The organism is Hanstruepera sp. CR43 (assembly GCF_055227665.1).
The window spans coordinates 1,730,144-1,960,829 of sequence record NZ_CP200078.1; the positions used below are offsets into that span (position 1 = coordinate 1,730,144).

General features: G+C 34.8%; 217 protein-coding genes, 4 tRNA genes and 2 pseudogenes (2 of these 223 cut by a window edge). 97 read left to right on the forward strand and 126 right to left on the reverse strand.

All coding sequences use genetic code 11. The features are described 5' to 3' along the window. The 15 genes from ACKXGU_RS07915 to ACKXGU_RS07985 form a co-directional block, all read left to right on the forward strand. A protein-coding gene (locus ACKXGU_RS07915; RefSeq protein ID WP_463464809.1) for a 5-dehydro-4-deoxyglucarate dehydratase crosses the window boundary here: on the forward strand, positions 1-600 show its 3' portion. Its footprint begins 324 nt before the window's first position; the window shows 600 of its 924 coding nt (coding positions 325-924); the start codon falls outside the window, past its left edge; the stop codon is at positions 598-600. A 5-nt stretch (positions 601-605) separates the two neighbouring features. Further along, positions 606-2,138: an aldehyde dehydrogenase (NADP(+)) gene (locus tag ACKXGU_RS07920; RefSeq protein WP_463464810.1), complete on the forward strand. Its 1,533-nt coding sequence runs from the start codon at positions 606-608 to the stop codon at positions 2,136-2,138. 19 nt (positions 2,139-2,157) lie between these two features. After that, positions 2,158-3,402, forward strand: a complete 1,245-nt coding sequence (locus ACKXGU_RS07925) for a glycoside hydrolase family 88/105 protein (protein WP_463464811.1) — start codon at positions 2,158-2,160, stop codon at positions 3,400-3,402. 2 nt (positions 3,403-3,404) lie between these two features. After that, positions 3,405-4,451 carry a Gfo/Idh/MocA family oxidoreductase gene (locus ACKXGU_RS07930; protein ID WP_463464812.1) on the forward strand — a complete coding sequence of 349 codons (1,047 nt, stop codon included), beginning with the start codon at positions 3,405-3,407 and terminating at the stop codon, positions 4,449-4,451. Then, entirely contained in the window at positions 4,448-6,058 is a 1,611-nt protein-coding gene (locus tag ACKXGU_RS07935; protein WP_463464813.1) for a glycoside hydrolase family 43 protein, read from the forward strand. Before ACKXGU_RS07930 ends, ACKXGU_RS07935 begins: the two co-directional genes overlap by 4 nt. A gap of 3 nt (positions 6,059-6,061) precedes the next feature. Continuing rightward, the gene (pelA, locus tag ACKXGU_RS07940; protein ID WP_463464814.1) at positions 6,062-8,068 is read left to right on the forward strand and encodes a pectate lyase; all 2,007 of its coding nucleotides are present in this window, start codon (positions 6,062-6,064) and stop codon (positions 8,066-8,068) included. Continuing rightward, positions 8,055-8,834: a rhamnogalacturonan acetylesterase gene (locus tag ACKXGU_RS07945; protein WP_463464815.1), complete on the forward strand. Its 780-nt coding sequence runs from the start codon at positions 8,055-8,057 to the stop codon at positions 8,832-8,834. The genes pelA and ACKXGU_RS07945 overlap by 14 nt, the downstream gene beginning before the upstream one ends. Positions 8,835-8,837: 3 nt before the next feature. Continuing rightward, positions 8,838-10,187: a glycoside hydrolase family 28 protein gene (locus tag ACKXGU_RS07950; RefSeq protein WP_463464816.1), complete on the forward strand. Its 1,350-nt coding sequence runs from the start codon at positions 8,838-8,840 to the stop codon at positions 10,185-10,187. Positions 10,188-10,193: 6 nt separating this feature from the next. Next, positions 10,194-11,114 (forward strand): alpha/beta hydrolase, encoded by a 921-nt coding sequence (locus ACKXGU_RS07955; protein ID WP_463464817.1) that lies wholly within the window; start codon positions 10,194-10,196, stop codon positions 11,112-11,114. 12 nt (positions 11,115-11,126) lie between these two features. Beyond that, on the forward strand, positions 11,127-11,966 hold the full coding sequence (locus ACKXGU_RS07960; protein WP_463464818.1) for a DMT family transporter: 840 nt from the start codon (positions 11,127-11,129) through the stop codon (positions 11,964-11,966). Between the two features lie 425 nt (positions 11,967-12,391). Then, positions 12,392-14,338 (forward strand): hypothetical protein, encoded by a 1,947-nt coding sequence (locus ACKXGU_RS07965; RefSeq protein WP_463464819.1) that lies wholly within the window; start codon positions 12,392-12,394, stop codon positions 14,336-14,338. Then, positions 14,335-15,135, forward strand: coding sequence for a hypothetical protein (locus ACKXGU_RS07970; RefSeq protein ID WP_463464820.1), 801 nt, complete (start codon positions 14,335-14,337; stop codon positions 15,133-15,135). The genes ACKXGU_RS07965 and ACKXGU_RS07970 overlap by 4 nt, the downstream gene beginning before the upstream one ends. 189 nt (positions 15,136-15,324) lie before the next feature. After that, entirely contained in the window at positions 15,325-16,329 is a 1,005-nt protein-coding gene (locus tag ACKXGU_RS07975; protein WP_463464821.1) for a DUF6339 family protein, read from the forward strand. Positions 16,330-16,801: 472 nt separating this feature from the next. Next, positions 16,802-18,313 carry a DNA cytosine methyltransferase gene (locus tag ACKXGU_RS07980; RefSeq protein WP_463464822.1) on the forward strand — a complete coding sequence of 504 codons (1,512 nt, stop codon included), beginning with the start codon at positions 16,802-16,804 and terminating at the stop codon, positions 18,311-18,313. Then, positions 18,285-19,544 (forward strand): DNA cytosine methyltransferase, encoded by a 1,260-nt coding sequence (locus ACKXGU_RS07985; RefSeq protein ID WP_463464823.1) that lies wholly within the window; start codon positions 18,285-18,287, stop codon positions 19,542-19,544. The genes ACKXGU_RS07980 and ACKXGU_RS07985 overlap by 29 nt, the downstream gene beginning before the upstream one ends. On the opposite strand, the gene ACKXGU_RS07990 is transcribed toward ACKXGU_RS07985, so the two are convergent. The 4 genes from ACKXGU_RS07990 to ACKXGU_RS08005 form a co-directional block, all read right to left on the reverse strand. Next, positions 19,529-19,945, reverse strand: coding sequence for a very short patch repair endonuclease (locus tag ACKXGU_RS07990; protein WP_463464824.1), 417 nt, complete (start codon positions 19,943-19,945; stop codon positions 19,529-19,531). The genes ACKXGU_RS07985 and ACKXGU_RS07990 overlap by 16 nt on opposite strands. Before the next feature lie 71 nt (positions 19,946-20,016). After that, a tRNA-Asn gene (locus ACKXGU_RS07995) sits at positions 20,017-20,090 on the reverse strand. Positions 20,091-20,171: 81 nt separating this feature from the next. Further along, entirely contained in the window at positions 20,172-21,500 is a 1,329-nt protein-coding gene (gene rseP, locus ACKXGU_RS08000; RefSeq protein WP_463464825.1) for an RIP metalloprotease RseP, read from the reverse strand. 76 nt (positions 21,501-21,576) lie between these two features. Further along, a complete protein-coding gene (locus tag ACKXGU_RS08005; RefSeq protein WP_463464826.1) occupies positions 21,577-23,520 on the reverse strand; it encodes a M1 family aminopeptidase in 1,944 nt (647 codons plus the stop codon). 110 nt (positions 23,521-23,630) lie between these two features. On the opposite strand from ACKXGU_RS08005, the gene ACKXGU_RS08010 reads away from it, so the two are divergent. The 4 genes from ACKXGU_RS08010 (at position 23,631) to ACKXGU_RS08025 (ending at position 26,841) form a co-directional block, all read left to right on the forward strand. Then, positions 23,631-24,302: an SCO family protein gene (locus ACKXGU_RS08010; protein WP_463467416.1), complete on the forward strand. Its 672-nt coding sequence runs from the start codon at positions 23,631-23,633 to the stop codon at positions 24,300-24,302. Between the two features lie 72 nt (positions 24,303-24,374). Further along, positions 24,375-24,608, forward strand: a complete 234-nt coding sequence (locus tag ACKXGU_RS08015) for a FeoA family protein (RefSeq protein ID WP_103050539.1) — start codon at positions 24,375-24,377, stop codon at positions 24,606-24,608. Next, positions 24,601-26,700, forward strand: a complete 2,100-nt coding sequence (feoB, locus tag ACKXGU_RS08020) for a ferrous iron transport protein B (RefSeq protein WP_463464827.1) — start codon at positions 24,601-24,603, stop codon at positions 26,698-26,700. Before ACKXGU_RS08015 ends, feoB begins: the two co-directional genes overlap by 8 nt. Before the next feature lie 6 nt (positions 26,701-26,706). Continuing rightward, on the forward strand, positions 26,707-26,841 hold the full coding sequence (locus tag ACKXGU_RS08025; protein WP_463464828.1) for a FeoB-associated Cys-rich membrane protein: 135 nt from the start codon (positions 26,707-26,709) through the stop codon (positions 26,839-26,841). Between the two features lie 180 nt (positions 26,842-27,021). Here ACKXGU_RS08025 and ACKXGU_RS08030 read toward each other — a convergent pair whose 3' ends face one another. Then, positions 27,022-27,498: a hypothetical protein gene (locus ACKXGU_RS08030; RefSeq protein ID WP_463464829.1), complete on the reverse strand. Its 477-nt coding sequence runs from the start codon at positions 27,496-27,498 to the stop codon at positions 27,022-27,024. A 67-nt stretch (positions 27,499-27,565) separates the two neighbouring features. Between ACKXGU_RS08030 and ACKXGU_RS08035 the strand changes: the two genes are divergently transcribed. From ACKXGU_RS08035 to ACKXGU_RS08060, 6 genes are read left to right on the forward strand one after another with little or no spacing between them, the layout of a single operon-like run. Beyond that, entirely contained in the window at positions 27,566-28,225 is a 660-nt protein-coding gene (locus ACKXGU_RS08035; protein WP_463464830.1) for a metal-dependent transcriptional regulator, read from the forward strand. Next, positions 28,212-29,006: a transporter gene (locus ACKXGU_RS08040; RefSeq protein ID WP_463464831.1), complete on the forward strand. Its 795-nt coding sequence runs from the start codon at positions 28,212-28,214 to the stop codon at positions 29,004-29,006. Before ACKXGU_RS08035 ends, ACKXGU_RS08040 begins: the two co-directional genes overlap by 14 nt. A gap of 1 nt (position 29,007) precedes the next feature. Beyond that, positions 29,008-29,919 carry a metal ABC transporter solute-binding protein, Zn/Mn family gene (locus tag ACKXGU_RS08045; protein WP_463464832.1) on the forward strand — a complete coding sequence of 304 codons (912 nt, stop codon included), beginning with the start codon at positions 29,008-29,010 and terminating at the stop codon, positions 29,917-29,919. Next, positions 29,919-30,653 (forward strand): metal ABC transporter ATP-binding protein, encoded by a 735-nt coding sequence (locus ACKXGU_RS08050; protein WP_103050546.1) that lies wholly within the window; start codon positions 29,919-29,921, stop codon positions 30,651-30,653. The genes ACKXGU_RS08045 and ACKXGU_RS08050 overlap by 1 nt, the downstream gene beginning before the upstream one ends. A gap of 15 nt (positions 30,654-30,668) precedes the next feature. After that, the gene (locus ACKXGU_RS08055) at positions 30,669-31,796 is read left to right on the forward strand and encodes a metal ABC transporter permease (RefSeq protein ID WP_463467417.1); all 1,128 of its coding nucleotides are present in this window, start codon (positions 30,669-30,671) and stop codon (positions 31,794-31,796) included. Then, positions 31,789-32,949 carry a metal ABC transporter permease gene (locus tag ACKXGU_RS08060; RefSeq protein ID WP_463464833.1) on the forward strand — a complete coding sequence of 387 codons (1,161 nt, stop codon included), beginning with the start codon at positions 31,789-31,791 and terminating at the stop codon, positions 32,947-32,949. The genes ACKXGU_RS08055 and ACKXGU_RS08060 overlap by 8 nt, the downstream gene beginning before the upstream one ends. Here the strand turns inward: ACKXGU_RS08060 and ACKXGU_RS08065 are convergent. From ACKXGU_RS08065 to ACKXGU_RS08080, 4 genes are all read right to left on the reverse strand, one after another. Next, positions 32,946-34,799: an energy transducer TonB gene (locus tag ACKXGU_RS08065; RefSeq protein ID WP_463464834.1), complete on the reverse strand. Its 1,854-nt coding sequence runs from the start codon at positions 34,797-34,799 to the stop codon at positions 32,946-32,948. The two genes, ACKXGU_RS08060 and ACKXGU_RS08065, sit on opposite strands and share 4 nt — an antisense overlap. 12 nt (positions 34,800-34,811) lie before the next feature. Continuing rightward, a complete protein-coding gene (locus tag ACKXGU_RS08070) occupies positions 34,812-35,354 on the reverse strand; it encodes an RNA polymerase sigma factor (protein WP_463464835.1) in 543 nt (180 codons plus the stop codon). Between the two features lie 72 nt (positions 35,355-35,426). After that, positions 35,427-35,612, reverse strand: coding sequence for a hypothetical protein (locus ACKXGU_RS08075; protein WP_463464836.1), 186 nt, complete (start codon positions 35,610-35,612; stop codon positions 35,427-35,429). A 1-nt stretch (position 35,613) separates the two neighbouring features. Beyond that, on the reverse strand, positions 35,614-36,390 hold the full coding sequence (locus tag ACKXGU_RS08080; RefSeq protein ID WP_463464837.1) for a TerB family tellurite resistance protein: 777 nt from the start codon (positions 36,388-36,390) through the stop codon (positions 35,614-35,616). A 119-nt stretch (positions 36,391-36,509) separates the two neighbouring features. On the opposite strand from ACKXGU_RS08080, the gene ACKXGU_RS08085 reads away from it, so the two are divergent. From ACKXGU_RS08085 to ACKXGU_RS08100, 4 genes are all read left to right on the forward strand, one after another. Next, positions 36,510-36,920, forward strand: coding sequence for a BrxA/BrxB family bacilliredoxin (locus ACKXGU_RS08085; RefSeq protein WP_463464838.1), 411 nt, complete (start codon positions 36,510-36,512; stop codon positions 36,918-36,920). A gap of 62 nt (positions 36,921-36,982) precedes the next feature. Beyond that, entirely contained in the window at positions 36,983-37,720 is a 738-nt protein-coding gene (locus tag ACKXGU_RS08090; RefSeq protein WP_463464839.1) for a lysophospholipid acyltransferase family protein, read from the forward strand. 11 nt (positions 37,721-37,731) lie between these two features. After that, positions 37,732-38,715 (forward strand): acyl-ACP desaturase, encoded by a 984-nt coding sequence (locus ACKXGU_RS08095; RefSeq protein WP_463464840.1) that lies wholly within the window; start codon positions 37,732-37,734, stop codon positions 38,713-38,715. A gap of 36 nt (positions 38,716-38,751) precedes the next feature. Next, positions 38,752-39,408, forward strand: a complete 657-nt coding sequence (locus ACKXGU_RS08100; protein ID WP_463464841.1) for an HD domain-containing protein — start codon at positions 38,752-38,754, stop codon at positions 39,406-39,408. A gap of 11 nt (positions 39,409-39,419) precedes the next feature. Here the strand turns inward: ACKXGU_RS08100 and ACKXGU_RS08105 are convergent, their stop codons facing one another. Then, the gene (locus tag ACKXGU_RS08105; RefSeq protein ID WP_463464842.1) at positions 39,420-40,292 is read right to left on the reverse strand and encodes an AraC family transcriptional regulator; all 873 of its coding nucleotides are present in this window, start codon (positions 40,290-40,292) and stop codon (positions 39,420-39,422) included. Positions 40,293-40,503: 211 nt separating this feature from the next. On the opposite strand from ACKXGU_RS08105, the gene ACKXGU_RS08110 reads away from it, so the two are divergent. Then, on the forward strand, positions 40,504-41,106 hold the full coding sequence (locus ACKXGU_RS08110) for a hypothetical protein (protein WP_463464843.1): 603 nt from the start codon (positions 40,504-40,506) through the stop codon (positions 41,104-41,106). A gap of 72 nt (positions 41,107-41,178) precedes the next feature. On the opposite strand, the gene ACKXGU_RS08115 is transcribed toward ACKXGU_RS08110, so the two are convergent. Then, positions 41,179-42,252, reverse strand: coding sequence for a PA0069 family radical SAM protein (locus ACKXGU_RS08115; protein WP_463464844.1), 1,074 nt, complete (start codon positions 42,250-42,252; stop codon positions 41,179-41,181). Positions 42,253-42,501: 249 nt separating this feature from the next. Here ACKXGU_RS08115 and ACKXGU_RS08120 point away from each other — a divergent pair, with 249 nt between their 5' ends. Then, complete coding sequence (locus tag ACKXGU_RS08120) at positions 42,502-44,208, forward strand: T9SS type A sorting domain-containing protein (RefSeq protein ID WP_463464845.1); 1,707 nt, start codon at positions 42,502-42,504, stop codon at positions 44,206-44,208. A gap of 155 nt (positions 44,209-44,363) precedes the next feature. Here the strand turns inward: ACKXGU_RS08120 and ACKXGU_RS08125 are convergent, their stop codons facing one another. From ACKXGU_RS08125 to ACKXGU_RS08155, 7 genes are all read right to left on the reverse strand, one after another. Further along, positions 44,364-45,146, reverse strand: coding sequence for an enoyl-CoA hydratase/isomerase family protein (locus ACKXGU_RS08125; RefSeq protein ID WP_463464846.1), 783 nt, complete (start codon positions 45,144-45,146; stop codon positions 44,364-44,366). A 74-nt stretch (positions 45,147-45,220) separates the two neighbouring features. Further along, positions 45,221-46,678: a sensor histidine kinase gene (locus ACKXGU_RS08130; protein WP_463464847.1), complete on the reverse strand. Its 1,458-nt coding sequence runs from the start codon at positions 46,676-46,678 to the stop codon at positions 45,221-45,223. Between the two features lie 48 nt (positions 46,679-46,726). Continuing rightward, entirely contained in the window at positions 46,727-47,275 is a 549-nt protein-coding gene (locus ACKXGU_RS08135; protein WP_463464848.1) for a CopD family protein, read from the reverse strand. Then, positions 47,275-50,358: a VPS10 domain-containing protein gene (locus tag ACKXGU_RS08140; RefSeq protein ID WP_463464849.1), complete on the reverse strand. Its 3,084-nt coding sequence runs from the start codon at positions 50,356-50,358 to the stop codon at positions 47,275-47,277. The genes ACKXGU_RS08135 and ACKXGU_RS08140 overlap by 1 nt, the downstream gene beginning before the upstream one ends. Before the next feature lie 50 nt (positions 50,359-50,408). After that, a complete protein-coding gene (locus ACKXGU_RS08145; protein WP_463464850.1) occupies positions 50,409-51,761 on the reverse strand; it encodes an MATE family efflux transporter in 1,353 nt (450 codons plus the stop codon). Beyond that, a complete protein-coding gene (gene hemH, locus ACKXGU_RS08150) occupies positions 51,758-52,792 on the reverse strand; it encodes a ferrochelatase (RefSeq protein ID WP_463464851.1) in 1,035 nt (344 codons plus the stop codon). Before hemH ends, ACKXGU_RS08145 begins: the two co-directional genes overlap by 4 nt. 25 nt (positions 52,793-52,817) lie before the next feature. Further along, on the reverse strand, positions 52,818-53,717 hold the full coding sequence (locus ACKXGU_RS08155; RefSeq protein WP_463464852.1) for a helix-turn-helix domain-containing protein: 900 nt from the start codon (positions 53,715-53,717) through the stop codon (positions 52,818-52,820). Positions 53,718-53,910: 193 nt separating this feature from the next. On the opposite strand from ACKXGU_RS08155, the gene hemA reads away from it, so the two are divergent. From hemA to ACKXGU_RS08225, 14 genes and pseudogenes are all read left to right on the forward strand, one after another. After that, a complete protein-coding gene (hemA, locus tag ACKXGU_RS08160; protein WP_463464853.1) occupies positions 53,911-55,182 on the forward strand; it encodes a glutamyl-tRNA reductase in 1,272 nt (423 codons plus the stop codon). After that, positions 55,166-56,743, forward strand: a complete 1,578-nt coding sequence (hemC, locus tag ACKXGU_RS08165) for a hydroxymethylbilane synthase (protein ID WP_463464854.1) — start codon at positions 55,166-55,168, stop codon at positions 56,741-56,743. Before hemA ends, hemC begins: the two co-directional genes overlap by 17 nt. Positions 56,744-56,787: 44 nt before the next feature. Beyond that, positions 56,788-57,813, forward strand: a complete 1,026-nt coding sequence (hemE, locus tag ACKXGU_RS08170; protein ID WP_463467418.1) for a uroporphyrinogen decarboxylase — start codon at positions 56,788-56,790, stop codon at positions 57,811-57,813. A gap of 3 nt (positions 57,814-57,816) precedes the next feature. Next, positions 57,817-58,356 (forward strand): GNAT family N-acetyltransferase, encoded by a 540-nt coding sequence (locus ACKXGU_RS08175; protein ID WP_463464855.1) that lies wholly within the window; start codon positions 57,817-57,819, stop codon positions 58,354-58,356. Next, the gene (gene hemF, locus ACKXGU_RS08180) at positions 58,346-59,248 is read left to right on the forward strand and encodes an oxygen-dependent coproporphyrinogen oxidase (RefSeq protein WP_463464856.1); all 903 of its coding nucleotides are present in this window, start codon (positions 58,346-58,348) and stop codon (positions 59,246-59,248) included. Before ACKXGU_RS08175 ends, hemF begins: the two co-directional genes overlap by 11 nt. Next, positions 59,239-60,261, forward strand: a complete 1,023-nt coding sequence (locus ACKXGU_RS08185) for a DUF4421 domain-containing protein (protein WP_463464857.1) — start codon at positions 59,239-59,241, stop codon at positions 60,259-60,261. Before hemF ends, ACKXGU_RS08185 begins: the two co-directional genes overlap by 10 nt. A gap of 1 nt (position 60,262) precedes the next feature. Then, positions 60,263-61,252, forward strand: coding sequence for a porphobilinogen synthase (gene hemB / locus ACKXGU_RS08190; protein WP_463464858.1), 990 nt, complete (start codon positions 60,263-60,265; stop codon positions 61,250-61,252). Between the two features lie 26 nt (positions 61,253-61,278). Further along, entirely contained in the window at positions 61,279-62,379 is a 1,101-nt protein-coding gene (locus ACKXGU_RS08195) for a CNNM domain-containing protein (protein ID WP_463464859.1), read from the forward strand. Then, positions 62,372-62,845: a methylated-DNA--[protein]-cysteine S-methyltransferase gene (locus tag ACKXGU_RS08200; RefSeq protein WP_463464860.1), complete on the forward strand. Its 474-nt coding sequence runs from the start codon at positions 62,372-62,374 to the stop codon at positions 62,843-62,845. The genes ACKXGU_RS08195 and ACKXGU_RS08200 overlap by 8 nt, the downstream gene beginning before the upstream one ends. Positions 62,846-62,884: 39 nt before the next feature. Continuing rightward, positions 62,885-64,048, forward strand: a complete 1,164-nt coding sequence (locus ACKXGU_RS08205; protein WP_463464861.1) for a serine hydrolase domain-containing protein — start codon at positions 62,885-62,887, stop codon at positions 64,046-64,048. Positions 64,049-64,050: 2 nt separating this feature from the next. Next, a complete protein-coding gene (locus tag ACKXGU_RS08210; RefSeq protein ID WP_463464862.1) occupies positions 64,051-64,764 on the forward strand; it encodes a 3'-5' exonuclease in 714 nt (237 codons plus the stop codon). Between the two features lie 38 nt (positions 64,765-64,802). Then, positions 64,803-66,495: pseudogene (locus ACKXGU_RS08215) on the forward strand (ABC transporter ATP-binding protein). 390 nt (positions 66,496-66,885) lie between these two features. After that, on the forward strand, positions 66,886-67,536 hold the full coding sequence (locus ACKXGU_RS08220) for a hypothetical protein (protein WP_463464863.1): 651 nt from the start codon (positions 66,886-66,888) through the stop codon (positions 67,534-67,536). 1 nt (position 67,537) lies between these two features. Beyond that, entirely contained in the window at positions 67,538-68,176 is a 639-nt protein-coding gene (locus tag ACKXGU_RS08225; protein ID WP_463464864.1) for a hypothetical protein, read from the forward strand. Position 68,177: 1 nt separating this feature from the next. Here the strand turns inward: ACKXGU_RS08225 and ACKXGU_RS08230 are convergent, their stop codons facing one another. The 7 genes from ACKXGU_RS08230 to trhO all read right to left on the reverse strand — a co-directional run bounded on the left by ACKXGU_RS08230 (position 68,178) and on the right by trhO (position 75,797). Next, positions 68,178-68,834: a 3-oxoacid CoA-transferase subunit B gene (locus ACKXGU_RS08230; protein ID WP_463464865.1), complete on the reverse strand. Its 657-nt coding sequence runs from the start codon at positions 68,832-68,834 to the stop codon at positions 68,178-68,180. A gap of 2 nt (positions 68,835-68,836) precedes the next feature. After that, complete coding sequence (locus ACKXGU_RS08235; protein WP_463464866.1) at positions 68,837-69,538, reverse strand: CoA transferase subunit A; 702 nt, start codon at positions 69,536-69,538, stop codon at positions 68,837-68,839. Between the two features lie 87 nt (positions 69,539-69,625). Next, positions 69,626-71,959, reverse strand: coding sequence for a penicillin-binding protein 1A (locus ACKXGU_RS08240; protein WP_463464867.1), 2,334 nt, complete (start codon positions 71,957-71,959; stop codon positions 69,626-69,628). A gap of 6 nt (positions 71,960-71,965) precedes the next feature. Continuing rightward, on the reverse strand, positions 71,966-72,451 hold the full coding sequence (locus tag ACKXGU_RS08245) for a gliding motility lipoprotein GldH (RefSeq protein ID WP_463464868.1): 486 nt from the start codon (positions 72,449-72,451) through the stop codon (positions 71,966-71,968). Beyond that, positions 72,441-73,613, reverse strand: a complete 1,173-nt coding sequence (locus ACKXGU_RS08250) for a PSP1 domain-containing protein (RefSeq protein ID WP_463464869.1) — start codon at positions 73,611-73,613, stop codon at positions 72,441-72,443. The genes ACKXGU_RS08245 and ACKXGU_RS08250 overlap by 11 nt, the downstream gene beginning before the upstream one ends. Positions 73,614-73,721: 108 nt before the next feature. Next, on the reverse strand, positions 73,722-74,726 hold the full coding sequence (locus tag ACKXGU_RS08255) for a radical SAM protein (protein ID WP_463464870.1): 1,005 nt from the start codon (positions 74,724-74,726) through the stop codon (positions 73,722-73,724). Beyond that, the gene (gene trhO, locus ACKXGU_RS08260) at positions 74,727-75,797 is read right to left on the reverse strand and encodes an oxygen-dependent tRNA uridine(34) hydroxylase TrhO (protein WP_463464871.1); all 1,071 of its coding nucleotides are present in this window, start codon (positions 75,795-75,797) and stop codon (positions 74,727-74,729) included. It lies immediately after the preceding gene. 456 nt (positions 75,798-76,253) lie between these two features. On the opposite strand from trhO, the gene recA reads away from it, so the two are divergent. From recA to ACKXGU_RS08280, 4 genes are all read left to right on the forward strand, one after another. Further along, positions 76,254-77,255 carry a recombinase RecA gene (gene recA, locus ACKXGU_RS08265; RefSeq protein ID WP_463464872.1) on the forward strand — a complete coding sequence of 334 codons (1,002 nt, stop codon included), beginning with the start codon at positions 76,254-76,256 and terminating at the stop codon, positions 77,253-77,255. Positions 77,256-77,361: 106 nt separating this feature from the next. Further along, on the forward strand, positions 77,362-77,769 hold the full coding sequence (locus ACKXGU_RS08270; protein ID WP_463464873.1) for a hypothetical protein: 408 nt from the start codon (positions 77,362-77,364) through the stop codon (positions 77,767-77,769). A gap of 29 nt (positions 77,770-77,798) precedes the next feature. Continuing rightward, positions 77,799-78,341, forward strand: a complete 543-nt coding sequence (locus tag ACKXGU_RS08275) for an RNA polymerase sigma factor (RefSeq protein WP_463464874.1) — start codon at positions 77,799-77,801, stop codon at positions 78,339-78,341. Further along, entirely contained in the window at positions 78,341-80,104 is a 1,764-nt protein-coding gene (locus ACKXGU_RS08280) for a hypothetical protein (protein ID WP_463464875.1), read from the forward strand. The genes ACKXGU_RS08275 and ACKXGU_RS08280 overlap by 1 nt, the downstream gene beginning before the upstream one ends. Positions 80,105-80,193: 89 nt before the next feature. Here the strand turns inward: ACKXGU_RS08280 and ACKXGU_RS08285 are convergent, their stop codons facing one another. Beyond that, entirely contained in the window at positions 80,194-80,931 is a 738-nt protein-coding gene (locus ACKXGU_RS08285; protein ID WP_463464876.1) for a lysophospholipid acyltransferase family protein, read from the reverse strand. Between the two features lie 104 nt (positions 80,932-81,035). Between ACKXGU_RS08285 and trpS the strand changes: the two genes are divergently transcribed. Next, positions 81,036-82,004, forward strand: a complete 969-nt coding sequence (gene trpS / locus ACKXGU_RS08290) for a tryptophan--tRNA ligase (protein WP_463464877.1) — start codon at positions 81,036-81,038, stop codon at positions 82,002-82,004. Here the strand turns inward: trpS and dprA are convergent. Continuing rightward, positions 82,001-83,101 carry a DNA-processing protein DprA gene (gene dprA, locus ACKXGU_RS08295; RefSeq protein WP_463464878.1) on the reverse strand — a complete coding sequence of 367 codons (1,101 nt, stop codon included), beginning with the start codon at positions 83,099-83,101 and terminating at the stop codon, positions 82,001-82,003. The genes trpS and dprA overlap by 4 nt on opposite strands. 106 nt (positions 83,102-83,207) lie before the next feature. Here dprA and ACKXGU_RS08300 point away from each other — a divergent pair, with 106 nt between their 5' ends. After that, positions 83,208-84,164: an HU domain-containing protein gene (locus tag ACKXGU_RS08300; RefSeq protein WP_463464879.1), complete on the forward strand. Its 957-nt coding sequence runs from the start codon at positions 83,208-83,210 to the stop codon at positions 84,162-84,164. 85 nt (positions 84,165-84,249) lie between these two features. Continuing rightward, a complete protein-coding gene (locus ACKXGU_RS08305; protein WP_463467419.1) occupies positions 84,250-84,759 on the forward strand; it encodes an acyl-CoA thioesterase in 510 nt (169 codons plus the stop codon). Between the two features lie 5 nt (positions 84,760-84,764). Here the strand turns inward: ACKXGU_RS08305 and ACKXGU_RS08310 are convergent, their stop codons facing one another. The 20 genes from ACKXGU_RS08310 to ACKXGU_RS08405 all read right to left on the reverse strand — a co-directional run bounded on the left by ACKXGU_RS08310 (position 84,765) and on the right by ACKXGU_RS08405 (position 103,673). Then, complete coding sequence (locus ACKXGU_RS08310; protein WP_463464880.1) at positions 84,765-85,943, reverse strand: murein hydrolase activator EnvC family protein; 1,179 nt, start codon at positions 85,941-85,943, stop codon at positions 84,765-84,767. A 51-nt stretch (positions 85,944-85,994) separates the two neighbouring features. After that, positions 85,995-86,765, reverse strand: coding sequence for a lipoprotein insertase outer membrane protein LolB1 (lolB1, locus tag ACKXGU_RS08315; RefSeq protein ID WP_463464881.1), 771 nt, complete (start codon positions 86,763-86,765; stop codon positions 85,995-85,997). Between the two features lie 5 nt (positions 86,766-86,770). Then, positions 86,771-88,132, reverse strand: coding sequence for a tetratricopeptide repeat protein (locus ACKXGU_RS08320; RefSeq protein ID WP_463464882.1), 1,362 nt, complete (start codon positions 88,130-88,132; stop codon positions 86,771-86,773). A 42-nt stretch (positions 88,133-88,174) separates the two neighbouring features. Further along, positions 88,175-89,191 carry a sugar phosphate nucleotidyltransferase gene (locus tag ACKXGU_RS08325; RefSeq protein ID WP_463464883.1) on the reverse strand — a complete coding sequence of 339 codons (1,017 nt, stop codon included), beginning with the start codon at positions 89,189-89,191 and terminating at the stop codon, positions 88,175-88,177. A 13-nt stretch (positions 89,192-89,204) separates the two neighbouring features. Continuing rightward, complete coding sequence (dut, locus tag ACKXGU_RS08330) at positions 89,205-89,639, reverse strand: dUTP diphosphatase (protein ID WP_463464884.1); 435 nt, start codon at positions 89,637-89,639, stop codon at positions 89,205-89,207. Further along, the gene (locus tag ACKXGU_RS08335; RefSeq protein ID WP_463464885.1) at positions 89,629-90,387 is read right to left on the reverse strand and encodes a DUF6090 family protein; all 759 of its coding nucleotides are present in this window, start codon (positions 90,385-90,387) and stop codon (positions 89,629-89,631) included. Before ACKXGU_RS08335 ends, dut begins: the two co-directional genes overlap by 11 nt. Positions 90,388-90,393: 6 nt before the next feature. Continuing rightward, positions 90,394-91,821 carry an oligosaccharide flippase family protein gene (locus tag ACKXGU_RS08340; protein WP_463464886.1) on the reverse strand — a complete coding sequence of 476 codons (1,428 nt, stop codon included), beginning with the start codon at positions 91,819-91,821 and terminating at the stop codon, positions 90,394-90,396. 59 nt (positions 91,822-91,880) lie between these two features. Further along, positions 91,881-92,333, reverse strand: a complete 453-nt coding sequence (locus tag ACKXGU_RS08345) for a hypothetical protein (RefSeq protein ID WP_463464887.1) — start codon at positions 92,331-92,333, stop codon at positions 91,881-91,883. A 161-nt stretch (positions 92,334-92,494) separates the two neighbouring features. Then, positions 92,495-93,355, reverse strand: coding sequence for an ATP synthase F1 subunit gamma (gene atpG / locus ACKXGU_RS08350; protein WP_463464888.1), 861 nt, complete (start codon positions 93,353-93,355; stop codon positions 92,495-92,497). A gap of 61 nt (positions 93,356-93,416) precedes the next feature. Next, positions 93,417-94,997, reverse strand: a complete 1,581-nt coding sequence (gene atpA / locus ACKXGU_RS08355) for a F0F1 ATP synthase subunit alpha (RefSeq protein WP_463464889.1) — start codon at positions 94,995-94,997, stop codon at positions 93,417-93,419. Positions 94,998-95,051: 54 nt separating this feature from the next. Then, positions 95,052-95,588, reverse strand: a complete 537-nt coding sequence (gene atpH, locus ACKXGU_RS08360; RefSeq protein WP_463464890.1) for an ATP synthase F1 subunit delta — start codon at positions 95,586-95,588, stop codon at positions 95,052-95,054. 6 nt (positions 95,589-95,594) lie between these two features. Next, the gene (locus ACKXGU_RS08365; RefSeq protein ID WP_103050607.1) at positions 95,595-96,089 is read right to left on the reverse strand and encodes a F0F1 ATP synthase subunit B; all 495 of its coding nucleotides are present in this window, start codon (positions 96,087-96,089) and stop codon (positions 95,595-95,597) included. A 75-nt stretch (positions 96,090-96,164) separates the two neighbouring features. After that, a complete protein-coding gene (gene atpE / locus ACKXGU_RS08370; RefSeq protein ID WP_103050608.1) occupies positions 96,165-96,371 on the reverse strand; it encodes an ATP synthase F0 subunit C in 207 nt (68 codons plus the stop codon). Between the two features lie 20 nt (positions 96,372-96,391). Beyond that, positions 96,392-97,492 carry a F0F1 ATP synthase subunit A gene (gene atpB, locus ACKXGU_RS08375; protein ID WP_463464891.1) on the reverse strand — a complete coding sequence of 367 codons (1,101 nt, stop codon included), beginning with the start codon at positions 97,490-97,492 and terminating at the stop codon, positions 96,392-96,394. 122 nt (positions 97,493-97,614) lie between these two features. Continuing rightward, the gene (locus ACKXGU_RS08380) at positions 97,615-98,016 is read right to left on the reverse strand and encodes a hypothetical protein (RefSeq protein WP_463464892.1); all 402 of its coding nucleotides are present in this window, start codon (positions 98,014-98,016) and stop codon (positions 97,615-97,617) included. Beyond that, positions 98,016-98,261 carry an AtpZ/AtpI family protein gene (locus tag ACKXGU_RS08385; protein WP_463464893.1) on the reverse strand — a complete coding sequence of 82 codons (246 nt, stop codon included), beginning with the start codon at positions 98,259-98,261 and terminating at the stop codon, positions 98,016-98,018. Before ACKXGU_RS08385 ends, ACKXGU_RS08380 begins: the two co-directional genes overlap by 1 nt. Beyond that, entirely contained in the window at positions 98,215-98,640 is a 426-nt protein-coding gene (locus tag ACKXGU_RS08390; protein WP_463464894.1) for a bactofilin family protein, read from the reverse strand. Before ACKXGU_RS08390 ends, ACKXGU_RS08385 begins: the two co-directional genes overlap by 47 nt. 19 nt (positions 98,641-98,659) lie before the next feature. After that, entirely contained in the window at positions 98,660-101,287 is a 2,628-nt protein-coding gene (gene porW / locus ACKXGU_RS08395) for a type IX secretion system periplasmic lipoprotein PorW/SprE (RefSeq protein ID WP_463464895.1), read from the reverse strand. Between the two features lie 159 nt (positions 101,288-101,446). Further along, complete coding sequence (locus ACKXGU_RS08400) at positions 101,447-102,154, reverse strand: ABC transporter ATP-binding protein (protein WP_463464896.1); 708 nt, start codon at positions 102,152-102,154, stop codon at positions 101,447-101,449. Between the two features lie 22 nt (positions 102,155-102,176). Then, positions 102,177-103,673 carry a DUF5687 family protein gene (locus ACKXGU_RS08405; RefSeq protein WP_463464897.1) on the reverse strand — a complete coding sequence of 499 codons (1,497 nt, stop codon included), beginning with the start codon at positions 103,671-103,673 and terminating at the stop codon, positions 102,177-102,179. Between the two features lie 82 nt (positions 103,674-103,755). On the opposite strand from ACKXGU_RS08405, the gene ACKXGU_RS08410 reads away from it, so the two are divergent. Continuing rightward, positions 103,756-104,814 (forward strand): 2Fe-2S iron-sulfur cluster-binding protein, encoded by a 1,059-nt coding sequence (locus ACKXGU_RS08410; RefSeq protein WP_463464898.1) that lies wholly within the window; start codon positions 103,756-103,758, stop codon positions 104,812-104,814. 32 nt (positions 104,815-104,846) lie between these two features. Here ACKXGU_RS08410 and ACKXGU_RS08415 read toward each other — a convergent pair whose 3' ends face one another. Both ACKXGU_RS08415 and ACKXGU_RS08420 read right to left on the reverse strand, forming a co-directional pair. Then, positions 104,847-105,863: a glycosyltransferase family 9 protein gene (locus ACKXGU_RS08415; protein ID WP_463464899.1), complete on the reverse strand. Its 1,017-nt coding sequence runs from the start codon at positions 105,861-105,863 to the stop codon at positions 104,847-104,849. Between the two features lie 37 nt (positions 105,864-105,900). Beyond that, a complete protein-coding gene (locus ACKXGU_RS08420) occupies positions 105,901-106,509 on the reverse strand; it encodes a DUF4254 domain-containing protein (protein WP_463464900.1) in 609 nt (202 codons plus the stop codon). A gap of 72 nt (positions 106,510-106,581) precedes the next feature. Here ACKXGU_RS08420 and upp point away from each other — a divergent pair, with 72 nt between their 5' ends. Then, complete coding sequence (gene upp, locus ACKXGU_RS08425; protein ID WP_463464901.1) at positions 106,582-107,241, forward strand: uracil phosphoribosyltransferase; 660 nt, start codon at positions 106,582-106,584, stop codon at positions 107,239-107,241. On the opposite strand, the gene ACKXGU_RS08430 is transcribed toward upp, so the two are convergent. Then, complete coding sequence (locus tag ACKXGU_RS08430) at positions 107,230-108,153, reverse strand: DUF6427 family protein (protein ID WP_463464902.1); 924 nt, start codon at positions 108,151-108,153, stop codon at positions 107,230-107,232. The genes upp and ACKXGU_RS08430 overlap by 12 nt on opposite strands. Positions 108,154-108,316: 163 nt before the next feature. Here ACKXGU_RS08430 and ACKXGU_RS08435 point away from each other — a divergent pair, with 163 nt between their 5' ends. Further along, positions 108,317-108,544, forward strand: coding sequence for a DUF6341 family protein (locus ACKXGU_RS08435; protein ID WP_103050619.1), 228 nt, complete (start codon positions 108,317-108,319; stop codon positions 108,542-108,544). Here the strand turns inward: ACKXGU_RS08435 and purD are convergent. Then, positions 108,539-109,813 (reverse strand): phosphoribosylamine--glycine ligase, encoded by a 1,275-nt coding sequence (purD, locus tag ACKXGU_RS08440; protein ID WP_463464903.1) that lies wholly within the window; start codon positions 109,811-109,813, stop codon positions 108,539-108,541. The two genes, ACKXGU_RS08435 and purD, sit on opposite strands and share 6 nt — an antisense overlap. Positions 109,814-109,884: 71 nt before the next feature. Here purD and ACKXGU_RS08445 point away from each other — a divergent pair, with 71 nt between their 5' ends. The 3 genes from ACKXGU_RS08445 to ACKXGU_RS08455 all read left to right on the forward strand — a co-directional run bounded on the left by ACKXGU_RS08445 (position 109,885) and on the right by ACKXGU_RS08455 (position 112,372). Next, entirely contained in the window at positions 109,885-110,163 is a 279-nt protein-coding gene (locus ACKXGU_RS08445; RefSeq protein WP_463464904.1) for a hypothetical protein, read from the forward strand. A gap of 70 nt (positions 110,164-110,233) precedes the next feature. After that, on the forward strand, positions 110,234-111,208 hold the full coding sequence (locus tag ACKXGU_RS08450) for an AMP-binding protein (protein ID WP_463464905.1): 975 nt from the start codon (positions 110,234-110,236) through the stop codon (positions 111,206-111,208). After that, positions 111,209-112,372: a glycosyltransferase family 4 protein gene (locus ACKXGU_RS08455; RefSeq protein ID WP_463464906.1), complete on the forward strand. Its 1,164-nt coding sequence runs from the start codon at positions 111,209-111,211 to the stop codon at positions 112,370-112,372. Here ACKXGU_RS08455 and ACKXGU_RS08460 read toward each other — a convergent pair. The 25 genes from ACKXGU_RS08460 to ACKXGU_RS08580 form a co-directional block, all read right to left on the reverse strand. Continuing rightward, the gene (locus ACKXGU_RS08460; RefSeq protein WP_463464907.1) at positions 112,369-113,727 is read right to left on the reverse strand and encodes an undecaprenyl-phosphate glucose phosphotransferase; all 1,359 of its coding nucleotides are present in this window, start codon (positions 113,725-113,727) and stop codon (positions 112,369-112,371) included. The genes ACKXGU_RS08455 and ACKXGU_RS08460 overlap by 4 nt on opposite strands. Further along, a complete protein-coding gene (locus ACKXGU_RS08465; protein WP_463464908.1) occupies positions 113,727-114,713 on the reverse strand; it encodes a UDP-glucuronic acid decarboxylase family protein in 987 nt (328 codons plus the stop codon). The genes ACKXGU_RS08460 and ACKXGU_RS08465 overlap by 1 nt, the downstream gene beginning before the upstream one ends. Position 114,714: 1 nt before the next feature. After that, positions 114,715-116,016, reverse strand: coding sequence for a UDP-glucose dehydrogenase family protein (locus tag ACKXGU_RS08470; RefSeq protein WP_463464909.1), 1,302 nt, complete (start codon positions 116,014-116,016; stop codon positions 114,715-114,717). A gap of 80 nt (positions 116,017-116,096) precedes the next feature. After that, positions 116,097-117,185, reverse strand: a complete 1,089-nt coding sequence (locus ACKXGU_RS08475; protein ID WP_463464910.1) for a DUF1972 domain-containing protein — start codon at positions 117,183-117,185, stop codon at positions 116,097-116,099. Further along, on the reverse strand, positions 117,130-118,419 hold the full coding sequence (locus ACKXGU_RS08480) for an O-antigen ligase family protein (RefSeq protein ID WP_463464911.1): 1,290 nt from the start codon (positions 118,417-118,419) through the stop codon (positions 117,130-117,132). The genes ACKXGU_RS08475 and ACKXGU_RS08480 overlap by 56 nt, the downstream gene beginning before the upstream one ends. A gap of 9 nt (positions 118,420-118,428) precedes the next feature. Continuing rightward, positions 118,429-119,601: a glycosyltransferase family protein gene (locus tag ACKXGU_RS08485; protein ID WP_463464912.1), complete on the reverse strand. Its 1,173-nt coding sequence runs from the start codon at positions 119,599-119,601 to the stop codon at positions 118,429-118,431. After that, positions 119,552-120,793 carry a hypothetical protein gene (locus ACKXGU_RS08490; protein WP_463464913.1) on the reverse strand — a complete coding sequence of 414 codons (1,242 nt, stop codon included), beginning with the start codon at positions 120,791-120,793 and terminating at the stop codon, positions 119,552-119,554. The genes ACKXGU_RS08485 and ACKXGU_RS08490 overlap by 50 nt, the downstream gene beginning before the upstream one ends. Then, a complete protein-coding gene (locus ACKXGU_RS08495; protein WP_463464914.1) occupies positions 120,786-121,751 on the reverse strand; it encodes a glycosyltransferase in 966 nt (321 codons plus the stop codon). The genes ACKXGU_RS08490 and ACKXGU_RS08495 overlap by 8 nt, the downstream gene beginning before the upstream one ends. A gap of 4 nt (positions 121,752-121,755) precedes the next feature. Beyond that, positions 121,756-122,607: a sulfotransferase gene (locus tag ACKXGU_RS08500; protein WP_463464915.1), complete on the reverse strand. Its 852-nt coding sequence runs from the start codon at positions 122,605-122,607 to the stop codon at positions 121,756-121,758. Beyond that, positions 122,604-123,923 (reverse strand): flippase, encoded by a 1,320-nt coding sequence (locus ACKXGU_RS08505; protein WP_463464916.1) that lies wholly within the window; start codon positions 123,921-123,923, stop codon positions 122,604-122,606. Before ACKXGU_RS08505 ends, ACKXGU_RS08500 begins: the two co-directional genes overlap by 4 nt. A 6-nt stretch (positions 123,924-123,929) precedes the next feature. Continuing rightward, the gene (locus ACKXGU_RS08510) at positions 123,930-124,826 is read right to left on the reverse strand and encodes a sulfotransferase family protein (protein ID WP_463464917.1); all 897 of its coding nucleotides are present in this window, start codon (positions 124,824-124,826) and stop codon (positions 123,930-123,932) included. A gap of 17 nt (positions 124,827-124,843) precedes the next feature. Next, positions 124,844-125,383: a hypothetical protein gene (locus tag ACKXGU_RS08515; protein WP_463464918.1), complete on the reverse strand. Its 540-nt coding sequence runs from the start codon at positions 125,381-125,383 to the stop codon at positions 124,844-124,846. Positions 125,384-125,392: 9 nt separating this feature from the next. Next, complete coding sequence (cysN, locus tag ACKXGU_RS08520) at positions 125,393-126,646, reverse strand: sulfate adenylyltransferase subunit CysN (protein WP_463464919.1); 1,254 nt, start codon at positions 126,644-126,646, stop codon at positions 125,393-125,395. A gap of 66 nt (positions 126,647-126,712) precedes the next feature. Then, positions 126,713-127,618, reverse strand: a complete 906-nt coding sequence (cysD, locus tag ACKXGU_RS08525) for a sulfate adenylyltransferase subunit CysD (RefSeq protein ID WP_463464920.1) — start codon at positions 127,616-127,618, stop codon at positions 126,713-126,715. Then, a complete protein-coding gene (gene cysC, locus ACKXGU_RS08530) occupies positions 127,611-128,213 on the reverse strand; it encodes an adenylyl-sulfate kinase (RefSeq protein WP_463464921.1) in 603 nt (200 codons plus the stop codon). The genes cysD and cysC overlap by 8 nt, the downstream gene beginning before the upstream one ends. Before the next feature lie 7 nt (positions 128,214-128,220). After that, complete coding sequence (locus ACKXGU_RS08535) at positions 128,221-128,670, reverse strand: DUF2061 domain-containing protein (protein ID WP_463464922.1); 450 nt, start codon at positions 128,668-128,670, stop codon at positions 128,221-128,223. 9 nt (positions 128,671-128,679) lie between these two features. Further along, the gene (cysQ, locus tag ACKXGU_RS08540) at positions 128,680-129,474 is read right to left on the reverse strand and encodes a 3'(2'),5'-bisphosphate nucleotidase CysQ (protein WP_463464923.1); all 795 of its coding nucleotides are present in this window, start codon (positions 129,472-129,474) and stop codon (positions 128,680-128,682) included. After that, positions 129,467-130,324, reverse strand: a complete 858-nt coding sequence (gene rfbD, locus ACKXGU_RS08545) for a dTDP-4-dehydrorhamnose reductase (protein ID WP_463464924.1) — start codon at positions 130,322-130,324, stop codon at positions 129,467-129,469. Before rfbD ends, cysQ begins: the two co-directional genes overlap by 8 nt. A 25-nt stretch (positions 130,325-130,349) precedes the next feature. Beyond that, on the reverse strand, positions 130,350-130,898 hold the full coding sequence (rfbC, locus tag ACKXGU_RS08550) for a dTDP-4-dehydrorhamnose 3,5-epimerase (protein ID WP_463464925.1): 549 nt from the start codon (positions 130,896-130,898) through the stop codon (positions 130,350-130,352). Next, positions 130,895-131,764, reverse strand: a complete 870-nt coding sequence (rfbA, locus tag ACKXGU_RS08555; RefSeq protein ID WP_463464926.1) for a glucose-1-phosphate thymidylyltransferase RfbA — start codon at positions 131,762-131,764, stop codon at positions 130,895-130,897. Before rfbA ends, rfbC begins: the two co-directional genes overlap by 4 nt. After that, positions 131,761-132,819: a dTDP-glucose 4,6-dehydratase gene (gene rfbB, locus ACKXGU_RS08560; RefSeq protein ID WP_463464927.1), complete on the reverse strand. Its 1,059-nt coding sequence runs from the start codon at positions 132,817-132,819 to the stop codon at positions 131,761-131,763. The genes rfbA and rfbB overlap by 4 nt, the downstream gene beginning before the upstream one ends. After that, positions 132,812-133,864, reverse strand: a complete 1,053-nt coding sequence (locus tag ACKXGU_RS08565) for a hypothetical protein (protein WP_463464928.1) — start codon at positions 133,862-133,864, stop codon at positions 132,812-132,814. Before ACKXGU_RS08565 ends, rfbB begins: the two co-directional genes overlap by 8 nt. Positions 133,865-133,872: 8 nt before the next feature. Continuing rightward, entirely contained in the window at positions 133,873-135,564 is a 1,692-nt protein-coding gene (locus ACKXGU_RS08570) for a DUF6909 family protein (RefSeq protein WP_463464929.1), read from the reverse strand. Positions 135,565-135,592: 28 nt separating this feature from the next. After that, on the reverse strand, positions 135,593-137,095 hold the full coding sequence (locus ACKXGU_RS08575) for a GH3 family acyl-acid amido synthetase (RefSeq protein ID WP_463464930.1): 1,503 nt from the start codon (positions 137,093-137,095) through the stop codon (positions 135,593-135,595). Further along, positions 137,095-137,964 carry a M23 family metallopeptidase gene (locus ACKXGU_RS08580; protein WP_463464931.1) on the reverse strand — a complete coding sequence of 290 codons (870 nt, stop codon included), beginning with the start codon at positions 137,962-137,964 and terminating at the stop codon, positions 137,095-137,097. The genes ACKXGU_RS08575 and ACKXGU_RS08580 overlap by 1 nt, the downstream gene beginning before the upstream one ends. A gap of 118 nt (positions 137,965-138,082) precedes the next feature. Between ACKXGU_RS08580 and tatA the strand changes: the two genes are divergently transcribed. Then, positions 138,083-138,259, forward strand: coding sequence for a twin-arginine translocase TatA/TatE family subunit (tatA, locus tag ACKXGU_RS08585; RefSeq protein WP_103050650.1), 177 nt, complete (start codon positions 138,083-138,085; stop codon positions 138,257-138,259). A gap of 59 nt (positions 138,260-138,318) precedes the next feature. On the opposite strand, the gene ACKXGU_RS08590 is transcribed toward tatA, so the two are convergent. The 3 genes from ACKXGU_RS08590 to ACKXGU_RS08600 all read right to left on the reverse strand — a co-directional run bounded on the left by ACKXGU_RS08590 (position 138,319) and on the right by ACKXGU_RS08600 (position 142,185). Further along, on the reverse strand, positions 138,319-139,296 hold the full coding sequence (locus ACKXGU_RS08590) for a DUF4837 family protein (protein ID WP_463464932.1): 978 nt from the start codon (positions 139,294-139,296) through the stop codon (positions 138,319-138,321). Between the two features lie 21 nt (positions 139,297-139,317). Continuing rightward, positions 139,318-140,892: a LysM peptidoglycan-binding domain-containing protein gene (locus tag ACKXGU_RS08595; RefSeq protein ID WP_463464933.1), complete on the reverse strand. Its 1,575-nt coding sequence runs from the start codon at positions 140,890-140,892 to the stop codon at positions 139,318-139,320. Positions 140,893-140,997: 105 nt separating this feature from the next. After that, a complete protein-coding gene (locus tag ACKXGU_RS08600) occupies positions 140,998-142,185 on the reverse strand; it encodes a phosphoglycerate kinase (RefSeq protein WP_463464934.1) in 1,188 nt (395 codons plus the stop codon). Between the two features lie 75 nt (positions 142,186-142,260). Between ACKXGU_RS08600 and ACKXGU_RS08605 the strand changes: the two genes are divergently transcribed. Further along, the gene (locus tag ACKXGU_RS08605; RefSeq protein WP_463464935.1) at positions 142,261-143,415 is read left to right on the forward strand and encodes a DNA polymerase III subunit; all 1,155 of its coding nucleotides are present in this window, start codon (positions 142,261-142,263) and stop codon (positions 143,413-143,415) included. Positions 143,416-143,447: 32 nt separating this feature from the next. Here the strand turns inward: ACKXGU_RS08605 and ACKXGU_RS08610 are convergent, their stop codons facing one another. From ACKXGU_RS08610 to ACKXGU_RS08630, 5 genes are all read right to left on the reverse strand, one after another. After that, on the reverse strand, positions 143,448-143,963 hold the full coding sequence (locus ACKXGU_RS08610; protein ID WP_463464936.1) for an OmpH/Skp family outer membrane protein: 516 nt from the start codon (positions 143,961-143,963) through the stop codon (positions 143,448-143,450). 224 nt (positions 143,964-144,187) lie between these two features. Further along, on the reverse strand, positions 144,188-145,039 hold the full coding sequence (locus ACKXGU_RS08615) for a class I SAM-dependent methyltransferase (protein WP_463464937.1): 852 nt from the start codon (positions 145,037-145,039) through the stop codon (positions 144,188-144,190). Positions 145,040-145,063: 24 nt separating this feature from the next. After that, positions 145,064-146,935, reverse strand: a complete 1,872-nt coding sequence (gene mnmG / locus ACKXGU_RS08620) for a tRNA uridine-5-carboxymethylaminomethyl(34) synthesis enzyme MnmG (protein ID WP_463464938.1) — start codon at positions 146,933-146,935, stop codon at positions 145,064-145,066. A gap of 73 nt (positions 146,936-147,008) precedes the next feature. Next, positions 147,009-147,428, reverse strand: a complete 420-nt coding sequence (gene ybeY, locus ACKXGU_RS08625) for an rRNA maturation RNase YbeY (RefSeq protein WP_463464939.1) — start codon at positions 147,426-147,428, stop codon at positions 147,009-147,011. Continuing rightward, entirely contained in the window at positions 147,421-150,849 is a 3,429-nt protein-coding gene (locus ACKXGU_RS08630) for a DUF4175 family protein (RefSeq protein ID WP_463464940.1), read from the reverse strand. The genes ybeY and ACKXGU_RS08630 overlap by 8 nt, the downstream gene beginning before the upstream one ends. A gap of 109 nt (positions 150,850-150,958) precedes the next feature. Between ACKXGU_RS08630 and ACKXGU_RS08635 the strand changes: the two genes are divergently transcribed. Then, a complete protein-coding gene (locus ACKXGU_RS08635) occupies positions 150,959-152,002 on the forward strand; it encodes an alkane 1-monooxygenase (RefSeq protein WP_463464941.1) in 1,044 nt (347 codons plus the stop codon). Between the two features lie 51 nt (positions 152,003-152,053). Beyond that, positions 152,054-153,574, forward strand: a complete 1,521-nt coding sequence (gene gltX / locus ACKXGU_RS08640; protein WP_463464942.1) for a glutamate--tRNA ligase — start codon at positions 152,054-152,056, stop codon at positions 153,572-153,574. A gap of 74 nt (positions 153,575-153,648) precedes the next feature. On the opposite strand, the gene ACKXGU_RS08645 is transcribed toward gltX, so the two are convergent. Together ACKXGU_RS08645 and ACKXGU_RS08650 are read right to left on the reverse strand one after the other, a co-directional pair. Beyond that, positions 153,649-154,014, reverse strand: coding sequence for a hypothetical protein (locus ACKXGU_RS08645; protein WP_463464943.1), 366 nt, complete (start codon positions 154,012-154,014; stop codon positions 153,649-153,651). A gap of 200 nt (positions 154,015-154,214) precedes the next feature. Beyond that, on the reverse strand, positions 154,215-154,910 hold the full coding sequence (locus tag ACKXGU_RS08650) for a hypothetical protein (RefSeq protein ID WP_463464944.1): 696 nt from the start codon (positions 154,908-154,910) through the stop codon (positions 154,215-154,217). A 74-nt stretch (positions 154,911-154,984) separates the two neighbouring features. Here ACKXGU_RS08650 and ACKXGU_RS08655 point away from each other — a divergent pair, with 74 nt between their 5' ends. Next, complete coding sequence (locus ACKXGU_RS08655; RefSeq protein WP_463464945.1) at positions 154,985-155,911, forward strand: SPFH domain-containing protein; 927 nt, start codon at positions 154,985-154,987, stop codon at positions 155,909-155,911. A gap of 37 nt (positions 155,912-155,948) precedes the next feature. On the opposite strand, the gene ACKXGU_RS08660 is transcribed toward ACKXGU_RS08655, so the two are convergent. The 4 genes from ACKXGU_RS08660 to ACKXGU_RS08675 form a co-directional block, all read right to left on the reverse strand. Then, a complete protein-coding gene (locus ACKXGU_RS08660; RefSeq protein WP_463464946.1) occupies positions 155,949-156,140 on the reverse strand; it encodes a hypothetical protein in 192 nt (63 codons plus the stop codon). Between the two features lie 78 nt (positions 156,141-156,218). Then, a complete protein-coding gene (locus ACKXGU_RS08665; protein WP_463464947.1) occupies positions 156,219-157,403 on the reverse strand; it encodes a GNAT family N-acetyltransferase in 1,185 nt (394 codons plus the stop codon). Between the two features lie 32 nt (positions 157,404-157,435). Continuing rightward, positions 157,436-157,918: a DUF1761 domain-containing protein gene (locus tag ACKXGU_RS08670; RefSeq protein ID WP_463464948.1), complete on the reverse strand. Its 483-nt coding sequence runs from the start codon at positions 157,916-157,918 to the stop codon at positions 157,436-157,438. A 117-nt stretch (positions 157,919-158,035) separates the two neighbouring features. Then, positions 158,036-160,042: a glutamine--tRNA ligase/YqeY domain fusion protein gene (locus ACKXGU_RS08675; protein WP_463464949.1), complete on the reverse strand. Its 2,007-nt coding sequence runs from the start codon at positions 160,040-160,042 to the stop codon at positions 158,036-158,038. 100 nt (positions 160,043-160,142) lie between these two features. On the opposite strand from ACKXGU_RS08675, the gene ACKXGU_RS08680 reads away from it, so the two are divergent. The 3 genes from ACKXGU_RS08680 (at position 160,143) to ACKXGU_RS08690 (ending at position 160,899) form a co-directional block, all read left to right on the forward strand. Then, complete coding sequence (locus ACKXGU_RS08680) at positions 160,143-160,352, forward strand: zinc ribbon domain-containing protein (RefSeq protein ID WP_463464950.1); 210 nt, start codon at positions 160,143-160,145, stop codon at positions 160,350-160,352. A gap of 64 nt (positions 160,353-160,416) precedes the next feature. Further along, positions 160,417-160,785: a dihydroneopterin aldolase gene (folB, locus tag ACKXGU_RS08685; RefSeq protein WP_463464951.1), complete on the forward strand. Its 369-nt coding sequence runs from the start codon at positions 160,417-160,419 to the stop codon at positions 160,783-160,785. 43 nt (positions 160,786-160,828) lie between these two features. Beyond that, positions 160,829-160,899, forward strand: a tRNA-Cys gene (locus ACKXGU_RS08690). Between the two features lie 293 nt (positions 160,900-161,192). Here the strand turns inward: ACKXGU_RS08690 and ACKXGU_RS08695 are convergent. Genes ACKXGU_RS08695 through rnr form a run of 4 tightly spaced genes read right to left on the reverse strand, consistent with a single transcriptional unit; the run spans position 161,193 to position 165,427 of the window. After that, complete coding sequence (locus tag ACKXGU_RS08695) at positions 161,193-161,828, reverse strand: SUMF1/EgtB/PvdO family nonheme iron enzyme (protein ID WP_463464952.1); 636 nt, start codon at positions 161,826-161,828, stop codon at positions 161,193-161,195. Position 161,829: 1 nt separating this feature from the next. Beyond that, complete coding sequence (locus ACKXGU_RS08700; RefSeq protein WP_103050667.1) at positions 161,830-162,510, reverse strand: LysE family translocator; 681 nt, start codon at positions 162,508-162,510, stop codon at positions 161,830-161,832. Positions 162,511-162,552: 42 nt separating this feature from the next. Next, positions 162,553-163,221: a head GIN domain-containing protein gene (locus ACKXGU_RS08705; RefSeq protein WP_463464953.1), complete on the reverse strand. Its 669-nt coding sequence runs from the start codon at positions 163,219-163,221 to the stop codon at positions 162,553-162,555. A gap of 13 nt (positions 163,222-163,234) precedes the next feature. After that, entirely contained in the window at positions 163,235-165,427 is a 2,193-nt protein-coding gene (gene rnr, locus ACKXGU_RS08710) for a ribonuclease R (RefSeq protein ID WP_463464954.1), read from the reverse strand. Positions 165,428-166,077: 650 nt separating this feature from the next. Between rnr and rpiB the strand changes: the two genes are divergently transcribed. The 3 genes from rpiB to ACKXGU_RS08725 are packed head-to-tail and all read left to right on the forward strand — an operon-like array spanning position 166,078 to position 167,879. Continuing rightward, a complete protein-coding gene (gene rpiB / locus ACKXGU_RS08715) occupies positions 166,078-166,512 on the forward strand; it encodes a ribose 5-phosphate isomerase B (RefSeq protein WP_103050671.1) in 435 nt (144 codons plus the stop codon). Next, complete coding sequence (locus tag ACKXGU_RS08720; RefSeq protein ID WP_463464955.1) at positions 166,512-167,423, forward strand: cation diffusion facilitator family transporter; 912 nt, start codon at positions 166,512-166,514, stop codon at positions 167,421-167,423. Before rpiB ends, ACKXGU_RS08720 begins: the two co-directional genes overlap by 1 nt. Positions 167,424-167,435: 12 nt before the next feature. Beyond that, positions 167,436-167,879, forward strand: a complete 444-nt coding sequence (locus ACKXGU_RS08725) for a GNAT family N-acetyltransferase (RefSeq protein ID WP_463464956.1) — start codon at positions 167,436-167,438, stop codon at positions 167,877-167,879. Here ACKXGU_RS08725 and ACKXGU_RS08730 read toward each other — a convergent pair. From ACKXGU_RS08730 to rnpA, 3 genes are read right to left on the reverse strand one after another with little or no spacing between them, the layout of a single operon-like run. Next, positions 167,876-168,733 (reverse strand): OmpA family protein, encoded by an 858-nt coding sequence (locus tag ACKXGU_RS08730; RefSeq protein ID WP_463464957.1) that lies wholly within the window; start codon positions 168,731-168,733, stop codon positions 167,876-167,878. The genes ACKXGU_RS08725 and ACKXGU_RS08730 overlap by 4 nt on opposite strands. Before the next feature lie 30 nt (positions 168,734-168,763). Beyond that, positions 168,764-170,398, reverse strand: coding sequence for a S41 family peptidase (locus ACKXGU_RS08735; protein ID WP_463467420.1), 1,635 nt, complete (start codon positions 170,396-170,398; stop codon positions 168,764-168,766). After that, complete coding sequence (gene rnpA / locus ACKXGU_RS08740) at positions 170,398-170,781, reverse strand: ribonuclease P protein component (protein ID WP_463464958.1); 384 nt, start codon at positions 170,779-170,781, stop codon at positions 170,398-170,400. The genes ACKXGU_RS08735 and rnpA overlap by 1 nt, the downstream gene beginning before the upstream one ends. Before the next feature lie 128 nt (positions 170,782-170,909). Here rnpA and ACKXGU_RS08745 point away from each other — a divergent pair, with 128 nt between their 5' ends. Then, a complete protein-coding gene (locus ACKXGU_RS08745) occupies positions 170,910-172,760 on the forward strand; it encodes a CBS domain-containing protein (protein WP_463464959.1) in 1,851 nt (616 codons plus the stop codon). A 7-nt stretch (positions 172,761-172,767) separates the two neighbouring features. Continuing rightward, complete coding sequence (locus tag ACKXGU_RS08750; protein ID WP_463464960.1) at positions 172,768-173,970, forward strand: succinylglutamate desuccinylase/aspartoacylase family protein; 1,203 nt, start codon at positions 172,768-172,770, stop codon at positions 173,968-173,970. Here the strand turns inward: ACKXGU_RS08750 and ACKXGU_RS08755 are convergent, their stop codons facing one another. From ACKXGU_RS08755 to ACKXGU_RS08770, 4 genes are all read right to left on the reverse strand, one after another. After that, positions 173,971-174,546 (reverse strand): hypothetical protein, encoded by a 576-nt coding sequence (locus ACKXGU_RS08755; RefSeq protein ID WP_463464961.1) that lies wholly within the window; start codon positions 174,544-174,546, stop codon positions 173,971-173,973. It abuts the gene before it with no gap. Next, positions 174,546-176,342: a M1 family metallopeptidase gene (locus ACKXGU_RS08760; protein WP_463464962.1), complete on the reverse strand. Its 1,797-nt coding sequence runs from the start codon at positions 176,340-176,342 to the stop codon at positions 174,546-174,548. Before ACKXGU_RS08760 ends, ACKXGU_RS08755 begins: the two co-directional genes overlap by 1 nt. Positions 176,343-176,408: 66 nt before the next feature. Next, positions 176,409-178,016, reverse strand: coding sequence for a S8 family peptidase (locus ACKXGU_RS08765; protein WP_463464963.1), 1,608 nt, complete (start codon positions 178,014-178,016; stop codon positions 176,409-176,411). Positions 178,017-178,034: 18 nt separating this feature from the next. Beyond that, positions 178,035-178,895 carry an MBL fold metallo-hydrolase gene (locus tag ACKXGU_RS08770; protein WP_463464964.1) on the reverse strand — a complete coding sequence of 287 codons (861 nt, stop codon included), beginning with the start codon at positions 178,893-178,895 and terminating at the stop codon, positions 178,035-178,037. A 117-nt stretch (positions 178,896-179,012) separates the two neighbouring features. Between ACKXGU_RS08770 and ACKXGU_RS08775 the strand changes: the two genes are divergently transcribed. Continuing rightward, positions 179,013-180,854, forward strand: a complete 1,842-nt coding sequence (locus tag ACKXGU_RS08775; protein ID WP_463464965.1) for a cation:proton antiporter — start codon at positions 179,013-179,015, stop codon at positions 180,852-180,854. Here the strand turns inward: ACKXGU_RS08775 and lepA are convergent. Next, positions 180,851-182,649, reverse strand: a pseudogene (gene lepA / locus ACKXGU_RS08780) (translation elongation factor 4). The gene ACKXGU_RS08775 and the pseudogene lepA overlap by 4 nt on opposite strands. Before the next feature lie 158 nt (positions 182,650-182,807). Here lepA and ACKXGU_RS08785 point away from each other — a divergent pair. Next, a complete protein-coding gene (locus ACKXGU_RS08785; RefSeq protein ID WP_463464966.1) occupies positions 182,808-185,234 on the forward strand; it encodes a TonB-dependent receptor domain-containing protein in 2,427 nt (808 codons plus the stop codon). Here the strand turns inward: ACKXGU_RS08785 and ACKXGU_RS08790 are convergent. Continuing rightward, positions 185,231-186,328, reverse strand: a complete 1,098-nt coding sequence (locus ACKXGU_RS08790) for a TolB family protein (RefSeq protein WP_463464967.1) — start codon at positions 186,326-186,328, stop codon at positions 185,231-185,233. The genes ACKXGU_RS08785 and ACKXGU_RS08790 overlap by 4 nt on opposite strands. Before the next feature lie 62 nt (positions 186,329-186,390). Here ACKXGU_RS08790 and ACKXGU_RS08795 point away from each other — a divergent pair, with 62 nt between their 5' ends. Beyond that, the gene (locus ACKXGU_RS08795) at positions 186,391-187,614 is read left to right on the forward strand and encodes a M20/M25/M40 family metallo-hydrolase (RefSeq protein ID WP_463464968.1); all 1,224 of its coding nucleotides are present in this window, start codon (positions 186,391-186,393) and stop codon (positions 187,612-187,614) included. Between the two features lie 3 nt (positions 187,615-187,617). Beyond that, on the forward strand, positions 187,618-188,610 hold the full coding sequence (dusB, locus tag ACKXGU_RS08800; protein ID WP_463464969.1) for a tRNA dihydrouridine synthase DusB: 993 nt from the start codon (positions 187,618-187,620) through the stop codon (positions 188,608-188,610). On the opposite strand, the gene ACKXGU_RS08805 is transcribed toward dusB, so the two are convergent. Together ACKXGU_RS08805 and rbfA are read right to left on the reverse strand one after the other, a co-directional pair. Continuing rightward, positions 188,598-189,812 carry an ABC transporter permease gene (locus ACKXGU_RS08805; RefSeq protein ID WP_463464970.1) on the reverse strand — a complete coding sequence of 405 codons (1,215 nt, stop codon included), beginning with the start codon at positions 189,810-189,812 and terminating at the stop codon, positions 188,598-188,600. The two genes, dusB and ACKXGU_RS08805, sit on opposite strands and share 13 nt — an antisense overlap. Next, positions 189,813-190,208 (reverse strand): 30S ribosome-binding factor RbfA, encoded by a 396-nt coding sequence (rbfA, locus tag ACKXGU_RS08810; RefSeq protein WP_103050690.1) that lies wholly within the window; start codon positions 190,206-190,208, stop codon positions 189,813-189,815. It abuts the gene before it with no gap. A 94-nt stretch (positions 190,209-190,302) separates the two neighbouring features. Between rbfA and mce the strand changes: the two genes are divergently transcribed. Further along, positions 190,303-190,707: a methylmalonyl-CoA epimerase gene (gene mce / locus ACKXGU_RS08815; RefSeq protein WP_463464971.1), complete on the forward strand. Its 405-nt coding sequence runs from the start codon at positions 190,303-190,305 to the stop codon at positions 190,705-190,707. A gap of 79 nt (positions 190,708-190,786) precedes the next feature. Next, positions 190,787-190,860: transfer RNA gene (locus tag ACKXGU_RS08820), tRNA-Ile, on the forward strand. A 292-nt stretch (positions 190,861-191,152) separates the two neighbouring features. On the opposite strand, the gene ACKXGU_RS08825 is transcribed toward ACKXGU_RS08820, so the two are convergent. Further along, entirely contained in the window at positions 191,153-191,302 is a 150-nt protein-coding gene (locus ACKXGU_RS08825) for a hypothetical protein (protein WP_463467446.1), read from the reverse strand. 4 nt (positions 191,303-191,306) lie between these two features. Here ACKXGU_RS08825 and ACKXGU_RS08830 point away from each other — a divergent pair, with 4 nt between their 5' ends. Next, positions 191,307-191,354, forward strand: coding sequence for a hypothetical protein (locus ACKXGU_RS08830; RefSeq protein WP_463467421.1), 48 nt, complete (start codon positions 191,307-191,309; stop codon positions 191,352-191,354). A gap of 10 nt (positions 191,355-191,364) precedes the next feature. Here the strand turns inward: ACKXGU_RS08830 and ACKXGU_RS08835 are convergent, their stop codons facing one another. Continuing rightward, on the reverse strand, positions 191,365-191,955 hold the full coding sequence (locus tag ACKXGU_RS08835) for a riboflavin synthase (RefSeq protein ID WP_463464972.1): 591 nt from the start codon (positions 191,953-191,955) through the stop codon (positions 191,365-191,367). A gap of 61 nt (positions 191,956-192,016) precedes the next feature. Here ACKXGU_RS08835 and pdxA point away from each other — a divergent pair, with 61 nt between their 5' ends. The 8 genes from pdxA (at position 192,017) to mtgA (ending at position 198,888) form a co-directional block, all read left to right on the forward strand. Beyond that, complete coding sequence (gene pdxA / locus ACKXGU_RS08840) at positions 192,017-193,063, forward strand: 4-hydroxythreonine-4-phosphate dehydrogenase PdxA (RefSeq protein WP_463464973.1); 1,047 nt, start codon at positions 192,017-192,019, stop codon at positions 193,061-193,063. Between the two features lie 72 nt (positions 193,064-193,135). After that, on the forward strand, positions 193,136-193,681 hold the full coding sequence (locus ACKXGU_RS08845; RefSeq protein WP_463464974.1) for a YceD family protein: 546 nt from the start codon (positions 193,136-193,138) through the stop codon (positions 193,679-193,681). Positions 193,682-193,683: 2 nt separating this feature from the next. Further along, complete coding sequence (gene rpmF, locus ACKXGU_RS08850) at positions 193,684-193,887, forward strand: 50S ribosomal protein L32 (protein WP_103050696.1); 204 nt, start codon at positions 193,684-193,686, stop codon at positions 193,885-193,887. Between the two features lie 177 nt (positions 193,888-194,064). Continuing rightward, complete coding sequence (locus tag ACKXGU_RS08855; protein ID WP_463464975.1) at positions 194,065-195,060, forward strand: beta-ketoacyl-ACP synthase III; 996 nt, start codon at positions 194,065-194,067, stop codon at positions 195,058-195,060. Positions 195,061-195,095: 35 nt separating this feature from the next. Continuing rightward, a complete protein-coding gene (gene accB / locus ACKXGU_RS08860; protein WP_463464976.1) occupies positions 195,096-195,575 on the forward strand; it encodes an acetyl-CoA carboxylase biotin carboxyl carrier protein in 480 nt (159 codons plus the stop codon). A 101-nt stretch (positions 195,576-195,676) separates the two neighbouring features. Continuing rightward, on the forward strand, positions 195,677-197,029 hold the full coding sequence (gene accC, locus ACKXGU_RS08865) for an acetyl-CoA carboxylase biotin carboxylase subunit (protein WP_463464977.1): 1,353 nt from the start codon (positions 195,677-195,679) through the stop codon (positions 197,027-197,029). A gap of 50 nt (positions 197,030-197,079) precedes the next feature. Then, complete coding sequence (locus ACKXGU_RS08870; protein ID WP_463464978.1) at positions 197,080-198,195, forward strand: NAD(P)/FAD-dependent oxidoreductase; 1,116 nt, start codon at positions 197,080-197,082, stop codon at positions 198,193-198,195. Between the two features lie 3 nt (positions 198,196-198,198). Then, the gene (gene mtgA, locus ACKXGU_RS08875) at positions 198,199-198,888 is read left to right on the forward strand and encodes a monofunctional biosynthetic peptidoglycan transglycosylase (protein WP_463464979.1); all 690 of its coding nucleotides are present in this window, start codon (positions 198,199-198,201) and stop codon (positions 198,886-198,888) included. A 26-nt stretch (positions 198,889-198,914) separates the two neighbouring features. Here mtgA and ACKXGU_RS08880 read toward each other — a convergent pair whose 3' ends face one another. From ACKXGU_RS08880 to ACKXGU_RS08915, 8 genes are all read right to left on the reverse strand, one after another. Further along, the gene (locus tag ACKXGU_RS08880) at positions 198,915-199,832 is read right to left on the reverse strand and encodes an ABC transporter ATP-binding protein (protein ID WP_463464980.1); all 918 of its coding nucleotides are present in this window, start codon (positions 199,830-199,832) and stop codon (positions 198,915-198,917) included. Positions 199,833-199,901: 69 nt separating this feature from the next. Further along, positions 199,902-201,935 (reverse strand): FG-GAP-like repeat-containing protein, encoded by a 2,034-nt coding sequence (locus ACKXGU_RS08885; protein WP_463464981.1) that lies wholly within the window; start codon positions 201,933-201,935, stop codon positions 199,902-199,904. 161 nt (positions 201,936-202,096) lie between these two features. Further along, positions 202,097-204,178 carry an FG-GAP-like repeat-containing protein gene (locus ACKXGU_RS08890; protein ID WP_463464982.1) on the reverse strand — a complete coding sequence of 694 codons (2,082 nt, stop codon included), beginning with the start codon at positions 204,176-204,178 and terminating at the stop codon, positions 202,097-202,099. A gap of 15 nt (positions 204,179-204,193) precedes the next feature. Further along, positions 204,194-205,564, reverse strand: coding sequence for an Ig-like domain-containing protein (locus ACKXGU_RS08895; protein WP_463464983.1), 1,371 nt, complete (start codon positions 205,562-205,564; stop codon positions 204,194-204,196). Positions 205,565-205,727: 163 nt separating this feature from the next. Further along, positions 205,728-206,717, reverse strand: coding sequence for an aspartate-semialdehyde dehydrogenase (locus ACKXGU_RS08900; protein ID WP_463464984.1), 990 nt, complete (start codon positions 206,715-206,717; stop codon positions 205,728-205,730). A gap of 113 nt (positions 206,718-206,830) precedes the next feature. After that, the gene (mscL, locus tag ACKXGU_RS08905) at positions 206,831-207,232 is read right to left on the reverse strand and encodes a large-conductance mechanosensitive channel protein MscL (protein ID WP_103050706.1); all 402 of its coding nucleotides are present in this window, start codon (positions 207,230-207,232) and stop codon (positions 206,831-206,833) included. Positions 207,233-207,306: 74 nt separating this feature from the next. Further along, entirely contained in the window at positions 207,307-208,413 is a 1,107-nt protein-coding gene (gene alr / locus ACKXGU_RS08910; RefSeq protein ID WP_463467422.1) for an alanine racemase, read from the reverse strand. Next, positions 208,397-209,047, reverse strand: a complete 651-nt coding sequence (locus tag ACKXGU_RS08915) for a thymidine kinase (protein WP_103050707.1) — start codon at positions 209,045-209,047, stop codon at positions 208,397-208,399. Before ACKXGU_RS08915 ends, alr begins: the two co-directional genes overlap by 17 nt. Before the next feature lie 104 nt (positions 209,048-209,151). On the opposite strand from ACKXGU_RS08915, the gene ACKXGU_RS08920 reads away from it, so the two are divergent. Continuing rightward, entirely contained in the window at positions 209,152-209,886 is a 735-nt protein-coding gene (locus ACKXGU_RS08920; RefSeq protein WP_463464985.1) for a hypothetical protein, read from the forward strand. A gap of 4 nt (positions 209,887-209,890) precedes the next feature. Here ACKXGU_RS08920 and ACKXGU_RS08925 read toward each other — a convergent pair whose 3' ends face one another. Further along, the gene (locus ACKXGU_RS08925) at positions 209,891-212,929 is read right to left on the reverse strand and encodes a gliding motility-associated C-terminal domain-containing protein (protein ID WP_463464986.1); all 3,039 of its coding nucleotides are present in this window, start codon (positions 212,927-212,929) and stop codon (positions 209,891-209,893) included. An 87-nt stretch (positions 212,930-213,016) separates the two neighbouring features. Between ACKXGU_RS08925 and rsmI the strand changes: the two genes are divergently transcribed. Next, complete coding sequence (rsmI, locus tag ACKXGU_RS08930) at positions 213,017-213,688, forward strand: 16S rRNA (cytidine(1402)-2'-O)-methyltransferase (protein ID WP_463467423.1); 672 nt, start codon at positions 213,017-213,019, stop codon at positions 213,686-213,688. Positions 213,689-213,725: 37 nt separating this feature from the next. Here rsmI and ACKXGU_RS08935 read toward each other — a convergent pair whose 3' ends face one another. Next, positions 213,726-214,583: a DUF4349 domain-containing protein gene (locus tag ACKXGU_RS08935; RefSeq protein WP_463464987.1), complete on the reverse strand. Its 858-nt coding sequence runs from the start codon at positions 214,581-214,583 to the stop codon at positions 213,726-213,728. 133 nt (positions 214,584-214,716) lie between these two features. Here ACKXGU_RS08935 and ACKXGU_RS08940 point away from each other — a divergent pair, with 133 nt between their 5' ends. After that, entirely contained in the window at positions 214,717-215,607 is an 891-nt protein-coding gene (locus ACKXGU_RS08940; protein WP_463464988.1) for a hypothetical protein, read from the forward strand. Continuing rightward, on the forward strand, positions 215,604-216,110 hold the full coding sequence (locus tag ACKXGU_RS08945) for a hypothetical protein (RefSeq protein ID WP_463464989.1): 507 nt from the start codon (positions 215,604-215,606) through the stop codon (positions 216,108-216,110). The genes ACKXGU_RS08940 and ACKXGU_RS08945 overlap by 4 nt, the downstream gene beginning before the upstream one ends. On the opposite strand, the gene ACKXGU_RS08950 is transcribed toward ACKXGU_RS08945, so the two are convergent. Then, positions 216,107-216,697: a carboxymuconolactone decarboxylase family protein gene (locus ACKXGU_RS08950; RefSeq protein WP_463464990.1), complete on the reverse strand. Its 591-nt coding sequence runs from the start codon at positions 216,695-216,697 to the stop codon at positions 216,107-216,109. The genes ACKXGU_RS08945 and ACKXGU_RS08950 overlap by 4 nt on opposite strands. Positions 216,698-216,844: 147 nt before the next feature. On the opposite strand from ACKXGU_RS08950, the gene ACKXGU_RS08955 reads away from it, so the two are divergent. From ACKXGU_RS08955 to ACKXGU_RS08970, 4 genes are all read left to right on the forward strand, one after another. Beyond that, positions 216,845-217,267 (forward strand): OsmC family protein, encoded by a 423-nt coding sequence (locus ACKXGU_RS08955; RefSeq protein WP_463464991.1) that lies wholly within the window; start codon positions 216,845-216,847, stop codon positions 217,265-217,267. A gap of 94 nt (positions 217,268-217,361) precedes the next feature. Continuing rightward, positions 217,362-219,047 carry a single-stranded-DNA-specific exonuclease RecJ gene (gene recJ, locus ACKXGU_RS08960; protein WP_463464992.1) on the forward strand — a complete coding sequence of 562 codons (1,686 nt, stop codon included), beginning with the start codon at positions 217,362-217,364 and terminating at the stop codon, positions 219,045-219,047. Continuing rightward, positions 219,047-220,141 (forward strand): OmpA family protein, encoded by a 1,095-nt coding sequence (locus tag ACKXGU_RS08965; RefSeq protein WP_463464993.1) that lies wholly within the window; start codon positions 219,047-219,049, stop codon positions 220,139-220,141. The genes recJ and ACKXGU_RS08965 overlap by 1 nt, the downstream gene beginning before the upstream one ends. Before the next feature lie 3 nt (positions 220,142-220,144). Continuing rightward, complete coding sequence (locus tag ACKXGU_RS08970) at positions 220,145-221,416, forward strand: MFS transporter (RefSeq protein ID WP_463464994.1); 1,272 nt, start codon at positions 220,145-220,147, stop codon at positions 221,414-221,416. On the opposite strand, the gene ACKXGU_RS08975 is transcribed toward ACKXGU_RS08970, so the two are convergent. After that, complete coding sequence (locus ACKXGU_RS08975; protein ID WP_463464995.1) at positions 221,413-222,165, reverse strand: UDP-2,3-diacylglucosamine diphosphatase; 753 nt, start codon at positions 222,163-222,165, stop codon at positions 221,413-221,415. The two genes, ACKXGU_RS08970 and ACKXGU_RS08975, sit on opposite strands and share 4 nt — an antisense overlap. Positions 222,166-222,213: 48 nt before the next feature. Further along, positions 222,214-222,663, reverse strand: coding sequence for a 6-pyruvoyl trahydropterin synthase family protein (locus tag ACKXGU_RS08980; protein ID WP_463464996.1), 450 nt, complete (start codon positions 222,661-222,663; stop codon positions 222,214-222,216). Between the two features lie 90 nt (positions 222,664-222,753). Here ACKXGU_RS08980 and ACKXGU_RS08985 point away from each other — a divergent pair, with 90 nt between their 5' ends. Continuing rightward, a complete protein-coding gene (locus ACKXGU_RS08985; protein WP_463464997.1) occupies positions 222,754-223,395 on the forward strand; it encodes a 2OG-Fe(II) oxygenase in 642 nt (213 codons plus the stop codon). An 82-nt stretch (positions 223,396-223,477) separates the two neighbouring features. On the opposite strand, the gene ACKXGU_RS08990 is transcribed toward ACKXGU_RS08985, so the two are convergent. Genes ACKXGU_RS08990 through ACKXGU_RS09000 form a run of 3 tightly spaced genes read right to left on the reverse strand, consistent with a single transcriptional unit; the run spans position 223,478 to position 225,510 of the window. Next, a complete protein-coding gene (locus ACKXGU_RS08990) occupies positions 223,478-223,654 on the reverse strand; it encodes a hypothetical protein (protein WP_463464998.1) in 177 nt (58 codons plus the stop codon). Positions 223,655-223,678: 24 nt separating this feature from the next. Further along, on the reverse strand, positions 223,679-225,013 hold the full coding sequence (locus ACKXGU_RS08995; protein WP_463464999.1) for an MATE family efflux transporter: 1,335 nt from the start codon (positions 225,011-225,013) through the stop codon (positions 223,679-223,681). Continuing rightward, positions 225,010-225,510, reverse strand: coding sequence for a GNAT family N-acetyltransferase (locus tag ACKXGU_RS09000; RefSeq protein ID WP_463465000.1), 501 nt, complete (start codon positions 225,508-225,510; stop codon positions 225,010-225,012). The genes ACKXGU_RS08995 and ACKXGU_RS09000 overlap by 4 nt, the downstream gene beginning before the upstream one ends. 56 nt (positions 225,511-225,566) lie before the next feature. Here ACKXGU_RS09000 and ACKXGU_RS09005 point away from each other — a divergent pair, with 56 nt between their 5' ends. Both ACKXGU_RS09005 and ACKXGU_RS09010 read left to right on the forward strand, forming a co-directional pair. Further along, the gene (locus tag ACKXGU_RS09005) at positions 225,567-226,364 is read left to right on the forward strand and encodes a universal stress protein (protein ID WP_463465001.1); all 798 of its coding nucleotides are present in this window, start codon (positions 225,567-225,569) and stop codon (positions 226,362-226,364) included. Positions 226,365-226,607: 243 nt separating this feature from the next. Continuing rightward, positions 226,608-226,681 (forward strand) — tRNA-Ala (locus ACKXGU_RS09010). Positions 226,682-226,714: 33 nt separating this feature from the next. Here the strand turns inward: ACKXGU_RS09010 and ACKXGU_RS09015 are convergent. The 3 genes from ACKXGU_RS09015 to ACKXGU_RS09025 form a co-directional block, all read right to left on the reverse strand. Then, the gene (locus ACKXGU_RS09015; protein WP_463465002.1) at positions 226,715-227,248 is read right to left on the reverse strand and encodes a glycosyltransferase family protein; all 534 of its coding nucleotides are present in this window, start codon (positions 227,246-227,248) and stop codon (positions 226,715-226,717) included. Positions 227,249-227,254: 6 nt separating this feature from the next. Next, positions 227,255-230,011: a PD-(D/E)XK nuclease family protein gene (locus tag ACKXGU_RS09020; RefSeq protein WP_463465003.1), complete on the reverse strand. Its 2,757-nt coding sequence runs from the start codon at positions 230,009-230,011 to the stop codon at positions 227,255-227,257. 69 nt (positions 230,012-230,080) lie between these two features. Next, positions 230,081-230,686, reverse strand: the 3' portion of a protein-coding gene (locus ACKXGU_RS09025; protein WP_463465004.1) for an OmpA family protein. 759 nt of this gene lie beyond the right edge of the window; 606 of the gene's 1,365 nt are visible here — the last part of the coding sequence; the start codon falls outside the window, past its right edge; the stop codon is at positions 230,081-230,083.

Sequence of the window (230,686 nt, forward strand, 5' to 3'; positions counted from 1 at the left end):
GGTTTATTATTAATGCCACCCTATTTAACGGAATGTGCCAAAGATGGCGTTTTTGAATATGCAAAAACCATTATGCAAAACACCAATTTACCGGTGATATATTATAATCGTGCTAATGGAATTTTGCCTGTAGAATTTATTCAGAAATTAACTGAAACCTGTCCTAATTTTATTGCCTTAAAAGATGGAACAGGAAACATGGAGTCTCTCAATAAAACAATTAAAACTGTTGGTGACAGACTGACTTATATTGGAGGCGTTCCCACTGCCGAAACAATTTCTGAAGCCTATTTATCAATTGGCGTAAACACCTATTCTTCAGCTGTTTTCAATTTTGTGCCAGATTTAGCAAACCATTTTTATAAATCATTACGTGCAGGGGATAAAGAAACCGTAAATACGATTATCAGAGAGTTTTTTATTCCATTTGTAAACTTGAGAAGCCATGCGCAAGGCTATGCAGTAAGCTTAATAAAAACGGGAGCGAAAATCATTGGAAAACCTGCAGGAGATGTTCGTGCACCACTACCTGTTCCAAAACCACATGAGGAAGAAGAGCTACGAAAAATAATAGACAATTCTAAAAAATTGATAAAATAAAATCTATGAGTGATAATACATTCCATGGTGTTAACGCCTTTTCTGGAGAACCACTAGAAGGAACATTTGAAAACGCTTCTGAAAGTACTATTAATAATGCAGTTGAAGAAGCTGTTAATGCCTTTGAAATATATAGAAAGAAAGATAAAGAAGATATTGCCCGTTTTTTGGAACAGGCTGCTGATGAAATATTACATTTAGGTGATTCGCTTTTAGAGCGCTGTCATTTGGAATCAGCATTACCAATGGGCCGATTGATTGGTGAACGTGGTAGAACAGTAAATCAATTAAAATTATTTGCTTCCGTTGTTAGAGAAGGTTCATGGGTTGATGCTCGCATTGAAACAGCCATTCCTGATAGGGAGCCCATTCCTAAATCTGATATCAGGCACATGCTAATGCCACTAGGACCCGTGGCTGTTTTTGGAGCTAGTAATTTCCCGTTAGCGTTCTCGGTTGCTGGTGGTGATACGGCTTCGGCTTTAGCATCTGGTTGTCCAGTGGTATTTAAAGGACATCCTGCACACCCCGGAACATCAGACATGGTAGCTCATGCTATTATTACTGCTGCTGAAAAAACAGGGATGCCTCAAGGGACGTTTGCTTTACTGCATAGTAACACGCATAAAGTTGGTGAGTTATTGGTCAAGCATCCTAAAATTAAAGCCGTAGGATTTACAGGTTCGTATAAAGGAGGCATGGCATTACTAAATTATGCCAATAGCAGACCAGAACCTATTCCTGTATTTGCTGAAATGGGAAGTACTAATCCCGTGTTTATTTTACCACAAGCTTTAAGAGAGAATGGGGAAACTATAGCTAAAGGTTTAGCCAATTCCATCACTTTGGGTGTTGGTCAGTTTTGTACGAATCCTGGTTTGGCATTTGTTGAAAAATCAGAGGAAAATATCAAGTTCATGAATGAACTGAAAGCTTCCATTCAAAATGCTCCTTCAGAAACGATGCTCACATCCGGTATTTTAAATGCTTATAATCACGGTGTAAAAAATACATTATCACATACGCATGTTGAAGAATTTGCTGTAAGTCAAGCCAATGACAATGACAACAATGCCGTTGCAAGGGTATTTAAAACTTCTATGGAAGCTTTTTCAGATACGCCAACATTGTCAGAAGAAAATTTTGGTCCTTCCAGTGTATTGGTGGAAGCCAATACCAAAGAAGATATTTTGCAGGCAGCCAAAAAATTGCATGGTCATTTAACTGCCACTGTTTTTGGGACAGAAAAAGATTTTGAGGACTATGAAGAATTGTTCCGTATTTTAGAGCTAAAGGTAGGGCGTGTCATTATTAATGGGTATCCAACAGGTGTAGAAGTGTGCCATGCCATGGTTCACGGTGGACCATTTCCAGCAACAACAGCTCCCCAATCAACATCCGTTGGTACGAATGCTATAAAACGATTTGTTCGTCCCGTTTGTTTTCAGGATTACCCTGAAGCGATGTTACCCAAAGCTTTAAAAACAGACAATGTCCTCAATATTTGGAGACTGGTAAACGGTCATTTGGAAAAATAATTTGAAAATTAATAAGTATATGAAAGGAAATAAAACACCTATAAGAATAATAGTTCTACTATGTCTCTCAATGGTTTTTACTTCATGTAAAGAAGACAAAAAACAAGTTCAAGTTGAAGAACCCGCAGATAAAATGGAAATTTCAGATTCACTGAAATGGTCAGAACGCATGGCGCTTTCAGAAATCAAGCGATTTCCTGACCCAACAAAACTGGATTTTCAAGAAAAACCCAGATGGAGTTATACTAATGGTCTGGTGCTTCAAGCCATGTCACGTGTGTATGAACAAACCAATAATCAAAAATTATATGACTATATCTATGATTACGCCAACAGAATGGTTAATGAAGATGGCTCAATCAACACCTACAAATTGAAGAACTACAACCTGGACATGATAAAATCTGGTGATGCTATTTATTATTTGTTTAATAAAACACAAGAACCACGATTTAAAAAAGCCATGGACACGCTTCATGAGCAGTTGGAAGGACAACCCACAACTTCAGAAGGTGGTTATTGGCATAAAAAAATATATCCTTATCAAATGTGGTTGGATGGTGTTTTTATGGCTGAACCGTTTCATGCAAAATATAGTAAAGCATTTATGAATCCTGAGGAGGCACAAAAGATGTATGATAAAATAGTCCTTCAATTTGATTTAATCGAAAAATACAATCGAGACCCTGAAACAGGTCTGTATTACCACGGCTGGGATGAAAGTCGGGAACAAAAATGGGCAGACAAAGAAACGGGTTTGTCTCAAAATTTCTGGTCTCGCGGTATGGGTTGGTATGGTATGGCACTGGTTGATATTTTAGATTTTTTACCTGAAAATCATCCCGGAAGAGCTAGAATTCTTAAGTATTTAAACCAATATGCCGAAGCCATTGTTAAGTATCAAGATCAAGAAACGGGAACCTGGTATCAAGTATTAAACATGCCTGATAGAGAAGGCAACTATCTTGAAGCTACAGGTACTAGTATGTTTACCTATACGCTGGCCAAAGCTGCCAACAAAGGTTATATCTCTGAAACCTATTTAGAACATGCCAATAAAGCATTTCAAGGCATTTTAAATACGTTCATATCGGTTGAAGATAATGGCATTGTGAACCTTAATAGATGTTGTTCGGTAGCTGGTTTGGGTGGTAATCCTTACAGAGATGGAACATTTGAATATTATATTGGGGAAAAAATTAGAGCAAACGATCCTAAAGGCACGGGACCCTTTATGTTTGCCGCTCTGGAATTAAATAAGTAATTATGAAATCATCAATAAATACAGCATTATGTTCTTATGGCATGAGTGGTCATCTATTTCATGCACCATTTATTGATGTCCATCCAGACTTTAACCTCTATGCCGTATTTGAACGAAGCAAAAATTTATGTGAGTCAAAATATCCTTCCGTTAAAACCTATCGTTCGTTAGATGTCATGCTTGAAGACGACGCCATTGATTTAGTAATAGTCAATACGCCAAATATTACACACTACGACTTTACAAAAAAGGCCATTGAATCTGGAAAGCATGTTGTGGTTGAAAAGCCTTTTACGGTAACTACAAAAGAAGCTGAAGAATTAATGGCTTTAGCAGACAAACACCATGTAAAATTATCAGTTTATCATAACAGGCGCTGGGATAGCGACTTTAAAACAGTCAAAAAAATAATTGAATCAACTCTTTTAGGGGACATTATTGAAGCTGAATTACATTATGACAGATTAGACCCCGAATTAAGCTACAAAACCCACAAAGAAACACCAACCGAAGGTGTGGGAAGTTTATATGATTTAGGATCTCATCTAATTGACCAGGCATTGGTCCTTTTTGGAATGCCCAGTAGTGTTTTTGCAACCCTTGATACGTTTAGAAAAAACTCGAAAGTGTCTGATTATTTTGATGTCAAGCTGTTTTATAAATCTCATTACGTCACCTTAAAATCAAGCTATTTTGTTTGTGAGCCTATACCTGCCTACAGTGTTCATGGTACCAAAGGTTCATTCTTAAAATCTAAAGCTGATGTTCAGGAAAGCGATCTTCAAAAAGAGAAACGTCCTGATGAAAGCAATTGGGGCATTGAACCACAATCTGAAAGTGGTCTTTTACACATCAAAAAAAATGGTAAATCCGAAAAAGAGCCTACACCAACTGAACCAGGCAGCTACATGGATTATTATAATGGTATTTCAGAAGCTATTTTGAATGATAAGCCATTACCTGTTACAGCACAAGAAGCTGCGAATGTTATTAAAGTGATAGAAGCAGCCATTCAAAGCAATCAAGAAAAGCGTGTTATTGCACTATGAGAATAGTATTATCAATCATATTATTTTTTTCCATATTGGGTCTTTCAGGTCAAGTAAAGCCCATTTCTAAAGTTTGGGTGTCAGATAATGGAGATGGCACCTATACAAACCCGATTTTACATGCCGATTACTCTGACCCAGATGTAATACGAGTTGTAGATGATTACTATATGACTGCGTCATCATTTACATGCTCTCCTAGTTTACCCATTCTTCATTCCAAAGATTTAGTCAATTGGGAGCTCATCAACTATGCATTACCTAAACAAGTTCCTTTAGACGTTTTTGATAAGCCTCAACATGGTAATGGTGTTTGGGCACCTTGTATCAGGTATCATAATAAAGAGTATTATATATACTATCCTGATCCAGATTTTGGTATTTATATGATAAAAACCCAGGATCCTAAAAGTGAGTGGTCTGATCCTATTTTAGTAAAATCAGGAAAAGGACTTATTGATCCAACGCCACTTTGGGATGATGACGGAAAAGCTTATTTGTCTTACGCTTTTGCAGGTAGTCGAGCAGGTATAAAGAGTTTGTTGGTTATTGCCACATTGAACTCTGAAGGAACAAAAACCAATGACGATGAGGTTATGATTATTGATGGCCATGATGAAGAGCCTACTATTGAAGGCCCTAAATTCTATAAACGAAACGGGTTCTATTATATTTTTGCTCCTGCTGGTGGCGTTGCTCCTGGTTGGCAAACAGTTTTAAGGTCAAAATCTATTTATGGTCCCTATGAAAAGAAAAAAGTCCTTCATCAAGGAAACACTCCAATAAATGGGCCGCATCAAGGAGCTTGGGTAACTACAGAAACAGGAGAAGATTGGTTTATACACTTTCAAGATAAAGGAGCTTTCGGACGTATTGTTCATTTGCAGCCAATGCAATGGAAAAATGATTGGCCTGTTATGGGTATCGACCAAAACAATGATGGCATTGGAGAGCCAGTCATAACCTTTAAAAAACCAAATGTAGGAGGTTCTTATTCCATAGTTACACCACCAGATTCAGATGAGTTTAATAGCCCTAAACGAGGTTTACAATGGCAATGGCAAGCAAACCCTCAAGTATATTGGGGTTTTCCAACATCTATGGGACACTTTACAATGTATTGTATGCCCAAACCTAAAGAAGCAGTCAATTTACATACTGTACCTAATCTATTGTTACAAAAATTTCCTGCTGAAGAATTTACAGCTACAACTAAAATGACATTTAATGCGCGTTTTGACAATGAAGAGGTTGGCTTTTTAATCATGGGATTAGATTACAGCTATCTTCAAGTAAAGCAGGAAAATGGAAATCTGTACTTGTCTCAAATTGTATGTAACAATGCTGATAAGAGTGGGTTAGAAAAGCAAAATGACAAAATAAAGATTAGCACTAATACTGTTTATTTACAAGTAGATGTTCGTAAAGGAGCTGTTTGCAATTTTTCCTATAGTATCGATAACAAAACGTTTACATCAATAGGGCATAGTTTTAAAGCTCGTGAAGGTAAATGGATTGGTGCAAAAATAGGCTATCTGGCATTAAGAAAAGGCGTTATAAATGATGCTGGAAGTGTCGATATTGACTGGATTAGATTCAAAAAATAAATAATGACTTTTAAACATAAAATAATAGTTGTTTTATTCCTTTTGGGTTTTGGTGTTCAAGCTCAAATATTGGATAAATCATGGCGAAACCTTATTCATGACAAATCAGATGCTTGGTTTTCAACAGAAGAAGCAAGACAAATAGCCGAAAATGTAATACTGTATCAAAGAGATATTGGTGGTTGGCCCAAAAATGTGCAAATGCACCTACCCCTTTCCAATCAAGAAAAACAAAATTTAGTCGACACTAAAAAAGTTGGTGATGGTGCTACAACCGACAACGGAGCGACTGTTCAAGAAATGTTGTTTTTATCAAAAATGTACACTCAAAACCCGGATGAGCGCTATCGAATCAGCTTTTTAAATGGTCTTGATTATTTGCTACAAGCGCAATATCCCAACGGTGGCTGGCCACAGTTCTATCCCTTACGTGATGGATATTACTCACATATTACTTACAATGACGATTCCATGGTCAATATCATGAATGTGCTTCTGGAAATTAAAAACAATAGTGATTATTATGCCATTAAACCTTCAAAGGCGCAATTGGAAAAAGTCAACACAGCGTTTGAAAAAGGAATTGATTGTATTCTAAAAACACAATACAAGCAAAACGGTGTGTTAACAGCCTGGTGTGCCCAACATGATGAAAAAACTTTTCTGCCTGCCAAGGCCAGAACGTATGAATTGCCGTCTTTAAGTGGCGCGGAATCAGCTGGAATTGTAGCATTATTAATGTCTGTTGAAAATCCTTCACAAGAAATAATTACCGCTGTAAACCATGCGGTTCAATGGTTTGATAAAACAAAAATAAGTGGTTTACGTGAAGATAGAATCTATAATGATCAGGGTAAATTGATTGATAAAAAAATGGTTGCTGATGCCAATGCTCCAGCCATTTGGGCCAGATTCATGGAGCTTGAGGACAATACGCCATTTTTCTGTGACCGCGATGGTATTAAAAAATCCTCAATTGCTGATATTGGTTCAGAACGAAGAAACGGCTATGCTTGGTATGTTAACCATCCTCAAAAAGTATTGGATGCTTATCCGAAATGGAAAAAAAAGTATGTCTTGCCTCAATCCAAAAAACCTTCTAATGAATATAAAATTGTTGTTGCTCAAGATGGTAGTGGTGATTATTCTAGTATTCAAGAAGCTATCAACAATACCAAATCCTTTCCTTACGACCAGGTAACAATCTTTATTAAAAATGGTATTTATAAAGAAAAAGTGAAAGTACATGAGTGGAATCCTAACCTCGCTATTGTTGGAGAGAGTAAGGATCATACCATTATTACTTATGATGATTACTTCAATAAAGTTGGATTAGGTAGAAACAGCACGTTTTTTACTTACACGCTTTTGGTTGAAGCCAATAATGTGATACTTAAAAATCTGACTATTGAAAATGCTTCCGGCGATGTAGGTCAGGCGGTTGCCCTGTCTGTGTTTTCAGATGAAGTTGCCATTATAAACTGCAAGCTTTTAGGAAATCAGGATACCTTGTATGCATCAGGGAAGGGTAAACAGTATTATAAAGACTGCTACATTGAAGGCACCACCGATTTCATTTTTGGAAGCGCCACCGCATTTTTTGAAAACTGCCAAATTCACAGTAAGCGCGATTCATATATTACGGCAGCTTCAACCCCTCAAGAATCTTCATTTGGTTATGTGTTTAAAGATTGTAAACTCACAGCTGAAGACGTTGTTAAAGCAGTCTATTTGGGACGCCCCTGGCGTATTTATGCTCAAACCGTTTTCATCAATTGTGATATGGGAAACCATATTTTACCTGTTGGTTGGCACAATTGGTCTAAACCTGAAGCAGAAAAAACAACCTTTTATGCCGAATACAAAAACTACGGCCCAGGTTTTCATCCTGACAAGCGAGCAGCATGGTCTCACCAATTAAAAGTGAGTCAAGCCAAAAAATATACCCTAAAACACGTTTTGGGAAATGCTCAAAAAACCTCTAACAAAGCATGGTATGAATCACTATAAGGTACTTTTAATGTTGTTATTGGTATTCGTTCAGTCTTGTAAAAAAGAGACTGAAGAAACTTCAAATATGGAACAACCTGAATTTCCCATTTCCATTTATACCATTGGTGATTCAACTATGGCTGATAAAGTTGATCCCGAAGAAAACCCGGAACGTGGTTGGTGTCAGATACTTCCCGAGTTCTTAAATGATAAGGCTTTAGTGAAAAACCATGCTGTTAACGGCAGAAGTACCCGTAGTTTTATTAATGAGAAACGTTGGGATACGGTTTATGGTCAACTACAACAAGGAGACTATGTATTCATTCAATTTGGTCATAATGACCAAAAGGAATACGATCCTGCTCGCTACACCAATCCGCATACGGCTTATAGAAATAACCTCATCCAATTTATACAGGATACTCGAAAAAAAGGCGCTACACCTATCCTCTTCACTTCAATAGTACGTCGAAAATTTAATGATGAAGGAACCTTAATCGATACACATGGCGCTTACCCGTTAGAAATGCGTCTCGTTGCCCAAGAATTTGATGTGCCTTTAATTGATTTACAATTTCTGACTGAAACTTTGGAAGAAGCTTATGGTATGAAAGGTTCCAAAAAACTCCACTTACATTTTCAGCCAAACGAGATTCCATATTATCCTGAAGGTAAGGAAGATGATACGCATTTATCGGTTTTAGGTGCGACAGAAGTAGCCAAACTGGCTGTTGAGGCTTTGCAAAATCAGGTAATTGGTTTTGATACATTCATTAAAAATTAAAACATGAAAAAACTATTCGCTGTCATATTGGTTTTAGCTTTTGGTCATGCTATGGCTCAAAAAATCAACAAGGATTCCATTATCTCACAAATCGAAAGCAACATATTCTTACCAAAAATCCCTGATTTCACGGTTAATGTTATCGATTTAGGCGCAAAAAACGATGGTAAAAAAGACTGTAAAAAAGCGTTCGATAAGGCCATGAAGGCCTGTGCCAATAATCATGGCGGAACTATTGTCGTACCCAAAGGAACATACCTTATAAATGGACCTATTCATTTTAAAAGTTTTACGAGGTTACATTTAGAAGAAGGTGCCACCCTGGTTTTTGGTTCTAATCCTGAAGACTATCCCAATGTGTTGACCAGTTGGGAAGGCACAACGGTTTATAATCACAGCCCGATGATTTATGGTATTAATGTGCAAGATGTAGCCATAACCGGAACGGGAACTATTGATGGCGAGGGCCATGACCAATGGGCTACTTGGAAACCTTTGGAGTCCAAAGGAAAGCAAATGAGTCGTGATATGAATCACCAGGAAACTCCAATCAACGAGCGTATTTTGGGCAATGGTTTTAAATTAAGACCGCAACTCCTCCAATTTGTAAACTCCAAAAACATTCTAATTGAAGATGTCAAAGTCGAAGATTCGCCATTTTGGTGTGTGCATTTGTTAAAAAGCAACAGCATTACCCTTCGAGGGATTCGGTATGATGCCCACAATAAAAATAATGATGGCTTGGATATTGAACAATCGCGTAATGTCTTGATTGAAAATATTGAATTCAATAATGCCGATGACAATATTGCCATTAAAGCAGGTCGCGACAATGATGGGAGAAATAATGCACATATGCCTTCAGAAAACATCCTGATTAGAAACTGCAAATTTAAAGGGCTTCATGCTCTGGTAATTGGCAGTGAAATGTCTGCAGGTGTCCGTAATGTTTACGTCTTTGACAGTGAAGCCAGTGGCTATTTAAAGCGAGGTATTTACCTGAAGACCAACTCCGACAGAGGTGGATTTATCAAAAATATTCACATTGAAAATATTCAGTTTGGTAATGTTGAAGACGCCATTTATATGACTTCTAATTATCATGGTGAAGGCAGTGGTCTTTATCCATCTAAAATATCGGATGTCACCATTACAAATGTTAGCTTTAAGACCGTATCCAATGCTGCCATTGTGATTGAAGGATTTCCTGGATTTGAAGTTGAAAATGTCCTGATTGATCATTTAAATATTGAATCGGCTACCAACGGCATGACCTTAACCAACACAAAAAATGTTCAATTTAACGAAGTCATTATTGGTGACAAACAAGGTGTTCCCAGTGCTGCAAATTGATACCCTATGACCTGCAAACCTATTTTTTTTCTGATTGTTTGGCTTACATTCTTTGGCAAAGTATGGTCGCAAAACCAAGTTATTCCGCTATGGGAAAACGAAATTCCAGGAGCTATTGCCAACAGCGCCTATCAAGAAGAGTCACAGATAGAAAATGGCGTCGTGTTGCGAATAAAACGGGTAACTTCGCCAAGCATAACAGTCTATCAACCTAAAAACCCCAACGGAACAGCTATTCTAATCTGTCCTGGTGGTGGTTATCGTCATTTAACGGTCAATAAAGAAGGCAAAAAGGTTGCAGATTGGTTAAACACGTTAGGTATTACGGCTTTTGTACTAAAGTATCGGTTGCCCAATGATTCCATCATGACCGATAAAACCATTGGTCCGCTCCAAGATGCTCAAAAAGCCATGCGGTACATACGGTATCATGCTGAAGATTGGAATCTTAAAACCGACCATATTGGTGTTATGGGTTTTTCGGCTGGTGGACATTTGGCGGCTTCCCTTTCAACACAATATTTTAAAGACACCTATAGCGACACATATACCATCAGTGCCAAACCTGATTTTACCATTTTGGCCTATCCTGTCATTTCGATGAACGATAGTATCACACATAATGGATCCAAAACCAATTTATTGGGTTTAGAACCATCCCAGCAAGTGGTTGACCGTTTTTCAAATGAATTACAGGTGAATTCAGCTACACCCAAAACATTTTTGGTTCACGCTACTGATGATGCTTCTGTGCCTGTTGAAAACAGCATCAACTATTATAAGGCACTAAAAGCTTATGAAGTCCCTGTTGAGATGCATCTCTATGAAACAGGTGATCATGGCTTTGGTTTGGGACGGGAAGGCACAAACAACTTTTGGACAAAAACCTGTGAACAGTGGCTATTAGCAAATAAATACTTGGATTAAACAACTTATGCCTTGAATAAGTCCATACAATACATGATTATTAGTGCCTTGGCATTTGCCATGCTCAATGTTGGTGTAAAATATCTAGGTAAATTCAATGTGTACCAAATTGTATTTTTTAGAGCTTTAGGCTCCTTATTTTTTACCTTTCCTTATTTGATAAAATATAAAATTCCCATTAAAGGAAACCGAATAACCTTATTGATTTTACGGAGTATTTTTGGTTTAGTAGCCATGACCCTGTTTTTTGCATCTCTTAAGTTATTGCCAACAGGAACTGCCATTTCCATACGGTATATCGCACCTATTTTTGCGGCCCTTTTTGCATTGCTCATTCTGCGTGAGCGCATTAAACCCATACAATGGCTACTATTTATTTCGGCGTTTACAGGTGTTTTAATGCTCAAAGGTTTTGAAATCGATAGTCTGGGGTTAGGATTTGTATTAGCACTCATTTCGGCCGTATTTACAGGTTTGGTATTTATCATTATTCGTAAAATTGGTAATCAGGATCACCCTATGGTCATTGTCAATTATTTTATGACGCTGTCTTGTATAGTCAGTGGCATTATGTGCATCAATTATTGGGTGACACCCAGTGGTATGGAATGGCTGGTCTTATTGAGTCTGGGTGTTTCCGGATATTTGGGGCAAATATTTATGACCAAGGCCTTACAACAGTCTGAAACCCGATTGGTTGCACCACTAAAATACATTGAAGTGGTCTTTACCATGATAGCCGGCTTTATCTGGTTTGCCGAAAGCTATACCCTTATCAGTTTATTAGGTATTGTCCTGATTATTTTTAGTTTGGTCTGCAATGTTTATGTGGTAAAGGCCAAGAAAAAATAATTTGGCTAAATCATAAATCAAAAAAGCCTCTTAATAATATAGAGGTTTTTTGTTTTATAGTATTCCTTAAAAAGAAAAGTTCAAAAATTTATTCTTCATATTTGTATATATTTATACGTATATATTCTTATATGTTTCATTATATTATTAAATTTGCATTTAATTTTATATATTTGTATTATTATATAATTATTATGAACAATGTGAACCGAAAAAGATTTGAAAGAGTAGCATCAGGAAGGGTTAATAGGGTTATTAATGCTCTTCAGAGCCTAGAAAAATGTTCTAATACATACAACTATGAATATAGTGAAGATGATGTAAAGAAAATGATGTCTGCAATCAGAAGTGAACTAGAACTCGTAAGAGTATCCTTTGACAAAGGACTTGCTAAAACCAAAGACAAATTTAAATTTTAATCCCTTATGCAAAAACCTTCTTTTTATGCCCCAAAAGCCAATGATGAATATTCCGATATAGGGCCAAGAAATGCTGCTGTCCTGACATTTTCGGGAAATTCAAGTAACTCAATTGTTAAAGAACTTACACAGAATTCTCTTGACGCCAGAGCTGACAGAAGAGGAAAATTAAGAATACATATTCGAGAAGTGGAGATTCCAAAAAAGGATATTCCGAATTTCAGTGAATTTGAAGAAGCTATTAACCTCATGGAAGCATACTGGAATTCCAAGGGTAATCAATACAGGACATTTTTCAAAACAGCAAAAAAATCTATTGAGGGTTCTAAGGTAAAAATGTTTGTGTTCGAAGACTTTATGACAAAAGGACTTGAAGGCGATGACAATGAAGGAACATTTAAATTCTGTGTCAATGACGAGAATGTTTCCGGTAAATCTCATTCAGACTCACTTGGAAACCACGGAATAGGGAAAAACTCTGTATTCGGTTATTCTGGAGTGCAAACAGTTTATTACAGTTCTTTAAACGATAACGGCAGCCATAAATTCAAGGGAGTAACAAAGCTTGGAAGTTTCCTTGACAGTAAAGGAATTAAAAGATCTGAAAGAATGTATTATGGGCTCGAAGGCGAAAAAGGTGTTAAACTAGTTTCTGATCCGCAGTCCATACCTGAAGTTTTCAGAAGAACTGAAATAGGACTCAGTCAATATGTTGTTGGTGCTGAGTTACAGGAGGGTTGGAGTGATAATATTAAATGTGCTTTCCTTGAGAATTACTGGCTTCTGTTTGAGACAGACATATTAACGGTTTCCATAAATGACGAGATCCTTGATAAAAGTAATTTTGAAGAAGAGGCTATAAGACTGTTTAACGAAGATTCTTCTAAAGAAAATCCTATTCCCTATATAAAAACATATAAATCCACTCAGATATTCAAAACAAAAAAAATACATAAAATAGGCAATGTTAACCTTTATCTTAATGAGGAAACAGAAGGAGACGTATTCCCTAATAAAATTGTCTTTTTAAGAGATGGTATGAAAATAAAAATGGATCCGTTAAGGGTTAGCGGTCTGCCAATAAACATTGCCGGTGTAATATTCTGTGATAACCCAAATGGAAACAGCATTTTAGGAGCTATGGAACCCCATGCCCATGATCAGTTTTTACCTGAACTTGTGGCTAAAAAGGAAATTGAGGATGTGACCGTAAGTGATGCCAAACAAATTCTATATGAAATCAACGCTTTTAAAAAAGAGGTCCTCTTAAACATTAAAAAGCAATATACAGAAGAAACTGAAAATGTTGATATAGTTGATGAACTGTTCTCAAAAATACTTGGAATTGGTACTGGCTCTTCTTCGGGAAAAACAAATGAGACCAAAAAAGAATCCTTCAATAAAAAAATAGTTAGTCTTGATTACAACGGGGAATTCAGTTCAAGTAAAAGAAATTCAGTAATAAACAATAATGAGGAAGCCGATCTCGGTGAAGGAGAAGGACCCGGAGCGGGAACAGGTACTGGTGGCAAAGGAATTCATATTGGCACCGGTCAGAATAAAGGTGACCAAAAGGGCGGTTCCGCAAAATCTGATAAAAAAAATCCGGGAAAAATAAAACACAATATTACATCAAGATTTTTCCTTAGTGAATCCGAATCAGATGTAAATACATATAATCTGGTGCTTAGATCTCCCGAAGATATTTCCGAAATCGATATTGTTATTGGTCAGAAAGGAGATTCGGAAAAAGTTAAGCAGATGAGTTCAGAATTAGTCAGCGCAAAGTCTGCAGGCCGGTCTCTTAATTTTAAAAAGAATACTGACAGTAATAATGATATTATTTCTTTTAACATCAGTGGAATCAGTATAAAAGAAGATGTTCCTGAAATTATTGAAATAAAAATGATGGAAAAGAAGAAAAGTGCACTAAAATTAATTGAAACAAAATGATAACAAAATCAAATTTCTCACTTCCTTATCCGGCTTTAGGGCTTGAAAATGATTTCAAAGAAGGTGAATTTTCAGTAAAACCTGCAATCTATTCAGCTGACGGGATTCTTCATCTTAAAGAAGAAACAGTAGAAATCACTAATGAATATGTTAGAGAACTTTTTGAAAGAAGAATGGTATCTACAGCTTATAAAATTGACTGCTCTTCCACATTATTCAATTATTGCTCATATGAGAATAAGCATATTGAAATTCCGTTAATTAGTCTTGCCAATTCGATAAAAGTTGAGGTATTCCTTGTTGCGACTACAGATATTGAAAACTACACCAGCGACTCCTTTAATGAAGACTATTTTCTTGGTGAGAATAATGGCGTATTTCAGGTGCAGGAAGGAAATATAATTGGTTTTGCAGGCTACAAAAACATTCCGCTCAACGAAACGTATACGGCGGGTGGTTCCAGTATCTTTAAATTCACAAAAATGATGGGGTCACATCCCGTTCTTATTGATGTTGAAGATTCAAAAATAGAAGTCATATATCCGGATATTGAGGAAAAGCTAAATATTATTAACACTTTGCCAAGGACAAAACGTCTGACTTTTTTGAATCTGTTTATCGTACCCGCTCTGCAGCAGGCATTTTTTGAGCTAAAAGATGCAGCAGCAGATGAAAGATCAGAGGAATATATACAACAGCATAAATGGGCCTATATATTGAGTGAAGGATATCCAGATTACTTCAAGGAAGACCCTTATGCCAGATGCTCAGAATTACTTGCAGAAACTTCTGCATAAAGGAAGCAGCAAAGAATCTTACACGCCGGTACTTGAAGCATTTTTTAACGAATTATCATAAAAATGAAAATAAAAAAAATAACTAAAGAGAGTTATGAAACTCTGCTTTTTAATCTGAATCATAATTTTAGCGAGGTAAATACCTCGTATTTAAGACATAGTCATAATTTTATACCACTGACTAATGCAATGAGTACTATAGAAGACGGAGCTTATGAAATTGAAGATAGCTTTTATAATTCTGTCTTAAAACAAATTTCTCTGAAAACAGATGGTAATGGAACTTATGATTTTGAAAATGCCAGTATTATCTATGAAATGTTTCCTGACCTCACTCCTATGGAGGCAAATGACGAAAGGTTCTGGACAAGACTTACCCATGACCATTTCCACAAATATGTTATCAAAAGATGGATGGATGGAAAAGGTTCGGCAAAAGATGTTCGAAAGATAATAAAACAACGATTTTTTTTCGAGGGCAGCGGACAACAGGCAAGAGTAAGAAATGCTATATCAAGATTATGGTGGATTGCACATCTCACTGTAAATCATGAGGCAGAAGAAGAAAAAAAATGGGAACTTACAAAAGCTATTTGCGAATCTCAGGATTTTATTACTTCAATTCTGGAAAGGAGTCTCGGGAGCTATACTGACTTAAGAACAGGTATATTAGAGTACTATTCTGAAAATAAACATAAATTCGGGTCTAATAAAAGTAAGACCATTCAGGGGCTTCTGAAGGACCTGAATAATTATGGAGGAGTTTCACTCCTTGCAATGATGACGAAGGAAAGCGCCAAGAATCTTGTAGGAGAATTAATTCAGTCCTATGGTATAGTTCACAAGATGTATACAAAAAAAATAAGCAATCAGGATATTGAAAGGACTCCATCAATAAATGTAGCTGCAGCAGAAGATTTTTTTGGTCTTAATATGGAAAATGGTGAAATCACTAAAATTAAATTTCATTATAAAAACAAGGAATATCTAGTTGAATTACATAAGAGAAATACCCGAAATGAGTATCGTTTTTTTATTAATCATTTTAAAGAAGAAATAGGCTATGAAGAAGATTATATACTGGAATTTACAAAAAACAGTGATGGGTATTTTTTGAATGTATTGACCCCTGGAACTAAAAAACATGATTCAGCTATATCAAAACTAGATGGAAAAATGCATCTGATCCAATAATTTAAAAAGTTGATAATATCCTAAAACTTTTTGCCAAGTTATCAAACTTTTTCTCTGTCGAGTTGCCCTTCAGACTGTTAAGGATAACCAACAGTAAACTTATCTGAATATGGTATCTTCATCATAACTTGTACTTTCCAAGATATTTGAGCTGATGTTCATAACTTTCCTCTGTCAGTGTCATATTTTTCCAGTCTAGAGGATTTGCAGAAGATTCAATCCCGCTTGAAATTAGCACTTTATAATTGCCTGAAATTTCATTTAAAAATTTGAGTCGCTTTCTTAATGTTATAATCCTGTTTTATTCTAATATCAATGATTCTTTCAATAATCATCACTTTATATTTTCATGTTATAAAGGTTAGTCATTGTTGAAAATTGCAAAACGGAATATGGCCAAAAACTAATGTTTAATCTTAATAAATTGTATCATTATGAAAACAAAAAACAGATTTTTTAAAAACCCTGAACATTGAATAAATTGTTAGTAAGTAAGACTGGAATTTCTTTCATGATTATATCATTGAATGTATTTTTAACAGCTTATATGAATAACTACACTTACATAGATTTATTTGCGGGCGCCGGTGGCCTTACGGTAGGTTTTGGTAACAAGGGCTTTCATCTTGAAATGGCTAATGACATAGCTGAGCCCGCCCTGAATACTCTTAAATATAATCTAAGGTATACACATCCAAAAGCAGAGCCTGAAAGAGTAATTCTCGGTGATATAATAGAGCTGTATGAACACCTTGGAACCGGAGAGGTTATTCATGATGTGCAGGGACACATGATTATTGAGACCCAAAAGGAAGTTGAGCTTAGAAAAAAGGCTCCTTCTGTCAGAAATAATGAAACCATAAAAAAGATCCTGTCTGATATCCATCACGTGGATGTTCTTGTCGGCGGTCCCCCCTGTCAGGGTTTCTCAATGATCGGAAGATCAAAAAAAGCCACTATAGAAGAACGCACTAAAGGGTTTATTGATGACCCAAGAAACCAACTATTTAAGTACTATCTGAAATTTGCGGAAAAGTTGCAACCAAAGATTGTCCTGATTGAAAATGTTAAGGGACTTGCATCGGCCTCAGGTTACAGAGATCTCATTGAAAACTCATTGAGACAAACAGGAAGTATAGGCTATAATTCTTCATCGGCAATTCTCAATGCCAAAGATTTTGGACTGGCACAAAACAGAGAACGTATATTTTTCATTGGCATAAGAAATGACCTTTCCGAAAAGTATAATATCAGTGCAGCTGAACTTTTTCAGGAAATAATTAGGAGTAAAACTGAACCTTTAAAGTTGAAAGAAGTGATCTTTGACCTCCCTCAGATAAAAGCCAATCCAAAACCCAATAATTACAAGGTAGAATCTGAATTTTCTTTTTCTGATCCTGAATGTTTCGGGAAAAATATGTCCGATCTTCCATACAGCAACCTTGTTAAGAATGACAGTGAACACACTTATGGTAAGCTGATTAACACATACAGGGGGGAAACAATAACTCCTAAACATTTGTACAACCATAAATCCCGCTATCATAATAAAAGGGATCTTTTCATTTATGAAAATCTTGTTGCCGGTAAATACCTCAATGATCCGGTAAATAAAGTGGCACTTTCCAAAGTAACTTATGGCGTTGTAACAGATGAAAACGGAAATAAGAAAGTCAGAGGATTCGGTGATAAATACTTTAAACTGGACCCCGAAAGTCTTTCCAAAACAATAATTGCACATCTAGAAACTGACGGTAATTCCTATATACACCCTGGAAAATTTCCCAGAAGTATAACCCCTCGAGAAGCAGCAAGGATTCAGTCATTTCCTGACTGGTATTTCTTTACAGGCAATACAAGAAATCAGTTAAAACAGATAGGTAATGCAGTACCTCCTTTACTTGCGGGCGTATTTGCTGAAAAATTCAAACTATTCCTTGATAAGATTACAATAAATGAAAAACAAAAAGCTTACGTTTATTGATCTTTTTGCGGGATGCGGCGGCCTTTCCGAGGGCTTTCTGCAGTCCGGTCATTATGAAGCCCTTGCACATGTGGAATGGGAGGTTCCCATGGTCAACACCCTTCGTAACAGATTAGTGAAAAAATGGAAACATTCTGAAGAAGAGGCTTTCAAGAGGACCATACATTTTGATATTCAGAAAATTGATGAACTGATCAGTGGCAATTGGAAACCTCAAACCAAGCTGACTTACGGCAATACAAATCATCCTTCAGTTATGGAAAAAGGACTAAAGGGACTTGCTGAAGGAAAAAAAGTAAACCTGATTATTGGAGGCCCACCATGTCAGGCATATTCTGTGGCCGGAAGAGCTCAGGATAAGAACTCCATGAAGGATGATTACAGGAATTACCTTTTTGAGAGCTTCATCAAAGTTGTGGATGCTTTTCAGCCGGACATGTTCGTTTTTGAGAACGTTCCCGGTATGCTAAGTGCCTGCCCGGGAGACAGAAAGGTCACTGAAAGAATCTATGATTCATTCAGTGAACATGGTTATGATATTTTAGAGCCAAATGAACTAAAAAAAGCTGTGCAGTCTGCCAGTGATTTTGGAGTGGCACAGAAAAGAAAACGTGTTATTATCATAGGATTACGAAGAGATCTGAAATCTGATGATTTTAATCTTGAAACGGTTTATTCAGCGATAAATAAGCAGAAAACCGTAAATAAAAAGAATTTGAAAGATGTCATAGGTCATTTGCCTAAATTAGTTCCTTTAAAAACCATTACTAAAGCAGATGGTCGCAAATTTTCACATGGCCCTCTTGATTCTAGTGAGGATATTCCTGAAAACCATTATCCCAGATTTCATAACGAGAGAGATATTAAAGTATTCAGGGAGTGGGTTGCAAAAAATATGAATAACCTCAAAATGGAGGATCGTATCAGTTTCTACAATAATCTCTTAAGTAAAAACTCCAATCATGCTAAATACAGAAACCTCGAGTGGGACAAACCTTCACAGACTATCGTGGCCCACCTTTATAAGGATGGACTGATGTTTATTCATCCTGATGCTGAACAAGCTAGGTCAATAACAGTGAAGGAGGCTGCCTTAATCCAATCGTTCCCGGATGATTTTGAATTTAAGGAAAGTATGGGATCCAATTACAAGATGATTGGAAATGCTGTACCACCGCTTATGGCCAAAAAGATAGCAGAAGCTATTGCGAAGGTTTATGATAAGATTTGATCTTTCAAATTATTAAGAGTTTTATCACACTTGCCTGTTTTCAGATCACATTCCCACAGAACTATAACGTTCCAACCATCTGATCTCAATTTTAAATAGTTTTCAGAATCTCTTTGTTTTGTCCTGTCTATTTTTTCCTTCCACCATAAAGTGCGGGTTTTTGGAGTAACAGCATATCTGCAGTTATGATGACCGTGCCAGAAACATCCGTTCACAAAAATAATAGCCTTATATTTTTTGAGCACTATATCCGGTGAACCATTCAGGTTTTTAACATGAAGGCGATACCTGAATCCTTGAGAAAACAGAAACCTTCTTACAAGTATTTCAGGCTTGGTATCCTTACCTTTAATACGGCTCATATTATAGCTTCTTATCTTCTTACTGTGAACATCACTCATATTGGAAGTAACTTTTTTTCTTTAATACCAAAAAAGCCTATACATTTCTGTAAAGGCTTTCTGATGTTAAGCTCCCCCTCTTGGGCTCGAACCAAGGACCCTTTGATTAACAGTCAAATGCTCTAACCAACTGAGCTAAGGAGGAGTGTTATTCGCTTTTGCGAGCGCAAATATAAAGTATTTATTAGTTTCTACAAATATATTATTTAAAAAATCTCCCTAAAAATTAATTAAATATCGCTTTATAAATATCGTTACCATTGGCAAACAATACCAAAGCAATTAGTAGAATGAATCCAATTAACTGGGCATATTCCAGAAACTTGTCACCAGGCTTTCTGCCAGAGATCATTTCATACAGTAAAAACATCACGTGGCCACCATCCAAAGCTGGAATAGGCAATAGATTCAGAACACCCAACATAATTGATAAAAAGGCTGTAATGGCCCAAAAGGCCTTCCAGTTCCATTTTGCTGGGAACATATTACCAATAGCTGCAAACCCACCTACTTGAGTGGCTCCTTTTTTAGTGAAAATATACTTAAACTGGGCTAAATAGTCCTTAATAGTCCAATAACCCAGAGAAGTCCCTTTAACAATACTCTCCCCAAATGTGTACGATTTGTGATGTGAGGCTACATAGTTTTCATCGGTTGCTGAAGTCATAATACCAATGGTATTGTCTTCACTTGGAACAACATTCAATGAAATTGAATCCGTTCCTCTTTCAACTAAAAGTTCAATCGACTTTCCTTGACTCTCTTTTAGGTTATAACTTAAATCGGAGAAATATTGAGTAGAATTACCATTGATACTAATAATGCGATCGGTTTCCAATAACCCAGCCTTATCTGCCGGCGACTCAGGAACTATTGAATCTAATCGAAATGGCATTCGTGGTGTCATGGCTGGCAAATCACCCGCTTCAAATAATTGGGTGCCTATATCTTCAGGTACAGTAAGTTCAGCAGTTTCTCCAGAAGTTCTTTCAACGGTAATATTTGAAATATCTCTAAATAATAAATAAGCATTGATATCGGTGACTTCGTTAAAAGGTTTTCCATCTACTGATACAATTTTATCACCTTGTTGAAACCCATATTGTTCCATGGTTTTAGTGACTCCAAAACCGTATTTGATATCGTCTTTATTGGAGTATTCAGTTCCCCAAACAAACAGGATCATCATATAAATGATAAATCCTAAAATAAAATTGACAATCACGCCGCCGAGCATGATAATCAATCGCTGCCAAGCTGGTTTCGTTCGAAACTCCCAAGGTTGTGGTGGTTGTGCCATTTGCTCTTTGTCCATACTTTCATCAATCATTCCGGCTATTTTCACATAGCCCCCTAGGGGTAACCAACCAATACCATAAACGGTTTCGCCTATTTTCTTTTTGAATAATGAAAACTTGATGTCAAAAAACAAATAGAATTTCTCAACACGGGTTTTAAAAGCCTTTGCAGGAATAAAATGTCCTAACTCGTGTAAGACTATAAGGATAGACAGACTTAAAAATAATTGAGCTGCCTTAATTAATATCACACTCATAAATTGTGGTTTCTTTTAAATAACGCACAAAAGTAGTGTTTTATATGCAACTATGAAAAGAGATACAGACTATTGATTACTCTTTGATAATTCTTTTTACTAAAACACCTTGATTGGTATATAATTTCAAGAAATACAAGCCGTCACTTAAGGTTTCAACTGCTATCACACTTTGATTGTTCACAGTCAGAACCTTGTGACCCAATGTGTCATAAATAGCCACTTTTTCGATGGTAATCTGTTCGGGTTTTTGAATAGTGATATAGGTTTCGGCTGGATTCGGATAAATCAGCAACGCTTGATCCAATTCATAATCTGAAATACCCAATGTTACATTATTGTTTCTAGAAATGATATCGAATTCAGGGTCAAACAATACATTGCTGACTTCAAAGTTTACAGTTTCCAAAAATGTTTCACCATCGAAAGTATTGTTCAAAACCAAATCCAGAGTCTCACCTCCAGTGCCAACCAATCGAATGGGTACTGGTACTTCAAAAAAATCAACCGAGGCATCACTTTGTGTCTGATTAATTTGAATTAACACCTGATTTCCACTTGCTGGACTAACATCAATGGTATAGCTTGGGTATCCTTGATTATAAACCCAATCGTTAAAAAATTCTGTCAAATCTTCACCTGATGCCGCTTCCATTTTCGCTTGATAATCGGGAGTTTTAGCATAAGCAAAAGCCAGTTCTGGAGTGGCTAAATAATCTTGCATCCCTTGATAAAATTGGGCATCGCCAATTTTTTTACGCAGCATATGCAGCACCATGGCACCTTTATTATAACTCAAACGACTACTGAAAATTCTACTGACACTGGTCGTATCGGCATCAGATAAATAAACAGCTCCTGATGCCGAAGATGTTATCGAATTGATTCGCTGTTCTTTCCAATTTCTGAAAGCCCCATTGCCATCAAAATCTTCAATGACTAATCCTGATAAATAGGTAGCAAAACCTTCGTTTAACCAAATATCTTTCCAGCTGCCACAAGTAATTTTATCGCCAAACCATTGGTGAGCCAACTCATGGGCTATCAACCCACGGCTAAAACCTCCCATAAACGATACAGTCGTGTGTTCCATACCACCTCCCCAACCAAATTGGGCATGACCATATTTTTCATTGGCATAAGGATACTCTTCAAACAAATCGGTATATAAATTCATAATATCCACGGTAACTGGAGTGCTGGCTTGTGCCGAAACCAGGTTTTCTGGATATACATAATTTACAATTTCAAATGGATTACCATTATTTGGTACTGTATGAGAATACACTTCATAATTGGTAACGGCTATTGCCACTAGATACGCAGGTATGGGGTAACGATGCTTATACCTAGTAGTCTTACTATCACCATCTATTATTTGACTTAATTCCACACCATTGGAAACAGCTACGTATTCTTCATTCGAAGGATTTAAAATTGGTGTCGTTAGATATACATCGATGCTGTCTATTTTATCAATCAAATCTTGTTTACAGGGCCACCAGCCTTTTGCTCCGTAAGGTTCTGAAAGCGTCCAAATAATGGGGTCACCACTATGGGTGGATTGGGCAAATGAACCAAAACCTGAACTAACAGGATTACCTGAATAACTGATAGTCAATGAGTCCAATACCCCTGAATTTTGAGTTTGCGGCAAGGTGATAACGACCTCGTCATCCGTATTTTGAGAAAACGATAAGCTAGAGCCGCGTTGCGTTACTTCTGAAACAATCATATTATCTGTCAACTCAAAGGTAACTTGTGACAAGTTTTCCTTGGCTTCAAAATAGGTGGTAACTTGTCCGGATATGGATGCCTGACTGGGATCGATATCAAATTCCAGACGATGGTATTTAATATCATAATTACCAGTATTCATGTTTCTTGAATAATTTTGCGACATTCGTCTCATGGCCGCCTTGGCTTCCGCTTCTGAAATGCTTGTTAATTCCCGATCAAAATTTTGCGAAAAAGCATTGCTGGTCCATAAAACAATGAGTAGTGTATATATTATTTTCATAGCTAACTATTTGGATTATACAAAAATACAATAATCATCACATCTTTAAGTAACCAATGTCACACATGCTAAAGAATTTATGTTGTAATTTTGCAACATAAAATATGACCATGCTTTCCTTTTTTAAAGACTACAAATATTTTGCTATTGTTTTTGCCATATTATCAATCATAATCATTTCTATTATTTTTAATATTCTGGATGTGGAAAAACCGCTTCCAGTTTACCAACCTGCAATGGTTAATTCGGAGTTGGTTGATACCTCTTTAGTTGATGTCAGAAAATATCATAAAATCGCTGATTTTAGTCTGATAAATCAGAATGGAGAAACGATTACACAAGACGACTACAAAGACAAAATTTACGTAGCCGACTTCTTTTTTACGACTTGTCAAACCATTTGTCCAATTATGACAGACCACATGTATTACATACAAAAGGAACTAAAAAATGATGCTGATGTGATGTTGCTTTCGCATTCCGTAACACCAGAAATTGACTCTGTAGCCCAATTAAAAAAATATGCACTACGGAAAGGTGTTGATGACAGTAAATGGAATTTGGTGACAGGTGATAAAAAACAAATTTATGATTTGGCCCGTAAAAGCTATTTAGCTGTAAAAGATTATGAATTTGGCGGTCAATATGATATGATCCATACCGAAAACTTTATGCTCATTGATAAAAAGCGTCAAATCAGAGGTTTTTATGATGGCACCAATCCAGATGAAATTACCAGATTGATTGCCGATATAAAAAGGCTCAAAAAAGAATATGAATAGTTTTTAGCCAACTATTTTTTTACCCTGATATTTTACTTTATTTTTGCTTCTTTAAAATCAATCTAAATAAGCTTGCAGGTTACTTTAGCAGATATAAAGAGAGGCGAAAAAGGCATAATTACTGATGTCTCCTCCATCCACATACCCTTAAAATTATTGGAAATGGGATGCTTGCCTGGTAATTCTGTGGAGCTTGTGCAAGTTGCTCCTTTTGCCGATCCTATGTATTTAAACATTAACGGTAGCCATCTGGCCATACGAAAAGAAACGGCTATTCATATTTTAATTGAAATTTCCAATGGGTAAACAAATTAATGTCGCACTTATTGGAAACCCAAATACAGGAAAAACCTCTGTTTTTAATGCCCTTACAGGTTTAAATCAAAAAGTTGGCAATTATCCTGGTATAACTGTAGAGAAAAAAGAAGGTATCTGCAAACTTCCTCGAGGCGTCAAAGCCCATATCATTGATTTGCCTGGTACTTACAGTCTTAATGCTTCCTCACTCGACGAGAATGTCGTTATCGAATTGCTTTTAAATAAAAATGATAAGGATTTTCCTGATGTGGCTGTTGTGATAAGTGATGTAGAAAACCTTAAACGAAATCTACTCTTATTTACGCAAATCAAGGATTTAGAAATCCCAAGCATATTGGTAATCAATATGGCGGACCGAATGGCCTATAAAGGGATTTCTTTAGACATTCCTTATCTGGAAAAGCAATTAGAAACTAAAATAGCCCTTATTAGCACGCGAAAAAACCAAGGTGTTAAAGAACTCAAGGAATTAATTGCTAATTATAAAGATCTATCTGTTAAGCCTTGTTTGAATGCTTCTGAAATTGACGTTGAATATTTCAACAACCTACGAGAAACATTCCCAAATCAACTGCTTTATAAATTGTGGCTGGTTATTACCCAAGATGTCAATTTTGGAAAGACTGATAGAAATGAAATTGATGCTGTTGCCAACTTCAAGACAAAGTCCAAAAGCGATTTAAAACGGTTGCAGCAAAAAGAGACAATTAAGCGCTATCAGTTTATAAATGACACCTTAAAAAAAGGCCAGAAAATTGATTTAAGCACAGCCAAAGACATTCGTATTAAACTCGATAGGGTGTTAACCCACAAGGTATGGGGTTATCTCATTTTTGGGGTTATTTTATTGACCATATTTCAAGCTATATACGACTGGTCAAGCATTCCTATGGATTTTATTGACAGTTTATTTGCCTCATTAAGTGAGTGGACTAAAAATGCATTGCCAGCTGGAGCTTTCACCAATTTAATAGCTGAAGGGATTATTCCTGGTTTAGGAGGTATTGTCATTTTTATTCCTCAAATCGCCTTCTTATTCCTCTTTATTTCAATTTTAGAGGAAAGTGGTTACATGAGTCGTGTCGTGTTTTTAATGGATCGCATCATGCGACGATTTGGTTTAAGCGGAAAAAGTGTCGTACCACTGATTTCAGGGACTGCTTGTGCTATTCCAGCCATTATGGCAACCCGAAATATTGAAAGCTGGAAAGAACGGCTGATAACCATTTTGGTCACACCTTTCACAACATGTTCTGCCAGATTACCGGTTTATTTAATAATCATTGCATTGGTTATACCAGAAGGGCGCATTTTAGGGTTAAGCTATCAAGCTTTGACACTAATGCTTTTGTATTTGATTGGTTTTGGTGTTGCTATTCTTTCTGCTTATATTCTGAATAAAGTACTGAAGATTAAAAGTAAGACATTTTTTGTTGTGGAAATGCCCAATTATAAATTGCCCATGTTTAAAAACGTGGCTCTGACAGTTTTGGAAAAAACGAAGTCATTCGTATTTGGGGCTGGTAAAATCATTCTGGCTATTTCAGTTGTACTATGGTTTTTGGCATCTTATGGTCCCGGTGACAACTTCAATAATGCTGAAACAATTATTGCAAATGAATATGCTTCTCAAAATCTTTCTGATGACGAATTACAACAGCATATTGCATCCTATAAATTGGAACATTCCTTCATCGGAATTACAGGTCGCGCCATTGAACCTGTTATCAGTCCATTGGGATACGATTGGAAAATAGGCATTGCCATAGTTAGTTCCTTTGCTGCCCGTGAAGTGTTTGTAGGGACATTGGCAACCATTTACAGTGTTGGTAGTGATGAGGAGGAAACTATAAAAAACAGAATGGCAGGTGAAATTAACCCTATCTTAGGTGGCCCACTATTTAACTTTGCATCAGGAATTTCACTGTTACTCTTTTATGCTTTCGCCATGCAATGCATGAGTACTTTGGCAATAGTTAAACGTGAAACCAATACCTGGAAATGGCCCATATTGCAATTGGTTATTATGAGTAGTTTTGCTTATATAGTAGCGCTAATAGCTTATCAATTATTAAAATAATAGCCTATGACAACCATAATTCAAAATATTCTTGTGGTGGTTGCTTTAATAATTGCTGTGGTATTTCTCATTGGAAAATTCATCTATAGTCCTAAAAAGACCTCCAAAAATTGCGACTCCAACGATTGTGGTTGCCATTAATAAAAAAATGCATTTTAAATTTTTTGTAAAAAACTATTTTTAAATTAGTTACACTATTTTAAATAAATTTGAAGTTTAAAATTTAAATTAAAAACTGGCCATTTAACATGATTTTAATTTAAAAATTGATTACCAATACTTTAATTAATAAAAGTAAAACTATTACTTAAATAGGAAAAATTAATCTTCAACAACTAATTGAAGGGTATAATCTTCCTTTTTAATTTTTTCTCCAGATATGGGATACGGATTGAGGTTAAATCCTTTGATTATTATGCGATCATCAGAAATCAAAACTGGCAGTTCGTTCATTAAATAGGTCGTTGGCGTAATTTGGATGACTTTCTCCTCTATAAATTCATGTCCGTCATAAATAGCTACTAAAACTTTAGCTTCCCCTGCCCTAACGCAATTGACATTTTTAGGACACCTGGAATCATTGATGACATCCCTAAACTCAATACATATGTTTTTGGAAATCAATTGCTTCCCCAATTGCAATTTGGTAACAATTATTGGGGTTTCAACTTGTGTGCTGTCTTGAGCAAAACTTGAACTTGCAAATAAAATTGTTAAAAAAAGTGCCAAATGCTTCATGGTGTTTGTTTTGGTTAATCGGTACTGAAATCGTGCCAAAAAGTAAAATATTTTGCTCATTTACATGTTTTAACTATATTTGAATTTTATTTTAAGCTTACTTAAAAATATTTTAAAGTATTTATAAATGTCAACAGCAGTCGAGAATTTCATTAAAGCCATCTACAAAAATGATAAACATGATGGTAATGACACCAAACCTGGTAACATTGCTAAAAAATTAGGAATATCAAACGCGGCGGCAACCGATATGGCCAAAAAATTAGCATCCAAGGACCTTCTAAATTACGAAAAATACCAAGAGCTTCGACTTACAGAGAAAGGCTCTAAAATGGCCTTAAATATCGTGAGGAAGCATAGGCTTTGGGAGTCTCTTTTATTTAAGCTGTTCGATATGTCCTTACATGAAATTCATCGTGAGGCTGAATTATTAGAACATCAAACATCCGATTTTTTGGCTAATAAAATAAGTGCCTATTTAGGCAATCCAAAGTTTGATCCGCATGGAGATCCCATACCCAATGAACAAGGGGAAATCACAACAGTCGATAATTCCATTCAATTATCCCAAACACAAGCAGGAAAATCGTACATCATTTCACGATTGATGAGTGACGACAAAGAGTTTTTTGATTTTTGTGCTTTGCATGGATTAAAATTTGGCAATAGAATTATGGTTACCAATCAATTTCAAAACAATAAAATGACCCAGATTTCAATTAATTATAATACGATTCTTTTAAATGAAGATTTCACAAACATCATCTATGTCAATGAAATCAATTAAGAACATATCATTATTCCTCTTATTGAACACGTCTACACTTTTGAATGCTCAAGAAAAGGAAAGTACCATCGAGACAGATCGGCCTGATATGACAGAAGCTTCCAGTACTGTTCCTCAAGGATTTTTGCAAATTGAAACGGGAGCTTTCTATGAAACTTTTGAGCAAAATCAAGTCAAAACCCAAAGTTTTACTTATAATACAACATTATTACGTTATGGAATATTCAATACTTTTGAACTGCGATTGGGTTGGAATATTCAAGAGGTAACAACTACTGTTAATGGTAATAAATTAAATCCAAACCTTTCAGGATTAAATCCAATGTTGTTGGGCATGAAAGCTTATATTACAGAAGAAAAAGGGTGGATTCCTGAAATTAGCCTAGTAGGTCATATTCATTTGCCCTTTACTGCCAGTAAAGACTTTAAACCTGAAACCACCAGTGTAGATTTCAGGTTTTCATGTTCACATACCTTAAGTAAATCATCTAGTATTGGATATAATTTTGGTGTTGCCTGGGAAGATGATGCTACAGAAGCTAGCTATATATACACATTAGCATACGGCCACAGTATTTCAGAAAAATTTGGTGTTTTTGCAGAACTTTATGGTGATTTACCTGAAGACAATAAAGCGAATCATTTCTGGGATGCCGGAATAACCTATTTAGTTTCAAATGATTTTCAACTGGATATGTCTTTTGGAACAAGCATTACGGAAGGCCAGGATTTCTTTATCAGTGCTGGAGCCAGTTTTAGATTACCGATAATAAATAACTAATATGAAAAACATAATAGCAATTTGCATGATCAGTCTGATGCTGTCAGGCTGCAAAGACACCAATAAGCACAATAACAAACTCAATGTAGTTACGACAACTTCCATGATTACCGATTTGGTTTCCAATATTGGAGGTGACGCTATAAATCTTCAAGGCCTGATGGGAAGCGGTGTTGACCCACATCTATACAAGGCAAGTGAAGGTGATGTTACTAAATTGGTAAACGCCGATTTAATTTTTTACAATGGCCTGCATCTTGAAGGTAAGCTGGTAGAGGTTTTTGAGAAAATGGAACATCAAGGGGTTAAAACCATAGCCATATCTGATACCTTGGACAAAAATACCTTGATTGGGTCTGAATATTTTGCATCAAATTATGATCCGCATATTTGGTTTAATATAGAATATTGGGAACAGGTCACAACTTTTGTTGTGCAAAAACTTTCACAATCAATTCCATCAGAAAGCAGTGTTTTTGAAGAAAATGGACAACAATATCTTGACAAATTAAAAGCGTTGAAAGAAGAGATTACCAACACTATTTCAAGTTTGCCAAAAGAAAAACGTATTCTGGTTACCGCACATGACGCCTTCAACTATTTTGGTAAAGCTTTTGATTTTGATGTAGTTGGACTACAAGGTCTTTCGACCGCAACAGAAGCTGGTGTTCAAGATGTACAAAAATTAGCTACCTTTATTATTGATAATCAGGTGAAGGCCATATTTGTCGAAAGCTCTGTTCCAAAGCGCACTATTGAAGCGCTTCAGGCAGCTGTAAAATCAAAAGGCCATGATGTTAAAATTGGTGGTACTTTATATTCGGATGCTTTAGGAAATGCTGGAACTGTTGAAGGCACCTATATCGGTATGTTTAAATACAATGTAAATACCATAGTTAACGCGCTAAAATAATGCAAAAAATTGCTGTTCAAGTAGATGATTTAACTGTAGCCTATAACTACAAACCAGTCCTTTGGGATATTGATCTTGAAATTCCCGAAGGTGTGCTCATGGCCATTGTAGGACCCAATGGTGCTGGTAAATCGACACTCATTAAATCCATTTTAGGAATTTTGAAACCCATTGCAGGAAGTATTAGTATTTATGGGAAGCCCTATGAAAAGCAGCGCTCTCTTGTGGCTTATGTCCCTCAAAAGGGAAGTGTTGATTGGGATTTTCCAACAACCGCTTTAGATGTAGTAATGATGGGAACCTATGGTAGTTTAGGATGGGTAAAACGCCCTGGTCAAAAAGAAAAGAAAGCTGCATTAGAAGCCCTCGAACAGGTTGGTATGTTACCATTTAAAAACAGACAGATAAGCCAGTTATCAGGTGGTCAGCAACAACGGATTTTTTTAGCGCGCGCTTTAGTTCAGGATGCATCCATTTACTTTATGGACGAGCCCTTTCAAGGGGTTGATGCCACAACAGAAATTGCCATTATCAATATTTTAAAAGCCTTACGCAAAGCCAACAAAACAGTGGTTGTTGTGCATCATGATTTGCAAACCGTTCCGGAATACTTTGATTGGGTAACTTTTTTAAATGTAAAAAAAATTGCCACAGGACCTGTAAAGGATATTTTTAACGATGATAACCTAACGAAAACTTACGGCATTAACTATAAAGTCAGTATACAGAAATAATTCAATTTTTAAACAATAGACTTTCAAGAATACATAGAGCTCGTTTTTAACGATTACACATTACGAACAATCACCCTTGGTACAGCTATCCTTGGTGCCGTAACTGGGATGTTGGGGAGTTTTGCTGTCTTAAGGAAACAGAGTTTATTGGGAGATGCCATATCTCACGCGGCATTACCCGGAATAGCCATAGCCTTTTTGTTGACTGGTACTAAAGACAGCAATATTCTCTTATTGGGAGCTTTGGGAAGTGGATTGATAGGAACCTTTTGGATTCGTGGTATCATTAATAAAACCCACTTGAAGTCAGATACTGCTTTAGGGCTTATTTTATCTATATTTTTTGGTTTTGGCATGTTATTATTGACATTTATTCAAAAACAGCCCAATGCTAACCAAGCAGGGCTAGATAAATATTTATTTGGCCAGGCAGCAACATTGGTTGAAAGCGATGTGTGGCTAATGGCTTTGATAACAGGATTATGCCTATTGGTACTAGTGCTATTTTGGAAAGAATTCAAAATCTTGTTATTTGATAAAGACTATGCCAATACACTAGGCTTTAATACCAAAACAATTGACATTCTGATAACGTCATTTATTGTTTTGGCCATTGTTTTAGGGCTACAGACTGTTGGTGTTGTTTTAATGAGTGCCATGTTGTTAGCTCCTGCTGCTGCTGCAAGGCAGTGGACAAATAAATTGGGCACCATGGTCTTTTTAGCTGCCATTTTTGGAGCGTTTTCTGGAGTGTTTGGCACCGCAATTAGTGCTACACAAAATAACTTATCTACAGGGCCAGTTATTGTGATTGTAGCTTCTGTATTTGTCATGTTTTCATTTATTTTTTCACCTAATCGCGGCTTGTTATTCCGGCAAATTCGGTTTATCAAAAACCGTCGTGATTTAGAGCTCCATAAAACTTTAGCTTTTATGTATCATATTGCTAAAAGTCACGAGAATATTTCGCATCCGCACACCATCAAAATATTAAACGATTTTCAGGGTTACACTAAAGGCACCTTAAAAAAATTGGTAGATAAAAACTATGTGACTTTGCACGGTAATATGTGGAGCTTAACTGCCGAAGGATTTGATACGGCTGCTAATTTATACAATCAACAACTTAAAAAAGATGAGTAGCGCGCAAATAGAAATACAAATTATAGCTAGTTTGGTAGCAGTAGCATGTGCTATCCCTGGCACATTTTTGGTGCTCCGGAAAATGGCCATGATTAGCGACGCTATTAGCCATTCTATATTGCCTGGTTTGGTTATTGGCTTTTTCATTACCCAAGACCTCAACTCCCCTTTGTTAATATTGCTAGCCGCAGTAACAGGTGTTTTTACGGTTGTTTTAGTTGAACAAATTCAGAAAACTGGGCTTGTTAAAGAGGATACAGCAATTGGTTTAGTGTTTCCAGCATTATTCAGTATTGGGGTCATTATGATTGCGAAAAATGCGAATGATGTGCATTTGGATGTTGATGCTGTTTTGCTTGGCGAACTCGCTTTTGCACCCTTTGATAGACTCATTGTTTCTGGTATGGATATTGGCCCCAAATCTTTATGGATTATTGGTATGATACTTTTGATAACCATAGCATTACTTTTTGCTTTTTTTAAAGAATTAAAATTAAGCACCTTTGATGCCGGATTGGCCACATCATTAGGATTTTCTCCTGTAGTTATTCATTATGGATTAATGACTGTATCGTCAATAACTACGGTTGGTGCTTTTGATGCCGTTGGTGCTATATTAGTCGTTGCCTTGATGATTGCTCCAGCCGCCAGTGCCTATCTTTTGACAACTGACTTGAAAAAAATGCTGTTATTGTCAATTGTTTTTGGGGTTTTCAGTGCCATTTCAGGTTATTGGGTTGCCCATTGGTTAGATGCCTCAATTTCAGGTTCTATAACCACTATGTTGGGATTATTATTTTTCATTGTTTATTTATTTGCACCTAGCAAAGGCCTAATCGCCGTAATGTATCGTGAGAAACAGCAAAAAATTGAAGTATCACTTCTTACCTTTTTATTACACTTAAAAAATCACACCGAAGAAAACGAGCGCCATGTCAATCATCTCCGAGAGCATATTAATTGGCAGAAAATTCGCGCCAAAACGGTTGTAGATTTGGCGCTAAAAAACAACATGATTACCATAGATAGTCATATTGTTTCCTTAACTGAAAAAGGAGACGAGTTTACTTCTCAAGCTATTGATTATATCATTACCAATCAAGATACCCAAATTGAAGATATGAAAGATGACTTCTTTTTATTTCGTGGTTAATTAAATAAGTGGTTAAGTTTAATCATTTCATTTTTCAATTCTTCAATTGTTACTGGTTTAAACTCAAATTCCAGCTCTGATATTTCTGTAATTTGGGTCTCTTTGACTCCTAAATAAAATGTGTCTGCTATCTTTTTTATAGCTACTAAAACTACATCTTCCTCTTTTGGAAGAAGGCCAAAATCCAGTTCATTATTAGTTGTCTTACCAGGTAAAATAGAACTTAAGGATTTGAAAACCATTTTTACGTTTGCACCTTCAGCATTTTTGACTTTAAACTTATATTTTATTTTATTTTTCCAACCTCTTACAAATCGGTCACAATTAATCCAACCTAAATTAGCATTAGAAAATGCATAAGAAGAAGCATAATAAGCATTAAAATTGTTGGGGTCTAATCTTATTGAATCTTTGGCCGTAATTAAATCATCTTCAAAAGCAGCTGAACCTACTGTAACCATTGGCAAGTTCTTATCTCTTCCTGGAAAATCAATTTCAAATGGCATGAAATATGGGACCTTTACTGGTTTGCCTCTTTGAAGTGCTGGCTGAAATTTTGGTAACAATTTAATGACACGCATCATTTCTTCTCCTAATGTTACACTTGAAGCTCTAATTCTTACATTTGTTACATTACCGTTCTCATTTATCTTAAAAAAAGTATTGATTCTGTTCTTTCCAGTTAAATTCAATTCTTCAGTAATTTCAAGATTGAAGTTTTGAGTCAAAAAATCTTTCATCTTGGTATTAAAACAATCTTTCAATTCTTGGTTTTCACCTTGGCAGCCAGGAAATACAGGAACATTTTCAACAATATTAAATGGAACCTCTACATTGTGTTCAATTGCCTCAAAGGAAATTGATTTTATCGTTCTATTACCATCTGGAATCCAATTAATGTTATCATCGTTTTCTTTGCCTGAAAACAACTGCATATCTGGTTTGTGCTTAGTAAATGGAAAGGCTAACGTAATCTGTCTTTGTAGCTTTAACTTTTTGTTGTTTTTTGTTGCATTAATGTATAACATACCTCCTGTTTCCAAAGTTTCTCCATTTGATGTGGTTGATAAATTCCCAAGAAGTATATCCGAAAGCTTATAATATTCTGTAACCTCTAATTGAATTGTACCACGAACTAGTTGGTTTGTTTTTTCTTCAATAAAGGCATGTTTTGGCACTGTAATTATTGTTCCCTCATCAAGTGTAAGGGATGTTTCCTCTTCAACATTTATTTCAATGACCTGTGGTTTCTTTTTTACAGCTTCAAAAAATGAATTTAAGGATTGATGGCTTGTATTGATTGCTTCTACAGGCTCATTTTCAATCAAAGAATCATTTTGAATCGTGGCCACTTCTTCTGCTGCTTCTTTTATTTGATTTAGCTCTTCTTTATTTGCTGAATCATTAGATTCAATGTTGGCGATAGGTGGCTCAACTGTTTTTAAAGTATCTGTCCGAGTATCTAAAACTTCATACTCTGGTGCAGAAGAAGTTTCTGTTTTAGGTACTTCTTCTAATTCTAAAGTTATGTTGTTTTGGATTGGTGTGGGTTCGGAATTTGGCTTGTTAAACCATAAAATTCCTGCTACAATTAGAGCCACAATTGTGGTTCCTAAAACCCCAATGATTTTTAACCATTTAGTCGTAAGATAACGTTGCTTCGCAATAGCAATATCTCCTTTCAATCCAGTGCGCTTAATACCTTGAATTATTGTTTTCTGTTCGTCAAACAATTCCTTAAACTCGTTATCTGTATTTAATCGTTCTTCAAAAATTTGAGATTCAGAAAGTGAAAGTTCTCCGTTTAAGTATTTATTAATTAGCTCAATATGATTTATATCTATTTTCATGATTTCTGGAGTTTAGGATTGGACGGTTTGTTGTTTGTTCTTGTAAATACCTCTAGCTTTAGACAAGCACTTATACTTCTGGTTTTTGGCAATTTTTTCGGTTGAAAATTGCATCACTCTAGCAATATCTTTAAACGACATGCGCTTGTGATAAAACAATAGTAAGAGTTTTTTACAGCGTTCTCCTAATTCAGAAAAAGCTAGTTCGGCTAATTGAAATTGCTTTTCTTCATGAATAGTTTTTGTAATGGTTTCTTCATTTTCATTCAGTGGGTTAGAAGGTAATTTAGATTCCTTTTTTTGCATATCGCTCCAAACAAATCTTGAAACAGAATACAAGTAGGTGTAGAATGATGATGTAAGCTTGAAATTTGATTTTTCTAAATTCCGATACAAAATTATAAGGGATTCCTGAAAAACATCGGATGCATCCTGTTTCTGTCCACCTTTAGATAGGATTAAGTTTTCAATTTTAGGATACAACTGATAAAGTTTCGTAAAAGCCTTTTCGCGTTGACCATTTTTTAAACACTGTAATATTTTTTTATCGTTCATTAAACGTTTTATTACTTAATGGTCAAATCGTAAAAAGGTCACCTCAAAAATTTTGAAAAATTAATCGATTTCTTAAGATGAATGATTTTCAGTACTTGAAATATTTTTATCTACCATTTCAATATCTTGTTTTTTATAAGTACTAGGATGGTCCTTAATACCTAATTGGGAATCAGGATTTTCTTTGGTATTAATAGATAGTTTAATCATAATATAGGCAAGAACAAAAATGGCTATGGTTCCGATTAGGTAATACATCTTAAAATCCTTTTTCTTTTTGCAATTGCTCGTAAGCCTGCTGCACCTGTCTAAATTTTTCTTCAGCGCCTTCCTGATGCTCTTTTCCTAAATGCACGACTCTGTCTGGATGGTATTTTTTGGCCATTTTACGGTAAGCTGCTTTAATTTCAGCTACTGATGCACCTTTATCAATTTCAAGGATTTTGTAAGCATTATCCGTACTGTTATAAAACATCGCTTTAATACTTTCATAGTCTCTGGAACCTATTCCCAAATAACCTGAAATGGTATAAATCTGTTTAACCTCATCTTCCGTAACATAGCCATCTGCTTTGGCTATACCAAAGAGAAAATGAAGCAACTGCAAACGTGATGGATGATCCATCATTTGTTTAATCTGCAAACAAACCTGACGTGTCGATATTTGTTGTTTACTGATGTTTTTGAATAATTTGAAGGCATGGTTGGCACGTTCTTTTCCGTACATGCTCGCAAACTGCTGTCTCACAAAATCCAATTCCTTTTGGTCTTGTTTGCCATCTGCCTTTATTACAATGGATGCCAAAACCAACAAGCTCACTTCAAAATCGCCTGATTGAGTTTGGGGTTGTGACTGATTTCGAGTTCTGGTTGATTGTCGTTGTCTGTTTCTACCTTCACCCTGACCTAAAAACGGACTTTGATTGCCGTCTGCCATCGCATCAACAATACTTCCCAATGCCAAGCCAATAATGGCACCTATTGGCCCACCAAAGGACCAGCCTAAAGACGCTCCTATCCATTTAGAAAAACTCATCTAACTATCAATTTTATTTATCTGTAAATATACTATTTGTTAGTAGATTGACTGTTTAATTTGTTACACAATTGGTATCTTTGCAACATCTAAATATTAATCTTAAAAATTTATAATATATGTATCCAGCAGAATTAGTAAAACCTATGCGCGAAGATTTAACCAATGTAGGTTTTGAAGAATTACATACTCCTGAAGCTGTTGATAGGGCTTTAGCCAAAGAAGGAACCACATTGGTAGTTGTTAATTCGGTTTGTGGTTGTGCTGCGGCCAATGCACGTCCTGGTGCTAGAATGAGTTTGCAAAATGCTAAAAAACCGGACCATATTGTAACCGTTTTTGCAGGTGTCGATAAAGAAGCTGTTGACAAAGCACGCGAATATATGATCCCATTTCCACCAAGCTCACCAAGTATGGCCTTATTCAAAGATGGTGAATTGGTTCATATGTTAGAACGTCATCACATTGAAGGGCGACCAGCTGAATTGATTGCCGAAAATTTGATTGATGCCTATAACGAACATTGCTAGATAGCTACTATCTTTTTTAAAATAAAAACCACGTTATTCAACGTGGTTTTTTAATTTTGGGCATGATTAAAATTCTCGCTTATATACTTTCAACAATATATGCCATTTGTTTCTTGTTAACATTGGTCATTTTTCATCCCATACAATGGTTTTGCTTTAATGTATTAGGTTATAAAGCGCACAAGATCAGTGTTGATTGGTTACAGTTTTTTATTATGAGGTGTACCAATATTTTAGGGACACGTTATAAGTTTGTCAATTCCTATCAAATTGAAACGAACCAGCCATTAATCATTGTTGCCAACCACCAAAGCATGTATGACATTCCACCCATAATTTGGTATATGCGAAAGTATCATCCCAAATTTATAAGCAAAAAAGAATTGGGTAAAGGGATTCCGAGTGTTTCCTATAATTTGCGCCATGGCGGATCTGTTTTAATTGATAGAAAAAACCCCAGGCAATCCTTACCTGCCATTATGAAATTTGGCCAATACATTGAAGAGAATAATAGAACGGCTGTTATTTTTCCCGAAGGTACACGAAGCAAAGACGGTAAAATGAAACCTTTTCAAACAAAAGGTTTAGATATTTTGTTCAAAAAAATTCCTTCAGCTACTATTGTCCCTATTACGATCAATAATTCCTGGAAGCTGTTTAAGTATGGTAAATTCCCTATGGGATTGGGTGCCTTTGTTACCCTAACCGTACATAAACCCATCAAATTGGCTACCTTTGTAGATAGAGATAAGCTCATTAAAGAGATTGAAACAGTTATCGCTTCGAGTATAAACCCCTAATAATCCCTGTTATGTCCTTAAAGAATGTCAGATTAGAAGTCATGCAGTTTTTGGAAAAAGACGTAGATGCCCTCATAGAAAAATATCTAATCCCCATTGAAAAAATTTGGCAACCGACCGATTTTTTGCCAAATTCTGAAAGTGATGCGTTTTTGGAAGAGGTGAAAGAAATACGAGAACTTTCCAAAGAACTCCCTTATGATTTTTGGGTTGTTTTAGTAGGTGATATGATTACTGAAGAAGCCTTGCCAACCTACGAGTCATGGCTTATGGACGTTGAAGGTATTGATCAGGTAGGTAGAAATTCTTGGGGAAAATGGGTGCGTCATTGGACTGCTGAAGAAAATAGACATGGTGATGTGCTTAACAAATATCTTTATTTAACTGGTCGTGTTAATATGAAGGAAATAGAAAAAACCACCCAATATCTTATTGCTGATGGTTTTGACATTGGAACCGATCGTGATCCCTATAAAAACTTTTTATATACCAGTTTTCAGGAATTGGCCACTTATATTTCACATAATCGCGTAGCCAAATTAGCTAAACAAAATAGCAACAAACAATTGGCTAAAATGTGCAAAATCATCTCAGGGGATGAAATGCGCCATCATAATGCCTATTGTGAGTTTGTTGAACGCATTTTTAAGGTAGATCCTAGCCAAATGATGATAGCTTTTCAACATATGATGAAACGCAAAATCACGATGCCTGCTCACTTCTTAAGAGAATCTGGCGGTAAGATTAGCGACGCTTTTGAAGAGTTCTCAAATACAGCACAGCGAATTGGTGTTTACACCTCACAAGACTATGTAGATATTCTACAAAAACTTATACAACGCTGGGAAATAGAAAAAATCACCAACCTGACCGATGAAGCTGAAAAAGCCAGAGATTATCTCATGAAATTACCTTCAAGATTAACAAGGCTTTCTGAACGTATGAGAATTCCTGAAAACGCTTTCCACTTTAAATGGGTTGAACCCGTTGTATAAAAATTCCTGATTATACCTTAACGGAATTTTCAAAATATGGACAATTTAAAATTAATAGACAAAACCATTGATTTTGTAAAAGACCAATTAAAAAACGCTGAAGGAGGTCATGATTGGTTTCATATTGAACGTGTATATAAAAACGTCTTATTAATTAGCCAAACGGAAAACGTTAATCTTCAAGTTGTTCAATTGGCTGCCTTATTACATGATATTGCTGACAGCAAGTTTCATAACGGTGATGAAACCATTAGTCCAAAAAAAGCACGGGAGTTTTTATTCCAGGAAAATGTATCATCTGAAGTTATTGAGCATGTAGTCAACATTATTGCCAATATGTCCTTTAGCAAATCGTTAGGAAAAGACCGTTTATTTCACTCCAAAGAACTGGAAGTTGTGCAAGATGCAGACCGATTGGATGCATTGGGAGCCATAGGAATAGCAAGGGCATTTAATTATGGTGGTTTTAAGAACCGAGCCATTTACGATCCGGAAATCAAGCCTGATCTTAATATGAGTAAGGAAGCATATAAAACTTCCTCGGCACCAACGTTAAATCATTTCTACGAGAAATTGTTATTACTCAAAGATATGATGAACACCAAAACGGGTAAAAAACTTGCCGAAAAGCGCCATGATTTTATGTTGTCTTATCTGAAACAGTTTTATGCTGAATGGGATGGCAATAAATAATGGATAGGTTTTTAAACAATCATTTGTTTCATATCCTTCCTGTAACCGGAAGCGCTTTTTCCAATCACTTGTTTGAAGAGCTTGTTGAAATGGGAAAAATTATTGAAACCGCTTTCAAAGCAAATATCGGTGATACTCAATTGGCTTTCATTAAGTAATTTGGTTGCATGGACAATACGGTATTCGTTTACCAGTTGCGTAAATGTTTTGCCCGTTACGCGTTTAAAATATCTGCAAAATGCCGGAACTGTCATGCTCACTTCATAGGCCATATCATCTAGGCTTATGTGTTTTTTGAAATTAGAATTTACATATTTATAAATCTTATCAATTTTAGCCGTATCTTGTGGTTCGGTTTCAAAATCAAACCCATCAGAATTAAGTACCCTGTATTCTTCTGTTAATGCCAATTCCTGTAAAACTTCTAAAAGTTTAATAATTCGGTCAAAGCCCTTGTAATCAATCAAATCCTCAATTTTAGGACCAACAGCTTGTTTCGTTTCAATGTTGAATAATATTCCTTTTTTAGCCCTTTCAAAAAGCTTATTAATAGCTGTCATTTCTGGTACATTAAAAAAATCCGTGCCCAAAAAATCAGGTTTAAATTGCACCAGGGTTTCCTTCCCATTAGTTGTCATCCCATCGGTAAATCCATTATGGGGCAAATTAGAACCTATGAGCAACAATTGGCTGTTATTAAAATACGATACGTGATTCCCAATATGTCTTTTCCCAAACCCCTTATTAACATATAGCAATTCAATTTCTGGATGGAAATGCCAAAAAGCCAGCTTATTGTCTGTTCGCTCCTTATGTTGTTCCACAAGAAGCGAATAACCAAAATCAGTGCTTAATTTTTTTAATGCCGGTTTTTTAGTATTCATGGATTGGCTTTGCACAAAGTTAATTTCTTGAAACAAGAAACTTATATACAAATTTAACTAAAATGTGTTCTATATTAACATTAATGTGTTTAGTGTTCGTATTATGCGTTAAAATAACATACAAACTTGTTAAAATAGCTGTTTTTGTACCTGTATATGTACACTATCTTTGAACCATTAACACGAAGTACAATCCAAAAAACCCAAAGTCATGAAACACGTACTAAAAAACAATCTATTATTAGTGACATTATTTACTGTGCTATTCGGTTATAGTACAGAGAAAACTACATTTGAAAATGATTTAAGAGCCAAGGAATCCTACATTACTTTTAAAAATGTAAAAAAAGGGTCTTTATTACATCTTAAAAACATTAATGATGAAATAATTTATACGGAAGAAATCAGCAAATCTGGTTATTATTCAAAAAAGTTTGACTTTACATTTTTGCCTCAAGGAAGTTACTTTTTTGAATTGGTCAAAGATTTGGAAATTAACGTGAAACCCTTCAATGTCAATGCCGATTCAATCACTTTTCCAAGTGAGAATGCTACAAATTTCTATAAACCCTATGTGACGTTAAAGGGATCCAAAATTTTGATTTCGCAATTAACATTAAATAAGCAACCTCTTAAAATCAAGCTCTTTTATGAAAATGGCATGGGTGGTTACGATTTGATCTATACAGAAACATTGAGTGGAGATATGATTCTAAAAACGATTCTTAAGCTTTCTGAAAAGCGAAAAGGCAGTTATAAAGTAGTTATGTTTAGTGAAAACCACATGTTTGAAGAAACCCTAAATTTATATTGAATATTAACGATTAAGTTAGTTTGTATTAAGCCAAAAGTCTCTTTCTGTGTTGGGAAAGAGGCTTTTGTGTTTTTAAAACAACCGTAATTGTCCATCTTTGTATTCCTCGTGGAGATCAGTATTCAATTTTGGCATGGCTTTGTCCTTAAAGTATTTGCGCCTTGCCAATTTAATTAAACTATGAATCTGTTTCGCTATTTCTCCTTCTCCTTCCATCCGTTTACCAAACCGCGAATCGTTTAGTTTGCCACCATGACAATTTTCTATTTGATGCAATACTTTGTCTGCTCGGTCAGGCATGGTTTTTTTTATCCACTCTGTAAAAATTTCGCCTATTGCTCCATTTAACCTAACTAGAGTATGTGCAATAGATAAGGCTCCAGCCTCTCTGGCTTTTTTTGCCATGGGCAAAATTTCATGACTGTTTATAGATGGTATAATGGGTGCCAACATCACGTTAACGGGAATGCCATTTTCCGAAAGTACTTTAACCGTTTCCAAACGCTTTTTTATGGTTGCTGTTCGAGGCTCTAAAACACGTCTCGTTTCTTCAGAAAGCGAGGTAATGGATATATTAACAGCAATTAAATTGTTTTTTGCAAAAGCTTTTAAAATATCTAAATCACGAAGTATTAATGCGTTTTTAGTGATGATTCCCACTGGATGTTTATACTTTAAAAAGACCTTTAAACATTCTCTGGTTATTTCAAACTGTTTTTCGACTGGTTGATAACAATCTGTATTTCCTGACATCACTATTGGAAAGGCTTTCCAGTTTTTTCGTTTGATAAATACTTCCAATAGCTTTGGCGCATCTTTTTTTACCAATATGCGCCGTTCGAAATCCAAACCTGCACTGTAGCCCCAGTATTCATGACTATTTCTGGCATAGCAATATACACATCCATGCTCACAACCTTGGTACATGTTCATAGAATAGCCCATACCCACATCTGGGCTCGTGACTTTATTGACTATGGTTTTTGGAAAAACTGGTAAATACAGCGTTTTGTTTTTGTCCGCTTCTTCGCCTTCTCTGGCACAAAACTCTAAAAAATCGTCACGTAATTCATGACTTAATTCGAAAAAACGATTGGGTACATTGTGCTGGGCACCACGCCCTTTAATAACAGACTTGGGGTTCATTTTACTAATATAATTGTGTGATTGGAAAAACCTGATATCTAAAATTAGTGATTTTTTAACCCCGAAAGTGTTAAAGTAAAAATGGTTTATTAACAAATTTGACTTTGTAAAATAAAAAACCGAACTTCGTTCCTATCAGCCGACAGGCAAGTAATTGCTTATATAAACCATTGAAACAGTTCCTATCAAAACATTGTAAGCAATTTAATACTCCTTTAAATTTTGTACATTTAGATTAAATACATTATTATGAAAAAACTTGTTGCATTAATTCTTCTTCTCCTTCCATTTTTTATTTATTGTTCAAATGTTAATGGTAATGCCTTTTTAGATAACGATTCAGATCATAGTGATATCGTTATTAAATTTTTTCCAGTTTCAGGGAGTGCTGTTTACAGTGAAGGATTTACTAATTCTAGTGGTGTTTTTAATATTCCTGTAGTTAATGGTGTTTATGATATAAGTTATGAAAAAAGTGGCTATCAGACATATGTTCTTAATGACCAATTCATCAGTACAGATATGACTTTACCCGATGTCACTTTGAATTCAAATTTAATTGTTTATGTATCTGGGAATGTTTCTGGAAATTGGACTAGTAGCAATACTTATATTGTAACTGGAAACATTACAGTTCCTGTTGGTCAAACGTTAACCATTGAACCAAATACTGAAATTAAATTTGATGGCTATTTTTCACTAATTGTGAATGGTACTTTAAATGCCGTTGGAACTGAAAATAATTATATAATATTCACTTCTACTAGCTCTATTCCTACAAATACCGATTGGAATCAGATATTTATAAATACTTCGTCGACAGGATCTATTCTTAAATATTGTATCATTGAATATGGAAAACAAGATAATAATGACAATTATGGTATTGTTCATATTAGAGGAGAATTAGATATTGAAAACTGTATTATCCAGAATAGTGAAGAAAGTGCTATAAGTGTAAGAGATGCTGGTGTTGTTAATATTATAGGTAATCAAATTAAAAATTGCTCTTACGGAATCTATGTTAATAGTAGCTCGGAAACTACAATTGAAAACAATAAAATCTCAAACATTAACTTAATTGGAATGTCAATTCATTTAGCAAGTAATTCTACAACTGTTTTTAGTAATCAAGTTTCTAATTGTGGAATTTATGGCATTCAATCTTGGGCAAATATTCCAATAAAACGGAATATTGTTTTTGAAATAGGATCAATTCTTGGTCATTACGGAATAATGATTCCCGGTGGACAACCCTCAATATGGAATAATACTCTTTTTTCTAATGCTGGTGGTATAGGAATTTATGATAATGATATTTTCAACCCAAACCCCAGTATAAACTCAAATATTATTATTAATAGTTCCTATTATGCCATTAGGTCTGAAGGTGAGCCAATGCCATCAATTGTAGCTTTTAACTTATTCCATAATAACGGTTCTGGAATTGGAAATAATCTTCCCGTAGGAGTTGGAACAATTATTACTCAAAATGAGAATGGCACAGAGTCAGATACATACTACAATATTTTTATTGAACCCAATTTAGTTACAATTGACCCTACAAATATTGAATTTTGTGAATTAGCCTCATCTTCTGTAGCCATAAATGCGGGTGATCCAACTATTTCAAATCAATTCAATTCTACAATTATTGATATTGGTGCAAAAGAATTTGATGATAACTTATCTGTTGAAGATTTTAATTTAAATAATAAAATATTAGTTTTTCCAAACCCCGTCAGTGACTTTATTACTTTAAAATCCGACAATCACCTTTTTAATTCGGTACTAATTTTTGATATTAAAGGAAAGTTATTGAGAGCAATCAATAAAAACTCGAAAGTAAAAGAAATGTCTATTTCAGAATTGAGTTTTTTAAGTCATGGAATTTATATGATGGAAGTATTCAATGATAACAAAATGATAACACAAATCAAGATCATTAAAAAATAAAACTGATTACAACAATGTAATAACCGCAATTACGGAGGATTCGACTACGTTCGAATCCACTCGGTAATTGCTTACTTCGGCGCCAAATGGACTATTTTGTATATTTTAAAGCAGTAACTTCGGTTATACGAAACCGTTGAGCGAACTTTTAAAAATTACTCACCTGGAAAATCGGCTTGGCGTTTTTCTAAAAAGGCAGTGGTGCCTTCTTTAAAATCGGCAGTACCAAAACAGTTTCCAAATTCTGAAATTTCAACATCAAAACCATTTACACCGTCCTGGTAATTAGCGTTAACGGCTTTGATAGCGCCTTTAATGGCAACCGAGGAGTTTCGCATAATCTTACCAGCGATTTTTTCAGCCAATGGCATCAATTCTTCTTGTGAAGTCACATGGTTTACCAATCCGTAACTATGAGCCGTTTGCGCATCAATCATACCAGCAGTCATGACCATTTCCATAGCACGACCCTTGCCAACTAACTGCGGCAATCGTTGAGTACCGCCATAACCTGGAATAACTCCTAATGACACTTCGGGTAATCCCATTCTGGCATTGTCACTAGCCACTCTAAAATGACAGGCCATTGCCAATTCCAAACCACCGCCCAATGCAAAACCATTTACAGCAGCAATAACAGGTGTACCCAAATTCTCAACAAAATCGAATAATATTTCCTGACCTTTGGCAGCCAATTTGCCTCCATTTTCAACATCAAAATCGGCAAATTCAGAAATATCAGCACCTGCCACAAATGCTTTTTCACCACTACCTGTTACAATAATAACCTTAACGGCCTTATCAGAATCAGACGCTTTAAAGGCCTCATGCAATTCTTGGATGGTCGCTTTGTTCAGCGCATTTAATTTATTAGGTCGGTTAATGGTAATGTAGTTTATGCTGTTTTCGGTTTTCGATAAGATGTTTTCGTAAGTCATTTTTACTGATATGGATTTAAGGTGATTTCGACCAGTTCGTGAGCCTCACTGTCCGCCTCAATCACCAATTTTCATTATTCTTTAGGGAAGGTTACTTTAAATGTCGTGCCTACACCTTCTTGTGATGTAAAGGTAATATTTCCATTATAAGTTTCCACAATATTTTTTACCATGGCCAATCCGAGTCCCATACCGCTGGTTTTGGTGGTGAACTTGGGCTCAAATATTTTAGATTTGTTTTTCTCTGAAATACCTCTGCCATTGTCAGAAACAATCACATTTACCATGTTGCCTTCACTATTTACCTCAACGATTATCTGTGGTGTTTTATTGCTGTTTTCGGGGAATGCCTGAATACCGTTTTTTACTAAATTGGTCACCACACGTATGAGCTGGGTTCTGTCAAACTTGGCAATAATTTCGTCATCACTTGCTTTAAAGATAATATAATCTTCATTGAAAATATCCAACGCCAGCTTCACAATTTTAACCACATTTAAGGTTTCATTCTGTTGCGCAGGCATTTTGGCAAAGTTCGAAAATGCCGAGGCAATGGAACTCATGGTGTCTATTTGCTGAATCAGGGTTTTACTGAATTCATCTACTTTTTTGGTGATACTCTCATCCGTTGGGTCAAACTTTCTTTGGAAACTCTGAACACTCAATCGCATGGGTGTTAGCGGATTTTTGATTTCATGAGCCACCTGTTTGGCCATTTCGCGCCAAGCTTGTTCGCGCTCACTGGTTGCCAGTTTTACGGCACTTTCTTCCAACTCATCAATCATACTATTATAAGCATTAATGAGCGTTTCGATTTCCTGACTCGATGTACCAATATCTATCTTTTCGTTGCGTTTTTCAAAACGCGTCTTGCTCATAAAATCACTAACAGTCTTCAGCGATTTGGTAATATATTTTGAAAGAAAATAGGCCAATACCACCGCTATGATGAGCATGAGCACATACGCATAACTTAAACGTTCCAGGAATTCGTTGAGTTCCTTATTTAAAAAATCATCATCTTCTAAATAGTGTAAATTTAAGATGGCCAGCGGTTTAAATTTCTTATCCGTAATAATGGAATAGGACGATAAATAGCCTTCTTCATTCTCAATGGTTTTATTCACATATCTATGATCCAAGGTATTGGAAACCGTATTTAAGATATTAGCATCCAGGCATTTTGGAATGGAATCGGCTGCAAAACTAGCTTTAGATGATTTTATCAAACCACCCTCTAAATCATAGAGATTGATTTCCATATTATGAACGGTGGCAATCTCATAAATTTCGTCTTTAAAAATAAGTGGAACATTTTCACTAGTAACCGGATAAGTAGTCTCCTTGATGGTATACTCAATACTTGAACGGATGTTCTCTTCCTTGCGCTCCAATCTATCTTGGTGATAATCTCGAGCTTCTTCATTGTATTGATAAATGGTAACACCCGCAATAAGTACCGAGGCTAGTAGTACCAGGAGAATCATGGCAATGAAGATGCGAAATCGTAAGGACAGTTTACCTAGTTTCATAACTGTTTTGTAGTTGCCTAAATATAGCAATAATCAAGCCAATACATTTTAAGCATCTGGATTTTTACTTCTGATGTTTTTGTAAATTTTAAATCCAAGCATCAGTAGAATTCCTAAAACGAAAATTCCAATAACTCCAAAAATCCAATTAAATGCACTTTTTAATATCACCAAGAAAACAACGGCAAACAAAATAAAGGTAGCGCCCTCATTCCATAGTCTCATAAAATTAGAGGATTTACGAACCTCATCCCGCTGTAATTGCTTATAAAACTGATGGGTTTTTAAATGGTAAACAATCAATAAAACAACAAACCCCAATTTAACATGCATCCACGATTGCTGCAACCACGATGGAACTAAAATAAGTAACCAGATCGCAAAGGCTGTTGCTAAAATAGCCGATGGCCATGTTATGATATTCCATAAGCGTCTCGCCATGATTTTTAACTGTTTACCTAAAATTTCTTTTTCGGGTGATGGTTTATGAAAGGCTTCAATTTGATAAACAAACAATCTTGGGATGTAAAATAATCCAGCGAACCATGTTATGACAAAAATGAGGTGAAGGGATTTGATGTAATTATAGTACTCCATTAATCTTCAATGAATAAATAGTTTAATTGTTTATTATTAAATGCCGTGTTAAAGGCTTTTATTTCTTCCGAAACCAATACATTAAAAGCTTTTAATTGTTCTTCAATTTTTGCAGATAATTCATTTTTTACGGCAAGATCTTGATCTGTTGGCGCAAAATCTCCCATACTAACCAAGGCATTTAAATGGCCTAGTTTATTAGTTAAACGAATGGGGAAATTCAAAGGGTCTTGGGCACTTTGATTTTTAGTTTGATATAGTGCTTTTTCAATTTCTGAAAATTGCTCACGTAGTGTCTTTGACTTTTCAATTAATTCTAGTACTTGCTCATCATCCTTATATTGCGATTCAAAAGCAGATAATTGCTTGTCAATTTTACGAATCTTTTTTATGGTTTTATGAGACTCATCCAAGGTTTTGTTTACATCTGTAATAAAATCGAATTGTGCTTTCATATCCTCTAGAGAACTTTCAGATCTGGGATCTGCTAAAATTGTAAAAGGTTTTGACAACACCTCATCATTAACTTTTAACTCTACTTTATAATTTCCAGGCACAGCTTGCGGACCAGATAAACTCGCCCACCATAAAATCATCCCATCTAATTTTTCGGCTCCATCATACGTCATGTTCCAGTTAAACTGATTCATGCCTTTTTTAACTTCTAACTTGTCTTCTTTTTTGTTTTTTGTACTAAACGTTTTAATGGTATCACCTTTCTGGTCGAAATAAGTTAAACTCACCTCATCATCGTCCTTATAATCTTTCAAATTGAAATACGTCATTACACCTTTTGGGTGATTGGTTCCGGCTGTTTTACTGCCTGATCGTCCTGCGCCATCCATTCTGTAGGAGTCTTTTGGTTTAAACAAGAAATTGTTATCTGTATTTGAACCATAAAGCTGATGTAAAACACTTAAATCATCAATTATCCAAAGACTTCTTCCTTGTGTCGCCACAATTAAATTATTATCCTTAATGGCTAAATCGGTTATAGGAACAATAGGTAAATTTAATTGAAACGGTTGCCAGTTTTTCCCATCATTAAACGAGATATACATGCCTGTTTCGGTTCCGGCATACAACAGGCCTTTTTGTTTTGGATCTTCTCGGACAACTCTCGTAAAATGTTCTGGGTTTATGCCATTTGTGATTTTTGTCCATGACTTTCCGTAGTCGGTTGTTTTGTATAAATACGGTTGAAAATCGCCAGTTTTATATTTTGTTCCTGCCACATAACATGTGCCTTCGTCAAAGGGACTAGGTTCAATACTATTAATCATCATCCATTCAGGCATCCCTTTAGGTGTAATATTTTCCCAAGTTTCGCCTCCATTTTTGGTAATATGAATAAGACCATCATCACTACCAACCCAGAGTAGGCCTTCTTTCAAAGGTGATTCTTGAGCTGCAAAAATGGTACAATAATATTCCACACCTGTGTTGTCTTGAGTGATTGGTCCTCCAGAAGATTTCATTTTTTCAGGATCACTTTTGGTTAAATCTGGACTAATAATCTTCCATGATTGGCCTTCGTTTTCTGTAACATGAACATACTGCGAAAACGTATATAACCTATCTGAATTGTGCCTTGAAAATATAATTGGAAAATTCCACTGAAAACGATATTTCATCCCTTCAGCGCCATATCCCATAGGATTATCTGGCCAGACATTTATCGCTCTAACAGTTCCCTTTTTATGATTAACACGCGTTAAAAATCCGCCATAACTACCGCCATAAACAATATCATTGTCATCAGGATCTACAGCAATATGTGCCGATTCTCCACCTGCAGTACTTTCCCAATCATCTTCAGTAATAGACCAACCATCTGTTCTATGTGGAATTCTTACAGTAGAATTATCCTGTTGTGCTGCATAAATGCGATAAGGAAAATGATTGTCTGTAGTAACACGATAAAACTGTGACGTTGGCTGATTATGATAGGTACTCCATGTTTCTCCACCATCATAAGTTACCTGAGCCCCGCCATCATCTCCAATTATCATGCGATTTGGATTTTCGGGTGCAATCCACAAATCATGATGATCACCATGTGGAGCATTATACATGTCGAAAGATTTTCCGCCATCGGTACTTTTATGATAACGTACATTTAAAACGTAAACAACATCTACATCTTTTGTATCAGCATAAACTCTGGTATAATACCAAGCACGTTGTCTTAATTTACGCTCACTATTCACTTGATTCCAAGTTTCACCACCATCATCACTTCGGTATAAACCACCTTCGTCTTTGTTTTCAATCATAGCCCAAACACGCTGATTATTTACTGGAGACACAGTTACACCAATAATACCGAGGGTATCCGTTGGAAAACCTTTATTCAAAGAAATCTCTTTCCAAGTTTCGCCTTTATCAGTACTTTTCCATAGTGCTGACCCTTCACCTCCAGAACTTAAGCTATACGGTGTACGTTGTACGCGCCATGTTGACGCATATAAAATTCTTGGGTTTGTAGGGTCAACTAATAGATCAACTACACCAGCATGTTCATTTACAAACAAGGTCTTTCGCCATGTTTTACCACCATCTTCACTTTTATAAACACCGCGTTCAGTAGTCGGTTTATAGATATTTCCTAAAACACCTGCATAAACCACATTATGATTGCTTTGATCTATAGCGATTCGAGGAATATGTCTCGACTTATCCAGTCCAGACTGTTCCCATGTTTTTCCAGCATCAACACTTTTCCATATCCCATATCCTGAAGAAACATTGCCACGAACTGTTTTTTCTCCACCTCCAGCATACAACACATTTGGATCGCTTTTTGAAACTGAAATAGCTCCTATACTGCCACCAAAAAAACCATCTGAAATATTTTCCCATGTACGCCCCCCATCTGTTGTTTTCCATACTCCACCTCCTGTTGCTCCAAAATAAAATAAGTTTGGTTTATTGGGGACACCTGTTACAGCTGCACTTCTTCCACCACGAAAAGGCCCAAGTAAACGATATTCTAAAGCATCGTATTGCGATTCTTCAAATGTTTGCGCTTCAATATTAACAGGTAATAACAGTAGGCATAAAATAAATAATAACAATCGCATAATTTTTTTGGTATTGGTTAATGCGGACTAAAAATAAGGATTATTAAGCACTAATCAATTTCGATTATCAGGTTTCGTTTTATTTCTCTATTTAAAAAGTACGCCGTAACAATGGTTGCTAAAACATCGGCTATTGGGAATGACATCCACACGCCTAATTCACCATAAAATAATGGTAAAATGAAGATGAGTGGAATAAAGAAAAATCCTTGTCGTGTTAATGTGAGCAGAAGGGCAGGTATTGCTTTACCCACAGCTTGAAAATAGGCTGCGCCAATAAGTTGAAGCGCAATAATGGGAGTAGCCGCAAATACCCAACGCATAGCACTTGGTGTTTGAGCAATAACATCTTTATTCGACGTAAACATGCGTGTAATGGTTTCTGGGAAAGCCATTAACAAAACAAAAACAATCGTTGCCAGAACAACAGCATATTTTATGGCGGTATTAATGGTTACTCGCACCCTATCATACTTTTTGGCACCATAGTTAAATCCTGCAATAGGCAAAAAACCTTGTGTTATACCAAATACAGGAAATAAAGCAAACATGAGCATCCTTCCAACAATCGCATAGGCCGTAACCGAAGTTTCTCCACCAAGCTCAAACAGAATGTTATTCATAAACAAATAGGTAATACTCACAACTGCCTGACGTGCCATAGTTACAAATCCCAAAGAACTGATTTCTTTAACAATGGGAAAGTTTAGTCCAAAGTGATGCCACTTAATTTTTAGTTCAGAATTGTCTGATAAAAAGAACCAAAGGATAAAAGTAAAACACAACAAATAAGATCCCGTGGTTGCCCAAGCGGCGCCAGCCATACCAAAATCCATAACGTTAATAAAAAGATAGTCCAAAAGCAGATTCCCAACCGAAGGAATCATCATGGCATACATGGCAAATTTAGGCTTACCTTCCGCCCTGATAACGGTATTACCCATCATACACAGTGCTAAAAAAGGCACCCCATAGAGAACAATTTTATAATAGATTTTTGCAGGTTCAAAAATAGTGCCCTTACCACCAAATGCCGGAATAATATCATTAACATAATACAAGCCAAAGGCTATCATGGTTACTGTTAACAATAAGGTTAGAGTTAGCTGATTTCCAAATGTTTTTAAAGCTTTGTTGTTATCATTAGCCCCTAATGCCCTTGAAATTATTGAAGATCCACCTACACCAATACTCATTCCCAAAGCGGCAATAAAAAATGACACAGGAAGCACCACATTTATAGCAGCTATCGCAGTTGAGCCTATCCAGTTTCCTACGAAAATAGTATCCACTAGAATATTAAGCGACATGACCAAAATGCCTATAGAAGCTGGTACAGCTTGTTTAATCAATAGCTTTCCAATAGGCTCGATGCCTAAATCTACAGAAGTGGTTTTTTTCATTCAGATAAAATGGTTTCAGACATGGCCCATTCGTTAATCCATTCGGCTAATAAATTTACCCAGGCATCATCATCATTTAAACAGGAAACGGTTGTAAATTCATTCCCACCCATTTCATGAAAAATCTCTTGACCTTCCATAGCAATCTCCTCAAGGGTTTCCAGACAATCACTCACAAATGCTGGCGTCACAATAGCCATATTTTTGACACCTTCCTTTCCTAATCTTTCTATCGTACGATCGGTATATGGTTGCAGCCATGGGTCAAACCCTAATCGTGATTGAAAACTGGTTGAATAAGTGCCTTCTTGTAAATTGAGCTTTTCAGCTACTAACCTGGATACCTCAAAGCATTGGTGTCGGTAACAAAACTTATGGGCTTTTGAAGGTGTTTTACAACAACTCCCATCAATTTTACAATGTGATTTGGTCACGTCGCTTTTACGAATATGACGTTCCGGAACACCATGGTAGGAAAACAATAAATGGTCAAAACTCTTACCTTGAAGATGGTGCTTAATCGAATTTGAAAGCACCTCAATATATTTTGGTTTATTATAGAAAGCTGGTAAATCAGTAACTTCCAAATTAGGGAAATGCGACTTTCTAACTTCTTCGGCCAACACCAAAATGGTTTCTGTTGTGGCCATCGCAAATTGTGGATATAAAGGAATTAATAACACCTCATCAACACCTTTATCAACTAATTCCTGAAATCCTTTTTTTATGGTCATACTGCCATATCGCATCGCTAAAGCAACTGGAAAAGTTACTTGATTTTGAACTTTCGCTTTTAATCGCTCCGATATTACTATGAGCGGAGAGCCCTCATCCCACCATATTTTTTTATATGCTGCTGCTGATGCTTTTGGGCGTGTATTCAAAATAATGCCTTTAACTAAAAGGTTTCTGGCCCAAAGTGGCACATCAATGACCCGCTCATCCATTAAAAACTCTCCGAGATATTTTTTGACATCTTTGGGATTGGGACTATCTGGCGAACCCAGATTAACTAATAATATTCCTTTCATTTAATTTTTACTTAATAAAAACACCCTATGATGATAGGGACATAATATACTTTTTAGGTGTGGTTCCATATTTCTTTTTGAACGCAGCTATAAAATGGCTGGCTGTACTGTAACCTACACGTAAACCAACTTCATTAACATTATGGTCGCCTGACTCTAATAATTTTCTGGCCACCTCCATCTTATAATCAAACAAAAAACTGAAAACCGAATCTCCGTAAATTTCCTTAAATCCTTCTTTTAATTTTTTGAGACTTAACTGAATTTCATCAGCTAATTCCTGTAAAGTTGGTGGCTCTGCCATTCTGGATATAATAATATCTTTTGCTTTTCTGATTTTTATAACGTTGGATTCGTCTGCCAAAAAAGGGCATTGTTCAACACTGCCTTCTTCAGTGCGATTAAAAAACAAACTTAATAACTCGTAAGCCTTGCCTTTAAAATAAAGGTTCTTTATAGAACTATTAAGATTGAAGTTTATTAATTGATTGAGCACGATAGTCATCGAAGGTGTAATTGTGCCATCTTTATAATACTTTTTGTCACGATTATCATCACTTAAAAATGTAATATAGTCCGCTTCTTGTGAAAACAATCGGTGAAATTTTGTTATTGAAATAACCAGTGAAACCAACCACGAATTTGGACTGACATCTAAATGAATGGGTAAATCGCGTTGCGGATTATACAATAACAATGATGTTTCTTCCTTTATGGATAATGTATAAGTACCCTGATTAAACTGAAAGGCACAATTACCTTTGACACAAAAATGAAACTGTATATAACTGCTATCAATATCTCGTTCAACAGTTTTTACTTTATCTTCCTCATTCTTAAAGGTTAACACGATGAAGCCGTCGTCAACTTCCGTTTCTTCAAAAGAACCTCTTGCGGTATTTTTTATTTGATTATTATCCAACATAAAATCTTTGTTATTTAGAATAATTCTAAACAAATAGTTTTGAATGTATTACTATACCTGCAAAAGTATGACATTTATCATATTATATTGAAAATAACAATCAAAAAACTACAAACGATACTAAAAGTTCTTATGGCGTTATTTTTATAGCTATGAGCATTTTATTTTTGCTTGGTAAATTCCAAGTCAGGTCATGGAGCAATACAACATTTCAAAAGGGAGTTCCTTTTACGCCATTGGTTTGAGCTATAAAAAAGCTGATGCCGAAGTGCGTGGCCATTTTAGTTTGGGCCAACAAGGAAAAACAAATCTCTTGATTCAGGCTAAAAAAGAAGGTGTTGAAAGCTTGGTTGTGGTATCAACCTGTAACCGAACCGAAATTTACGGATTTGCCCAACATCCCTTTCAACTTATTAAATTGCTTTGTGATAATACCAAAGGCACAGTTGAAGAGTTTCAAAACGTAGCCTTTGTCTACAAAAACAAAGAAGCCATATCTCATATTTTCAGGGTTGGCTCTGGTTTAGATAGTCAGATTTTAGGAGACTTCGAAATTATTGGGCAGTTAAAACAAGCGGCTATTGCATCTAAAAAAGTAAATCTTTTAAATGCCTTTCAAGAACGCTTGGTTAATGCAGTCATTCAGGCCAGCAAACGTATAAAAACTGAAACCCAAATTTCTAGTGGAGCTACTTCAGTTTCCTTTGCTTCTGTACAATATATACTGAACACAATCAGTGATATTTCCAATAAAAATATCTTGCTGTTTGGAACTGGAAAAATTGGTAGAGATACTTGTGAAAATCTCGTTAAACATACCCGAAACTCAAAAATAACCTTAATAAACAGAACAAAAGATAAAGCTGAATCCATTGCTGGTAAATTTGATTTAGTTGTTAAGGATTATAAAGATTTAAAAGATGAGATTCAAGCAGCTGATATTTTAATAGTTGCCACAGGAGCCCAAAATCCAACTGTTGACAAACATCTTATTCAAAACCATAAAGGACTATTGATATTAGATCTTTCCATTCCAAAAAACGTGAATGAAAATGTGACGTCGTTACAGAATATTGAACTCATTCATTTAGATTTTTTGTCTAAAATCACTGATGATACGTTGGAAAAAAGAAAACAAGATATTCCTTTAGCAGAACAGATTATTAATGAAGTAGAATCTGAATTTAATGCCTGGTTGGATACCCGAAAGTTCGCACCAACGATTAAAGCCTTAAAAAATAAACTTCAAGATTTTAAATCGGCTGAACTGGATTTACAACGAAAAAAAATGGCTAACTTTAACGAAGAGCAAGCTGAAATTATTAGCAACAATATTATTCAAAAAATAACCAATCATTTTGCTCATCATTTAAAAGATGATGCCATTTCTACAGATAATAGCCTAGAGCTTATAAAAAAAGTGTTTCAATTAGAAGAAACTACCCATCATGTCCAGAACAATTAGAATAGGTACTCGTGACAGCGAGCTAGCCTTACACCAAGCCAATGTTGTAAAAGATCAATTAGAATATTTGGGTTACAAAACCGAACTCGTTCCTGTAAAATCTACGGGAGATATTGTATTAGATAAACCACTTTATGAATTAGGAATAACGGGCATATTTACGAAAACGCTTGACATAGCTATGCTCAATCATGATATTGACATTGCTGTACACTCTTTAAAAGATGTTCCAACTATATTGCCAAAAGGTATTGTTCAGGCTGCTGTTTTAAAAAGAGGCAATGTGAGGGATACCTTGGTTTTTAAAAATAACGAAGAGTTTCTTGGGGCCAAAGATGCTGTTATTGCGACTGGAAGTTTACGTCGTCGCGCACAATGGCTGAACCGATACCCAACCCACAAAATTGAAAATTTAAGAGGCAACGTTAATTCCCGTTTACAGAAATTAGAAGACAATGAGCATTGGAATGCCGCGATTTTCGCCGCTGCAGGAATTGGGCGCATAGGACTTCGCCCTGAAAATGCCATCAATTTACACTGGATGCTTCCTGCTCCAGCGCAAGGCGCTATAATGGTTACAGCTTTAGAGGAAGATGAAGAAATAAAGGCAGTCTGTTCAGAACTCAACCATGAGGAAACAGAGATATGCACCACTATAGAACGTGAGTTTTTAAACAAATTGGAAGGTGGTTGTACAGCACCTATTGGTGCATTGGCCATAATTAAAGATGATGAAGTTCATTTTGAAGGTGTCCTATTAAGCACAGATGGATCTAAAAAAATTGAGGTCAAACGATCAGAAAAATTAGGGAAGCACCAAAAGATTGCCCAATATTGCGCTGACTATATTCTTGAGCGAGGTGGCAAACGACTTATGGATAGTATCAAGCATTCTGACGTACAAACAAAAATATATTCTACCAAAACCCTCACTGACGGTCAATTACAATTGTTTCATGAAAACATAGCTATTGATAGTTCTGATTTTGTAAAAATCAGCTTAAATAGAATAAAGCCTCAAGTCGTAAGAAAGCCTATTCAAAATGTTGTCATAACCAGTAAAAATGCTGTAGAGGCCTTACTGCATAATTTTTCTGTGCCCGAATTACAATTCGAGAACATCTATTGTGTTGGCAGACGTACGAAACGACTGATTGAAAATCGAATAGGATCCGTCAAACATGCAGAAAAAAATGCTAAAAAATTGGCTGAATATTTAGTTGAATACATGGAAGGAACCCAAGTAACTTATTTCTGTAGTGACATCCGATTAGATGCCTTACCAAGCATTTTGGAAGACAATAATATATCCGTTGTCGAAGTTGAAGCCTATCAAACCAAACTTGACGCCATTAAACTCCCTAAAACCGTTGAAGGTGTTATGTTTTATAGCCCTTCAACGGTACAAAGCTATAGGCAAGAAAACAATGCCGAATTGATTGCCTTCTGCATAGGAGAAACAACAGCCAAAGAAGCCAAAAAACATTTCAAAGACATACGTGTTGCCAAAGTTCCAACTATTGAAAGTGTCATTGAACTGGTAAACGAACATTACATTTAAAATTTTGTCATGCTGAATTGCATTCAGCATCTCATATTGATACCATGATAAAAAACGATTTATTTTTAAGAGCCTTAAAGGGCGAAACGGTTGAAAGACCTCCTGTTTGGATGATGCGACAAGCTGGTCGCTATCTACCAGAGTTTATGGAAATCAAAGCAAAATATGATTTCTTTACACGTTGCCAAACACCAGAATTGGCCAGTGAAATTACAGTACAGCCTATAAGAAGATATGGCATGGATGCGGCGATTTTGTTCAGTGATATCTTGGTTATCCCTCAAGCCATGAACATTGAGGTCCAAATGAAGCCTAATTTTGGTCCCTATTTGCCAAATCCTGTTCGTTCACAAAAAGATGTGGACAACGTTATTGTCCCTGATGTGAAAGAGGCTCTTAATTATGTTTACCAAGCCATACAGGCTACCAAAGAAAAATTAAACGATGAGATTCCTTTAATTGGTTTTGCCGGTTCACCATGGACTATTTTATGTTATTGTGTTCAAGGGCAAGGCAGCAAAAACTTTGATAAAGCCAAAGAATTTTGTTTTACCAATCCTGTTGCAGCGCATCAGTTGCTGCAAAAAATAACTGACACCACTATTGCTTATTTAAAAGAAAAGGTGAAAGCAGGTTGTAATGCCGTTCAAGTATTTGATTCTTGGGGAGGTATGCTCTCACCAACAGATTATCAAGAGTTTTCTTGGCAATATATCAATCAGATTATTGAAGCACTACATGGGGATGCGCCTGTTATTGCGTTTGGAAAAGGTTGCTGGTTTGCACTTAATGAGATGTCAAAAAGTAAGGCATCGGCTTTAGGTATTGACTGGACCTGTTCGCCAAGAAATGCACGCTATTTAACTGGTGGAAACATCACATTGCAAGGAAATTTTGATCCAACACGATTGTTTTCTCCGCCATCTGAAATCAAGAAGATGGTAACCCAAATGATTAATGAGTTTGGAAAGGACAAATACATCGTAAACTTGGGTCATGGTATTCTACCTAACATTCCGTTAGATCATGCCAAAGCCTTTATTGATGCTGTAAAAGAATACAAAAGTTAGGTTTTGATTGCTAGTTTTGATTCATATTATATTGATATTATTCAAGAAAAAGATGTTTGGTCTATTTGTGATTTTGTTGTTTCCAATGAGGATCGTTTAAAGCGGTTTTTTCCACAAACCTTATATCAAAATTTAACTCCTACTCTCGCCAAATCATTTGCAGCAAAAAAAGTAAAGCAATTTTCAGCAAATGAAGAGTTCGTGTTCCTTCTAAAAGAAAAAAAGTCTCATCAATTAGTAGGAATTATTTATATCAAAGAACTTGATTGGGAAGTAAAACAAGGTGAATTTGCATACTGTATTGGTTATCAATTTGAAGAAAAAGGACTAACCACTAAAGCTGTTAGACTACTTTCTGAGTATGCATTCAAAACTATGGGCCTCAAAACACTACGAATCATAGTAAACAAAAGCAATATCTCTAGTATCAAAGTAGCTACCAATAATAATTTCACTTGGAAAGAAACATTATTAAAAGAATACACACCTCCAGGTGAAGACACTCTTGATATGGAGTTATATGAATTATACCATGAAAGATAAATTCTATCAATATATACAAGATTTACAAGATACTATTACGTCTAAATTGGAAGCTATTGATGGCAAAGCTCAATTTCAAGAAGATATTTGGAAGCGCCCTGAAGGCGGTGGTGGCAGAACACGCGTAATTGAAAATGGCCATGTGTTTGAAAAAGGTGGCGTCAATATTTCGGCAGTCCATGGCGAACTACCTGAAACCATGCGTAACCATTTTGGAGTTTCTGAAGCTAACTTTTTTGCCTGTGGGTTGAGTTTGGTTTTGCATCCCAAAAATCCATTTGTACCGACTGTTCATGCCAATTGGCGTTACTTTGAAATGTATAATCAAAATGGTGATATTGTTGATCAATGGTTTGGTGGCGGACAGGATTTAACGCCTTATTATTTGTTTGAGGAAGACGCCAAACATTTTCATCAGGTTTGTAAAACGGCTTGTGATAAGCATAATCCCGATTTTTACAAAACCTATAAGACTAGATGCGATGAATACTTTTACAATTCGCATCGAAATGAAGCTCGAGGTATTGGCGGTCTGTTTTTTGATTATTGCAAAACTTCAGATGTCATGTCCATGGAAAAATGGTTTAACTTTGTTAGAGAAGTTGGTGACAGTTTTTTAGAGGCCTATGTCCCTATCGTTGAAAAAAGAAAAGATTTACCATTTTCTAAAGAACAAAGAGATTGGCAGGAAATACGTCGCGGCCGTTATGTTGAATTTAATTTGGTTCATGATAAAGGCACCTTGTTTGGCTTAAAAACCAATGGTCGTATTGAAAGTATATTAATGAGTTTACCCCCACATGTACAATGGATTTATAATTATCAACCAAAATCAGGAAGTGAAGAAGCAAAACTTCTTGAAGTTTTAAAACAACCAAAATCATGGATTTAAAAAAAATTTTTCTATCTGTTCCTCTTTTCGTTTTACCTTTAATATGTTTTTCCCAGGAAACTGAAGAGGAGATTGTTTATAAAGAAGAAACCGAGTACAAAGTTGCATATCCAAATAGAATTACCGCTAGAATTTTTTATGTAAATACTTCCAATTCACTTCAAATTAAATCTCCCGATTCCCCTTTGTCCTTTAATCTTGAGCCTAATAAACAGAATCGGATTGGAGCATCTGTTTCTTTCAGAGGTTTAACAGCCTCCTATTCCTTTGCTCCAAATTTTATGGCTGAAAACAAAGACAACAAAGATTCCAAATTATTCACATTAGGTTTTAGGACATTTTTAGGTAAACACTTTATGCAAACTTTTGATCTGTACAGAGAAAAAGGATTTTACCTAAAGTCTAACAACCCTATTTACGAAACAACTTATCTTCCCAAAACCAATAGCTTTAAAATAGGTGGGGCGACTTCCTATATATGGAATGAGAATTTTTCATTTAGAGCCATTACTTCACAAGACGAGAAACAGCTTAAAAGCACCGGAAGCTTTATTCCAAGGATTATATATTACTATTCAAAATTCAATTTAGAAGGCATGAATTCAAGTGGTGGATATACTGATTATAGTTATTATACTTTTGATATCGCTTTTGCGCCATCATATTACTACAATTTTGTTCCAACAAAAAACATGCTGCTTTCTGCAGGAGTTTCTGCCGGCATTGGGTTAAATAGGTCAAAATCTGAAGATGAGGAAGCCTTGACTACCTTGCTGACTGAATTAAACTTCAGAGGCTCTGCAACTTATGATATTGATAATCTTTATTTAGGTGCCCATTATAGTTACTTAATACTCAATCATGATGCGGATAGAAGTTCTCGTGTAGCAGACAACATCCCTTATTTTCAAATATTTGTTGGCTATCGATTTAAAGCCCCAAAACCTTTAGTTGAATTTGCTGATAAAATTCAGAACAAATTGAACGATAAAATTGAAAAAATCAAACATTAACATGTACCCATTAATTCGAAATAGGCGTTTAAGGGCCAATGAATCTATAAGAAGTTTGGTTCGTGAAACCATTATTACTCCAAACGATTTTTTAGTACCACTTTTTGTAGTTGAAGGTAAAGGTGTAAAAGAGGAAATTGCTTCTATGCCCAATTATTATCGATACAGTTTGGATTTATTGGAACACGAAGTAAAAGAACTTTGGATGCTTGGTTTAAAATCGGTTTTATTATTTGTTAAAGTGCCTGATAACTTAAAAGATAATCAAGGAACCGAAGCACTAAATCCAAACGGGTTGATGCAACGTGCTATAAAAACAGTTAAAAATGTTTGTCCTGATATGTTGGTTATGACCGATGTGGCGTTAGATCCATATTCATCCTATGGACATGATGGACTAGTTAAAAATGGCCTTATTGCAAATGATGATACCGTTGCAATTTTAGCTGAAATGAGCTTATCACACGCTAATGCTGGTGCTGATTTTGTAGCACCAAGTGATATGATGGATGGTCGCATTTTAAGTATTCGGGAAGCTTTAGAAGATGAAGGGTATCACAATACAGGTATTATGAGTTATTCCGCTAAATATGCTTCTGCATTTTATGGACCTTTTCGTGATGCTTTGGATTCTGCCCCTGTAGATATGGCCAATGTCCCTAAAGACAAAAAAACCTATCAAATGGATCCTGCAAATCGTTTTGAAGCCATTAGAGAAACTGAAATGGATATTGATGAAGGTGCCGATATTGTGATGGTTAAACCTGGATTGTGCTATTTAGATATTGTTCGAGAAATTAAAAACGAAGTAGATGTTCCGGTTGCTGTCTACCAGGTTTCAGGTGAATATGCTATGGTAAAGGCTGCTGCCGAAAAAGGCTGGCTAGACCATGATGCTGTGATGCTTGAGCAAATTACCGCCATTAAACGTGCTGGTGCAGATATTATAGCATCTTATTTTGCAAAGGATATTGTGAAATTGATTTCGTAAATTAGCCTTAACTTAATATCATATTAATGAGTGCATTAATTTTCTGGGCAACCATTTCCATTTTCTTTTCTTTTTTATGTTCTATTCTTGAAGCTGTGCTTTTGAGTGTTACGCCTACTTTTATCAATGTCAAAAAACAGGAAGGTAGAGTCTATGCTCAAACATTGGAGGAGCTTAAAAAGGATGTGGATAAACCTTTAATTTCTATTTTAACTCTTAATACCATTGCTCATACTTTGGGAGCCATGATGGTGGGTATTGAGGCTGAAAAATTACCTTATAAAATTGAAGTTTTTGGAATCAATACAGTTGGTGTCGTTTCGGCTATCATGACCTTGCTCATCTTAATTGCTTCAGAAATTATTCCCAAAACTATAGGTGCTACATACTGGAAGCAGTTGGCTAATTTTACGTCTAAAGCCTTAACCGTTTTAATATTCCCTTTAAGATGGACAGGTATTCTATGGCTGTTGCAATTAACAACCAAGCTTATTGGTGGGAAAGGTCACCACGGTAGCGTTTTAAGTCGTGAGGATTTTCATGCCATGACCAGTTTAGCTGAAGAAGAAGGTGTTTTTCATGAATCTGAAAGTAAGGTCATAAAAAACATGCTGACTTTTAAAGAAGTTCAAGCCAAAGATGTGATGACACCTAGAACGGTCATGTCCATAGAAGATGAAAACCAGACTATTGAGTCATTTTTCAAGAAAAATGCCAATATCAAATTTTCAAGAATCCCCGTTTTTACTAATAATACCGATAATATTACAGGCTTGGTTTTAAAAGATGAAGTCTTCAAAGAAATGGCCTTTGGAAATGGAGATAAGCCTCTTACAGAAATTAAACGAAATATCATTGTCATTAACCGCACCATGCCAATTCCAAGATTGTTTGAACAATTAGTGGAAAGTAAAAACCATATGGCTTTGGTGGTGGATGAATATGGTGGCGTTAGTGGTTTGGTAACCATGGAAGATGTTATTGAAACCCTTTTGGGAATGGAAATCATGGATGAAAGTGATGATGTTCCTAATTTACAGCAACTGGCCAGAAGAAGTTGGGAAGCACGTGCTAAACGCATTGGTTTAATAGAAGACGAAGATCCTGAAGACGAATTAAATGGATAGTTGTATCATAGCGTCGCCACTAGGGTTCACGAGAATTATTGGTGACGACAATGGCATTGAATCTATTGCCGTCTTAAATTCAGAAGAAATTGTTTCAGAGGTTATCCCAGAAAGTTTAGAGGATTGCGTGTATCAACTTCATGAATATTTTAATGGTGAGCGTCAATCATTTGACATAAAATTAAATCCGCAGGGCACCGATTTTCAAAAACAAGTTTGGGATGAACTATTGAATATTCCGTATGGCAAAACCATTTCATATTTAGAACTCACCAAAAAATTAGGTGACGTAAAAGCCATTCGAGCCGTTGCTAATGCCAATGGCAAAAATCCGCTTTGGATTGTAGTGCCTTGTCATCGCGTTATAGGCAGTGATGGCAGCTTAACAGGATATGCTGGTGGATTACATAGAAAACAATGGCTGTTGGAACATGAAAGTCCTTATAAACAACAATCTCTTTTTTAATAATCATTTTTACTATATTTAGTTTACTAAAACTATTACATGAAATTTTTAAAAAAATTCCTGAAATGGGTTGTCATTATTTTTGGACTACTCATTATTGTATTGTACTTGACCGATACAGATTATCTACTTAAAGCTGTTAGAACCATATACCTTAAAGGATATACAACGGCTTATCTTGAAGATTACAAGCATTTTGATAATGAAGTAATTGAAAATGGCACACTTCAGCCTTGGCCAAATCATAAAGACTACAATTCAGCCGAAGCAACTGAGACTTTAAAAAACATAAATGCCAAAAACGGCACCATTGCTTATGTTATTATTAAAAATGATAGTATTTGGTTTGAATCTTATTATGATGACTTTGATGAAAATTCGAAATCAAATTCCTTTTCAATGGCAAAAAGTTATGTGTCAGCCATGTTAGGTAAAGCCATTATGGATGGTTATATAAAAAACTTGGACCAACCTATCTGCGATTTTATTCCAGAATTTTGTGAAGGAAAAGGCGAAAAAGCTGCCAAGCTTACTGTTGGCGATTTGTCGTCCATGGCATCAGGAACCAATTGGGACGAACGTTACTATTCGCCATTTTCAATCACTACGCGAGCTTATTTTGATGACGATTTAGATAAAGTGATGTTAGGTTTAGATGTGGTACGAGAGCCGGGAACCAGTTATAAATATGCTAGTGGTGACACCCAAATGCTCGCGATGGTTTTAGAACGGGCAACTGGTAAAAAACTATATGATTACTTAACTGAAAGCTTTTGGAAGCCACTAGGATCTGAAAACGCTACACTGTGGCAGGTTGACAGCGAAGAACATGATATGGTAAAAGCCTACTGCTGTATAGCCAGTAATGCCAAGGATTTTGCAAGAATGGGTAAGCTCTACAAGGATCATGGTAAATGGAATGGACAACAGCTGTTGGATTCTGCATTCATAGCCAAATCCGTTACACCACGTTTTGAGGCTAGTCCTGAATATGGATATGGTTGGTGGTTAAAAAAGATGAATGGAAAATCATTTTTTATGATGCGCGGTCATTTAGGTCAGTACGTTATTGTTGAACCCAATGATAATGTGATTATTGTACGATTGGGTCATTCAAAAGGGCCTGGTGACGCCATTGCAACTTTTACACCAGATATTACCACTTACATTGAAGAGGCCTATAATATGCTAGAAAATAACTAAACATGATCAGTAAACTAAATCTTGAAAACATACTTTTTTTGGACATTGAAACCGTTCCAGAAACACAGCATTTTTCAGATTTAAACGAGACCAAACAAATGCTTTGGGAGGCCAAATCGCAATATCAGCGTAAAGACGATTTTACCGCTGAAGAATTCTTTGATCGTGCCGGTATCTGGGCAGAATTTGGTAAAATAATCTGTATTTCTGTTGGCTATTTCAAAATGCAAGGCGATGTCAGAACATTTCGTGTCACCTCATTTTATGGCGACGAAGTAAAAATATTGAAAGACTTTAAAAACCTACTCATAACGCATTTTAGTCAAAACAAACATTTGCTTTGTGCTCACAATGGTAAGGAATTTGACTTTCCGTATATAGCCAGACGTATGATCATTCATAATATTGAATTACCCTATAAACTAAACTTATTCGGTAAAAAACCATGGGAAGTACCACATCTGGATACATTAGAATTGTGGAAATTTGGTGACTATAAAACATACACGTCATTGAAACTATTGACAAATGTTTTGGGTATTCCTTCACCAAAAGACGATATTGATGGCAGTGAAGTTTATCGCGTATATTATGAAGAAAATAATATAGACCGAATTATTACTTATTGTGAGAAAGATACGATAGCAGTTGCACAAATATTTTTAAGATTGCGAGGTGATGAATTACTCCACGAGAACGAAATTGTTCACATATAAAAATTAAAGCTGATGTCCTGAATTTCGTATATTTAAACATGCCTAAAAGCCCTATTTTAAAAGTATCAGATTTATCAATTTCTTTCTTTAGCAATGGTATTGAAAAAGAAATTATCCATAATATTTCCTTTGACCTAAACCCCAATGAAATTCTTGGAATTGTTGGAGAGTCAGGATCTGGAAAATCCGTATCATCATTGGCAATTCTTGGTTTGCTCCCCAAAAAAATATCAAAAATTACTTCTGGAACAATTAGTTTTAACGCTTCAGACTTAACGAAATTAACCTCAAAAGAGCTTCAAGTAATTCGTGGAAATAACATCGCCATGATATTTCAGGAGCCTATGAGTTCCCTGAACCCTTCCATGCGATGCGGAAAACAAGTAGCTGAAATTCTAATGCAACACACCTCATTAAGCAAGGAAGAAATAAAAAACGAAACGCTACAACTATTTGAAAAGGTAAAACTTCCAGATCCGAGCGCGGGTTTTTAAAGCGTATCCTCATGAAATATCAGGTGGGCAAAAACAGCGCGTTATGATTGCCATGGCCATAGCCTGTAAGCCGAAAATTTTAATTGCAGATGAACCAACCACTGCTTTGGATGTGACGGTTCAGAAAGAAATCATTTTGTTATTGAAACAACTTCAAAAAGAAGAAGGGATGAGTATTCTCTTTATCTCACATGATTTAGCACTCATTTCAGAAATTTGTGATAGGGTCTTAGTCATGTACCAGGGTAACATTGTGGAGCAAGGATCGGTTATTGAAATTTTTAAATCTCCAAACCATACTTACACAAAAGCACTAATTAATTCTAGACCAGACCTAAACGTTAGATATAAAAGGCTTGCTACCATCAGTGATTATATGAACGACACTGTTAACCATGACGTAATTACTACCAAAGAACGTCAAGAAACACATAAAAAATTATACTCCAAGCCGCCTCTTTTGGAGGTTATAAATCTTGAAAAGGAGTATATTTCAAAATCTGATTGGTTTTCTAGTCCTCATAGCTTTAAGGCTGTAAACAAAGTTAATTTTAAACTTTACGAAGGTGAAACTCTCGGACTTGTTGGTGAGTCTGGTTGTGGAAAATCTACCCTGTCTAATGCTATTTTACTTTTAGACAAAGCCACTAAAGGGCGTATTTTATATAAAGGATATGACATTAGCAATCTATCAAAAGCTGCTACTCGTGAATTTCGGAAAGACATTCAAATTATTTTTCAAGATCCCTTTGCTTCATTAAATCCCAGAATCCCTGTTGGAAAAACGATTATGGAACCCATGATGGTTCATGGTATAGGCAAAAATACATCTGAAAGAGAAACTCTGGTTTATGATTTACTCAACAAAGTAGGGTTGGATTCTTCTGTTTTCAATAGATATCCGCATGAGTTTTCTGGCGGACAAAGGCAACGTATCGGTATTGCGAGAGCCATAGCACTTGAACCAAAATTAATTATTTGTGACGAATCCGTTTCGGCTTTGGATATATCAGTACAAGCTCAAGTTTTAAATTTACTCAACGATTTGAAGGAAAATTTTGGATTCACATATATTTTCATTTCCCATGATCTGGCAGTTGTAAAATATATGTCAGACAATCTAATCGTAATGAATAGTGGTAAAATAGAGGAAATGGATGATGCTGATACTATTTATAATAATCCACAAAAAGATTATACCAAAAAACTCATTCATGCCATCCCAAAGGGATTATAACATAAACAGCTTTTTAGTTAGATATATTAAACTTTTAAGGAATTGTTTGGTTTTAAGAATTTTTGCGCTCAAACCCATTTTATAAGTAGGTTGTTCAGGTAGATTTGAGGCAAAATTCATAACGTAGGTTTTATGGTAGATTTGGGCTTTTCTTCAAACTTAAACTATAATAGATTTGGGAAAATTATAATTCAAAGTTTTAAAAAAGTTGGTTAATCAGTTCATTAAATTTGGGACTGCTAATATGTAACTTATTTTGAATAAATCTGTCTAAATGCATTATTTTTCGATGAAATGCATTATTTTTTAACATTTAACGCTGTTTTAAAGTTTTTTTCTTACAATTTTTATTAGTCAAGGAACTTTTTTTACTTTTAAATAAAAATTGTTATGAAAAAGATACTGCTCTTTTTTGTATTGGGTTTGTTGTATAGCTGCCAGATCCAATATGATGTTTCCACACGATATATATTTGAAGGACTTGTTCAAGATAGAAATGGAGATCCTATAGACAACAATCCTATTGAAGTTTGGGTTTATAATTCCAACGATTCGGATTTTATAGGTTATACCGAAACAAATTCAGATGGTGTTTTTGAGTTAATCATTCCGAAACCAACTAACGAAACTGACTTTTCCTTAAAAATAAAAGGAGGTCCTGTGTTTAATCAAAAGGACTATGTTAATATTTGGCAGTCTGACCTTTTGGATTATTACATGAATTTAGGTACGATCATCCTCATTGAGAGCGATGACGTTTCTCAATTGGAAATAACATTGAATCAGATAAATGCCGAAAATAACATTACTAATATTGAACTAGATGGATTAACCGCTGAATATACTGTTTGGGTTAATCCATTAGAAAATGAGTATGAAAATCCATACTATTATGACACCTATTATAAACCCGTTGCCAAAAATCAAAATCTGACTTTACATTATGAAGTGAGCAATAATACTACTGGTGAATCGGAATCTTATAATGAGATTATTGTTATAGGCTCAAACGATGTTACCGAATACACCATAAACTACTAATATGAGAAAGATATTCTTACTTCTATTTCTGGCGATACACGGTATTGTTCTGGCTCAAAAAACTACTGATGAAACATCAAGTGAAACCGATAAAACAGAGACGCTTTCGTTTAAGCCTCAAATCTACTCCTATGTTAGCCATCAAATGAACCATGGCAACAATTTTTTGTCCGATGGACATGATGCCGATTTTGTTGGTCTTGGATTACAATTAAACCTGGTTAAATATTATAATTTTAAATTGGGAATTGGTTGGGAGTATAACGGTTACGAAGCTATAAACTCAAGCACTATCGGTGTAATAGACAGATCTTCATACATTTCCATTTTTTCGAAAATTCAGTACCAATGGGATGTTATCAAGCACTGGTCATTGGAGCCTTATATTGGCGGTGGTTCAACAAAAATCCAGCAGAAATATAATAACTCGCAAAGTGATAGCTTTTATGGCATGAATCTCTATGCCGGAATGAATGTTGTGCTAAAACTAAACCCTCACATTGCTTTTTTCACAGGCTTTAACTACAACCTTTTGCGTTTTAATGTAGATACTGCAGAACAATGGCAAGACTACTTCAGCAAAGTCAGTCAAACCCAAATACAATTAGGACTAATTGTTTCTATAGGAAAAAACGATTAGTTTAAATAGTCATTTCAGGAATGTTTCCTTCAACAATTAATGTTCCTTCTGTTGCTTTTTGAATGTCTTCAACAGTAATCCCTGGCGCGCGTTCCAACAATTTGAATCCTCTATCAGTAACTTCCAATACTGCTAAATTAGTCACAATCTTTTTTACACAGCCAACACCTGTTAATGGTAAGCTACAACGCTTCAACAATTTAGATTCGCCCGCTTTATTGGTATGCATCATGGCTACAATAATATTTTCGGCACTGGCAACTAAATCCATGGCGCCACCCATACCTTTTACCATACGCCCTGGTATTTTCCAATTGGCTATATCACCATTTTCAGCAACTTCCATCGCTCCTAAAATAGTTAGGTGAACATGCTGCCCACGAATCATAGAGAAACTCATAGCCGAATCAAAAAAACTGGCTCCGGGCAATGTAGTAATGGTTTGTTTTCCTGCGTTGATGACGTCGGCATCTTCTTCGCCTTCAAAAGGAAAAGGGCCCATTCCTAAAACGCCGTTTTCACTTTGAAACTCTACTTCTATATCATCTCGTACATAATTGGCTACTAACGTGGGAATACCGATTCCTAAATTTACATAATAACCGTCTTGAACCTCTTTTGCTATACGTTTAGCAATTCCATTTTTATCTAAAGCCATAATTAATCTCTTTTTCTTACTGTACGTTGCTCAATACGTTTCTCATATCTTTCTCCTTGAAAAATACGTTGAACAAAAATTCCTGGAATATGGATTTGATTAGGATCCAATTCCCCAATTGGAACTAATTCTTCTACCTCGGCGACCGTAATCTTCGCAGCTCCACACATATTAGGATTAAAGTTTCTGGCTGTTCCCTTAAAAATCAAGTTTCCAGCCGCATCACCTTTCCAAGCTTTCACAAAAGCAAAATCCGCTTTAAAGGCATGCTCCAATACGTACATTTTTCCATCAAATTCTCTGGTCTCTTTCCCTTCAGCCACTTCGGTGCCATAACCTGCTGGAGTGTAAATTGCTGGAAATCCTGCTTGAGCTGCTCGACAGCGCTCGGCTAATGTGCCCTGGGGAATAAGCTCAACATCCAATTCACCACTTAACATTTGACGTTCAAATTCATCATTTTCACCAACATAAGATGATACCATTTTCTTAATTTGATGTTGTTGTAGTAATAGGCCCAAACCAAAATCATCAACACCAGCATTATTGGATATACAGGTCAATCCCTTGACACCAGACTTGACTAAAGCTCCTATGGCATTTTCAGGTATACCGCTTAATCCAAAACCACCAAACATGCAGGTCATATCGTCAGAAACACCAGCTATGGCTTCTTGCACACCCGAGACTTGTTTATTAATCATTTTTTTTATTTTTTGCTGCGGGAAAATACAAAATAAAAAAGCCATTCGGAAGTGAATGGCTTTGGTTTTTATATATTTTATTCAAGATTAAAAATCCAGTTCATCAGGGACTTCTTCACCTGGCAACGTATCGTTGCTTTCCTGATCATAGACTTCACAATCGACCTCAATTGTTAACTCTTTTGGTATTTCAAAATCATCTTTAGAAACATTAAGTGTGTCATCAGCATAACATGCTTTCATGTACACGGCCCAAATGGGTAATGCCATAGCGGCACCTTGTCCATAAGTTATGGATTTAAAATGTGCCGCACGATCTTCAGCACCTACCCAAACACCTGTCACCAAATTAGGAACCATACCCATAAACCACCCGTCACTTTGGTTTTGTGTAGTTCCTGTTTTACCTGCAATTGGGTTTTTAAACTCATAAGGATAGCCTGTAACTACCTCACGATAATCAGCTCGATAAGAATCTGCTCCTTTAGTTCTTAATCGTATACCTGAACCTCCTGTTGTAACGCCTTCCATCAGCTTTACAGTAACATAAGCCGTTTCCTCACTAATCACATCACGTGACTGCGGAGTAAACTGATATAATATGGTGCCATTCTTATCTTCAATATGAGTTACCATAACCGGTTTGGTATAAACGCCTTGATTGGCAAATGTTGCATAGGCTGCAACCATTTCGTAAACGCTTAAATCAGGTGTTCCCAGCGCAATAGAAGGTACTGGAGGTATATTAGATTCCACACCTAACTTTTCAACTAAATCAATAACCAGTTGTGGCCCAACTTTATCCATTAATCGCGCTGAAATGGTATTTACAGAGCTTGCCAATGCGGCTTTAAGCGTTAATTCACCGCCATAATTTCCATCATCATTTGAAGGCGTCCAAGCCTCTAATGCACCATGTCGACCAGCCTCTATGGTGATTTGAGAACGTGGCATTTTATAACAGGGCGATAGATGCAACTGATCAATAGCTGTTGCATATACAAAAGGCTTAAAGGTAGAACCAACTTGTCGTTTTCCTTGATTAACATGATCGTATTGAAAATGCTTGTAATTCATACCTCCTACCCAAGCTTTCACATGGCCTGTTTGAGGGTCCATGGACATCATGCCAGGGTGCAAAAATGATTTATAATAACGCATGGAATCTATAGGCTTCATAATGGTATCTATCTCGCCTTTCCATGAAAAAATAGTCATCGGTATAGCCTTGTCAAAAGAAGCAATAATTTCTTCGTTCGATTTTTTTAAATCATATTTCATGTGTCTCCAACGTTCAGATTGACGCATTCCGCGTTTCATCAAGGCATCTATTTCACTGTTGCTTAATTCCAGAAATGGTGCTGTTGGGTTTCGGTCTGGTGTATTTTGATGATCAAATTCTGCTTGCAATCGTGGCATGTGTTGCTGCACAGCATCTTCTGCATATTGCTGCATACGGGAGTCAATAGTTGTATAAACTTTTAACCCATCACCGTACAAATTGTATTTTTCACCGTCGGGTTTTGGATTATTCTTAATCCAATCTTTCATGAATCCATCTAAATATGCTCTAAAATAAGTTGCAATACCATCTCTATGTGATTGCGGTGTATAACGCAAGCCTAATTCCAAAGCTTGAAGAGAGTCTTTGGTTTCTTCTGAAATATAGTCATACTTCTCCATCTGATAGAGCACTACATTTCTTCTGTTTCGAGTACCTACTGGATTACGATGTTCTCTTGGATTATATAGTGATGAATTTTTGAACATCCCTACCAACATTGCCGATTCTTTGATGTCTAATTCATGAGGTTCTTTATTAAAATAGATACTAGCAGCCGAACGAATACCATCAGCATAATTACCAAAGTCATAGATGTTAAAATACATCGTTATGATTTCCTCTTTGGTATATTGACGCTCCAAGCGTATCGCCAAAACCCATTCCTTAATTTTTTGCAGTAAAGCATTCGTTGTATTCTCTTTATCTCTAGCCCCAATAAACAATTGTCTTGCCAACTGTTGGGAAATGGTACTTGCTCCTCCTTTTTTTCCTAAAAAAGCAAATGCTCGAAGTGTTCCTCTAGCATCTATACCAGAATGTTCATGAAAACGGGCGTCTTCAGTGGCAATTAATGCATCTACCAGGTGTTTAGGAAGTTCATCATACCCTACTGGTGTTCGGTTATCATTAAAGTAAAACTTTCCAAGGGTTTTCCCATCAGAAGAAATGATTTCTGTGGCCAAGTTAGTTTTAGGGTTCTCTAAAACGGAATAATCAGGTAATTTCCCAAATGCACCCCATGATGCCAATAAAAATAATAATACCACAAATGAAATTCCCAAAAGAAATAATATCCAAAACCAACGTACATAAGCCTTGAAATCTTGTGTTTGATTTGTTTGTTTCTTTTTAGCCATAAATTATTACTCTAATGGTTTTTCAATTCTAAAACCAACGTCCGTTATACCTTGTAAATTATCCACGCCATTTACCTTACCATTTTCGCGCATTGCCTGTTGGATTTTAATAGTGTACTGACCTGCTTCATTAAAAACAACACCTTCCTTATACCAAAGTTTGTTTTCTTTCACATCAGTAAAACCTGTTCCTAGCAACTCACCATTCGGTTCTGCCATTTTATATTGCAGGGTATCCTTGATTGTTCTACCATGAGGAAAATTCATCTCGACAATCAAATATAAATTACTAAACTGGTAATCGTTATTGTTTCTTAAATTAACAAATAAATTGTACGGATTAATGGTGTCTGGAGGATTCATTTTAAAACTGACCACAGAATCTTTGTGCCATTTATTTGGCAATGATTTATAAACATCATAAACCCGATTAGAATCACAAGAAAGCACCACCAAAAGGCATAATAAACCAAATATTATCTTATTTCGCATTATTTTTCTTGCTTTGAGGTTTGTGTCTTCTTTTATTGCTCCTTTTATTTTTACGTTTGTTATGATGTTTTGGACTATCAAAACGTGTTAAACTATCTTGACCAACAACGTTTTCAAATTCTGTTTTAGTATTTTCTATTAAATCTGAAGCATATTCCTCGAGGCTAGTTACTTTCTTTTTTTGCTTGTTCAGAGCTATTATTTCATTGGCCTGATCGGTTGTGATTTTATGCCAATTCATCCACTCGCCCTCATAAGCATACCACATGTGTCCTTTAAAAATATCTGTTTTTTGACAAACAGCAACTCCTTTTTCAGTTTGAAGTTTAATTTCTGTTCTAGGAAAATCTTTAAGCGCATCTAAATAGGTATCCAATTCGTAGTTTAAACAGCATTTTAGTTTACCACATTGACCAGCCAATTTTAATGGATTTAATGACAGCTGCTGGTATCTTGCGGCCGAAGTACTAACCGAACGAAAATCTGTTAGCCAAGTTGAACAACATAATTCACGTCCGCAGGAACCAATACCTCCCAGCCTAGATGCCTCCTGACGAAAACCAACCTGACGCATTTCAATTCTGGTTTTGAACTCTTTTGCAAAAAGTTTGATTAGTTCTCTGAAATCCACACGATCTTCAGCCGTATAATAGAACGTAGCCTTGCTGGCATCCCCTTGAAATTCAATGTCCGATATCTTCATTTGAAGTTTTAGGTCAATGGCAAATTGTCTGGCTTTGACTTTCATAGGCTCTTCTCGGTCCCTTGCATCAGACCAAATGTTAATGTCCTTTTGAGAGGCCTTACGATAAATTTTCAGAGCTTCCGGATCGTCTTCAGATAATTTTTTACGCTTCATTTGAACACGTACTAATTCACCGGTAAGGGTTACCATACCTACATCATGGCCATATTCGGCTTGCGTTGCAACGACATCACCAATACTTAACGTAAGGTTTTCAGTATTTTTATAATATTGTTTTCTGCCATTTTTAAAACGGACCTCGACCCAATCGAAAGGTTCTATTCCATCCGGCAGTGACATATTAGCCAACCAATCAAAAACTGTTAGTTTATTACAACTATCCGTTCCGCATGTTCCATTGTTCTTACATCCTTTGGGTTGACCATCTTTCCCCGTTGCACACGTTCCACAAGCCATACATTTTTGGTATATATAGATTCTGAACAATTACGTTCAGAAGATAATTAATATTGAAATTTAAAACGTAAAGATAAGATTATTCTAAAGACTTTAAAACGCAAAAGGTTAATTGAATTCTATTTCATAATTCAGTCTGTTGGACAAGGTCTTTAGGGCATCTTTTGATTTAAAAATATTTGAAAAAAGGGTGTTGCTCCAACCTATTTTCTTTGAAAAATCATTGAAAGTTTCCTCTTTCCAATTAAATCCTTCTTTCCAGAATTTTTGAGGAGAGACGTAGCAAAAGGTATAGTCAAATATTAAGCTAGAATCGTTTAGTGCTTTTTTATTAGGAATATGGTCTGGTGCCAAGAGGGTGATATTGTTTTTCTGACAACTTTCTCTTATTTCTTGAATTAATGAAGGATAATCTTGGCGCAGTGAATCTAAATCAAAATCATGATACTCGGTATTACCAATTTTTTGAATGGGCCTGATTTGGAGAATGTCAAAGCTTTCACCATCAAAATGCTTAAAGAAATCCTGAAGTTCGTAGAAATTATCCTTGTTGAATGTGTAATTAATGCGCACCTTGAAACTGTATTGTGACTTAAGCTTTTGAAATGCCTTAAATGCATTATGAAACTTTTCATAACTCGCTTTTTTCATAAAGCTTTCATAACTTTCTTTTGTCACGCCATGCAAGGATATCGTAAACTCATTTAACCCTGCCTTAATCAAGTTTTCAATTTTTGCTTCATCCAACAAATTAGCATTGGTAGTCAATGATATGTATGGCACTTTATAAGTTTTGCCCAAAGCAATTACCTGCTCTAAATTTTTATATAAGGTGGGTTCTGTACCGCATCCTATTTGAAGCTTCAAAGCTCTGTTGAAAATAGTTTTAGCTACTTGATTCAAATCTTCTTCCTGAAACTGCCCTTTTAAGGTTTTCACATAATCTGCATCCGTAAAATAGCACATTTTGCAGCGCAGATTACAGGCCATAACAGGATCAAGGTTTACAGCTAAATATCGCTTGTTCAGTTTATGTAATAGAAAAAGCCCCAGAAACTTAATTCTGTGGCTTTTTATTTTTCTATTTAACTGTAACAGCTTATAAATATCCATTTAGCTCTTTTTGTCTAATACCTCAAAGATGTTTCTCAAATCTTTTTTAAAAGGTAAATGGTCAGCGCGTCCTTTCTTGAAAATATCATTACTGTTCCCTTGGCCTTTACGTAAAGCTTTTTGCTCTTCATAAGGCAATCGGTTAATTTCCATACAATTCGTGGAGCAACAGTTTTCCATTTTTTCTTTGCAGCTATCGCATTGAATAAATAGCAAATGACAGGCTTCGTTTGCACAATTTGTGTGTAAATCGGCTGGTTCGCCACACTGATGGCACTGTGCAATGATATCATCTGAAATACGTTCAGAGCGTCTTTGATCAAAAACAAAGTTTTTTCCAATAAATTTGTTTTCCAACCCTTGTTCATCAACCTGGCGCGTATAATTGATGATGCCTCCCTCTAATTGATAGACATTTTTAAATCCTTTATGCTTATAATAAGCACTTGCTTTTTCACAACGTATACCACCAGTGCAATACATAACCAACTTTTTATCCTCTTTATGTTCTCGCAAATCTTCTTCAATAATATCCAATGATTCTCTAAAGGTATCCACATCAGGTGTAACGGCATTTTTAAAGTGGCCTATTTCACTTTCATAGTGATTACGCATATCAACCAAAACCACATTTGGGTCTTCAATGAGTTCGTTAAATTGTTCAGCCCCGACATGAATGCCTTTGTTGGTCACATCAAATGTATCATCATTTAGACCATCGGCCACAATTTTATCGCGAACCTTGACCTTCAACTTTAAAAAGGCATAATTGTCATGCTCAATAGCAATATTCAATCGTACATTCTCCAAAAATGAAATGGTGTCTAAATGCTCCTTGAAACTATTAAAGTTTTCGGCTGGAACTGATAATTGTGCATTGATTCCTTCAGTAGCAATATAAATTCTACCAAGCACATCCAATTTATCCCAAGCCAGGAACATGTGATTTCTAAAAAGTTCAGGGTTTTTAATTTTAGCGTATTTATAGAAAGAGATAGTCAAGCGGTCCTTTCCCGCTTGCTCAATTAAAGATGCTCTTTCTTTAGCGCTTAAGTTATTGTACAGTTGCATGCTATACTAATTTTAAGGTTAAAGATTTATTTATGGGCAAAAGTACATATTTAATATTAATTCAACTTTTAAAGATAATTCATAAAAAAAGCGCCCTGATTTCAGAACGCCTTTAGTAGACTAACTCGTTATTAATATTTTTTCATTCTTCTAAATCAAAAAACATAATAAGAGCTAACCTCCATCGGCTTTACAGCTGCTGTTTATAAATACAACCACTGAAACGCCTAATGCCTTGTTAATTAAAGTTTTCTTAATAAATTTCATCTGTACTATTTTTTACATGTTAAAAAGAGCAGACAAAATTAATCGCATAAAATACGATTGATTTCATAGCAAAAGTTTCCCACTTTATATAGTAGATGCAAAAAGTGCAAAAAGGTTGCGTCAGATTATTGAAAAAATTAAAACTTATCGTAATTTAGCTGACCTATCAAATTAAAAAAACAACAACAAATGAGCAGCGAAAAAGATGCAAAACTAAAAGCGTTAAAGCTAACTTTAGACAAGCTAGACAAGGCCTATGGAAAAGGAACAGTAATGAAAATGAGTGATCAGGCAGTGGTTGATGTGGATGCTATCCCTTCTGGTTCTTTAGGTTTAGATATTGCACTTGGTGTAGGCGGTTATCCAAGGGGACGTGTTATAGAAATTTATGGTCCGGAATCTTCTGGTAAAACCACATTAACACTTCATGCTATTGCCGAAGCTCAAAAAGGTGGTGGTATAGCTGCCTTCATTGATGCCGAGCATGCATTCGATAGGTTTTATGCTGAAAAATTAGGTGTTGATATAGACAACTTAATTATTTCACAACCTGATAACGGCGAACAAGCATTGGAAATTGCCGATAATTTAATTCGATCTGGAGCAATTGATATTGTGGTTATTGACTCTGTGGCTGCCCTAACCCCTAAAAGTGAAATTGAAGGTGAAATGGGCGATTCCAAAATGGGATTACATGCTAGATTAATGTCGCAAGCCTTAAGAAAGCTAACTGCTTCTATCAGCAAAACCAATTGTACAGTTATTTTCATTAACCAATTGCGAGAAAAAATTGGTGTCATGTTTGGGAACCCCGAAACGACTACTGGTGGAAATGCTCTTAAATTTTATGCCTCTGTTAGAATAGACATCAGACGTTCTACTCAAATTAAAGAGACTGATGGCAATGTAACTGGCAATAAAACACGAGTGAAAATTGTAAAAAACAAAGTAGCACCACCATTTAAAACAGCCGAATTTGATATCATGTACGGTGAAGGTGTTTCCAAAGTTGGTGAAATATTGGATATTGCCGTTGATCTTGAAATTGTTAAAAAAAGTGGTTCTTGGTTTAGTTATGACGAAACAAAGCTTGGTCAAGGACGGGATGCTGTAAAAGCCCTCATAAAAGACAATCCGGAGCTTATGGATGAGCTTGAAAGTAAAATTCGGGAGGCTTTAAAGACCTCATAATCAAAAAAATCCCAAAAATTTGGGATTTTTTTTGTTTTTTGACGCAACCTTTTTGCACTTTTTGCATCTATAGGGTAGACATGTAAATTAAAACCTTAGTCTTGCAATGAAAAAACTTGTTGTTTTTATACTTTCTTTAATGATGATCTCATGTAGTTTAAGTGATGATTCCGATATCGCTACGTATGAGTTTTTACCTATTGAAAATGTAATCATGCCAACTGAATTTGAAAGAAATGAGGTATATGAAATAAGGCTTTCTTATTTGCGACCAACATCTTGTCATGTGTTTAATGATATTCTCTTTGAAAGTCATTTAAATGAAAGAACCGTCGCCATTATTGAAGCATTTTTTAATGGCCCTGATTCTTGTTATGAACTTAACGAGCTTAAGGAAGTGACAATATCGTTTAAAGCAACAACCGAAAACTTATATGTTTTTAAGTTTTGGCAAGGAAAAGATGATAACGGTGAAGACCAATATTTGGTTGTGGAAGTTCCTGTCATAGATTAGAAGAATTGTTTAATTAATATACATGTCATGTGAGTTTAAAACAACTCATCATAAATTGTAGTAAAAATGATACTAAAGCACAAAGTGAACTATATCAACTCTTTTCGAGTAAATTGTTTTCGGTATGCTTAAAGTACTCAAGAAACTATGCGGAAGCAGAAGATAATCTGCAGGACGCTTTTTTGACCATTTTTAAGAAGATTGGTCAATATGATAACAAAGGTTCTTTTGAAGGTTGGTTAAAACGGATTACTATAAATACTGCGTTGCAGCGTTATAGAAATCAAGGTGTTTTTGAAATAGTTAATGAAGAGTTAATTGAAGATGTCGAGCTGGATATAGAAGATGATGATTTAACTATCGAGTTTCTCTTGAGAATTATTCAAGAGTTACCTGACCGATATAGATTGGTATTTAACTTGTATGCACTCGATGGTTATTCGCATAAAGAAATATCTGATTTGCTGGATATAACTATGGGAACATCAAAATCCAATCTAGCAAGAGCCCGGAAATTATTAATTGAAAAAATTGAAATATACAAAGCGAGCTTAAACTCGCAATCATTGTAATGAGTGATAAAAAACATATCGATAGAATTTTTCAGGAAAAGCTAAAAGACTTTGAGGCTTCTCCCAATCCTAAACTTTGGAACAATATTCAAAGTCAATTGAAGGTAGAAGAGGAAGATCCTAAAAAAGTTCTTCCAATATGGCTCCGTTTAGTTGGTATCGCTGCCTTATTGGCCATACTTTTCACCGTTGGCACTTGGGTGTTTAATGGCAATGACTCAACTGCCCTGCCTCAACAAAATACTGTAGACACCAATGCTCTAGACACATTTGGAAATGATTCCAAAAGCACTCATGATGGCGTAAACACGTCTTCAAACTCTTCTGTTGAAAATAATTTTGAACCATCAGTAGCTACTGCGAATTCTGAAGGTGAATTGACCAAAAGTAGTTCTGAAAACTCAACTTCAGAAGAACATATTACCAGCACTACTGCAGGCCCTAATCAAGCTCCTGAAACAAATGATTCTCATTTAAAAACCAACGACCCTAACGCTGTTTTAGAACCAAAGTCTAAAGTTGCTCATGTTGAATCAGGGGAAAGTACAAGCGAAAGTCAGAAAAATAACATTTCCGGTTCTGTTAATAATAATACTATCCGATTAAACTCTTCCCAATTAGAGAAATCAAATAGAAATTCAGTAGCTACAAATTCCGCCAAAGATCAAGAAGGCGATAATACTAAGAACCCTACTCAAGATAAAGTATCTTACAACAACCCATCAAAATCTAATGACCGAAATTCATTAGATTCAACTAAAGATAATCCCGTTTCTTCCAATCCAAATACAGTCAATTCCGCAGTTGTTCAATCTAACTCAAATCCAAAGTTGGATACAAATGCCGTTGATAAGGCTTTGGAAACGGAAAAAACTCAAGAAGCTGTCGCTCTCAATGCTATGAAAGACGACACCCCTCATAATGAAAAAGAAAAAGAGGACAATCAAAAAGTTGGCGATTCGCTTGCAACTGGCGAACTGCCTTCTATTGAGGAAGAAATTGCTCAATTAGACAACATTAGTGAAAAAGAAGAAGAAAAAGAAGAATTGGTAAACAGGTGGCAAGTTGCAGCAAATGTTGCGCCTGTTTACTACAATTCTCTTGGGAAAGGGTCGCATATTGATGAGCAGTTTGTCTCAAACTCTAAAAGTGGTGAAGTAAATATGAGTTATGGTGTAAATGTTAGTTATGCCTTAAGTAAAAAACTATCTGTAAGATCTGGTATTAATTCGCTCAATTTAAGCTATGATACGGATAATGTTATCCTCTACGAGACACCTGATGTCAATACAGGAAATCCTATTAACCCGCTTCGGAATATTGACTTAACACCTCAAAATCAAACGTTAAATGCCTTTAGCGCCAATAATCTAGGGGTTCAGCAAATAAGTGGTGTTTTATATAATGCTGCTATAAGCCAAAGATTGAGTTATTATGAAGTGCCGCTTGAATTGGAATATAAACTTGTTAATAATCGTTTTGGATTAAATATTATTGGAGGCGTTAGTACCTTCTTTTTAGATGGTAACGAGGTCTATTCTGAATTTGAAGAATATAACACCTACATTGGGGAAGCCAATAATGTGAACAATATGAGTTTTAGTACCAATTTAGGTATTGGTATCAACTATAAATTTTCTGAAGCATTTAAATTTAATTTGGAGCCAACCTTCAAATATCAATTAAATGGATTTGAAAATACTTCTGGTAATTTTAGACCTTACATTATAGGTGTTTATACTGGATTTAGTTATAAATTTTAGTTTTTTAGTTGGTTAGATTGGTTGTTTTTTCAACGCTCTTTGAAAAAGCAATGATGAACAAAAAACTGCTCTGTGCCAAGAGCAGTTTTTTATTTATAGCCCTTTTGCAAGGTATTAAGTATAATAGTTCTCACTTGAGAATTTAACCTTTTAGTGTCTTCTATTTTAAGACCTTTAGTTTCAATAAACTCTTTTCCAATAACGCGCATTTTACCAGGTCCTCCGCTAAAGAAAGAATAAGAAAAGCGTTGTTTGTTATCCAAAAAGATAAAGGGTACTATGGAAATTTGATGGTTGATAGCCAACCTAAAAGCACCATCTTTAAAATCATCTAAAATAATGGACTCATCTGGCACACCTCCTTCAGGGAAAATACAGATACTTAACCCTTGTTTTAAGCGTCTTTGAGCTCTCAAAAAAACCGCTTTTCTGCTTTTTTCTGAACTTCTGTCTACTAAAATGCAAGTGCGTTTGTAAAAAAATCCAAAAAGTGGAATCTTGGCCAATTCTTTTTTACCTACAAAAACAAAAGGGTTTTTGGTAACCACAAGCATCAACATGATATCGGCCATAGAAGTATGATTGGCAACAAACATATAACTTGCATTCTTTTGTGTTTTTTGCTCTTGCTTGATACTAATTTTGAATCCCATTCCTATTAAAATAAAATAAGCCCAAAATCGCGCAAGTTTGAAAAAGAATGGATACCATGACTCTTTAAGTATCGAAATGAATAATAATGGAAACAAAAAAATTATGGGTAACGCCACTAAAATATAGAACCAAATACGATATAAAATCCAGAATAGATACTTGAATACAATCATAAGGTTCAAAACTACTTAAATAAATTGAGCTATTATACTAAAAAAATTACCTTTGCTTTAGGTTTAATCTATAACAAAACATGCTGCTATGGCATTAAATATCTATGGCTAGAATTTTAACAGGAATACAAAGTACAGGCACTCCACATTTAGGAAATATTTTAGGGGCTATTATGCCTGCAATTGATATGGCGAATAATCCTGAAAATGATTCATTTTTGTTTATTGCCAATCTACACACGTTAACGCAAATTAAAAATGCCGAAGAATTACGACACAATACCTATTCGGTTGCTGCTACCTGGTTAGCTTTTGGTTTAGATATTGATAAAACCGTGTTTTACAGACAAAGTGATATTCCTCAAGTAACAGAGCTGGCATGGTATTTAGACTGTTTTTTTCCCTATAAACGACTTATGCTTGCTCATGGTTTTAAAGATAAAGCAGATCGTTTAGATGATGTAAATTCAGGATTATTTATGTATCCAATGTTGATGGCTGCAGATATTTTACTGTATGATGCCGAAATCATTCCTGTTGGAAAAGACCAGGTACAACACATTGAAATGACTCGTGATGTTGCTACTCGTTTCCATGCTAAAATGGGAGAAGCTTTTGTTTTACCGGAAGAAAAACTTCAGGAAAACACCATGCTCATTCCGGGTACTGATGGTGAAAAGATGAGTAAAAGTCGTGGAAACATCATCAATATCTTTTTAGATGACAAGAAGCTACGGAAACAAATCATGTCTATAATGACAGATAGCACGCCTTTAGAAGATCCTAAAGATTGGAGAACCTGTAATTGTTTTGCGCTATACAGCATTCTAGCTTCTGTTGAAGATGTTGCAAAAATGAAAGCCAATTACGAAGCAGGTGGTTATGGCTATGGCCATGCCAAACAGGCCCTTTTTGAATTAATTATTGAAAAATTTGCTGAACCTCGCAAACGCTATAATCATTACATGGCAAATCTCAATGAAATAGATAAGGCTTTACAAGTTGGTGCTCAAAAAGCAAAGCTTGTGGCTGATGATGTTCTAAACCGAGTGCGCGAAAAGGTTGGGTATTAAATTACCTCAAAATACTTTCCTGGTAAGGGTCTAACAACACCGTTTAGTTCCATATTTAGCAACAAGCTGGCTACCTTAAAAATAGGCAACCTACATTCGAGTGCAATGATGTCCAATTGTTGTTTATCGTTTTTTAAATAATTATAAATGACCTTTTCTTCATCCGTCAATTCAACAAACAATTGCTTTTGAACAGGAGTTTTCTCCTTACTATCCAATTCCCAGTTCAACATATATGGAATATCCAATGGGCTTGATAATAAGTGAGCTTTTTGAAATTTAATCAAATTATTACACCCTACGCTTTGCTTATCAGTTGTGCGCCCAGGAACAGCAAACACATCGCGATTGTAAGAATTCGCAATATCCGCCGTAACCAAACTACCTCCTTTTTCTGCTGATTCGATTACGATGGTTGCTTCACTTAAGCCAGCAATGATGCGGTTACGTTTTAAAAAATTATTCTTGTCAAAGGCATCACTACTCCAAAAGTCGGTAAAAAACCCTCCGTGCTTTTCAATATCAGTAACGTATTTTTTATGAGCTTTGGGATATATCTGGTTCAATCCATGTGCCAAACAACCAATAGTCTGCAAATTATGTTTTAGAGCTGCTTTTTGGGCTGTAATATCTGTTCCATAGGCAAAACCAGACACTATAATTGGATTAAAAACAGATAAATCCTCGACCAATTTATTACAGAAATCAATTCCAGAATTGGTTATTTTACGTGTGCCTACAATACTGATTACATGTTGGTTTTTCAAATCAATATTTCCAGATTGAAACATTAAAATAGGACTGTCAATGCAATGCTTTAATCGTTCAGGGTATTCGTGATCTGTAAAATAAAGACAAGAGATGTCATTGTCTTTGATAAACAATAACTCATCTTCAGCTGCAGCAAAATGCTCCTTGTTAAAAAGATCGCTTATAACAACCGTTCCAATACCGTCAATTTTTAATAGATTTTGCCTTTTTTCTTTAAAAATAGCTTCAACAGAACCACAATGATTAATCAGCTTTTTAGCAGTAATATCACCAATGTTAGGTACATGCTGTAAAGCCAGAATATGAATGAGTTCTGTATCAGTCATTTTTAAAAAATTTGGTTTTGATCATACAAGAAAAGAAATTTTAAGATGTTAATAAATAGTCTGAACCTAATTTTGTCCGCCTTTAAAATTTTTTAACTTTGTTTTAATGCAATTAGAGCCTTACATAAGCGATTTACTATACCGATACGAATGTGTGACTATTCCTGATTTCGGATCGTTTTTGACCCGTAGAGTTTCAGCAACAATTCACGAATCTACACATACGTTTTATCCGCCAAAAAAAATCCTTTCGTTTAATGAACAAATTCAAAAAAACGATGGTCTTTTGGCCCATTATATTGCTGATGTTGAAAAAATACCATACGAAGAAGCAACCAAAAAAGTTCAAAAACGTGTTAAGTATTTAAAATCCTTTTTAATTGAGGGCGAAACGGTCGATTTTCACAATATTGGCAGTCTTGCATTAAACCAAGAAGGCAAAATACTTTTTGAGCCGTCATATCATTTAAACTATTTAACAGATGCCTTTGGTTTATCTCAATTTGTATCTGAAGATGTCAAGCGTGAAGCGTACAAAGAAACCGTTGAAGAAATCGAAAAAGTTGTTCCAATTGCTGTAACTCCTGAACGACGTAATTATACAAGCTCAAATACCAAGCGTCCTTACTTAAAATATGCTGCGGTAGCACTCATTGCCTTAACCATTGGCGGTCTAGGAGCATCAAAATTTTATGTTGATAATATCAACGAGCACAATCAATTGGCACAAGAACAAGCCAATGAGCAATTAGAGCATAAAATCCAAGAAGCCACCTTTGTTATTGACAACCCACTGCCTGCTGTTACGCTCAACGTTACTAAACAATCAGGTAATTACCACATCATAGCTGGTGCATTTAGAATTGAAGAAAACAGTGACAAGAAAGTAAGCCAATTAAAAGAACAAGGTTTTAAGGCTCGAAAAATAGGCGTCAACAAATATGGCTTACACGAAGTAGTTTACGCTAGCTATGAAGATCGTTTGGAAGCTTTAGAGGCCTTGCGAACTATTAAACGCACCCACAATTCAGATGCTTGGCTTTTAGTAAAGAAACTTGACTAGCCTTTAATTAGCATTATTATAACATTATTGCTGTTTTCATATCCCTTTTTCAACGTACCTTTGCACTTCATTAAAACAGAGGATGATGACAGCAAAAACTCCCGAGCAAACTAAAACCATTATGACTGACTTGGTTTTACCAAGTGAGACCAATCCTTTAAATAATTTATTTGGAGGTGAACTTTTGGCTAGAATGGATCGTTGTGCCAGTATTGCAGCCAGAAGACATAGCAGACGAATTGTGGTGACTGCATCTGTTAACCATGTGGCGTTTAATCGTTCTGTGCCTTTAGGAAGTGTTGTAACGGTTGAAGCCAAAGTATCCCGTGCTTTTAAAACCTCTATGGAAGTCTTTTTGGATGTTTGGACTGAAGATCGCGAATCTGGATTACGCACTAAAGCTAATGAAGCCATTTACACGTTTGTAGCTGTGGATGAAACAGGACGACCTGTTGAAATTCCCGAAATTACACCTGAAACTGATTTGGAAAAAGAGCGTTTTGCGGCGGCTTTAAGACGAAAACAATTGAGTTTGGTTCTGGCAGGCAAAATGAAGCCTAAAGATGCAACGGAATTGAAAGCGCTTTTTGAATAGAATTTTTACATTTTGTAAATCCATTCAGCTGGATTAACCGTTTTGGTTTCCTTAAAAATTGAAAAATTTAAGATGGTTTCACCATTTGTTGGATTAGTGAATACTTGCCCAATCGTTTCTTTGGTAGAAACCTTATCTCCTTTTTTGACATAGATTTTTGCCATATTGGAATAGGCTGTAATGTAATTACCATGCTGAATTAAGACCGTCGGGTTACCATTTTTGGAGGTTATTATTCGCATAACTTCACCATTAAAAATAGCCCGAACATCCGCATTTTTCTCTGTGGCAATACGTACACCATTACTTTGAATGGTCACATTTTTTACTACTGGATGCGGTTGCTTTCCATATCGAACCTTGACCACACCTTTTTCTACGGGCCACAGTAATTTGCCTTTATTGGACACAAAGTCTTTAGCTAATGCTTTGGCCTCTGGTGTCAACGCAAAGCCACTTGAGGCGGTTGTTGCTTTACCCGCTTTTTTGTTAGAGGCAGCAATGGCTTCACGGATAATTTTCTCTATTTCACGATCAATTTTGTCGGCTTCACGTTGTTTGTCTCGTATTTGTGCTGTATAGTTACTTAAATTCTTATTGATGGCCACCATTAATTCACGCTGCTGCCCCAGTTCTTTCTCTAACTCCCGTTGTGCTACTCGGTTCTCCTCAATAAGTTTTTGCTTATCGTCTTTTTGACGCAATAAATCTTTATTGATCTCTTGTAGTTCAGCTGTTTTAATCTTTATGGCTTCACCTTGTTCTTTTTGGTAATTGGCATACTGGTTTAAGTACTGAATGCGTTTATACGCTTGCTTGAAATTGGTGGAAGACAACAAGAACATGACTCTACTTTGTTCACTTTTACTCTTATAGGATTTGACAATCATTTTAGCATAGTTATCCTTGAGTGTTGCCAATTCATCGCGTAATTCGGTTATCTTATTTTGATTGTCATTGATTTCGCGAGTAAGTAAATTGGCCTGCTGATTGGTAACCAATATTAAATTCTTTCGCACACTAACTCGGTAGTTTAAGTCCTCTATGAGCGTGGTTTGTGACTTTTTCTTATTCTTATCTTTAAAAAGCAATTCATTGATTTGTTTAATTTCATTACGCAATTCATTTCGTCTTTCTTCCAGTTCCAATTGCTTTTTGCTTTGTGAAAAACAAAGTGACGTCATTAAACCAAAAATGACCAAAAAAAGAATATGTGTTTTGGATGTCCGCATAAATTACTTAAGAATTATTTCATCAAAACCCGAGGGAATTTTAAAGGGATAACGTAAATCTTCATTCAAATTAACCGATTTATACGCTATTTCTATAATAGTTTCCTCATTCCCTTCCAGTACAATTATTTTCATGTTTTCGGGTAAGCTTTGTTTATTGACTTCTTGATAGTTTAAATAATCTATTTCCAAAAAACGGGATTCTGTAGCTTGTGACAATTGTTGAGAATCCATTTTGAAATGAGATGGGTTGATGATGTAAAACAATTCAAAAAGACTTAATTGGTTTTTAGGTTGAAACAAATAGGCATCATTATGAATGGACATATCATAAGTAGCCTTGTCCAACTCAAATATAGCATTCCCAAGCAACAAATTTTGCAATTTTTTAAAATCTAATTCGGTGCCCAATATATCACTTAAATAACTGTAGTCTCCATCAAAATAGGTATTATCCAATTTGTTATAAAAACTAACTTTATTTGGCGTGATTTTAGCTCGAATTAAATTCAATGCGGAATTTATCCAAATCACCTCATCTTTCAGCATTCTTAAGGTTACGGTATGTGATTGCGATTTGTTCTCTTGCGTGTAAACTACTTTTACTTTGGACTGAAGCGTTTTAAAATTAGCCGATTTTTTTGCATTAGCCTTTATAACTTCTTTTGATGACAATCCGAGGTTTTTTTCACCACTAGTCAATCCTTTAGAAGACTTGCATCCTAATAACACCATAAAAAAGACTAAAAAAGCACTAGCAATATTAATACGCATGTTCATTAATTTGAGGATTCTAATTGTTTTGCTTTATCACTAAACGTTTTTGCTTTAACAGTATTGTTAAGTTGCGTATATGCTATACTGATTTGTTGGTAAAAATCCGCTTCCATTTCTGGATCTTCGATGATATAATCTAATCCTGTTTCTAAAGCTTCCAAAGCTTCCTTTGGTTTTTTTAATTCATTTAAGGCAACACCCTGAATCAGATAAAACAATGGCTGCGATGGGAATTTTTCCAATGTTTCACGGCTCATGGATTCAGCTTCTGTGTAATTCTTCAAATCCAAATGAAGCAGCAGCACATTTCGTAAAATACCAAAGTTATCACCATCCAATTTTAGTGCTTTTTGGTAATAATCAAGGGCTTTATCCTTCTCTTCTTTTTTAAGAAAGTATTGGGCTACTTCCAAATAGGATGTCCCATTATTGTCATCTGTTATAATGGTAGTCGTTTCTACGAGGTCATCTTCATATTCGGGGTTTTCAGAAACAAATTTTACAAAATCGGCCAATACCATCATTTTTGCATCTGGTCTTATTCGTGAACTTTTAAGAACAATCTTCATGGATTCTATGGCTTTTTCAGCATCCTGATCATCTAAATAAAACTTATAAAGTGCCAAATGTACTAATTGGGAGTTTGGCTTTATTTCCAATAATTTTTTGGCTGTTTCAAAGGCTTTTTCCTTTTCGTCATTTTCACTATATCTATAAATTAAAGCCAAATAATTTGATTCTTCATCGGGATTATCCTCTACACGGTCCTCCAGATTTTCAATCTGTTCTTTTTTCCTACCGGTAGCTTCATAAATTTGATTTCTTATAATATCCCTTGTCATTGAAAGGCCTAATTCTGCATCCATTTCATCTAAAACCTCTAACGCTTCATCATACTTTTTTGTTTTCACATACAAGGTCGCCAAGTCTTCTTTGTAGTCAGGATGGTACTTAACCAGTTGTTTTACCGTTTTTATGGCATTATCATAATCATCTTGTTGGGCATATATATCGTACAACTCATCCAGATACCATTCATTACCTGGCTCCATTTTAACTGCTTTTTTTAAGGCGTCTTCTGCTTCTCCAAAATTCTTTAACTTATTATAGTTTTTGCCAAGCTCGTAGTAAAAGACAGATTGTGAATCGTCTATCTCTATGCATTTTAACAACGCATTGACAGCTCGGTCATAATTTTCAATACCTTTTTGTTTTAATGCTTCAAAAAAATACTCCTGCTCTCGGTCCTCTACTTCACCTAGGTCGTCATCAGGTGTTTTGTTATAGTCAATTTGGGCAAATTGTATTTGTGGGACCAATAAAAGCCCTAGGAAAAAGATAAAGATGTAGGTTTTACGTTTCATATATGAGGTTATTCTTCATATTTAAGAACAACAATTCAAAATTTATTCCAAAACAGAATAATCACCAATACTAACTTTCGAAAAGTTACCATCAAATTGTACATGATTTCCAATCATGGCTTCGTCTAAATTAGCATTTTTAATTGTTGTGTGGCTTTGAATTAAGCTATTTTTAACGGTTGAAGATTCAACAACTGTGTCATCACCTATTGATACAAATGGCCCAATGGTTGAATCCTTTAAAACAACATTCTTGCCAATATAGCAAGGCTGTACAATTTTAGAATTTTCAATTCTTAAGCTAGCATCTATTAACGCTTCATTGTCTTCATGTAAGAATCCAAGCATTCTGGCATTGGTCTCAATAGTAACTGCTTTGTTTCCGCAATCCATCCATTCATCAACCTGACCTGTTTTAAAAATCTTCCCTTTTGCCATCATGCCTTTAATACCGTCATTTATTTGATATTCGCCACCATTAACAATATTGTTGTCCAAAACATGTTGCAATTCATTCTTTAAAACGCCAACATCCTTAAAGTAGTATATACCTATAACTGCCAAATCACTCACGAAGAATTTTGGTTTTTCGACCAATTCGGTTATTTCATTTTTATCATTTAGATTAACAACACCGTAAGCTTCTGGCTTATCAACTTGTTTAACCCAAATTACAGCATCAGCATCTTCATCAAGATTAAAATCCGCTCTTATCAATGTATCGGCATACGCAATAACTGCAGGGCCTGACAACGACTCTTTAGCGCACATAATGGCATGACCTGTACCTAAAGGTTGATCTTGTCTATAAATTGTAGGCTTTGCGCCAAGGGATTTGGCCAAATTGTTGAGACTTTCCACAACATCATCGCCAAAAAAAGCGGGATCCCCTAAAACAAAGGCAATCTCTTCAATGGGTTGATTAATAACTTTAGCTATGTCTTTTACCAATCTGTGAACAATTGGTTCACCTGCAACAGGAATTAACGGTTTTGGAACGGTTAAACTATGAGGTCTTAATCTAGATCCTCGTCCTGCCATGGGTACTATAATTTTCATGATTTTGTTTATTTTATTTTGTTCCTGTACTACCAAAACCGCCTTCTCCTCGCGCTGTTTCGGATAAATTCTCAACTTCTTGCCATTCTGCCCGTTCGTGTTTGGCAATTACCAATTGGGCAATGCGCTCACCATTATTTATGACAAAATCTTCATTAGATAAATTAACCAGTATAACACCTACTTCACCTCTATAATCAGCATCTATGGTGCCTGGTGCATTTAAAACTGTAATGCCCTTTTTTGCCGCTAATCCGCTGCGCGGTCTAACCTGTGCTTCAATACCAACGGGCAATTCTATAAACAGCCCAGTACCAACAATACTTCTTTCAAGTGGTTTCAGAACTCTAGGTTCCGAGAGATTGGCTCGCAAGTCCATTCCTGCAGAAGCAATGGTTTCATAATGCGGTAACTCGTGATTGGATTTATTGATTATTTTAATTTTCATATTTTTCTATTTCTGATTGTAATAAATTCATAATTGATACCATTTCATCTCTTAAAATTGGTCCTTCAATAAAAATACCATCCATATAACCATAAACATAAACCAGTAGATTTTCATATTTATCCGATTCAATTAATTCAATTAGACTTTGTTTAAATTCCATTAGATCATCATTAGAATTTTTTTTAGTGTTGTAAGAAATGCTAAAATTAATCTTTAAATTTCCTGTTTGAAAGGGGTATAAATTACTTTGAGTAAACAACATAACGTTCGTTTCTTCTTCTTTATAATCGTTTAATAAATCTTGAAATCTGGCAATTTTCAGTTTTAACGAATCATTGGAAATCAACTCAATTTTTCCCGAATTAATAACTGAATTGTAGATGCCTTGAAATGGATCAAATGTGAAGTTATTATTAACGTTACGATTCAAGCTTCTTAAGCTGTCCAAAGATAATTCTCTTGGGTTAGAAGCCATCATAGTTTCAATCGCTTTTTTACGATTTAAATGAAATTTATAGGCTCTATCAAAATTATTAAGGTTTTCATTAAACTCTTTAAAAAGGCTTTTTAGTACTTTTAATTCCTCTTTTTTCAATTCACGCTTGTTGTTCCAGTTACTCACTTGAAGCGCCAACAGAATACCAATCATCACTAAAATAATCTCGCCAACAGCATACTTTAAATAACGACCTGTCTGGTTATCATTTAGAAGCTGCTTGCGTATTTTATTGAAGAATTTAATCATGTGTTTCTACTGCCTACTTAAGAGTTGTTTGATTTGATTCTTTTCAGAAAAGCCTACAATAATCAAAAATACTAAAACCAAAGCAGTGTTTAGGTAATAGTTATTTTTGGTTTTCAATATTAAAGCAGAAAACAAAATAGCTAGAATTAAATAGAATCCTATCTTTTTCAAATTGTAAGGAACTGGGTAAAATTTTTGTCCTAAAAAATAAGACAAGAGCATCATAAATCCATAAGCAGCTAGCGTTGCCCATGCCGAAGCCATAAACCCTATTTTAGGAATCATAATGTAGTTAAAAGCTATTGTAATTATTGCGCCAGCAATAGACAGATACATACCATATCGTGTCCTATCTGTTAACTTATACCAAATTGCCAGATTAAAATAAATGCCTAAACATAGATTTGCCAGAAGTACTATTGGAACAATGTCTATTGCAATCCAGTAACTTGAGTCTTTTACTAATAACTCTTTTATAATATCAAGATAAGCCACTATAAATATCAACATAAAACTTCCGAAGATTACAAAGTATTTCATGATGGTTGCATAAGTACTTTTAGCATTTTCTTCTTTTGAATGATTAAAGAAAAATGGTTCGGCTCCCAGTCTAAATCCCTGAATAAAAATAGTCATAAAAACGGCTATTTTATAGCAACCACTATAAGCACCATTAATATCTTTACCTAGCATTTCTGGAAGTAACCACTTGTCAAAATTTTCATTAATGACATAAGCTAAACCTGCAACCATTATTGGCCAACCATAGTTTAGTAATTGTCTTAAAATTGAAAAATCGAATTGAAGTTTTGTTTTAAAAAAATACGGTGACAATAACAATAAAGTCGCTATACTCGCGACAAGGTTAGCGATAAATATGTATTTAACTAAATCGTTATTATCAAAATCAAAAAACTGAAATCCAAACTTTGGAATTGCCCAAAGAAAAAAGAAATTTAGCAGTACATAAATAGCTATGTTGGAGAGTTTAATTGCTGCAAACTTAATTGGTCTTCCTGTTGCCCTTAAATAAGCAAACGGAGCTACTACAAGTGTGTCCAAAACTAAAACTCCAATTAGTAACTTAAAATAGTTTTGATTCAAATTTACCAACGAGGCTAACTGTTCATTAAAACTAAACACAACAATAAAAAATAAAATTGCTGTTATAGACAAACTAATTAGGGTTGTGGAAAACACTTTGTTTTTTTCTTCACTTTTACTGAAAAACCTAAAGAATGCTGTTTCCATTCCGTAAGTCAACAACACATTAAAAAAAGCTGCGTAAATGTAGAACGTTGTGTTGTCAGAATAACTAGTTGTTTCTAATGTGTTTGTGTGAAGTGGCACCAAAATAAAGTTCATCAATCTCGGTAAAACTGTTGCTAAACCATAGATTACTGTATCTTTAAAAAAGGTTTTTAATGCGGCCAAAAGCTATTATTTATTCTGCTAAAAGTACGTTTTTAGTTAACGTAAACCAAAGAGATTGGTTATTCTTCATTAGGCGGAACTCGAGGGTAATATTCTGCTTGTTTTTCAATCAGATTTTTAACCTTAAAATACTTGACTTCATTTTTTTCAATATAACTCAAAACACATTCGGTTAACTCCAGTTTATGAGGAAATATATTGCCGTATTCATCAAGTTTGTTACCGCTCATGTTTAGGTCAGGCTTTCTATTCAATGCTGTTTCAAATGATGCTATATAACCTATTTTACCTTGTTCAAGTTTAGCCTTTAATCCTCTAAAAAAAGCACTGTCAAAAACTACATGCTTTTTGTTTTCCTTGACGGGCAAATACAAATGGTATCCCGATCCGCCTCCCTGAACACCAGCTACCCATTTTTGAAAGAAGACATCCCCCAAAACAAAAGGTGGTTTGTCTTCTAGTTTAACCATTCCTTGTTGCGCTTTAGATTTAGAACTCGAACATTGAGTCATAGTTATTGTCGCAAAAACTAAACTAAACAAAAGGAGTATCACGTACTTGATTTTCATGGCATGACATAATAGAATTATAAATATACAATTTCAAAATTAATGCCATAAAAAAACCTCGCATTATGCGAGGTTTCTGTTATTTAATTAAATCTTAAAACCGTTTAGTTGTTTAATGCTTCCGCACCACCAACGATTTCAAGTATCTCATTAGTAATAGCTGCCTGACGTGCTTTGTTATAAGTCAATTTCAACTGGTCTCTCAATTCTGTTGCATTATCAGTTGCTTTGTGCATAGCTGTCATACGAGCACCATGCTCACTAGCAAATGAATCTCTGATAGCTTTAAATAATTGAGTCTTTAAAGATTTAGGGATTAACTGTTCTACAATCTCTAATTTAGAAGGTTCAAAGATGTAATCTAGATTGACATTAGCATCGCTTTCAATTGGCACAATTGGTAAAAATTGTTCAGTGATAACTTCTTGGGTAGCTGCGTTTTTGAACTTGTTGTAAACCACTTCAATTTTATCAAATTCTCCTGCAACAAATTTATCCATCAACATTTCAGCAATTTCAGCAACATTATCAAAAGTCAAATCATCAAAAACAGCACTATTGTTAGAGATAACCTTGTTAGTCTTTTTAAACGCATCATTGGCTTTTTTACCAATAGTTACGTAAGAGACATCTTGGTTGGCATACTTACCTGATGCCAATTTATTAACTTCTTTTATAATATTGGAGTTAAAAGCACCTGCCAAACCTCTATTTGACGTAATCGCAACAATTAAAACCTTGTTGACCTCACGTTGTTCAGAAAACTTGCTTCCAGAGTCCGCATCTAAAGTAGCACTCAAACTTTGTAATAGCTCGGTTAACTTATCTGCATAAGGACGCATGGCAGTGATAGCATCTTGTGCCTTTTTCAATTTTGCAGCTGATACCATTTTCATGGCACTGGTTATCTGCATGGTTGAAGACACCGATGATATTCTGTTACGTATTTCTTTTAAATTTGCCATATTTAGTCTTTAGTTATTAGTGGTTAGTCTATAGTCTTGCTGACTAACGACTAAAGTCTAGTTATGCTCTATATTTTGCTGATAATTCTTTAGCTACAGTCATCAAAGTATCTGTAACCTCATCAGTTAATTTACCGGCTTTAAGAGTTGCTAAAGCGTCACTGTGCTTCGCCTTTAAAAACTCAATAAAATCACGTTCAAATTCCTTTACTTTCTCAACAGGAACATCTCTTAACAAGTTTTTAGAACCTGCATAAATGATTGCAATTTGATCTTCAACAGTATATGGATCGTTTTGAGCTTGTTTTAATATCTCAACGTTACGTTTACCTTTTTCAATAACATTTAAAGTAGCCGAATCTAAATCAGAACCAAACTTCGCAAATGCTTCCAGTTCACGGAATTGAGCTTGATCTAATTTTAATGTACCAGCAACTTTTTTCATGGATTTAATTTGAGCGTTACCACCAACACGTGATACAGAAATACCTACGTTAATTGCTGGACGAACACCCGAGTTAAACAAGTCACCATCCAAGAAAATCTGACCATCCGTAATCGAAATTACGTTTGTTGGGATATACGCTGATACGTCACCTGCTTGTGTTTCAATAATTGGTAAAGCTGTTAACGAACCACCACCTTTTACAATTGGCTTTAAGGTTTCTGGTAAATCGTTCATTTCTTTTGCAATGGCATCGTCATTAATAACCTTTGCAGAACGCTCTAATAAACGTGAATGTAAGTAGAAAACGTCTCCAGGATACGCCTCACGTCCTGGTGGACGACGTAACAATAACGATACCTCACGATATGCAACCGCTTGCTTTGATAAATCATCATAAATGATTAACGCTGGACGGCCAGTATCTCTAAAATACTCCCCAATAGCAGCACCTGCCATAGGCGCATATACTTGCATTGGTGCTGGATCAGAAGCATTAGCTGCTACAATAGTTGTATAAGCTAAAGCACCTTTTTCTTCCAATGTTTTGGCGATGTTAGCCACTGTAGATGCTTTTTGTCCTACAGCAACATATATACAATATACAGGCTCACCTGCATCATAAAATTCTTTTTGATTTAAGATGGTATCGATACAAACTGTTGTCTTACCAGTTTGACGGTCACCAATTACCAACTCACGCTGACCTCTACCTACAGGAATCATGGCGTCGATTGACTTAATACCTGTTTGTAATGGTTCAGTTACTGGCTCACGATAAATAACACCAGGTGCCTTACGCTCCAATGGCATCTCATAAGTTTCACCAGAGATAGGACCTTTACCATCAATTGGGTTTCCAAGTGTATCTACAACACGACCAACAATTCCTTCACCTACATTGATAGATGCAATGCGATTGGTTCGCTTAACCGTAGATCCTTCTTTAACGCCTTTAGAATCCCCTAATAATACAATACCAACATTGTCTTCTTCAAGGTTTAATACAATACCTTCTAAACCGCCTTCAAACTCTACTAACTCACCGTATTGAGCATTTGATAGTCCGTAAGCACGTACAATACCATCACCAACAGTTAATACTGTTCCTACTTCGTCTAATGAAGCACCTGCTTCAAAACCTGAAAGTTGTTGTTTTAAGATTGCTGATATTTCAGCTGGTTTTACTTCTGCCATCTTTTATTAGATTTTGCATGTGGTCATTTCGAGAGCCTCAATGACCACCTATTTTTAATTTAATGTAAATTCTCTTTTTAACTTATTCAATTTATTGGCAATACTTGCATTGTACTGAATATCACCAACACGTAAAATGAAACCACCTAAAATGCTTTCATCAATTATATTTTTTACTTCAACCTGTTTGCCTGTAAGCTCTTTAACTTTAGCAAGCACCTTAACTTTTAAATCATCGGTCAATGGCACTGCAGTTGTTACTGTAGCTATTTGAGTTCCTTTCAATTCGTCGTATAGACGATTGTAATTCACTGCTACAGCTTCTAATAAGGAAATTCGCTTATTAGCAATTAAGGTATCTATTAAATTTCCTGTAAGTGCATTGGTATTATTGAATACTTGCATCAACACCGATTTCTTAACAGAAGACCTTACAACAGGACTTTGAAGCATGTCGCTTAAGTCTTTATTTTCCGCAACAGTCAATGCAACCGCTTTCATATCCGTGTTTACAGCTTCGGCAGTATTCTGCTCCGATGCCAAACTCAATATTGCTTTTGCATAACGTATTGCTGCTCTTGTACCTGCCATTTGGTATTAATTTAAAATTGCTTCTCCTAACATGGATTCAACTAACTGAATTTGTTTGTCTTTGTTAGACAACTCTTCACGAACAACCTTTTCAGCAATCTCTAAAGATAATGTTGCTACGTGGTTCTTTAATTCAGACATGGCTGCTTTTTTCTCACTTTCAATAGCTGCCTGGGCTTGTTCAATAATTTTATTTGCTTGAGACTGTGCCTCATCTTTGGCATCCGCTATCATTTTAGTCTTGATATCTCTAGCTTCTTTTAACAATGCTTCGCGTTCTGCACGAGCTTCGTTAAGTATACGTTCGTTGTCAGCATGTAAGTTTTCCATTTCCTTTCGAGCGTTTTCAGCAGAAGCTAAAGCTTTTTTGATGCCTTCTTCTCTGTCTTCAACAGCGCCAAGAATAGGTTTCCATGCAAATTTTCTTAAAATGAAAAGCAAACACAAAAATGTTATTGCTGTCCAAAATACCAATCCGAATCCAGGTGTAATTAAATCCATTTCTTTTTTGTTTTAAATAACTTAAATTTTAAAATATTGAGGCAACCAACCGTTACCTCAATATTTAAGTAATCATTAAACGATTAACGCTGCTACAACGCCGAATAACGCTACCGCTTCTACGAAGGCTGCTAAAATTAATGCAGAAGATTGAATCTTACCGTGCATTTCTGGTTGACGTGCCATAGCTTCCATAGCAGATCCACCAATTTTACCAATACCTACACCAGCTCCGATAGCTGCTAAACCAGCTCCAATAGCTGCAATTCCAGTAATAGTCATAATAATAAAATTTAAATTAATTAATGATGCTCTTCTTCGGTTGCCATGCCAAAATATAATGCTGACAACACTGTAAATATATATGCTTGTATTGCTGTAACAACAATTTCAATAATCCCAATGAATAATGAGAACGCCACTGAAACTGGAGCAACCGCAACTGTTTTAAAAATAAAAATTAAAGACATTAACGCTAAAATGATAATGTGTCCTGCTGTAATGTTAGCGAACAAACGAATCATAAGCGAAATTGGCTTTGTGAAAATACCTATCAATTCAATAGGCATCAAAAATATCTTCATTGGAACAGGAACTCCTGGCATCCAAAATATATGTTTCCAATAGTTTTTGTTTCCGCTAAACGTTGTAATAATGAATGTAAAAAGTGCCAATGTCATGGTAAAGGCAATATTACCACTTAAGTTAGCACCATTAAGAATAGGTATTAAACCAAATATGTTGTTTATCCATATAAAGAAGAATACAGTAAGCAAATAAGGCATGTATCTTCTGTATTTCTTTTCGCCTATCATGGGTTTTGCAATTTCATCTCTTACAAAAACCACTAATGGTTCTATGAAACCAGCAATTCCTGTTGGCACATTATCTTCAGACTTTTTATACCGTCTTGCAGCACCAACAAAAATAAGCAACAACACCAAAATAGATACCCACATCATAAACACGTTTCTCGTAATAGAAAAATCAAGAGGTGTAACTGCATTGGTTGGGTGGTGTTCCGCATCGAATTCAACGGCATGTGCGCCTGAATTTAATTGGTAAATTTTTTCATGAGATTTTACGAATTGCATACCATTCTTTTCAACAATAGTATGACCCGTATCGTCATGATGAAATTCGCTAGACATAAAGGTTACCAATCCATTGTCGGTCCAAAGTATAATAGGAAGGGGAATTGAGATGTCTTTTTGGTTCTCTTTTCCTTCATGTAAAGTTATGATGTGGAATTCATGTGCATCCTTAACGTGATGCATGATCATGTCCTTCGCATTAAATTCTTTATCTTCTTGAGTATCTGAATTTTCATTGGCAAAACCACTCAATGATGTTGCTAAAAACAATGCAGATAAAATGGCGCTTTTAAAGGTGTTTAATGTCATTATATTTTGCTTAAAAATACCTTGCTTTAAATTCCGTGCAAATGTACGTACATTATATTAATTGTCAAACAATAATTTCATGATTATTTTTTGAGCAAAAATCAGCAAAAAAGAACGGCTTATTAAGGTCGTTTATTTAGGAATTTGGTGAGCGAAAAAACTTCAAAAAATAAATACAAAAAGTACGGGATAAAAAAGTTGAACACATCTGGTTGTTTATTATCCATTCCAGACAATAACAATGGCAATAAAAACAAAATAGCTAAAACCATTTTTAGAAAAGTACTCAACATAAAGGTGTTAAAAATATCTGTTTTCCCCTTTGAGTATTTATAATTGATGATGGTATAAAGTGCAGTCGTAATAATAAAATGAAAAACATAAACTTGCCAAATTGGGAAGAAAAATGTTATGCCTTCAGCAAAATGAGATAGTAAATAAGTATGTGCGCCAAACAAAATGAGTGTAAAAATCACATTTTGTATTAAAAAAGACATTTGTCTACTTTTGAATGATTGTGCCATTAATTATCGTCTTTTGAGTTTGCAATAATACGTCTTATTACAAAAACAATGGCCAATATTACTGAAGATAATGATAGAATTATAGCGTAGAGATTGTGTTCATTGGGAAATTTATCGTCCAATTTAACGCCTATAAAACTGCCAATTCCAATAATAGCAAACATTTGAATGGCTATACTGGAATATTTAGCATAGGCGTTAAGCTGTTTGCCCTTGTTGTTTTGGCTTTGATTCTTGGAGTTCACCTTTATTAAACTCTTTTACAGCACCCTTCATAGTGCAATTAACATTAAATGTGGCCCCTGGTTCAACCGCTAACTTGCCTAGAACTACTTCTCCTTCAATGTGGGCTGTAGATTTTAAAGTCAACGTTCCTGAAAGTGTTAATTTGCCAGAAAACTTGCCTTCAAAATAAGCATCAGTACCAACCAGCGTTCCTTTAACAAAACCCGATTTTCCAACAACTATTTTTCCTGGCGAACGCAAGTTGCCCTCCACATTTCCATCAATTCTAAAATCGCCATCACTCACCAAATCACCAATTACCTTTGTTCCTTGGGCAATGATATTTTGGTTGGAGGTGCTTTCGTTAGAAGGTCTTTCTTTTTTGTTTTCTGAAAACATAACTTTTGGTTTTAAATAGTTATTCTATACTCAAGTACTCGTCCATGTTCTTATGAACCTGAATGATTTTGTAGTTGGTTGATGAAGCTGCAAAATGCTGATGAATTATTTTATTCTTTTTTCGTTCTTCTAAAGCACTGGCATAACCCATGGCGCCTTCTTTGCTTGTAAGTCCATGCACAACAACAAAGGTTGTTTCAGGATTGTAAACATCTACAGACAATGTTAAATCAAAGACATTAACGGTTTCTATTTCCTTTTGAAGTTTTTCAGCAAAGTCTTTAATTTCATCTTCAGATGGCCCGTTGAAGTAGTACACGATTTTGAAATTCTGTTCTTCAGGATTGTCCACAAACTCTTTGGTGCTTATTTTAGGGAAAAGTTCATCCATAATTACTTTAGCTTGAGCGCCTTCAGGTGTATTAGCATAATTGTAAGCTACATAACCAATAGCTTTGCTGTATTCTTCGAACCCATGTAACCGTCCGGTGGCATTTGCCTTGAGAAGCTCAAATTTTGGTACAATCTTTTCGCCTTCAAAAATAGAGATGAACTTGTTGGTTTCATCAATAACAACCTGATACTCCTGATCTTCAAGCTTTTTAAACAATCTATTATAAACATGTTCTGGATTGCTGTCGTCTTGAGCTAAAGCTGACTCTGGATTTAAGAGTATAGCCGCATAACGTGAATCTGGATAGTTCGTAATTATGTCATTTTTGATGTTTGCCGCTTGATTGTCATATCCCTGTAAATCGTATATTTTGTATAAATTATATTTAGATGGAAGAATTAATTTCTCATCAGGCTCCATTCCCAAGAGTGTTTGGAATTTATCTTTTGACAGGTCGTATTCTTTAAATTTCTCTTTATATATAAGCCCCAACTGATAATATGCCAAATTTCTTTCGGTTTTGATGCTATCAATTTTCACTTGTTCGCTCGGAATTTGAGCAATGTAAAATTCTGGGTCAAAAAGTTCACTGTCTTCTTCGGTATTGGCTAATACCACTGCCTGACTCCCTTTTGAAGATTTAATTGAACTGCCCCAACGCCAATTGTCTTGTAGCTCTCTATCTCCCCAAATTCTTTTGAATTGATTTCTGCCATAGGAAATAGTTGCCGTATTATAAAAATAAAATGTGGGTACTGCGCCAGGGTTGGGTCCACCTGCTGGCCTTACACCGCCTGAAGATCTGCCTTCCGATTTTGCTCCTCCTAGTTTATCATCAGATTTAACATCCATTTTTGAATCGGTTTTCATTCCAAATGAACTACCGCCTTTGGCAGTTATCAAACCTTGATTCCGCTCGGCCAATTCCTGTCTTGCTCTTTCTTCTTCAGCAGCCAATTTCAGAGATTCTGTATATTCCTTGAAATACGCATTTCTTTCGCTTTCAGACATAGCGGTTAATTTCAAAATACTATCATTTCTGAAAGCCATGTCTTCATAGAGAATGACATCGTCTAAATTATCCCTTTTGCGTTTTATCACTCTATAGGGTTTGCTGTCCTTACGCATATTAAGCATTGTACTGTCATAGTATGCTCCAGCTATTTTATATTCGGTATAATCAAAAAAGATATCCCCCAAATTTTCATAGTTTTTAGCAACTAATATTTGGTCGGATGGATTGGTTCTTAAAGATTTGTTATAGTTTTCAACAGCCAAGGAATCCGAAGCATTTTTAAGATGATATTCTGCAATTTGATAATAAATTTTACTCAAAAATGGTCTGTTTTCCCTGTTGGCTTCCAGTTCATGAAGCAGTTCAAGCAACGCTACTTTATCATCATTATCAAAGTCGAAATTTTTAGCTTTCCCTACATAAGCAGCAATCAAGTAAGCCCTTGGTGTTTTTCTGTTTAATTCAATGACCTTGTCGAAAGCTAAATTAGCGCTGTCTTTATGATTCAATCTATTGTATAATTGCCCTTGAATGAATCTATAACGCCCTCTCTCATCATGGCTTTTGGTTGCTTTTGCTGCTGTTTCCAATTGCCAGACGGCACTATCCAACGCTTTCGTATTGATATAAGCTTGTGCCATCATAGATGTCGCATCAGCTAAATCTTGACCTTCCAATTCTTCTTGGAACATCAAAGTTTTGAGGTTCTTGATTGCTAGTTCATTATTGTCAAGGCGAATATTTGTTTTTTCGCGCCAAATTCTGGCATGGTTTATATTGTCGCTGGCAGGATACTTATAAAGAATATAGTTGAATGCTTGTAGTGCTGGCACGAAACGTTGATCAAAATAGCGCGCTTTACCCAGTAGTAAATAGGCCTCATCAATTTGCGGGTTTTTTTCCTTCCCGTTAATGTTCATGCCATGCTTCTGAATAGCCTTAATAGCTTTTTCTTCAGCACGTTCAAAATTTTCATTTTTAGATTGACCAGGCAGCATAACCTCTTCGGAAATCTGCATACGCTCTATGGGCAGAATCTCCCAATAGTTATCATCATAGGATTCATTTACAGTTTTTCTACCCTGCTCTAATGCCAAATAACCATTATAAAGCGTGTTATATTCCGCTGTTACTGCATGAAAATTTCGACTTAAAAAACTGTCTTTTTTACGAGAGCAACTCACGAATACGCAAGCGGAAAGTATTATTCCTGCAATAATTTTGAAAGATGTTTTCAACGTTGGCGTGTTTAACCTTATTAACTATAAACTGCTATTATTATTATGCAGAAAGGTAAAAATAAGCATCTTTTTGAATTATCGCATATTTTTAAAGGACTTTTACTTGATATTGGGGTTTATTTCCGTTAAACAACAAAAAGCTTACTATGAGTAGGTTTATTGTACAGCCTCTCCCGAAAAGTGGGCTTCCAACTCTTTTAATGTTTCTGTGCTCGTTCTTAAATCTTTGACAATTTCACCTTTTTCCAAAACAACAATACGCTCACAAACATCGGTTACATGCAGTAAGTCGTGACTGGATATTAAAACCGTAATCCCCTTTGTCTCAGCTAAATTTTTGATAATACCTTTTAGCCTAATTTGAGTTGTTGGATCCAAATTTGCAAATGGTTCGTCTAAAATAATGACTTCAGGATTTCCAATTAATGCAGCCACAATACCGGCTTTCTTTTGATTTCCTTTGCTTAAATCACGAAGGTATTTTTTCTGACCTAGAATTTCACCATGAAAAAAGTCTTCAAACTGGCTGATAAGTTTATCAACGTCCGCCTTATTCTGCCCGCGTAATTCGCCAATAAAGTAAAAATACTCTTCGGCGGTCAGGTAGCCAATTAAAAAACTTTCATCAATAAAAGCTGAAGTAAACGGCTTCCAGTCTTCACTTTCATGAACCAATACGTTGTTGTTTTTTATATGTCCCGTAGTTGGTTGAATGAGATCCAGTAATAAACTAAAATAAGTTGTTTTGCCCGCACCATTATTGCCAACCAAACCAAAACTTTGACCTTTGGGTATATCTAAATGATCAATGTTTAAAACAAGGTTGTTGTTGTATTTTTTTGAGAGGTTTGAGGTTACTATCATGATGTAATTAATTTAAATTTTATTAATGCTTTTCGCCAAATGCTGCAACAGTTTTATACTTTCCATTCTGATATACTTGTTCTATTTTCTTTAAAAAATATCCTTTAAACACAACCCCTAAAACACCGCTTAGAGCCAAAACTATTAATCCCGCCTCAAAACTAATCAGCTTGTAAGGAATATAGAATAAACCCATTGGTAATAAAAATTTTGGCAATGCAATAAGCATCTGTGTTGGATTAAATCCATTGGTATTACTAAAAGCCTTTGCCTTAACATTTAATTCGATAGGCACTCGATTCAAAGCTCCACCAAACAATGTTATAAATGAATTTAATCCAATATTAAATAGGGCTCCAGCCGCTATCATACCAAATATCTTCCATCCAAAATACAAATAAGGTGTGCTTAAAACGAAAGAAATACCAACTGCTACAACCATAAGATACCATTTTGACTCTAAATATTTTCTATATGGAATATTTTGGCTCATTAGAAGTTTGTAATATTCACTATCCCATGATGGTACTAATTGTCCAAAAGTCATTAAAAAGCCACCTGTAACAAACATTGATGCAAATGCTAAAAAGGCTGGCATTTGCTGATAGGTTTCCTGAGTGTAAAAAATGAGTCCGTAAAACAAAAACAAAAATGACATCATCATTACTTGCTTTGGTCTTGCATTTCTCCAAATCAATTTCATATCATTTTTCAAGAAAGGCGCAATGCTTCCAAAGCGATTCATCCATGATAAATCTGTAGCACTTACCTCTTTGACTTTTTTAGAAACCGCATCATCCAGGTAGAACCCTTTTTTTATGTAAATGAAATTTAAATAATACAATGAAAAAGCCAGTAGTATTGGGATAAATACTAATAAAGGATAATTATACATGGCATTAAAAGCCATTCCAATAGGTTTAGAGATTTTGAAAACCTGGTAAAATTCCAGCCCTATTGAAGCAAATAGTATTGCAGCAACTACATAAAATACCATGTTACTTTTATTGACTAGGAAATTCAGATAATTAATACTCAATGTTAAAAATAGGATTCCGATAAACCAGATACTCACGTTTAAAATTGGATATCCATGAAATAGCAAAACAATAGCAAATGGAAAAAACAAAAAGAAGGAAAGAAAATTAAAAAAAGACGTGGCGGTCTTTCCCAACAAGTAGTGAATTACCGTATTTCTCTTAATGGGAATGGTCATTAACGGTTTGACATTCATTACTGGTAATTGTTGCATAAAATATCTAATGAGAATCTCAAACAAAAACCAAAAAATTAAAAAGTTGTTGACCGAAACAATAGGATCTGTTTCGGGTATTGCCTTTTTAAAAATGAAGAATAAGCCTATGCCCATAAAAATAGCCATACCACCAAAATATATTGCTGCAAGTATTAGCAAAATTTTTATTACCAGTCCTTTTTGAAAATAGGACGCTCTTAAAAACTGTTTCCACTCTAAGTTTATAAACTGTTTTACCATAGTTTTAAGTTGGGATTTATTCATTAGTAATATTAAAGCACTTTTTGTTACAATCCAAACTACATTGCTGGTACTATTTCTTATTTTTGTCCAAAATAATATTTAGATGTCTCAATTCCATACACTCAAAATAAAAGAAATTCAAAGAGAAACCGAAAAAGCCGTTACTATCAGCTTTGAGGTGCCCGAAAATTTAAAGGAAACGTTCCGTTTTCAAGCGGGTCAATATATTACCCTTAAAACACAAATTAATGGTGATGAGATTCGACGTGATTACTCATTATGTGTCCCACCCAAAAGCAATGAACTAAAAGTTGCTGTAAAGGAAGTTGCAGATGGCACCTTTTCCTCTTATGCCAACAAGGAATTAAAAGCTGGAGACTCATTGGACGTAGCGCCACCAAAAGGGCGTTTTATTTTTGAGCCTAATGATAAAAAAACCAAGAATATAGCTCTTTTCGCAGCCGGTAGTGGTATTACACCTATTTTAAGCATCGTTAGATGTGCTTTGGAAGAAGAAGTACATAGTAAAATTATTTTGGTCTATGGTAATAAGACTACCAAAGACACGATGTTCCTTAACGAGCTTCTGGATTTGCAGCATCAATTTAAAGACCGATTTGCCATTCAATTTGTGTTCAGTCAAGCTGATGAGGATGAAGCCATTTTTGGTCGAATTGAAAAAAGCACCGTCAATTTTGTGATGAAAAACAAGTACAAGCATATAGATGTTGATGCCTATTATTTGTGTGGGCCTGAAGGCATGATTCATGCTGTTAAAGATGTACTAACTGAACACCAAGTGGCTCAAGACCGTATTCATTACGAATTGTTTAAAGCTGCAAAATCTGATGAAACAACCTCAACAAATGGCGTTGCAGATGGAAATACTAAAATTACGGTAATTGTAGATGACGAAGAAACTTCATTTGAAATGTCTCAAAAACAAACGATTCTTGAAGCGGCTTTGGACGAGGATTTAGACGCGCCTTATTCCTGTCAAGGCGGTATTTGCAGCAGTTGCTTGGCTAGAATAAAAGAAGGTGAAGCGACTATGAGACAAAATAATATTCTGACCGACAACGAAGTCGCTGAAGGTTTAATTTTAACCTGCCAAGCTCACCCTACCACATCAACTATTGTGGTGGATTATGATGATATTTAAAAAAGAGGTTGACTTTATAGAACACTCCACTTTTAGATAATAGAAGCAACCTTTTCAACAACCGTTTCTACCGAAATGCTTCCTGCTGCTTGTTTGTAGTCTTCAGGGAATTTATTGCCGTAAACTGAAGTTGGGATTTGAGGGTATTGGTTTCTATCGGCCAACAAACAGTAATCTTGTGGTTGGTTAAATGGTGCAAAACCGGCAAAAGGATGTGTTACGCCCCAAATGGTAATGGTTTTTATACCCATCATGGCGGCCAAATGTGCATTGCCAGAATCCATGGACAACATAACATCTAAATTGGAAATCACGTCCAACTCTTCATCTAAAGTTAGTTGACCAGATAAATTAACAATGCCTTTTTCTTTGGATTCAAAATAGCTTAAAATCTGTGTTTCCTTTTTGCCTCCACCGAACAGCAAAACATGATACTCTAAAGATAATTTTTCAATGACTTGCTGCATTTGTTCCAAAGGGTACATTTTACTTTCATGAGCTGCAAATGGTGCAATGCCAATGCGTCTTTTATTTGAATTCCCAATAAATTTTAAACAGTTTTCACTTAAGGTTGCTGGTTTGGAAAACGACGGATTGCTTAAATCAATCGGGTAACCTAATGCTTTAAAAACATCCGCATAGCGTTGATGCGTAGTTTTAAGCTGTTCGAATATTTTACCTTTTACTAACGCTTTTTTTTCTTTCCGCCCTTTGTGAATTGTAACCACTTTTCGGATTCCTAACATGGGTTTTAGAACTTTACTTCGCAATACTTTGTGTAAATCGGCAACAGCATCAAATTGTTGTTTTTTGAGTGCTTTAGCTAATTTGTAGAGCCCAAATAATCCTTTGTGATTGCCTTTTACATCGGCTGGAAAAACTGTTACATTCTCCAAATCTCTAAAAAAGGGAGCGAAGAATTTTCTAGTTAGAACTGTAATTTTTAAATGAGGATATTGATTTGTAAGCGCCCTTAAAACAGGAACTGTCATGGCAATGTCACCCATAGCTGATAACCTAATAACCAATATGTGGGTGGGTTTTGACATGGTATTTCAAAAAAGATTCCTGTGGTAAGCAGGAGGTTTACTTCTGCGAACGTAAAACAGGATTCAGCTCATCATCATTGTACATTTTCATTTGCTTATAAACTTTCATGTACTTATCGCCATTTTCAATATCGTTTAATAATGTATCAATAGCAGTAGATAAATCAACTCGTTGTTCCAACAAAACATCCAATTTTTTTTGACAAGCTTCTCTATGAGATGCTGAAGCATCTTCTCGCGTAGCCTCTTCATGCATGTGATAGATTTTCAAAGCTAAAATAGATAGCCTATCTATTCCCCAAGCAGGACTTTCAGTATTGATAGTCGCATTGGTTTTAGGAGTGACATCCTTGTATTTTTCCAAAAAATAACTGTCAATATATTCTACCATATCCGTACGATCTTGATTAGAAGCATCTATTTGACGCTTTAATTTTAAGGCTGCAACAGGATCTATTTGTGGATCACGAATAATATCTTCATAATGCCATTGTACCGTATCAATCCAACACTTTCTGTATAACAAATGCTCCAGCAAATGGGAATCTTTGTCATAAGGGTTTGTAAATGATTGGTCTACAGTATTTATAATATGGTATTTCTCAATTACCTCCTGAAAAATTTTGTTAGCCTTTTCTGTGAACATGATATCGTAATTTAAAACGCAAATATAAACCTATTTATTAACTTTACCTCTCACATAAAAATCAAAACAATCATGCATGTCCATAATCTTTCGGAGCAAAATTCTATTCTAAACACCTTCATTGCCGAAATGCGAAATATTGACATACAAAAGGATAGTATGCGATTTAGAAGAAATATTGAACGTGCTGGTGAAATATTGGGTTACGAATTAAGTAAAGGACTGGATTATCATTCTTCTGAAATAACGACGCCTTTGGGAACTGCAAAAGAAAATCTTCCAAACAATGATATTGTTTTATGTTCGGTTTTGAGGGCTGGAGTGCCATTACACAATGGTCTACTCAATTATTTTGATAAAGCTGAAAACGCTTTTATTTCAGCTTACAGACATCATAAGCATAACCCTGAAAGTTTTGAGATTATTGTTGAGTATTTAGCTTGCCCAAACCTAGAAGGCAAAACATTAATTCTGGCAGATCCAATGTTGGCAACAGGACAATCGATGGTAGCGACTTTTGAGGCATTAAAGCCATTCGGTACTCCAAAAAATATTCATTTGGTTAGCGTCATTGGTGCTAAAGCAGGTGTAGATTATGTATCAAAACATTTTACAAAAGACACTCATTTATGGATAGCTACTATTGATGACACATTAAATGATAGAGGATATATTGTCCCAGGTTTGGGTGATGCAGGAGATTTGGCTTTTGGCGAAAAACTACAGCATTAACGATACAATGGGAGCTATAATTAAAATCCAAATTAGTACTTCTCGAAACCATTTTTCCTTGATCAATTCAATATAATTGGCCGCAATAATTGATAATGGAGCAATTAAAAATAAAAAGTCTGCACCCGATTTATTGGGTTTTAAAATAATTATTGCCAAAGCAATAAACGCTGCAATAAGTATTAAAATATAAGAGGCTTTATAGCTTTTGGATTTAGATTTTAGATTTTTCAAATAGAATAAAAGCGACCACAAGAAATAAGTAAAATAAACAGTGGCTGCAATTATTATTTGGTTAGAGTTCAAAGTACTAAAATCAAAACTAATCTCTGGCACGTAATAACCGACTGGCATGATGGGCTGATTCAATACAAGTGCCAGGGAAAATCCAATTAAGAACACCGTTATTATCCCCAAAAATGGAACTATCCAGTTTTTAACATCAGAAATCTTATAAATAAACAATGCCGCAAAAATTAAAATATAGAACAAGGAAGCCCAAAAACTCAATAAAGTTGCCAGGGTTATCCAAAAGGCCGCATCATACAATTTCTTTTTTAAATATTTTTTAGATCTAATACTGATTATTCTACGCAATGCAAACAGTATAAAGAGGTTGGCAATTAACGTTTGATATTCCAAAAAAGCTTGTGGAATCTGAACAATAAACAAACAAAAAAGTAATAAATGGTAACTGTTCTTCTTTGTTAGGTTATTCTTACCAATCAAAAAATCAAAAATAAATAATGAGAAAAAGCACACACCAAACAATAGCATTTGCTTTAGAAAGCCTGAAAGGCTAATTTCATAACCAGAAGATAAAATAACCGTTGACACAAAAACAATGAGTAATGCCAACACAATTATTACAAAGTGAATAGGTTTTGCTTTACTAAAAAACTTGGCAATCATCTATTTTGTTGAAACTTAATTTAGCAATAACCCTTCCTGATTCAAAGATTAAATACTAATATTCTGTTTGAATTATAAAATTTAAAATGAAAATATGTAATTTTGTGCAATAAATATATTGATAATACTTTGTTTGCTCAATTAGAGCCCTAAAATTTTACATATGAAAGATTTCTTTTACGCTATTCAGGACTTGTTCGTTAATGTATTATTTGCACCTTTTGATGCCTTAAGAGCGTTAGAACTTGATAATTGGTTTGCTGCAAATATCATGTCTTGGATGTTTATGTTGATAGGTTTTGTTGCTTTTACTTATTGGATGATCCAATTAAAAAAGTTTAACGATAACAATGAAGAAGATAAGAGTATTACATCTCACTCGTATCTATAAATCAAAACCAATATCTTTACGATAATACATCTTATCAAAATGTAGTTTCTCAATATTTTGATAAGATTTTTTTATGGCCTCTTGATAGGTTTTACCATAACTGGTTATAGCCATAACGCGTCCGCCTGATGTGACTATTTTATTATCATCACTTAATGTGGCTCCCGCGTGAAAGACTATAGAATCTTGCACTTGATCCAAACCAGTAATTTCCTTCCCCTTTTCGTAAGCCTCTGGATAACCTCCTGAAACCATCATGATAGTTGTAGCTGCACGCTCATCGATTTCAATATCTATTTCATGTAATTTTTGATTAGAAATTGCATTAAAAATTTCAACCAAATCATTTTTAAGTCTTGGTAATACGACTTCCGTTTCTGGATCACCCATTCTCACATTGTACTCAATGACTTTGGGTTCGTTGCCAACTTTTATTAGGCCAATGAAAACAAATCCTTTATACGGTAAATTATCTTTCTTTAATCCATCAATAGTAGGTTTTACAATACGTTCCTCAATTTTATTTAAAAATTCTGGAGTAGCAAATGGTACAGGAGAAATAGCTCCCATACCGCCAGTATTCAATCCTGTATCACCTTCTCCAATGCGCTTATAATCTTTAGCTGTTGGTAAAATTTTGTAGTCCTTCCCATCAGTTAAAACAAAACAACTTAACTCAATGCCATCCAAAAACTCCTCAATCACAACACGACTACTGGCGGCTCCAAATTTTGAATCTACCAACATATTTCGTAATTCGCTTTTGGCTTCTTCCAAATCATTCAAAATTAAAACCCCTTTTCCTGCTGCCAAGCCATCTGCTTTTAAAACATAAGGTGGGTTTAAAGATTCTAAAAAAGTACATCCATTCTCAACTGTATCTTTATCAAATGCTTGATAAGCCGCGGTTGGAATACTATGGCGCATCATAAATTCTTTGGCAAATTGCTTGCTACCCTCTAATTCGGCTGCAGCTTTTTGAGGCCCTATAACCGGTATATTCCTTAATTCAGAATCGTTTAAAAAGAAATCATGAATACCAAGTACTAATGGGTCTTCAGGACCAACAACCACCATGTTTATTTTGTTGGATAGAACTGTCGATTTTATTGCTGGAAAATCGGTTACCTTTAGTTCGAGATTAGTCGCTATTTTAGCGGTTCCAGAATTACCAGGAGCAACAAATAGATTTTTACAAATTGTACTTTGGGCTATTTTCCAAGCAAAAGTATGTTCCCTTCCACCGGAACCAAGTATTAGAATATTCATGTTGTTGTTGTTTGGCGCAAAAATAATTGCTTTTGCGGTTAAAAAATAATTAGTTTTGAAAAAAGTATTTGATGTCCGTATATAAATCGTTTTTAAATAGTATTCTATTGCCTCTAGCTGATGTGGTAACGGGTGGATACTATTTAAAATATCTTAACGAATGGAAAAAATACGATACACTTTCCGAAGAAGCCTTAACAGCTTTACAAAGTGACCGTTTGAAAGAAATGTTGCATTACGCTCAAGAGCACGTACCTTATTATAAAAATATCCATGGTTCAAAAATTTCCGATTTTCCAATTTTAACAAAATCGATCTTAAGAAATCAATCTTCAAATCTAGTGTTCTGATGAATTCGATATTCAGGCTTTAGACAAACATCATAGTAGTGGTAGTTCAGGCTTACAATCTTTTACCTATATGTCCAAAGAACATACCTTTTACTTACGAGCATTACAAACGCATTGGTGGACTTGGAGTGGATATCAGGTCGGAGACAATTTGTTGCAATTTGGAATTTCTCAAAAACGAACACTATTAAAAAAACTAAAGGATATATTTTATAGATGTACATATGTTAAAGCTTTTGGTTTATCGGAAACCGAACTAAACTCCATTCTAGTTAAAATGTCCAGAAAGAAACGGGTTTTTGTTGCTGGCTATCCATCTGTAATTAACCAATTAGCTAAAACTGCTATAAAAAATCAGGTAAAATCCAATATTGTTGGTGTCATTTGTTTTGGAGATAAGATCTTTGATAATTATTATGATAATTTAATTGAAGCCTTTGGTTCAAGTTGTAAAATTATTGACACCTATGGTTGTGCTGAAGGACTGCTTATGGCGTGCAAACGTGATTTAGATTATTACTATACCATGTCTCCACATGTTTATTTAGAAATTGTAGATGATAATGGTAATGCAGTTCCAGATGGAGCAATGGGGAATGTTCTAGTTACTTCGCTCACAAATAAGGCCATGCCATTAATTCGATATAAACTTGGAGATTTGGCTATCAAATTGGAAAACAAAGAATACCCTACTGACAGACCTTTTAATTACCCGCTTTTAAAAAAAGTGGTCGGTAGAGAAACCGATATTGTCAAAACCACCAAGGGAATTACACTTAACATTCACAGTTTTACCGGTGTTCTAGAATATTTCCAAGAAATTAAACAATATAGAATAGTACAAAACAATTTAGAAAGTATTGAAATTGAGTATATTGTTGATAAGAACTACAATTTTAATTCTAGCATTTTAGAAGACATCAAAAACAAACTTAATACTCTAACAAAAAATTGTCTGACAATAAATTTTGTCGAAGTTACTGAAATACCCTCCACAAAATCAGGAAAACCTCAAATCATAGAATCCAATTTGAAATCTATATAAATGAAAGATGTTCTGATTATAACAAATTATTTCCCTCCAGAAACAGGTGCTGCTTCTAATAGGATATTTCATTTAGCTTCAGGTTTGAAAAAGAACAACTTTAATGTTTCAGTTTTAACGCCTTTACCCAATTATCCAAATGGTAGAATCTTCAAAGATTTTCGTGGTAAATTTAGCTCATCTTCTAATGAAAATGGCATTATAGTAAAGCGCCTTTGGATTTTTGCTAGTAACTCAAAGAACTCATTGCTGCGGTTATTAGCCATGCTTTCTTATAGTTTTAGCTTGGTTTGGTATTTTCTTTGGAATAAGATCCCTAAAACGGTTATTGTTCAGTCCCCACCTTTATTAGTAGCGTTCACTTGTATGTTGTTTTTAAAGTCAAAAAAAAGAAAATTAATTCTTAATGTCAGCGATCTTTGGCCGCTTGCAGGATATGAATTAGGGGTTTTTAAAAAGAACTATGGTTATAAATTGCTTGAAAAAATAGAACGTTTTAATTATAAAAAGGCGGATTTAATTTTAGGTCAAAGTGAAGAAATATTAAGTCATGTGACCGCTCTTTTTCATGATAAACAAGTCTTTTTATATAGGAATTATCCAGATTTTGAAATTCCATCAAGTCATTTTAAAGTATCTGAAGGTCAAAAAATCAAACTTGTTTATGCTGGATTGTTAGGCATAGCTCAAGGAATTTATAAACTTTGTCAAGAATTAAATTATGACTCAATAGAATTTCATATTTATGGAGCTGGAGCTGAAAAAGAAAAAATAGAAATGTTTATTACCGAAAATAAAAGCCTCCCCATTTTCTATCATGGAGAGGTAACCCGAGAAAAGCTACATAAAGAATTATTGGATTATGATGTTGTAATAATTCCCTTGTTGAACAGGATTTATGGTTCTGTGCCATCAAAAATCTTTGAGTATGCAAAACTAGGTATACCCATGTTGTATTTTGGTGGTGGAGAAGGTGAAGATATTATTAATAAACATCAATTAGGCTGGGTTGCCGAATCTGGTAATTACATTGCACTTAATAAACAAATAGAAAATATCACAAAAGAAGATATAACTATTAGTTTTAAAAAACATGTTTTAGAAATCTCGTCAAATGTTTTCAATTTTGAAGACCAATTAGAAAGGTTGAAAAAGATTATTTAATATGCCTTTTCTTCACCCTTTATGGTATTGAGGAATGTTTGAGTAATTATTTTTAAATCTAATAAAAGAGACCAGTTTTCAATATAAAAAATGTCATATTTCACTCTTCCAATAATATCCTTATCTGTTTCAACTTCGCCCCTAAATCCACTAATTTGAGCTAATCCAGTAATGCCTGGCTTGACAAAATGTCTAACCATAAACTTATCTATTTTTTTCGCATACATATTGGTGTGACTGACCATATGAGGTCTCGGCCCAACAACAGACATATCACCGAACAATACATTATAAAATTGGGGCAACTCATCAATACTAGTTTTTCTGATAAACTTACCTATTTTAGTGACTCGTTGATCATCTCTTGTAGCTTGATACAAATGCGCATCTTCATTAGGCGTCATGGACCTAAATTTATAACAATCAAATTCCCTGTAGTTAAAGCCGTTTCTTGATTGCTTAAAAAACACAGGGCCTTTTGACTCTATCTTAATCAAAATTGCTACAATTGGGGTTAACCAAGAAAGAATAAAAATGATAACAAAAGAGGAAAATAAAATATCAAATGCCCTTTTAAAAAACTGATTTACTGAATCTTCTAAAGGGATATTTCTTAATGACAAAATTGGGATATAATCATAGTACTCGTATTTGAGTTTTTTAGAATAAATATCTTTATTGTCTGGTAAAAATTTAAGGATTTTTAGATTATTATCACAAAAGTCAATGACGCTATGCATTTGTGAGTTTGACAATTCAGATATTGAACAATAGACCTCGTCAATGGATTCTTTATTTAGAAATTCGAAGCAAGATTTTAAATCAAAATTTTCTTTGTCTTTTACATTGAATGTTCCTTTATGCATATATCCATATTCTGGATTGTTTTTGAAAAAACTCTCCAATGAAGCTGTCTGTTTATTTTTTCCAAGTATAGCAGTAATTCTATAATTCCCTCCAAAAGCTGTTCGATACTTTTGAAGCAAATAGTACATTGAAAACTTAAGAAGAGAAATTAGAGCAAAGGAGGCAAAGATATATTTAAAAATTACTTTAGGTTTAATATTTAGTTCGTGGTAAAATCCAGAAAAGGCAAATATTACAAGCCCAAAAAACAACATTTGTCTAAATATCAACGATACAATTGTAATCTCTCGTGTGTACCTGTAAACCTCATAAAATTTAGTGTAAAGTGAAAGTATAATCCATGAAGAAGTGGCAATTAGGATAAAAGCAAATGGATCAATACCTTTAAAGAAATATAATACAGCAAAACCATTTATGATAATTAAATCTATTAAATAAGTTGCTGGCCTGATATAAATTGAATATCTGCCATGCTTAAAGGTACTCATTAGTACTTAATGTGTTTCTTAAAATCTTTATGTTCACTTTTTCTCAATTCTTCTTTTGAAAGCCCTTTAAAATAATTAAAAGTTCTTGCCATTCCCTCTTCTCTATTGACTTTAGGCGACCAGTCTAAAACCTTCTTTGCTAGAGTTATATCTGGCTGTCGTTGCAAAGGGTCATCTTTTGGTAATTCCTTATACACAATTTTTTGGTCGGTCTTAGTTAGCTTTATGATTTCAAAAGCAAAATCCTTGATAGATATTTCGTTTGGATTACCAATATTTACAGGATATGAATAGTCACTAAACATTAATCTATAAATCCCTTCAACTTGATCATCTACATAACAAAAAGAACGTGTTTGGGATCCATCTCCAAAAATGGTTAAATCCTCTCCCCGTAAAGCTTGCCCCATAAAAGCAGGAATAACCCTTCCATCGTTGAGTCGCATTCTGGGCCCATAGGTGTTGAAAATTCTAACAATTCTTGTTTCTAACCCGTGAAACCTATGATAAGCCATAGTAATAGACTCCTGAAAACGTTTGGCTTCATCATATACACCTCTTGGGCCAATAGTGTTTACATTTCCATAGTAGTCTTCACTTTGAGGGTGTACTAATGGATCTCCATAGACTTCAGAAGTTGAAGCAATGAGTATTCTAGCTTTTTTAGCTTTAGCCAAACCTAACAGGTTATGAGTACCTAATGATCCAACTTTGAGAGTTTGAATAGGAATTTTTAGATAATCTATAGGACTTGCAGGTGATGCAAAGTGCAATATATAATCTAAATTGCCTTCTATTGAAACAAAGTTTGTGACATCATGATTAATGAATTCGAAATTAGGATTTCCTGACAAGTGATCAATATTTTTATGATCTCCTGTTATAAAATTATCCATTCCTATTACATAATATCCTTCATCTATAAATCTATCACATAAATGGGATCCTAAAAATCCCGCTGCTCCTGTAATTAAAACTCTTTTCATATCAGGGTCTTCCTATTGAATAATATTCCAACCCATACTCTACTGGGTCTTTAGAATCATAAAGATTTCTCCCATCAAAAATCACTTTATGATTTAATTTTTCTTCAATTTTATCAAACCTTGGCGTCCTAAAGATACTCCATTCGGTACAAATTATCAATGCATCTGTACCTTCCAAAGCCTCATACATATCTCCTGAAAACTCTATTTTATCTCCTAACTTTCTCTGTACATTAGGCATCGCTTCAGGATCGAAAGCTTTAATATTAGCGCCTGCATCGAGCAATTCATTAATAATATACAAAGAAGGTGCTTCTCTAATGTCATCCGTCTCTGGCTTGAAAGCCAAGCCCCAAACAGCAAACGTTTTATCTTTAATGTCATTATTAAAAAAACTATTTATTGTAGGAATTAAAATTGTTTTTTGCTTTTGATTGACATTTATTACAGCGTCTAAAATTTTAAAATTATAATTTGAATCCTTCCCCGATTTGTGCAATGCTTTAACATCTTTCGGGAAACAAGAACCACCATATCCAATACCAGGAAACAAGAATCTTTTCCCTATTCTGGAATCTGTACCCATTCCTATTCTTACTTTATCAACATCGGCACCAACTAGATCGCAAAAATTGGCTATTTCATTCATAAAAGTGATTTTAGTGGCCAAGAAAGCATTAGATGCGTATTTGGTGAGTTCGGCAGATTTTTCATCCATTATAATAATTGGATTACCTGAACGAACAAACGGTTTGTAAAGTTTATTCATTATGTCTATGGCTTTATTTGATGATGCTCCTACTACTATTCTTTCAGGTTTCAAGAAATCATCAACAGCAAACCCTTCTCTTAAAAATTCTGGGTTGGAAACCACATCAAAATCAACAGTACTATTCTTAGCTATAGCTTCTTTAACTTTATCCGAAGTTCCTACAGGCACTGTGCTCTTATCAACAATCACTTTATATTCAGTAATCAATTTACCAATTTCATTGGCAACTCCTAGAATATATTTTAAGTCTGCTGAACCGTCTTCGTCTTCGGGTGTTGGAAGTGCCAAAAAAATAACCTCGCCATGATTGAGGCCTTCAACTAGTGAAGTTGTGAATTTTAATCTATTGGCTTTTATATTTCTATCAAACAATACATCTAGATGAGGTTCGTAAATAGGGACCTCTCCGTTTTGCATTTTTTTTACTTTTTGTTCATCAATATCAACACAAAGTACCTCATTTCCAGTTTCTGCTAGGCAAGTTCCCGTCACCAAACCAACATAGCCAGTCCCTACTACCGATATTTTCATTTATTATGTTTTTTGAACAAATATAGAAAATAATTGAAGTTTATGATTATTAAATTTCTATTCTAAATTCATGAAGAAAATTATAACACAGAACTAAAAAAATCTAAATATTCTTTGTTAATTTTATCCCATCTATAAAGATTTTTAATTTCAGAATAGCAAGCTTCAACCTTATTCATATTGTCTTTTTTTTCCAATGTTTCAATCAATTTTTTTACATCAAGAGCATTGTCAAAATAAAACGCATTCTCTTTGAGAATATTTTTGTTGAATTCATTATTGTTAGCCACTATTAATGATTTACAGGCCATTGCCTCTAGGAGAGATGGGTTGGTTCCACCAACAGAGTGACCATGGAAATATAAATTGGAATAATATCTTAGGTTATTTAAGATGTCAATATCATATATTCCTCCTACAAACCTAATATTCTGGTGATTTTTAAATTTTTCTTTTAAATAACTCCCAAACTTGTTTACATCGTGTTTACCAATAACTAAAAACGGTCTAACACTTCCAGATTTTGCTACTCCGTCCAATACCATTTCAATGTTATTTTCTGGCTCAAGCCTGGCAATTAACATATTGTATTCAAATTCCTTAATATGGTATTGTTCTAAAAGATCTTTATTTGGATTTTCAAATATTTTAGCGCCATATGCAATGTAAGTTGAAGATTTGTTGTGTTTCTGACTTATATAGCTTCGAATACCTATTGAGTCTGATATTAAATAATTGCTTGAATTTACTGCTAATTTTTCCGCATATTTAAGAAATTGTTGAACAGGTTTAGAATATTTTGATCGTTTCCATTCCAGTCCATCCATATTTGTAATAATCAAACTTTTTTTGGGTAATAGTCGGTACCATATTGAACTACTCGTATAACCCAATTGCAGAATGATGTCATTATTTCTTTTTCGTAAATCTATGATACAATTTAAATCATAAATAAACTGACCTATCGTACCAATTTTTTCTTCTGGATCAAAACAATGAATGATCTTTACGCCCTTGTAGATCGCCTTCTGATATGGATGATTACTTGAATTATAAACTGTTACCTCATGTCCTTTCTTAACTAAATAACATGAAAAATATTCAGCAAACTGTTCAAATCCTCCATGATAATTTGGGATTCCGCGCGTTCCTAAAATGGCTACTTTCAATCGTCAAATTTTTAAAGATAAAAATGGCATTAAACAAATAAAAATAAACAATGCCTTTATTTATGGTCAATGGGGCATCAAAAACAAAAACAAAACTAATCATTAAAATAAAATAAATGTAGTTAATGTCTTTTGATTTAACAGCGAACCAGATACTGTATGTAATAAAAAGCAAAAATAGTATTAGCGCTAAAACACCCATATTGAATAATATATCAAGATACTGATTATGCAAATTAAAATTTTCAAACCAATTTGGACCTAAATTATAGGTAAACAAGTAATAATTTAAGTAATCCCTAGAATCGCCTTTCCCATATCCAAATAGCATTTTATTGTCATGGTATTGATGAAATAAACCAATTTTTCCCAACAGATAACGGAGTTCTAAATCACTAATACTTTCTTTTTCTGAATAGGTAAAAATTCTTTTTTGAGTGATGTCATTTGTTGGTTGAAATTCAATTAGCTCATTATTAAATTTCAGTCCCTCTGAAAATCTTTTTTCGATAAACGAAATATTGAAAAAAATAAGTGTTAGACAAAATAGAATGGATATTGTAAAAATTCTTGATTTTAATGGTTTATACTTCTTCAATAAATAGATGCTGATTGTCACAAAACTGAAAAGAAGAACAGTTTTCGAAGCACAAAAAATGATTCCGAGAATTAAGGTCGTGTTCCCTAAAATCTTCAAAACTTTTTTTTGTGTCAAATCATTATTGATGGATAAAAAAAATGCAAATGATAAATACATGGAGTAAAAAACGGGGTGTTGGTCATATAAGCTAGTAAAATTGTGGAAATTCAAGCTTTCTATACTATTCCCCTTTAAAAATTTAAACCCCAAGTAGAACAACAAAATCATTACACTAACTACAGTGGACGTATAAAACACTTTGAATAACCTTGATAAGTTATCGTGGTTGAATTTGAAGTTGATTATTATTACGGTTATCACTAATGGTAGTATTTCCAAATCCAAACGTCTTATACCATAATGGTCTTTACTCACGATACTGCTTATCAATATCCAAATGAAAAACAATAAGGGAAATAAAAATCCGATGGTATTTAATTTCTTTAAATTTTTCCTTTCGAAAAAAATAATGTTAAAAATTAAAGCTAGAATGATTGATAAATTACCAATATTGTTTTTGAAGGGTACACAAGCAACTACGGCACATAATAAAAATGTATTTGTGGTAATTTTATTATCATCCAGCCATTTCATGACAATCACTTATCCATTTAATATTTGTAATAACTCTTTGGTTTTTTGATCCCAAGAGTGCGCATTTAAATCTATTTTCGGTTTATCATTGAACTGGTCCTTAATCTCATTGCAAAAATCATCAGAATTGTTAATTATATAAACATAGTTTTGAAGATCTTCCAATCCGTTAGATTTGGTTCCTATTACCTTCTTATTGGTGGCTAAATATTCATACACCTTAATGGTATTTGCTCCTGATTTTTTCTTGTCATCTACAATATAAGGTACAATACATATATCAAAATTCATCACGTATTCCGGGTATTCGTCATAATGTTTATCCCCTAAATAATAGAAATTATCTAATTTTAGAATCTTATCGTAAATCTCTTTGTTTAAAATTTGACCAACAAATACAAAAGAGCTTTCTTTTGATTTTAACATGGTTTCATTTAACAATTCTACATCAATTAGATGTGTTATTTTACCTCCAAATCCAACAATCGGTCTTGGTATGCTAATTAAATCTTTAGGAACCGCTGAATTGCTTGATTTAGAAAATCTCGAAACATCTACACCGTTTTTTATTAAGTACATTTTTTTTGGTGAAAATTTCTCACTAAAATCAGTAATGTTATCTTTTGAGTTAGTCGTCCAAAAATCGCAAATTTTAGCATAGTTTTGATAAGCGATATTTATTTGATTAATAATTTTTGAATAGACATTGAACTTGGTGAAATTATCCCAAGCATCAAAGACACGCTTATCTGGATTAAGATTATTGATTAATCCATGTGCAAATATATTTTGGCTTATTGCACAAAACTTATTTTCAATATTTAGTTCCGTCAAACATTTTTCAATAAATCGGGAATATTTTTTATTACTGTATTTCTTAATGAACCATTTGTAACCAAATAATATTTGTCCAAAAATATCACTCGAAATATTATCAATAAGATAAAGGTTGTTTTTTAATTTATAGAGTTTAAAACCATTACTTTTAAAAATAACTTCTCCATTGATTAAATTTCTTTTCCTTTTTAAAAGAATTTCAAGAATAGTTGTTGGTCTGTTTACTATTATATTGATGTTTTGATCATTTTTGGACAATTCTTCAATAAAGTGAGCATCTCTAGTCCGAAATCCTTCAAGTAATATTTTTCTCCAATCGTGAAAGGGAATTATCACTAAATTCATTTAAATTTTCTTTTTTTAACAAACAAACCAAGGTTATAACTATTGCTAGATCAGCCAACATTGTTGTCATAAAGGCATAAACCATGACTATTGCGAACAATATATACCTTTCAGTTGAAACAAACCCCAAATTAGATACTAAATTAAATAATAGTACCGATACCAGAAGCAACCCTATTAATCCTAAATCGGCGTATGCCCAAATTAATTGTGAAAAATGGCGAGTTTTTGTAAACTCCCCTGTTAGCACATTAAAATAGGAATATGGCCCATTTCCAAATAATTTAACTGGTTCCACCCTCGCGTATACAATGACAACTTGAGGTCTTTTGGCTATCCCTCTTTTGAAATTGCTATAAGACTTTCGAACATTATATTCTTCTTGAATAAAGTACACTTCTCTTTCAAAAGCAGGAATGTTTTTAATTGCCACATAAAATCCAATAGGCAAAGCGAACAAAATGAAAAGAAAACCTATGACTCTTATTTTCTTGGGGAATGACTTATAAATAGTGTAAAACACCAACAATAATAATATCAACTTTGTTACATTCGATTCAGCAATCAGAATTGTCAGGGATAAGTATAGAAAAAGAATTTTAGGGAATCTCGTTATAATTTTATCTCTATTATATCTTAAAATATTGATAATATTAAAGAGTAAAAAGAATCCTAATGCGTGATCAGCCTTTAAAAAAAAGGTTCCAAACATGAAATCAACATCCGCAACCTCCTGATTACTCATATTGAAGTCAATAAAGAAATCATAGCCAACTTTTTGAATTAAAATAATAGGTAATTGAAGACAGGCAATAAACAAAAATATTTTACTTATAAAAACTTGAGATAAAAATCTTTCTTTTGAATTAACCTTAAAGAATAAGTAACTGCCTAAAGGCAATAATACAAATATTAGATATACAAGTATTTTAGCTGGTGAGCTAAAATTAATTATGGCGCTAAAAACTATAGTAACTCCCAGTAGAATAAGGATTAATATTGTTCTGTCATAAAAAACTTTTTTTTTAATTAAAACATAAATCCCATAAAAAATAAACAGTAATGCTACTATACCATAAGAAAAAACAGTATTTGGAATCCCTAAAAAAAATTGTGAAAAGCCACCAATTAGAAAACAAGAGACAACTATAATTAAAAAAAATGCTAAATAAAGATGTTTAATTTTAAGCATTAATAAGCTTTTTTTTAGATGCTATCATGGCTTTAATAATTACAAAAAACTTCCATAAGTGCTTAATGTTTATTAATAACATTAAAAATAACACTACAATATAAATCCATTTATTCAATAAATAAAGAAGTTTATTTTCAACAAAAGTTTTTTCAAAAATAATATTGTTTCTGACTGAATAAAAAATTGCTTCTTTGGAATTTGTTGATAAAAACCTATTGTGTAGTATGGATTTCGTCTTTTTTAAGTGAAATGACGTTTCTAAATCTTCAACTATACTATCCAATATCAAAACTATTTTACCCCCAGAATTTGTAATCCTAAAAGTAAAGTCCAGATCGTCTGCATATAAAAAATACCTTTCGTTGGGTAATCCAACCCTTTTTATTAAATTCTTATGAAAAAACAATCCTCCATATGGCGCAACAGCTACTTTACCTAATCGGATATTTTTATTTAATTTTGACTTGTTTTTTAATTTAATCTTGTCTACTAAATTAAACCCCAAAAATGAATTTCTGGATCCTAGCATCAAATAGGGGGCATTTTGTTGAATTGCAAACTTGTACTTTTCTCTTTGAGGTCTATACGAAAGTAATGCATCCGATTCTTCTTTGAATGAGGTCTCTTTTAGGCTTTTTAAAAGTACATCAAGAGCATCCTCATGTGGTAGATTATCATCATCAAGCAACCAAACATATTCAATTTCCTTTTGGATAATGTGTTGAATGCCAATCTTAAATCCATTTGCAGATCCCGAATTATAATTGAGATCTATAGTTTTAATTTTATTAAACCTCTTTTTTAATGACTTAAGTTTTTGGAAACTATTTTCAGCTATTCCATTGGTAACTAAAACTATTTCTTGGATATATGATTCAGCAACTAATCTGTTGATAACCCTTTCAAAATAATGGCTTCTATCCAAATAAGTTACAATGACAACCCCAACTTTCATTCAATCAAATGTTATTATATCCTAATTCGATTAACATTGGATCATTTTTAATTTTATCGTAATAGTTATAAAGTTCTTCTTCATCCTTAAATGCATATCGTCTGTTGGCATCGGTTTTTGATGCTACCTTATCAATTAAATCCTGATTAACTTTCATTTCAAGAAATTTTGTTAGGGTCATTAATATGTCTTTTGGAGCTTCTAAAAAATCTTCGTATTTAATGTGTAAAACGTCATCAAAATAATCATTAGCTTTTAAAGCTTTTTGAGTATAAAATTTCCAGAGATTTACTCCTCTTGTTATATCATTAACAACAAGTGAATGGGAAATCACCCGTTCATATTCTAAAAATGATGTTTTTAATTTTTTTCGTTTAATATTACCATTTGATTTTTTTAAACCTTCCCTCTGTTTTAAACTATTTGCAACGTCGATTGGGTTTCTGTAAATATGGATTATTTTAGCATTAGGAAAAATTTTTTTGTATATCGGCAGTAACAAGGTATTTCTTGGGTCTTTCCATCCCCAAGCTTCCTGTAACTTAAAAACATTTCTAAATTTTAAATAATTGCCTATCCCTAAAAATTTAACACTCCAAATGGATGTTAGTCGTTTAGAAATGATTTTAGCTGAATTATTTATGAATGAGTTATTTATGTTATCGACCCCATTGGGATTATCCCATGAAGCTCCACACTGAAATAGAAGCCATCTATTTAAGTTTTGAAAAAATTTAGATTCATCATTTTCACTCTTATCCTCTCCCATAAAAATTCCAATTTCTGATATAAACCGAGTTAACATTGAAGTTCCAGATCGATGCATACCAATAATTATGATCGGTTGTTTACTCATATATTCTTGATGAAAGGGATATAAAAAGGTGTTATATTTAATCTTTTTTTAGCAATAGCAACTAGAATTATATTTTTAATTCCGATAGCCATTGCAGTGGCAATAGCCGCTCCTAAAATACTAAAATGATAAATAAAAATTATATTCAAAATAACTGTTAATACTAACATGCTTAAGGTTACTCTCATTAATACTGATTCGTTTCCAGTCATGTTCAACAAAAGTCCCACGGGACCACAACTTGCATTTATTAATTGTCCAATAGCCAATATTATTAAAACAATTGTGCCTGAAGAAAATTCCTTATTAATCATATTAATTATGTCATTGGAAAATATTGTTATTAACAAAAAAATCGCAAATGACAACCAAAAAATAAATTGGGTTTTTGATTTTATTAAATATTTTAATTCCGAAATATTTTCAGACCAATACAATTCAGATATTTTGGGAGCAATAACAGTATTAACACCTACCAACACAAAACTAATAAATAGCGAAAGTTTCAGGGATAAAGCAAATATACCTACTTCATATTTAGATTCAAATATTTGAATGACATATACACTAATGTTCCCAATAAAATATGAACTCAATGCAATTAACATCATTGGAGCTGAGGTTTTTATTAATAATTTTAGGCTTAATTCTGAATTGGTTTTCAATTCAATTTTATGAAGGTTTTTAAGTACAATCAAAGTCGAAATTATACTTAACGCTAAAATTGTTATTCCGAGTGCATGTAAAGGAAATTGTATCGAATCAAATCTACCAGAATAGAAAATAATTAAAATTGCACATATTAATGGTATAAGTACTGTTCTAAAGATTTCTGATATGGTAATTTTTTTCAACCCTCTTAAAAACTCAACATTTATCAAGTTTAGTGTAAAGAAGGGTGCTATTACTGCAACTATTCTTATAGCCTCTTCATAAACTAAATCATTAAAAATGTAATTAGCTATTTCTGAAGACAAACAATAGGTAATTAAAGAAAAACAGATGCTTAAAACAAATATGATCTTAAGAGCATAACTGTAAAGAACTTTCTTTTCATAACTGTACTCTGGTTTTGAAAATTGACCTACAAACCTTAATATTGATGTTGTTAACCCAAATGATGTAAGAAAGCTAAAAATAATCATTGTGGTATATGCAATACTATAAACACCCAATCCATTAGGGCCATATTCTCTGGAAATAATAATAGTCAGCAGATAACCAAAAAGAATTCCAAAACCCTTGAGAAGCATAACAATAATGCTGCTCTTTAGGAGGCTTTTACTATTTTGATGGCTTATTTTGTCCAATGACATACTCCCTTAATTGTGCTTCCAGTTTGTTAAATCTAATTTTATTAGTTTTTCTAAATTATCAATCTCCTCTATAAAATTCTTCAAGTATAGTTCTTTTAAAGTATCAGAATCTAATTTAGTTGAAGACGATTCTTTTAAATTCAAATTAATTATTCTCTTCTTTATGTTTTTTTTGAATTGATTTGAAACGGGAATTATTGAAATTAGTTTTTTTAATTTTATGTCTTTGTAAATGAAATCTCTTATAATTTTACTTTTAGGAACCGATGCTGGATTACTCCGGTGATCAATATTATATTCGAAATTTTCTATTTCTAAAAAATCAGATATTCTATCAAAAGTCAATTGTCTATCTTTAATAAAGTCCTCTTCAAACCTAATAAACAAGAAATCCTCAAGATTAAAATATTTTAAATAATTATCTATCTGTTCACTGTAAAATCCTCTTTTCAAATAGCTAAAATTAACATTTGAAAAATGGTCTTTATTAATTCTTGATTTTTCTTTCTCTAATGCTTGAATAAAACCTAACGTTTCATATCCTCTTCTTTGACTCATTAGAAAATGCGAATACGCTCTTTTAACAGGATCCCTTAAAATAAATATAAACTTGATATTATATTCTGAAGAAAATGTTTTGAAAATTCTTTTTTCGGTATCCTTGAAATAAGAATAACTGGGATCTATTTCGCCAACAATTTTGGCATTTTTTAATTCTTTTGAGTCAAAATAGGTTTCAAAGTACTTTTTATGATCATTTTCATATAGCTCCTCTAATGAAAAAAAATGCGTTTCCTTTTCTTTGGGAAGTGCGATATTCTTGTTTTGGGATAAAATATCATGAAGTGAGGTTGTTCCTGATTTTTGAGCACCTATACAGAAAAAAATATCCTTTTTTTTCATATGTTATTAACTCAAGATTATCTTGTTTCAATTTTTAGTTTTTGCTTAAAAACTGGTTTAGAATCAAAATATGGATCATATTTTCCACTAATTTCATGAGTCCTAATTTCTCCATTTGCTTTATCAAAAGAAATGTAATCATTAGGAACAAAAAAAGACCCAAACTCGTTTGAGTTTAATTTTAAATTAAAATCTTCGTACGACATTTTAACAGATAAGAACGTTACAACATTGGTTTTTGGATTATCTCCAAAATCAAATCGTAAGCTTTTTGGAAAAATAGTTTCCGGTATTTTAAAACGTATGATTTGTTGTTTATCGCTTCCTTTAACCTTTTTCTCAATTTTTGTTTTCCAGGTGTATTTATTATTATCAAAGTCTTGATAAAACAATTCAAAAACGTCATCATTTTCAACAACAACCTCTAAATCTACAATAAACTGCGATATTAAAACCTCTTGGGCTTCCTGAACCTCTTGATATTTTGAGGTTTCGCTTCTGTTTTGCCTACAACCTATAAATAAAACACACAAGAATATTAATTTACTTAATCTCATAATAAAAATTTAAACAATCATTCCTGCAGCAACCGTTTCATTGGTAGCATCGTCTACAAGAATAATACTTCCTGTTGTTCTGTTTTCTCTGTAAGAATCAACCATTAAGGGTTTTGTGGTGCGAATTTTAACTTTTGAAATATCATTCATGCCCAATTCCTTATCATCCATATTTCTTTCTAGGGAATTTATGTCATATTTATACACCACTTCTTTTATCATAGCCTTTTGTTCATTGGAAGTGTGTTTGATAGTATATTTTGCTCTTGGTTTAGCAGAATCGTTGTGCAACCAACACAGCATGACTTCCAAATCTTGAGAGGCTTCAGGTCTATTATTAGATCGCACAATCATATCACCTCTACTAATGTCAATATCGTCTTCTAAAGTTATAGAAACAGACATTGGTGCAAATGCCTCTTCCAATTCTCCATCAAGCGTATCAATTGACTTTATTCTTGAATTAAACCCAGACGGCATTATGGTTACTTCATCCCCTTTTCTGAATACGCCACTGGCTACTCTTCCGGCATAGCCCCTATAATCAATAAATCCATCTCTTTGAGGTCTTAAAACAGTTTGAACAGGAAAACGCGCATCTACTTTATTGATATCACTGCTAATATGCATGGTTTCTAAAGTATGTAATAATGGCGCTCCTTGATACCAATCCATATTTTCAGAGCGATTAACGACATTGTCTCCTAATAATGCACTAATAGGTATGAACCGTACATCTTTTACCAGCATTTTAGATGAAAACTCTTCAAATTGCTCGATAACTTTATTATAAGCCTCTTCAGAAAAATCAACTAAATCCATTTTGTTAATACACACGATTACATGCGGTATCTGAAGCAATGACGCAATAAACGAATGTCTTCTCGTTTGTTCAATAACACCATGTCTGGCATCAACTAAAATGATTGCTGCATTAGCTGTTGAAGCCCCTGTAACCATATTACGAGTATATTGAATATGACCAGGTGTATCAGCAATTATGAATTTTCTTTTGGGTGTTGTAAAATATCTATACGCTACATCAATAGTAATACCTTGTTCACGTTCATCTCTTAAACCATCAGTAAAAAGTGCCAAGTCAACACCTTCATGTCCTTTTTTCTTACTAGTGTTTTCTATTGCCTGTAATTGGTCTTCAAAAATTGATTTCGAATCATATAATAAACGCCCTATGAGTGTACTTTTTCCATCATCGACACTCCCTGCCGTTGTAAAACGTAATAATTGATTGTTATCTAACATGATAATTTTAAATGAGATACTGAATCTCCCGAAACTTCGGTACAGTATTGCAATTAATAAATTTGATTAAAAATACCCTTGTCGCTTTCTATCTTCCATTGCCGATTCAGAACGCTTGTCATCACTACGGTTACCGCGTTCTGTTTGACGCATACCAGATACCTCGTCTGCAATTTTTTCTAATGTATCGGCATCAGACTCAATACCTCCTGTAATGGTTATATCGCCTAGAGTTCTGAAACGTATTTTTTTAGTGACTATTTCTTCGTGGTCTTCTAAAATGAGAAATTCTGAATTTGGAATCCAAGATTCTTGACGCCAAACAACCTCGCGTTCGTGTGCAAAATATAATGAAGGGATAGCTATATTCTCTCTCTTTATGTAATTCCAAACATCCATTTCGGTCCAATTACTTATTGGAAAAGCTCTAAAATGCTCGCCTTCAAAGTGCTTTCCGTTGAAAATATTCCATAACTCTGGTCGTTGGTTTTTAGGATCCCATTGACCAAAATCATCTCTGTGAGAAAAGAATCTTTCTTTGGCTCTAGCTTTTTCTTCATCACGTCTTCCACCTCCAATGGCACAATCTATTTTATTGGCTTCAATCGCATCTAAAAGTGTTGTGATTTGCAAAGCATTTCTCGTTGCATTCTTACCGCGTTCTTCAGCAACACGTCCTTCATCGATAGATTCCTGAACAGAACCCACAATTAATTGAACACCTAATTCCTTTATAATATCGTCCCGAAACTGTATGGTTTCTGGAAAATTATGCCCTGTGTCCACATGCATTAATGGAAACGGAATTTTAGCTGGATAAAACGCTTTCTTGGCCAAATGTGTTACCAAAATAGAGTCCTTCCCTCCTGAGAATAAAATTACGGGATTATCAAACTGCGCCCATACTTCACGTAGCACAAAAATAGCTTCACTTTCTAACTCGTCTAAATAATTTAAATAATACTTACTCATTTTGGAGTTGTAATTTTGGTCTTATATAATCAAGTATCTTTTTAACTGCTAATTCAACAGATACTTCTTCGGTTTTAATTTCTATGTCTGGATTTTCCGGGGCCTCATAAGGCGCTGAAATCCCTGTCATGTTTTTTATTTCACCCGCTCTGGCTTTTTTGTAAAGCCCTTTTACATCACGGCGTTCACATTCTTCAACACTGGTATTGACATAAACCTCGACAAAGTTAACATCTTTGACGATACTTTTAATGTTCTCCCTGTCTTTTTTATAAGGCGACACAAAGGCTGCTAAAGTAACTATTCCCGCATCAACCATCAGATTGGCAACTTCAGCAATTCGTCTGATATTTTCGGTTCTATCTTCTGGTGAAAAAGTCAGATCATTGTTTATACCTTTTCTAATATTATCACCATCTAAAGTATAGGTATTTATGCCTTGCTTGTACAATTCTTGTTCAACAACATTAGCTATTGTTGACTTTCCAGAACCTGATAAACCCGTAAACCATAACAAAAAAGATTTATGCTTTTTTGTTTTTTGTCTATCTGCTCTTGAAATTTGATAATCATGAGGGATGACGTTTTCGTCCATTTGACTTTTATTTTTTCTTAAAAATATTACGAACCTTACCTAGTGGGAGTTTTAACCACATACGCTCGTGGAAATAATATAGAGCAAATTTCGTAAATAATTCTGTAATGGCTATATATAGTGCTATCTCATCATAAGAATTTAATATGGCACCTGAAATGATAAACGTCATTGTAGTGGCTACCACTCGCCATGAAATTGTTTTATATAGTGTTTCTTTTGAAGTTACAACACCATCTCGAAGAACAAATTGCCAAATGCGTTCGTGAACATAGTATACTAAAAGTTTAATAAGAAATTCTGCAGCTCCTATTTTTATGGCGTGGTCTAAACTACATTTCCCATTCAAACATGTTATCAATAGAACTATTAAAATGGTATCTGCTGTAGCAACAATACGCCAAGACACTCCTTTTAATAAGCTTCTAGCATGTGATTCTTGTTTATATTTTGCCATTATTAGAAATTATTTAGAAACAACAAACCAAGGGTTTAGTAAATTCTCTTTGTTGTATAACAAAGGCTGTTTGGTCTCATGAGAAATGACTTGAATGCCTATGGCGTTACATATGGCCTGTCCTGCTGCAGTATCCCATTCCATCGTTGGCGCATATCTTGGGTAAACATCTGCTTTACCTTCGGCTACCAAACAAAACTTCAATGAACTTCCTTTTGAGACTATTTCAACATCCTTTCCGCTTTGTTTTATTTGCTCAACAAAATCTAAAGTTTCCTGGCTCATGTGCGAGCGGCTTCCTACAACTTGAACGGTTTTTGATTCGGAACTTTTAGGTTGCAAGGTCTCCGACATTTCTATAGCTTCCTCTATTAAAGTATCATGAGACTTCAATTGCGCTTTATAGGCTTTCTTATCTTGAACACTGGCATAGTACAAAACCTTGTTGGCAGGAACATAAATAACTCCCAATAAAGGTGAGCCATTTTTAACATAGGCAATGTTTACAGTAAACTCGCCATTTCTTTTGATGAATTCTTTAGTACCATCAACAGGATCTACCACCCAGCAATCTTTCCACTGCTTTCTTATAGTGTAATTTATTTGCTTGTTTTCTTCGCTTATGATTGGTGTATCTGTATTGGTCAAAAACGAATTGATAACATCATTTGCTTTTTTATCGGCTTCAGTTAGTGGTGATTTATCGTCCTTTAACTCAACATTAAAGGTGGTGTCATAAACCTCCATAATGACTTTTCCTGCTTTTAATGAGGCTTCAATAGCAATCTTTAAATTTTTATCCATGTATTTTAAATATGGCTTCTTTTAAACTTGATTTCCAATTAGGTATATCTAAACCCAATGTCTTTTTTATTTTGTTTGTGTCTAAAACACTAAACTTAGGTCTTTTTGCCGCTGTTTTATAATCGGCCGAAGGTATCGGATTTATTTTAATGCTGTTACTTGATAGACTAAAAATTTCTTTGGCAAATCCATACCATGATGTTTGTTCATCATTACAATAGTGGTAGATACCATATTGATTTGAATCATTTTCGATAATATAATTAATTACTCTAGCTAAATCACCTGCATAAGTAGGTGAGCCTATTTGGTCGTCAACAACACTGATTTCTTTTTTGGTTTCGGATAAACGGAGCATTGTTTTCAGGAAATTATTTTGATGTTCTGAATACAACCAACTAGTTCTGATAATAAAATATTTGTCAAGAGTATCTTGAACCTTTTCCTCGCCTTTTAACTTGGAAAGTCCATAAATATTTATGGGATTTGTGAAATCTGTTTCTATGTAGGGCTTACCCTTATTGCCGTCAAAAACAAAATCGGTCGAAATATGAATTAATTTTGTGTTGCTTTCATTGCAGGCCAATGCTAAATTTTCTAGGCCCTTTTCATTTATTTGAAATGCCTTTTCTGATTCTGATTCAGCAAGATCTACATTTGTATATGCCGCACAATTTATACACCAATCACAATTATTTAAATGAAAAAAATTCTTTATTTCATCTAATTTGGTAATATCAATAACTGATCGATCTGCAAAAATGAATTTGATTTCTTGATGGGAAGCTGCTAAATCTTTAAGACATTCACCTAATTGACCACCTGAACCTGAAACTAAAACTGTTTTCATTTATTTGGTTGAAAATTACTTCAGATTAATTGATTTCGGCAAATTCCATAATAGGTAATTCCAGATCCTTATCCGAAATAATAAGTTTATCTTTAGGTAATTGCCAGTCAATATTTAAATTGGGATCATTAAATATAATTCCTCTTTCCGATTTTTTATTATAGTAATTATCACACTTGTATGAAAATATTGCGGTTTCACTCAACACCACAAAGCCATGAGCAAATCCTCTGGGTATAAAAAATTGTTTTTTGTTTTCTTCTGACAATAAAACGGATAAAGATTGCCCGAATGTCGGGGATTCCTTTCTTATATCCACAGCTACATCAAGAACTTTACCCTTAATTACCCTAACTAATTTAGCTTGAGCAAACATTCCTATCTGATAATGCAGGCCTCTTAAAACCCCTTTTCTTGAGAAGGACTCATTGTCTTGAACGAAATCAGTATAAACCCCTGTTTTACTCTTAAATTTTTCATTATTAAATGACTCAAAAAAATAGCCTCTTTTATCTTCAAAAATATCAGGCTCAATAATATAGGTCCCTTTTAGTTTTGTTTCTTTAATATTCATTTTTTTGAGTTCAATAATCCTAGTAGATTTTTACCATATCCGCTTTTGAGTAATGGCATTGCCAATCCTTTAAATTGCTCGGCGGTAATATACCCCATTTCAAATGCCGCTGCCTCAATGGACCCTATTTTTAATCCTTGTCGTTCTTCAATTACCTCAATGAATTGAGATGCCTGCATTAGGGATTGAAATGTTCCTGTGTCAAGCCAAGCAGTTCCTCGATCTAAAATACTCACATTTAATTTTCCTTGCTCTAAATATACTTTGTTAACATCAGTAATTTCAAGTTCTCCCCGTTCACTTGGTTTAATGTTTTTTGCAACTTCAACAACAGAATTATCATAAAAATAAATTCCAGGAACCGCAAAATTAGATTTTGGCTTTTTAGGTTTTTCCTCAATTGAAATGGCCTGTCCTTGGTCGTTAAACTCAACAACGCCATATCTTTCGGGATCATGAACCCGATAGGCATAAATAACACCTCCTTCAGGATCATTATTACTCTGTAATAGATTCGATAGTCCGGTTCCATAAAAAATATTATCTCCTAAAATAAGGGCAACTTTTTCATTTCCAATAAAATCATCACCAATTATAAAAGCTTCAGCCAAACCATTTGGGTTTTCTTGGATGGCAAATTCAAATACACAACCATATTTACTGCCATCACCTAATAAATCTTGAAATAGTGGTAAATCCTTTGGTGTTGAGATTATTAAAATTTCTCTTATTCCAGAATACATTAATGTTGACAATGGATAATAAATCATTGGCTTGTCATAAACAGGCATCAATTGTTTACTTATAGATAATGTTAAAGGATGTAACCGAGTACCTGATCCTCCAGCAAGTATAATTCCTTTCATGCAGTATATTGGTTTTCATAGTAAGACTGATACGCTCCTGATGTTACGTTTTCCAACCAGTCTGTGTTGTTTAGATACCAGTCAATTGTTATTGTTAATCCTTCCTCAAATGTTACAGATGGTTTCCAGCCAAGCTCTCTATTTATTTTAGATGCATCAATGGCATAGCGTAAATCATGACCTGGGCGATCTTTTACAAATGTTATTAATTTTTCAGATGTTCCTAATATTCGTTTAAGCTTGAAATCCATTTGTTGACATAATAATTTAACCAAATCGATATTCTTCCATTCATTAAACCCTCCAATGTTATAAGTCTCCTTATTAACTCCTTTATGATAAACTAAATCAATGGCTTGTGCATGATCTTGAACATACAACCAATCTCTAGTGTAATTACCGTCCCCATATACTGGAAGTGACTTATTGTTTAATATATTGTTGATGAACAAGGGAATTAGTTTTTCAGGAAATTGATTCTCTCCATAGTTGTTGGAGCAATTTGAGATTACAAATGGAACTCCATAAGTTTCTCCATAAGCTCTAACAAAATGGTCTGAACTAGCCTTTGATGCTGAATATGGTGAATTTGGATCATAAGCAGTAGTTTCAGTAAAAAGACCTTCTGTTCCCAGAGATCCATAAACCTCGTCAGTGCTAATGTGATAAAATCTCTTCCCTTCAAAATTGTTTTTCCACAAATCATTGAAAGCATTTAATAATATCATGGTGCCAATGACATTTGTCTTAACAAATGCCAAGGGGTCAGAAATAGATCTGTCTACATGAGATTCAGCAGCTAAATGAATAACCCCTTCAAATTCATATAAACTAAATATTTTTTTAACATATTCTTGATCTACTATGTTGCCTTTTAAAAAGGTATAATTTGATTGGTTTTCAACGTCTTTAAGGTTCTCTAAATTTCCTGCATAGGTTAATGCATCTAAATTGTAAATATGATAGTCTGGATAATTTTTAACGAATAATCTCACTACATGTGAACCTATAAAACCAGCACCACCCGTAATCAATATTGGTTTTTTCTTACTCATAATTTTTAATGAATGGAACTATTTTTCTTAACAAATAGATTAAACAGAGTAAAAAGAAAGCTAATATTGGTAATATCAGCATATATCTTTGATACCATTCAGAACTTTTGTTACCTACTTCCTGAAAACTAGCAATGACATCAAAAAACACATCCTCTTCTACTTTTTTCTCATCTAAAAGTTTTAATTCATTTCTTAATTGAATTTCCTTGTTTAATAACTCAAATTCTTTGGTTTGAGTTTTGTCCTTATTTAGCGACAGACCTTCACCTCCTAGGCTAATTTCTGTCGAGGGAGATTTGGACTCTTCCTCCAAAACTTTAATATAAACTTCTTGAAGTGAAGCGACCTCTTCAAGTTGAGATTTGATAGTCTCTTTCTGGATTGCAATCAACGAGTCCCTTTTCTTCATTTTTTTTTCAGAATATTTGTTCGAAAATGAATTTCCAATTCCATTTTCCAGTTTAGGGAATATATCTTTTTGAAAAGAAAACACCTCTATTTCAAACAAATCTCCTGAATATATACTCCTGTTATCAACGAAATCCTCAAATGTGATATTACTTGCTCTCACACTATCTATGGATTTAAGAAAGTTATTGTATTGAACAATTCTTTCATTTTCTGTTTCAGGGCCTGGTATTATTTCAAATCCTGTAATGTTTTTGGCTTCTTCAACATCTAATTCAAATACTTCAGAAAGCGTATTAAAGTCTTCATCTGCTATTAATGCGTTATAATAATTAATTGTATTAACCAATTGATATTTTGAGTCAAAATAGGGTTTAACTAAAATCTGTGAACTATATAAATCTGGTTTTAACTTATCAAGACCATACCCTAAAGCACCTGAAATAATTATTGCTAATATTATTATTTTGTAATTAACTATTAAAGGCTTTAATAGATAAATGAAAAAGGCAAAAACATTTTTGAAAAAAGAAGACACAAAATTAATTAGCCTATTAAATCCTGCTCCAAGTAATTTTAGTAAGTATACTAAATCGACCTCATCATTATTTTGCGGTTGTTTATTGTCGCTCATATATTTAGTTAGTTATTAAATATTTGTTGTAATATTTTTCTGGTTATTAAGTATGTAGGTTTCACACCTGAAGTTCCTAGACCCCCTGATGCCAAAGTACTTCCTGTTTCTAGTGGGTTATCACTAGCGTAATAAGCGTAACGTACTTTTACATCAGGATTAATAGCTTTACGAATTTTGGAAGCGGCCTGAATGGCCTTTTGATAATGTGCGCCTTCCATTTCGAGACCAATAACATTCCACGTGGAGTTAAAAAAGAATTTTAGAATATCTTTATTCTGCAATGAGGTTCCTAAGACCGTAATCATGGCGCCTTCATAGACATTTACTCCGTTACCATCTAAATCGTTTTTATTCAACTCATTGTGAAAAGGATAGTTGTCCGCCGTGCCTTCAAAAATATGAGCCGAAGGTATCATGATATCTCCTTTGCCTCCTTCCAAAATTCCAGCTTTTCCCATAATTGAAATGGAGCAAACATTCAGAGAAATCTTTTTACCGTCTACTTTCATGGGTTTTAAAAGTTCGTCTATAGTTTCATATGCTTGTTCTCCAAATGCGTAATCCATAACTAAAATTACAGGTTGTTCATCTTTCGATTTGGAATTATCTATCCCCAAATCGAGTTTAGAAATAACGGTCTTATTTATGTCAAAAATTTGAACGTCAATATTCGTTCCTGAACTATCAGGAATATATATCATTCCATTCTGCAACGCTTCTTTGGTCACTTTATTGCGTAACGCTTCATTTTCTTTTTTGCTTAAATCTTCATACGTTCCAAAAATGCCTTTTTGGGCAATAATCGCCTTCAGAGGTTTCGCAGCAAACAATGTGTTCATAACGCTGTGCATATTTGCACTGATAACATGTATGGGCCGATCAATTAAGTTATTCTTTAAAAGGGTGTTTTTTATGTTATCTGCCCAAATTTCACCATGAATATGATGTCCTAAACGCTCTCGTAAAACTGGACTAAAAGTTACTGTTCGTTTGTTGTTATTTATGCTTTCTTCAATTGCAAGCTTACCTAGCCAATAAACAATATGTAGAAGCCTTTCGGGTTGCTCCTTTGTACTAAACTGACTATAAACCTGACTCAATTCATTAAAAGTCCTCCCTAAAATATTGGCAGTATGTGTTATAGCTATTTCGCGCTCGTTTTGACTTAATTTGTTTTTAGACAGAACCGTTTTTTCAAGCTTCACCCAGTCTCTGGTTGTATTTCCGTTTTCGTCTATCAATACCCTTTTGCTTATTTTATGAGATTCTATAAACAAGAAGGTTAAATGGGTTAAAATATCGTATATTTCTGAACGTCCTCGAGTAATTTCAATGTTCATTTGATCTTCATCAATCCGATAGCAATTTCTGCGTCTTTTGGGTGGTATTATGGCTACAAAATGCGAATTACTGTATCCTTCGTCGCTTGTTAAATTGATAAAGGTACATTCTTCAATGCCTTGTGGCAATCTATCAATAACATACAAAAGCCCTTCCAATTCTGCTTTATCATCAGCAATGGAGCCATATATTTCTGGTCGCAAAAGTAAAAGAGCTTCACGGAGCGTTTCTCCAGAGACACCCATGGGTTTGTAGAATCCCCTATTGAATAAGTGCCTCATAGTAATATACATCCTTTCAATAGCATTCGAGCTTTCTTGAGCTCTCGTTCTAGCATGATGTTTCTTATTACTCATAGAAAAATTTTAGTCCCCAAATATACTATTATTTAGTCAAACCCAACGCCATCAATTGGTCTGCTATTTTTCGATCATTTGATAATCGTGGAAGCTTGTTTTGTCCTCCCAATTTACCAATGGATTTCATGTATTCCTGAAAACCATTTTCCGCTATTTGAGTAATTTTTAAAGGTCTTAAAACTTGTCCGGAAATTAAATCAAAATAATAGCTGTTTTGGTTCTGAAGTGCTTGATCAATTCGCAGCTCCAATTCTTGTTTTTGTTCTAACTCTCCTTCAAATTCGATAAACCATTCGTGGTAAGGTAGCCCTTCATCTGGATTAATTTGTGGGGCAACAGTGAATTCAGAAACTTGAATGTTGGTATTCTTTAATCCTTCTTTCAGAGCCTCTTCCACTTCCTTACCAATAACATGCTCCCCAAAGGCGGAAATGAAATGCTTGATACGTCCTGAAACGATAATTTTGAAAGGCTTAACGGATGTAAACTGAACCGTATCACCAATATTATATGCCCAAAGACCGGCATTGGTTGAAATAATCATGACATAATTTTCTCCGATAACAACATCTTTAATCGTTAACCGTTTTGGGTTATCATCAAAAAACTCATCAGCTTTTATAAATTCATAAAAAATTCCTGAATCTAACTGGAGCAACATCCCTTTATCTCCTTGCTTGTCCTGAAACGCAAAAAAGCCTTCGCTTGCTGGATACAGCTCAATGCTGTCTACCTTTCTTCCAATTAAACTTTCAAACTTGACTCTATACGGCTCATAATTTACCCCGCCAAAAATGAATAAATTAAAATTCTTGAAAACATCACCAACTTTTTTTCCAGTACGTTCCTTAATTTTTTCAAAATACATTTGTACCCAAGAAGGAATTCCAGAAATAATAGTCATGTTTTCATTTAGGGTCTCATTTACAATGGCATTAACCTTATCGTCCCAATCTTCAATACAGTTGGTTTTCCAAGTTGGCATTCTGTTTTTTTGAAGATATTTAGGCACGTAATGAGCAACTATTCCTGATAATCGCCCCAATTGAATGCCATTTTTCTCATCAAGTATTGGACTCCCTTGCAAAAAAATCATCTTGCCATCAACAAACTTGCTGTTACCGGTTTCGGCAATATACATTAGTATGGCATTTCTAGCAGCACTAATGTGAAAAGGCATGCTATCATTAGTAATAGGAATGTATTTGGACCCTGATGTGGTACCTGCGGTTTTAGCAAAATATATGGGTTTATCTTTCCATAAAACATCCCTTTTGCCAGCAACTACCAAATCAATATAATTTCGTAATGCCTCATAATCTCTGACCGGTACTCGGTTAATAAAGTCGTCATGTGTTTTGATGTTTTCAAAATCATGATCTTTACCGAATTGGGTGTGCTTGGCTTCTTGAATAAGCATTTCAAACACCTTGTTTTGAGTCTCAATTGGATTTGATGCCCATTTGTTTATTTGTTTGGACACACGTTTTGCAAATGGTTTTGCTAGAGCAGATTTAAGTGAAAACATTAATTAAAATCTATGAAATTTGTTGGATTAATTGGATAACCATTACTCCAAAGTTCAAAATGTAGATGTGGTCCCGTTGTCAATTCTCCAGTATTTCCTGTTGTGGCAATAACTTCTCCTGCTAAAACTAAATCGCCTTGGGATTTTGTTAAAAGGGCATTATGCTTATAAACTGATATCAAGCCTTGGCTGTGTTCCAATATCATCACGTATCCTGCTTCAGTGGTCCACTCTGCAAAAATTACCGTGCCGTCTGCGGTTGCCTTTACTGGTGTATCGCTTTCAGTTACAATATCAACGGCAAAATGTTTTTCTTTGGCGTCGTATTCTTGAGAAATAGAACCTTTAACTGGCGGAAACAAAATAAAGCTAGAACTTAATTTAGCTGATTCAAACAAGTTATACTTGTCTTCCTTTTTTACTTTTTCGCGTAAAATAGAATCTTCTCTAATAGGTGTTAAATTGATATTTTTAGCTTCAATTTTAGTGGCTTCAATTATGGAGTCTCGGTTGAAATCAACCGTACTTACCTCACCATAAAGAACTTTTTTTATGGAGGAAAAATATTGTTCGTTAACAGCAATGACCTGCTGTAAAGAATCTGTTTTATAATTTAATTCCGTAGCGCGTTTTTTTAATTCAGTAGATGAATAGCCTGGAATATATTCCCTCAATGGAGTAAATGCTATGAGAATGGTTGTTGCAACAATCAAGAAAATCGAAAGCAAAGACATTAAAACAAAAACGTTCAGCCTGGTAAGTTTAAGCGACAAACGTTCCTCAAAAGTATCCTCGTTTAAAATGACCAAACGATATTTGTTTAGTAATTTTTTAGTAAACTTTTTTGGCTTCTTTTTGTTTTTGCTCATAAGTCTTACAAAATTAAATAAAATTATGTCATCACTTGTTTCACTTAACACTAAAGTTAGGGATTAAACGCTGTTATTAAAGTTTAATTATTAACTTTGTAGCATAAATATTTAAGCAATGATTTCATTAAGTATATTTTTAGCCCCTGGACCATGGCAAATAGTTTTAATTGTTGTGGTTGTATTGTTGTTGTTTGGTGGTAAAAAAATCCCTGAACTAATGCGTGGTTTAGGAAGTGGTATCAAGGAATTTAAGGATGCCAGTAAAGAAGACGATAAAGACAAAAAGGAATAACTTTTTTAAACAAAAAGCCCAACTATTAAAGTTGGGCTTTTTTATGCTCATTAATTTAGCTATTTGAATTTTATGGATTTAATAATAGATTCCAGTTCAAACATATAATCCCTTTTTTCAACTGATGGTGCAAATGCAAAACCTTCTACTACCAGTTGCCTGTTGTTTTCTTGGTCATTGATAATGTAATTCACGAATGGACCCGACATAAACGCGTTTTTAACATCCCAAAGCCCTTTAGTTTCAAACGCTTCTTTATCGTCAATTTGGGTTTTGGATAAAAATGGTGTATAGGCGTTTTCTGTTGCCATATAGGAGCCATCCACTGGTCCAGGAATATGCACTTGGCCAACAGAATCCCTGATTTTAATAATTTGATTGATCAAGCTGTCGTTTTCAATAATACTGCCATAAGGCAATTCATAAAGCATCAGGTTTGTTGTTCCAGTTGTAATATCCTTTCTAATCCAATAAAAATTATTGTCTTCCTTGGCAATTCTATAAACTGATGGGAATTCAATATCAATTCCTAATTTTTCTTTTATGTCGTTATTCTTATGTAAAGACTGTTTTGTTCGTCTTTGGCGTTCTTTTATTTCTTCGTTTTTAAACGATTCAACCATCCTTTGTGCATTATCATGAATCTGGTTGATAATATCTTCATTGGTTTTTCCCGTAACCACGATGAGTCGTTGGGGTTTTGCAAAAACGTTTTTGGCTATTTTAACATCAGCCAGATCTCCTTTTTCAATTTTTAAAACAATCCTGTTTCTGGTCGCAAAACCTGAAAAAACTGATGGTGGTATCTGACTTAAAATAAAGAGTGGCTCATCTTGATTTAGTCCGTGAACAGGTGCAGCAAAAACATCTCTAATTGCTTCGCCAACATTCCCTTCCCACAATTCATGATCTACTACTACAGATAAATTATTGATGTTTCCTGATGACTCCGATAATAATTTAATGTTTTTTTTATTTCCATCCTGGCATGAGACAACCATTACAAGAACCATAATAACAAATAAAATTTTTTGCATAATCTAGTTTTTAAAAAGAAGCTATCCCTTGGATACTTTAAGCTTCATTCCTGGTTTTAAATTGTTACCACTAATATCGTTCCATTCTCGAATATTTTGGACAGAAACTCCAGGAAATTTTTGAGAAATGCTCCAAAGTGAGTCGCCGCTTTTAACCGTGTAGATTTTTGAATCACCATTAGATACTGGTTTTGAGCTTGTTGAAGAAGATGATTGGTTGACTGCAACAGGAGTTCTTGGGTAAATAGTTAATCGTTGACCTATTTGTAAATTGTTGCTTCGCAGGCCATTCCATTGCTTGATTTGACTAACCCTTACTCCATATTTTCTAGCAATTTTCCCTAAATAATCTCCTGATCTAACACGATAACGAATTTTACTGTCGCTATCAAAAAATTGCGGTAATGGCTTTTCCCTTGCATCAAATTCGGCCTGGGCGGCAGCATAAATAGCCTCTTCATTATTAACAAACAAACCTATTGCTGTTCGCGGTAATCTCAATGAATAATTCTCTCCTTTTATGTATGGAATAATATCTAGTTTGTAAGATGGATTCAAAAATTGGAGTTCTTCCATATTAACTCCTGTAGCTTCGGATACCTGATCCAAGGTAATCATTTGCTTAACCACAATAGTATCTGTTTCTATATGGTGAAATTTAGGCTTTTCGGAAACCAAGCCATGTTCTTCAGCATATTCAAAAATATACATGGTTGCCAGGAACGCTGGCAAATAACCAGCAGTTTCCCTTGGTAAATTATGACGTATATTCCAATAGTTTTGGTATCCACCAGATCTTCTAATGGCTTTTGACACATTTCCTGGTCCAGAGTTATACGCAGCCAGTGCCAAATCCCAATCACCAAAAATAGTATATAACGATGCCAAATATTTAGCCGCGGCAGTAGTAGATTTAATGGGGTCTGAGCGCTCGTCAACATAACTACTTACGTTTAGACCATAATATTTTCCCGTTGTAAACATAAACTGCCATAGACCTGTTGCGCCTACTCGAGATCTAGCTCTAGGTTTTAATGCTGATTCTACAATTGCCAGATATTTAACTTCCAATGGCACATCATTGTTATCCAGTTCCCTTTCAAACATCGGGAAATAAAAATGGCTCAACCCAATCATTCTTTCGAAATACTGTCTCCTATTTTTCAAAAATGACTTTATAACACTTTCTAAAGAGGGATTGTATTCTATATTAAACGGTGTCTTTGCGTTTAATAAGGCCAATCGGGCTTTTAATGTGTCTGTTGGAAGGTCTGGATAGTACACTTCGTTATACTCTAATTCTGAAACCGTATTATAAATGGTGTCAAAAAATGCATTGCTATACAATTCTTCTAGCCATTTTTGATCGAGTTCTGCTGCTAGTTCATGGTCTTGAAGTACTCTTGATTTTAATGAATCAGGAGTTATGGCTATGTTTTTTTGATTGAAATTCTTACCGTCAACTATACTATCTCCTGAAAATTCTTTTTTTGGAATTAATTTATCTTGGGAAACACTCTTGCTAGATATGGTGTCTTGAGCCACAAGAAAGTTAGATATAATTAAGAAGAGACTGATGAATGTAGGTAAACGCATGGTTATAATTTTATAAACCTTTAAAACGAATTTGCATTTGTTTTCTTATAAAAAATCAATTTAAGATGATTTAACTCAATTTGAGACTGAAATAAATATACTAAATTATTCTAATATCGCAGCAATTCCAGGAAGGGTCTTACCTTCGAGGCTTTCTAACATAGCGCCTCCTCCAGTGCTCACATAGCTTACCTTATCTTCAAAATCGAATTGTTTTACTGCGGCTACTGAATCGCCGCCGCCTACTAAAGAAAACGCACCATTTGCTGTGGCTTCAGCTATAGCATGACCTAATGCAATGGTTCCTTTTGCAAAGTTTGGCATTTCAAACACTCCCAAAGGACCATTCCATAGAATAGTTTTAGAATCCTTAATTACTTTGGCAAACAATGCTTCAGTATGTGGTCCAACATCAAGACCCATCCAACCATCAGGGATTTTATCCACATCACAGGTGTTCGTTTGGGCTTCATTGCTAAAACTATCTGTTATGATAGCATCAACTGGTAAGTGCACTGCTACATTTTTTTCTTTGGCCTTTTTTAAAATATCTCTAGCTAATTCCAATTTATCATCTTCGACCAATGAATTTCCAATTGCACCTCCCAGCGCTTTAATAAAGGTGAAGGTCATCCCTCCTCCAATTATTAAATGGTCTATTTTATCTAAAATATTGTCAATGATGGTGATTTTTGAAGATACTTTCGCACCTCCCAATACCGCACAAACCGGTTTCTCTCCGGATTCCATCACTTTTTTAATGCTTTCTATTTCTTGCTCAAGCAAGTAACCAAAACATTTATTGTTCGGAAAGAATTGTGCAATAATTGTTGTTGAGGCATGAGCCCTATGGGCCGTTCCAAAAGCATCATTTACATAAATATCGCCTAATTCTGACAGTTGTTTTGCAAACGCAACATCACCAGCAGTTTCTTCATCGTGAAATCTTAAGTTTTCTAACAATAAGATTTCACCAGGTTTTAAATTATTAACAGCCTCTTTGGCTATTTCGCCAACACAATCTTCAGCAAATTTAATTTCTACACCTAAAACATCTTCAGCTTTATCAATAATGTGCTTTAATGAATACTTTTCTTCTTTACCTTTTGGTCTGCCCAAATGAGACATTAAAACACAACTTCCACCGTCTTCCAATATCTTAATAATAGTCGGTTTGGCTGATTTAATCCTGGTGTCATCGGTAACATTGAAGTTATCATCTAATGGAACGTTAAAATCTACGCGAATAATGGCCTTTTTATTATTAAAGTTGAAGTCGTTGAGGGTTTTCATAGTTTCATTAATTTGATTGACAAATATAATTTTTTCAATTCACAAAAACAGCAGTAAATCTGTTATCTTTACCACATGTTATTCAGTGAAATTCTTGGTCAAGAACACATAAAAGCCCATTTAATTCAAAGTGTTAACAATGGTCGTGTTCCACATGCACAACTATTTGTGGGTCCTGAAGGAAGTGGAACGTTACCAATGGCAATTGCTTATGCTCAATATCTTTTGTGTCAAAATACCGGTAATGACAATACTGGCGGAAATGAGGCCTGCAATCTAAAGTTTAACAACCTGACACATCCTGATTTACATTTTGCTTTTCCCGTGGCTACTAATGGTATCGTAAAAAAGCACCCTGTTTCCAATAATTTTTTAACTGATTGGCGTGAATTGTTGAATGAACAGCCTTATGGGAACTTGTTTGACTGGTACAAAAAAATTGATATCGAGAAAAAACAAGGACAAATTGGTGTTGATGAGGCCCAAGAAATTGTAAAATCATTATCCCTAAAATCCTATGAGGGTGGTTATAAGGTTATGATTATATGGATGGCTGAAAAAATCAACACACAAGCGGCCAACAAGCTATTAAAACTCATTGAAGAACCACCTAATAAGACCGTTTTCATTCTGATTGCTGAAGATGAAGAACAAATTATCAATACTATTTTATCGAGATGTCAAATTTTACATTTTCCGCCGCTTGCTGAAGAAATTATAAAACAGTCGCTCATCAAGAAATACTCACTAACCGAGGATATTGCTGGAAAAATAGCCCATGAAGCAAATGGCAATTACAATAAGGCTTGTGACTTGGTTTACCATGATACCGAAGATACTCAATTTGAAGAATGGTTTGTTTTTTGGATACGGAGCGCATTTAAAGCAAAAGGCAATAAAAGCGCCATACATGATTTAATCTCCTGGAGTGAGGATATTGCCAAAACGGGTAGGGAAACCCAAAAACAATTTTTACAGTTTTGTATTAATTTTTTCAGGCAAGCACTGTTAATCAATTATAATGCTCAAGATTTAGTTTACATAGAAACCAAGATAGATAATTTTAAATTAGAAAAATTTGCGCCTTTTGTTCACGGGAATAATATCTTGGATATTTCTGAAGAATTACAGGATGCTATTTATCATATAGAGCGTAATGGGAATTCAAAAATTATTCTCACGGATCTTTCCATAAAATTGACACGTTTACTGCATAAAAAAGCCAGTTAAAAACTGGCTAATAAATTCTGGCATTTTGTTTGTTATTTCTTGATGTAAGCATCATTCAGTCCTTTTAAAATAACTTCAGAAATATTATTTTCTTCCACACCATATAAAACACTTGAGGCACCATCACTAGTTCCAAGTATATAAGTATAGTTGTTGTCCTTTCCGTATTTTTTAACGAAGTTTTTAACTTTAGAAATTAATGAATCTATTTCTGTTTGACTTTGACTTGCAATTTGCTGTTCCTCCATTTGAAATTGTTGTTGCAGCATTTGTTGCTTCTGTAAAAGTAAATCATATTCAGCTTGGGCATCACTTTGAGAAACTGTTTTAGCATTTAATTGAAACGCCTGAAATTCTAACTGCAGTGCTTTACTCACACTATCGCGCTTTTTGTTGTACTTTTCGATTTTTGATTTATACTTGGATTCAATATCCTTGCGTTCTTGATATTCATTTATTACATAACTATTATCTACAAAGGCAATTTTATCTTGATTGCAAGATGTCATTAAAATTACCAGGATAAGTCCAAAAAATACGTTTTTCATAATGTTAAAATTTTCAGGAGGTAAATGTAAAAAGTTATTTGAACAAATTAATCGGACGGCAAAAAATTTAACTATAATCAATCTTTATAAATATTGTTATTTTTTATAATTAAAAACTATTAAAAATTAATCTGTTTAAGCCTGTTTTTAGAGTGTTTCGCAACTCGGTAATACATTTTATCGCTTCCGGGCATATCTCTCATTAAAATGCGTGAATTTTGATTTTAGGTGTTTTTTAAGATATAAATGTGCGATGAGTATTGTTTAGTGAACAGTCCTTCTGCATTTGAATACAAACCAATAAAAAATGCTTTGAATAAATTCATACTTCCTGTTTTAAACTTTTCTGACAAAAGACTCACATAAAAAGAATCAAAAAGCATAGGTTTTGTATCAAGCAATTCTATATTCACATTACCAAACAATTTTGAAACAGCCTTTTTGGAAAAATGCCACAAGTGTCTGGGAACATCATAAGCCGCCCAAAAAGATTTATAATGTTTAGCATCATAACTTTTAAAGTTAGGAACAGCTACAACGACAATTCCTTTTGGCTTCAACAAACTTTTTATTTGATGTATATAATTTTCTAAATCTGAAACATGTTCTAAAACATGCCACAAGGTAATAACATCAAACTTTTGATCAATTTTAAACAGAGTTTCAGAATCAAATACATGGTTATTAGTTTTATCATTGGCTATTGCCCTTGCCTTTTCATTCGGCTCTATGCCATAAATATTCCAACCGTTTTCAAAGGCTTTATTTAAAAAATCACCCGTACCACAGCCAATATCCAATAATTCTTTATCATTCCCTTGATTAAACTTGTTGATTAGTCTAACCTTTTTTCTTAATGCAAATTGACGAACAACATGATACGTTTTTTCAAACAAGTTTCTTTTGGAATCCGTATGCGAAATATACTCCTCGCTTTGATAATAACGATTCAAATTATTTTCTTCTGGCTTTGGATTTGTTTCCAACATATCATACTCAGCATTGTATAACAATTGAAATGATTCTCCAGAAACTGAATAATCCAACAACTCTAAAAACAAGTTTTTATCTTTCATTTTGGAATTGTTCCACGTGAAACACTAACGGCCCATATATACTAAAAGCACTGAAACATCACTGGGAGAAACACCGCTAATTCGTGAAGCTTGCGATATGGTTACGGGTTGAATTTTACTTAATTTCTCCCTGGCTTCCATACTCATTGACTTTAGTTTAGAATAGTCAAAATCCTTCGGGATTTTGATGTTTTCAAGTCTATGTAATTTGTCTGCATTATTTTTTTCTTTCTCTATGTAACCAGAATATTTAACCTGTATTTCTGTCTGTTCAATAATTTCTCCGTCTAATTTATTGTCCAATATGTAATCATTAACAGATTGGACTTTTCGCATATCATCAATGGTAATATTGGGTCTAGCAAATATTCTAAACATCTTATCCGATTGCTTCATTAACGATGAGTCATTCGCTTCCAAAATGGGATTTATCTCTTCGGGTTTTACACTCGTTTCTCTAAAAAATTCAACAAAATCAGACGAAGCTTTTTGCTTTTCTTCCATACGCTTCATACGTTTTTCAGATGCTAAACCGATTTCAAAACCTTTAGGTGTGAGCCTAAAATCAGCATTGTCTTGACGCAAAAGTGTTCTATATTCAGCACGAGAGGTAAACATACGATAAGGCTCTTCAGTGCCTTTGGTAATCAAATCATCGATTAACACCCCAATATAAGCCTCGCTTCTAGATAAAGTAAATGCTTCTTTTTCTTGAATCTTTAAACTGGCATTGATTCCAGCAAGCAAACCTTGAGACGCAGCCTCTTCATATCCCGTTGTACCATTAATTTGACCAGCAAAATACAGTCCATCTATGAGCTTTGTCTCGAGCGTATGTTGTAATTGAGTTGGTGGAAAATAATCATATTCAATGGCATAACCCGGCCTAAAAAACTTAACATTTTCAAAACCGGACACCGATCGTAATGCTTTAAATTGAACATCCTCAGGCAAGGATGTAGAGAAACCATTAACATAAACCTCAACTGTATTCCAGCCCTCTGGTTCTACAAATAACTGATGCCTGTCTTTATCTGCAAACCGATTAATTTTATCTTCAATAGAAGGGCAATATCTTGGGCCTAAACTTTTGATTCGACCGTTAAACATAGGCGATCTATCAAATCCTTCACGTAATAAATCGTGAACTTCAGGACTGGTATATGTCATATAACATGACCGTTGTTCCCTAAGCGGTTTGGTTACATCTAAAAAGGAGAATTTTTGTGGGTCATCATCACCGGGTTGTTCAACCATTTTAGAGTAATCCAAAGATCGACCATCAACTCTAGGTGGTGTTCCTGTTTTCATTCTGCCAGAATCAAAACCCAATTCAACTAATTGTTCAGTAATTCCTGTTGCAGCCTTTTCTCCAGCTCTGCCACCTCCAAAATTTTTATCTCCAATGTGGATTAAACCATTTAAAAAAGTGCCATTAGTTAACACTACAGATTTACCCCTAACCTCTATTCCCAAAGATGTTTTCACACCCACAACTTTATGGTTCTCGATTAATAAACCAGAAACCATTTCTTGGTAAAAATCCAAATTAGGTGTCTTCTCCAGCAACAAACGCCAATCTTCTGCAAAACGCATTCTATCACTTTGAACACGTGGACTCCACATAGCAGGTCCTTTGGATTTATTCAGCATTTTAAATTGAATAGCCGATGTGTCGCTTACAATACCGCTATAGCCGCCTAAAGCATCTATCTCCCTAACGATTTGACCTTTAGCTATCCCTCCCATTGCTGGATTGCAAGACATTTGGGCAATGTTTTGCAGGTTCATAGTTATGAGCAATGTCTTACTGCCCATATTAGCAGCAGCAGCAGCAGCTTCGCCGCCGGCATGACCAGCACCAACAACAATAACATCATAAACATCATTAAACATAACTATCCATTTATATTACTTTGTTCCACGTGGAACAAAATCCATTTTTTTAAGTGTGCAAATATACGATGAATTACTGAATTTCAGACAAAAGTTCTAAGTAGTGATTTTCCTTTGACCGCATTAAATTAGCCTCATTCTTTGTCTTGTCTTTATAACCGCAATAATGTAGCACGCCATGTATCATGACTCGGTGTAATTCGTCATCAAATGCCACGTTAAAATCATTAGCGTTATCAGCAACCCGTTCAGTTGAAATGTAAATATCGCCCTGTAATATTTTTCCTACTGTGTAATCAAAGCTTATGATGTCTGTAAGCGTATCGTGGTCCAAAAACTCCACATTAATTCTATGTAGGTAATCATCATTGCAAAAGATATAATTTATTTCACCCAATTTAAATCCTTCTGCCTCTATTGCCATGGAAACCCACTTAATCAGGCGCCCTTGATCATTTAAACTAAAATCATTTTCGAAATTAAAGCTAATCATCCTTTTGCTTAAAGTATTCCTGTACTTTCTTTTTATAAACTGGCTGCAAAGGTAATGTCTCTCGGTTTAATATTTCGGTAGTATTAAAATATTCCTTAGCTTTCGGTATTTGGTTGGTAGAATTGTTTTTGAAGTTTTCCTGATTCGTTTTGGATTGTCGTTTAGTATCTTGCCCTTGTTGAAACGTAGCGTTTTCCAATTTTAATAATTGGTGCTTTAAATTCATCATTTTCTGAAGCGTTTGATTGGTAAACCCTTTATTTAATAAGTCCAACTCTATTTCTTCCATTTGTTTTAAAAGCCCATTACCAACTCCCGTTTTGCCTTCTTTGGCCAATTTGTCCTCTAGTGCTTGTCTGATTTGTTGCTGTTGTTGGTATATTCTAAACAGTTCGCCGTTCAATTCTTCAGAACCCTCACCTTGACCTAATTTATTACCTTCTTGACCTTCACTGCCCTCTTGTCCGCCTTGTGACTGTTTGCCTTTTTTTCCTTCCTTATCACCTTCTTCGCCTTCTTTACCTTTCTCGCCTTCATTAGGTTTGCCAGACTCGCTTTTTTTCATCCCATCTTGCATTTGTTTATTCAGTTCTTCTTGGCTCATGATAATATCAGGCAAGCCTGGTTCGGGTTGACCACCACTTCCCATGCCACTCCCTTGCATCTGCATTTGCATGCTATTTAATATGTCGCTTAAGAAATCGGCTAAATTATTCGCGGCGGTTATGGTGTATTGCTGGTTAGCAACACCTTGATATAGTCGGTTTTCAGAAAATTGATCCAGCGATTTGTCAATATTGAAAAATACCTCTGAAATTTCCTTGTTAATGCGTTCGGAAATTTTGGGCTGCCGTAAGGATAAGGCAAACAAGCTATCGTCAATATGGGAAAAATGTTCCTTTAAACTATTTTGTTTTACCAAATAGCCGGCATATTTGTTATGATTCACCTCAATACTTTTAAATTGATTCATCAAGTTTTCTTGGTCAAAAGAAAATAACACCAAATTGTCCAGAATTTGCCGAAGCATTTCCATGTCTTCTTGCATCTGTTCTGCACCACCCATTTGCATAGCCATCTGCATTTGCTCACTCATTTGTTTCATTTTTTGGGCTGCTTGCTTCTGTTTCCTTTTGGCGTTTTGCTGATTCTGACTGGGCGATTGTTCTTGGTTATCACCTTTCTCCTTGTTTTCTTCTTGAGCGTCCTGTTCTTCCTGTTTTTCAAGTTGCTCTGTTGCCTCTTTTTGATCTTCCTGTATAGCTTCTTCCTGTTTTTTGTCTTGAGGCAAATCAATAGGCTGTTTGAGTTCCTTGTTCTCTTTTTGGAGTTCATCTAATTGCTCTTGAAAGTCATCAAATTTTTTGTTCAACTCCTCTTGAGACTCCGAGTTGTTTTTGTCTTTGTCTTCTTCTGATAGTATGTCCTGCTCTTCAGCCAATTTATCTAACTCTTGTTGAAGCTTTTCGAGTTTTTTAGACACATAATAGCGCTTGGTCAATTCTAAAAGTTGTTCCAAACTTCTTTTTTGGTTTTTGTTTTGCTTGGCTAATTTTTCAAGTTTGTCGGTTAACTCCTCTTTGTTTATTTTTTCTTGAAGTTTTTCAAGTTCCTCCAATAACTTCTCATCTTCTTTGAGTTGTTGCTCGTTTTCTTCAAGTCGTTCCTTCAGGTCCTCTTTAAATTGGTCTTGTTCCAGATTATCCTTTTGAAACTCTTCTAAATTCTCTTTTAATTTTTTATTGAAGTTTTGCATCATTTCTTCCTGTTGTTTCTGCCTTTGGAGGAAATTCTCAAGCTTCTTTTTATCATTAAAATTAAGTTCCGACTTTTCTTTTTGAGTTTTAGAAAATTCCTCTAACTCCTTCTCCCTGTCTTCAATCTTTTCCAAAGATTTATTTAAATCATCAATCGTTTCGTTTTGTTGTTCCAATTGTTTATGTTCTTCCTCATCTTTGGTGAGTTTTCGGTAGTAATACACGCTGCTCTTGGTGCTTTTAAAATGACTTAAGGCATCATTATCAAAAACTTGAAAAAACAACTCATAACCCTCACCTTCCTGTAGTTGCAAATCATTTGGAAATGCCGAGATAAATTCGCTAATATTAGACTTGGCAATAGGAATATCTACCTTTTTGATTTCATCACTATTGCTAATAGGATAATAGACTAATTGCAGCTTGCTTAAACCATAATCATCGGATGCTTGTCCATAAAAATAGAGGCTCTGCTGGTCAATACTGTCCATCTGCATTTCAATATTCAATTCAGGATAGCTGTCTTTGATTACCTCAATGCTAAATGAGAGTTTTTCATAATCCTTCAGTAGCTTATTACTGGTGCTAATAGCGTAATCCATATTAGTGTAAACACTTTTTGACGCAGAATATTCGCCCAATCCATCAGTTTCAAAATTTAAAGTGTCTTTAGCTACCAGTGTCACGTTATCAGTTGCCTTGGTGTGTAATTGCCAGGTGATTTTCGTTCCCTGCGGTATTGTAGCATTACCAGTACCTTTTAATATCTCTTGAGATTTCTTTATGTAATTTGGATAGTCCAATACCATTTCGAAGTCTAATATTTCAGGCACTTCGGCAACTTTGAGTGTATATGTTTTAGATCGCACGTCATTGGCTGATAACTCAAAATTAATGCTGCTTTTGGGTCTTGTAAAAACAAACTCAAATTCCCCTATTGCTTTTTGTTGTAAAAAATAAGTCTCGCCATTGTAACTTATTTTAGCGTTTTCAGGAATTTTTGTGCCTGCCGTTCTGATCGATAAAGTAAAGTCTTCGTTTTCGGTAGTTGTCAAACTATCATTTACGACAAAAAACTGAAAAGGAGCTGGTGGTTCATAGGCGGTCTTATAATCAACAACACGCTTATAGCTGTCACTAAACCAATTAAACTTGCCCGAAACCATCGAGATCACTATGATTAGTATTGGAATGGCGGCATATTTTAGATACTTGCGGTTTTGTTTGAAATTAACGGCAAATTGAAACGGCACGGGCTGTAGCTCAACAGATTTCTGATCTATACTAGCTAACAACAATTCAGATTCTGTATTGCTTTGTTTGAGTTGCAGCACATTAAGTAATTTGTCGTTAACCTCTGGAAAATGTTTTCCAATTATTTTGGACGCTTCAATATAGTCTATGCCTTTTTTAAACTTAAATAATTGTGCTAACGGGAATAGGATAAACTTTACAAATAAGGCCGTTTCAACAGCGATAAAAACCCAGAACAATAGCGTTCTCAAACTTGGACTTAACCAAAATATATACTCAACAAATAGCGTAAATAGAAAATACAACAACCCAATAGCGACAAACAAAATACCGCCTTTTATTAGTTCATTGGTATAGTACCTCCTAATAAAAGACTCTAGCTTTTCGATTATGTTGTCAAAATTTGCCACGCTGCTATCTAATTAACTTACTAATCTACAATTTTATTTTAATGTACAATTCCTTATTTTTATAAGGTTGTGTTAATTTAGAGGAAACAAGCACATTTATAGATTAAAAATGAAAGATTTAAAATATTTAGCTGCGCTTTCCATTCCTATTACTGCTGTTATTGGTCTGCAATATCAAGGATTTTGGGTGTTTTTGACACCCGTATACTCGTTTGTTATTATTCCTATTTTGGAACTCTTATTGCCCCAAAACAACCTCAATTATTCTGAATCTGAAATAGCGGATAAAAAACTAAACACATTGTTTGACTGGATGTTGTATTTAAACCTTCCTATCGTGTATTTTATATTAATTTGGTCTTTGATGACGGTGAAATCCTCACCTTTGGAAACTTATGAATTTATTGGGTTGGCATTGAGTTTAGGCATGGTTTTAGGCACCAATGGTATCAATGTCGCTCATGAACTGGGACATAGACAAACTACCAACGAGCGCTTTATTGGTAAAGCATTACTCCTGCCCTCATTATACATGCATTTTTATATTGAACACAACTATGGGCATCATTTACATGCGGCGACCAAAGAAGATCCTGCCACGGCTCGATATAATCAAAATGTTTATTCTTTTTGGTTAACATCTACCATCAGGCAATATGTAAGTGCGTGGCGCATTCAAATGAAATTACTTAAAAACAACCATCAATCGTTCTTTTCAATTCAGAATGATATGCTTTGGTATACTGTTTTTCAGTTTTCATATTTAATTTCCGTATTTATACTTTTTGGAAGTGTTGGTCTTTTGTTTGCTGTTACGGCAGCTGTTACAGGGTTTTTACTGTTGGAAACCGTTAATTACATCGAACACTACGGATTATTGCGTCTAAAAACCGAATCTGGTCGCTATGAACGTGTAAAACTAGTTCATTCATGGAATTCAAATCATGTGGTTGGCCGAATAGTCCTTTATGAACTAACCAGACATAGTGATCACCATTATAAAACATCTAAAAAATATCAAATTTTGGAATGCTCTGAAGAAAGCCCACAAATGCCTTTTGGTTATCCTACCTCCATGGTCTTGGCGCTTATACCCCCTCTATGGTTTAAAATTATGAATAAACGGGTTCCAAAAGAAATGATTTTAACCTGAAAGCCTAATAAAAACTAATTAAGATTTTATCTTTGCGCAAAATATTTTTGCATGAGTCAGCCTGTAAGAGTGCGTTTCGCACCAAGTCCAACTGGACCTTTACATATTGGTGGTGTTCGCACTGCTTTATTCAATTATTTGTTTGCTAAAAAACATCAAGGAACCTTTGTGCTTCGTATTGAAGATACCGATCAAACACGCTATGTTGAAGGGGCTGAAGATTATATTATTGAATCCTTGAATTGGTGTAATATTCCTTTTGATGAAGGTCCTGGTAAAGAAGGCTCGTTTGGACCATACAAACAAAGTGAGCGTAAACATTTATACAAACAATATGCTGATGAGTTAGTGGCAAAAGGAAAGGCGTACTATGCTTTTGATACTGCTGAACAATTGGATGCGCACAGAAAGGATCATGAAGAACAAGGGAAAACCTTTATTTATAATTGGCATAATCGTGAAAAAGGTCGTTTGGTTAATTCGTTAGTGCTTTCTAAAGAAGAAACCCAAACCAAACTGGATGCTGGTGAGGATTACGTAATCCGATTTTTGTCTCCTCAAGACGAAACCCTGCATTTAAAAGATATTGTTCGTGGAGACATCCAAATTGACACGAACATTTTGGATGACAAGGTCCTGTTCAAAAGCGATGGTATGCCCACCTATCACTTGGCTAATATTGTGGATGATCATTTAATGGAAATTACCCATGTAATCCGTGGTGAGGAATGGCTACCGTCTTTAGCTTTACATTATCAACTCTATGAAGCCTTTGGATGGCAAGCGCCTGAATTTGCGCATCTTCCACTAATTTTAAAGCCAACAGGCAAGGGCAAGTTGAGCAAGCGTGATGGTGATAAATTAGGCTTCCCGGTATTTCCATTGGCTTACAAAGACCATAAAACAGGTGATATTAGTCGTGGCTATCGAGAGGATGGCTATTTTCCTGAAGCGGTTATCAATTTTTTAGCATTATTGGGCTGGAATCCTGGAACCGAGCAAGAGGTTTTCAGTCTTGAGGAACTCATCCAGGCTTTCGATTTGAAAAAAGTCAATAAATCTGGAGCGCGTTTTGACCCAGACAAAACCAAATGGTTTAACCATCATTATATGCAAGAACAACATGATGATGTTTTAGCTAAAGATTTTAAAGCCATTCAGCCGGAATTGGAAACTATTGATGTAAACTACGTTTCTTTGGTTGTGGGGCTTGTAAAAGAACGTGCTAACTTAATAACCGATTTTTGGGAATTAAGCCACTTCTTTTTCGAAACACCAACTGAACTAGATGAAAAAGCCGTAAAAAAAGCCTGGAAGGATGATTCACCTGAAATCCTGTCACAAGTTTTAAGTCTTGTTGATTCTGTTGCTGACTTTACTGTTGAAAACCTTCAAACAACCATAAAAGGCTGGATAACTGAAAACAACATTGGCTTTGGGAAGGTCATGATGCCTTTACGATTGGCTTTGGTGGGTGATCTCAAAGGCCCTGATGTGTTTGATATTATGTTCTTGATTGGAAAAGATGAAACCAAACGCCGAATTGATAATTTGGTGAATACGTTGGGTTAATAGCTTATGGTTTATTACTTGGTTAAGCAATTAACTTTATAAGGCATTGCGGCGTACTATTCACGATTTTTTATCTAGAAGTCAAGTTCATTTGGAATATCATTTTCTGAATTTTCATCAGTGTAAATTCGTGTTAACTGACTTAACCAAACTTTATCATCGTAATATTCAGAAAGAAAACTCCAAGATTTAGAATCTGGAACAAAAAAAACATCAGCTAATTTATGTTTTTTTGCATTTTTAAGGTAAACCACTGCTTTAAACCCTTTTACGTTAAACTCCTCAACATTAAAATCCGATGATTTTGAAGTTTGCCCATTCAGGGACACTAGTGTCCTAAAGGTATTATCGTTTAATCTTTCCGATGATATGTGAAGGTATTGGTCTTTTGAATAATTAAAGAAATTAAGTGAGTCTTTTTCAATTAAATATTCGGCCACTTTTTCCGCTATTTGACTTTCGATTCTTCCTGTTTCTATTGGTCTACAACAACAAAAACATATCAACATCAAAATTGAAATATTCAGCAATAAAATTCTATTTTTTAATGTTTCGCCTCGGTTTCGCAACTTGCAATATAAATTTATGCGTTTAAACATTATTCGCTTAAGATTTCAACTTTTTTATAGTTGAATTTAAGTTAAATCGAAATCATCAACGAGAACACAAACATCGATTGGTTGCCTTTAAACTTCTGGTTATTAGTCCCGATGGTTAAATTCTGGTCGTTCAACTTATTAAACGTGTTTAAAAAACCATAGATATAGGCTGCCTTTATTCTAAAGTGACTGATTCCAGCAGACAAGCCAACAGTTCCATCGATATTAAACTTTGAAATATCTGAAATGTCTTTAGCTAATAGAAGATCATCATAGTTCTTTATGAAATAATTCTCTTTGGCATTATCTTTTAGCTCCATTTCCCCATTGTATTGTAGCATGGGTCCTAGATCTAACGTGAGATAGGAATCAATTATTTTTACGTGCATGAGCAAGGATATCTGTGCAGTAAAAATTTTATAATCCAAAAACTCTTCAGGACCCAAAGGAATTGGACTTGCGGCTATCCCAAAATTGTTTTCGGCTATTTGAATCATATAGCTCATGTTGTACCACTTGTGCGGTAAATCAACTGTTGCCGATCCAGCAATGGCCCAACCATTACCTGCCTTGGTTTCAAAGTTATCAGTGTTAAAGTCGTATTGGGTCAATCCTCCCGAAATTCCAATACCGTTGACAATAGGAACGGTACCATGAGGTCTTTGTCTTTGTGCGTTGACATTTGTAACAAAAGTGGTGGAAATGGCTACTAATAAAATAAGTCTTATAAATTGCATGCTATTCGTATGTGATTGCAACAAATATAACTTAAATTAGTAGAACTTATTTTTAACAATTAAAACAATTAAACATGCCTCCTGTATTTCTTATCCCTTTTTTTGTAATTGCCCTAGTGGTCTTAATATCATCGTTTTTTATCGTGAAACAACAATCTGCTGCCATCATTGAACGCTTTGGTCGTTTTCAAAGTATCCGTCATTCTGGTCTGCAAATGAAAATTCCACTAATAGATCGTGTTGCTGGGCGATTGAGTTTAAAAATTCAACAATTGGATGTGATTATTGAAACTAAAACTTTGGATGATGTATTTGTGCGCCTAAAAGTTTCTGTTCAATACATGGTTATTAAGGACAAGGTTTACGATGCTTTTTATAAGCTCGATTATCCACATGATCAAATTACCAGTTATGTATTTGACGTAGTTCGTGCCGAAGTGCCTAAAATGAAGTTGGATGATGTATTTGTGAAAAAGGATGATATCGCCATTGCGGTCAAGGCTGAATTGAACGATGCTATGCTTGAGTATGGTTTTGATATTATTAAAACCCTTGTTACGGATATTGATCCTGACTCTCAGGTAAAAGCGGCTATGAACCGGATTAATGCATCGGAGCGCGAAAAAATAGCGGCCCAATACGAAGGGGATGCTGCCAGAATTCTGATTGTTGAGAAAGCCAAAGCTGAAGCTGAAAGTAAACGCCTACAAGGTCAGGGAATAGCAGACCAAAGACGTGAAATTGCGCGTGGTTTGGAGGAGTCGGTTGAAGTATTAAACCGTGTGGGTATCAACTCTCAAGAAGCATCTGCGCTGATAGTCGTTACACAACATTATGACACCCTTCAATCATTGGGAGAGGAAACCAATAGTAACCTTATTTTGTTGCCTAACGCACCACAAGCCGGCAGTAATATGCTGAATGATATGGTGGCTAGTTTTGCGGCCAGCAATCAAATAGGTGAAGCTATGAAAGAAGCCCGAAATAAAAAGAAAGAATAAAACTTATAAAAGGCCTCAACTTTAGTTTGAGGCTTTTTTAATGATTGCTTATCAGTTGTTTTAGGCTCTCCAGGTAATCCTCAAGTTCTTTTCGGTCCACCTTTGGATGTTCCATATTGGGTATGGTGATGGGGTTTTCATCTAAATATTGATATACTTCAGGGTAATTTGTTTCAATATCCCGAATTAACCTAGCTATTTCGGTGAGTAACTCTTGTGTGCTTTTCATATTCCTTATCCTGTAAACAATTAAAATACTGAAAACTAAAGGGATATCAAAGTTTCCTCCTGTTAAATAAATAGTAAATTATTTAAACGGGTGTCGTTCCTGCCACTCTGTTGAAGGATTCATAAACCGGAAAATATATTTTAAAAGAGCGTTCAGTAACCAATTAGTGTGTTTTAAGTACATAACCATTTTTCGGGGTTTGGCCCCTACGGAACTTTTTATTTCCATGGCTGTCCTGGCATAAACTATGTGTTTAAATTTGTGTTCTATACCACACTGAGCCATATCATACAACATGTTAAGATATAATTGGTTTTTATACTGATACGCGGTATCATATCCCAAAAAATACGTTTCCAAATATGGTTGGTTTAAAATAAGGGAATAAAAACCTATGAGCTCATTCTTAAAATAATAACCATAAACTTTGAATTGGTCCCCAAGTTGTTTTTTGTAAATCAGGAAATGGTCCTCTGGAAGTATAAAAGTATTAATTCTGGCATTGTCCGACACATTCTGATATAACTCATAAATTCGTTTTGATTGCTCTTGAATAGCATTCATATCCAATTCCCGTTTTATTATCTGTTTTGACTTCTTTCTTGCTGTTTTATAACGGTCTCGGTATTTTTTATGGAGATTTTCAATATAATGGTCAAACGTTTTCCAATGGTTTTGTACATCCATAATCATATTGGGCTGTACCGAAACTTTAGTAAGGCCAAAATTTGACAAAACAGTGCTGTAATCATGAATGGTTTCATTGAGAAAATAGTCTTTCATCAATACTGCCCTGATTTTTTTGCCGTGTTTTGATCTAATGTGTGTTTTTAAATCGTTTAAAGCTTCAAACAAACACTTCAAGAAAGCATCGTAAGGCATTTTCTGGGTATCAAAATAAATACCGTGCTGCCCAGTATGTGTGATATTTCCAACCACCAAAATATTACCTTTTAATATCCTGGAAATGGCATTTTTAAAACGCTCCTGAAAGCAGGAATCCTTATGATTTCTAAAAATATCATTGAGATAAAGTTGTACCCGCTGAACTAGCGCTATTCCAATTAATACATCATCGTTGTAAAACCCGATGTAATATGAGGAAATGTTGTTAGGTGAAGCCTTTTCTAAAGCGTGTAAATAGTTTCTTTGGAGATAAATATCATGGGGCGCAAGCGAGTCCCAATCATTTGGCAATTTATCCGAAGTATCAAATATTTTAAATTTTATCAAAATAGCATGAAAAAAGACTGATTGGTACAATCAGTCTTTAGGTTTATGATTTCATTACAAAATTATTGCCATCCGCAAACAATACCGCCCATGATTGCCAATGTGACAATCCAATAACCGCTATTGATAAAGATGTATTTAGCGCCTTTGCGTTCAAACAGAGCATTGGTTCCAATAATAGGTAAGGCAATAAAAATCCCAGCAATAGTACCGTGTAGAGCACCATGTTTAAAAGTTCTAAACGCATTACCATAGTCTGCCATAAAAGCATCATAAGATGGTAAGGCTTGACTTGGATCGCCTCCAACCATTCCCATGGCTCCCGTTTGATGAATAGTAATAAATTGGAGTGCAAACGCCAATAAAAAGGCAAACAATAATGCCAAGCCAAATATCTTGGCCATGTTACCGCCTTTAATTTGCTCTTCGGTCATTTCTGCCGCTTTCATCCAGGCAGTTCCGAATACTTTAGGATTATACCAAATAAAACCGATTACCAAAGCTGAAACTGCAGCCGCAATTAATGCTAAAAAATTAATTTCCATATTGTTGTTATTTAGTTAGTTATAGTATAAATATAGTTATAAAAATGAATTGTGTTATTTTTGTACAAAAAAACCTCGAATTGTTCGAGGTTTTAGGTTCTGCTCTATTTTTAATACTTAAATGGTTTTTGCTTCACCAACCAATAAATCGTTTGAGTCTTCAAGAGCCTTTTCAATGAATTCATTAATAGCTTCATTCCGCTCTAAACCATTATCGAGCATTACTTTTAATGTTAGCAATGCCGCAATACGCGTTCCAACTTTTTTAGCAGCTGTTCCAAATAAGGGTTCCAATTCATCATAAGAAACCTCTTTTGCCAGTTCCTGAATTTCAGCTTTAACTTTAGCTTGCTTGTCTTCAGAATAATTGGTGTATTTCTTGCCTAATTGTTGAATGACATTAATCGCTTTTCGTTGTTGCTGACCTTGATTTTTTGGCTGATTTTGGTTGACTTGTGGTTTTGGTTTTTGTTTAGCCCAAGAGTCCCTTAAACCTACTATTTTATTAAAAATTAAATAATTTGGAGTGGAATCATCATCAACGTTAAAATAACCTAATCGCTGAAACTGAAATCGTTCTCCTGGCTTTGCATCCTGTAAACTGGGCTCTACATAAGCCTCAATGATTTTGAGTGAATTCGGATTGAGAAACTCCATAAAGTCTCTATCTTCATAAGTGTCTGGGGCTTCATCCATGAACAATCTGTCGTATTCCCGAACTTCAACTTTTACTGCGTGTTCTGCTGATACCCAATGTAAGGTCCCTTTTACTTTCTTTGAAGTGTCTTCGGAATAGGTACATTGAATTTCAATTATATCGCCCTGGTCATCTTTTACCGCATGGTTTGCTTGAATGATATAGGCATTTTTTAAACGTACCTCACCTCCTAGTTTCAGTCTGAAAAATTTATTACTGGCTTCTTCTTTGAAATCATCTTTTTCAATATAAATTTCCCTTGAAAACGGTACTTTTCTGTATCCTGCGCTTTCATCTTCCTGATTATTTTCGGCTTCCATCCACTCAACCTTACCTTCCGGATAATTGGTGATAACAACCTTTACAGGATCTAAAACAGCCATAACACGAGGGGCTGTTTTATTAAGATCTTCTCGAATACAGAATTCCAACAAAGACACATCAATGACATTGTCGCGCTTGGCAACTCCAACTTTTTCAATAAAATTTCTAATGGATTCTGGGGTATACCCTCGGCGTCTTAATCCTGAAATAGTAGGCATTCTAGGGTCGTCCCAGCCATTTACAACACCATCTTGAACCAATTTTAACAACTTGCGTTTGCTCATAATGGTATAACTCAAGTTCAACCGCGCGAACTCACGTTGTTTTGGGAGTAATGGTAGTGCTTCTGGTTGGTATTTATATACTTGTTCCTTAAACCAGTCGTAAAGCTCTCTATGGGGCTTAAATTCAAGGGAACATAAACTGTGGGAAATTTGTTCAATATAATCACTTTCACCATGCGTCCAGTCATACATCGGGTAAATACACCAATCGTTACCGGTCCGGTGATGTGATTTTTTTAAGATACGATACATAATGGGGTCGCGCATCAACATATTGGGATGCTGCATATCTATTTTGGCACGAAGCACATGAGATCCTTCATCAAACGCTCCATTTTTCATGCGTTCAAAAAGATCTAAATTTTCGGCAACTGAACGGTTACGATAAGGCCCATCAACACCTGGTTGTGTAGGTGTGCCTTTTTGTTCAGCCATAGCTTCACTGGATTGAGAATCTACATAAGCTTTATCTTCTTTAATCAGCATGACAGCCCAGTCGTACAATTGTTGAAAATAATCAGACGAGTATAGTTCATTAGCCCATTTATAACCCAGCCAAGACACATCATTTTTAATAGCATCTACATACTCTTGCTCTTCTTTAGCTGGATTAGTGTCATCAAAACGCAGGTTAACCGGAGCATTATATTTTTCACCTAAACCAAAACTAATTCCTATGGCCTTGGTATGTCCAATATGCAAATAGCCATTTGGTTCTGGCGGGAAACGAAAACGCAATTTGGATTTGTCCAATCCATTAGCTAAATCATCCTCTATGATATGCTCAATAAAATTGAGTGATTTTGTTTCTTCTGACATAAATTTATCCATCTAAATTAAGACGCACAAAATTAGTCAATTTTAGCGTAATTGTAACAACTGGTTGATTTTTGATACCAATTAATAAAACCCTTTAGATATGCAACACAGAAATTACGAATGTCCAAAATGTCACAACAGAACCTATCAGGTGGATCAAATGCAGGCAACCGGTGGTTTGTTTACGAAATTGTTTAATATTCAAAATAAACGATTTACGACTGTCACTTGTGAGCGCTGTACTTACACAGAATTTTACAAGTCTAAAACAAGCGCTATTAGTAATATATTCGACTTTTTTACCAACTAGTCTCTAGAATTAAATTTCTTGCAAATTTGACTCATTGTGACATAAGGAGTTTTATTTTTGTCCTATGGGAATAATTAAAGTTGAAAATATTCGAATATTTGCCAATCATGGTTGTTTGAGTGAAGAAACCAAAATTGGTAGTGATTATCGAGTGGATTTAGAGATTAAAGCTAATTTACAGCCTTCTGCGGATACTGATTTATTAAACGATACTGTTGACTACGTGTTTTTAAACCGAGTAATACGCGAAGAAATGCTAAAACCATCTCATTTGCTAGAAACAGTTGCCAGACGTATATTGGACAGGGTTTTTACTGAAGACAAGCTGGTCCAAAAGGCAACGGTGAGTATCAGTAAATTAAACCCTCCTATTGGTGGTGATGTGGAGATGGTAACGATAAAAATGACCGACAAACGAAAAAACTATCAGTAAATAGTGTAAAAAACATATTTTTTTTACATTTGCTGTCGAACAAGGTGTCGTGGCCGAGTGGCTAGGCAGTGGTCTGCAACACCATCTACAGCGGTTCGAATCCGCTCGACACCTCGAGAAAGAGTTACTTTTTTAGTAGCTCTTTTTTTTCTAATTTTTAAAAAAATTAATTAAAGAGAACAACACCATCTACAGCTATGTCAATGTAATAAGTTGGCTCCTTGAGATACCTTCAACGTATGTTAAAGGTTTTTTATTTTTAAATTTTTAGAAAATTTAGAGTAAGATTATTACTGTGGTTCGAATTCGCTTAACCAGTCTAGAAACCTTAACATACTTTATAAGTCCTTTCTTTATAGTTTTAAGCAAAACTGAAGTATTGTATGGCGGTTGCTCAAAATAAGAAGTTAGTCGCTTTTCTTGTTACTTACAATACATACACAACGAAATGTTGTATAATCATTTGGATAATTTGTTGGTAATTCTTCTCTCCAGTTTCTACCAAAAAATGCCTTATTATTTGATATTTCAGACAAATCATATATGACAAAAACATTATCTGGATGTTTGTCTATTCTATTATTGTAAGGATTTCCGTTATATTCCTCATACAGGCCAATTTGATTAAAAAAGTTTTGAGCAAAATTATATTGATTAATAGTCGGTAAACTATAATTAACAGTCTTTGCCTTCTCTTTGAATTGACTATCCCATAAAAACTGCACCATATCTGATCGCCATTTGCAATATAAATCAGCTTGCGATTGCGTTATAAGCAATATCGGGTGATGTGAATATTTAGGGTTATTCATTTGCTCAAGAGTTTTTTTAAAGCTGCCTGTAAATGTGTCTTTTACTTTAATTTTATCAAGTATATGAGGATTATTGTCATAAGCATGATTAATAAATTCTGAATACATGATATTGGTGACAGGTGATTTGTCAATATATAAACTATCTTTAAGCTTAATGGTCCCAGGTGGTGTTTGAGAGAAACCATGATTTAAAAATAAGAATGATATAAATAATATAGTTATTCTCATTTTAATCCAATGGACTTATTTGTTCCAATCGATCCTTAATCATTTCCTTTTCTTTTGGGAAAAAACCTTGTATCAGTAACAGGACTCCAAAACCCAGAATTACCAGCGCCACAATCTTTTTGGTTTTAAAAATACGTCTTGGTGTGAGTTTGTTTTTAAGTGTTTTAGCTGCAGCCATTTTTAAAAGATCTACCAAGAAATATACAGCTAATATCGTTGCTAAAAACACCCAAAGTTCACTGTTGGTTTCTGTCAAGGAATTCCCAATTACAATGAATCCCAACCAACCCAGCAGAACGCCTACATTTATAAAATTCAATAAAAACCCCTTTATAAATAGCTTACCTAATTTCTTCTTGATTTCAACGGTATGGTATTCTCGGACTATCTCTCTGAAGGATTTAGAAGTTTTGATAAATGAAATAAATCCATATACCGCTAAAAGAACACCTCCAAATATTAAAAAATTAGGGTCATCTTTTATCTTATCCAACAGCTTGCTGGTACTGTAAAATGCAACGACTATGAAGAACATGTCTGCCACAATAACTCCCAAATCAAAAATTAATGCACTCTTAAACCCTTTGGTAGCACTAGTTTCCAGTAATACAAAAAAAACTGGTCCTATGGTAAAAGCCAGAATAATCCCGAAGGGAATAGCCGCTAAAATGGCGTCAAGCATAAGTGGATAGCATTTCCACAAATTTATAAAAAAGGAATGTATTTAATTCTTTCTGATTATTTTACCTCCTAAAACGGTGTTTTCATCAACTGTTTCAGGGTTTCCGTAGATATAAACATTACCTCCTGCCCTAACCTTGGCAATCACTTCTTTAGTAGCATAAACATCTGCTTCACCAGCAGCTTTAATGGTTACTTCGGTCTTTTCGGTGTGAAGTTCTTTGCCCTTGTACTGACCACCTGTATTGATGTCTATATTTTGATTTTTAGAGTTACCTGATGTATGAATAACGCCTCCAGAAATCGCTTTGACATTTAAAAAGGTCATGTCTTTTACTTGGATTCTAATAGAGCCGCCTTCTTGTGCTCGTAAATCTATTTCAAATTGCTCAAAAACGTCATCAGATCCAATAAAAGTCCCTTCATTAGCATCAATAATATCAATGTTTTTGTAGTATACTTTCACTTCTGTTTCATCACCATTGAAAATTTTATCTAATGTCATTCTAACTTTCAGCAGCCCATTTTTGATAACAAAAACAACATCTTGTGTATTCTTACCCGAAACAACAACTTTGTTTTCATCAGACTTTATGAGTTCCACTTCTATCCTATCATACACTTTTAGTTCTCTAAAATCTCCTAAATTCTTCTCCGTTTGTGAATATAAAACGGTAGTAAATACCATTAGTATTAAAGCAACATACTTCATGTTTAAAAAAAAATTAATCGTTATACTTTCCTAATAAATTAAAATCTAAATGTTTTTTAACTAAATCTGTGTTTTTAACAGTAACAACGACCTCATCGCCTAATTGATACATATTTTTTGTGTTTCTACCTATCAAAGCATATTCGCTTTCATCAAATTCATAATGGTCATCTGTAATATCACGAACTCTAACCATTCCCTCACATTTATTATTGATGATTTCAACATAAATTCCCCAATCCGTAACACCCGAAATAACACCAACAAACTCTTCATCCTGGTGATCCTGCATAAATTTAATTTGCATGTATTTGATAGAATCACGTTCCGCTTTTGTGGCTAAATATTCCATGTTACTGGAATGTACGCACTTATCTTCATATACCTCTTCATTAGCGGATTTTTCACCATCTAAATACCGTTGCAACAATCGATGTGCCATGACATCGGGATAACGCCTGATAGGCGATGTAAAATGGCTGTAATAGTCAAATGCCAGGCCATAATGCCCAATATTATGAGTGGTATATTCCGCTTTACTCATGCTTCTGATAGCTAAAGTATCAACTAAATTTTGCTCTTTTTTACCGACAACATCTTTTAACAAGTTATTTAATGAGGCGGTGGTTGACTTCTTGTCCTTAAAATTAAGCTTGTAACCAAAACGTCCTACGATGTTTTGAAGTGCTGCTAACTTACTGTCGTCAGGTTCGTCATGAACACGATATACAAAGGTTTTCGGTGGTTTTTGCTTACCAATAAATTCGGCTACTTTTCGGTTTGCTAATAACATAAATTCTTCAATTAACTTATTAGCATCTTGAGATGTTTTAAAATAGACACCTGTAGGATTGTTATCTTCATCTAAATTAAATTTAACCTCAACCTTATCAAAAGAAATAGCTCCAGATCGCATACGTTTGGTACGCATTTTTTTAGCTAATTCGTCCATTTTTAATATAGCATCTGCAATATGTTGATCTGTATGATATTCCTTACTAGTTAAGGATACCTCTTTCGGGATTACATTAGTTTTACTTTCTATCACACTTTGGGCTTCTTCATAAGCAAATCGTGCATCACTATAAGTTACTGTTCTACCGAACCATTGGTCTTTTACTTCAGCTTTTTCATCTAGATGAAAAACTGCCGAAAACGTATATTTTTCTTCATATGGCCGAAGCGAGCAGGCATTATTTGATAGTATTTCGGGTAACATCGGTACAACCCTATCCACTAAATACACTGATGTAGCTCGTTCATAAGCTTCATCATCTAAAACAGTATTTGGTTTGACATAATGCGACACATCTGCAATATGGATACCTATTTCATAATGACCATTTTCTAATATTTGAAACGACAAGGCATCGTCAAAATCTTTAGCGTCTTTAGGATCTATGGTAAATGTTAAAACGTCTCGCATATCACGACGTTTGGCTATTTCCTCTTTGGTGATGGATGTGTCTAACTTATTAGCAAATTCTTCAACCTCATAAGGAAATTCATAAGGTAAGCCATATTCTGCTAAAATGGAATGTATTTCGGTATTATGTTCTCCTGGTTTTCCTAAAACTTTTAGCACGCGTCCACTGGGTGAGTCTTGATTTTCTGGCCATTCATCCAATGAAACTAAGACCTTATCCCCTTCTTCAGCTTTGTTGATTCTATTAATGGGTACAAAAATATCTTTATACATTTTTGTACTGTCAGGAATCACAAATGCATAATTATCATGTACCTGTATTACGCCAACATAATCATTTTTAGCGCGTTTTAACACCCTGGTAATTTCTCCTTCTCTTCTACCGCGTTTTAAGCGTTTATAAACATAAAATTCGACTTCATCACCATCTAAAGCGCGGTTGATATTATTAGATGCGATATGTATATCGTCCTCAAATTCATCACTAATAACATAGCCAGATCCCTTATGGGATAAGTCTAAAATTCCAGTATGATAATCTGCAGTTGGTATAGCTTTAAACTTGCCACGCTCAACTTCCTCAATTTCTTTTTTAGCTTTTAATTGCTGGAGTTTTTTAATAATTTGATTACGACTACTGGCATCATTAACACCTAGTTTTGCCGCAATTTGTTTATAGTTGAAGGATTTGTTTCGTTCTTTTTTTAATATACTTAAGATTGTATTCGTTAGGTTGGAAATCTTGTTTTTAGATGATCTCCTTTTTTTCTTTCTTGTCATGTAATTCTTTTCATATTCTGGTTCCTAAAGTTCGGAACACTTTCATTATTAATTTAATACTAAAGGCGAAGTAATTTGTATTAAACAATTACAAAGCTACGGTTTTAAAATTAAATGATATTTCATTACTATTAAATTAGCGTAAAATTAGTTATCCACATTAAATTCTATAATAACTATTTCTTTTTTAAATTTTAAAAAAATAGTAATGATTATTATAGCGTGTTAATAGCTTCAATAACTTTTTTAAAATATATTTTGAAAACACACAGTTTACATTTTATTGATAATTAATTAACATTCAAAATAAGCTTAACGTGTTCATTTTTAATCTCATTTTAAATACTATTAACAGCTGTTTATATTGTTTGTTAATAATTGATTTTTAATAAAAACTATTTTAAACAGTGTTTATAAAAGTTAATTTAAATGCTTAAAAGTTGGCTAAAAAAATAGCTTTAATTTTTTGGTAAATACATTCCTATTTCTTCTTGTAATTTTTATTCAATTTTTAAAATATTTCTGTTAGAAAATGATAAATAGATATTAACAGTTTATGAGCATAAAATCTAAAAATTATAAACATCAAAATTACATTTTATAACGTTCCGTATTTTGTACCTTTACACAGATAATTAATAGTACTAGATATGAAGATTTCAATAGGTAATGATCACGCAGGAACCGATTATAAATTTGCTATTATCAAGCATTTAGAATCAAAAGGAATTCAAGTCACTAATTATGGAACTGATTCCAGTGACAGTGTGGATTATCCGGATTTTGTACATCCAGTGGCTCAAGATGTCAATGATAATAAAGTTGATTTTGGTATTTTGATTTGTGGCAGTGCCAATGGTGTGGCCATGACTGCTAATAAATATCAACATGTTCGTGCCGGTATATGTTGGATGAATGAAATAACAGAGTTAACCAGACAACATAACAATGCTAATATTATTTGTATTCCTGCGCGTTATACAGCTATTCCTCAAGCTATAAAAATGGTTGATACCTTTTTAGAAACAAAATTTGAGGGAGGACGTCATCAAAAACGCGTAGATAAAATTCCGCTTTCCTGTTAATGGGGCATTCGCATTCACATAATCATTCGCATTCCAATATGAAGGATAGAAATCTCATTATTTCTATTCTTTTAAATATACTTATAACATCTGCTCAAGTTATTGGTGGAATTATATCCGGAAGTTTAGCATTATTAAGTGATGCCCTTCATAATTTTAGTGATGTTATATCTTTAGTAGTTAGTTATGTAGCCTCTAAATTATCGAGACAAAAAGCTTCTATTCACAGAACTTTTGGTTATAAACGCGCTGAAATCCTTGCAGCGTTTATAAATGCTTCAACATTAGTGATTGTGGGTGTTTTATTGATAATTGAGGCGGTAAAGCGTTTTCAAAATCCGCAAGAAATAGAATCGAATTTAGTAATCTGGCTTTCTGTTATTGCTATACTAGCTAATGGACTTAGTGTGTTGTTGTTAAAAAAAGATGCTGATTCCAATTTAAATATGAAATCTGCTTATTTACATCTATTTACTGATATGCTGGCCAGTATTGCTGTTTTAATAGGTGGTTTGTTGATGAAATATTACCAGGTTTTTTGGGTAGATAGTGTGTTAACATTTCTTATTGCCCTTTATTTGGTATGGGTTGGCTATGATCTATTAAAAAAATCTACTAAAATTTTAATGCTTTTTACTCCGGAGCAAGTGGATATAAAAGCTGTTTTAAGAGCAGTTCATAAAATACCCAAAGTTAACAAGTTGCATCATGTTCATGTTTGGTGTTTAAATGATGATGAATTGCATTTGGAAGCCCATTTAGATTTGGCTGAAAATATATCAATTGATGAATTTAATAGTGTTTTAAAACAGATAGAGGATGTGCTACATGATGAATTTGACATCAACCATATAACCATTCAACCAGAATTTAACAAGGAAGATTCCAAAGATGTTATTGTGCAGGATTAAATAAAGAATAGAATGCTTGACATACTTACTAAAAATTTTTCGGAGTTAAATACAAATGAACTCTACGATTTATTACAATTACGTTCTGAAGTGTTTGTGGTGGAACAGGATTGTGTATATCAGGATATCGATGGAAAAGACCAGAAAGCCTTACATATTTTAGGTTATAAAAATAATAATCTGGTCGCTTACACACGCGTTTTTAAACCAGGTGATTATTTTAATGAAGCCAGTATTGGTAGGGTAGTGGTGAAAAAAAATGAACGCCAGCATCAATATGGTTATGACATCATGAAGGCTTCCATTAAAGCAGTAAATATATTTTTTAATACAACAGAAATAAAAATTTCAGCACAAACATATTTGAAGAAATTTTATAATAATTTAGGATTCAAAGAAATAGGAGAGGAGTACCTGGAAGATGGGATTCCACATGTAGCTATGATAAAATCTTAATCTTTACCAACATACGTCACTAAAATTTCAACACGTCTATCAAATTTAGGATCACCACCTAACGGAAATTTTCTGCGCATGCCGACATACTTCATCCGACTTTTATCAACACCTTTTTTGGCTAAATAATCATAAATATATTTTGCTCGGGTAACCGATAAATTGCGCTTGTTTGTTTGACGATCCATGGCATCACGTCCATTTTGGGTACAACACACGTGGCCTTGTATGGTGAAGTATATATCCTCGCGTTCCAACAGGGTTTCTGCAATTTTTTCTAGTGTTTTTTTTGATTCTGGGAGCAGGATACTATATCCTGTTTTAAATAAAATATTTTCCAATAGAAACTTATCACCAGCTTTTATATCACCCTTGATAGCTTCTGAAAATTCTTTTTTTTCAGGTTTGTCAATTTCAGCTTCTGTTCTGGGTGGAGAATAGGGTTGAACCCTAATTTCTACTTTCCGATTTAAACCCCTTAGTTTGGCGACATTCTTTTCTTTTACCAGTTCCAATAGCACCTCACCTTTTCCATCAACATTGGTAATTTTTGATTCATCAAATTCGTTATTTGAAAATATTTCTTTAATGGAATTAGCGCGGTATTGTGATAACAGTAGGTTGTAGGAGTCACTACCACGATCATCACAAAAACCATAAATAGATATCTTTTCTATATCAAGAGATTCAATTTCTGATAGAAAAAGCATCAACCGACTTTCTTCAGTAGGCAGAACCACATATTGGTCGGTTTCAAAAAACACAATATGGGTACGCTCCCTTTCAGCATCCGTTTGCGAAAAGAGCATCATATTATAACTTAATAATATGATAAGCGCTATTAATCTATTCATAGTAGGTAATGAAAATTAACTTAAAGATACTTAATTTAAGTAATTTTTATAAACGGAAGGTTTGGATAAAATTTCAGTTGCTTTTTTTATCTCAAGATTATGACCTTTGTAGTAATCATACAAACCTTCTCTATAAACATAACGTTTTACTATCTCATCAGTTAGTAACGATAAAATTTCGTCTTTATTTTCATTGATAGCCAATTCTTTAGAATTGTTTAAATTAGTTACCAACGCGTTATAATCATTTTGAATATTGTCATCTAAATCTTCTTTAGCTGCTTTTTCCATGACCTTATTCAGTGCTTTTTCAGTTTCGGTAACAAATGTAAAATCGTTACTCTTTAAATACTGTTTAAAATTATTAAAGTCAGCATTTGTCAGTTCAAAATTACTAACATCAGTTTGTTGGTGCTTGTAATAATAGTCGGTAGCGTAATCAAAAATTAAAAAGTCATATTGAATTGCTTTAGTAATAGCTGAATTTTTAGTGACCGCCAAAGCTTCATCAGGAAAAACACCGCCACCATCAAATACTTTCCGGCCGTTTTTGGTTTTAAATTCGTTGTATTTGTCTTTTTCTATACGTACCGCATTACCTTTTTCATCTCTATTCCAATAATCTAAAGCCTGGATACATCGACCAGATGGCGTGTAATATCTTGATATGGTAATTTTTAGCTGTGTTCCATAAGTTAAAGGTTTTGGACGCTGTACAAGGCCCTTTCCAAAGCTTCTGGAACCAACAATGACAGCTCTATCCAAATCCTGTAAAGCACCCGAAACAATTTCACTAGCCGAAGCACTGCTGCCATTAATTAGAACAACAAGCGGGATTTCGGTATCAATAGGATCACTTTGAGTGTAATAAGTCCGGTTGAACTTTTTAACTTTAGATTTAGTTGAAACCACCAATTGACCTTTTGGAACAAATAAGTTTACAATTTTGACGGCCTCTAATAAAAGTCCGCCTGGATTGCCTCTCAGGTCCAAAATAATGCGTTCTGCACCTTGAGCTTTCAAATCTTTTACAGCATAGCCTGTTTGGGAAGACGCTTTGTTATTAAACTTATCTAAAACAATATATCCTGTTTTATCATCAACCATTGAAAAATGTGGCACGGCATCAATCTCCACTTCAGAACGTGTAATACTGGCGTTATATTCTTTTCCTTGGCGCAAGTAGGTTACATCTACTTTACTGCCAGAGGAGCCCTTGAGGAGGTCGCCAGCATCCTCTTTGTAATTAGCAATTACCGTATTACCTATTTTGATTATTTCATCACCAGCCTTTAAGCCAGCCTTATCAGCAGGATAATCTTTGTAAGGTTCAATAATAACTAATTTATCCTTCATGGTTCTAACATTGGCTCCAATACCCGTGTAATCTCCAGTTCTCCGAATTTTTTCAGCCTCAACATCTTGCTCGTTATAAAATTGGGTATAAGGATCCAAATCATTCAACATGCTTTTGATAGCCGTATCCATTAATTCAGCCGGATTGGTATCGTCAACATAATTCATATTAACCTCTTTGTACAAGGTGGTGAATATTTCTATTTGCTTGGCTATCTCAAAAAAATCGTTTTGAAAAGCGGTACCAGTCAGAAATATAACAAGCGCTAAAAAAGGAATGATAATGCGCTTTTTAAGTAATTTTTTCATCATGAATTTTTTTTGGATTCCATTTCAACAAACTTCTTAAACAGTTTGTTCATGGATTGTTCAACTTCAACATAAGTGGGTTTATCATTACCAATGTACAAAATCATAAACGCATATTGTGTTGTAATGTTGTTAAAATAGGCAGTTTTGTTCAATCGGTAGGCTTCTCGAAGCAATCGTTTAACACGATTTCTGTCAACCGCTTTTTTAAAATGTCGTTTTGAAACAGAAACACCTGTTTTAGCAATGACATTATCATCGAGTTGCGTTTTTAAATAAACCATACGCAAAGGATAAGCCGAAACCGACTGACCTTCAGTAAAAAGCTGATCGATGAGTTTTTTACTTTTGAGTTTTTCTTTATGAGAATAAGTTGCTTTCATACACCGTTGCGTGCGTAAAAATAGTAATATCTAGGCAAGCATATGATATGTCTCTATGACATAAATCATATTTTTTAAGGCTAATAGGCTGTAAATTACCAAAATAATATTCTTAAATTATTTTAGGTATGGGTAATTTAAATGTCACGAGACTTGTAACAAGAGAAGAAAAATCAGCATTTATTGATCAACTTACCAGAGATTTAGAGGCTCTGGAAATGATGTTAGAAAAAGGATTAATTGAAAAAGAACCCATTAGAATTGGCGCTGAACAAGAATTTTGTGTGGTTGATAGGGATTTTTTTCCATGTAACAACTCACTCGATTTATTAGCAGAAATAGGGGACAATCATTTTACCACAGAGATTGGTAGTTACAATTTAGAAATTAACCTGGATCCATTTGAATTAAAAAACGATTGTTTTTCAAAATTACATGAGCAATTAGTTACACTTTTAGAGAAAGCAAAGGCAGTTTGTGATAAACACGACTCTAAAATTGTTTTAACGGGAATTTTACCAACTTTTTCATTGAAGCACATTTCCGAAGATTACATGACGAAAGTACAACGCTATCAGGTTTTGAATGAGGCCATAAAGGATTCTAGGAAGCAAGATTTTAGCATTCATATTAAAGGCAATGATGAACTTAACCTCTTGCATGATTCAGTTATGCTTGAAGCATGTAATACCAGTTTTCAAACACATTTACAGATTCACCCCGATAATTTTGTTGACGATTATAATTGGGCTCAAGCCATTTCAGGACCTGTATTAAGTATTTGTGCCAATTCACCTTTGTTGTTTGGTAAGGAACTTTGGAATGAAACACGCATTGCGTTGTTTACCCAAAGTGTTGACACAAGATCAAATTCATTTTTACTTAATGAAAAACAATCACGTGTAAGTTTTGGATCCGATTGGGAAACTGGAACTGTGGTGGACATTTTTAAGGATAGTATATCAAGATTTAGAAGCCTGGTTACTTCGGAGTATGATAAGGATAGTGCAGATATGGTAGAGTCGGGAGAAATCCCAAAATTAAAAGCCTTGAGCTTACATAACGGAACAGTTTATAGATGGAATAGGGTTTGTTATGGGGTAGGAGAAGGCAAACCACATTTGCGAATAGAAAATCGCTACTTACCATCTGGACCCACTACAAGTGATGAAATTGCCAATTTGATGTTTTGGGTTGGTCTCATGTTAGGAAAACCTAAATCATTAAGAGACATTCATAATAAATGGTGCTTTAAAGATGTCAAATCGAATTTTTTTAATGCTGCTCGATATGGCATGGGAACACAATTTATATGGGACAACGAGTATATTTCAAGTCATAAATTGTTATTGGACATTTTATTGCCAATGGCTTACAAAGGGCTATATAGTTCAGGAATTACCCCAAAGGACGCAGAGAAATATTTAACAATTATTGAAAACCGGATCAAATCACATTGTGGCTCACAATGGATGATTAAAAGTTATAGAATGCTTCAAAATAAATACAGACCATTTGCTGCGGCACAGGCTTTGGTTGCTGGTATGTATGAAAAACAAGAAAAGGATTACCCGGTCGGTAGCTGGAGTATATTGGATCCTAATTCCTTAAGCGACTTCAAAACCAGCAGAATGGTAAAACATGTTATGAGTACCCATATATTTTCGGTTGAACAAAACGATAGTTTGAAATTGGTATTAAATATCATGATGTGGAAAAATATCCATCATATGCCAGTTATAAATGATAAACAAGAATTAATTGGATTACTGTCTTGGAATGATGTTGAGCGTTATTTAAGTGATGAAAATATAAACAATATCACCATTGGATCCATCATGCGAAAACAATTAATAACAGCAACCGAGTGGATGCCTCTAGAAGAAACTCGATCACTGATGATAAAAAACAAGATTAATAGCCTTCCTGTTTTGAAAAACAACAAATTAATTGGTATCGTTACTTCAAAAGACATTTAGATATAATATGATAGAAGTATATAGCGAAGCGCTCAACAAAACAATCAGAACAGGTAGAATAATTGGTAAAATAAAGGGCCATAAAAAGGGACCAACCATGGTTTTTTTTGGCGGCGTTCATGGTAATGAGACAGCTGGTGTTTTTGCATTGCATAAAGTTTTTAATCATATAAACCCGAAAGAAATATCGGGAACACTTTATGCAATAATAGGGAACATTTCGGCTTTAGAGGCAAATAAACGCTATGTGAATAATGATTTAAATAGACTTTGGAAAGAAGCAACTATTGAAAAAATAAAAAACAAAACCATCGTGAATTCTGATGAGGCCGAATTGCTGGAAATATTTGATCTTATTCAGGATATTTTAAAAATGGATTCAGGCCCTTTTTACTTTATTGATTTTCATACCACATCAAGTAAAACCATTCCGTTTATCACAATAAATGATGCACTAATCAATAGAAAGTTTGCAAAGCAATTCCCTGTTCCTGTTGTTTTGGGTATTGAAGAATATTTAGAGGGTCCTTTGTTAAGTTACATTAATGAACTTGGCTACGTATCGTTGGGGTTTGAGTCTGGTCAGCACACAGATAAAGAAGCGGTTATTAATTGTGAGTCATTTATCTATTTGTCATTAGCTTTTTCAAAAGCCTTGTCATCAGAATCTATTATTGGATTTCCCATTTACCACAAACAACTGCAGGAACAGAGTTATAATATTCATGAAACATTTGAAATTACGCATTTGCATTCCATAAAACCAGATGACAATTTTATAATGGCTCCAGGATTCAACAGCTTTCAAATAATAACTAAAAACATGTTATTAGCCCATGATTCAAATGGTGAGATTCGTTCCCGATATAACGCCCGTATTTTTATGCCATTGTACCAAAAATTAGGAAAAGAGGGCTTTTTTGTCATTCAGAAAATTAAGCCATTCTTTTTGAAGCTTTCAGAAGTTCTAAGACGCCTAAAATTTGACGGGCTATTGGTGTTATTACCCGGAGTTTCATGGCAAGATAAACGAAAAAAAGTACTTAAGGTTAACCTGAAAATAGCCAGGTTTTTTGCTAAATCATTTTTTCATTTATTAGGTTACCGAAGCCAAGTCGTTGAAAAAAATTATTTAATGTTATTTAATAGAGAACGGACCTCTTTAAAAAACATGTACAAAAATGAACTATGGTATAAAAAAAGCCACTAATTAAAGTGGCTTTATTGAAAATTTTTGAAGCGCGTTTAGTTCATTGTGAATTTTCGCTTCCCAAGTATTTATTTCTTTTTGAGATTCCCAACCGCTATTTGTTGCTTTTCTAAATTCAGACTGATATTCTTTACAAGCCTTAAGCAAAACATTATATTCATACTGATACGCTGAAAACCTTCTTTCTTTTTCAGTTTTCATTTCCTCAAATTTTTTTCGAATTTTTCGTGCAAATAATTCAGCAATATCAAACGTTAGTTGTTCGAACTTTAATAAATCAGCCTCATAATCAGGATGAAAATGGGATTCATTCATATGAAACTCCGCAACAACCGTCAAATCTTTATAACCCTGGATATAATCATTTCTATCAACAATTACCTCTGAAGGATAAAACTCAATCTTGTAAGCCGAGTATGAATAACTATCACCAGATGTTCTGGCCTTCTGAAAATCTTCCAAACGAAGCTTATAAGCTTCTTGCCACTGAATAACATTCTCACTGCTTATTGTCTTGTCTTGGGCATTTATGACCCCAAAAACCAAATAAAAAGCAATTAATAAAGCCTTACGCACTATAGTTCATTCATATTGTTCTCCCTATCAACATCTGCCATTAATTGTTTAGGGTCTATTTCTATAGATTTTACCTCTTTAGAAGCTTCAAAAGTGTAATTGGGATTGGCCCATGCCCAATCAGCTATTATTGTAGCAGATGTTGGTTTTTCACCGCGCATCATCTGTAATGGAATGTAAAAATCTTCAGAGGTTCCATCAGTATAAGTAACCGTTAAATCCAAAGGCATTGGCATTAAACCAATGCGTTTTAAAGACACAGTTTTCCCTTCAACATTTGAAACGGCATAATCAATGGTATTAGTAGTTTGCGTAAAATCAATTAAATACCAGTCTAACTCAAAATTAGTTACTTTTTCAGCTGAACGAATAATATCAATAGGTCTTGGGTGTTTAAATGCAAAATCATTAAAATACTTTTTGATGGTTTTCTTTAAATTTTCTTCACCAATAACATAGCCTAGTTGCGCTAAAAAGACTTCCCCCTTGCTGTATGCTGAAATACCATAAGCTTGGTTGAACTCATATCTATCAGCATGGGTAGAAAGCGGTTGTTCCTTTCCGGATTTGGCCAAATAGATATATCCTCTGTAGGCATTTACCGTAGGGTTTTCTTTGCCTTCAGCCATAACGTGGTTCATGGCATAATCACTAATATAACTTGTAAACCCTTCGTCCATCCATTCGTGTTTAGCCTCATTTGTCGCCAATAAAAACTGGAACCATGTGTGAGCCATTTCATGAGCTGTAACACCAACTAGGCTTCCAAATGAGCGGTCGCCAGTAATTAAAGTACACATAGCATATTCCATACCGCCATCACCACCTTGAATAACAGAATATTGGTCATAAGGATATTTGCCAATGTTTTCACTGAAATATTGCATGAGCTCTACGGTTTTAGGTTGAAGTTTTTTCCAGTTTTCTTTCTTTTCGTCATCCAAGGTGCTTTTATAATAAAAATGAAGCAACGGACCATTTGGAACTTGCATGGTATCATGAATATATTCTGGATCAGCAGCCCAGGTAAAGTCATGAACATTCGGCGCAACAAAATGTAAGGTTTTTTTATTGCCTTTTGATTTCACGTCCTCTTGAAGATAACCTGTTCCGCCCACAACATAGTTTTTATCTATGGTCAATTTCACATCAAAATCTCCCCAAACACCATGGAATTCACGGCCTATGTATGGATCGGCATGCCAACCTTCAACGTCATATTCAGCTAATTTTGGGTACCATTGTGTCATAGACAGCGCAACACCCTCACTATTGTTTCTTCCCGATCGTCTAATTTGAATTGGCACTTGAGCATCAAAATCCATATCAAATGTTACCGATTCTCCAGATTGAATAGGCTTTGCTAATTCAACCTCCAAAACAGTTCCGACAGTTTCGTGTTTTAAGACTGTGCCATTTTGTTTTAAGGAATTGACTTTAATATAACCAATCTCATTGGGTTGAAGTTTGCTTATTCTATCACCAACACGACCATCCGGATCAGCAATGTTTCTCGAGCGGACGTCCATTTCACTACCAGGTTGGAAGGCATTGAAATATAAATGATAATAGACACGGTTAAGAACATCAGGTGAGTTGTTGGTATAAACTAAAGTTTGTTTCCCTTTATATTGATAGGATTCAACATCCATGTCAATTTCCATTTTATAGTCAACATGTTGTTGCCAATAACAATCTGTATTGGAAGCAGATGTGTTCTGGGCAATAATATCGCCGCTACCAGCACAGGAAAGAATAAAAACAGAGGCTAAAGCCGTTAAAAGAATATTTTTCATTGATGAATTGTGTTTAAAAAAAATCCTATCGTTTAAGGATAGGATTTTTAGAGTTTTTATAAATGTTTATTTCATTTGGCTAGCCATAATTAATGCATTGTAAGCATTGACCATTTTAGAAGATTTTGTTAAATCGCCAAATGGTCTTACATCAGACGGGTCACCACCAACAACAACATTAGTTTTTACAGGCAGTCCTGAATCTAAAATAATTTGTTTTACTTGGGCAGCCGATAGTTTTGGATAATATGAACGGATCAATGCAGCTACACCAGCAACGGCTGGCGCTGCCATAGAAGTTCCTCCTTTAGTGGCATATTCATTTTCAGGAGTTGTAGAATATACTTTAGCTCCAGGTGCAAAAACATCTACATTATATTTTCCATAGTTAGAAAAACCTGCAATCATACCTGACCCGTATTTTGGCTCTAAAGCTCCAACCGTAATAAAGGTATTAGATACTTCTGGTCCAGTTCCAACAGCATCATTTGGAAACACATCTTTTTTGTCAATGTCAATACCTTCATTACCAGCAGCATTGATAAAAAGCACGTCATTATCACCAGCATAAGCAATGGCATCCCTCACCCAATCACTATGAGGTGAGTAGTACTTTCCAAAGCTACCGTTAATCACCTTTGCACCGTTATCGACAGCATAACGAATAGCTAAAGCTATATCTTTATCATATTCGTCACCATTTGGAACCGCTCTTAAACTCATGATTTGAACATTGTTTGCCACACCATTAGCGCCTTTGCCATTATTACGTTCAGCAGCTATAATACCAGCAACATGAGTTCCATGGCTTTCTCCTTTTTCAGAAGGCAAAACATTGCCGTTTCCATAGCCAACATCAGAAAGATCATCAGGATTATCACCTGTTTTTCTGCCTTTTAAGTCTTTATTAAGGTTTGCATTCAATTGATCGGTATAGTATTCAACACCACCTTTGATAGCTTCCAGGGCCGCCTCTGAATTATCAAAACCGTTAGCATACATATTTTGAAGCATTCCTACTGCTTGATTTACAGCAGTGTCATCCGTTTTAATGGCTGCAACATCTTCTTTAGTGTAATCTTTTTTATTCAAGTGTTTTGCTACAGTTTCATCAGCACTTTTTACCATTTCATAAATTTGATCATAGCGCTGTTTGTTGTTAATAGCTTCTTGGTATTTTTCTTCATATTCAGCAACTGCAGCATCATATTGAGGGTTGGTTTTGTCACCCTTAACAATAATTCTAACAAACTCTAATTGCTCATCATAGGCATCACCTAAAAAATTCCAACCGTGAATATCATCCACGTAACCATTTTTATCATCATCTATACCATTTCCAGGAATTTCATCTTCATTTGTCCATACAACTCCATCTAAATCTTCATGTTCGATATCAATCCCAGAATCAATAACAGCAACGATAACTGTTTTTCCTTTCTTGTCCTTGATAATTTCCTGGTAAGCTTTGTCAACGCTCATTCCTGGTATAGTATCTTTAACAAGATCTAAATGACCCCAGGTGTGTTTTTCATTCTCTGTTAAATCAGACTCTTTAATCGGTGTGTTATCAATATTTTCAATAGGTGTTGATATCACAGCTGCCCCACCACCACAACTTGTTAACACTAAAGCTGCAAAGGAGGCAAATAAAAATGGTTTAATTAATTTCATGTTTAATTCAAATTATATTTAGTTAAATACTTCATTACAGTTAAATACTTCATGCAATCGCACGCCTTTTTCAGTGTTTTTTACTGTAATAATTTCGTTATGTGCATCGTGTTCCAAAAATAAGTAATAATTATTATCTGCGGCCATTTGCAAGAACTTTTCTTTTTCATCTAATGTCAATAAAGGCCTAGTATCGTAGCCCATTACAAAAGGAATAGGTAAATGTCCTGCTGTTGGCAATAAGTCCGCCATAAAGCAAATAGTTTTACCATTGTAATTTATCATGGGGATCATTTGTTTATCGGTATGTCCGTTTGCAAAAAAAATGTCAAAGCCTAAATGACTGCTTTTTAACAGATCATCTTCTGGAAGATTTACAAAGTCTAGTTGCCCACTTTCTTCCATTGGTAAAATATTTTCTTTTAAAAATGATGCTTTTTCCCTTTTGTTAGGTTGCGTGGCCCATTTCCAATGATCTTCATTACTCCAAAATCTAGCATTCTTAAAAGCAGGCTCATAGCCTGTTCTGTCTTTATTCCATTGTACGCTTCCGCCACAGTGATCAAAATGTAAATGGGTCATGAAGACATCGGTTATATCGTCTCTATGGAAACCATACTTTTTTAAAGATTTATCTATAGTGTCGTCTCCCCAAAGGTAATAGTATCCAAAGAATTTGTCACTTTGTTTGTCACCCATTCCAGTATCTATTAAGACCAGGCGATTACCATCTTCAATAAGTAAACATTTTGCAGCGATATCAATCATGTTATTGGCATCAGCAGGATTGGTTCTTTGCCAAAGGGATTTTGGAACCACGCCAAACATGGCACCACCATCAAGTTTAAAATTTCCGGCGTTTATAGGATATAAATTCATAGTCTTGCAAATTAATAAAAGTGTTAATATTAAAGAAATGAATGTTAAATCAATAACTTCATTTTAACATTTAGACAAAATTGTAATTATTTAGTATTTTCACAAAAATTAAATGACATGATAGAATTAGCTGGAATAATCATTTTAGGAATTTTAGCACAATGGGTTGCTTGGCGACTAAAAATACCAGCGATTTTGCCGTTGATTTTAATCGGGCTTTTAGTTGGTCCTATTGCAGCTGAATTTTTATCAGAAGATGGCACAAAATGGATTGAACCTATTTGGAATGGCCAAAAAGGCCTCTTTCCTGGTGATGGCTTATATTACTTTGTATCATTAGCAATTAGCGTAATCCTCTTTGAAGGAGGCTTGACATTAAAGCGTGATGAAATCAGAAATGTTGGTCCAGTAATTACGAAATTAATCACGCTTGGATCCATAATTACATTTTTTGGAGGCGCCATTGTTGCCCATTATGTTTTCTACTTAAGTTGGGAAGTTTGTTTTTTATTTTCAGCCCTCATAATAGTCACGGGACCGACTGTAATCACACCTATTTTACGCAATATTCCTCTTAAAAAAGATGTTTCAGCAGTTTTAAAATGGGAAGGCATTTTAATTGATCCCATAGGTGCATTGGTTGCGGTTTTAGTCTTTGAATTTATAAGTGTTGGTGGCGATAGTGGTTTTACTAAAACGGCATTTATAGAGTTTGGAAAGATTATTCTTTTTGGAACAACCTTCGGATTTACCTTTGCCCATGCCTTAAAGTTTGTCATAAACAGAAATCTCATTCCGCATTATTTATTGAATGTGGTTTCATTATCAACGGTACTATTGGTTTTTGTTGAGTCTGATGTATTTGCGCATGAATCTGGTTTATTAGCCGTTGTTGTCATGGGCATGGTATTAGGTAACAGTCAACTTCAAAACCGAAAAGAATTACTTTATTTTAAAGAGTCATTAAGTGTCTTGTTGATTTCAATATTGTTCATTTTGTTAGCGGCCAATATTAGTGTTGATGACTTGATGCTTTTATATAATTGGAATACGGCAGTTTTATTTGCTATTGTGGTTTTCATAATAAGACCTTTGGCTGTTTTTTTGAGCACCACAGGCTCTAAATTGAAGACAAACGAAAAAACGTTTATTAGCTGGGTTGGACCAAGAGGTATTGTAGCCGCGGGAATCGCATCACTTTTTGGAACCAAACTTATTAAACAAGGTGTTGAAGGGGCCGAATATATCACACCTTTGGTGTTCATGATTGTTTTGGGAACAGTATTGTTAAATGCTACAACGGCTCGATTTGTAGCCAAAATTTTGGGCGTTTTCTTAACAAAAAGTGAAGGTATTTTAATTATTGGAGCTTCTAAATTTGCTCGTGTTATAGGTCATTATTTGGAGTCCAATGGAAGACATGTGGTTCTTATTGACAGTAATCAAACTAATATCAACAAATCTTTAGAGCTTGGTCTTGAAGCATTGAATGTAAACATATATTCTGAAACCCTTACGGATAATATTGAATTGAGTGATGTCGGTTATTTAATGGCCATGACAGCTAATTCCGATATTAACAAATATGCTATCAATAAGTTTAGCAAACAATTTGGTGAGAACGGTAGTTTTAGATTGGTTACTCGAGACGAAATGAAAGATAGTAATGATAATCCAAAGGAAGGCCTGTTTTCTCATACAGACGATTTCATAAAATTGACAGAGGTAACACGTAAAAATCCACTTATTAACGAAATACCGATTAAGAATAAAGATCACTACGATAGGTTAATAGAAATAACCAACAGCGACGATGATATTGTCCCTCTTTTTGTCAAAGACAAAGAAGGTGAACTTCACATTATTTCATCCTATAACAAGGATATTGATAAGATTAATGATAACTGCAGTCTGGTTTACTTGGGAAAACTATTAAAAAGTGAAGAAGACACCAATTAGTCGTTCAGTTTTAAAACAGCCATGAATGCTTGTTGTGGTATTTCAACATTACCTACTTGACGCATTTTCTTTTTACCCTTTTTCTGTTTTTCCAATAGCTTTCGTTTTCTGGATATATCACCACCGTAACATTTAGCAGTGACATCTTTACGCAAAGCTTTGATGGTTTCTCTTGAAATAATTTTTGCACCAATAGCTGCCTGTATAGGAATATCAAATTGTTGACGTGGAATCAATTCTTTTAATTTCTCGCACATCTTTTTGCCAATATTGTAAGCGTTATCAGCATGGATTAAAGCCGAAAGCGCATCAACTTGTTGAGCATTCAATAAAATATCAACTCGAACCAACTTTGATGCTCGCATTCCAATTGGGGAATAGTCAAAAGACGCATATCCTTTGGAAACGGTTTTCAACCTATCATAAAAGTCAAATACTATCTCAGCTAGAGGCATGTCAAAACTCAATTCAACACGTTCGGGCGTAAGATAGGTTTGGTTTTTTATTTGACCGCGTTTTTCAATACACAAACTCATGACCGAACCAACAAAATCCGCCTTGGTAATAATTGTTGCTTTAATATATGGTTCCTCAACACGGTTCAAGGTTGAAGGATCAGGTAAATCCGTTGGATTGTTGACAATAATAATATCATCAGGATTTTTATTTGTAAACGCATGGTAAGACACGTTAGGAACGGTTGTAATGACCGTCATGTCGAATTCACGCTCCAAACGCTCCTGAATAATTTCCAGGTGTAGCATGCCTAAAAATCCACAACGAAAACCAAAACCTAGTGCAGCTGAACTTTCTGGTTGAAAAACCAAAGAAGCATCATTCAACTGAAGCTTTTCCATGGACGCTCTTAAATCTTCATAATCTTCTGTGTCAACTGGATAAATTCCAGCAAATACCATAGGTTTTACATCCTCAAATCCGCTTATGGCATTTTTAGTAGGCTCTTTAGCATCAGTAATCGTATCACCCACTTTAACTTCTTTAGCCTCCTTTATTCCGGTAATTAGATAACCAACATCTCCAGCCTTAATCTCATTTTTTGGAAGCTGTTTTAATTTCAAGGTTCCAACTTCATCAGCATAGTAACTTTTTCCAGTAGCAATAAATTTAATATGCTGTCCTTTTTTAATGGAACCATTTATAACCCTAAAGTAGGTTTCAACACCACGGAATGGATTGTAAACAGAATCAAAAATCAGCGCTTGAAGAGGCTCATCAACATTGCCTTTTGGGGCTGGAACACGTTCAATGATAGCGGTTAGTATATCTTCAATACCCAAACCAGTTTTGGCACTGGCAGGTATCACTTCTGAAGGATCACATCCTAATAAATCTACAATGTCATCGGTTACTTCTTCGGGATTAGCGCTTGGCAAATCTATTTTGTTAAGTACAGGAATGATTTCCAAGTCATTTTCCAATGCCAAATATAAATTTGAGATAGTTTGTGCCTGAATACTCTGCGCGGCATCAACAATCAGCAAAGCACCCTCACAAGCAGCAATAGAACGTGATACTTCATAGGAAAAATCAACATGCCCTGGAGTATCAATTAAGTTTAATATATATTGCTCGCCATTGTGCATATAATCCATTTGAATCGCATGTGATTTAATGGTAATACCACGCTCACGCTCCAAGTCCATATTATCCAGAATAATTGGTCCTGTTTTTCACGGTCCGTTACAGAGCCCGTAAAGTCCAATAATCGGTCGGCCAAGGTGCTTTTCCCATGATCAATGTGCGCAATGATGCAAAAATTTCTAATGTTCTTCATAATCTGCTACCAAGCATAACTGTAAATAGTTTGCAAATATAATTGTTTTATTATGCTTTAAATATTTCTAACCAACAATATTGCAGTATTTTGATTTACGGTAAATCCGTAAACAAAAGTTTAAAACTATTTTTATATTGCATTTCCAAACTAACTCGATGAATCTTAAAACAAAAATTTGCTTACTCATTATAAGCGTATTAGCTGGTGCGTCAGCTTTTAGTCAAGATTTTTCTGTTTCGGGATTTGTTATTGATACACAAGGTAATCCCATTTCTTTTGCCAACATAGTCCTGTTATCCAAAACCGATTCAACAGCCATCAAAGGAACCACTTCTAATGACAAGGGTTTTTTCCTTATAGAACATGTTGATCCAAACAGCTATTTATTAAAAACAAGTTTTATTGGCTATGGAGAACATGATAGAAATATTACCATTGAAAACACTAGTTTAGACGTTGGTGACATTATTTTAGAGGAGTCGGCTGAATCATTGGATGAGATTTCGATTATTGCAAAAAAACCAACAATCAAAAAGGAGGCAGATCGATTGGTGTTTAATGTAGAAAATACCGCATTAAGCGAGGGAAATGTTTTGGAAGTAGTTAGAAGCACACCCGGAGTTCTTGTTTTAGATGGATCTATTTCCGTAAAAAATACGACACCCACTGTCTATATAAACGATAGAAAAGTCCAGTTATCCAGTAGTGAACTCATGAACCTATTAGAGGGATCTCCAGCGAATAGCATTAAATCTGTTGAGGTTATTACTAATCCTGGCGCAAAATATGATGCTTCTGATGGTATTGTGATCAACATCATTATGGGTAAAAATGTAATCACAGGTTATCGAGGCACCATTTTCACCAATTATACGCAAGGATTTTACCCAAGATATAATGCAGGTATCACCAATTTTTATAAAAACAATAAAATTAATGTGTTTGCGAGTTATAGCTATAATAACGATAAAATAGCACGAATTAGTAACGAGCAAGTTAATTTTATTGACAACAGCGACGCCATCTATGAACGATGGAATTCGGATTTTGATAGAACAACCAAATCACAAACTCATACCATAAATACGAATTTTGATTATTTAATTAATGATAATAATACCTTAAGTTTCTCCTCTAACTTGTTGTTTCTTCCAAAATTTAACTATGTTGTTAATGGACAAACAAATGTGTTTGACCCCAATTATTCGGGACTCTATAATTTTGATAACGTTAATAACTCTTCAGACAATAAATATAATTTAGGATTTGATTTGGATTATATCAGTAACTTTAAAGGAGGTGGTAAATTATCCCTAAATGTTCATTTAACAACCTATGACTATAATAGGGATCAGGCAGTTTACAGTAATTACTATTTTAGTGATAGTAATTTGAATTTCTCAAATGCCTTTGAAACTGCTTCTAAACAAAACACCTTAATCAATACAGCTCAAGCAGATTATAGTTTACTATTGTCAGAAAACACAGGGTCGCTATCGTTTGGTGTAAAAGGCTCCTTTGTGAATACCGATAGTGAAATCAATCAGTTTGACATAGAAAACGGAAATGCGATTTTTGATCCCAATAACTCAAATGCTTTTGATTATAAAGAAACCGTTATTGGAGCCTATGCCGAATTTGAAAAGAGTTGGGAAAAGTTTGATTTGAGTTTGGGTTTACGGGTTGAACAGTCTAATATTGAAGGCAAATCATTAGTTACAAACAACACCTTAACCCAAGATTATTTTAATTGGTTTCCTTCGGCACACATTAGTTTTCAAGCATCAGAAAAAATCAATTTTTATTCTAACTACAAAAGGAGCATACAAAGGCCAGACTACCAATCCTTGAATCCGTTTAAATTTTACCTAAATGACAACACAATTGTAACCGGGAACCCTAATTTGCAACCAGCTATAACGGACTATATTGAATTTGGTATCTCGTTGAAAAGCCGGTTTTTTGTACAGACCTACTACAAGAACACTGAAGCCAGTTTTATGGAACTGCCATTACAAGACAATGATAATAATTTGTTGATTTACACACCTACCAATTTAAGCAATACCGTTGAATATGGATTTGACTTTTACACCTTTTTAGATATCACTCAAAAATGGAATATCTATTTCGTAACAACCGTTTATAATGTTGAAGAGAAGGCGACAATAAATGGCAATTTGCTTAACAGGGATATGTGGACCAATTATACAGAATTGAGCAATACACTATCATTTTTAAAAGACAATAGCCTATCCGCAACCTTATCAATAATATACTGGGGTAAAAACCAACAAGGCTTTCAAATAAGTAAGGAACGATTAATTAGCGAACTGTCATTAAAGAAAACTATTTTTAAAGATCGCGGCGCCTTAACTTTATCTGCAGGTGACCTTTTCAATAAACAAGACTTTAAAGTTACGACCAAGTACTTGAGACAGGATAACTCTAGGTTCTTAAATCAGGACAACAGATTTGTAAAACTAGGCTTGAGTTACAAATTTGGAAACACAGGATTAGAAACAAACCAGAGAAGCAAAGACAAAGCCGAACGAGACCGATTGGAAAAATCAGGCAATTAGTCTTGCCATTCTGCAATAAACAAATTGGTGTCATGACCACCACCATTATTACGGTTGGATGAAAAAATTAATTTTTTACCGTCATTAGAAAACACTGGAAACGCATCGAACGTTTCACTATGGGTAACACGCTCCAAGTTCTTTCCATCAATATCAATCAAATATAAATTGAATGGGAAGCCTCTTTCGGATTCGAAATTTGATGAAAACAATATTTTTTCACCACTAGGGTGAAAAAATGGACTCCAGTTAGCATTTCCTAAATTGGTTAATTGACGCAAATCACTGCCATCGGCATTGCAGATATATAATTCCATTTCTGTTGGCTGAACCAATCCTTCAGCCAATAAATCTTTATATTCCTTGATTTCAAATTCTGTTTTTGGTCTTGATGAGCGAAAGATAATTTTTGTTCCATCAGGTGAAAAGAAGGCACCGCCGTCATAACCTAGTTCAAAAGTAATTTGCTTTACATCACTTCCGTCCAGATTCATGGTGTAAAGATCAATATCACCATTTCGAGTTGAGGTAAACACAATTTTATCACCTTTTGGTGAAACAGTCGGTTCAGCATCATAACCCGTTTCATTCGTTAATTGAGCAGTAATATTACCTTCTAAATCTGCCACAAAAATGTCATAGGTATCATAAATAGGCCATATGTATTTACCATTTTTCCGCAAGGGCGTTTCTGGACAGTCATCGCCTCCTAAATGAGTTGAGGCGTAAATGATATGTTTGTTATCCGGTAAGAAATAGGCACATGTTGTACGACCTTTACCAGTACTCACCATGGGTGGCATACGATCTTTAAACACATCATCGACCTGCATTAAAAACATTTGATCACAACTCACATTCCAGCCAGTATTATTGGATTGAAAAACAATTTGTTCATCGTCAAAGCTCCAGTAGGCTTCAGCATTATCGCCGCCAAATGTAATTTGCTTGATAGACTTAAAGTGTTTTTCTTCAGGATATATCAAAGAGTCAACCCATTTTGTGGCACCGGAATTAGCATCGGCTGTTTTTGAGTTGTCATTCTTACAAGAAATGGTTATCAATAAAATAAAAATATAAAAATAAGTTCTCATGTATTTTCCTTGTCAATAAGTGGCAATTATTCTGTAATTTCGCCAAAAATAAGATTATTCACATGAAGAAAATATCGCTGTTAGTACTTTTTATAACGCTATTAGGTTGTAAAAAAGACTATAAACCAGAAAACAGGATTAAAGAAGATGTTACTTTTTTAGCTGATGACAAACTTGAAGGCAGACAAATTGGAACAGAAGGAGAACAGAAAGCTGCCGAATATATTGCCAAACGGTTTGAGGATCTTGGGCTTCAGCCAAAAGGTGCTTCTGAATACTATCAACAGTTTACATTTAGTCCAAACACAGATCCGCATAGTGAGGTGTCTTTTACAACAATGGCTGAAGATGGCACCATTACAGGAACTAACATTTTGGGATATATTGACAACAAAGCAGAAAACACTATAATTATAGGCGCTCATTTTGACCATTTAGGTTACGGTGGAGAAGGGTCTTTGTATAAAGGCGAAAAAGCTATTCACAATGGCGCAGATGATAATGCCAGTGGTGTTGCCGTCATGCTAAATTTGGCGAGTAAACTAAAAGAAACCAATACAGCCAATAATTATTTATTCATGGCATTTTCTGGAGAGGAGATGGGCTTGTTGGGGTCTAATTACTTTGTAAAAAATCCAACCATTGACACCAAGGCGGTAAGTTACATGATAAATATGGATATGGTAGGCAGACTAAAACAAGATAGCACATTAGCAGTTTATGGCACAGGTACTTCGCCTATTTTCAAGCAAGTATTGAATTCTCATAACGATAAGTTTAAACTTATTGAAAAAGAATCGGGTATCGGACCAAGCGATCACACCTCATTCTATTTAGCCGATATTCCAGTACTTCATTTTTTTACAGGGCAACATGAAGACTACCACAAACCAAGTGATGATTTTGATAAGTTGAATTATGAAGGCATGGCAACCATTTCAAACTACATTTTTGAAATTATTACCGATTTAAACGATAATGGAAAACTAGCTTTCAGAAAGACAAAAAACGAAAGCGAGGAGACACCGCGCTTTAAAGTTGGTTTGGGTGTTGTACCTGATTATATGTTTGACGGTAAGGGCATGCGCATTGATGGTGTGAGTGAAGATAAACCAGCACAAAAAGCTGGTTTACAAAAAGGAGACATTGTTATAAAATTAGGTGATAGCGCTATTGTTGATATGATGAGTTACATGCGGGCACTTTCAGTGTTTAAGGAAGGTGATTCTACTAAAGTCAGGGTAACACGAAAAGTTGATACATTAGATATAGATTTAAAATTTTAATTTTTGGTTAAAATAGGCGACATAGAACTTCCTGATTTTCCTCTGCTATTAGCGCCAATGGAAGATGTAAGTGATCCGCCTTTCCGTGCATTATGCAAGGAACAAGGCGCCGATGTGGTATATACCGAATTTGTCTCGAGTGAAGGGTTAATTCGTAATGCTGCGAAGAGTGTGATGAAGTTGGATATTTATGAAAAAGAGCGGCCGGTTGGTATTCAAATTTTCGGGGCTAACCTAGATAGCATGCTTCAAACTATTGACATTGTTGAAAAGTCCAACCCAGATATTATAGACATTAACTTTGGCTGTCCTGTAAAAAAAGTTGTTAGCAAAGGCGCGGGAGCAGGTATCTTAAAGGACGTTTGCCTTATGGAAAACTTGACTGCAGAAATGGTGAAACGAACCAATCTTCCAGTTACCGTAAAAACGCGCCTAGGGTGGGATCATGATTCCATTAAAATTGTTGAGGTCGCAGAGCGTTTGCAAGACGTGGGTTGTAAAGCCATAGCCATACATGGAAGAACGCGAGCTCAAATGTATAAAGGCAATGCCGATTGGAAACCTATTGCCGAAGTTAAGAACAACCCAAGAATGCATATCCCTGTTTTTGGTAATGGCGATGTTGATTCACCAGAGCGCGCTATGGAGATGCGGGATAGTTATGGACTGGATGGCTGTATGATTGGCCGCGCCACAATTGGAAACCCATGGTTTTTTAAACAGGTTAAACATTTTTTTGAAACAGGTGAACATCTACCACCTATATCATTACAAGAACGTGTAGAGGCAGCCAGAAGGCATTTACAAATGTCTATTGATTGGAAAGGCGAAAAACTAGGAGTTTTTGAAACCAGAAGGCATTATACCAACTACTTTAAAGGTATTCCAAACTTTAAGGAATACAGAATGCGCATGGTTACTAGTGATGATTCCAAAGATGTCTTTCAGGCATTTGATGATGTACTTGCAAATTTTTCTGACTATCAATTTGCCTGACTATAAACCAAACTTTTAGTAATTCTTGAGGAGGCTATTTTTGAGGCACCGACACCAAGAATGGAAATCGTTATAAACACAAGAACCACATTCTCTAGTTTAATAGCCATCGGATAGGGCAGCGAAGGCGTTAACATGACTAATCCAAAAGTTTCTTGTAACCAAACCAGTATCAACCCTAAAAGCAATCCAATAAACCCGCCAAAAACAGCCATCATACTGCCTTGTAAAAAGAAAATATTTTTAATATCAGATAGCGTAGCCCCTAAATTATTAAGAGTATGTAAGGTTTTCTTTTTGTCAAGAATCATCATAATTATGGATCCAATTACATTAAAAAGCGCAATAATAAGGATCAAAGTAAAAATTAAATAAACTGCTAAATTTTCAGTGTTGAGCATTTTATGGAGCGCATCATTTAATTCCGATTTGTTCTTCAATACAATTTTGTCACCCAAAATGCTAAAGATTTTCGCTCGAACTTCAGCTTCATTAGCTGTGTCTTTTAATTTAAATTCAATGGCAGAAACTTGATCTTCATTGTATCCCGTTAGATGTTGTGCCATTTCAATAGGCATAAATACGTATTTGTCATTCAATGTTTCATTAACATCAAAGACCCCAACATTTATTGCCTTTACGGAATTAAAGGCTGTTTGGATATCAGTTATTTGACCCTTTCCAGGTTTAGGAATATACAAATCAACTGTTTTGCCATAGTCCATAACACCAATTGATAGGCGATTAGAAATACCCCAACCAACCACTATTTGATTGGATTGTTCAGAAAACCAACTTCCAATAGGTACAATAGAATCTACAGTATTTACCAATCCATAATTGGAATCAACTCCCTTAATAAAGGCGTTTGGATAGCTCTTGCCATCAAAAGAAACAAAAACACGCTCCTCCACAATTTTTGAAATGGCAAGAATATTGTCATCAGCCTTGAGAGCATTTAGTTCAGAAGGGGTAACAATATATGATTTACCAACAGCAGATTCCGCTTTCAAGTCAGGGTCAATCAATGAAGTAAATTCTAGGGTAAAATCTTTCAGTCCGGCAAAACCAGATAGTACGACAAAAAGGGACAATGCGCCAATAATAACACTGATGGCGGCAATGATAGTAATAAAATTTATGGCATTGTTACTGCTTTTTGAAAGCAAATATCGTTTGGCTATATATAATGAAAAATTCAATTATGATTTTTTGCGTTTATCCAAAAGATCAGGATCTGTTATGGGATTGTCTGTTCCCTTTAATGATTTTTCAATATTATCAATATACTCCAAAGAGTCGTCAACAAAAAACTCTAATTGAGGCATTCTTCGCAACTGATTTTTGGTTCTTTGTGCCAGCTCATGCCTTATTTTGGAAGCATTTGAACGTATTCCTTCAATTAACTCTTTGGCTTTGTTGTTTGGAAAAATGCTTAGATACACCTTGCCAATTGATAAATCAACGGTTACGGAAACTTTCGAAACAGAAATTAAAACACCCTGCATTCCACCTTGAGTCGCCGCCTTTTGTAAAATATCGACTAGATCACGCTGTAAAACAGATGCTATTTTTTTTTGCCTTTGACTTTCTTCCATAGTAAGTTTCAATTTTGAGAAACGATGGTACAAAAGTAACGGATATTTGAAGATTATCTTACTTTTACCATCAAAATTAGTAACTTAACAATTCATGAATAAGATTGAACATATAGGTATTGCTGTAAAAGATATTAAAAAGTCTAATGATTTATTTGGCAAGTTGTTTGGAAAGGCACATTATAAAATTGAAGAAGTTGCCAGCGAAGGCGTAAACACCTCTTTTTTCCAGGTTGGTGAAAATAAAATCGAACTTCTAGAGGCTATTAACCCAGATAGTCCTATTGCAAAGTTTATTGAAAAGCGCGGGGAAGGTATTCACCATATTGCTTTTGATGTTGATGATATTGAATCTGAAATTTTAAGATTACAAGAAGAGGGTTTTACTGTGCTAAACAAAATCCCTAAAAAGGGAGCTGATAATAAGTTAGTAGCTTTTTTACATCCAAAATCAACAAACGGTGTTCTTGTGGAGTTATGTCAGGATATAAAGGACTAAAAATGCTTGTAGGGTTTTAAAATATGTAGTAATATTGCACACTCTTTTTAAGAAAAGAGTTATTAGCTTTTGCTAATTCGGTCCTATAACTCAGTTGGTTAGAGTATCTGACTCATAATCAGAAAGTCCCTGGTTCGAGCCCAGGTGGGACCACAAAAAAATGACCTTTCAAAACTTTGAAGGGTCATTTTGTTTTTAGAACCATTTTTAAAAAACCAATTTTTTAAAATTTTCGTATGTGTTTATAAAAATCAACAATACAATCACTTAAATCATATAGAAGACAATTTTTTTCTTTCAGTTATGACAAAAAAACATATATTTGGCATTTCAAAATGCTATTGAAATTAGGGATTAACTGAAAAAAGCTTTTTGTCGAGTTTTTTTGTTGTTTAAAGATGATATAAAGCATTTTTATTTTGTTAAATGGCTTTTTTTTATACATTTACGGACTGATGAAAGTACAAAACAGAAAAATAGTTGCCTCAATCTTATTTTTGCTAATAAGTTTTGTATGCGTGGCCCAAACTGGCCCACCTCCGCCACAACCACCTCCACCACCAGGTTTACCAATAGATGGCGGTGTTATATTCACATTAATTGCTGGATTATTTTATGGGGTATTCAGATCATTGAGATCTAAATAATCATACGTTACTATTTAGTATCCAGAAACAATCTTTTTACATATTTTCCTATCACATCAAACTCCAGATTGACCTCGTCGGTTGGCTTAAGATGCTTAAAAGTAGTATGTTCAAAAGTATAAGGAATTATAGCAACGCCAAACGTATTCTTTTGGGAGTTGACAACTGTGAGACTAACACCATTTATGGTAATTGATCCTTTTTCTATGGTAATATTATGGAAGCGTTTATCATATGAAAATGTAAAGATCCAACTTCCATCTGCTTCCTCAACACTTTCGCAAATGGCTGTTTGATCCACATGACCCTGAACAATATGTCCGTCTAATCTATCCGTCAGTTTCATACCGCGCTCTAAATTTACTGGATCACCTAGTTTAAGTTTGCCAATAGTCGTTTTTTGCAATGTTTCTTCAATAGCGGTTACGGTATAACGGTTGCCCTCGATAGAAACAACTGTAAGGCAAACGCCGTTATGGGACACGCTTTGGTCTATTTTAAGCTCTTGCGCTATGTTAGATTCGATGGTTACATGTAAATTGGACTGTTCTTTTTCTAACATTCTAACAATACCTATTGTTTCAATAATTCCTGTAAACATCTATATGGATTATTTGGTTAAATTTGCTTCAACAAAATTACAAACTTAAGTCACAATATAAATGAAGAAAGAAGAAAATGTTGTCGTTGGAATATCCATAGGAGATTTGAATGGTATAGGAGGTGAGGTAGTGCTTAAAACACTCGAGGATAGTCGGACCTTGGAGTTTTTTACTCCGGTAATTTTTGCGTCGGTCAAGACCATTTCTTTTTTAAAAAATCATTTTAATTTTAATGTATCCTTTAACGGTATAAATAATTTGACAGATATCGTTCATGGCAAAATTAATGTGTTTAATGCCTGGCACGAGAAGGTTGATATTAATTTTGGTGAAGAAAACCCTAAAATGGGCGAGTTGGCTATTAAGTCCTTGGAAGAAGCCACTAAAGCACTAAAATCTGATGCGATAGATGTTTTGGTTACTGCGCCAATCAATAAACACAATATTCAATCAGACAAGTTTAAATTCCCGGGTCATACAGACTTTCTCAATAAAGAATTAGAGGGTGAAAGTCTGATGTTTATGGTATCCAATGGTTTGAAAGTAGGCCTTCTGACAGACCATGTTCCTGTTAAGGACATTTCTAAAAACATCACAAAGACACTTATAGACAAAAAAATCAATACGGTTTATTCCACACTCCAAATGGATTTCAATATCAGACGCCCAAAAATTGCCGTTTTAGGTATTAATCCGCACACAGGAGACAATGGTGTTATTGGAAAAGAAGATGACACGGTACTTAGACCAGCACTCAAAGAGTTAGTTGATTCTGGTAAGCTAGTTTATGGACCCTATGCAGCGGATAGTTTTTTTGGTTCGGGCAATTATAAAAACTTTGACGCCATTATTGCCGCCTATCATGATCAAGGACTTATTCCTTTTAAAACCCTATCGTTTGGTAAAGGGGTCAATTACACAGCTGGTCTATCTAAAATTCGCACTTCACCGGACCACGGAACTGCTTATGAAATAGCTGGAAAAGGGGAGGCCAATGAAAGCTCCTTTAGAGAAGCGATTTATTTGGCCATTAAACTTTATAGAAATAGATTGGAAAACAACAACTTAAATGAAAACCCATTAAAAAAAGGTCAAAAAAAGATATAAACAAAAAAATGTTTATAACCGCTATAAGGTAAATAATATTTTATATATTTGCAGGCTCAAAATAGATGGAGAATGAAGGAATTGAAAACATTTACAATCCCTTTTGTTGGGTTAAAAGAAGGAAAACATCAATTTGAGTTTAAAATAGATAAGGCGTTCTTTGATTTTTTTGATTATCAAGATTTTAACGATGCTTCAGTTGAGGTAGTTTTAGAATTAAATAAAAAAACGACATTGATGGAATTGAATTTTCAAATTTCTGGATTTGTTAACGTTTTTTGTGATTTAACAAACGAGCCATATGATCAAGAAATCTCAAGCGATTTTGATTTAGTGGTAAAGTTTGGAGATGAATTCAATGATGAAGAAATAGACTTATTGATTTTGCCTCATGGAGCCTACGAAGTAAACGTGCAACAGTATATCTATGAGCTTATTGTTTTGGCAGTACCCAGTAAGAGGATACACCCAGGGGTCACAGACGGATCATTAGGTTCAGAAATACTTGATAAATTAGAAGAATTAAGTCCCAAAAAAGAAACATTGAATAATCCGGGTAACGAAACAGACCCGAGATGGAATACTTTAAAGAAACTATTAACGGATAAAGAAGAATAAAAATGGCACATCCTAAAAGAAAAATCTCTAAAACGAGAAGAGATAAAAGAAGAACACATTATAAGGCAACAGCTCCGCAAATTGCTACGTGTCCTACTACTGGAGAAGCACACTTGTACCACAGAGCTCATTGGCACGAAGGGAAACTTTATTACAGAGGTCAAGTATTGATTGACAACTCTGAAGAAGTAGAAAACTTGGCATAGTTACTATGCATGCATATAATAAAACGCTCATTTATGAGCGTTTTTTTTATGATAAATTTTTATAGAAAGCAAAAACCTCTTAATTTGCATAAAATTAGACTAAAACTGGCTGATTTTGTTCAAAAATTGACAAAATCAGTATTTTTTATAGGGTTTTAGTTAAATAGTTATAACGGTATGAGTAAAATCTCAGCAGCCATAACAGCTGTAGGTGCATATGTGCCAGATTATGTGTTGACCAACCAAATACTTGAGACAATGGTTGACACCAATGACGAGTGGATTACCACCCGTACAGGAATTAAAGAAAGAAGAATTCTAAAAGAAGAAGGAAAAGGCACATCTTTTCTTGCCATAAACGCCGCCAAAGATCTCATTAATAAAAAAGGATTAAATCCTAAAGAAATAGATTTAGTGATTGTTGCTACTGCAACACCCGATATGAAAGCCGCTGCTACAGCTGCTTACACTGCAACTCAAATAGGAGCTACAAATGCTTTTTCATTCGATTTAGAGGCAGCATGTTCAAGTTTCTTATATGGCATGTCTGTTGCTGCTAGATATATTGAATCTGGCAAATACAAAAAAGTCTTATTAATAGGAGCCGATAAGATGTCTTCAATGATTAATTATGAAGACAGAGCTACCTGTATTATTTTTGGAGATGGCGCAGGTGCTGTTCTTTTTGAACCAAATGAAGAAGGATTTGGCTTACAAGATGAGTACTTAAGGAGCGATGGTTCTGGAAGGGATTTTTTACAAGCAACTTACGGAGGCTCCTCTTATCAAATTACACCTGAAGCTCTTGAAAAAGGAGGGCAATATGTTTTTCAAGACGGAAAAACGGTATTTAAGAACGCTGTATTCAATATGGCAGATGTATCTGAAAAAATATTAGAACGAAACAATCTTACTAATGAAGATATAGCATGGCTGGTTCCTCATCAAGCAAACAAGCGTATTATTGATGCTACGGCCAGTAGAATAAATCTAGATCCAGAAAAGGTCATGATGAATATCCATAAATATGGAAACACAACTTCAGCGACATTGCCTTTACTGCTTAACGATTATGAATCTCAATTAAACAAGGGTGATAAGTTAATTTTTGCCGCATTTGGCGGTGGATTTACTTGGGGCTCTGTATATTTAACATGGGCATATAACTCCTAACTAACAAACTAACTATTTTTAAAAATTGAATAATTATGGATTTAAAGGATATTCAAAATTTAATAAAATTTGTAGCTAAATCTGGAGCTAGCGAAGTCAAGCTAGAAACAGAGGATGTCAAAATTACCATTAAAACAGGTGGTGATGACAAAGAAACAACTACTTATGTACAACAAGTACCAGTCAGCGCGCCAATACCGCAAGCTCCTCCAGTAGCAGCAGCGCCTGCACCTGCAGCAGCGCCTGAAGCAGCACCAGCAACAGATGACTCAAAGTATATTACTGTAAAATCACCTATCATTGGGACATTGTATAGAAAGCCTTCTCCGGACAAACCTGTTTTTGTTGAGGTTGGACAAACAATTAAAGAGGGAGATGTTCTTTGTATTATAGAAGCGATGAAGCTATTTAATGAAATTGAATCTGAAGTTTCAGGTAAAATAGTTAAAATACTTGTCGATGATGCATCGCCTGTTGAATTTGATCAACCTTTATTTTTGGTTGATCCTTCATAACCTTTTAAAGATTCCAATTCTCTTCCCATATAAATGGGACTCAAAAATCCAAAAACTTGGAGTTTGGAGTTTGGAATTTGAAATTTTTAATAAAGCAAGTTATGTTTAAAAAAATATTAATTGCCAATAGAGGAGAAATAGCACTTCGTGTTATTAGAACCTGTAAAGAAATGGGCATCAAAACGGTTGCCGTTTATTCAACTGCAGATGCTGACAGTCTTCATGTCAAGTTTGCTGATGAAGCTGTATGCATAGGACCTGCGCCAAGTAGCGAATCATATTTAAAAATATCCAATGTTATTGCTGCAGCTGAAATAACCAATGCCGATGCTATACATCCAGGATATGGATTTTTATCTGAAAATGCCAAATTTTCAAAGATTTGTGAAGAGCACGGCATAAAGTTTATTGGTGCTTCTGAAGAAATGATCTCCAAAATGGGAGATAAAGCTACTGCAAAAGCCACCATGAAAGCTGCTGGGGTTCCTTGTGTACCAGGGAGTGAAGGTATTATTGCTGATTTTGAAGAATGTGAGAAGCTAGCAAAAGAAGTTGGCTATCCTGTGATGCTCAAAGCAACAGCAGGTGGAGGCGGAAAAGGAATGCGTGCTGTTTGGAAACCAGAAAATTTGAAAGCAGCATGGGATTCTGCTAGACAAGAGTCTAAAGCAGCTTTTGGGAATGATGATATGTATATGGAAAAACTTATAGAAGAGCCAAGACATATTGAAATACAAATTGTAGGAGATTCTACTGGCAAGGCATGTCATTTGTCTGAAAGAGATTGTTCTGTACAAAGAAGACATCAAAAGTTGACAGAAGAAGTACCATCTCCTTTTATGACGGATAAGCTTCGTGAGAAAATGGGTAAAGCCGCTGTTAAGGCAGCCGAATTCATTAAATATGAGGGAGCGGGAACAGTTGAGTTCCTAGTTGATAAGCATAGGAATTTTTACTTTATGGAAATGAATACGCGAATCCAAGTCGAGCACCCCATAACCGAGCAAGTAATAGATTTCGACTTAATACGTGAGCAAATATTGGTAGCGGCAGGTGTTCCAATTTCAGGAAAGAACTACACCCCAAATTTGCATTCTATAGAATGTAGAATTAATGCCGAGGATCCGTTTAATGATTTTAGACCATCTCCAGGTCGAATTACAACTCTTCATGCACCTGGAGGTCACGGTGTCAGATTAGACACGCATGTTTATGCGGGCTATATGATACCTCCCAATTATGATTCCATGATAGCCAAACTAATTACAACGGCCCAAACAAGGGAAGAAGCTATCAATAAAATGAAGCGGGCATTGGATGAATTTGTCATTGAAGGAATTAAAACTACCATTCCGTTCCATAGACAGTTAATGGAAAACCCTGATTATTTAGCGGGTAATTATACAACTAAATTCATGGAAGATTTTGTTATTGAAAGACCCCAAGAAGAATAAGAAAAGGCCTCTATTAATTAGAGGCTTTTTTAATAACATTAAACCAACTTATGAGTTTATCTTATTGGGAAATTAAATCGTGGCTTACCAATGTTGATTATACGATAATTGGAAGTGGTATTGTGGGTTTGAGTTGTGCTCTTGAACTCAAATCAAAATTTCCTAAATCCAAAATCCTGGTTTTAGAACGAGGGTTTTTGCCACAGGGAGCCAGTACGAAAAATGCAGGTTTTGCTTGTTTTGGAAGCATAAGTGAAATATTGGAAGATTTAAAATCACATTCCCAAGAGGAGGTAGTTACATTGGTTAGAGAGCGAAAAGAGGGCTTACAAAACTTAAGAAATAATTTGTCTGATGCTAAAATAGGGTTTCATCAATTTGGAGGATATGAATTATTCAGCAAGAAGCAGACAGATCTTTATGATGCAGCATTAACTAAATTGGCAGAAATCAATAAACTGCTAAACCCTGTTTTTAAAGAGGATGTATTTAAGATAAAATCTAATCTGTTTCGTTTTGGAAACATCCAAAGCAACCTTATTTTTAATCAATTTGAAGGTCAATTGGATACCGGGAAAATGATGGAAGCTTTACTTCTTAAAGCCCATAAGAAAGGTATCAAGGTTCTCAATAACGTTTTGGTTGATGGTTTTGAAGAGTTTTTGGACTGCGTGAATGTTAAGACGAAAAGCTTTGAATTTAAGACACATAAGCTATTTATTGCAACCAATGGATTTGCTCACTTATTATTAAAAGAAGAAATAAAGCCAGCAAGAGCACAAGTTTTAATCACTAAACCTATAGAAAACCTTCAAATAAAGGGAACGTTTCATTTAGATAAAGGATTTTATTATTTTAGAAATATAGACAATAGGATATTGTTTGGAGGCGGCAGGAATTTAGATATAATAGGAGAGGAAACAACAGACATGGGTGAAACCGAGCTGATTCAAAACAAATTGGAAGAATTGCTGCATTCGGTTATTCTTCCAGAATCAATTTTTGAAATTGACTATAGGTGGAGTGGAATTATGGGAGTGGGAAACCAGAAAAAACCAATTATTAAGCAAATAGGAACTAACGTGTTTTGTGGAATTAGATTGGGAGGTATGGGTATTGCTATTGGGAGCAATGTTGGTAAACAAATGGCGCAATTATTATCATAATTAATGAAAAAGTTACTAAAGATTCTTTGGAGAATTTTCTTCGGCTTATTTCTATTTTCCATTTTATTAGTATTGATATATAAATGGCTCCCAGTACCTATTACACCATTAATGGTCATAAGAGCTTACGAACAAAATCAAAACAGCAAAAAAGTCATTCTAGAACACGACTGGGTTCCTCTTGAAGAGATTTCACAAAATTTACAGTTAGCTGTTATTTGTAGTGAGGATCAGAACTTTTTAAAACATAATGGGTTCGATTTGAAAGCCATTGAAAAGGCCATTGAAAACAATAAAAAAGGTAAACGCATTAAAGGCGGAAGTACTATAAGCCAACAAACTGCTAAAAACGTTTTTTTATGGCCCCAACGGAGTTGGTTTCGAAAAGGATTGGAAACCTATTTTACATTTTTAATTGAGTTAATTTGGGGGAAAGAGCGCATTATGGAGGTTTACCTTAATAGTATTGAAATGGGTAATGGTATTTACGGTGCAGAATCGGCTGCTAAATTCTGGTACAGAAAACCCGCCAAAAGTCTTTCGCCACATGAAGCTGCATCAATAGCGGCAATTTTACCAAACCCATTAAAATATAGAGCGAATCCAGCAACTAATTACATTCAAACCAGAAAGAATTGGATTGTTAAACAAATGGGATTTTACGGAAAGCTTAACTATATTTTAAAAGAATAAAACAGGCTGACAGTTAGCAAAAAAATTCAATCTTTGACAACCTCTAGATTTATGATTGCGTTTTTGGTCAACTCCGAATGATGTTCAAAAAAAATGGGTCTTCCTTTTAATTCGGCTTCAATTAGATAATAATCACCTTTAAAAAAACTCTGTTTTACGATTACTTTCAGCTCTGATTTAGGAGTCGTTTTTAATTGATTAGCATAGACTATACCATAAGGCTCAATAACGTTAAATTCATTGAAAAAAGAAGCGATAATAGTATGTTTGGGGTCGTTATAAAGACTTTTTGGAGAGTCCATGGCAATGATTTTAGAGCTATTTAAAACCGCTATTTTATCAGCATAACCCAAAACATCTTCTTTGTCATGAGTGGCAACCACACATGTAATTTCGTGTTTTTTAAAATATTTAAATACTCTACGCCGTAAAGCGTGTTTTTTAAAATTATCAATATGACTAAAGGGTTCGTCTAATAAAATGATTTCAGGGGCTTTAGCAAGGGCCCTGGCTAAAGCAACACGCTGTTTTTGTCCGCCACTTAACAACTTAACTTTTGTTTTTGAAAATTGCGTTAGTTCAACGACTTCTAAAAGCTCTCGGATTCTTTCTTTTTTTTCTTCAGGAAAAAAATTTGATAAGTATTGACCGACATTTTCTTCAACAGTTATAAAGGGCATCAAATCAAATTCTTGAGAAAGGGATTTAATAAAATCGTAACCGACAACAAGATTAAATTTAGGACCTAATATTTCTATATCGTTCCAAAATATGTGTCCTTCATTTAAATCATACTCTCCATATAATAAATTCAGCAAAGTACTCTTTCCTGAACCACTCTCACCTATAAGTGATAGATGTTCCCCTTTTTTGACTTCAAAAGAAAGATTGTCTAAAATAAGGTTGCTATCATAACCAAACGATAGATTTTCAACTCGTAGCATTGGGCAAAAATAAGGCAAAAAAAATTCGCCCAATCATATTGGGCGAATTTTCATATTCTTCAAATGAAGTTATTCTTTTATAATTTTTCTAGTAATTACTCGACCATCTGTTTCTAGTCTAAGTATATAAAGCCCACTATATAGATTGGAAATATCAAGTGAGTTTTCTTCTAGTTTTGTATTTAAAACACGTTTACCATTAACATCAAAAACAGTAGCAATTCTGCCATTAAGATTAACAGGTGTTTCAAAATTTATAACACTTTTAGCAGGGTTTGGATAAACAACTAAATTTGTCAATTCAAAATCGTCTACAGTTAAAGTTTGCCCCTCAACAATAACAATACTTTCATTGATATCAGGGTTTACGATATTGTCAACAACACCTGAAGGCCAATAAACAATAATATTGTCAATCGTTGATTCTGTTCCTAAACCAAAATGAGTATTTAAGGAACTCATAAATCGAAATCCTTCACCACTTCTAACATCTCTAATTTGAATGCCCGCTGGTGTATGTACTTCGATTCGCGCACCAATTCCATTGATATTGCTCATGGTTCCAACTGTGGTCATCGTAATCCAATTATTGTCATTACCATCATTTTTATAAAAAGTATCGCCATTAAAAGCGTCGATAAACCCATCATTATCTAAATCGCCAAAAGAACCATTAGAAACTTGGTTAGTGTAAACAGTAAAAGTCATATCACCATTTCCAAACAAGATATTCCCATTGGAAACAATATCTAAATAGCCATCATTATCAAAATCATAAGTGGCGTTTTCAATTCCCGTAGCACCTAAAGTAGCAACACCAGATGTAGCTGTTACATCAACAAATACACCATCGTTGTTTTGCATTAATTTGTGAGTGCCTGAACTTGCACCAACAAACACATCCATATCACCATCATTATCAAAATCTCCCCAAGCAGAAGACCAAGTTTGCATTGGATCCGCAAGCCCTATTGCCGCGGCCAATTCTGTAAAAGTTCCATCACCATTATTTTTATGCATCTGGTTGGTTCTTCTAGCTTCTTCACCACCACATTTGGCTATAAACATATCTAGATTTCTATCATTGTCATAATCAATCCAAATAGATCCATAATTACCACCTGAAGGATAATCTCCAAGATTTGCAGGAGCGCCTTCAGTAACATTTGACTGATAAAAAGTCAAGTTTCCAGAGCCATCATTAATGTAATACACATTTGGCGCCACATCATGACAAACAAAAGCATCTAAATGCCCATCGTTGTTGATATCAGCAAAATTTGAACGTTGAGAAAATACATATTCTGGCCCTGAAACTTCAGTAAATGTGAAATCCCCATTAGAACGCATAAATGTTACACCGCTACCACTACCGTATAATAAGTCTGTAAATCCATCCGCATTATAATCGGCAGCAGCAAGACTCCAACCTGGAGTGAAATCGGCTTGAGAAGTAGGAACGTTAACCTCTGTAAAACCACCAGCACCGTCTTGTAAATGAATATTGACGTTTGTAGCTGTAATACCGACGATATCATCAAGATAGTCTCCATTCATATCAACAACGGCTCTAGTTGTACCAGTAATAGCAATATTACTTGTAGTAAAAGTTACAGGTGCTGGATCTGGATCTGGTGGTGGATCACCTTCGTAGATTTCAAAATCGAAACCTCCTGGGTTCCATCTATCATCAAAAACAATGTAATAAGTTTCTCCGCCAGTAACATCCAAAGATGCTATAGACAAGTAACCATTACCAATGTTGCCACTGTCATCATCGCCTCCTTCACAAACCAGAGCACCACATGTTCCACTGTAAATGTGAACACGCGTATCACCTCCTGAATTTTGTTGCAGTTCCGTAGTTACCGTTAAAAATGTATCTTCGGAAGGCGTGTATCTATACCATTCTCCGGCAGTAACATTCGTGCCGTTTCCAACGCAGAATTCGGGCGGCATATCTCCATTAATCGCATCTACTGTAAAAAGCCCAGGACCAGTTATGGGAGTGTCTGCATCGGCTTCAGCACAGGAATTTGAATTAGTTTGCGAATAGTTAAGTAGGGTAGAAAATAGGGTTAGTAGGAGTAATAATCTTTTCATATTCGCTATTAATTTGATTAATCAATTAAGTATAAGAGCACTAAAGTACTAAAATTTTATTAAGTTCTTATGTAAGCAACTGATTTTTTGACAGTAACGAAAAAGCCCATGTATTTTACATGGACTTTCTACGATGAATAAGCTTTATAGTTTAATAAGCTTTATAGTTTAATAAGCTTTCTTGTTATTAACTGACCGTTGGATTCAATCCGCAATAAATAAATACCACTATTCAAGTTTCCAAGATTGATAGTATTATTATTTATATAGCCATTAAGTACCCGCTTGCCATTTATATCAAAAATAGTTGCAATCTTTTGAGACAAATCTTGGTCTGATTGAATTGTTAAAACGTCCTGAACAGGGTTAGGGAATATTTTGATATCTGAAAGTGATACATCTTCAACACTCAGGGAATGATCCCCTTCTACAATTGTTAATGATTGATTAATTGCTGGATTGTCAATTTGATCAATATAACCTGAAGGCCATCTAACAATAATTTTTATAATGGAGGTTTCAGAACCTAGCCCAACATGTGTATTTAAACTACTCATAAACGCAAAACCCGCACCACTCTTAACATCTCTAATTTGCATTCCAGAGCTTGTATAAACCTCTACTCGGGCTCCAATACCATTGATATTACTGGTTGTTCCTACTGTATGGATTTTAATCCAATTATTGCTGGTGCCATCATTAAAATGAACGGTACCAATGCCACTAGATTGTGTTACAACATCGATAAACCCATCATCATTCAGGTCGCCAAACGATCCATTTACATAAGGAAAGGGATTTTCTATAGTATAGAAAGTTAAATCACCATTGCCAAATAAAATGTTTCCATTGGAAGCAATGTCTAAATTACCATCATTATCAAAATCGTAGGCTAAATTTTCGTGACCTGTAATCGTTAAATCTGTTACATTTGAAGTAACTGTTACGTCAGTAAACACACCCGAGGTATTAACATCATTTCTCATAAACTTATGAGTTCCTGTACTGGCACCAACAAATACATCCATATCGCCATCATTATCAAAATCACCCCAAGCAGAAGACCAGGTTTGCATAGGATCATCAAGACCTAAAGACGCAGCAACTTCCGTATAGCTTCCGTCACCGTTATTTCGTAACATTTGATTTTTTCTACGTTCGGTTTCTCCACCACACTTTGCAATAAACATATCTAAATCACCATCATTGTCATAATCAATCCAAATGGAACCATAATTTCCACCAGAAGCATAGTCACCCAATCCACCTTGATTGAACGTTAAATTTCCAGCACCATCATTAATATAATATACATTTGGAGCTACATCGTGACAGACGAAAGCATCTAAATGACCATCATTATTGATATCAGCAAAATTTGAACGTTGCGAAAACACATATTCAGAACCAGAATATTCTGTAAAGCTCGTTACATCGTCAAACGGGTTACCGTTATTTAGATTATCCATATTAATTTCAGCTTTCATAAATGTCACACCACTACCATTTCCATATAGTAAATCGGTGTAGCCATTTTTATCATAATCCGCAGCACCAATGCTCCAAGACGGTGTGAAATCGGCATCCGGAGTATCAATATTAATGCTTGTAAACCCACCACCACTGTTTTGAAACTGAACATTAATAAGCGAGGACGAGTAAGACCCAACGGTTACAATATCATCCAAAAAGTCTCCATTCATATCAACAACAGCCCAATTAATTTGATTGATACCTAATGAAGTAAAAGTTTGGGGTGAAAATGTAATTGGAGAAGGTTGAGGAGGTGCAATATTATTTATTGATAGGCAAAAAGCAACATCGGAAAGAACCGTGCCTTCAAAATCATAAATTTGAATGATTAAATCATCACCTATATCCCAGCCACTTAATGTTTCATTTGAAAAAGTAGTAGCACAATCATAAGCAACTGTCCCATCAGCATTCCAAATAACTATTCCAGGGTTTCCGGGGGCTTGAGATGAAAACGATAATCCCAGCGATGTTGCAGTCCATGAGAAAAATTGATCTAAACCAGAGGCGCTACAATTCCCTTGCAATCCACTATCGGTGGTGCCATCTGTGGAAAAAGGAAGTGTAAATACGGGTGAATCACAAGCTGTTCCTTCAGGTGATGGTGTAATGAGTGTAGCACCACCCAATGTATCGTTACTCGGTTGAGCCTTTATTTGTGTAAGGCCAAGACAAGCTAAAAGTACCGTAAAAAGTAATTTTGTTTTCATAGATTTAATATTTTTTTATTCACACCTATCCGGCAATGAATTCATCCATTCACGTATTAATTCCACCCCTTCGGTATGTTGTAGGGTTCTACCTAATAAAGGCATTCTATATTGTTCTTCAATAGAGCTTATTCTGAATATCACAACAGATGCATCGGCATCTCCAGGGTTCATAATAAAAGGATATTCATCACCAATGTTGGTGTCAGGCTGCACACAAACACCCATATTGGTCAAATCGTCATTTGTGTTAAAACCAAAACGCATGGGTCTGTATTCACAATAGCTTTGTTCGGCATGACAATGAGCACAATTAATATCAATATAAGAGCGTACTCTTAAATCAATTGGTTGACTTGGATCATCCCAAGCAACGGTTGTTTCAATAGCATCCGGATAAGAATCTTCTAAATAGCCTAAATCAACCCATTTTTGTAGTTGGTTCATAGAACCATTTTCGTAAGGGTAATTTTTATTTAAATTTTGAGGTTTTGGACCAATGGGCTGTGGCTCCCCAAATTTGTTATGACAGGTAAAACATTCAGCACGAGATGGAATACGGTAATTGACGCTTTTGGTCTCCGAACCCTCCATCCAATCAAAACTTACAAAACTACCGTCATTAGTAAAAAAGGCTTCGGTTTGCATATCGTTCCAAACATATTTTGCAAATTCCCAACCTTCTGGTGTTACATACATTAAACGTGTTTCTAAAATTTTTGTATTGCCGTCAGGCAATACGTTATCATAGTAGAAGTTTTTAATCAAAAATGTTCCTACAGGAAAGTTTAATGGCGTATAATCATTTTCATAAACCGCTTGAGAACCATTTGGCATCCAAACAAATCGTTTTTTATGTGCATAGTCCGTAAATAAAGGTGAGTTAATATCATAAGGAATTACACCAAAAACGGGATTTAATTCGTTTAAATCACCCTCAAAGAAATTATATTCTGAAAGCGTATCAAAAGGGAAATTATCAGGATCATAATTTACAGGCGTTACTGGTCTGACATTGACCGTTACGATGCCGTTTGCACAGTTTTGGTTATTATTACAAATGGTATATTGAAAGGTATCATTTCCATAGAACTCACCATTAGGGGTATATACAATAGTATCATCACTTGGATCATTTGGGGTATCATTGGCCAAAACTTCCAAGGAAGCATTAGGAGATGTTGAAACTGTTAAAGTTCCACCACTTGGAACGTTTAAGTCATTGGCAAGAACATCAATTTCTACAGTTGTATTTTGAAAAACCTCACTTGAATCAGGATTGGCAGTTATGACTAATGGGGTATAATTGGCATCATCATCACTACATGAAATAAAAACACATATTAAGCCAAGTATGCTTAAGGATTGTAAGTAATTTTTCATCATTTATGGCAAAAATTTGGATAGTAAATATAATTACAAAGCTGAAAACTAGATAATTAATTAGTTATAATACACTTTTTTCAGACAACAAGGTTCAAAAAAAGCTGTCAATCTGCACTAATTAAACAATTTAACAAACAAAAACCCTACTCAAATACTTAAAAAATTAAACTAAATTATTTTTTATTAAGTATTCAGCAATTTGAACCGTGTTTGTTGCGGCTCCTTTTCTCAAATTATCACTAACAATCCACATATTTAAAGAGTTGGGTTGCGAGCCATCTCTTCTGATTCTGCCAACAAAAACATCATCTTTTCCATGGGCATAAATGGGCATGGGATAGATGTTCACATCGGGATTATCTTGAAGCACCACACCAGAAGTATTGTTTAATAACTGTCGTACTTCATTGAGGTCAAAATCATTTTCAAACTCAACATTAACAGACTCGCTGTGTCCTCCAGCAGTTGGTATTCTTACAGCAGTAGCGGTTACTGCAATGGATCTATCATCTAATATTTTTTGAGTTTCACGAACCAATTTCATCTCTTCTTTGGTGTACCCATTATCTTCAAAAACATCACAATGAGGTAACGCATTTTGATGAATAGGATATGGATAAGCCATTTCACCTTTAACACCAGCCAATTCATTTTCTAATTGTTTAACAGCTTTTACGCCAGTTCCTGAAATAGATTGATAGGTTGAAACAACAATTCGTTTGATGGTGTATTTTTTATGTAATGGTGCCAGCACCATTACCATTTGAATGGTAGAACAGTTAGGGTTTGCAATTATTTTGTCGCTTTTGGTTAACGCTTGGGCATTAATTTCGGGGACTACTAATTTTTTATCCAAATCCATACGCCATGCGGATGAATTATCGATAACTGTGGTACCTGCTTCAGCAAACTTAGGAGCCCACTCTAAAGATGTATTTCCTCCAGCAGAAAACAAAGCAATTTCAGGCTTTAGAGACACGGCAGTTTCCAAATTAACCACGTGATAGGTTTTGCCTTTAAAATCAACAGGCTTCCCAACCGATTTTTCGGATGCCACAGGAATTAATTCCGTAACTGGAAAATTACGTTCCTCAAGAACCTTTAACATAACCTCGCCGACCATACCTGTCGCGCCTACAACTGCTATTTTCATAAACCTAATTTGTTACAAAAATAGTTAATTCCTGATGTTTTGGATTTAAAATAACACAAAAAAACCACTTCAATTTTGAAGTGGTTTAAAGGTTAGAATATATAGTGTAGCGACTATTTTTTCAATAAATCTCTAATTTCTTGAAGCAATTCGTTGTCTGAAGGTCCAGCTGGCGCTTCAGGTGCAGGCTCTTCTTTCTTTTTCATACGGTTTATTCCTTTAATGAGCATAAACATCACGAAGGCGACAATTATAAAGTCAATGACATTAGTCAAAAAATCACCATACAAAACAGCTACTTCGCCAACTACCTCTCCAGCCTCATTAGCTGTTCCTTCAGTGATTACATATTTTAAATCTTTAAAATCGGTATTAAAGATTAACCCAACAAGGGGTGATACAATACCTCCTGTAAATGATGCAACAACCTTGTTAAAAGCAGCACCCATTACAAAGGCAACAGCGATGTCAACTAAATTGCCTTTCATGGCAAATTCCTTGAATTCTTTAAGCATAATGTTAGTTTTTAGTTAATGTTACAAAAACTAATTTAGAAAAAAGATTCCTACAAACAATCATTTACAAGTAGTTATTTTAAATAAACACGTTTGACGCGTTGCGAGATTCCAGTGATTATTTCATAAGAAATACTTTGGGTAGTTTGGGAAAATGAAACTGCCGAAGGCGATTTTCCAAATAAAATCACCTCATCACCTTCTCGGCAGGGAATATCCGTTACATCTACCATGAGCATATCCATACACACATTACCTATAATTGGAGCCTTTTGGTTGTGAATTGACACAAACCCTTTTTGATTGCCATATTGTCTCCCAATACCATCCGCATGACCTATTGGAATGGTGGCTGACCTCATGGGTTTTGAAGCTTTATAGGCTCTATTATAACCAACACTTTCACCAGAATCTAGTTGATGAATTTGGGATATGATAGATTTTAAAGTAGCAATTGGCATTAATTGGGCATCAATTTTATCGGAATTCCCAAAACCATACAGTCCAATTCCGGTTCTTACCATATCAAAATGAGCATGGGGATAATTCATGATACCTGAAGTATTGCACAGATGATAGATGGGCTTATAGTCCAAGTAAGGCTCAATATTTGAAATAATTTCCTTGAAAGCTTTTATTTGGTTTTCAGAAAACGCCTTTTCATTCATATCCTCACTGGCTGCTAAATGTGAAAAAACAGATTTCACCTTTAAGCTATCAGAATTATTAATTTTAGTCATCACAGACTCGACATCTGGAGATTTAAAACCCAAACGGTTTAATCCGGTATTGAATTTCAGATGTATGGGATAGTCCTGTAGTTTTTCCTTGGTAACTAATTCTGAAAAAGTACCCAAAACAAAAAAACTATAAATACTGGGCTCAAGGCAATAATCTATGAGTGTTTTAAAATTCACAGATTGTGGATGAAGCACAAGAATGGGCAATTTTATCCCAGCTTCTCTTAAAGCAACACCTTCTTTCACGTAAGCTACTGCCAGATAATCTACAGCCAGATTCTCAAGACATTTAGCAACCTCAATAGAATCACTACCGTAGGCAAAGGCTTTAACAACAGCTAAAATTTTAGTGTCCGGTAAAAGTTTGGATTTAATGAAATGGAAATTGTGTTTTAAAGCTTTTAGGTCAATCTCTAAAACCGTTTCATGCACTTTTGCCATTCTTGTTGTTGGTTTGAATTTCTTCTGCATCATTAACCTTCATGTTGCGTACTTTATCACGAAGCATGGACTTATAAAATGCTGCTCGACTCAAGGGTTCATATTCGTCAACCTCACCAAGCAATACTAAATCATCGCTTTTAGCTTTTCGGTAGCTATATTGTGCTAAATTCCCTGTTTTTGTACAAATAGCGTGAACTTTAGTTACGTATTCTGCAGTAGCCATTAAATTGGGCATAGGCCCAAAAGGATTGCCTTTAAAATCCATGTCTAAACCAGCAACAATAACCCTGACCCCTTTATTAGCCAAATCATTACATACACGGACAATTTCATCGTCAAAAAACTGGGCCTCGTCAATCCCTACAACGTCACAACCATCAGCCAGTATTGGAATATTGGCAGCTGCCGGAACAGGGGTTGACCGAATTTCATTTTCATCATGCGAAACCACTTTGTCCTCATCATACCGTACATCAATGGAAGGTTTAAAAATCTCCACTTTCTGTCTGGCAAATTGGGCACGTTTTAGTCTGCGAATCAATTCTTCTGTTTTTCCAGAGAACATAGACCCACAAATGACCTCAATCCAACCAAATTGTTCTTTATGATTTACGGTATTTTCGAGAAACATTTTGTAATTTTAACACTAAAACAAACTTATTGTTCGTTTTGTATAAAGGTGGCGTAAATTTATTAAAAATCAAAAGCATTAATCTGTTTTAAATATAAAAAATTATGAAGAAGAAGCTCGAAGCCGAGTTAATGAGTATAGCACATAGAATACTTAAACTAAAAGGCCAAGATGATATAGATAAAATGCATCAGGAGGTGGCAGCGCTTTATGAAAAGCTCACTGTTTTGAAGTTTGCTAAAGAAAACCTTGAAGATGAGTTGCCAACGATTGGTAATGACTCGTCATTTTTTGAAATGCTGGATGTGGCTTTTAACAATAAAGTTAGTGACAATATCGAGTTTGAAGATAAAATCTATATCAACCTAGATGATTCCGAACATGAGGAAATTATGGAGCCAGCCATTGAAAAAATTAAGGATATGGTAGCCCAAATGCCCCAAGAGGCACAAGCAGTCGATGCCATTTTTGAAAAAGCGGGAACCAAGACCCAAATCCATAAAAACAATTTGGATGACCTTACGGCTGATTTTTTGGAAGAGCCAGTTTTTGAACCAGTAGATAAATCTAAACAGGAAGGGAAAAAGTCCCTGAACGACAAATTAAAGAAAGGGTTAAACATTGGCTTAAATGATAAGATTGCTTTTATTAAGCATCTTTTTGAAGGAAAATCGGAAGATTATGATCGTGTACTTTCACAAATAAATACCATCAACTCATTTGATGATGCCAAAACCTTTATCCAAAAGATGGTAAAACCTGATTATGGTAATTGGGAAGGCAAAGAGGATTATGAAATCCGTTTTATGGAAATCATAGAAAGTAAATATGACGCTTAAGCATCTAGTAATTTAAGTACACCCAACCCATAAGCGGTTTTTCATTGCCGGCTTCTAGAATGTAATAGTAGGTACCAACAGGAAGCGGTTTGTCTGAATTGTGCAACAAACCTTGATTGGGTCTGCCATCCCAAGAATTATCGTAGTTTTCCTGTTCAAATACCAATACACCATAGCGATTGAAAATTTTCAAGGTGTTAGTTTCAAAGTCCTCAATACACGGTATTTCGAAATAATCGTTGACGCCATCGTTATTGGGCGTGAATACTTCAGGAATTTCCAAACAATCAGTTGGTGCATTTGGATTTTGAAGAACTTCCAGTTGAGCCAAAACTTCAGAGGTATCAATATTATTCTGATTGGTAAAATTGGTGTGGTTGTTAATGTATATTCCGGGAATAGTTGAGGTAACCGTTACTGAAAAGGTACATTCAGAAGCGCTTTGAGGAATATTTAAATTAGTAATACCTACAAAGTTATCACCAATATCGCCAACGAAGGTTCCTGTACTACCATTGCTATTAACCCAAACAGGTTGAGATGTCAATACGAGTCCGTTGGGCAAATTATCGGTAAACGAAATATTGCTTTCGGTCTCTCCAGAATCTACACTGTAAATGGTAAATGTTAAAGTGCTTTCTTCGTGAGTGTAAATAACATCTGGGTCAAACCATTTTTCTAATGTTGGTGCTAAGACCTGAACACTACTAATGGAAATATTGGTTTCTGGTGTGAGTTCTTCATTATTAATTGGACTAGGAATAGCTTCTGCGGTATTCACAAAGGCACCACCAATATTAGGTGCTTCAACAGGAATAAAAACTCTAACTGTTGAGCCGACATCCATTTGTGGAATGATTCCCGAAATAGTATTTCCTGAAACATTAAACGATGAAATGCAGGTTGCATTACCAGAAGTCACTTGACAGGTAGGTGTTCCGGTAATAGTAAATCGATTGTCTAAAGTATCAATAAATTCGGCATCGATAATTTCGTCACTTGTGTTGCTATTAGTGATATCAATTATCCAATTAAATGGTTGATTGACAAAAACAGTAGGAAATTCAGGAAAGGTTTGAACTACTAAATCTACACAAGGCGCAAAATAAGTAGTAGCCAATGAACCCACTTCCGTATTATCAGATTGTGGACCAACAGCAACTAGTGATACTTTATTGGTTCCTTTTATTTCCCCGAGTAAACATTCAGGCATCCAATTGATTTCAACGTGAAAAGTTACAGAACTCATACCAGGAAGTGCCCATTGATCTTCTTCCAAAATCTCCCAAAAGACATCAGGATCACCATTGCCGTCAGATATACCATCTAATATAACGCCTATATTCGCATGTTCAATATCAAAACAGGAAGCACTTCCAGTTGTCGATACACAGGTTACGGACTCAAGTACTGCTTCGGGAATATTGGAAGTTGCATCAAGCTCATAGTAATCACTCAATACTATGTTGGTGTCAACAGCACTTTCATTAGAAACAACAATTTCGTAAGTAATTGGTGAACCCCAAGCAGTCGTGTTATCAGGAGAACTTCCTTCAGGTAATTGAGGCGCTATTTGCGTTTTGGTAACTTGCAGTTCAACCACTTCGCATTGTGGCACATTCAAGGGTAAATCGATATTGTCGAAATCTGTATTATTGAGTTGAAAACTATCTTCAATATTGGGTGATTCAATACTAATGTTACTTCGCGCAATGCCGTTAATATTGCCAATAACACATTCAGGTTCTATAAAATGAAGGGTGGTCCTAACAGTGAGAATTTCACCAACAGGCATATTAAAAACATTACAAACCCAATATTGCCCAGCGTTGGCGAAAGTCGTCGTGTTACAAGGTATTGTTGATTCACTTTCAATACATTCTATGGATGTAATCTGCCAAAGCACATTGTTAGAGGTGTTTCTAAAACTGGCTATTACATCAGCGTCCAAAGGGCCATTGTTGCAAATGGTTGTTTCATAGACTATCGATTCACCCCAATTGACCAAATCACCAACGGTAGGAGAAATTTGAACGGTATCAATACACACGTCGGTTTCTTGACAGAGTGCGGCTTCAATCAAAATGCTCTCAACATCATTGGATTCGTTGGATGATTCGTTGGCATGATCCAATGCTATCTCAATATGACTGGTAACAATCATTTGGGCTGGATTTACCCTACATTCTGGTTCCAAAAATTGATAAACCATTTCAAATGTCAATGTACTATTGGGTTGAAATTCATGATTTATAAGGAATTCATAAACCCTTGTTGGAGTCGCCGCAAAAATAGTTCTGGGTATCGGGTTAACATTAAAATCATTATAACAATCCGATCCATTATTTGCACTAATACAGCTCATGGAAACCAACTGAACAATAGGCAATCCATTTACTGCCAAGGAATTCAGTTCCATAATCCCAGAAAAACCTACCAATGGATAAACGATATCGCTATTATTAGTAATGGTCACATGATAAGTAATGGTATCACCCCAATTGCTAATTGGTGTTCCGGGAGCTGGTGAAATTTGCTCATGCGATACGGTAAAATCAACAATTATATCAGTGATGTCTATGGAGATAATGGAAATATTATTTCCCTCATTGGTGTCAGTCACAGTATCGGGTGGTGTAATGGTCACTGTTGTAGCAATACCACCAACTTCAGGAGGTGCTCGCAATACCACTTTCACCTGAAGACTCGCTGCTGCTGGAAAATTGGCAATGGTTCCTGATATTTGATTGCCTACCACAGCAAAATCCGTTATTAGTGTGGTGCCACCTGTTGGGTTCTGGCTCACATACGAAATAATTGTTGCATCTGCATTAATAGTTTGATTAAAAACGGCATTTTGAACGGCATTACCGGAATTGGTGATAGTTACCAGATATTGGAATTCTTCGTAAATATGCGCTTGTGAAATATCGCTGCCAGACAAATCCTGTGCTTCAACTGAAATGGCCAAATCCGTCGTTTGACCAAACCCAATCCCAATGCAAAAACAGATAAAAAATAGTGCCAGGATTTTATTTTGCATAGATTGGTTTTTAGTTAGATGCACAAATAGTCAAAAGGTTGCGTCAATATAGTTTAAAAGTATGTAAATTTGAGAGGAAATCCGCACATTATGAAACTTTATATTGTTCCCACACCTATTGGTAATTTAAAGGATATGACCTTTAGGGCTATTGAGGTTTTAAAGGAAGTTGATTTGATTCTAGCCGAAGACACACGAACATCAGGCAAACTCCTCAAGCACTTTGAGATTAACACGCCTTCGCAGTCCCACCACATGCACAATGAACACAAAACAGTGGAAGGATTAATAAATAAATTAAAAGGCGGAACGACCATAGCTCTAATTAGTGATGCTGGCACACCAGCTATTTCCGATCCCGGTTTTTTGTTGACACGAGCTTGTATAGAAAACGATATTGACGTGGAATGTTTACCAGGCGCAACAGCATTTGTTCCCGCTTTGGTAAATAGTGGCTTACCAAACGATAAGTTTGTATTTGAAGGGTTTTTGCCTGTTAAAAAAGGCCGTCAAACACGCTTAAACTTGCTGGCAGAAGAAACTCGAACCATAATTTTTTATGAGTCCCCTCACAAGCTTTTAAAAACGCTCGCCCATTTTTGTGAGTTTTTTGGAGATGACAGACCAGTTTCGGTATCTCGTGAACTGACTAAACTTTATGAAGAAACGATACGTGGTTCTGCCAAAGAGGTGCTGGATTATTACAACAATAAACCACCTAAAGGCGAAATCGTAATTGTGGTTGGTGGGAGAAAATAAAACCCCTTACTTTGAAGCAGGGGTTTAATTAAGGTTGTCAACGATTCTTTGTGACACGTTTTTTGACTAAAATAAAAGTAATTATACCTATTATTATTATAGGCCAAATTGTTATAACGAAAACAACAAAAACTTCAATAATTGACCAGCCATTGCTGAAGCCTTCTTTGGATTTATCCCAAAAAGTTTTGGTGTAGCTTTCGGGCTCCTCCTGGTAATCAACATTTTCATATAAATCAATTTGTATTGTGCTGAACGAAACTTTATTTGTTAAATATTTTAATCGTCCTTGAGCGGCCTCTATTTCTTCTTGAATAATACGCAATCTGTCTTCGGCTTTTAAAATATCTTCAACCGTTTTTGCATTCTTCCTTAAGATATCTTCATAACGCTGTTTGACCTCAAGTTTGGTTTTTAACCTAGTTTCTAAATCAATATATTCTTCAGTGACATCTTTGGTTGTTATATTTTCATATTCTATGAAATCAACAACCGTATAAACAGAATCCATTATTTTATCAAAATATAATTGAGGAACTTTAATAGTAAACCTATTTTCTTTTTTATATAAATCATTTTGAAACCTCAAATCCGAAATATATGCCCCATATTGTTGGGCAATGATTTTGATTTTTTGAGTAGCTTCTTTTACATCCTTAACTTTATATCTTGCGGAAGCAGATTTTATTATTTTTAAATCTAGTGGAGCAGAATTTTGCTTTAGAACAAAATTTGAGATGGTACCTTCTGAATTGGCAATTTCAAACTCTTCAGTAAGATCGACCTCTTCTGCAACCAAATCTTCCTTATAGGAATTTGTGTTGCAGGAAATAAAAAAGAGGGTTAAAAAGATAATTAAGAATTTTAAGCTTTTTTTAAACACGATTGCTTTCATAATTTTTTATTTTTAAGAATTACTGAAACAAACTTATTAGTTGGCCTCAAGTTTCCTTTGAAAAGCTCTTGAATAATACTTGTAAACTATTTTACAATTTTTAAATAATTGATAAACAAATAAATACGTTTGATTGAACAAAGCAGATAGACATTATTTTAATCTATTGACAAGAAAAATTGAAAAAGCTTTTTCAGATCACAATAGTGTTTCAAGTCCTATTGAGGAATGGAAAGGAAGTGAAATAGTCGCTTTTCAAGAGGATTTGTTTGATAAAGTAAACGGCAGAATAAGTGAAAAATGGTTTTACTCTTATATAAAAAACCCACCTCAAAAACTTCCTAGAATAGATGTTCTAAATTTATTGAGCAACTATGTTGGATTTAATAATTGGAATGATTTCAAAGCTGAACATAAAACTAAAATTACAGTTAAGTCAGCAAACTATTTTTCATGGTTTTGGATAATAATTTCAATCCCTTTAGGGTTTTTTATATACCGATTGAATTCTAAAAACAATTTTGAATTTTGTTTTGTAGACGCCATTAAAAATGAGTATGTCACCAATGTTAAATTAGACATAAAAATACTTCAAGAAAATGAATCACCAATTCATCTAACAACTGATAGCTTGGGATGTTTTTCATATAAGTCCAAAAGTGATGTAGTAAAGTTTGTTGTTCAGTCACCCTATCATAAAACCGATACGATAGTTAGGAATATTAACTCAAATTACAGCCAAACAGTTAAAGTCATTTCAGATGATTACTCATTGATGCTACATTATTATGCTAATGGGAATATAAAGGATTGGAAAAACCATGTAGAAGGTTTAAAATCACTTTTATCTAATGAAGTAAAAATATATAGATTTTATAATGATGATATAGGTGTAGAGGTTTATTCAAAGGATGAATTTATTAACTTACTCACTATACCCACTAAAAGCTTAAGACGGATTGAAATTTTGGACAAGAAAATTCATGATGATAAAATAGTGACATTAAAGTTTATTGTGAAATGAAAAAGATTAAGAACATATTTATTTTTTTAATAATAGTTTCATGCAATAATGATGTCAGTAAAAAAAGTGAAAGCTATGATGCGGTTGAATTTGAAAAAGAAACCGTTGAAGACAGCTACTATGCCCCTGAGGCATACGAAACATTGGAAGAGCCATTTGAATATAAAGAATTAAGCACAGAAAAACTACAAGAATTTTATGACTTATTATTATTGAAATCAAAGCATCCAGATTTTAACCATGCAATAGTGGACCAATTGAAAACCTATTCAAAAGACACTTTTTCAATTGATTCAATGACAGATATTATAATAAAGAATGTTGAAATTATGGGAGAGCCTATTCACATATCTGATTCAGTTCAAAAAATGAAACTAGTTTATGATTTGATTTCAAAGAATAAATCCAGAAAAGATTCCATTTGGGCTACAATTACTTCTAGATCAATTTTAATTGATGACAGAGAGAAGACATCTCGAAAAATAATATTCAGCAATCATTAACCATGCTTTCCCTTTACCCAACCATGTTTACCTAAATACTGATTACCACTTTCAACTGCGCCTTCTTCAATGCTGGTTCCCATGCTATCGTTCCAACGGTTTAAATAACCAAACAATGAAATCACACCCAGCATTTCAACAATTTCACCTTCATCCCAATGTTCATATAATCGTTTTTGAATTGACGCATCAACCGTATTGGGCACCTGACTGGCTGCCAGACTAAAATCCAAAGCTGCACGCTCGGCTTCAGAAAAAGCAGGATGGGTTCGGTATTCCCAAATATTATCCAGTTGCTCTTGTTCAGCACCATAGCGCTCCGCAGCACGAATGGCATGCGCTTGACAATAGCGACAACCCGTGGCATTGCTACTGACCCAGGCAATCATACGTTTTAGCGCAGATGTCACGCGACCTTCATTGGCCATAACGGCTTTGTTGAGGTTGATAAAAGCTTTGGAAATGGCTGGCCTGCGTTGCATGGTTAGCACGGAATTTGGACAAAACCCAAGTGTTTCATTGAAGAATTCAGCTAACTTTTTAGTCTCTAAATCATGCTCGGGTGATAATGGCGTTACTAGTGGCATAGTCTATTTTTTATTGGTATTTTTGATATCATACAATAAATATCTTTTGTCTAAATTTTAAGTTGTTAAATTCAGTGTTTTAAGATATTCATTGTGTCCTATTTAATGAAATATTATACATTACAATAAACAAAAAAATTCTTTAAAATGTCACATAAAGTCACCACACATTGGAAAGGCAATATGCTTTTTGAGTCAGACAACCCAAGCGGTAAAACATTACTAATCGATACTTCAGAAGAGCATGGTGGCCATAATTCAGGCTTGCGTCCTAAAGCTTTGATGCTCTCGGCTTTGGCAGGTTGTTCAGGATTGGATGTGGTGTCTATTTTGGATAAAATGAAAGTGAAAATTTCTGATTTTAGAATGGACACCTATGGTGAATTGACCGAGGAACATCCGAAATATTATCATACTGTTACGGTTGAATATCATTTTTATGGTGATAATTTAAACGAAGCTAAAATTCAAAAAGCAGTTGACCTATCTATTGAAAAATATTGTGGTGTCATGGAAATGTTTCGAAAGTTTGCCAATGTCAAAACATCCATTCACTATCACAATAAATAATTATTTAACAATGTCATGCTGAGCTTGTCGAAGTATCTCAAAAAAAGAGATTCCTCCGCTTTGGTCGGAATGACAGAAATTAATAAAAAGGAATATGCGCTGGACGCTTAAACCCAAACCAGACTCGGAAAAAGTAAAGGTTCTCAAAGAAGCTTTACAGGTTGATGAAATTGTAGCAACACTTTTATTGCAACGCGGTATTGAAACCTATGAAGATGCTAAAACCTTTTTTCGTCCTAGTCTAGATGATTTGCACGATCCGTTCTTAATGCAGGATATGGACAAAGCCGTATCGCGTATTGAGCAGGCTTTGGAGAATGGCGAAAACATTTTGGTGTATGGCGACTATGATGTAGATGGTACCACAGCGGTGGCATTAATGAGTTCGTATTTAAAAACGAGAACCTCAAATGTAGCTACTTATATTCCTGATCGCTATGACGAAGGGTATGGTGTATCCTATCAAGGCATCGATTTTGCAGATGATAATGGGTTTACACTGATAATCGCTTTAGATTGTGGTGTTAAGGCCATAGACAAAGTAACCTATGCTCAAGAAAAAGGCATCGATTTTATTATTTGTGATCACCACAGACCAGGAAATCAATTACCAAATGCAGTTGCGGTTTTAGATCCCAAACGTGATGATTGTGAGTATCCTTATAAAGAACTTTGTGGCTGCGGTGTTGGGTTTAAACTTATTCAGGCTTTGGCATCCAGACAAGGGCAATCGGTTGAAGATTTAGTTGCATATTTAGATTTGGTAGCTACAGCTATTGGTGCTGATATCGTCCCTATTACGGGTGAAAATCGCGTCCTGGCGTATTTTGGATTGCAAGTGATTAATGGTAATCCACGTCCAGGTATCAAAGCCATTATAGCCGAAGTGAAAAAGGAAGAATTAACCATTACCGATGTGGTTTTTATTGTGGCACCCAGAATTAATGCAGCAGGGCGGATGAAACATGGTAATCATGCCGTAACCCTATTAACCGAAACCGATTTTAATACAGCGGTTGCATACGCTGTTGAAATAGATACTTTTAACACCGATAGACGTGAAACAGATAGACAAATTACAGAAGAAGCTCTTCAGCAAATTGAAGAACAAAAGGAACAGGAACGTTTTACTACTGTTGTTTACCATGAAACTTGGCATAAAGGTGTTATTGGTATTGTGGCTTCTCGATTAACCGAAACCTATTACAGGCCCACCTTGGTTTTTACTAAAAGCGGAAACAAATTAGCGGCTTCGGCACGTTCGGTGTCTGGTTTTGATGTGTATAATGCTTTAGAAGCCTGTAGCGAACACATTGAACAATTTGGCGGACACAAATATGCAGCTGGATTGACCTTGAAGGAAGAAAATTATGAAGCTTTTAAACAAGCTTTTGAAGATGTGGTTTCAAAAACCATTGATACCAAATTATTGACTCCTGAAATTAAGGTTGATTTATCTATTGAATTATCTGACATTGATGCGAAGTTATGGCGCATCATAAAACAATTTGCGCCCTTCGGACCTGGGAATATGACTCCCGTTTTTATGAGTGAGAATCTTCGTGATACTGGTTATGGAAAATGCGTAGGTGAAGACGAATCCCATTTACGTGTTACTGCAACCGATGGTAATCAGCAGATTGTAGGTATTGGTTTTGGTCTAGGCGATAAATATGATTTGATTTCGGATAGAAAACCTTTTAAAGCGGTCTATACTATTGATGAAAATCATTGGAATGGAACCGTATCACTTCAATTGAAATTACGAGATTTAAAATAATGAATAATTGGGTTTTCATATTCGTTATCCTGTGCTTTCAACTCGCCTTTTCACAAAACTTGGTTTTAAACCCCAGTTTTGAGGAACATAAAACTTGTCCGAGACTCATTGGAGGGTTTAATCACAATGCTCTTGATTGGAGCGCACCAAATTTTGGCTCAACCGATTATTTTAATACCTGTAGTCAGGAGGTTGGTCAAACCAACTTTTTTGGAGAGCAAAACCCAAGAACAGGAAAGGGCTTTGCCGGGATGTATGTTATGGCACCCGATAACTATCGAGAATATGTTCAGGGGCAGTTATCAAAGCCACTGCTTATAGGTGAGACTTACACCATGACATTTTACATCAGTTTGGCTGAAAACTGTAGTCATGCCATTCGAGATTTGGGTGTCTTGTTTTTAAAAGAACCTTTGAAACAGAATTCTGATAAACTATTGAATCTAAATGAAGTTTTAAATGAGGTTTCTGATAGTTATTTTGTATTGATTAATAGCCAAAGTCACTACATTGAAAAAACAGGTTGGGAAAAAATAACGTTTGAATACATAGCCAAGGGATTCGAATCAAATTTTATTATTGGAAACTTTGATAAGAACAGTAAAATTTCCAAAATAAAGATGCACAGTACAAAAGACCCAGATGCTTCCTATTACTTTATTGATGATGTCAGTATCGAATCATTACATTCCAAAACAATATCTTATTCAGAGTCACAAACTGTTGAAGATGATCAAGTATTGGAGAACGATAAAGTGTATACCTTACAGAATGTTCTTTTCGATTTTGACAAACATGTATTATTGGAATCCTCAAAAGCAGAATTAAATCAGCTTTATAAATATCTAAATGCCAATAAGCGTTTACAAATTGAAATTTATGGTCATACTGATGATGTTGGTACACAAAAGCGAAATAATGAATTGTCCTTATTACGTGCTAAGGAAGTCGCTTTGTTTTTAATATCAAAAGGCTTAAGGCCAGAACGCATTACGGCAACAGGATACGGCAACAAATTTCCAGTCGCCAACAACGACACAGAAGAAGGTCGCGCTCTCAATAGGCGCGTGGAGTTCAAACTAATTTTTAAATAATCTATGCAGAAAAATGACCCTTACGCAGCACTACGAATCAAAGAATTCAACATCTTTTTGGTTTTGCGTTTTGCATTGGTTTTGGCTTGGTCCATGCAATTTGTTGTCATTGAATGGCAAGTTTATGCATTAACTGAAGACCCTTTGGCTCTTGGGATCATTGGTCTTTGTGAATTTTTACCTGCGTTTTTATTGGCACCATTTGCAGGTCATCTTGTCGATAAAAAAGAAAAGCGTGACCTTTTCAGACTCTGTATTGCATTATTTTCATTGATAAGTTTCGGTCTTTTTTGGTTGACTTCAGAGACCATTGAATCGTCATGGAGCACCAGAACTATTTTATATAGCATTTATAGCCTGGTGTTTTTTGGAGGGGTATTACGATCTTTTTTTGGCCCAACTATTTTTTCACTAATAGCCTTATTGGTTCCTAAACGCGTGTATCCAAATGCTGCCACTTGGAGCAGCAGTACCTGGAAAGGCGCCAGCGTTTTTGGTGCGCTATTAGGCGGTTTTTTAATTGCCTGGATAGGTGTTCACATTACATTGGGGATCATATTTTTATTGGTCCTGTTTGCCTTGTTTTTGGTTTTTCAAATAAAGAAGAAGCCCATTTTAAATAAGGAAGTTTATGAATCTGTAAGAGATAGTTTAGAAGCCGGAATACGATTTGTATTCAATGATAAGGTCATTTTAGGCGCACTGACTTTAGATATGATTGCCGTATTGTTTGGTGGTGCTGTTGCCATTTTTGCAGTGTTTGCAAAAGATATCCTAGATGCAGGCCCCAAAGGATTTGGGATACTCAATGCCGCACTGTCCTCTGGGAGCATCATTACCATGTTGGCAACAACCTATATTCCCATTACCAAGAATACTGGAAAAAAATTGCTGATTTCGGTTTTTGGATTTGGTGTGTGCATGATCATCTTTGGAGCCTCAAAACTCATGTGGTTGAGTGTTTTGGCCTTGTTCTTTTCCGGTGTTTTTGATGGCATTTCTATGGTAGTTCGACAAACCATTCTACAGCTTAAAACACCTGATGATATGAGAGGCCGTGTAGGAGCTGTCAACTCTATGTTTGTTGGATCTTCTAACGAACTGGGAGCACTGGAAAGTGGAATCGCTGCCAGATTGTTTGGAGCGCCATTGGCGGTGATGTTAGGAGGCACTGTGACGATGATAGTGGTTGCTATAATAGGCACCAAAAACAAACCTTTAAGAGAACTAGACTTGACAAAAGATATTGAGGAGCATGAAAAAGAAGACAATTAGAACTTCTTGAGTTCGAAATTCTCTCCATCAAAAACACCGTAGGTATAATAGTTTATCCAATCACCCAAATTAATATATTTAGATGTTTGGTTAAGGTCTATTTCAAGCGGTAAATGTCTGTGACCAAACACAAAATAATCCCGGTGTTTATCTTCCAATTTGCGTTTGCAGTATTGCACCAACCACTCATTCTCCTCACCCAAAAATTTGGCATCTTCATCACCAGATATCAACTTGTTTTTTACAGATAAATGCTGGGCAAGTCTAACACCTAAATCAGGATGTAACCATCTGAATAACCATTTGCTAAACGGATTGGTAAAAACCTTTTTCATACGCTTATAGCCCTTGTCGCCTGGACCCAAACCATCACCATGACCAATAAAAAAAGTTTTGTTGTTAAATGTGTATTCTTGAGGTTTATGGTATACAGGAATATTGAGTTCTTCTTCAAAATAACCATTCATCCATAAATCGTGATTTCCCACAAAGTAATATATAAGTATTCCAGAATCTGTGATCTCGGCTAATTTACCAAGGGTTCTTGTAAAGCCTTTAGGAACCACTTTTTTGTATTCAAACCAAAAATCAAATAAATCGCCCATAAGGAAAATAGCCGCAGCATCTTGTTTTACGTTATCTAACCAAGCCACGAACTTTTGCTCTCTGGGCCTAGACGCTTCTTGAGTGGGAGCTCCCAGGTGATTGTCTGATGCGAAGTATATTTTTTTTCCTTTAGGGATATTCATATTATAAATATAATGGATGCTGAAACAAGTTCAGCATGACAAATTAAATTAATTGTCACTTGCATACCATTCAGCGAAACTGGTTTCCGTTTCTTGCAACTTTAACGAGTGTAATGTAATATGTTCAGGCAAATGCTTCTTAATTTTTTTTGCAAAATCTATTACCATCATTTCACTGGTGGGTTGGTAATTAACCAAAAGCACATTATGGCCGCGGTCTTCTAATTCTTTAGCCAACTCAACATGAGGCGTATTTTTATTGAACACAGTTGCATGGTCAAACACATCGACAATTTCGGATTTGACAATTTTTTTTAAATCACCAAAATCAATGACCATACCATGCTTGACATGATTGGTGTCATTAATAGGTTTGCCAATTACCGTAACCGATAATTTATAACTGTGACCATGGACATTTTTGCACTTACCATCATAGCCATAAAGTGCGTGACCGGTTTCGAAAGAAAATTGTTTGGTGATTCGAATTGTACCCATAATACTATTTTTCAATGCAAAGATAATTGTTTTGCTGAAGCAATTGATTTTTAGATTACATTTGCGGGCTTTTTAAAAAATTAGCAACCTATGAATCAACTGTTTGAAGCAATCGATTTCGTTGAAAACCCGCTTTATGAAAGTATTATCAGCGACATTTCAACTCATAAGTATAGTATTGTTGAACATTTTTTTACGGATGACGAGGTTGCTATTTTGAGACAGTCTTTATTGATGAAACATGAAGAAGACCAATTTAAAAAAGCGGCAATTGGCAATCGCGTTAATGAAAACATTATAAAATCCATCAGGGGCGATATGATTTTATGGATGGATGAAACCAAAGCAGATTCGAGCGAAAAGCTTTTTTTTGATAAAATCAATAATTTAATAGCTTATTTAAATAAAACCTGCTTTATGGGAATCTTACAAAAAGAATTCCATTATGCCTTATATCCAGAAGGCACTTTTTATAAACGACACATTGATACCTTTCAAAATGATGATAGACGGAAATTATCATTTGTTTGCTATTTAAATGAGGATGGTTGGCTTCCTGAAAACGGTGGTGAACTAGCATTATATTTAAATGACCAAGGAAAAGAAACTGAAAAGGTCATTTATCCCTTTCCTGGGCGTGTCGTAATTTTTGAAAGTCAAATTATCGAACACGAAGTTAAACCTGTTAAAACAGAGCGTATGAGTATAACAGGATGGCTTAAAACGCGATAATTAACGACGTTTATTGCGATTGTAAACGTAAATGATAATCAGTACTACAGCAAGTACCAAAAATAGCATATTTCCTCCCATATTAATCGTTGTTTAAATTTTTCTTATTGTATCTGTAAATAGCATAAGCAATAGCAACTAAAACCACAAAGGGTAAAAAGGATCCGATAAACACACCTATTTCATAGGAACTATCAGGCGCTTCCTTTATTTTTTCTTCAATATTGACCTGTTGCAAGGTTGTTAAAAGCAAAAACATAATACAATAATTAGTAATCCAAATTTAACTGTTTTGAGAGAGCGGTAAAAATTCTTTTCTAAATTTTATGATTAACGGAAGCCCTCTTGCAATAATCCATAGGGTAAATGCAATAAAAATAGCATAGAGTTTGTAGTCCAGAGAATCTAGCCAAAACAATATCGGTACAAAAATCAAAAAGGTGGAAAATAATAACACGTTACGTAGCATTTTCATTTTACCCAATCCTTTAAACATGCCATCAAATATAAAAGCCAAAGCACATAAAGGTTGCATGGCAAGCACTAACCAAAATACTTTGTAGAACTCCGTTAATACAGCTTCATCTTTTGTAAAAAGTGTTCCAACAGGATAATATATTAGGGCACCAATTGCACTCATAATTATTCCGACGACGATACCATACCTAATAAGTTTATTGCTTAATTCCATGAGTTTCCTATAATCTTTGGCCCCAAAAAGTTTTCCAGATAAAATATTGCCGGCACTGGCATAACCATCAATAATAAAAGCGCCTAAAAACCAAAGATTAATAGCTATGGTATAGGCAGCGATATATTCCTTTCCATAACTGGTTGAAAAAGCACTGGCATAGTATAGCGTTACATTCAGTGCTAATGTGCGCACAAATAAGTTAGCAATCATTAACAGGAATCTTTTAATCTCTTTATTGAAAGGCAAACTAAACCGCAAAGGTATATCGGTTTTAGCTAATAGATAATATGCTGAAACCAATGCCATCAGTAGTTGTGCAATAACACTGGCATACGCTGCGCCTTTGATGTTCATGGCTGGAATAAACCCTTCAACTCCAAAAACCAAAACAAAATCCAGAATAATGTTTGCTGATGCACCTACAATGGCAATGATCATAGGATAAAAGGTGTTTTGTAGCCCTCTGAAGGTTCCAAAAACAGCAATTGTGAACAAAGTAAATGGAAAACCAAACACCCGAATTCTATAATAATCAACACTGTAATTAAGGATTAAATCTGAAGCATTGTAGAGTTTGAAAATGGGTTCTGCTAGTGGGTAAGTGATTAAAATAATGAGGATGCTCAAAGATGTAATAATAAATATGGCTTGGGCAGGCAAGTTTTTCACTTTGTCTAAATTGTCGGCACCAACATATTGAGAAACGATAGAAGAAATAGCACTGCGCGTTTGACCTAATACCCAAATAAGCATGGAAATAAAAGCACCAACAATCCCAACGGCCGCAAGAGATTCGGTTGCATCTATTGGCATATTTCCAACAATGGCAGTATCGGTTATAGAAAGAATAGGCTCTGAAACTCCTGAAATTAAAGCAGGAATCGCCAATTTGTTAATATGTTTTAATGTTATAGGTGTACTCACAGAACTAGTTCATAACAATAAAAAGGGTGTTGACTTTGATTGGGGAAATATACAGTTCCCAATTTTTTATAACCACGAAGTTCGTAAAACTTTTGGTTTCTCTTGTTCAGTGAAAACGTGTCTAATCTTATAGAGGTATAGTTGTTTTTTATAGCAAAATCTTCGGCAAAATCCATTAAAAATTGAGCGAATCCTTGACCTTGAAATTCAGGAAGGATAGCCAAACGGTGAATATATAAGTTGTGGTTGTTAACGGTCAACCATTTAATTGGAACATATTCTGAGTCCATTAAAGTCGAAATAGTGATACAACCAACAATAGAGTTGTTTTTTTGCAAAGCATATAATTCCCCTCTTTGAATATCATTAAGAAAAGCAGATTTGTTTGGATAGGAATCATTCCATTGAAAAATTCCCTGAGCTATCATGTATCGGGCACAAGATCTAGTAATCGTTAAAATTCTATCAATATCTTTTTCCGATGCTTTACGAATCATATATTATATTTACTTTTGCATAAATTTTTTAGTAAAGTTAGTTCTAAATATTGATTATGAAGAATATTTTGGTTCCAGTTGGGTCATCTAAAAACGCCGTCAGTCATTTGCAATATGCTGTTGATTTTGCAAAGGCATTTGGAGCAAAACTATATGTGGTTCAAATTTATAATGTCTATACAAAGGCAGGAACCATGATTAAGGTTGATCATATCTTGGAACGCGAAAGCCTTGAGTTCTTAAAGTCACATATATCCAAAGTTGACACCAAAAATGTTGAGGTTGTTGTCAAAACTTTTAAAGGGAAATTGGTAGATACACTGGAATTAGTTTGCCAGTCTTTGGACGTTGATTTAATCATGATTGAGCCAAGAACCAATTCGGTTAATGAAGAAGTATATTTAGGAAAGACTTCTGGTAAGATTATCAAGCAGACCAATATTCCAGCTTTAATAGTTCCAGAAGGTTTAAAATTCAAACCAATCGTTTACATATTAATGGCGTTAAAATCTGCCGTAATGAGAAAAGAAGGTGCTTTAATTCCATTAATATCTATTAAAAATCAGTTTAAATCCATTGTGAATTTATTATTGGTAAAAACGCCATTTTACAGCGAAGGCGATTTTGATGTATCTCCTGATTTGGCAAAATTGATAACTAAAACTACCGAAAGCGAAAATGCCACAACGTTTCAAGGTGTTTTAGAACACTATAAAGATAATGATCCTGATTTGTTGTGTGTAGTGCGAAGAAAAAGAGGATTTTTCACCAAACTATGGGAGAATAATACGATATTAAAAAAAGATTTTCACAGTAGTACATTACCTGTTCTTGTCTTAAGTGGATTGAAGTAATGTTTGTTATTAACACCGATAATACAAACGGATATGTATTCATAATACTCTTGTTTACATTCGTTTTTTTAGTTGTATGGCTTCACAACAAGAAATTTATGAATTCTAAATTTTATTTAGAAAGAATAAAGCCTAAATCATTTTTTTATGAATTGATGTTTTATTTATTAGGTTTAATAGTATTTTTCTTATTACTTTGCTTGTTAAGTTTTACTTTAATAAAAGTGTTAAACATAGGATAATGGGGCATTAGCTCAGTTGGCTAGAGCGCTACGCTGGCAGCGTAGAGGCCATCGGTTCGAATCCGATATGCTCCACATAAAAAAACCGTTCTTGTGGGAACGGTTTTTTTATAACAATTGTTTTTTCATATCGGAAACGGAATTCACCTGATTGAGATCTTTATTGTCAATTTCATACAGATCAGCAAAAGTGGTAAAGGTCGTTTTGTCAAATCGGGTTCTAATGCTGCCTTTAGGGTAGAAACGTCGTTTTTTCGTAAAGTCTTCTTTTGAAATCCATCCGCAAACCGTGAGAACTTGTTTGGTTTTGTGATAACTGCAAAAAATATAAATGTCGGTTTTAAAATATTCCTGAAGTTTTAAAAAATTATTGGTATAACCTCGTTTAACAGAAGTCGTTCTTCCCATGGTTTTGACATCAATGCTTTTATTGGCAAAAGTAAAATCAACACCTTCATCAAATCCAGAAGAACCATCAACGTAGCCTTTATCAAAAAACGCCATGACTACAGATTGCCCTATTATACCCGTAAGTTGTTGTTCTTTGGTTCCATTTGCCGTAAAACGTTTACCAAAATCATGGTTGGAAACTATAGTTTTACAATGCTCAATTAGTTTTTGATCAACAGATACTGTAAACATAATTCGTTACTTGATTTCTTTCTCTAAAAAGGGAATGCCAGGATTACAGATTTCAATGATTAACTTTTTAAGCTCGTCATAAAAATCATTTAAAATGGATTCGTCTATAAACTCTATTTTTTTGGCGTAAGCTCCTGATCTATCTTTTTTAGCAAATTTCAAGAATCCAGAATTTAGATTTTTAAAGGAAATAATGCCTGCTTCAACAGGTTCACTGAAGTTTTGGCCTATATCCATCATCAAGGCATAAGATAGCACTTGAAATGACTTGCTATACTTATCGTAGTCAGTTGTAATGTCTAACCAATCTACGATTTCTACCTTGTTTTTGTCAACCCTACCTGATTTATAATCGATGATTCTAACAATACCATTTCTTTTGTCAACACGGTCAACAGTTCCTTTAAGAAATACAGGGAAATCGAGTTCAGGGATATCCAATTGTATTTTGTTTTCCGCTTCAACAGCCAATATTTCAATAGTGTTGCCATTTTTTAAATCGGTTAATTCCAAATCCAAGAAATTTGAAATATAGCGTTTGGCTATTTCAAATATGATTAAGTTTTTGCCCGCTTTTATATCAACTTCTTTGTAGAGTTTTTGAAAGTGTATTTCAACCGTGTTGTCAACAGAATGCTTCATATTTTGAAGATCATCACAGGTAATTTGTTGACCAACAAATGGTTTGTAAAAATCTTCAAGAGTATTATGGATAACTGTTCCCAGGGTATTGGATGCAATAGTTTCTTCGACATCGTCCTGCTCTTTTATTTTCAATATTTTTTGTAAATAAAAATCGATGGGGTTTCTGATATAGTTTGTAAGTGAAGAAGGCGAAAACCCTTGAGCCGCATAGCTTTGCAAAGTGTTTATAACATCTGATGTTTTTCCTATTTCAATAGGCTTGTTTTCTACTACAGGAACTTTCGGAACAACGATTTCATGCTTGATATCGTGAATACCTTCTAATTCTATTTGGGCTATAAATCGACTTTTCTCACCACTTGAAAATGTATCTACTTCCGTATTGTAAAGTATATAGACTTTTTTAGCCCGTTGTATCAGTCGATAAAAGTGGTAGGCGTAAATAGCATCTTTTTCTTTATAGGTAGGCAGTTGATTGTCGAGTTTGACATCAAAAGGAATAAAAGAGTTTTGGGTTTTGCCTGCTGGCAGAATACCCTCATTCACTGAAGATATTATCACTGTTTCAAAGTCTAAAGTTCGAGATTCAAGCATTCCCATTATTTGTAATCCACTTAATGGCTCACCTTTAAAGTCCAATGTATCTAGACTCAACAATTCATTAAATACCAGATATAATGATGCTGTACTTGTGAGATAACCATATTTGCTGTTTAATGTTGCAAGCTCATTAAAAAGTGTATTAAAGTGGAACAAATATTCCAATGCCAAAACATGCTTTTTCTTGTCAGTATTTAAGGACTCTTTTATTTTTAAAATCAAAGTTTGACATTGATCCAAGGCTTTGTAAATATTATCATCCCAATTATCAAACAATAATTCAAAAAGATCTTCGTATTGAGGGGCAATGACTGTTAGCTTTGATTTTGTGAGATAGATTAAATTGTTTTCTGTAATAGCATTTTTAATGACATAAAGATCGTTTTTGTCTTCTCTTTGTAATAGAGGAGCTATATAAGCATGGGACAATATATTGATGACATCTTTATAGTAGAATGATTTTGAAGAACTTTTATGAATTAAAAAAAGATTTTGAAAAAGGTTCGTTAAAGGAATGCTTTTTAGAGGGAGCCCCATTGTTATATTTAGGGCAGTTATTGATTTAGGTATAGAGTTTAGAATAGGAGCCAACAAAGATTCCTCTCCCAGGACAATCGCTGTTTTATTCAGAGAGACATCGTAACTTTGGATGGTTTTTAAGATTGTAGATATGTGTTTTGATTGCCCTACGTTTTTTGGAACACCTATCACATGAATATCTTTTTGTTTTTTATAGTTGTTAGACAAGTACTTAAATTCATTGTTTTTATAAAACTTCCAGTTTGTTATATGCTTACGAGCAAATAGTCCAGCATCATGGTTTTGATTTTTATAAAAAGTTTCATCAATATCCCAATAGATATTAGCCATATTGTTTTGCAGTAACTCCTGTATGATGATTTCTTCTGATGTATTTAATGCATTAAAGCCTATGAATAGATGTTTTCTAGAAGCATGGCTTTCCATATAATTTTGAATGTTCTCAACGGCCTCACTATAAATAAGTCCTTGATAGCCTATCCCTTTGCTTAATAATTCTTTATTCAAATGCTTGTAGTAACTTTTAAGGTTTTTCCAAAAAACCAGATAATTACTGACAAGTTTAGTTGGGTTATTATCTAAAGACCAATGATTAATTTCTTGAATCGCACTGAGATAGTCAAAAATGTCATCTTCATCAACTCGGTAACGGTCTATTTCGTTAAAGTCCTGCAAAAGAATTTGCGCCCATTTTGAGAAAGTTTCAAAATTGTCTTGGTTATCAATAGGGGTCAAAGTTTTGTATGCGCTGTAGAACTCAAACAGTAACTCAATATTAGAAATGGGCTTTAGTTGGGATAGATTTTCAACAAATTCTTCGATACTGAAAATTTCAGGAGAAAATAAAGGTTCAGTAGAGTAATTGGAAATTTCGTGTTTTAGAAATACCCCAGCCCGTTTACTAGGCATTATAAATGTGAGATTGGATAAATCGGAATCGTTTAAATCGTTTAGTACATCATTTAAAAAGGAAGCCATATTATAAAAATAAAAAACGCCTCGAATTTTCGAGGCGTTTTTTTATATAATTGAGAGATTTTAAAATAATTACTTAATTAAGTTAATCTCAACTCTTCTGTTATTAGCTCTACCAGCTCTAGTTTTGTTAGAATCAATTGGTCTGCTTTCACCAAAACCAGTGTGCTCTAATCTATTAGAAGCAATTCCGTTAGTGATTAAGTAATTCATAACCGAACTTGCTCTTTCTTGAGAAAGCTTTTGATTGCTTGACTCACTACCAACACTATCTGTATGACCTTCAATCATAAATCTTGCATGAGAATATTCTTTTAAGATGTCAATGATGTTTTGTAATACTTCTTCAGACTGTGCTTTAATTGTAGACTTACCAGTATCGAATAAGATAGTTTTAGCATAAGCATTTAAAGATTTCTGAACAGCTTCAGTGACTTCTGGACAACCGTTGTTAGCAACAGTACCAACTACATCTGGACATCGATCATCTTTGTCAACAACACCGTCACCATCTCTATCTGGCCAAGGACATCCGTTATTAGCTGCAGGACCAGCTTCATTTGGACACTCATCATCTTTATCAGCTACACCATCACCATCAGAATCTGGACATCCGTTTAATTCTTTAGGACCAGCTTCAGTTGGACAAGCATCATCTTTATCAGGAATACCATCGCC

Bases quoted from the DNA above. Each gene is read 5' to 3' on its own strand.
- ACKXGU_RS08090 (WP_463464839.1), top strand. From the start codon at position 36,983: ATGATTAAAATTCTCGCTTATATACTTTCAACAATATATGCCATTTGT.
- hemB (WP_463464858.1), top strand. From the start codon at position 60,263: ATGTACCCATTAATTCGAAATAGGCGTTTAAGGGCCAATGAATCTATA.
- ACKXGU_RS08320 (WP_463464882.1), bottom strand. From the start codon at position 88,132: ATGAAACGTAAAACCTACATCTTTATCTTTTTCCTAGGGCTTTTATTG.
- ACKXGU_RS07985 (WP_463464823.1), top strand. From the start codon at position 18,285: ATGAAAAACAAAAAGCTTACGTTTATTGATCTTTTTGCGGGATGCGGC.
- ACKXGU_RS08835 (WP_463464972.1), bottom strand. From the start codon at position 191,955: ATGTTTACAGGAATTATTGAAACAATAGGTATTGTTAGAATGTTAGAA.
- rfbD (WP_463464924.1), bottom strand. From the start codon at position 130,324: ATGAAAACAGTTTTAGTTTCAGGTTCAGGTGGTCAATTAGGTGAATGT.
- rfbC (WP_463464925.1), bottom strand. From the start codon at position 130,898: ATGAATATTAAAGAAACAAAACTAAAAGGGACCTATATTATTGAGCCT.
- recJ (WP_463464992.1), top strand. From the start codon at position 217,362: ATGCGCTGGACGCTTAAACCCAAACCAGACTCGGAAAAAGTAAAGGTT.
- mscL (WP_103050706.1), bottom strand. From the start codon at position 207,232: ATGCTTAAAGAATTCAAGGAATTTGCCATGAAAGGCAATTTAGTTGAC.
- ACKXGU_RS07975 (WP_463464821.1), top strand. From the start codon at position 15,325: ATGAGTACTATAGAAGACGGAGCTTATGAAATTGAAGATAGCTTTTAT.
- ACKXGU_RS08920 (WP_463464985.1), top strand. From the start codon at position 209,152: ATGAAGAAGAAGCTCGAAGCCGAGTTAATGAGTATAGCACATAGAATA.
- recA (WP_463464872.1), top strand. From the start codon at position 76,254: ATGAGCAGCGAAAAAGATGCAAAACTAAAAGCGTTAAAGCTAACTTTA.
- ACKXGU_RS08030 (WP_463464829.1), bottom strand. From the start codon at position 27,498: ATGAGCAAAATATTTTACTTTTTGGCACGATTTCAGTACCGATTAACC.
- ACKXGU_RS08390 (WP_463464894.1), bottom strand. From the start codon at position 98,640: ATGTTTTCAGAAAACAAAAAAGAAAGACCTTCTAACGAAAGCACCTCC.
- purD (WP_463464903.1), bottom strand. From the start codon at position 109,813: ATGAATATTCTAATACTTGGTTCCGGTGGAAGGGAACATACTTTTGCT.
- trhO (WP_463464871.1), bottom strand. From the start codon at position 75,797: ATGCAACTGTACAATAACTTAAGCGCTAAAGAAAGAGCATCTTTAATT.
- ACKXGU_RS08515 (WP_463464918.1), bottom strand. From the start codon at position 125,383: ATGAGATTAAGTAAATTAATATTCTTGTGTGTTTTATTTATAGGTTGT.
- ACKXGU_RS08915 (WP_103050707.1), bottom strand. From the start codon at position 209,047: ATGTTTCTCGAAAATACCGTAAATCATAAAGAACAATTTGGTTGGATT.
- ACKXGU_RS07945 (WP_463464815.1), top strand. From the start codon at position 8,055: ATGAATCACTATAAGGTACTTTTAATGTTGTTATTGGTATTCGTTCAG.
- hemF (WP_463464856.1), top strand. From the start codon at position 58,346: ATGAAAGATAAATTCTATCAATATATACAAGATTTACAAGATACTATT.
- ACKXGU_RS08420 (WP_463464900.1), bottom strand. From the start codon at position 106,509: ATGTTCACAGAAAAGGCTAACAAAATTTTTCAGGAGGTAATTGAGAAA.
- ACKXGU_RS08040 (WP_463464831.1), top strand. From the start codon at position 28,212: ATGAAATCAATTAAGAACATATCATTATTCCTCTTATTGAACACGTCT.
- mnmG (WP_463464938.1), bottom strand. From the start codon at position 146,935: ATGTTTAATGATGTTTATGATGTTATTGTTGTTGGTGCTGGTCATGCC.
- ACKXGU_RS08735 (WP_463467420.1), bottom strand. From the start codon at position 170,398: ATGAAAAAATTACTTAAAAAGCGCATTATCATTCCTTTTTTAGCGCTT.
- rfbA (WP_463464926.1), bottom strand. From the start codon at position 131,764: ATGAAAGGAATTATACTTGCTGGAGGATCAGGTACTCGGTTACATCCT.
- ACKXGU_RS08025 (WP_463464828.1), top strand. From the start codon at position 26,707: ATGACAACCATAATTCAAAATATTCTTGTGGTGGTTGCTTTAATAATT.
- ACKXGU_RS08890 (WP_463464982.1), bottom strand. From the start codon at position 204,178: ATGAAAACAAAATTACTTTTTACGGTACTTTTAGCTTGTCTTGGCCTT.
- ACKXGU_RS08225 (WP_463464864.1), top strand. From the start codon at position 67,538: ATGAGAAAGATATTCTTACTTCTATTTCTGGCGATACACGGTATTGTT.
- ACKXGU_RS08495 (WP_463464914.1), bottom strand. From the start codon at position 121,751: ATGAAAGTTGGGGTTGTCATTGTAACTTATTTGGATAGAAGCCATTAT.
- atpG (WP_463464888.1), bottom strand. From the start codon at position 93,355: ATGGCAAATTTAAAAGAAATACGTAACAGAATATCATCGGTGTCTTCA.
- ACKXGU_RS07935 (WP_463464813.1), top strand. From the start codon at position 4,448: ATGAGAATAGTATTATCAATCATATTATTTTTTTCCATATTGGGTCTT.
- ACKXGU_RS09015 (WP_463465002.1), bottom strand. From the start codon at position 227,248: ATGTTTACAGTATCTGTTGATCAAAAACTAATTGAGCATTGTAAAACT.
- hemE (WP_463467418.1), top strand. From the start codon at position 56,788: ATGATAAAAAACGATTTATTTTTAAGAGCCTTAAAGGGCGAAACGGTT.
- ACKXGU_RS08125 (WP_463464846.1), bottom strand. From the start codon at position 45,146: ATGACTTACGAAAACATCTTATCGAAAACCGAAAACAGCATAAACTAC.
- ACKXGU_RS08975 (WP_463464995.1), bottom strand. From the start codon at position 222,165: ATGAATATCCCTAAAGGAAAAAAAATATACTTCGCATCAGACAATCAC.
- rnr (WP_463464954.1), bottom strand. From the start codon at position 165,427: ATGACAAGAAAGAAAAAAAGGAGATCATCTAAAAACAAGATTTCCAAC.
- ACKXGU_RS08600 (WP_463464934.1), bottom strand. From the start codon at position 142,185: ATGAAAACCCTCAACGACTTCAACTTTAATAATAAAAAGGCCATTATT.
- ACKXGU_RS07925 (WP_463464811.1), top strand. From the start codon at position 2,158: ATGAAAGGAAATAAAACACCTATAAGAATAATAGTTCTACTATGTCTC.
- ACKXGU_RS08410 (WP_463464898.1), top strand. From the start codon at position 103,756: ATGTCTCAATTCCATACACTCAAAATAAAAGAAATTCAAAGAGAAACC.
- ACKXGU_RS08135 (WP_463464848.1), bottom strand. From the start codon at position 47,275: ATGGAGTACTATAATTACATCAAATCCCTTCACCTCATTTTTGTCATA.
- ACKXGU_RS08415 (WP_463464899.1), bottom strand. From the start codon at position 105,863: ATGTCAAAACCCACCCACATATTGGTTATTAGGTTATCAGCTATGGGT.
- rbfA (WP_103050690.1), bottom strand. From the start codon at position 190,208: ATGGAAGAAAGTCAAAGGCAAAAAAAAATAGCATCTGTTTTACAGCGT.
- ACKXGU_RS08075 (WP_463464836.1), bottom strand. From the start codon at position 35,612: ATGTATTACCTAATCGGAACCATAGCCATTTTTGTTCTTGCCTATATT.
- ACKXGU_RS08490 (WP_463464913.1), bottom strand. From the start codon at position 120,793: ATGCTTAAAATTAAACATCTTTATTTAGCATTTTTTTTAATTATAGTT.
- accC (WP_463464977.1), top strand. From the start codon at position 195,677: ATGTTTAAAAAAATATTAATTGCCAATAGAGGAGAAATAGCACTTCGT.
- accB (WP_463464976.1), top strand. From the start codon at position 195,096: ATGGATTTAAAGGATATTCAAAATTTAATAAAATTTGTAGCTAAATCT.
- atpA (WP_463464889.1), bottom strand. From the start codon at position 94,997: ATGGCAGAAGTAAAACCAGCTGAAATATCAGCAATCTTAAAACAACAA.
- mtgA (WP_463464979.1), top strand. From the start codon at position 198,199: ATGAAAAAGTTACTAAAGATTCTTTGGAGAATTTTCTTCGGCTTATTT.
- ACKXGU_RS08185 (WP_463464857.1), top strand. From the start codon at position 59,239: ATGGATTTAAAAAAAATTTTTCTATCTGTTCCTCTTTTCGTTTTACCT.
- ACKXGU_RS08255 (WP_463464870.1), bottom strand. From the start codon at position 74,726: ATGGATATTTATAAGCTGTTACAGTTAAATAGAAAAATAAAAAGCCAC.
- ACKXGU_RS08110 (WP_463464843.1), top strand. From the start codon at position 40,504: ATGAAACACGTACTAAAAAACAATCTATTATTAGTGACATTATTTACT.
- ACKXGU_RS08720 (WP_463464955.1), top strand. From the start codon at position 166,512: ATGGGGCATTCGCATTCACATAATCATTCGCATTCCAATATGAAGGAT.
- ACKXGU_RS08775 (WP_463464965.1), top strand. From the start codon at position 179,013: ATGATAGAATTAGCTGGAATAATCATTTTAGGAATTTTAGCACAATGG.
- ACKXGU_RS08405 (WP_463464897.1), bottom strand. From the start codon at position 103,673: ATGAATAAATCCCAACTTAAAACTATGGTAAAACAGTTTATAAACTTA.
- mce (WP_463464971.1), top strand. From the start codon at position 190,303: ATGAATAAGATTGAACATATAGGTATTGCTGTAAAAGATATTAAAAAG.
- ACKXGU_RS08240 (WP_463464867.1), bottom strand. From the start codon at position 71,959: ATGGCTAAAAAGAAACAAACAAATCAAACACAAGATTTCAAGGCTTAT.
- ACKXGU_RS08100 (WP_463464841.1), top strand. From the start codon at position 38,752: ATGGACAATTTAAAATTAATAGACAAAACCATTGATTTTGTAAAAGAC.
- ACKXGU_RS08500 (WP_463464915.1), bottom strand. From the start codon at position 122,607: ATGAGTAAACAACCGATCATAATTATTGGTATGCATCGATCTGGAACT.
- ACKXGU_RS07955 (WP_463464817.1), top strand. From the start codon at position 10,194: ATGACCTGCAAACCTATTTTTTTTCTGATTGTTTGGCTTACATTCTTT.
- ACKXGU_RS08785 (WP_463464966.1), top strand. From the start codon at position 182,808: ATGAATCTTAAAACAAAAATTTGCTTACTCATTATAAGCGTATTAGCT.
- ybeY (WP_463464939.1), bottom strand. From the start codon at position 147,428: ATGATTAGCTTTAATTTCGAAAATGATTTTAGTTTAAATGATCAAGGG.
- cysD (WP_463464920.1), bottom strand. From the start codon at position 127,618: ATGAGTAAGTATTATTTAAATTATTTAGACGAGTTAGAAAGTGAAGCT.
- ACKXGU_RS08480 (WP_463464911.1), bottom strand. From the start codon at position 118,419: ATGAAATGGCTGGATGATAATAAAATTACCACAAATACATTTTTATTA.
- ACKXGU_RS08900 (WP_463464984.1), bottom strand. From the start codon at position 206,717: ATGAAAATAGCAGTTGTAGGCGCGACAGGTATGGTCGGCGAGGTTATG.
- ACKXGU_RS07950 (WP_463464816.1), top strand. From the start codon at position 8,838: ATGAAAAAACTATTCGCTGTCATATTGGTTTTAGCTTTTGGTCATGCT.
- ACKXGU_RS08050 (WP_103050546.1), top strand. From the start codon at position 29,919: ATGCAAAAAATTGCTGTTCAAGTAGATGATTTAACTGTAGCCTATAAC.
- ACKXGU_RS08745 (WP_463464959.1), top strand. From the start codon at position 170,910: ATGGGTAATTTAAATGTCACGAGACTTGTAACAAGAGAAGAAAAATCA.
- ACKXGU_RS08400 (WP_463464896.1), bottom strand. From the start codon at position 102,154: ATGATAGTAACCTCAAACCTCTCAAAAAAATACAACAACAACCTTGTT.
- ACKXGU_RS08980 (WP_463464996.1), bottom strand. From the start codon at position 222,663: ATGGGTACAATTCGAATCACCAAACAATTTTCTTTCGAAACCGGTCAC.
- dprA (WP_463464878.1), bottom strand. From the start codon at position 83,101: ATGACTGATACAGAACTCATTCATATTCTGGCTTTACAGCATGTACCT.
- ACKXGU_RS08635 (WP_463464941.1), top strand. From the start codon at position 150,959: ATGAAAGATTTAAAATATTTAGCTGCGCTTTCCATTCCTATTACTGCT.
- atpB (WP_463464891.1), bottom strand. From the start codon at position 97,492: ATGACATTAAACACCTTTAAAAGCGCCATTTTATCTGCATTGTTTTTA.
- atpH (WP_463464890.1), bottom strand. From the start codon at position 95,588: ATGGCAGGTACAAGAGCAGCAATACGTTATGCAAAAGCAATATTGAGT.
- ACKXGU_RS08790 (WP_463464967.1), bottom strand. From the start codon at position 186,328: ATGAGAACTTATTTTTATATTTTTATTTTATTGATAACCATTTCTTGT.
- hemH (WP_463464851.1), bottom strand. From the start codon at position 52,792: ATGAAAGGAATATTATTAGTTAATCTGGGTTCGCCAGATAGTCCCAAT.
- ACKXGU_RS08280 (WP_463464875.1), top strand. From the start codon at position 78,341: ATGAGTGATAAAAAACATATCGATAGAATTTTTCAGGAAAAGCTAAAA.
- ACKXGU_RS08365 (WP_103050607.1), bottom strand. From the start codon at position 96,089: ATGGATTTAATTACACCTGGATTCGGATTGGTATTTTGGACAGCAATA.
- ACKXGU_RS08035 (WP_463464830.1), top strand. From the start codon at position 27,566: ATGTCAACAGCAGTCGAGAATTTCATTAAAGCCATCTACAAAAATGAT.
- cysN (WP_463464919.1), bottom strand. From the start codon at position 126,646: ATGTTAGATAACAATCAATTATTACGTTTTACAACGGCAGGGAGTGTC.
- ACKXGU_RS08610 (WP_463464936.1), bottom strand. From the start codon at position 143,963: ATGAAAAACGTATTTTTTGGACTTATCCTGGTAATTTTAATGACATCT.
- ACKXGU_RS08895 (WP_463464983.1), bottom strand. From the start codon at position 205,564: ATGATGAAAAATTACTTACAATCCTTAAGCATACTTGGCTTAATATGT.
- rpiB (WP_103050671.1), top strand. From the start codon at position 166,078: ATGAAGATTTCAATAGGTAATGATCACGCAGGAACCGATTATAAATTT.
- ACKXGU_RS08855 (WP_463464975.1), top strand. From the start codon at position 194,065: ATGAGTAAAATCTCAGCAGCCATAACAGCTGTAGGTGCATATGTGCCA.
- rnpA (WP_463464958.1), bottom strand. From the start codon at position 170,781: ATGAAAGCAACTTATTCTCATAAAGAAAAACTCAAAAGTAAAAAACTC.
- ACKXGU_RS08870 (WP_463464978.1), top strand. From the start codon at position 197,080: ATGAGTTTATCTTATTGGGAAATTAAATCGTGGCTTACCAATGTTGAT.
- ACKXGU_RS08945 (WP_463464989.1), top strand. From the start codon at position 215,604: ATGAAAAAGATTAAGAACATATTTATTTTTTTAATAATAGTTTCATGC.
- cysQ (WP_463464923.1), bottom strand. From the start codon at position 129,474: ATGGATAAAAATTTAAAGATTGCTATTGAAGCCTCATTAAAAGCAGGA.
- ACKXGU_RS08310 (WP_463464880.1), bottom strand. From the start codon at position 85,943: ATGACGTCACTTTGTTTTTCACAAAGCAAAAAGCAATTGGAACTGGAA.
- ACKXGU_RS08570 (WP_463464929.1), bottom strand. From the start codon at position 135,564: ATGAGTAATAAGAAACATCATGCTAGAACGAGAGCTCAAGAAAGCTCG.
- ACKXGU_RS08695 (WP_463464952.1), bottom strand. From the start codon at position 161,828: ATGAGAATAACTATATTATTTATATCATTCTTATTTTTAAATCATGGT.
- ACKXGU_RS07965 (WP_463464819.1), top strand. From the start codon at position 12,392: ATGCAAAAACCTTCTTTTTATGCCCCAAAAGCCAATGATGAATATTCC.
- ACKXGU_RS08305 (WP_463467419.1), top strand. From the start codon at position 84,250: ATGACAGCAAAAACTCCCGAGCAAACTAAAACCATTATGACTGACTTG.
- ACKXGU_RS08575 (WP_463464930.1), bottom strand. From the start codon at position 137,095: ATGTTTTCACTTAAATCTGCTCTAGCAAAACCATTTGCAAAACGTGTG.
- ACKXGU_RS08675 (WP_463464949.1), bottom strand. From the start codon at position 160,042: ATGTCAGAAGAAACAAAATCACTCAATTTTATTGAGCATATCATAGAG.
- hemC (WP_463464854.1), top strand. From the start codon at position 55,166: ATGTCCAGAACAATTAGAATAGGTACTCGTGACAGCGAGCTAGCCTTA.
- ACKXGU_RS07930 (WP_463464812.1), top strand. From the start codon at position 3,405: ATGAAATCATCAATAAATACAGCATTATGTTCTTATGGCATGAGTGGT.
- ACKXGU_RS08130 (WP_463464847.1), bottom strand. From the start codon at position 46,678: ATGAAACTAGGTAAACTGTCCTTACGATTTCGCATCTTCATTGCCATG.
- ACKXGU_RS08725 (WP_463464956.1), top strand. From the start codon at position 167,436: ATGCTTGACATACTTACTAAAAATTTTTCGGAGTTAAATACAAATGAA.
- ACKXGU_RS08760 (WP_463464962.1), bottom strand. From the start codon at position 176,342: ATGAAAAATATTCTTTTAACGGCTTTAGCCTCTGTTTTTATTCTTTCC.
- ACKXGU_RS08580 (WP_463464931.1), bottom strand. From the start codon at position 137,964: ATGAGCAAAAACAAAAAGAAGCCAAAAAAGTTTACTAAAAAATTACTA.
- ACKXGU_RS09020 (WP_463465003.1), bottom strand. From the start codon at position 230,011: ATGGCTTCCTTTTTAAATGATGTACTAAACGATTTAAACGATTCCGAT.
- rseP (WP_463464825.1), bottom strand. From the start codon at position 21,500: ATGAGTGTGATATTAATTAAGGCAGCTCAATTATTTTTAAGTCTGTCT.
- ACKXGU_RS08465 (WP_463464908.1), bottom strand. From the start codon at position 114,713: ATGAAAAGAGTTTTAATTACAGGAGCAGCGGGATTTTTAGGATCCCAT.
- ACKXGU_RS08080 (WP_463464837.1), bottom strand. From the start codon at position 36,390: ATGAGTTTTTCTAAATGGATAGGAGCGTCTTTAGGCTGGTCCTTTGGT.
- atpE (WP_103050608.1), bottom strand. From the start codon at position 96,371: ATGACTATTACTGGAATTGCAGCTATTGGAGCTGGTTTAGCAGCTATC.
- ACKXGU_RS08195 (WP_463464859.1), top strand. From the start codon at position 61,279: ATGAGTGCATTAATTTTCTGGGCAACCATTTCCATTTTCTTTTCTTTT.
- ACKXGU_RS07920 (WP_463464810.1), top strand. From the start codon at position 606: ATGAGTGATAATACATTCCATGGTGTTAACGCCTTTTCTGGAGAACCA.
- ACKXGU_RS08985 (WP_463464997.1), top strand. From the start codon at position 222,754: ATGAATCAACTGTTTGAAGCAATCGATTTCGTTGAAAACCCGCTTTAT.
- ACKXGU_RS08445 (WP_463464904.1), top strand. From the start codon at position 109,885: ATGTCCGTATATAAATCGTTTTTAAATAGTATTCTATTGCCTCTAGCT.
- ACKXGU_RS08230 (WP_463464865.1), bottom strand. From the start codon at position 68,834: ATGGCTTTAGATAAAAATGGAATTGCTAAACGTATAGCAAAAGAGGTT.
- ACKXGU_RS08670 (WP_463464948.1), bottom strand. From the start codon at position 157,918: ATGGAAATTAATTTTTTAGCATTAATTGCGGCTGCAGTTTCAGCTTTG.
- ACKXGU_RS08655 (WP_463464945.1), top strand. From the start codon at position 154,985: ATGCCTCCTGTATTTCTTATCCCTTTTTTTGTAATTGCCCTAGTGGTC.
- ACKXGU_RS08325 (WP_463464883.1), bottom strand. From the start codon at position 89,191: ATGAAAATTATAGTACCCATGGCAGGACGAGGATCTAGATTAAGACCT.
- ACKXGU_RS08650 (WP_463464944.1), bottom strand. From the start codon at position 154,910: ATGCAATTTATAAGACTTATTTTATTAGTAGCCATTTCCACCACTTTT.
- ACKXGU_RS08955 (WP_463464991.1), top strand. From the start codon at position 216,845: ATGTCACATAAAGTCACCACACATTGGAAAGGCAATATGCTTTTTGAG.
- ACKXGU_RS08200 (WP_463464860.1), top strand. From the start codon at position 62,372: ATGGATAGTTGTATCATAGCGTCGCCACTAGGGTTCACGAGAATTATT.
- ACKXGU_RS08970 (WP_463464994.1), top strand. From the start codon at position 220,145: ATGCAGAAAAATGACCCTTACGCAGCACTACGAATCAAAGAATTCAAC.
- feoB (WP_463464827.1), top strand. From the start codon at position 24,601: ATGGGTAAACAAATTAATGTCGCACTTATTGGAAACCCAAATACAGGA.
- rfbB (WP_463464927.1), bottom strand. From the start codon at position 132,819: ATGAGTAAGAAAAAACCAATATTGATTACGGGTGGTGCTGGTTTTATA.
- ACKXGU_RS08485 (WP_463464912.1), bottom strand. From the start codon at position 119,601: ATGAATTTAGTGATAATTCCCTTTCACGATTGGAGAAAAATATTACTT.
- ACKXGU_RS08085 (WP_463464838.1), top strand. From the start codon at position 36,510: ATGTATCCAGCAGAATTAGTAAAACCTATGCGCGAAGATTTAACCAAT.
- ACKXGU_RS08615 (WP_463464937.1), bottom strand. From the start codon at position 145,039: ATGAAAGATAAAAACTTGTTTTTAGAGTTGTTGGATTATTCAGTTTCT.
- ACKXGU_RS08045 (WP_463464832.1), top strand. From the start codon at position 29,008: ATGAAAAACATAATAGCAATTTGCATGATCAGTCTGATGCTGTCAGGC.
- ACKXGU_RS07970 (WP_463464820.1), top strand. From the start codon at position 14,335: ATGATAACAAAATCAAATTTCTCACTTCCTTATCCGGCTTTAGGGCTT.
- ACKXGU_RS08925 (WP_463464986.1), bottom strand. From the start codon at position 212,929: ATGCAAAATAAAATCCTGGCACTATTTTTTATCTGTTTTTGCATTGGG.
- lolB1 (WP_463464881.1), bottom strand. From the start codon at position 86,765: ATGCGTATTAATATTGCTAGTGCTTTTTTAGTCTTTTTTATGGTGTTA.
- ACKXGU_RS08450 (WP_463464905.1), top strand. From the start codon at position 110,234: ATGTCCAAAGAACATACCTTTTACTTACGAGCATTACAAACGCATTGG.
- ACKXGU_RS08205 (WP_463464861.1), top strand. From the start codon at position 62,885: ATGAAATTTTTAAAAAAATTCCTGAAATGGGTTGTCATTATTTTTGGA.
- ACKXGU_RS08005 (WP_463464826.1), bottom strand. From the start codon at position 23,520: ATGAAAATAATATATACACTACTCATTGTTTTATGGACCAGCAATGCT.
- ACKXGU_RS08270 (WP_463464873.1), top strand. From the start codon at position 77,362: ATGAAAAAACTTGTTGTTTTTATACTTTCTTTAATGATGATCTCATGT.
- ACKXGU_RS08070 (WP_463464835.1), bottom strand. From the start codon at position 35,354: ATGAACGATAAAAAAATATTACAGTGTTTAAAAAATGGTCAACGCGAA.
- ACKXGU_RS08140 (WP_463464849.1), bottom strand. From the start codon at position 50,358: ATGCGATTGTTATTATTTATTTTATGCCTACTGTTATTACCTGTTAAT.
- ACKXGU_RS08460 (WP_463464907.1), bottom strand. From the start codon at position 113,727: ATGAGTACCTTTAAGCATGGCAGATATTCAATTTATATCAGGCCAGCA.
- ACKXGU_RS08145 (WP_463464850.1), bottom strand. From the start codon at position 51,761: ATGAAAAAAACCACTTCTGTAGATTTAGGCATCGAGCCTATTGGAAAG.
- ACKXGU_RS08705 (WP_463464953.1), bottom strand. From the start codon at position 163,221: ATGAAGTATGTTGCTTTAATACTAATGGTATTTACTACCGTTTTATAT.
- ACKXGU_RS08770 (WP_463464964.1), bottom strand. From the start codon at position 178,895: ATGAATTTATATCCTATAAACGCCGGAAATTTTAAACTTGATGGTGGT.
- ACKXGU_RS09000 (WP_463465000.1), bottom strand. From the start codon at position 225,510: ATGATTCGTAAAGCATCGGAAAAAGATATTGATAGAATTTTAACGATT.
- ACKXGU_RS08990 (WP_463464998.1), bottom strand. From the start codon at position 223,654: ATGTTTTTGCTTTTAACAACCTTGCAACAGGTCAATATTGAAGAAAAA.
- ACKXGU_RS08885 (WP_463464981.1), bottom strand. From the start codon at position 201,935: ATGAAAAGATTATTACTCCTACTAACCCTATTTTCTACCCTACTTAAC.
- ACKXGU_RS08965 (WP_463464993.1), top strand. From the start codon at position 219,047: ATGAATAATTGGGTTTTCATATTCGTTATCCTGTGCTTTCAACTCGCC.
- ACKXGU_RS08095 (WP_463464840.1), top strand. From the start codon at position 37,732: ATGTCCTTAAAGAATGTCAGATTAGAAGTCATGCAGTTTTTGGAAAAA.
- ACKXGU_RS08010 (WP_463467416.1), top strand. From the start codon at position 23,631: ATGCTTTCCTTTTTTAAAGACTACAAATATTTTGCTATTGTTTTTGCC.
- ACKXGU_RS08115 (WP_463464844.1), bottom strand. From the start codon at position 42,252: ATGAACCCCAAGTCTGTTATTAAAGGGCGTGGTGCCCAGCACAATGTA.
- ACKXGU_RS08700 (WP_103050667.1), bottom strand. From the start codon at position 162,510: ATGCTTGACGCCATTTTAGCGGCTATTCCCTTCGGGATTATTCTGGCT.
- ACKXGU_RS08235 (WP_463464866.1), bottom strand. From the start codon at position 69,538: ATGATTAATAAACAAGTCTCGGGTGTGCAAGAAGCCATAGCTGGTGTT.
- ACKXGU_RS08245 (WP_463464868.1), bottom strand. From the start codon at position 72,451: ATGCGAAATAAGATAATATTTGGTTTATTATGCCTTTTGGTGGTGCTT.
- ACKXGU_RS08285 (WP_463464876.1), bottom strand. From the start codon at position 80,931: ATGATTGTATTCAAGTATCTATTCTGGATTTTATATCGTATTTGGTTC.
- ACKXGU_RS09005 (WP_463465001.1), top strand. From the start codon at position 225,567: ATGAAGAATATTTTGGTTCCAGTTGGGTCATCTAAAAACGCCGTCAGT.
- pelA (WP_463464814.1), top strand. From the start codon at position 6,062: ATGACTTTTAAACATAAAATAATAGTTGTTTTATTCCTTTTGGGTTTT.
- ACKXGU_RS08795 (WP_463464968.1), top strand. From the start codon at position 186,391: ATGAAGAAAATATCGCTGTTAGTACTTTTTATAACGCTATTAGGTTGT.
- ACKXGU_RS08120 (WP_463464845.1), top strand. From the start codon at position 42,502: ATGAAAAAACTTGTTGCATTAATTCTTCTTCTCCTTCCATTTTTTATT.
- ACKXGU_RS08510 (WP_463464917.1), bottom strand. From the start codon at position 124,826: ATGAAAAAAAAGGATATTTTTTTCTGTATAGGTGCTCAAAAATCAGGA.
- ACKXGU_RS08430 (WP_463464902.1), bottom strand. From the start codon at position 108,153: ATGATTGCCAAGTTTTTTAGTAAAGCAAAACCTATTCACTTTGTAATA.
- ACKXGU_RS08335 (WP_463464885.1), bottom strand. From the start codon at position 90,387: ATGATTAAATTCTTCAATAAAATACGCAAGCAGCTTCTAAATGATAAC.
- trpS (WP_463464877.1), top strand. From the start codon at position 81,036: ATGGCTAGAATTTTAACAGGAATACAAAGTACAGGCACTCCACATTTA.
- hemA (WP_463464853.1), top strand. From the start codon at position 53,911: ATGGAGCAATACAACATTTCAAAAGGGAGTTCCTTTTACGCCATTGGT.
- ACKXGU_RS08590 (WP_463464932.1), bottom strand. From the start codon at position 139,296: ATGCAAAAAATTTTATTTGTTATTATGGTTCTTGTAATGGTTGTCTCA.
- tatA (WP_103050650.1), top strand. From the start codon at position 138,083: ATGATTTCATTAAGTATATTTTTAGCCCCTGGACCATGGCAAATAGTT.
- ACKXGU_RS08435 (WP_103050619.1), top strand. From the start codon at position 108,317: ATGAAAGATTTCTTTTACGCTATTCAGGACTTGTTCGTTAATGTATTA.
- ACKXGU_RS08220 (WP_463464863.1), top strand. From the start codon at position 66,886: ATGAAAAAGATACTGCTCTTTTTTGTATTGGGTTTGTTGTATAGCTGC.
- upp (WP_463464901.1), top strand. From the start codon at position 106,582: ATGCATGTCCATAATCTTTCGGAGCAAAATTCTATTCTAAACACCTTC.
- ACKXGU_RS08210 (WP_463464862.1), top strand. From the start codon at position 64,051: ATGATCAGTAAACTAAATCTTGAAAACATACTTTTTTTGGACATTGAA.
- ACKXGU_RS08535 (WP_463464922.1), bottom strand. From the start codon at position 128,670: ATGGCAAAATATAAACAAGAATCACATGCTAGAAGCTTATTAAAAGGA.
- ACKXGU_RS08345 (WP_463464887.1), bottom strand. From the start codon at position 92,333: ATGACTCAATGTTCGAGTTCTAAATCTAAAGCGCAACAAGGAATGGTT.
- ACKXGU_RS08155 (WP_463464852.1), bottom strand. From the start codon at position 53,717: ATGTTGGATAATAATCAAATAAAAAATACCGCAAGAGGTTCTTTTGAA.
- ACKXGU_RS08065 (WP_463464834.1), bottom strand. From the start codon at position 34,799: ATGAAAATAGATATAAATCATATTGAGCTAATTAATAAATACTTAAAC.
- ACKXGU_RS08300 (WP_463464879.1), top strand. From the start codon at position 83,208: ATGCAATTAGAGCCTTACATAAGCGATTTACTATACCGATACGAATGT.
- ACKXGU_RS08680 (WP_463464950.1), top strand. From the start codon at position 160,143: ATGCAACACAGAAATTACGAATGTCCAAAATGTCACAACAGAACCTAT.
- ACKXGU_RS08845 (WP_463464974.1), top strand. From the start codon at position 193,136: ATGAAGGAATTGAAAACATTTACAATCCCTTTTGTTGGGTTAAAAGAA.
- rpmF (WP_103050696.1), top strand. From the start codon at position 193,684: ATGGCACATCCTAAAAGAAAAATCTCTAAAACGAGAAGAGATAAAAGA.
- ACKXGU_RS08505 (WP_463464916.1), bottom strand. From the start codon at position 123,923: ATGTCATTGGACAAAATAAGCCATCAAAATAGTAAAAGCCTCCTAAAG.
- ACKXGU_RS08380 (WP_463464892.1), bottom strand. From the start codon at position 98,016: ATGGCACAATCATTCAAAAGTAGACAAATGTCTTTTTTAATACAAAAT.
- pdxA (WP_463464973.1), top strand. From the start codon at position 192,017: ATGAAGAAAGAAGAAAATGTTGTCGTTGGAATATCCATAGGAGATTTG.
- ACKXGU_RS08060 (WP_463464833.1), top strand. From the start codon at position 31,789: ATGAGTAGCGCGCAAATAGAAATACAAATTATAGCTAGTTTGGTAGCA.
- ACKXGU_RS08105 (WP_463464842.1), bottom strand. From the start codon at position 40,292: ATGAATACTAAAAAACCGGCATTAAAAAAATTAAGCACTGATTTTGGT.
- ACKXGU_RS07990 (WP_463464824.1), bottom strand. From the start codon at position 19,945: ATGAGTGATGTTCACAGTAAGAAGATAAGAAGCTATAATATGAGCCGT.
- dut (WP_463464884.1), bottom strand. From the start codon at position 89,639: ATGAAAATTAAAATAATCAATAAATCCAATCACGAGTTACCGCATTAT.
- ACKXGU_RS08470 (WP_463464909.1), bottom strand. From the start codon at position 116,016: ATGAAAATATCGGTAGTAGGGACTGGCTATGTTGGTTTGGTGACGGGA.
- cysC (WP_463464921.1), bottom strand. From the start codon at position 128,213: ATGGACGAAAACGTCATCCCTCATGATTATCAAATTTCAAGAGCAGAT.
- ACKXGU_RS08250 (WP_463464869.1), bottom strand. From the start codon at position 73,613: ATGGCTTGTGGAACGTGTGCAACGGGGAAAGATGGTCAACCCAAAGGA.
- ACKXGU_RS08935 (WP_463464987.1), bottom strand. From the start codon at position 214,583: ATGAAAGCAATCGTGTTTAAAAAAAGCTTAAAATTCTTAATTATCTTT.
- folB (WP_463464951.1), top strand. From the start codon at position 160,417: ATGGGAATAATTAAAGTTGAAAATATTCGAATATTTGCCAATCATGGT.
- ACKXGU_RS08880 (WP_463464980.1), bottom strand. From the start codon at position 199,832: ATGCTACGAGTTGAAAATCTATCGTTTGGTTATGATAGCAACCTTATT.
- ACKXGU_RS08455 (WP_463464906.1), top strand. From the start codon at position 111,209: ATGAAAGATGTTCTGATTATAACAAATTATTTCCCTCCAGAAACAGGT.
- gltX (WP_463464942.1), top strand. From the start codon at position 152,054: ATGAGTCAGCCTGTAAGAGTGCGTTTCGCACCAAGTCCAACTGGACCT.
- ACKXGU_RS08565 (WP_463464928.1), bottom strand. From the start codon at position 133,864: ATGAGCGACAATAAACAACCGCAAAATAATGATGAGGTCGATTTAGTA.
- ACKXGU_RS08950 (WP_463464990.1), bottom strand. From the start codon at position 216,697: ATGCCACTAGTAACGCCATTATCACCCGAGCATGATTTAGAGACTAAA.
- ACKXGU_RS08595 (WP_463464933.1), bottom strand. From the start codon at position 140,892: ATGCGTTTACCTACATTCATCAGTCTCTTCTTAATTATATCTAACTTT.
- ACKXGU_RS08730 (WP_463464957.1), bottom strand. From the start codon at position 168,733: ATGAATAGATTAATAGCGCTTATCATATTATTAAGTTATAATATGATG.
- ACKXGU_RS08750 (WP_463464960.1), top strand. From the start codon at position 172,768: ATGATAGAAGTATATAGCGAAGCGCTCAACAAAACAATCAGAACAGGT.
- ACKXGU_RS08660 (WP_463464946.1), bottom strand. From the start codon at position 156,140: ATGAAAAGCACACAAGAGTTACTCACCGAAATAGCTAGGTTAATTCGG.
- ACKXGU_RS08765 (WP_463464963.1), bottom strand. From the start codon at position 178,016: ATGAAATTAATTAAACCATTTTTATTTGCCTCCTTTGCAGCTTTAGTG.
- alr (WP_463467422.1), bottom strand. From the start codon at position 208,413: ATGGCAAAAGTGCATGAAACGGTTTTAGAGATTGACCTAAAAGCTTTA.
- ACKXGU_RS08605 (WP_463464935.1), top strand. From the start codon at position 142,261: ATGTTATTCAGTGAAATTCTTGGTCAAGAACACATAAAAGCCCATTTA.